The following is a 227,483-nucleotide window of genomic DNA, read 5'->3' on the forward strand; positions in this document are numbered from 1 at the left end:
CTTGCGCCAAAGCCTCCTTCCTTTCAAACGCATCCACCAAATCGGCGATGCCATCCGTGGCGCCGGCCGCAAGACCGTCGGGGGCAACCACGCTGGAAAGGGTCGGTTCACCCTCTCCGGCATCCGCCGCAACCAGAGCGGCAGCGCCGGCCTGATCATCGCCAGGTTCCGCGAATGCCTCTTCGTCGCTATCCGCCGGCACCGTGCCCAGCGCCTCGAAGTCAATCGGCTCCTGATTCAGCAGCGCGACCTGCGCCTGGGCCTGGATGTCTTCCAGCGGCGGCAATTCATCGAGCGTGCGCAGGCCAAGGTCATCAAGGAAGTTCTTGGTGGTGGCATAAAGCGCAGGCCGTCCGGGCACGTCACGGTGGCCGATCACCTCGATCCAGCTGCGATCCTCGAGCTTCTTCACGACTTCGGTGCTGACCGCGACACCGCGGATTTCCTCGATATCGCCCCGCGTGACCGGTTGCCGGTAGGCGATGATCGCCAGCGTCTCCATCACGGCGCGGGAGTACTTGGGCGGCTTTTCGGGATTCAGCCTATCCAGGTATTCACGCATGACAGGGCGGCTCTGGAAACGCCAGCCACTGGCCAGTGCCACGAGTTCCACGCCGCGCTGCTCCCAGTCGCGGCGCAGCTCTTCGAGCAGCACGCGAATGGTGTCGGCACCGACGTCGTCGGCAAACAGCCGGCGCAAGTCATTGACGCGCAAGGGTTCCTGCGCGCAGATCAGCGCGGTCTCGAGGACGATCTTCGCCTCTTGGGTATTCATGTTGATTGCGTGCAGCCTGTCTTTGCACCTGCGCCCCGGTTGATCCCGGGCGCACTGGAGATTGCGGGTTCAGCGGTAGGGATTGCCACCGCCATCTGGCCGCGCAGCCAACCGCATGCTTGATGCATGCCAGCCGTGCGCCTTCTTTTATTGCATCGGGTGCCGGACCTGACCGGCAGGAGATCGCCCGGCCACCGGCTTTATCTGCCAGTCGACGGAGCCCTTGCGTCGCGCCTTCCCCCTGATGTGGCGGACCTGTCCGGCGCGGCGTCTATCATCGAACGCGCCGGGTGCAAGAAAATACGGATATCGGGCCTGCTGGCCTATTTCACCCCGCCCTGCCGTAGCTGGTCTTTTGAACCGAATCTTGTGAACCGGACGGCGGATGGGGAACGGTCCCTGGCGCTGATGCCTGCCTGGGTGTTCCTGGCATGCATCCCTGAGCAGCGGATGCTACCTGACGATGCCACGATGAAGTACGCTGCGCGATATCGCTGTTCTTGCGATTGTATGGCATTCCCTGGCAAACCTGCAACCGATTCGCACAGCTACCTCAGCGAGGAAGTGACAGATGCACCACGAAACAGCGCTTCAGAAGACCAGACAGAATCCATGCGCGGCAAGCGTCTCAGGCAAAAGCAGCGCGCGCGCCACCCCGGCCAAGCCAAAGGCCACCACTGCAAGGCCAGCGCCAGCCCGCAACGCCGGGCGCCGCGAAAGCTGCCTGAGATAGCCGGACAGGCCCGAGATCACCAACAGATTCGGCAGGGTGCCCAGGCCAAACACGGCCATCACCAGCGCGCCCGACGCGGCATTGCCGGCCAGCAATGCCATGGCAAGGGCGCCGTACACCATGCCGCACGGGACCAGCCCCCAGGCTAGCCCCATGCCGTAGCGGCGCAGCAACCGGCCCTGCCCCTGCACCCGGGCCACAGCCGGCAAGCGCACCCCGACGGCGCCAAGGCCGCGCAGCAAGCCGCCCGCGCCACGGGCGGCGAGCCGCTCCAGCCAACCCGTACCCATGGTGCGCCCGCGCAACATCCACAAGCCCGACAACACCAGCATCACACTGCCGATCCCAAACAGCCAGCGCTGCAGCGGCAGGTACTGTGCCTTCCAGACGCCAGCACCAAGGGCGCCCAGCAAGGCCCCCAGCACCGCATACATGCTAAGCCGCCCGGCATGCATGACAAGCAGTTCCAGCAACCAATGGCCGGGACGCCGCAGCACCGTGGCAGGCACGCGCGCAACGCCGCCCTGCTCCGCCGCCAGCGCGATCCCGCCGCACATGGCGGCGCAGTGCACGCCGCCCAGCAAAGCCAGGGTAAATACGCTGATAAGCACGCCTATGGTCAACTTCTCCTCCCAATCACACAATCGCAACGCCCGGCGCGGTAAAATGCGTCGAACGCGCCCCCGCAGCTCCAAGAGGCGCTATCAACATGAGGCCTTGCGCCCGCGCACACCAGCGCGCTCGCACAACATGACGACGGGCACGGCAAGCCGCGCTGCACAGATAGCGCACTGCCGCAAGACCCGCGCGCCAGGCCGATGTGGATGGCGCTTCCAATCGACGACTCTCAACGTCAAGCTCTCAACTCAATGCGCCCGCCACATCGCGCTTGATTGACTGCGCTAAACCGACAGGCCCCAATTGCTCACCACCATTCCTATTACCGAGATGTCGCCCCGCTGCTCCACTTGCTCGCTCGGCCAGCTCTGCCTGCCCGTCGGCATGTCGCAGCAGGACCTCGAAAAGATGGATACGCTGGTCCAGGACCGGGTGCGCGTACGCAAGGGCGAAACCCTGTACCGCCTCGGCGATCCTCTCACCGCCGTCTACGCGATCCGCTTCGGCACGCTCAAGACCCACCTGACAATGGAAGACGGCCGCTCGCAGATCACGGGCTTCCACCTTCCCGGCGAAGTCGTCGGCCTTGACGGCCTCGGCGAGATGCAGCACGCGTCGGATGCCACCGCGCTGGAAGATACCGAAGTCTGCGTGGTGCGCTTCGGCGATCTCCAGACGTTGTCCAACGTCCTGCCTTCCCTGCAGCATCAGTTCATGCGCCTGATGAGCAAGGAGATCTCGCAGGACCAGGTCATGTTGATCACGCTCGGATCGATGCGCGCCGAGGAGCGGCTTGCCGCTTTCCTGATCAACCTGTCCGAGCGCTTGTCCGCGCGCGGCTATTCGGCCTCCGAATTCGTGCTGCGCATGAGCCGCGAGGAAATCGGCAGCTACCTGGGGCTCAAGCTCGAAACCGTCAGCCGCCTGTTCTCGCGCTTTGCGGAAGCCGGCCTGATCCAGATCCGCCAGCGCCACGTCAAGCTGGTCGACATGGTGGGGATCAAGCAGATCGTCAACAAATCCTGCTGACGTGCTCGTCGCGGGCCGCCCTCGCCCGCCGCGGCACGCCGCGATGCCGCGCCTGCTGGCCTGAACCGGCAAGGCGCGCATCGCAATCACTCCAGCTCGTCCGTGTCCGCCAGCCGCGTGGGCATGGTGTACAGCGTCAAGCCGCTCGACAGCGCGCACAGCACCCACGCGATCAGGAAGCCCACGGTGTAGACCGCCTCCCGCGATGCCTCGACCGGCTGGCCGAAGAAGCGCAGGTCACCGGGATCGACCATGGAGAATACCAGCGCGGTGGTCAGCCCGGCGACCAGGAAAGCGGGCCACAGCACCCACATCAGCCAGCGTAGTCTCATGATCACCTCGCTTGCGCCGCGACCGGCGCTGCCTGGCGTGCCGCGCTGCCCGCCTTCTCGACCACCAGGCCGTGGCGCGCCACCCCTTCCTCAATGGGTGGATCCGGGTGGGTCATAGCCAGCCAGATCGTGACCCCGCAGGCCACCATGGCCACGAACGGCCCACTCATCAGCAGCCACGGCCATGGCTCCTTCCACCAGGGATTGCTTTGCTGCGTCATCTGGCCTCCTCCTCTAGATCTAGATCGCGTATGTTGCGTACGGATTGGTGCATCCAGCGTCCCCGCCGCCTCATAGATTGCGCGGCACGATAAAGCTGGTGCTCTGTCGAATCTCTGCGCCATGGCTGCCCGCGCCCTCGTCGGGCACCGCGGTGACCGTGACCTCGATCTTGTGCGTGCCCTGCGCCGCGGCCTCGATCGGCACGCGCACCCGGATGGGAATCAGGCGATTGGACGTGGGTTCCAGGTTGCCGGCAGCGTGATCATATTCCACGGCCAGGCCCTTGAGCTCGCCGCTGCCCGCGCTGACGGCGACGCGCATCGGCGCCTCGGTCGTGTTGATCAGCTGCAGCCGGTACACGTTCTCGATCCAGCGCCCTTCCACCTCACGCCCCAGCGCGCCGCGGTCGCGGATGATATCGACCTTGAGCGGCGTGCGCATGGCCAGCGAGGCCATGAAGCCGGCGACCAGCGCCAGCCAGATCACCGAGTAGATCACCGTGCGCGGCCGCACCAGGCGCTTGCGCGCCACGGTCTCGGAGAGCGCGCTGCGCATGGCGTTCTCGGACGTATAGCGGATCAGCCCGCGCGGGTAGGCCATCTTGTCCATGACCTGGTTGCAGGCGTCGATACACGCGCCGCAGCCAATGCAGTCGTACTGCAGGCCATCCCGGATATCGATGCCAGTGGGACAGACCTGCACGCAGATGCTGCAATTCACGCACGAGCCCAGCCCGGCGGCCTTGTGGTCCGCCTTGCGCGAGCGGCTGCCGCGCGGTTCGCCGCGGCCCACGTCATAGGTGACCACATAGGTGTCGCGATCCACCATCACGCTCTGGAAGCGCGCATACGGGCACATGTACTTGCAGACCTGCTCGCGCATGAAGCCGGCGTTGCCCCAGGTGGCAAACGAGTAAAACAGCATCCAGAACGTCTGCCACGGGCCCAGCGAGAGGCTCAGCACCTGCGCGCCGAGCGTGCGAATGGGCGAGAAATAGCCGACGAAGGTAAAGCCCGTCCATAGCGCGATCACGATCCAGAGCGTGTGCTTGGTGGCCTTCAGGCGCAGCTTGCGCGCGCTCCAAGGATCGCCGTCCAGGCGGATGCGGGCAAAGCGGTCGCCTTCCACATGCCGCTCGATCCACATGAAGATCTCGGTGTACACCGTCTGCGGACACGCGTAGCCGCAGAACAGCCGCCCCGCGATCGCCGTGAAGAGAAACAGCGACACCGCGGAGATCACCAGCAGCACGGCAAGGTAGATCACGTCCTGGGGCCACAGCACCAGGCCGAATATATAGAACTTGCGCGCGCCGAGATCGAACAACATGGCCTGGCGGCCATTCCACTGCAGCCAGGGCATGCCATAGAAGAACAGCTGGGTCAGGACCACCATCCAGACCCGCCAGTTCGAGAACGCACCCGACACCGAGCGCGGATAGATCTTGCGGCGGACTTCGTACAGGGTCTCGTCCGACGTTTCCGCGTCCGCCGCGCCAGGCGTGGGCGCTCGCAGCGGTGCCCACGCGGCCCCGTTCCTTTGAAGCGGCTCCGGTCCGGGGGCGTTCATGAGCGAACACCCCCGCCGCGGTGCCGGCCCGGCTGACAAGCACAAGCGTGGTGGCTCATTGCTTGCCCCCCTCGCCTGCACCGCCACCGGTGTTGGACAGGCCCCAGACATAGGCCGTCAACATGCGGATACGCTCCGGCGTGAGGATTTCCTCGTGCGCCGGCATATGGTTGTTATGGCCCTTCAGGATGGCGTCGACGATGTTCGCCTCCGAGCTGCCGTACAGCCACACGCGGTCCGACAGGTTAGGCGCGCCAAGCGCCTGGTTGCCCTTGCCGGTGGAGCCATGGCAGGCCGCGCAGGTGGACTTGAACGTGCTCTCGCCGCGCGAGGCGCGGATCGGATCGTAAGACAGGCCGGACAGCGAACGCACGTATTGCGCCACGTCGCCAGCGAGCTTGCCGTCGATGGTCGAGGCGAACGACGGCATCACGCCGTTGCGGCCCTTGGTAATGGTCTGCGTGATGGTCTCGGGCTCCCCGCCGTACAGCCAGTCGTTGTCGGTCAGGTTGGGAAAGCCGTGGCTGCCGCGCGCATCGGAGCCGTGGCATTGCGCGCAGTAGTTGAGAAACAGGCGTTGCCCGATCTCGCGCGCCGCCGGGTCGGCCGCCACCTGCTTGACGTCCATCTGCATGTACTTGCCATAGACCTCGCGCTGCAGTTGCTCGGCTGCCTGGCGGTGCGCCTCCAGCTCAACCCGGCTGGAGGTCTTGAGCACGCCGGCGTAGGAACCCAGGCCGGGATACAGCACCAGGTAACCCAGGCCAAAGATGCATGCCAGCAGGAACATCCACATCCACCAGCGCGGCAACGGGTTGTTCAGCTCGCGCAGGTCGCCGTCCCACACGTGGCCGGTGTCCTCAGGGGCGCCCACAACCTTGGTGACCTTGCGCTGGGAGAACAGCAGCCACACGCACCAGACGATGCCGACCAGCGCGATGGCGGCAATGTAGTAGCTCCAGAAATCCGTGAAGAAGTCGCTCATGACTCAGTGTTCCTGCTTGGTGTTGTTTGCGCCGCCGGCATGACGCGCGACGCGGTGGCCGGCATCGGGGCGGGCGTCTTGGCATGCAGCCAGCGGCTCGTCGGGCAAGGCGAACGGCAGCATGGCCGACTCCTGGTTGGCCGCCTTGCGCCCGGACGACCAGGCCCACCAGCAGATGGCGATGAAGGCAGCCATCGAGACCACGGTGGAAAACGCGGTGAGCATTGCCATGGCTTACTCCTTGGCCGGCGTGGCCGCGGGCTGCGCGGCGGCCGCGGTATCGACCCGCACATTGCGCTTGGCGATCCCAAGCTCCTGCAGGTAAGCGACCATCGCGTCTTCCTCGGTCTTGCCGGCCAGCGTGGCAGGCGCCTGCTCGATCTCGGCGTCGGTGTACGGCACGCCAAGACGGCGCAGCGCACGCATGCGGTCGCGGACGTCATTGGTCTGCAACGGCGTTTTCTCCAGCCACGGGTAGGACGGCATCACCGATTCGGGCACCACGTCGCGCGGATTGCGCAAGTGGATGCGCTGCCAGTCATCGGAGTAGCGTCCGCCCACGCGCGCCAGGTCGGGACCAGTACGCTTGGAGCCCCACAGGAAGGGATGGTCGTAGACCGACTCGCCCGCCGTGGAGTAATGGCCATAGCGCTCGACATCGCCCTGCAACGTGCGCACCTGCTGCGAATGGCAGCCCACGCAGCCCTCGCGGATATAGATATCGCGGCCCATCAGGCGCAGCGCGGAGTACGGCTTGATCCCCGCGTCGGGCTCGGTGGTGGAGTGCTGGAAGAACAGCGGCACGATCTGGACGAGCCCGGCGATGCTGACCACCAGGATGGTGCAGAGGATCAGCCACCCGATATTCTTCTCCAGGGTCTCGTGCGTAAAGAAGCTTCGTTTTTCGGACATCGTTTCTATCCTGGAATGATCAATGGGCGGAGGCGGAAACGCTGGTCGGGATCAGTGCATCCACGGCAGGCTTGCCGATGATGGTCCTGGCCACGTTGTATGCCATCAGCAGCATGCCGGAGAGGAAGCACAAGCCACCCAGCAAGCGGATCAGGTAGAACGGGTACTTGGCCTTGACCGCTTCCACGAAAGCGTAGGTCAGCGTGCCGTCGGGCTGGGTGGCGCGCCACATCAGGCCCTCCATCACACCGGCGATCCACATCGAGGCGATGTACAGCACCACGCCGATGGTGGCGATCCAGAAATGCAGCTCGATCAGGCGCACGCTGTACATCTCCTTCTCGCCGAAGAGCCGCGGGATCAGGTAGTAGAGCGAGCCGATCGAGATCATCGCGACCCAGCCCAGCGCGCCGGAGTGCACGTGGCCAATGGTCCAGTCCGTGTAGTGCGACAACGCGTTGACGGTCTTGATCGACATCATCGAGCCCTCGAAGGTCGCCATGCCGTAGAACGACAGCGCCACCACCAGGAACTTGAGGATGGGATCGGTGCGCAGCTTGTGCCAGGCACCCGACAAGGTCATGATGCCGTTGATCATGCCGCCCCACGAAGGCGCCAGCAGGATCAGCGAGAACACCATGCCGAGCGATTGCGCCCAGTCCGGCAGCGAGGTGAACTGCAAGTGGTGGGGACCGGCCCACATATAGGTGAAGTTGAGCGCCCAGAAGTGAACGATCGACAGGCGGTAGGAATAGATCGGGCGGCCGGCCTGCTTGGGGATGAAGTAATACATCATGCCCAGGAAGCTGGTGGTCAGGAAGAAGCCCACCGCGTTATGGCCGTACCACCACTGCACCATGGCGTCCTGCACGCCGGCATAAGCCGAGTAGGACTTCCACATGCCCACCGGCATCTCGGCATTGTTGACGAGATGCAGGATGGCGATGGTCAGGATGTAGGCGCCGAAGAACCAGTTGGCCACGTAGATATGGCGGGTCTTGCGCTTCATGATGGTGCCGAAGAACACGATGGCATAAGCCACCCAGACCAGCGTGATCAGGATGTCGATCGGCCATTCGAGCTCGGCGTACTCCTTCGAGCTGGTGATGCCCAGCGGCAGCGTGATGACTGCGGCCACGATCACCAGTTGCCAGCCCCAGAACGTGAAGGCCGCCAGCGGGCCGCAGAACAGCCGCGCCTGGCAGGTGCGCTGCACGATGTAATACGAAGTAGCGAACAGCGCGCTGCCGCCGAAGGCGAAGATGACCGCGTTGGTGTGAAGCGGGCGCAAGCGTCCGAACGACAGCCATGGCGTGTTGAAATTAAGCTCCGGCCAGATCAACTGTGCCGCGAGCAGAACGCCTACGGCCATACCGACAATCCCCCAGACTACCGTCATGACGGCAAACTGCCGCACAACGCCGTAATTGAAGGTGTCGGCGCGAGAATACGCGGCGGTGACAGCCATTCAGACCCCCAGATTGGATAAACATGAATTGATGTTGTGACTGTAGGAAAAGCGGGCGCCGACCGTCTTGATCTGTGTCAAGCGCACCGGAAAGCCACCGAAAAGCATGGGAACTCAGGTGCGATGGCGTCTCACATCCGCACACACGGCAACGCGGCCGCACACGGCCACGGCTGCATTGCCGCGATCACTCAGGGCTTGTCGTTGTCGAGCAGAATGGCCTCGCCGGGCCGGTCGAGGTCGTCGTATTGCCCGGCATGCAGCGCCCACCAGAGCGCGCCGGCGATCACCGCGACCAGCACCAGGCTCATCGGCACCAGCAGGTAGAGCATGTCCATGGCGTCAGCCTCCAGGCTTGCCGGCGCGCAGCAGGCGCCAGGCGTTGGCCACCACCAGCAGCGACGACACCGACATGCCGATGCCCGCCATCCAGGCGGTGACATAGCCGCTTGCCGCCAGCGGGATGGCGATCACGTTATAGGCAAAGGCCCAGGCCAGGTTCTGGCGTACCACACGGCGGGTGCGGCGGGCCATCTTGAGCGCGTTCGCGATCTCCGCCACGCGGCCATGGGTCAGCACCGCGTCGGCGCCGGCCTGCGCCAGCGGCGCGCCGCTGCCGATGGCGATCGAGACTTGCGCCTGAGCCAGCACCGGCGCGTCGTTGATGCCGTCGCCCACCGCCAGCACCACGGCGCCGCCACGCTGCAGGCGCGCCACGTACTCGCGCTTGCCTTCAGGCGTGACGCCGCCCTCGCGGCGCGGGATCTGGAAATGATCGGCCCACCAGCCGACGGTGGCCGGCGTATCGCCCGAGACGAGATGGCAAGTCACGCCGAGCGCGCGCAACTCGCTGAGCAAGCGCGCGGATTGCTCGCGCGCCACATCGGCCAGCTCGAACACCGCCAGCGCACCGGCGGCGCTGCCCAGCCACACCAGCGTGGCGCCGCGGCGCTCGCTGCCGGCAAGTTCGGCGTGCCAGTCGGCGGCGCTGCCGTGCTCGCACAGCGCCTCCACGAACTCGCGGCGGCCAAGGCGGTAACGCTGCCCATCCACATCGGCTTCAAGGCCCTGCCCCGGCACATTGCGCATGGCGTCGATGGCGAGCGTCTCGTGCGCAAGGCCTTGCGCCTGTGCGGCTTCGACGATGCCGCGCGCGATCGGGTGCTCGCCGGAGCGTTCCATGGCCGCGGCCAGGCGCAGGCAGGTGCCGGCATCGGCATCGGCATCGCCGTTGGACTGCGTGCGCACCAGCGCGAATCGCCCTTGCGTGAGCGTGCCAGTCTTGTCGAGCATCACGTCCGTGACGCTGGCCAAGGTCTCCAGCGCGTGGCCGCGCGTGAGCAGCAAGCCGCGGCGCGACAGCGCGGCTCCGGCCGCGGCCAGCGCCGCCGGCGTGGCCAGCGAGAGCGCGCACGGGCAACTCACCACCAGCACCGCCACCGTCACGAGCAACGCGCGCGCGGGATCGATCCAGGCCCACCAGACGGCGCCGGTGACGGCCGCCAGCACCAGCAGGATGGCGACGAACCAGCCCGCCACGCGGTCGGCCACGGTGGCCAGGCGCGGCTTCTCGGCCAGCGCGCGGTCCAGCACGGCGACGATCTCCGCCAGCCGGGTACCCGCCCCTACCTTGACCACGCGCAGCTCAAGCGGGCTCGCGGTATTGAAGCAACCTGCCAGCACGGGATCTCCGATGCCGCGCGGCACCGGCCGGCTCTCGCCAGTCAGCATGGATTCATCGAGCTCGCTCGCGCCGGCGATCACCGTGGCATCGGCGGGTACCACCTCGCCCGCCTTGACGCGGATCAGGTCGCCAGCGCGCAGGCGTGCCACCGGCACCCGCTCGCCCGCGCCGCCCTCGGCACGCAGGCGCTCGCAGGTGGCGGGCAACTGCCGCGCCAGCATCTCGGCACCACTGCGCGATGCCTGGCGCACGCGCAGTTCCAGGTAGCGCGCCAGCAGCAGGAACGCCACAAACATGGTGACGGAATCGAAGTACACCTCGCCGGTGCCGCGCAGCGTCGCCACGGTGCTGGCGATAAAGCCCGCGCCCACGCCCAGCGCCACCGGCACATCCATGCCCAGGTGGCGCTGCCGCAGCCCGCGCCACGCCCCGGTGAAGATCGGCGAGGCCGAGTACAGCACCACGGGCAAGGTCAGCACCAAGCTGGCCCAGCGCATCAGCTGCAACTGGCCGGGATCGATGGTGGCTTCATGGGTATAGATGGGCCATGCGTACATCATCACCTGCATCATGCCGAGCATGGCCACCGCCATGCGCATCAGCAGCCCACGGCGCGCGTGGCGGTCCTGCCGGTCCGAGCGCGAAACCTCGAACGGCCAGGCCAGGTAGCCGATCCCCGCCAGCGCGGCGAGCAAGGCGGAGACCGGCTGCTCGGCCGCGCGCCAGCGCACCACCACGCGGCGCGTGGCCACGTTGGCGATCACCGATTCCACGCCGGGCAGGCTGCCCAGGTGCTGCTCGATCAGCCAGGCGCAGGCGGCGCAGCGGATGTTCTCCGGCGCCAGCGTGATCTCGGCCCGACGTTCGTCCAGCGGGCGCACGAACTGGGCCCGTAGCTCCTCGGTGTCGTAGGCGGCCCATACAGGCTCGGCCTCGCGCCGCGCCGCGTCGTCGATCGGCCGGGCAAAGCGGGCCTGGTCGCCATAGAGATGGCCGAACCCGGCTGCGTGCAGTGTCTGCGCCAGGGCCTGGCAGCCACCGCAGCAAAACGCCTGTTCCTCACCGTTGATGCTGGCATGCAAGGGCGACTCGCCGGCCACGAGCGGCTGTCCGCAGTGGAAGCAGCCCGCGCGCCCGGCGGCCGCAGGCGCGCCGCTTGCGCGGGCAAGCGGCGGATCGGGCAGGACAGGATAGGCTGGGGCTGGGGAAATCGGCATCGGGACTCTTTTTTACCAACTGCATGGTAAGAGTCCCGGCGGCAAGCCGCTTTGATGCAGATCAAGCGGGTGGCCAGACGGCGCCTTGCGCGCCGCTTGCGCAGGGCGTCAGGTCAGCGAGGTGTCGACCGTGCGGCGTGGCGCTTCCAGGTATTCACGCGACTGCATCTCGATAATGCGCGACACCGTGCGGCTGAACTCGTTGGCCATCTGGCCCTCGGTGTAGAGTTCATCCGCCGGCACTTCCGCAGAGATCAGCAACTTGACCTTGTGGTCGTAGAACACGTCGATCAGCCAGGTGAAACGGCGTGCCTCCGACGACATGCGCGGCGTCATCCTGGGCACGTCCGAGAGGATCACCGTGTGGAACTCGGTGGCCAGCTCCAGATAGTCGTTCTGCGAGCGCGGGCCGCCGCACAGCGTATTGAAATCGAACCAGACCACCCCGCCCGCCTTGCGTAGCGCGCGCAGTTCGCGGTGCTCGATATGCAGGATGGGGGATTCGTCGGCCACGCCGGCAATGCCGGTAAAGGCATGGCGCAGGGCTGAGCTGGCCTCGGGTCCCAGCGGCGTGTGATACGCCTCTACCTGCTCCAGCGCGCGCTTGCGGTAGTCGATGCCGGCATCGACATTGAGCACGTCGAGCTTCTCCTGCAGCAGCGCGATGGCCGGCAGCACGCGATCCCGGTGCAAGCCGTCCGGGTACAGCAGGTCCGGCCGGTAGTTCGACGTCATCACAAACTGCACGCCGTTCTCGAACATCTGCTGCAGCAGGCGGTGCAGGATCATCGCATCGGCCACGTCGCTGACGTGGAACTCATCGAAGCAGATCAGGCGGAACCGCCGCGCGATGCGCTTGGCCAGTTCGTCCAGCGGATCCGGGCGCCCGCGCAACTCTTCGAGCTGGCGATGCACCTCGCGCATGAATTCGTGGAAATGCAGCCGCGTCTTGCGCACCACCGGCACGCAGGTATAGAAACTGTCCATCAGGAAGGACTTGCCGCGCCCTACCCCGCCCCACAGGTACACGCCCTTGGGCACGTCCGGGTGCACCAGCAGCTTTTTCAACGTGCTGTTGCGCCGGCTCTTGTAGGCCACCCACTCGTCGTAGCATTGCTGCAGGCGCTCGACGGCGCGCAACTGCGCGGGGTCGGTGGTGTAGCCACGTTGCTTCAGTTCCTGCTCGTAGTACTCACGGACGTTCATGCTGACTGCTTGCGCTGGATGCCGGGCGGGCGCCGGCTTGAATGAGGATCGGGGCGCGTGACAGGGCAAACTGCCCCTGCCGCCCCGAAAGCGAAAACGGCGCGCCGCTGGAGCGGCGCGCCGGTACTGAACAATACTCGGGCTATTGCCTTACATATTGAGCTGGCGCTTGTCGACAGCCAGTGCGGCTTCGCGCATGACTTCCGACATCGACGGATGCGGATGGCAGGTGCGGCCGATGTCTTCGCTGGCGGCCTTGAACTCCATCGCCACCACGGCTTCGGCGATCAGGTCCGAGGCATTCGCGGCAACCACGTGCACGCCCAGGATCTCATCGGTCTTGGCATCGGCCAGCATCTTGACGAAGCCATCCGAATGACCCATGCCCAGCGCACGGCCGTTGGCCATGAACGGGAACTGGCCGGACTTGTACTCGCGGCCTTCGGCCTTGAGCTGCTGCTCGGTCTTGCCCACCCATGCGATTTCCGGGAAGGTGTAGATCACCCACGGAATGCAGTTGTAGTCGATATGCGGCTTCTGGCCGGCGATGCGCTCGGCAACCGCCACGCCTTCGTCCTCTGCCTTGTGGGCCAGCATCGGGCCGCGCACCACGTCGCCGATGGCCCACAGGCCCGGCACCTTGGTCGCGCAGTGGTCGTCCACCTCGATGAAGCCGCGCTGGTCGGCCGCCAGGCCGATGGCGTCGAGGCCGAGGTTGTCGGTGTTGGGCACGCGGCCAACCGACACGATCAAGCGATCGACTTCCAGGGTCTGGGCAGCGCCGTCCTTGTCGGTGTAGCTGACGGTGACGTTGTCCTTGCCGGTCTTGACCTCATTGACCGTCACGCCCAGGCTGAACTTCAGGCCTTGCTTGGTCAGCAGCTTCTGCGCTTCCTTGGCCACGCCTTCGTCGGCGGCGCCCAGGAACGCGGGCAGCGCTTCCAGCACGGTCACTTCGGCACCCAGGCGGCGCCACACGGAACCCAGCTCGAGGCCGATCACGCCAGCGCCGATCACACCCAGCTTCTTCGGCACGCCGGCGAACTTGAGCGCGCCTTCGTTATCGCTGACCAGCACGTTGTCCACCGCGACGCCCGGCAGGTGACGCGCCTTGGAGCCCGTAGCGACGATGACCTGCTTGGCCGTCACGACTTCGGTACCTGCCTTGCCGGCGACCTCGACCTGGAAGCCCTCGGCGGTCTTGCCGACGAACTTGCCGTAGCCCTTGAGCAGCGTGACCTTGTTCTTGCGGAACAGGAACTCGATGCCCTTGGTCATCTTGCCGACGATATCGTCCTTGCGCTTGAGCATCTTGGCCACGTCGACCTTGACATCGCCAACCGTGATGCCGTGGTCGCCCAGGTGATGCTGTACGTTCTCGAATTCTTCCGAGGATGCCAGCAGTGCCTTGGAGGGGATGCAACCCACGTTCAGGCAGGTGCCGCCCAGGCGCGGTTCGTCCTTGGGATCGTCGTAGGCATTGCCTTCGCAGCAGGCCACATTCAGGCCCAGCTGGCCGGCACGAATGGCGGCGATGTAGCCGCCGGGGCCGGCACCGATCACCAGCACGTCGAATTGTTTGCTCATGGAGATTCCTTTTGCAGCCACGGCGGGGCAACGTCGCCCGCCGGGCCGCTTTCAACTCTTCGGTCCGTCATGCCCGCCAGCGCCGCGCCCGATGACGGACACGGCGGGAGAAACGCGGGCAAGACCTCAGGCTTTGCAGATGATTACAGGTCCAGCAGCAGGCGTGCCGGATCTTCCAGCGCGTCCTTCATGGCGACCAGGCCCAGGACGGCTTCGCGGCCGTCGATGATGCGGTGGTCGTAGGACATGGCGAGGTAGTTCATCGGACGGATCACGATCTGGCCGTCTTCCACCACCGGGCGGTCCTTGGTGGCGTGCACGCCCAGGATCGCGGATTGCGGCGGGTTGATGATCGGCGTCGACAGCATCGAGCCGAAGGTACCGCCGTTGGAGATCGAGAACGTACCACCGGTCAGTTCTTCCAGCGACAGCTTGCCGTCACGGGCCTTGGCGCCGAATTCAGCGATCTTCTTCTCGATCTCGGCCAGGCTCATCTGGTCGGCGTTGCGCAGGATAGGCACCACCAGGCCACGCGGCGAGCCCACGGCGATACCGATGTCGAAGTAGCCGTGGTAGACGATGTCGTTGCCGTCGATCGAGGCGTTGATCAGCGGGAACTTCTTCAGCGCGTGGACCGCGGCCTTGACGAAGAAGGACATGAAGCCCAGCTTCACGCCGTGCTCCTTCTCGAAGCGGTCCTTGTACTTGTTGCGCAGGTCCATCACCGGCTTCATGTTCACTTCATTGAAGGTGGTGAGGATGGCGTTGGTGCTTTGCGATTGCAGCAGGCGCTCGGCGATACGGGCGCGCAGGCGGCTCATCGGCACGCGTTCTTCCGGGCGGTCGCCCAGGGCGGCAAAGTCCACCGGGGCGGAAACCTGCTGCAGCGCCGGCTTGGCAGCGGCCGGAGCCGGTGCTGCCTTGGCGGCCGGTGCGGGAGCGGGCGCGGCAGTCGCGGCCAGCACGTCGCCCTTGGTGATGCGGCCATCCTTGCCCGTGCCTGCAACCTGGCCTGCGGACAGGCCGCCTTCGGCCATCAGCTTGGCTGCCGAAGGCATGGCCACGGCGCCGGCTGCTGCCGGAGCGGCTGCGGCGGCCGGGGCGGCGGCAGCGGGTGCCGGTGCGGCAGCGGCGGGAGCGACGGCGCCAGCGGTGGCTTCGGTGTCGATCTTGGCGATCACTTCGTCGGCAACCACGGTGTCGCCGTCGTTGCGGATGATCTGCGACAGCACGCCAGCCGACGGGGCCGGCACTTCGAGCACGACTTTGTCGGTCTCGATTTCAATCAGGATTTCGTCTTGGGCAACGGCTTCGCCCGGCTTCTTCTTCCAGTTCAGCATGGTTGCTTCTGCAACCGATTCAGAGAGTTGCGGAACCTTGACGTCAACAATAGCCATGGTTGGAATTTCCTTGATGTATTCGTTTTGCTTAAGGCAGGTGGCAAAAAACATGGCGGTGCGCGCTTTTCGCGCGCGCCGCCATGCTGGCCACGATCATTTGGTCAGGACAAAGCCCTTGAGCTTGGAGAACGCCGCATCCAGCAGCGCCTTTTGTTGCTCGTTGTGCTTGGCGTAGTAGCCCACCGCCGGCGATGCCGAGGCGGGACGACCCGCGTAACCGAGCTTCTGGCCTTCCGCCATGTTCTCCATGATGAAGTGCTGGACGAAGAACCAGGCACCCTGGTTCTGCGGCTCGTCCTGGCACCACACGATTTCGTTGGCGTTCGGGTACTTCTTCAGCTCGGCTGCCACTGCCTTGTGCGGGAACGGATACAGCTGTTCCATGCGAATGACGGCCGTGTCGGTCGCGCCGCGTTCCTTGCGGGTATTGACCAGGTCGTAGTAGACCTTGCCCGAGCACATGATCACGCGCTTGACCTTGCTGGCGTTCAGCTCTTCGTGATCGGGGATGACCGTCTCGAAGTGACCCTTGGCCAGGTCGGACAGCGGCGAGACCGCTTCCTTGTTACGCAGCAGCGACTTCGGCGTCATGATCACCAGCGGCTTGCGGAACAGACGGATCATCTGGCGGCGCAGCAGGTGGAAGATCTGGGCCGGGGTGGTCGGCTGGCAGACTTGCATGTTGTGGTCCGCGCACAGCTGCAGGAAGCGCTCGATGCGCGCCGAGCTGTGTTCCGGACCCTGGCCTTCGTAGCCGTGCGGCAGCATCAGGGTCAGGCCCGAGGCGCGGCCCCACTTCACTTCGCCGGAGGAGATGAACTGGTCGATCACCACCTGGGCGCCGTTGACGAAGTCGCCGAACTGGGCTTCCCAGATCACGAGCGCGTTCGGCTCAGCGGTGGAGAAGCCGTATTCGAAACCGAGCACAGCCTCTTCCGACAGCACCGAGTCGATCACCGTGAACGGTGCCTGGTTCTCGGACACGTTCTGCAGGGGCACGTAGCTGCCTGCATCCCAACGCTCGCGGTTCTGGTCGTGCAGCACCGAGTGGCGGTGGGTAAAGGTGCCACGGCCGGCGTCCTGGCCAGTGATACGCACCGGGTAGCCCGAAGCCACCAGCGAGGCGAAGGCCAGATGCTCGCCCATGCCCCAGTCCAGCGGCTGGTCGCCGCGGCCCATGTTGGCGCGATCCTTCACCACCTTCTCGACCAGCGGATGCAGCTTGAGGTGTTCGGGGATGGCGGTGATGCGTTCGGCCAGGCGCTTGAGCTCGGTCACCGGCACGGCGGTGTCGGCGGCGTCGGTCCACTTGCGGTTCAGGAACGGCATCCAGTCCACGGCGAACTTGTTCTTGAAGTTCGACAGGACGGGGTCGACCGTGTGCTTGCCCGCGTCCATCGCGGCACGGTATTCCTTGACCAGCTGGTCGCCGAAGTCGGCAGCCACCAGGTTCTGCGCGGTCAGCTTGTCAGCGTACAGCTTGCGCGTGCCCGGGTGCTGGGCGATCTTCTTGTACATCAGCGGCTGGGTAACGGCCGGCGTGTCCTGCTCGTTGTGGCCCAGCTTGCGGAAGCAGATGATGTCGACCACGACATCCTTCTTGAACTCCATGCGGAAGTCCACGGCCAGCTGCATGGCGAACACCACGGCTTCGGGATCGTCGCCGTTGACGTGCAGCACCGGTGCCTCGATCATCTTGACGACGTCGGTGCAATACAGCGTGGAACGCGAGTCACGCGGGTCCGAGGTGGTGAAGCCGATCTGGTTGTTGATCACGATGTGCATCGTGCCGCCCGTGCCGTAGCCGCGGGTCTGCGCCAGGTTCAGCGTTTCCATCACCACGCCCTGGCCTGCGAATGCCGCGTCGCCGTGCACTTGCACCGGCAGCACTTCCGCATGGCCTGCGGGTTCGCCGCGGCGTTCCTGGCGGGCCTTGACCGAGCCTTCGACGACCGGGTTGACGATTTCCAGGTGGGACGGGTTGAAGGCGAGCGACAGGTGAACCGGACCGCCTTCGGTGGAAACGTCGCTGGAGAAGCCCTTGTGGTACTTCACGTCGCCGGCCGGCAGGTCATCGACGTGCTTGCCTTCGAACTCGGCGAACAGGTCAGCCGGCATCTTGCCCAGCGTATTGACCAGCACGTTCAGGCGGCCGCGGTGGGCCATGCCGATCACGATTTCCTGCACGCCCTTGCTGCCGCTGTGCTGGATCAGTTCGTCCATGGCAGCGATGAAGCTCTCGCCGCCTTCCAGCGAGAAGCGCTTCTGGCCAACGTACTTGGTGTGGAGGAAGCGCTCCAGGCCTTCGGCCGCGGTCAGGCGGTCGAGCACGTGCTTCTTCTTTTCGAGGGTGAACACCGGCTTGGAACGCGTGGTTTCCAGGCGCTCTTGCCACCAACGCTTTTGCGCCTGGTCGCTGATGTACATGAATTCGGCGCCGATGCTGCTGCAGTACGTTTCGCGCAGGTTGTTGAGCAGCTCGCGCAGGCTCATCGATTCCTTGCCGAAATACGTATTGCTGGCGTTGAAGACGATGTCGAGATCGCTTTCGGAGAAGCCGTAGAACGCGGGGTCGAGGTCCGGCAGGGGCGGACGTTCCTGGCGCTTGAGCGGATCCAGGTCTGCCCAATGCGAACCGATGTTGCGGTAAGCGGCGATCAGCTGCGTGGCAGCGACGCGCTTGCGCCCCATATCGGAGTCGGCCGAGGCAACAATAGTCTTGATCGGGCCCGCCTTGGCGCGCTCTGCGAACGAGGCGACAATGGGAGCGTGGGGAATATCGCGGGCGTTGGAGCCATCGACAGCCGGCACGTTCTGCATCGCGTCGAAGTACGCGCGCCAGTTATCGGGAACCGAGGAGGGATTTTCGAGGTAGGCCTCGTACAGCTCTTCTACATAGGGGGCATTGCCGCCGAAGAGGTACGAATTGCTCTGATACTGCTGCATCATGGGGCGCTCACTATTATCCGGGAATGCCGGAATAAAGCGGGTTCATCAACCTTCCGCGACACGGCTTGACCGGTTAGCGGATTGCAAACAACTCTTTCTGGGCAGCAACTGAAACACATTAAATGCATCATTATGCAAACGGCACCGCAGCGGGTGCCGATCTGTTCAGTCGCCCTGAAAGGGTCAGTTGTGCGTGGAAGGACCTAAGTCTTCACTCGCATAAGAATAGCACGTTTGCCACGTGAGCCGAGGGAATTTTGCCGTAACGCGCGCGGGCCGCTCCGCAGTGTTGCGATGCGGCCAAGACCGCCTCCCGAGGCAGACGACGAAACCCATGCGTTCGATAGCATGGAGCCGGAAACCAAAGGAGCGATCCGTGCACCTCTTGCCACACCCGCCACGGGCCAGCGCCCGGCCCCGCCAATGATGCCCGCCCCCACCGCCGACGCCGCGGCACCAAGCGCCGCTTTCGCCACATGGCGCGCGGACCTGGTGGCCGGCCTGGCCATCGCCGGCCTGCTGCTGCCCGAGGCCGTAGCCTATTCCGGCATTGCCGGGCTGCCGCCGCAAGCCGGCGTGATCGCGCTGTTCGCGGGCCTGCTGGTCTACGGCCTGCTTGGCAGCAGCCGCTTTGCGATCGTTTCGGCCACCTCGTCGTCTGCCGCGGTGCTGCTGGCAGCCACCACGGCTGCCGCCGAAGGCGACGTCGGACTGCGCATTGCGCTCGGCGCCGCCGTGATCCTGCTGGCGGGGGTGCTGTTCCTGCTGGCGTCGCTGGCGCACCTGGGGGCGATCTCCAACCTGATCGCCAAGCCGGTGCTGCGCGGCTTCGCGCTGGGACTGGCGCTGACCATCGTGCTCAAGCAATGCCCAAAGGTCCTGGACGTGCATCCGGCGCACGGCGACTTCCTGCGCCTGGCCTGGGAATTGCTCGCCAGCTGGCGCCACTGGAACCTGGCTGGCGCGGCGGTGGCACTGATTGCGCTGGCGCTGCTGCACCTGTTCGCGCGCTGGCGCGCCATGCCGGGCGCGCTGCTGGTCATCGCCGCTGGCATCGTGCTCGACCTCAGCGGCTGGACCCAGGCACATGGCGTGGCTGCCGTCGGCAACATCGCCCTGCAGTTCTCGGCGCCACGGGTGCCGGACCTGAGCACGGCCGACTGGATGCGGGTGGGCGAACTGGCCGCCGCGCTGGCCCTGATCCTGTACGCCGAGAGCTACGGCTCGATCCGCACCTTTGCCATGCGCCACGGCGACATCGTCTCGCCCAACCGGGACCTGGCGGCGCTGGGGCTGGCCAACCTCGCTTCGGGGCTGTTCCAGGGCATGCCGGTGGGCGCGGGCTTTTCCGCCACCTCGGCTAACGAAGCAGCCGGCGCGCAAAGCCGCCGTGCCGGCTTGATCGCGGGTGCCGTGGTCTTTGCCGCGGTATGCACCCTGCTCCCCTGGATTTCGCACACGCCCGAACCGGTACTCGCGGCCATCGTGATCCGCGCGGTCGGGCACAGTCTCAACCCGGGCAGCCTCAAGCCCTATTTCGACTGGCGGCGCGACCGCCTGGTCGCGGTGACCGCCTTTGCCGGCGTGCTGTTGCTGGGCGTGCTGCATGGGCTGCTGCTGGCGATCGGGGTCAGCCTGGCGATGCTGCTGCAGCGCTTGTCGCGCCCGCAGGTGAGCTGGCTGGGGCGGTGGGCCGATAGCCACGACTTCGTCGACACGGCGCGCCACCCTGAGGCCACCGCACCCAAGGGACTGCTGATCGCGCGCCCGGAGGTACCGCTGTTCTTCGGCAACATCGATAGCGTGCTGGGCACCGTGCGCCAGGCGCTGGCGCGCGAGCATCCCCAGTACGGCCTGATACTCAGCCTGGAAGAATCGTCGGACCTCGACGGCACCGCCCTTGAAGCCCTGGGCGAACTGGCGGTGTTCGCGAAGGCCCACGGCATGCCGCTACGGCTCGCGCGGGTCAAGGACGAGGTGCGCGACCTGCTGACGCATGCGCGCAACCCAGCCCTGCCCGAGGAAATATGGCGCGGCTGGAGCGTGGACGATGCGGTGCGCGACGCGTTGGCGCAGCCTGCGTGAACAGGCCGCGCCAGCACCGCCGGGCGGGCTAGTCCTGGCGCGGCGCGATCAGGTCGACCGCGTCGGTAATCAGTGCGTCCAGCCCCCAGCTCAGCAGCTCCGTCGCGCGCGCCGGGTCATTGACGGTATAGCAGGCCACCCGGAAGCCAGCCGCATGGGCCGCCTGGATGACCTCGGCGGTAAGCTCGCGATGGTTGGCATCGAGCGCCACGCAGTCCAGCCGGCGCAGCCGCTCCAGCCAGTCGGGCGGCAGCTTGTCCAGCAGCAGCGCGCGCGGCAGGCCAGGCGCTGCCTTGCGGGCCGATTCCAGCGACTCTTCCGAGAATGACGACAGCAGCGGCAGCACATCGCTGCCGGCCCACAGCGCCTGCGCGTCGAGGGCTACCGCCGCGCCGGTGCGCCATTCCGCGCCGGGCACGGGCTTGATCTCGATATTGACGAAGAAGCCGTTGGCACGGGTATAGCGGGCAATCGCCGCCAGCGTGGGCACTGGCTCGCCGGCATAGGCAGGGCTGTGCCAGCTGCCCGCGTCCAGCATGGCGATCTCGCCCAGCGTCAGCGCATCGGCCCGCCCCTGGCCGTTGGTGGTGCGGTCCAGTGTGGCATCGTGCAGCAGCACCGGGCGTCCGTCGCCCGACAGCTTCACGTCGAACTCGAACATGCGGTAGCCAAACGATGCGCCGTGGCGGAATGCCGCCAGGGTGTTCTCGGGTGCGAGCTTGCCCGCGCCACGATGGGCGACATGGCGCGGATAGGGCCAGGCGGCTAGGGTCATGTCAGGCCTCGATGCGCTTGCCGGAATCGGTGTCGAAGAAATGCAGGTGCTCGGCCGTGGCCGTGATCGGCAGGCGATCGCCGCCGCGCACCGGCATGTTGCTGTCCAGCCGCACCACCACCGGCTGGCCGCCCAGCGTGCCATACGCAAAGGAGTCGGCGCCGAGCGCCTCGACCAGGCGGACCTCGATCTCGGCGATCGCCTCATGCGCCGCGCACGGCTCGATATGCTCCGGACGCAGGCCCAGCAGCGCGCGCTCGGGCAGGTGCAGGCCCATCGGCAGGTGGCCAAGGGTGGCGGGCGCGCCTTGCGCACCCGGCTTCTGCTCCACGCGCATCTGCGCTTCGCCCTGCCCGCCGTTGGTCCGCGCCACCGGGACCAGATTCATCGGCGGCGAGCCGATAAAGCTGGCCACGAAGGTGCTGGCCGGGCGTGCGTAGACTTCCAGCGGCGTGCCGATCTGCTCCACGCGCCCGCCATTGAGCACCATCATGCGGTCCGCCAGCGTCATGGCCTCGACCTGGTCGTGAGTCACGTACATGCTGGTGGTGCGCAGGCGGCGGTGCAACTCTTTCAACTCCAGGCGCATCTGCACGCGTAGCTTGGCGTCGAGGTTGGACAGCGGCTCGTCGAACAGGAACACGGCAGGCTCACGCACGATCGCGCGGCCCATGGCCACACGCTGGCGCTGGCCGCCCGACAGCGCACGGGGCCTGCGCTCCAGCAGGGGCGCCAGCTCCAGGATGCCGGCGGCATGCTTGACGCGCTGCTCGATCTCGCTCTTGTCCATGCCGCGTATCTTCAGCCCGTAGGCCATGTTGTCGTACACGCTCATATGCGGGTAGAGCGCGTAGTTCTGGAACACCATGGCGATGTCCCGCTCGGCGGGCTCGAGGTTATTGACGACCTTGTCGCCAATATGCACCTCGCCGCCGCTGATGGCTTCCAGCCCGGCCACCATGCGCAGCAGCGTGGACTTGCCGCAGCCCGAGGGGCCGACGATGACGATGAACTCGCCATCGTTGATTTCCATATCGATGCCGTGCACAACCTTGACGTTGCCGGCGTAAGTTTTCTGTACGTTGCGAAGCGACAGTTTTGCCATTGCTATTCTTTCTCGCTGGGCAAGCGTGGCGGGCGCGTCATCCAATGAGCGCCCCGCCCCGCCCGCTTATTTTTCGGTTTCGACCAGGCCCTTGACGAACCACTTCTGCATCAGCACCACCACGATCGCGGGTGGCACCATGGCCAGCATCACGGTGGCCATCACCAGGTTCCAGTCGGTCGCGGCATCCCCGGAGCGGGAGATCATCTGCGTGACGCCCACCACCACCGGCGTCATCGACTTCTGCGTGGTGATCAGGAGCGGCCACAGGTACTGGTTCCAGCCGTAGATGAACTGGATCACAAAGAGCGCCGCGATGCTGGTCTTGGACAGCGGCAGCACCACGTCCTTGAAGAAGCGCAGCGGCCCGGCACCGTCGATGCGCGCGGCCTCGGCCAGCTCATCCGGAATGGTCAGGAAGAACTGGCGGAACAGGAAGGTCGCGGTCGCCGAGGCGATGATCGGGATGGTCAGGCCGAAGTAGCTGTCCAGCATGCCGAGATCGGACACCACCTTGTAGGTCGGCAGGATCCGCACTTCCACCGGCAGCATCAGCGTGATGAAGATCATCCAGAAAAAGGTCTTGCGCAGCGGGAACTGGAAGTACACCACCGCGAAGGCCGAGATGATCGAAATGGTGATCTTGCCCAGCGCGATGCCCAGCGCCATGATCAAGCTGTTCAACATCATGGTGGAGACCGGCGAGGCGGCATTGCCCACGCCGGCGACCAGCACGGTGCGATAGTTCTCCAGAAAATGGCTGCCCGGCAGCAGCGTCATCGGCGCCTGCAGCACCTCGTCGGCAGTCAGCGTCGAGGCAACAAAAGTGACATAGACGGGGAAAGCCACTACCACTACGCCCAGCACCAGCATCAGGTGCGAGAGAAAATCTAGAAAGGGTCGTCGTTCTACCATTTTGCCAATCCTTCAGTACTGCACCTTGCGTTCCACGTAGCGGAACTGCACCACCGTGAGAACAATCACGATCCCCATCAGCACGACCGACTGCGCGGCCGAGCCGCCGATATCGAGTCCGCGGAAGCCATCCTGGTAGACCTTGTAGACCAGCGTATTGGTAGCGTTGACGGGGCCGCCATGCGTTACCGCGTCGATAATGGCAAAGGTGTCGAAGAAGGCGTACACCACATTGATCACCATCAGGAAGAACGTGGTCGGCGACAGTAACGGGAATATGATCGACCAGAACCGGCGCCAAGGCCCCGCGCCATCGATGGCGGCTGCCTCGATCAGCGATTTAGGGATGCTCTGCAAGCCGGCCAGGAAGAACAGGAAGTTGTAGCTGATCTGCTTCCACGCTGCGATCAGCACCACGAGCAGCATGGCCTGGTTGCTATTGAGCAGGAAGTTCCAGTCCACACCGAATCGATGCAGCGCGTAGGACACCACGCCCAGCGTCGGATTGAACATGAACATCCACAGCACGCCCGCCACCGCCGGCGCCACGGCATACGGCCAGATCAGCAGCATCTTGTAGCCACTGGCGCCCCGCACCACGCGATCGGCAAAGTAGGCAAGCATCAGCGAGACCGTCAGCCCGACCAGCGTCACCCCGACGGCGAACACCCCCGTGACGCGAAACGAGTTCAGGTACTGCGCATCACTGAACAGATCGCGGAAGTTCTCCAGGCCAACGAACTGGAGATCAATGCCGAAGGCATCCTGCCGCAGCACAGACTGGTACAGCGCCTGCCCGGCCGGCCAAAAAAAGAAGATCAGCGTCACCGCCATCTGCGGCAGCACCAGCAGATAAGGCAACCATGAAGATCGGAATACGACCCGTTTTTCCATCACGCATCCAAGCCACCGCTATGCGCGGCGCGTCATCAGTCATAGCCAGTGCGGCGAGGCTGCCGCACAAACCAAAGACGGAGGCACAGCCTCCGCCTCCCAAACACTCAAGAAGCCGCAGCGCTTATTCGCGGACCGTCTTCTGGAAACGCTCCAGCAATTCATTGCCGCGCGCAACCGCCGAATCCAGTGCCTCCTTAGGTTGCTTCTTGCCGGTCCACACCGCTTCGAGCTCTTCGTCGATCACCGTACGGATCTGCGGGAAGTTGCCCAGGCGGATGCCGCGCGACTTGTCGGTGGTCTTGACGATCATCTGCTTGACCGCCACGTCCGCGCCGGGGTTCTTCTCATAGAAGCCCGATTTCTTGGTGAGTTCGTAGGCTGCCGTCGTCACCGGCAGGTAGCCGGTCGACTGGTGCCAGTCGGCCTGCACCTCGGGGCGCGACAGATAGGTGAAGAACTTGGCTACGCCCTTGTACTCCTCGGCCTTCTTGCCGCCCATCACCCACAACGAAGCGCCGCCGATGATGGTGTTCTGCGGGGCGCCCGGCACGCCTTGCTCGTACGGCAGCTGCGCCACGGTGAAATCGAACTTGGCGTTCTTGCGGATATTCGCCAGCGCCGCCGAGGAACCGGTCAGCATCGCGCACTGGCCGGCAATAAACTTTGCCTTCGGCTCGTCCTTGCGGCCGCCGTAGACAAAGTAGCCCTTCTGCTGCATGTCGAGCAGGTTGGCAATATGCTTGACGTGCAGCGGCGAATTGAACACCAGGCGCGCGCCCGTGCCACCGAAGCCATTGTTCTCGGTAGCGAACAAGACGTTATGCCAGGCCGAGAAGCTTTCCAGCTGCACCCACGACTGCCAGTCGGTGGTGTAACCGCAAGAGATGCCGGCAGCCTTGAGCTTGGCGGAATCGGTGGCCACCTCTTGCCAGGTCACGGGCGGCTTGTTCGGATCCAGCCCGGCCTTCTTGAAGGCGTCCTTGTTGTAGTACATCACCGTGGTGGAGCTATTGAACGGGAACGACAGCATCTCACCCTTGTTCGAGGTGTAGTAGCCAGCCACCGCCGGGATGTACATCTTGGCGTCGAACTTCTCGCCAGCGTCCTTCATGACCGTTGCCACCGGCTTGATGGCACCCTTGGCGCTCATCATGGTAGCCGTGCCCACCTCGAAGACCTGCAGGATCGCCGGCGCGTTGCCCGAGCGGAAGGCAGCGATGCCCGCGGCCAGCGACTCGTCGTACTGGCCCTTGTAGATCGGTACGATCTTGTAGTCGGACTGGCTGGCATTGAACTGCGTGGCGATCGCGTTCACCTTCTCGTTGAGCGCACCTTCCATCGAATGCCACCACTGGATCTCGACGGCGGCATTGGCCGATCCTGCGCCGGCCAGCATGGCAAAGGCGGCCAGGGTCAACGCGGTACGTTTTACGGTCATGGAAATTTCTCCTGTTCTATCTTGTACATTGGACAAAAATCGTCCGACTGTATGCAGTTTTTGTGACAGGCGGATGTTACCCCGCCTTGTTGGATTGGAAAACCGGGCATTTCCACTAAATTACAATAATATGACAACGATTTATCGGCAGCTTGACAGGGTAGAATCTCGCGCTATGCAAGCCATACAAAGCCTTCCCGCCCCGGCGCTGCGCCGGATTCGCGGCGTGCTGACCGATATCGACGGCACCATCACCACCGACGGCAGGCTGCCGGCGGCCACCTACCTGGCGCTCGACCGCCTCAAGGCAGCCGGGCTGCACGTGATCCCGGTCACGGGACGCTGCATCGCCTGGGCCGAGATCCTGACGCGGTTATGGCCGGTGGACGCCATCATCGGCGAGAACGGCGCCTTCTACTCGCACCTGCGCGCGGGCAAGCTGGTGATCCGCTACCTGGACGATGCGGCCACCCGGGCTGACAACCTGGCGCGCATCCACGCGCTTGGCAAGCGCATCGTGCAAGAGGTGCCAGGTTGCGCACTGGCGTCCGACCAGGCCTGGCACGCCGCCGACCTGGCCGTCGACCACGCCGAGGACGTCGCCCCCCTGCCGCCCGCCGCGGTTGAGCGCATTGCCGGGCTGATGCGGGAAGCCGGCATGACCGCCACGGTCTCGTCCATCCACGTCAACGGCTGGTTCGGGGATCATGACAAGCTCAGCATGAGCCGTTTGTGCGCTGCGGAATTGCTGGGCGCCGACCTGGATGCCGAGCGGGAGGAGTGGTTGTTTATCGGCGACTCCGCGAACGACGCCAGCATGTTTGCCCATTTCCCGTTGTCGGTCGGGGTGGCCAACATCCGCGACATCCTGCCGCAGTTGCCGGCAAAGCCCGCCTATATCACCGAGGCAGCCTGCGGCGAGGGCTTTGCGGAAATGGCCGAGCTTCTGCTGGCCGCGCGCGGCTGACCTGCCAATGGCGCGCCGCCAATAAAAAACAGCCGGGCAAGCCCGGCTGTTTTTTTATGCGCTGCCACTACGGCCATGAGCCGATTCAATCGAAGCCCAGTTCCTGCAGCTTGCGCGTGATGGTATTGCGGCCAATGCCCAGGCGCGTGGCCGCCTCGACGCGGCGTCCGCGGGTGACGCCCAGCGCAGCCTCCAGCACGGCCTTCTCGAACCGCCGCGTCAGCGCGTCCATGACTTCCGGCTGGCCGGACTCCAGCATGGCGCGGGCTTCCCCCGCCAGCAGGTGCTCCCAGCCGGCCAGCGCGCTGGCCGCAGCCGAGCGGCCGGCGTAAGCCAACGCAGCGTCTGGCTCCCCACCCAGGGTGGAAGGCGCGGCGCCGTAGTCGACGGCGTCATGGCCGTCGGCATCGTCCGCCCTGCCCTCTGCCCGGAACTCCGCCTGGCGCGCCGCGCCGGCACCGCCGCCCGGCGCCGTGCCGGTGCCGATCATCTCGGCCGGCATGTCCTTGACCTCGATGGTCTGCGCAGGCGCCATCACGGTCAGCCAGTTGCACAGGTTCTCCAGCTGCCGCACGTTGCCGGGGAACGGCAGCGTGCCGACATAGGCCAGCGCCTCGTCCGACATGCGCTTGGGCTCCACGCCCAGTTCCTTGGCACTCTTCTGCAGGAAATGACGCGCCAGCAGCGTGATGTCTTCCGGGCGTTCGCGCAGCGGCGGCAGGCGCAGGCGGATCACGTTGAGGCGGTGGAACAAGTCCTCGCGGAACAGACCTTCCTTGACGCGCGTTTCCAGGTTCTGGTGGGTGGCGGCAATCACCCGCACATTGGCGCGCAGCGGGTTGTGGCCACCCACGCGGTAGAAGTTGCCATCCGACAGCACACGCAGCAAGCGCGTCTGCAGGTCGAACGGCATGTCGCCGATTTCGTCGAGGAACAGCGTGCCGCCCTCGGCCTGCTCGAAGCGGCCGCGGCGCATGGTCTGCGCGCCGGTAAAGGCGCCGCGCTCATGGCCGAACAGCTCCGACTCCAGCAAGTCCTTCGGGATGGCCGCGGTATTGAGGGCGATAAAGGGCCCGTTGGCGCGCGGGCTGTGCTTGTGCAGCGCCTGCGCCACCAGTTCCTTGCCGGTACCGGACTCGCCGGTGATCAGCACCGTCACGTTCGATTGCGACAGGCGGCCGATGGCGCGGAACACGTCCTGCATGGCCGGCGCCTGGCCGAGGATCTCGGGCGCGTCGACCAGGCGGTCTTCGAGCTCCTCCTCGCGCAGGCTTTCCTGCAGCGCGCGGCGGATCAGCTCGACCGCCTTATCGACATCGAAGGGCTTGGCCAGGTACTCGAAGGCGCCGCCCTGGAAGGCCGCTACCGCGCTATCCAGGTCGGAGTACGCCGTCATCACGATGACGGGCAGCCCCGGGTGCCGTGCCTTGAGCGCTTGCAGCAGGTCCAGCCCCGAGCCACCCGGCATGCGGATATCGGAGATCAGGACCTGTGGTTCGTCGTCTTCCAGCGCGGCCAGTACATCGCGCACGTTGGTGAAGCTGCGTGAGAGCAGGCTTTCGCGGGCGAGGGCCTTCTCAAGAACCCAGCGGATTGATTGATCGTCGTCGACTATCCAGATCGGCTTCATGTGCGTCGCTTGTCTGCTCGGTGTCATTTGGTCTTCCGTGAACCTGGCCGCACACCGCCGGCAAGCCGGTCGGCAGCAATCATTGGGGCAGTTCCAATTGCTGTCGCCGATGCGATCAATGCAGGGGCAGCAGGATACGGAAGTCGGTACAGCCCGGCCGGCTCTCGCATTCGATCAAGCCCTCGTGCTGCTGCACGAAGGTTTGAGCGAGTGTGAGACCGAGGCCGCTACCGCCATCCCTGCCCGACACCAGCGGGTAGAAGATGCGTTCGCGGATATCCTCGGGGATGCCCGGACCGTTATCAATGACATGCAAGTCCAATGCCAGCTTGAACAATCGCTTCGCTATGGTTACCTGGCGGGCCACCCGGGTCCGCAGGATGATCTGCGCATCGCCCCGCGCCACGCGCTCCGCAAGTGCCTGGGCAGCGTTGTGGACGATGTTGAGCACGGCCTGGATCAACTGCTCCATGTCGCCGCGCAGGTCTGGCAGGCTCGCGTCGTAATCGCGCACGATATCCAGCCCGGAAGGGAATTCGGCCAGCACCACCGAGCGCACGCGCTCCAGCACCTCGTGGATGTTGAGGTCGGACACGATGTGCGGATGGCGGTGCGGCTCCAGCAGGCGGTCCACCAGCGTCTGCAGGCGGTCCGACTCCTTGATGATGACCTGGGTGTACTCCCGCAGCGAACGGTCAGGCAACTCGAACTCGAGCAATTGCGCCGCGCCGCGGATGCCGCCCAGCGGGTTCTTGATCTCATGCGCCAGATTGCGGATGAGTTCCTTGTTGGCCGAGGTCAGGTCGAGGATGCGCTCCTCGCGGTCGCTGCGTACCTTTTGCTCGTTGGGCAGCACTTCCACCAGGACCGTGTCGGCCGTGGCATCCAGCGCGCCGATCACCACGTGCGCATGCATCGGCTCCTGCAGGGGCGGATGCAGTATCACATCCTGCCGGCGCGCATCGAACTGCCGTGAGATCACGGTCTCGATCATGCTGCCGAGCTCTTCCGAGGCACCGAACAGGTCTGCCAGCGACAGCTCCACCATGGCTTTGCGCGACACCGCGAAGCTAGCCTCGGCGGCGGGATTGGCGTAGACGATGCGCAGGCCTGGCTGGCGCACCAGCAACACGGGGTTGGCGACCACGTCCAGCCCCTGGTGGTAGGACACATCGCCCAATGGCAGCACCGTGGCTCCATCCTCTGCCGGCGTGCCAGCCCCGGCCGAAGCCACCTTGCGCGAGACGCTGCGAATCAGGCGACGCATAGTGCTAGTCCTTCAAATTGGAGAGTTCGCGCCGCAGCGATGCGGCATTGGCCTCACCACGCGCGATGTCGTCGCGCAGCGTGGCGGTGCGGTCGAGGTACTTCTGGTAGTTACGTTCATTGCCCTGGCGCTCGGGCTGGCCGTTGTTGAACTCGGCGCGCAGCGCGGCCAGCTTGGCCTCCTCGCTTTGCAGCTCCTGCTCAAGCACCGCGCGGCGCTCGCCATCGCGGCTTTTCTGGGTCGCGCTGTCCACGCGCGGAAACGCGGCGGGCGCCGTCGCGGGCCCGGCACCCTTGCCTGCCGAAGGGGCGCTCACGCGGCCGCCCGGCACCGTCGTGACTTCCGGCAGGCTGAGCCGCTTGCAGCCCTTGCCCCCGTTGCCGTTGCGGTATTCAGGCACGCCGTTGGGGCCAGCGCAGACATAGATGTCCGACTGCGCCGGAGCCGGCCGGCTCCAGCACACCAGCACAAGCGCCAGCATGGCGCAGGCAGCCGCCGATACGTGCATGGAAGCACTGAACCGGTGCATCGGTCGAAGCGAGGAAAGCGGGAATTCGAGCGCGTCCATTGACATCAGCAGGGATGGTGGGAAAGGAGCCCCATTCTAGCGATCAAACCGGCGAACAAAACAAAAAGGGACAGCCGAGGCCGCCCCTTCCTGGTGCAACTGTTGCCCGGTCACAACCTGGCAACGCCTCGCCTTACAGCGAGTAGTACATGTCGAACTCGATCGGGTGCGTGGTCATGCGGAAGCGGGTGACTTCTTCCATCTTCAGCTCGATGTAGGCATCGATCATGGAGTTGGAGAAGACGCCGCCGCGCGTCAGGAACTCGCGGTCGTTGTCGAGGTATTCCAGGGCCTGGTCGAGGCTGTTACACACGGTCGGGATCTTTGCATCCTCTTCCGGCGGCAGGTCGTACAGGTTCTTGTCGGCAGCTTCGCCCGGGTGGATCTTGTTTTGCACGCCGTCCAGGCCAGCCATCAGCAGCGCCGAGAAACCCAGGTACGGGTTCATCAGGGGATCCGGGAAGCGGGTCTCGATGCGGCGGCCCTTCGGGTTGGCAACGTACGGAATACGGATCGATGCCGAACGGTTGCGAGCCGAGTAAGCCAGCTTGACCGGTGCTTCGAAGCCCGGCACCAGACGCTTGTACGAGTTCGTGCCCGGGTTGGTCAGGGCATTCAGCGCGCGAGCGTGCTTGATGATGCCGCCGATGTAGTACAGCGCGAATTCCGACAGGCCGGCGTAGCCGTTGCCTGCGAACAGGTTCTGGCCATCCTTCCATACGGACTGGTGCACGTGCATGCCCGAACCGTTGTCGCCAACGACCGGTTTCGGCATGAAGGTAGCGGTCTTGCCGTAGGTGTGGGCGACGTTCTGGATCACGTACTTTTGCAGCTGGGTCCAGTCGGCGCGCTGCACCAGCGTGCTGAAGCGGGTGCCGATTTCGTTCTGGCCCTGGCCGGCGACTTCGTGGTGGTGCACTTCCACGGGGATGCCCAGCGATTCCAGAATCAGGCACATTTCCGAACGGATGTCCTGGAACGTGTCGATCGGGGCAACGGGGAAGTAGCCGCCCTTCTTGCCCGGACGGTGACCGCTGTTGCCGTGCTCGAATTCCTTGCCCGACGACCACGGTGCTTCTTCCGAGTTGATCTTGACGGAGCAACCCTGCATGTCGATGTTCCACGTCACGCCGTCGAAGATGAAGAACTCGGGTTCCGGGCCAAAGTAGGCGGTGTCGCCCAGGCCGGTGCTCTTCAGGTAAGCCTCGGCGCGCTTGGCGATGGAACGCGGGTCGCGGTCGTAGCCCTTGCCATCCGACGGCTCAACCACGTCGCAGGTCAGGATCAGGGTCGGTTCTTCGTAAAACGGATCGACGTTAGCGGTATTCGGATCCGGCATCAGCAGCATGTCCGAAGCCTCGATACCCTTCCAGCCGGCGATCGACGAACCGTCGAAAGCGTGGCCGCTTTCAAACTTGTCTTCATCGAAGTGCGACACGGGTACCGACACGTGCTGCTCTTTGCCTTTGGTATCGGTGAAACGGAAGTCGACGAACTTGACGTCGTTTTCCTTCACAAGCTTCATCACATCTGCAACGCTGTGGGCCATGCCTATCTCCTGGAAATTCGGCTGAATCTAGAAAAGCCATTCTTGCGTCGACCTCCGCTGTGCAACGCCTCAAAGGCATTTGCATCAACACAAAGATCGGCCACGAAAGGGACGAGGAATGTTAGCAGAAAGCATGCCAAGGCAACCCCCTAGTTACCCCTGCGTTCCCGAAAAAAGTGCAGCCAGGCGGCACGATATGGGGGCCCAGGCGCGTTTCGGGTGCCGCATATGGCATACGCATAAACCCGGTCAGCTCCCGCCTCATTCCGGGGATGCCAGCGGCTCTCCCCGGCCCCCGCGAAAATCACCAAAACCGTGCACTCGAACGCCTTGATGCACTATTTTTGTGCCAACGCACCAAATTAGAACATTTTGGTGCAAGCCGGGCGCCGTTGCCTGCTTGCGGTGCAAGATGCGGCTACCAGGATGCCCGCACGCGCGGCCAAGCCAACGCAACCGATGCCGCTCGCTGCCGTTCGCGGCCAAAGGCCGCCGGCAAGCACGCGCGGCGCGCTAAAATATCCGGCAGCCTCTGCCTGATGCCATTTCACCCACCGATTTTGTCACCCAGATGACCACCCGAGACGATCTACTTCAAGCGGCGCGCGAGCGCCAGCAGCAAGACCAACTGCCGTACTTCGGCGCCCTCTCCCCGCAGGAAGCCTTTGCACTGCTGCAGCGCGACCCCACCGCCGTGATGGTGGACGTGCGCACGCAAGCTGAGCTCGACTGGATCGGCGGGCCGGACCTGCCGGAAGCCCAATCGGCGCATGTGGAATGGAGCAGTTATCCGGGCGGTGCGCAGAACGCCGCCTTTATTGCACAGCTCAAGGCCCGCGTGCCCGCCGATGTGCCCGTGCTGTTCCTGTGCCGCAGTGCGGCACGCTCCAAGCACGCTGCCCGCGTCGCCACGGAAGCCGGCTATCAGTTCGCCATGGACGTGCTGGAAGGCTTCGAAGGCGCTCGCGACGAGCAGCACCACCGCAAGACCGTGGAAGGCTGGTGCTTCCGCGGCCTGCCCTGGCACGGCGCCTGAAGTTCGGGAACGCGCGAATCGAACAAGACGCACAAGACGCATAAATCGCGCAAAAAGGCAAAACGGGACAGCATGGCTGTCCCGTTTTTTCATTGCATGGCCACGCCTGCCCCGCGGCTCAGTCCCCTGCAGGATCTCCCGGGCGCCGCGCCGCGACCTCCACCAGCTCGAAGCCCATCGCCTGCACGCCTTCGCGCAGCATGGCATAGGCCGGCTCGATCTGGTCGGCCAGGCCCTTCACGCCCAGGTCGATGTGGCGGCGCGCATAGAGCTCGCCGCGCTTGGCGTCGCCCACCGACGGCAGGCTGAACACGCGGACGCCCTCGAAGGCGGCCTCGACCCGTTCCATCAGCGGCGTCAGCGTGGATTCCGGCGCCTCGAACACCAGGAACGACCGCTCCACTTGCACCGCCTGATGGAACAGGTGGGAATAGTAGGTATCCAGCACCCATTCCATCATCGGCCACGCCATGACCGGGAAGCCAGGCATGAAATGATGGTCGGCCACGGAAAAACCCGGGATGCGGTTGTAGCTGTTCGGGATGATGCGCGCCCCGGCGGGGAATTCGCCCATCTTGAAGCGATGCTGGTTCTCCGGCAGGCTCAGGTCGGCCTTGGCGGGATCGCCCGCCGCGGTCTCCGCGATGCGCAAGGCGATCTGCTCGCGGGCATCCGGATGCAGTGCCAGCGGCACGCCGAGCGCGGCCGCGGCGCACTGCCGGGTGTGGTCATCGGGCGTGGCGCCGATGCCGCCTGTGCAGAACACCACATCGTTGCCCGCGAACGTGCGGCGCAGCGTGGCGGTGATGCGCGCGCGCTCGTCGCCCACGTATTCCGCCCAGTCCAGCGCCAGCCCGCGCGCCGCCAGCAGTTCGATGGCACGGCGCATATGCTTGTCTTCGCGCCGCCCCGACAGAATCTCGTCACCAATGACGATCAGGCCGAAACCCATGATGCCCTCGCTTCAGGATTGTTCAATGCGCCGCACATCGGACGGCGCCAGGTCGATAACGTCCACCACCGGCGCCGCCGCGGCTGCCGCAGCAGCGCGCTCGGCGCGCAATTGCTCCAGCGCGCGCAGGCAGAAATGGCCAAACCACAGCGCCGAGAAAATAAAGATCAGCACATACAGCCACAGCGTGCCCGCGAGCACGAACGGGAACAGGAAAATCAGCGCGGCCGAAGCCACCCAGATCAGCGTCGGCGCCGAGCCCAGCAGGCCCACCGCCACGCCAATGGTGAGCAACGCCATGCGATGGCGCTTCATCAGCGTCTTGCGCTCCTCTGGCGTGGCATGCTGCGCGAGCGCGTCGTAGGTCATCACGCGATAGGTCAGCCAGCCCCACAGCAAGGGTGGGATCAAGGCGAAGAAAGGCGGGATCAGCCACAGCGGCAGCGTCACCAGCGCCAGCAGCAGAAACACCATGGTGCTGCCCAGCGCCTGGAACACACTGCCCAGCATGCTGCCACCCTCGGCCTTGACCAGGTCCGGATAGCTGCGCTCCAGGTGCCGCACTGCGGCAGGCACCGAGAACAAGCTGATAAAGACCAGCATGGAAGCAATCACCAACGGGATCATCAGCGCGATCACAAACAGCGGCGCCACCACCGTGCGCAGGGACTGCAGGCCGAACCAGTCGAGCGCGCCATAGATCCAGCTGGTCAGCACCGACGTCTCGAGCACGCCGCGCGCAGCTGTCATGATCGGCTCCCACCCCCACAGCAGCAGGCCACCCCACAGCCCGGTGGCGAGCAGGAAGGGAATGACGGTCAGCATCAGCATGCGCGGATGCAGCTGGCTGATCAGGGCACGGCCTAGCGCGCGAAAAATATCGTTCATGCAGTAAATTGGGGTTCCACAAAGGCGGGGACAACTAGACTAGCACACGTCATAAGTGCCGCGGGGGACGCGTGCGCCGCTAGCGCAAGATGGCAGGGCGCGGGAGCGCGCCTTGCGCGGGCATGCGCCTGCCGTGGCAGCCCCGGCAGGCGCCCCGCCGCTTCAGCCGAGCCGCAACAGGCGCTTGATCCCGTACCACTGCTGGGACAGGAAGCCAGCGCCGTAGTCGCGCCCCTTGCCTGCCGGTGGCGGCATCTGGTCGCGCACACCGGTGGGGTAGTAGGCGTCGGTAAACACGGCGGTGCGGAACAACATGTCCCACCAGGGAAAGATCACGCCGTAGTTGCATCCGCCCAGCTTGGTGGGCCGGCCGATGGCTTCGTGGCCGACGCCAACCGCATGATGGGTGCGGTGAAAGCGCGGCGAGACCAGCAGCCGCTCGCCCAACGCGCCGAAGTGCAGGCGCAGGTTGGCATGCTGCAAGCTCTGCAGCAGTTGCGACAGCGCCACCAGCAGCACGTACTGGGAAGGCTCCACGCCCACCGCCAGCGCCGCCACCGCAAACACCACGTCGCGCAGCATGTCGTCGAGCAAGTGGTTGCGGTTATCGCTCCATAGCGTCATCTGGCGCTGGCTGTGATGCAGCGAATGCAGGCTCCACCACCAGCGGTAGGTATGCGAGAGGCGGTGGTACCAGTAGTCGAGCAGGTCGAACAGCAGTAGGTAGATAAAGAAGCTGACCAGCGGGATCGACGTCACTGCCGGCCACCAGTCTTCCACATTGACCCGCTGCCAGCCGAGCAGGCGCAGATGCCCTTCCAGCCCGTCCATCAGCGGGCCGAGCAGGAAGAACATGGCCAGCCGGAACAGGCCGAGGCGATGCACGACGGTGTAGAGGATGTCGGTGCGAATGGCGGCGCGGTCGGTCACGGCTTCGACCGGACGCAGCTTTTCCAGCGGCCCGAGGATCAGCACCATCACCACGATCTGCACCAGCCCGACCAGCAGCCATTCGGTGCCGGTGAAGGCGTCCTCGGCATAGCCGCCCAGCCCAAGCTGGTAGACCACCGGCAGGATCACGTCCTGGAACAGCGTGGCTTCAATCTGGCCGATCCAGCCGTTGAGCAGGTCAAGCATCAGCGGCTCCCGGCTGGTTGCCCAGCCACCGCCGCGGACTGCCCGCGCAGCCAGTCACGATAGGCGGGATGCTCGCGCAGCGTGGCGAAGCAGAAGCCCTTCTGCTCCAGGCCGCTGATCAGCGGCTCGAGCACGCCGGGCGCCCAGGGGTCCTTGCGCGACCAGATGCCGAGGTGCGCCATGGCGATGTCGCCGTCGCGCAGCCCGCGCAATGCGCGCTCCAGCAGCACCTTGTTCGGGAAACGCTCGGACGAAAGCTCGTCACCCAGGAAGCCGGCCGGCGCCCAGGCCACGTGCTTGAACCCGCACTGCTCGGCCCATTGCAGCGTCTGCGGCGCGGTATGGCCGCCAGGTGCCCGCCACAGCGGCGACATGGTCGCGCCGCTGAGGTGCTTCAGCGCCTGCGCGCTGCGGTTCAGCTCGCTGCAAAAGCTTTGCTGGTCCATCACCACGTCCTGCCCCGCATGTGCGCCGAACTGCGGCCGCATGGTGACCTTGCCGTCGCGTACGCCGCGCAGGTAGACGTGATCGAACGTGTGGCTGCCAAAAACATGGCCGTCGGCGGCCAGCGTCTTCCAGTACGCGGCCCAGCCCGGGTCGAGCGAGCTGTCCTTGTTGACCGTGGGTTCGTTGGCGAGGAAGAACGTAGCCTTGATATGGTGCCGGCGCAGCGTATCGGCGATCAACGCCGCCTGGCTCATGCTGCCGGTATCGAAGGTCAGGTAGAGCGTGCCGGCGCGGCAGGCCTGGGGCGCGGCGGCAGGCACCGCGCGCGCCGAACTGGCCGGCCCGGCGGCCAGCGCCAGTCCGGTGGCTGCAAGCCCGGCAGCCACCGCGCGGACCAAAGCGCGGGGCAACCGGGACTGCGAATGCTTGCTCATGATGCCTGTCCTGATTTCCTGTGACTGCATTGGAGTGGCGGCGGCCATACTAGTTCGATGCCGCGCCCGCCATGGCGTTCCCGGACGGGCGCCCTCTCTCAATAAAGCGGTGCGCGGGTACGGAAATAAATGCCGTGCGGCGAGCGGCCCACGCGGATGGTCTTGACCAGCTTGCGGCTGGCCACGTCGATCAGGCCCACCGAACGCGCCCAGCGGAAGCTCACCCACAAGGTCTTGCCGTCGGCGGTCAGCTCCATGTCATCGGGGCCAGCCGGCAGGCCGGTGATGTCGCCAACCTTGGTCAGGGTCTGCTGGTCGACGATGCTGATGGTGCCGGAGACCCGGTTGGACAAGAACAAATGGCGCTTGTCGCCTACCGCGCGGAAATTGTGCGCGCCCTTGCCGGTCTGGATCTGCTTGACCACGGTGCGGGTATGCCAGTCGATCACGGCGACATAGTCGGCGCCGGTCATGCCCACCAGCAGGTATTTCTGGTCCGGCGTAACCCACACGCCCGCCGGCGCCGAGCCGGCGTTCATGCGCCACATCACGGTCTGCGTGGGCAGGTCGATGGCGACCACCTCGTTGGAGTCCTGCAGCGTGACGAAGGCAACACGGCTGTCGGCGGTAAAGGCGATATGGCTCGGCGTCTTGGCCAGCGGCAGTTGCTTGGCGATCTTGAGCGCCTTGCCGTCCCAGCGATACACGTCGACGCGATCAAGGCGGTTGCCCGTGGTCAGGAACCACTTCTGGTCGGGCGAGAAGCCGATCTGGTAGGGATCGTCGATATTGGCCACGCGCTGCTGGACCTTGCCGGTGACCGGGTCGAGGAACACGAGGTCGTTGCCGACCGCATTGGCAACGATCAGCGATTTGTCGTCGGGCGTGGCGATCAGGTGGTGCGGCTCCTTCCCGACCGGGAACGTCTCCAGTACCTTCTGGGTGTCCTTGTCGATCAGGGTGACGGTAGCATCACCCGAATTGAGCACCACCACCACTTCCGCCAACGCCGGCGCCGCTACCATCCCCAGGGCCAGGGTGCCGATGGCGGCAAACCCGGAAACTACACGACGCAATGCGAGCATAAGACTGTTAAACAATGACTTAATCGATCATTCTAACGTTTTCGGACTGCGATCCGATGACCTGGCGCAACAAACTAACAATTGGTCACACTCTCCACACGGGGGGTAGCGTTCGCGCGAAAGGCTGGCAACCCTGACTTCAGCGCTGCATTGCCTCCCACACCTTTTGCAGACGCTTGACCGACATCGGCACGGGCGTGCGCAGCTCCTGCGCGAACAGCGCCACACGGAGCTCTTCCAGCATCCAGCGGAACTCGTCCAGGCGCGCGTCTTCCACGCCCCGCCCCTGCTGGCGCAACTGCGTCTCGGCCCGCTGCCATTGCTGCAGCAGCGGCGTGATTTCCTGCAGCCGCTGGGTGTCGCGCGCCGGATCGCCCTTGATCTTGTCGATCCGCATGGCGATGCCCTTCAGGTAGCGCGGGAAATGCACCAGTTGCAGGTAAGGCGTATCGGCCACAAAGGTCTTGCCCATCAGCCGCGTCAGCTGCGCCTGCATGTCGGTATGCGCCGCGGCAAACGGCTTGGCCTGGATCAGCTTGCGCGGCAGCGTCGCGTACTCGGCCAGCACTGCCCCTACCAGCCGGGCGATCTCCTGTGCCAGCAGGCTCAAGCGTGAACGCCCTTCTTCCTTGCGGGCGGCAAACTCAGCCTCGTTGCGCGGCAGCGGCGCCTGCAGGCAGGCCCGCTCCAGCGCAAGCATCACGATCTGGTCGCGCAACATCTCCTGCGTGCCCAGCGTCATGTACTGCATTGCCATCTGCTGCATGCCGGGGATGTTCTTCTCCAGGAACTTCACCTGCTCGCGCAACTGCAACGCAAACAGGCGGCGCAGCCCGGCTTGGTGGATGCGCGCGGCTTCCTGCGGATCGTCGAATACCTCCACGTCGCAATGCGTGGCGTGGTCGACCAGCGCAGGATAGCCATACAGCGTCTGGTTGCCCTTGCGGACCTCCAGCAGCTCGGGCAGTTCGCCGAAGGACCAGCTGGTCAGGTTCTCGTATTGCCCCGCCTCGGCCGCCGGCACATCGCGCGCGGCGATGTTCTGGAACGACTGCTGCGCCTGCCCGCCAAACTCGGCACGCAACTGCGCCAGGTTGCGGCCCATGTCCAGTTGCCTGCCGTGCTCGTCCACCACCTTGAAGTTCATGGCGTGGTGGGCGGGCAAGGTTTCCAGCTTGAAGTCGGCGCGCTTGACCATGGTGCCGGTCTGCTCGCGGATGTCGGCAATCAGCACATCCAGCAACTCGCCCTCGCCAAAGGCATTGCGATCGACGAAGCCCGCCGCGTAATCCGGCAGCGGCACGCAATGGCGGCGCAGCTTCTGCGGCAGCGACTTGAGCAGCAGGTGCACCTTCTCCTTGACCATGCCCGGCACCAGCCAGTCCGCGCGCTCCTGGCGCACCTGGTTGAGCGCGTACAGCGGCACCGTCAGCGTCACGCCATCGCGATGGCTGCCGGGCTCGAAGTGGTACGTCAGCGACATATCCACGCCCGCCACCGGCATCAGCTTGGGGAACAGGTCCGTGGTGATGCCAGCCGCCTCGTGGCGCATCAGCTCCTCACGGTTCAGGTAAAGCAGCTTGCGCTCGCGCGCGCTCTCAGCCTGGTACCACTGCTCGAAGGTGGCCTGCTGGTGAATCTCGGCGGGGATCAGGCGATCGTAGAACGCGAAGATCAGCTCATCGTCGACCAGAACGTCCTGGCGGCGCGCCTTGTGCTCCAGGTTTTCGATCTCGCGCGTGAGGCGCTGGTTATGGGCAAAGAACGGCAGCTTGGTATCGAACTCGCCTTCCACCAGCCCGCGGCGGATAAACAGCTCGCGCGCCTCGGCCGGGTTCATCGGCCCATAGTGCACGCGCCGGTGCTGGTAGACCACCAGCCCGTACAGCGTGGCGCGTTCCATCGCCATCACCTGGCCGGATTTCTTCTCCCAGTGCGGGTCGCTCCAGCTAACGCGGAGCAAATGGCGGCCGACCTGCTCCAGCCATTCAGGCTCGATCTTGGCCAGCGTGCGCGCAAACAGCCGGCTGGTCTCGATCAGCTCGGCGCCGATGATCCAGCGGCCAACCTTGCGCGCGATCAGCGAGCCGGGCCACAGGTGGAACTTGATGCCGCGCGCGCCCAGGTACTCGCGCCCGCGTCCGTCGGCGTCCTCAATCTTGCAACCTACGTTGCCGAGCAACCCCGTGAGCAGCGCCTTGTGCACCTGCTCATAGGTGGGCTCGCTCTCGTTGAGCTTCCAGCCCTGCTCGGTGACGGTAGTCAGCAGCTGCGAATGCACGTCGCGCCATTCGCGCAGGCGCACATGCGACAGGAAACTGGCGCGGCACTGGTCCTGCAGCTGGCGGTTGGTCTTCTTGTGCGCCACCGCGTCCTCGAACCACTTCCACATCTTGACCCAGCCCAGGAACTCGGAGCGCTCGTCCATGAACTTGCGGTGGGCCTGGTCGGCGGCTTCCTGCGCCTCCTGCGGACGATCGCGCGGATCCTGCACCGACAGCGCGCTGGCGATGATCAGCACCTCGCGCAAGCAATGGTGCTCGCGCGCGGCCAGCGTCATGCGGGCCACGCGGGGGTCCAGCGGCAGGCGGGCCAGCTGGCGGCCGACCTGGGTCAGCGCGTTGGCGTCGTCGCCCACGCTTTCCACCGCGCCCAGCTCCTGCAGCAGCTGGTAGCCGTCGGCAATGGCCCGGCCCAGCGGCGGCTCGATAAAGGGGAATTCCTCGATCGCCGTCAGCTTTAGCGCCTTCATGCGCAAGATCACCGCGGCCAGCGACGAGCGCAGGATTTCCGGATCGGTAAAGCGCGCCCGGCTGGTGAAATCGGCCTCCTCGTACAACCGGATGCACACGCCGTCAGCCACCCGGCCGCAGCGCCCAGCGCGCTGGTTGGCGGCGGCCTGCGAGATCGCCTCGATCTGCAGCTGCTCGACCTTGTTGCGGTAGGAATAGCGCTTGACCCGCGCCATCCCGGTATCCACCACGTAGCGGATGCCCGGCACGGTCAGCGAGGTTTCGGCCACGTTGGTGGCCAGCACGATGCGCCGCGCGTTGGAAGGCCGGAATACCCGTTCCTGCTCCTGCACCGACAAGCGCGCGAACAGGGGCAGGATCTCGGTATGCGGCGGATGGTGCTTGCGCAGCGCCTCGGCAGCCTCGCGAATTTCGCGCTCGCCGGGCAGGAACACCAGCACATCGCCCGGGCCGAGCCGGCACAGTTCGTCCACCGCCTCGACGATGCCGTCGAACAAGTCGCGATCTTTCGATTGCGCGGACTTGGGCGCGCCCTCGCCCGGCGCCGGCTTGTCCTTCTCGATCGGCCGGTAACGGATTTCCACCGGATACAGGCGCCCGCTGACCTCAATCACCGGCGCGGGCTTGCCGCCCTGCGCAAAGTGCTCGGCAAAGCGGTTGGCGTCGATGGTGGCCGAGGTGATGACCAGCTTCAAGTCTGGCCGCTTCGGCAGGATCTCCTTCAGGTAGCCGATCAGGAAATCGATATTGAGGCTGCGTTCGTGCGCCTCGTCGATGATGATGGTGTCGTAGGCGCGCAGCAGCGGATCGTTCTGCGTCTCGGCCAGCAAGATGCCGTCGGTCATCAGCTTGACCGACGCGCCCGCCGACATGGTGTCGTTGAAACGCACCTGGTAGCCCACGTGCTCGCCGAGCGGCGTGCCGATCTCCTGCGCGATGCGCTTGGCCGTGGAGGTGGCGGCGATCCGGCGTGGCTGCGTGTGGCCGATCAGGCCGCCGCTGCCGTCAGCGCCCGGGCCGCGCCCGATCGACAGGCAGATCTTGGGCAACTGGGTGGTTTTGCCTGAGCCGGTTTCGCCGGAGACGATCACCACCTGGTTGGCCAGCAGCGCCTGCGCGATCTCCTCGCGTCGGCCGGATACCGGCAACGCCTCGGGGAAGGTGATGGGCGGGAGCGGGTTGGCCTGGCGCACCGGGCGGCGTGCCTCGCGGGGCGCCCGCTCGGTGCGCTCGGTGCGCTCGGTGCGCTCGGTGCGCTCGGTACGCTCGGTGCGCTCGGTGCGCTCCGGGCGCTCCGGGCGCTCCGGGCGCGGCGGCCGGGGCGTGCCGTTTGCCGGCTGCGGCCTGGCTTGCCGGGCCTGGCCCGGCTGCCGGGGCTGGCGTTCGGCCGGCGGACCGGCGGCCGGCGTGGCGGCCACGGCCGGCGCGCGCGCCGGCCTGGCGACAGGCTGGACAGCAGGCTGGGCTGGCGAGGGGGCGGCCTTGGGCGCGGGGCGGCCGGCATCGGTTTTCCGATCCGGCGACAAAGGTTTGGCGGGGCGTTGTGCTGACATTGGCCGGGATTATAATCCGCGGCATGAATGCAAGAACCGACACGCCAGCCGACGCGCCCGCGCCGTCCGAAATGGACGAGCCCCTGCCCGTCACCGACCCTTCCACGCTGCCCGCGCCCGCCATGGGCGCGGACCCCGTCGAGCGTGGCGCCCCCGACCATCAGCAGTTCGTCGACTGGCTGCGAGCGGTTGCGCCCTATATCCACGCCTTCCGCGGCAAGACCTTCGTGATCGCCTTCGGCGGTGAGCTGGTCAAGGCCAACATCCTTAACGCCCTGGTCAATGACGTGGCCCTGCTGCACGCCATGGGCATGCAGATCGTGCTGGTGCACGGCTCGCGCCCGCAGGTGGAAGAGCAGCTGGCGCTGCGCCACGTCGAGTCGCAATTCGCCGACGGCGTGCGCGTGACCGACAACGCGGCGCTGGAGTGCGCCAAGGAAGCCGCCGGCGAACTGCGCCTGGATATCGAGGCCGCCTTCAGCCAGGGCTTGCCTAACACGCCCATGGCTGGCGCCCAGCTGTCGGTGATCTCCGGCAACTTCGTCACCGCCCGCCCGCTCGGCATTGTCGACGGCGTGGATTACCAGCACACCGGACTGGTGCGCAAGATCGACGGCGAGTCGGTTCGCATGTCGCTGTCGCACGGCAAGATCGTGCTGCTCTCGCCGCTTGGCTTCTCGCCCACCGGCCAGGCCTTCAACCTGTCGATGGAAGACGTGGCCAGCGCCACCGCCATCGCCTTGAAGGCTGACAAGCTGGTGTTCATCACCGAGGTCCCCGGCGTGCAAGACCCTGTTGGCAAGCTGATGCCGGAGATGTCGCTGCGCACCGCCGTCGAGCGGCTGCAGAACAACCACCTGCCGCCCGATGTCTCCTATTACCTGGAACACCTGGTCAAGGCGCTCAAGGGCGGCGTGCCGCGCGCCCACCTGATCCCCTTCCAGCTGGACGGCTCGGTGCTGCTGGAGCTGTTCCTGCACGACGGCGTCGGCACCATGATCTCCGACACCGACCTGGAAAGCCTGCGCGAAGCCACGCTAGACGATGTCGGCGGCATCCTGCAGCTGATCGCCCCGCTGGAGCAGGACGGCACGCTGGTGCCACGCGGGCGCCACCTGATCGAGCGCGACATCGCCAACTTCTCGGTGATCGAGCACGATGGCGTGCTGTTCGGCTGCGCCGCGCTCTACCCCTACCCGCGCGAAGGCATGGCCGAGATGGCCTGCCTGACTGTGTCGTCCGAAGCCCAGGGCACCGGCGACGGCGAGCGCCTGCTCAAGCGCATCGAGCGGCGCGCCCGCAGCCTCGGGCTTGACCGCCTGTTCGTGCTCACTACCCGCACGGAGCACTGGTTCCTCAAGCGCGGCTTTGTCCACGCCACCGTGGACGACCTGCCGGAAGACAAGCGCAAGCTCTACAACTGGCAGCGCAAGTCGATGGTGCTGATGAAGAAGCTGTGACGGCGGTGGGGGTAGCCTGAAGGCTGGCCCCCGCTTCGTTACAATAGCGGCACCGCAACGGCCGGCCCCTTGCCGCGCCGGCTACATCACACGACAACAAGGAGTTCCCCATGGCCCGCATGGTTCAATGCGTCAAGCTCAACAAAGAAGCCGAAGGGCTCGACCTGCCGCCGCTGCCAGGCGAACTTGGCAAGAAGATCTGGCAAAGCGTGTCGAAGGAAGCCTGGGCTGGCTGGCTCAAGCACCAGACCATGCTGATCAACGAAAACCGCCTGAACATGGCCGACGCCCGGGCGCGCCAGTACCTGCTCAAGCAGACCGAGAAGTACTTCTTCGGTGAAGGCGCGGACCAGGCACAGGGCTACGTGCCGCCGCCGGCTGCCTGATCTGGCTGAGCGCGGCTTCGCGCCGCGCGTTGGAAAACAAAAAGGGTGCCTGTTACGGCACCCTTTTTCATGCAACGATCCGCCAGTGGGACCGGCAGATTCAATAATCGCTGCGCTTCACGCCCTCTGGCGTGCCCAGCAGCAGCACGTCCGCGCCGCGCAGGGCAAACAGCCCCACCGTGACGACGCCCGGCATGTGATTGATGGCTTCTTCCATCGACTTCGGATTGCTGATCTTCAGGCCGGCCACATCCAGGATCACATTGCCGTTGTCGGTCTTGAAGATGCCGCCTTCCTTGGTCATGCGCAGGCGCGGCTGGCCACCGAATGCGGCCAGTTGGCGGGCGACCGCGGCGCGTGCCATCGGAATCACTTCCACCGGCAGGGGAAACGCGCCCATCACATCCACCAGCTTGCTGCCGTCGGCGATGCAGACAAAGCGCTTGGCCACCGAGGCCACGATCTTCTCGCGCGTCAGCGCGCCGCCGCCGCCCTTGATCATGGCGCCGCTGGCGTCGATCTCGTCCGCGCCGTCGACGTACACGGGGATTTCGTCGACTTCATTCAGGTCCAAGACCTGGAAGCCGTGCTGCTGCAGGCGGCGCGTAGACGCCTCCGAGCTGGAAACCGCGCCGGAAAAGCGTTCCTTGAACGCCGCCACCGCATCGATAAAGAGGTTGGCCGTGGAGCCCGTGCCCACGCCCAGCACCGCACCCGCCGGCACTACCTCTTTGACATAGTCGGCCGCGGCTTGCGCCACCAGCGCCTTGAGTTCATCCTGTGTCATGACAACAGCCCATCTGCTTTGGGGGAAACCGCATAGTGTACCGGAATGCCGTGACATCCCCGGCGTGGGCGCGAGCCGACGGTACAATGGCCCGAGGCATGCATCAGCGCGGCGTCCGGGGCCTGCCGTTTTGGTCCTGCGCCATCACCAACCCTTAAAAGCAACTCACTGACCATGAACCAGCTCGATCAGCTCAAGCAGTTCACCACCGTGGTGGCGGACACCGGCGATTTCCAGGTGATGAAGCAGTACACGCCGCAGGACGCCACGACCAACCCTTCCCTGATTCTGAAGGCCGTCCAGAAGGCCGAGTACCGTCCCCTGCTGGAAAAGGCCGTGCGCGGCAATGAAGGCACCGACGCCGTGATGGACGCCCTGCTGATCGCCTTTGGCTGCGAGATCCTGGCCATCGTGCCGGGCCGCGTGTCGACCGAGGTCGACGCCCGCCTGTCCTTCAACACCGAAGCGACACTGGCCAAGGCCCGCCACCTGATCTCGCTGTATGAGCAGCGCGGCGTGGCCCGCGAGCGCGTGCTGATCAAGATCGCCTCCACCTGGGAAGGCATCCGCGCAGCCGAAGTGCTGCAGCGCGAAGGCATCAACTGCAACATGACGCTGCTGTTCTCGCTGGCACAGGCCGTTGCCTGCGCCGAGGCCGGCGCGCAACTGATCTCGCCCTTCGTTGGCCGCATCCTGGACTGGCACAAGAAGCAAGCCGGCGACAAATGGGACGCAGCCGCCAATGCGGGCGACAACGATCCCGGCGTGCGCTCCGTGCGCCAGATCTACGACTACTACAAGAAGTTCGGCCACCCCACCGAAGTGATGGGTGCCAGCTTCCGCAGCACCGAGCAGATCCTGGCGCTGGCCGGCTGTGATCTGCTCACCATCAGCCCGGACCTGCTGGAGCAGCTGGCCGCCAGCGAAAGCACCGTGGAGCGCAAGCTGTCGGTCGACCAGGCACAGGCCGGCAATATCGCCCGCATCGAGTGCGGTGAGGCGGCTTTCCGCTGGCAGCTCAATGAAGACGCGATGGCGACGGAAAAGCTGGCTGAGGGGATCCGCGCATTCGCGGCGGATGCGGTGAAGCTGGAGGCGTTGATTACGGCTTGAGAGGGGAAAAACGGAAGCCGCCCGGGAGTCCAGGCGGCGAGCCGGTTCAAGCTGGTGTTGCGCACACACCGTCCCACAGCAAGGGCAAGACCACGCCGGCCGGGCCACGCAGCACGATGTCGGCGGTCTGATCCAGCGCCGAGGGCTCGGGATTGACCACGATGACATGCGCGCCATGGTCCTTGGCGGCGCCGGGCAAGCCGGCTGCCGGATAGACCAGGCCGGAGGTGCCCACCACGATGCAAAGATCGCACTGCTCGGCTGCGTGCTCGGCGCGATAGCGGGCCACGCGCGGCAGTTCCTCGCCGAACCACACCACGCCGGGGCGCATCATGGCATTGCAAAGGGAGCAGCGCGGCGGCACGCCCGGCACGGCGGTCGCCGGGTCGCAACGGCCGCAGCCGTCAAGCCACTTGTTGGCGAACAGGTTGCCGTGCAGCTCGATCACATCGCGGCTGCCGGCGCGCTGGTGCAGGCCATCCACGTTTTGCGTGACCAGGGTGACGGTTTTCTGCGCGGCGAGCGCCACCAGGGCGATATGCGCCGGGTTGGGCTCGGTGGCCGCCACCAGCTCGCGCCGGTGCAGGTACCACTCCCAGACCAGCGCGGGCTGGCGCCGGTAGGCGTCTTCCTGGGCCAGCTCCTCGGGATTGAAGCGCGACCACAGGCCGGTCATGGCGTCGCGGAACGTGGGCACGCCGGACTCGGCCGATACGCCCGCGCCGGTGAGCACCATGATATTGGTGGCTTCGCCGATCAGGCGGCGCGATGCCGCGAGCGTCTGTGCGTCGATGTCCGCCGTCACGGAGGCCGCCCCAGCGCTCAGCGCTTCAGGCGGCGCTGGCGCACCGCCTCATACAGGCACACGCCGCTGGCCACGGAAACGTTCAGGCTTTCCACGCCGCCGGCCATCGGGATGCTGACCAGCTCGTCGCAGGTTTCGCGGGTGAGGCGGCGCATGCCCTCGCCTTCGGCGCCCATCACCAGGGCAACCGGTCCCTTGAAATCGACGTCATAGAGCGTCTTTTCCGTGCCGTCGTCCGTGCCGATCACCCAGATGCCGCGCTCCTGCAACTCGCGCAGCGTGCGCGCCAGGTTGGTGACGGTGATGTAGGGAACGGTTTCCGCCGCGCCGCTGGCCACCTTGGCCACCGTGGTGTTCAACCCCACGCTGCGGTCCTTCGGGGCGATCACAGCGTGCGCGCCAGCACCATCGGCCACGCGCAGGCAAGCGCCCAGGTTGTGCGGATCGGTGACGCCGTCGAGCACCAGCAGCAAGGGCGTGCCCTCGATGCCGTCGAGCAGTTCGTCAAGATTGAGGGCCAGCGCCACATCTTCGGCGCGGGCGACCACGCCCTGGTGGCGGTCGGTGCCGGCCATGCCGCGCAGGCGCTCGGCATCCACCGGGTGCAGGCGGACTTTGAGGCTTTCGGCAAGGCGGATGAAGTCCTGCATGCGGCGGTCACGCCGCGCGGATTCTACGTAGACATCGGTGACGCCAGCGGCGTCCTGGCGCAGGCGCGCGGTGACGGCGTGAAAGCCGATCAGGAGTTTTTGTTTAGCCATGGCGAGATTGTACATTCCCGCCGGAGCTTGCCCCGTGTCCGCAGCCATGGCGCCGGAACCGGGCAAGCCGGCGCCGGCGCCACGGCCGTCAGGTGCGCTTGCGCGAAGCGCGGCTGCTCTTGCCGGCCGGCTTGGCGCCGCCCTTGTGCGCCGAGCCCAGATGCTGCGGCTTGGGCTTGGCGGCGCGCTTGGCCGGCTTGCCGCCGGCCTTGGCGCCCTGCCCCACGTGCGGCTTGACCGGCGTCATGACAGCTTCGAACACCGGCTGCTCTTCGATCACGCGGTCCAGCGTTTCGTCGAACGACTCTTCCGGCTTGGAGCTGCCACCCAGCAGCGCGGCCAGCTGACGGCCCTTCTTGCGCGCGGGCACGGCGTGCGCGGCGGGCACGCGCGGCGCGGCATCGACGGTCGGTGCGCGGCCACGCAGGTTCTTGGCCGAGGGCTCCTGCACCAGGCGGAAGTCGATCTTGCGCGCATCGAGGTCCACGCGCGAAACCTGCACGCGGACGCGGTCGGTGAGGCGGTAGCGGATGCCGGTACGCTCGCCGCGCAGTTCATTGCGCGCCTCGTCGTACTGGAAGTAATCGCTGCCCAGCTCGGTGACATGGACCAGGCCTTCGACATAGAGCTCGTCGAGCTGCACGAAGATGCCGAACGAGGTGACCGAGCTGATGGTGCCCGAGTACTCGCTGCCAAGCTTGTCGCGCATGAAGTAGCACTTGAGCCAGGCTTCCACATCGCGCGAGGCTTCATCGGCGCGGCGCTCGTTGGCCGAGCAGTGCAGGCCGAGCTCGTCCCAGATGGCTTCGTTGCGCTGGGCGCGCGCGGCGCTGCGCTCTGCCTTCTCGGCGGCGTCCTTGGCCTGCATGCGGCGCGCCTTGGGCGCGATCGCGGTGTTCAGCGCCGTGCCCGGGGCGAATGCCGGCCGGTACTTGGTATGGGCCAGCACGGCCTTGATGGCGCGGTGCGTGAGCAAGTCCGGGTAACGGCGGATCGGGCTGGTGAAGTGGGCGTAAGCCTCGTACGACAAGCCGAAGTGGCCGATGTTGTCCGGGCTGTAGACCGCCTGCTGCATCGAGCGCAGCAGCATGGTCTGCAGCATCGGCGCGTCGGGACGACTCTTGATCTTGTCCATCACGTCGGCGTAGTCGCCCGCCTGCGGCTTGTCGCCACCGGCCAGCGAAAGCCCGACGGAGCGCAGGAAATCGCGCAGGTTCTTCAGCTTTTCCTCGCTCGGGCCGGCGTGGATCCGGTACAGCGTGGGATGCTTGAAGCGCTCGAGAAAGTCTGCGGCGCACACGTTGGCGGCCAGCATGCACTCCTCGATCAGGCGGTGGGCGTCGTTGCGGGTGCGCGGCAGGATCTGCTCGATCTTGCCCTGCGCATTGCAAACGATGTAGGTCTCGGTGGTATCGAAGTCGATCGCGCCACGCTCGCGCCGCGCCTTGAGCAGGACCTGGAACAACTCGTACAGGTTCTGCAGGTGCGGCACCAGGTCAGCACGCTTATGCGCCTCCGGGCCCTTGGTGTTGGACAGCACCGACCAGACCTCGTTATAGGTCAGGCGCGCCGCCGAATGCATCACGGCGGGATAGAACTGATAGCCCTTGAGCTCGCCCTTGGCGGTGATCACCGCATCGCACACCATGCACAGGCGGTCGACTTGCGGGTTCAGCGAGCACAGGCCGTTGGAGAGCTTCTCCGGCAGCATCGGGATGACGCGGCGCGGGAAGTACACCGAGGTGGCGCGATCCAGCGCATCGGCGTCGAGCGCCGTGCCGGGGCGCACGTAGTGCGACACATCGGCAATCGCCACCACCAGGCGCCAGCCCTTCGAGCGGCCGATCTTGACGGGTTCGCAGTAGACAGCGTCGTCGAAGTCGCGCGCGTCTTCGCCGTCGATCGTCACCAGCGGCACGTCGCGCAGGTCGATGCGGTGCTCCAGGTCGGACTCGCGCACCTCGTCGGGCAGGCCGGCGGCTTCTTTGGCGCAGGCATCCGAGAATTCATGCGGCACGCCGTACTTGCGCACGGCGATCTCGATTTCCATGCCGGGATCGTCGAAGTCGCCCAGCACTTCCACCACGCGGCCCACGGGCTGCACGTAGCGATCGGGGTAGTCGATGATCTCGACGCTGACCACCTGGCCGACTTGCGCCTTGCCTTGCGATTTCGGCGGGATCAGGATGTCCTGGCTGATGCGCTTGTCTTCGGGCGCCACCACCAGCACGCCGCCTTCGCTCAGCAGGCGGCCGATCACGTAGCGGTTGGCACGCTCGAGGATCTCGACGATCTGGCCTTCGGGCCGGCCGCGCCGGTCGTAGCCGATCACGCGCACCTGGGCGCGGTCGTTGTGCATGGCCTTCTGCAGCTCGCGTTCCGGCAGGAAGATGTCGTCATCGCCATCGTCGCGGATCAGGAAGCCGAAGCCATCGCGATGGCCCTGCACACGGCCGACCACAAAGTTAGGCTGGTTGGCCAGCTCGTAGCGGCCCTTGCGGTTGAGTTCGATCTGGCCGTCGCGCTCCATGGCGGCGAGGCGTTTCTGGAAGCCGTCGTGTTCTTTGCGCGTGACAGCGAGCGCCTTGGCGATATCGCCGCCCGACAAGGGCGACCCCGACGTCCGCAGGACGCCAAGGATTTCTTCCCGACTAGGGATCGGATAGTTATTCTGATTCAATTTTTTCTAGAATTATTTGACAAACGATTTGCGGTCGCTATAATGAGCGCTTCGGTTGTTTCGACGCCCGCCCAGGTGGCGAAATTGGTAGACGCACTAGGTTCAGGTCCTAGCGGTGGCAACACTGTGGAGGTTCGAGTCCTCTCCTGGGCACCAGATCAAACGGAAAACCCGCAGCGCTTTCGAGCCCTGCGGGTTTTTTGTTTTCCGGCGTCTGATCTTGCAACTTGGCACTCCCGATTCGATATTGGCGCGACTGCGCGACTTAACAATTAACTATTGACTAAATACCAGTCACAGCAACGACCGCTCCGTGGCGTGGAGTCCGCTCTTGCCTGTTGAGGCAGAGGCATCCACACAGCCTGGCGCTCACACGAACTGCCAGGGCGCGGCCGGAGCAGCAGCCGACTGCTGCGCTGCGGGTGAGTGTATCAGTTTCAGTGGCGCTCCCGGCATTCTTCCGCCATTCACACGCTGGAATGTCGCGTTTTCCGACGTTTTCAGGCGCAAACCACCCTATTGCTGCAGGCGCATGCCACATCTACATGCCTGCGTGGCCCGCCAGTCGCTTGACAGCGACGGCTATCTGTAACTAAGATAGTTTCACATTGCCTCACCCACCATGACCACCAGCAGCCGATTCGCCGTCGCCGTCCATATCCTCACCTTGCTGGCCAGCGCCGCGGAGCCCTTGCCGTCGTCGCTGATCGCGGGCAGCGTGGGCACGAACCCGGTCCTGATCCGCCGCCTGGTCAGCCAGTTGGCCGAGGCGGGGCTGGTGAACACGGTGATGGGGAGCAACGGCGGCGCCTCGCTGGCGCGCGCGGCGGCATCGATCACGTTGCTCGATGTGTTCCGTGCGGTGGAGTCGGCCACGCTGATCGCGCCGCACCACAGCGTGCCCAATCCGGCATGCATGGTGGGACGGGAAATTACCGGCGCGCTGAAGCACGCCGCGGACCGGGCCCAGGCCGCGATGGATGGCGCGCTGGCCGGGATCACGATTGCCGGCATGCTCGCCGATGTGGAGCGCGCGGCCCGGCAACGCAAGCCGTAAAATTTTTATCCCGATATGTAACTAATATAGTTTCATATCGATATTCAACAGCGCAACAAAGGAGTCAACATGAAGATCGCAATCATCGGCGCCACCGGCCGTGTCGGCACCCGCCTCATCGACGAAGCCCTGAGCCGCGGACACACGGTCACCGCTATCGCACGCCAGGCCGACAAGCTTGCCGCGCGGCCGGGCCTCGCCACGATCAATGCTGATGCCGCGGACACCAAGGCCCTGGCGGCCGCCCTCGCCGGCCACGACGTGGCAATCAGCACGGTACGTTTCCTGCAGACCACGGCCGAACAGATCACCTCCGCGGTCAAGGCCGCCGGCGTGCCCCGCCTGCTGGTGGTGGGCGGCGCGGGCAGCCTCTTCGTGGCACCGGGCGCGCAACTGGTCGACACGCCGCAGTTCCCGGAAGCCTATAAGGCGGAGGCCCTGGCGGGACGCGACTTCCTCAACGCCCTGCGCAGCGAGACAGCGATCGACTGGACCTTCCTGTCCCCCGCAGCCCTGTTCGAGCCGGGCACGCGCACGGGCAAGTTCCGCGTGGGCGAGGAGACGCTGCTCTCCGACGCCAGCGGCAAGAGCTGGATCTCGATGGAAGACTATGCCATCGCCATGATCGACGAAGTGGAAAAACCGGCGCACTCGCGCCAGCGCTACACGGTCGCGTATTAAGCAGGAAACGAGCGGCAACTGCGAGGGCGGCTTGCCGCTGCCCCCGCAGTTGCCGCTCGTTTGCCCGGATCGCCCGCGATCAGGCCTGCGAGCTGCCGGCGGCGTGCTTGCCGCGCTTGAGCCAGGCCGCCAGGTTGTGCGGACGCAGCGTGTCGTACTCTTCGAACGGCTGGTGAATCCAGGGATTCGTCGGCAGGTAGGTCACGTGGTAGTCCGGCTTGACCTTGGAGCAGGCCTTGTACCACAGCACGGACGAACGCACTTCCGTCACGGCGGGATAGCGCTCCTGCAGATGGCGGCCCACGCGCTCCAGCGTGACGCCGGAATCCACCAGGTCATCGACCAGCAGGATCTTGCCGGAGAGGTCGCCCTTGGTCATGGTGATGTACTGCGCAATATCGAGATCGCCCTGCTGCGTGCCCGCTGCCTCGCGGTAGCTGCTGGTGGCCAGGATGGCGAGAGGCACGTCAAAGATACGGGACATCTGGTCGCCAACGCGCAGGCCACCGCGGGCCAGGCACAGGATCTTGTCGAACTTCCAGCCCGACTCGTGGACGTTCAGCGCCAGACGCGCGATCAGGCTGTGGTAGTCGTCCCACGAGATCCACAGGTTCTCTTCGTCGTTCGATGGCAGGGTCATGATTGTTTTAGCTCTTCGGCTTTAGGCTTGAGGTCTGTCGACCGATAAAGTTTCGGCCCGCTTGCGCGGGCCGATTTGCTCTTGTGCAGCTGCCGTCTTTTTGCCTGCGCGGCCTCGTTGAGCCGCGCGGCGCCCTTACGGGCAAGACAACATCAGGCTACGTACGGGTGACGCAGCAGGATGGTTTCGTCGCGGTCCGGGCCGGTCGAGATCATGTCGATCGGGATGCCGACCACTTCCTCGACGCGCTTCAGGTAGGTGCGCGCCTGTTCCGGCAGCGCATCCCAGGCCTTCACGCCGAACGTGGATTCGTTCCAGCCCGGGAATTCCTCATACACCGGCACGCAGCGCGCCACGGCATCCGAGCCACGCGGCAGGATGTCGACGGTCTTGCCGTCCAGCTCATAGCCCACGCACAGCTTGAGGGTTTCAAGGCCATCCAGCACGTCGAGCTTGGTCATGCAAAGACCCGACACGCCGTTGATCTGCACCGAACGCTTGAGCGCGGCGGCATCGAGCCAGCCGGTACGGCGCGGTCGCCCGGTCACCGAGCCGAACTCCTTGCCGACGTTGGCCAGGCGCACGCCCACCGGGTCCTGGCGCTTGGGGTTGTCGTTGTCGTACAGCTCGCTGGGGAACGGGCCTGCGCCCACGCGGGTGCAGTACGCCTTGGTGATGCCCAGGATGTAGTTCAGGCGGCCCGGGCCAACGCCAGCACCGGCAGCGGCCGCACCGGCTACGCAGTTGCTGGAGGTAACGAACGGATAGGTGCCATGGTCGACGTCGAGCAGCGTGCCTTGCGCGCCTTCGAACATCAGGTTGCCGCCGGCAGCATTGACCGCGTACAGCTCAGCCGACACGTCGGCCACCATCGGGGCCAGGCGCGGCGCGTACGCCAGCATTTCGTCGAGCGTCTGCTGGTAGTCGACCGCTTCCGCGCCCAGGTACTGGGTCAGCATGAAGTTATGCAGGTCGAGGTTCTCGCGCAGCTTTTCGGCGAAGCACTTGGGATCGAACAGGTCCTGCACGCGCAGCGCGCGGCGGGCCACCTTGTCTTCATAGGCCGGGCCGATGCCGCGGCCGGTGGTGCCGATCTTGTCGGCGCCACGGCGCACTTCACGGGCCTTGTCGATGGCCACGTGGTACGGCAGGATCAGCGTGGTCGCTTCGGAAATGCGCAGGCGGTTCTGCACCTGCAGGCCGGCGGTTTCCAGTTCCTCGATCTCACGGAACAGCGCCTCCGGCGACAGCACGACGCCGTTGCCGATGTAGCAGATCGTGCCTTCACGCATGATGCCCGAGGGAATCAGGCGCAGGATGGTCTTCTTGCCGCCGATGATGAGCGTATGGCCGGCATTGTGGCCGCCCTGGAACCGCACCACGCCCTTTGCATGATCGGTAAGCCAATCGACGATTTTTCCCTTGCCTTCGTCACCCCATTGGGTGCCGATCACGACGACATTGCGTCCCTGGCTTACTGCAGAAGCGGACATGTTGATTTTGGTCAGTGGGTTAAAAACGTATTTTACTCTCGTTGCAGGTCAACTCCCCGATTTTGGGGAGATCGGCCCGCAACGCGGGGGAATTCCGCGGCTTGGCGCTTGCGCTCAGGCCCCGTCGCTGCGTGGAATCACCGTCCAGCCGCCATCCTGGCGTACCAGTTGGCGATCGCAGTTGAACTCGTCGAGCTGGTGCGTGTGCCCCGGCAGCGACTGGATGACGATCTCGCCAGCGGCGCGCAGCGCGGTAATCGCGGCGCGCAAGGCAGGATCCGCATCCCACGGCGCGAAAATGGCAAAAGCGCGCACTTCCAGCGGCGAAAGCGAGGCTACTTCGCGCAAATCCAGTGAGAAGCCGGTTGCCGGCCGGGCGCGGCCAAAGGCCTCGCCGACCTTGTCGTAGCGGCCACCGCGCGCCACGTAGTTGGGCAAGCCAGCCACGTAGGCCGTGAACATCACGCCACTGTGATAGTGGTAGCCGCGCAGGTCGGACAGGTCGATATTGACGCTCGCCCCGCTCACTTCCGCGGCCAGCGCAGCCAGTTCGTCCAGCGCACGGCCAATCACCGGGCTCGCCGGCAGGGTCGCGCGGGCGCGCTCGATCACCTCTATGCCGCCGTACAGCGTCGGCAGCGCCAGCAGCGCGTCGCGCTCAGCCTGCGGCATGCCTTCGGTCAACTCGCGCAGCGCCGACACATCCTTGGTTTCCAGGGCCGCGAACAGCACGTCCTCGATCTTGCGGCTGGACGGCAGGCCGTCCAGCAACGCTTCCAGGATGCCCGCGTGGCAAAGGTCGAGACGGATCTCGGTCAGGCCGGCAACCTGCAGCGCAGCCAGCATCAGGGCCTGGATTTCCACATCCGCTTCCAGGCCGGCATGGCCGTAGATCTCCGCGCCAACCTGGATCGGCTCGCGGGTTGCGCGAAAGCCGGCCGGGCGAGCGTGCAGCACATTGCCGGCGTAGCACAGCCGGGTCACGCCGGAGCGGTTCAGCAAGTGGGCGTCGATGCGGGCGACCTGCGGCGTGATGTCGGCACGCAGGCCCATGGTGCGGCCGGAGAGCTGGTCGACCAGCTTGAGCGTGCGCAGGTCGAGGTCGTGCCCGGTACCGGTGAGCAGCGATTCCAGGTATTCCAGCATCGGCGGCATGACCAACTCGTAGCCGTAGGTGCGGAACAAGTCCAGCATGCGGCGGCGCAGTTCTTCGATCTTGCGGGCCTCCGACGGCAGCACGTCGGCGATGTTTTCAGGCAGGAGCCAGTGATTGGACATGGTAAATCTCTTCACTTCACACAGTTGCCGGGGGGCCTTGAGCCACCCGTTGAAATTCGATCCCGCCGCGCGCCGTGCCGCAGGCGCCAGCCGCAAGCGGGGAGCCAGTCACCTGGCATGGCGGATGAGACGGCAGCGACGCCCCTCGGGAGCCTCGCTGGCCACCCCTCCAGCCGGACAAAACCCCGGCAAGCCGGGGTTTTGTCGAAGCGCCTGGCGGACGGAACCGCCTAGCTTAGCGACGGCTCGCCGGAGGCGCTGCCGCCGGCGCCGCTGCGCCGCCCGACGACCGCATATAGCGGAAGAAGTCGGAATTGGGCTCCAGCACCAGCACGTCGCGCTTGTCGCGAAACGTATTGCGGTAAGCCTCCATGCTGCGCCAGAACTGCGCGAACTGGGGATCCCGGCCAAACGATTCGGCGTAGATCTGCGAAGCGCGGGCATCGCCCTCGCCCTTGATCTTCTGCGCATCGCGGTAGGCCTCGGCCAGCACGACTTCACGCTGACGATCGGCATCGGCGCGGATCTTCTCGCCCTCGGCCGCGCCGGTGGAGCGCAGCTCATTGGCCACGCGCTTGCGCTCGGCTTCCATGCGGCGGTACACCGATTCGCTGATCGCGGGCAGCAGGTCGACACGCTTGAGGCGCACGTCGATGATCTCGACGCCCACGGACTGCGCATAGTCGGCCATCGCGGAGCGGATATTCTGCATCACCTTCTCGCGCTCGCCGGCCACCAGCTCCGCCACCGTGCGCTTGCCGAATTCCTCGCGGGCGACGGAGTCGATACGCTGGGTCATGCGGTCCTGCGCGCCGCGGATGTTGCCGTTGAAGGCCACGTAGAACTTGCGCGGATCGGTGATGCGCCACTTGACGAACCAGTCCACCACCATGCTCTTCTTCTCGGCCGTCAGGAAGCGCTCCGAAGCGGCCACGTCGATCGTCAGCAGGCGGCGATCCATGAAAATCACGTTCTGCAGCGGCGGCGGCAACTTGAAGTGCAGGCCCGGCTCGTTCACCACCTGCTTGATCTGGCCAAAGGCGAACACCACGGCGTACTGACGCTGGTCCACCACGAATACCATCGAGGAGCCGATCGCCAGCACGATGAAGAGGCCGATTACTACGGAAATCAGTCGGTTCATGTCGGGTCTCCTCAGCGCGAATCGCGGTCACGGTTGCGCAACAGCTCGCGCGACCGGTTATCGCCGCTGGCATCGGGCGCGGGAGACGTGCCGCTGCCCGCGGCAGGGGCCTGCGCGGCACCGGAAGCCGGCGCGCGCGCATCCACCGCCGATTGCGACATCAGCTTGTCCAGCGGCAGGTAGAGGAGATTGTTGCCCTGGCGTGAATCCACCAGCACCTTGGTCGAATTGGTATAGATCTGCTGCATGGTCTCGATATAGATGCGATCACGCGTCACCTGCGGGGCCTTGGCATACTCGGCCTGGACCTGGCGGAAACGCGAGGCATCGCCTTCGGCCTGGGCGGTCACTCGCGCCTTGTAGGCTTCGGCTTCTTCGTTCAGGCGCGCGGCGGTACCCTTGGCGCGCGGAATCACGTCATTGGCGTAGGCCTGGCCTTCGCTGATGGCGCGTTCGCGGTCCTGGCTGGCCTTGTTGACATCGTCAAAGGCGGCCTGGACCTGCTCGGGCGGCTGCACGCTCTGGACGTTGACGGAAATCACGCGGATGCCGGTCTTGTACGCGGTCAGGATCGACTGGATCGACTTGGCCAGGTTCTGGGCAATCTGTTCACGGTTCTCGTAGAGCACCGCGTCCATCTTGTTGCGCCCGACGATCTCGCGCACCGAGGTCTCGGCAGCCTGGGTCACCAGTTCTTCGTCGCCACCACGGTCGGTCTTGTTGTAGAACAGGAATTCGCTCGCGTCCTGGATGTCGTACTGCACCGTGAAGCGGACGTCGATGATGTTCTCGTCCTGCGTCAGCATCGACGCGTCCTTCAGGTTGCTGTCCTTGATCGAGGTGGAACGGCCCACCTCAACCGAGCGCACGCCCGACAGGTTGACGATTTCGGCGGACTGGATCGGGTACGGCAGGCGCCAGTTGATACCCGGGCCCGTGGTGTACTTGAACTTGCCGAACTGGAGGATAACGGCGGTCTGGCCTTCCTGCACCATGAAGAAACCGCTGGCCAGCCAGATGCCGACCGCTGCGATCACCACCACGCCGGCGCCGATCCCCGAGCCCTTGCCCGGCGTGCGCGCACCGCCGCCGAAGCCCTGGTTGCCGCCACCACCGTTTTCCTTGCGGCCAAGCAGGCCGTTCAGGCGACGGTTGAAATCGCGCCAGAGCTCGTCGAGGTCGGGCGGGCCATCCTGGGGCGGACGCTGGTTTTGCTGGCGATTGTTGTCGCGGCTATCCTTGTCCTTGTCTTTGTCTTCGTCATCCGGGCCGCCCCTACCCCAACGGGGATCGTTCAAAGACAGGATCGCGCGCAAACGCTGCCAGGCCGTTCGCGACGGTGCATGGCCGCCGTTGCGGCCACCTGCGCGGCTGCCAAAGGCATGGCTCGATTCAGAATTCCGGGGAAACAGGGGCATGAAGTGCACGGGTCCGGGATAGTTGGAACAGGGGGATTCTAACAGTCATCGACGCCACTTTTACCCATTTGGGGCAATCTGGCTGCGATTTCCGTCGAACTGGCTCACTGCGTGTCGGGTTCTTCCGGATCCACCCGGGTGTCATCGCCGTCAAAATCGCTGTCGAAATCGTCATCCGGGTAAGGCTGCGCATCGGCAAGGCGCGGATCCAGCGGGGGACGCTCTGGCGGGCGCTCGGCCAGCCAGCGCGCCACTTCCACCAGCGCCTCGCGCAAGGTATCCAGGCCAATGCCGTCGCGCGCACTGACGAACACGCGGGTCGGCACACCCTCTTCGTTGCGCTCCACGCGGGGGCCCAGCTCGAGCAGTTCCGGCGACGCGTCGATCTTGTTCATCACCACGATCTGCGGGATGTCGTCGGCATTGATTTCGGCCAGCACACGGTTGACCTGCTCGACCTGCTCGTGGCGCACCGGGCTGGAAGCATCGACCACATGCAGCAGCAGGTCCGCGTGCACGGTCTCCTCCAGCGTGGCGCGGAACGCGGCCACCAGCTGGGTCGGCAGGTCGCGGATGAATCCCACGGTATCCGACAGCACCACGTTGCCCACGCCTTCCAGGTACAGCCGGCGCGAAGTGGTATCCAGCGTGGCGAACAGCTGGTCCGCGGCGTAGGCCCTGGCCTTGGTGAGGCCGTTGAACAACGTCGACTTGCCTGCGTTGGTATAGCCGACCAGCGAGATGCTCAGGGTGTCGTTGCGCGCGCGCGCGCGCCGCTGGGTGCTGTGCTGGCGCTGCAGTCGCGTCAGGTCAGCCTTCAGCCGCTTGGCGCGCTCGTCCAGCAGGCGGCGGTCGAGCTCGAGCTGGCGCTCGCCCGGGCCGCCACGCATGCCAATGCCCCCCTTCTGCCGCTCCAGGTGGCTCCAGGCGCGGACCAGCCGCGAGGCCTGGTACTGGACCTGGGCAAGCTCGACCTGCACCTTGCCGACGTGGCTCTGCGCCCGCTGGCCGAAGATGTCCAGGATCAGCCCCGTTCGGTCGATGACATGACGCTGCAGGAAGCGCTCGAGATTGCGTTGCTGGGCAGGGCTGAGCGAGTGGTTGAATACCACCACGTCGGCATCGAGTGCATCGGCGGCCTCCTTCAGTTCCTCCGCCTTGCCGGAACCGATGAACAGCGCCGGGTCGGGACGGGACCTGCGCCCGGTCAGCGTGTGCACCGGCGTGGACCCCGCGGTCGACGTCAGCAACGCCAGCTCGCTCAGGCTTTCCTGGAAATCATGCTTGCCGAAATCGACACCAACGAGGATGGCGCGGGAAGACTCGGAATTGGAAGTGGCTCTAGATTGCAAACGGGAGGATCGCGAAACGCGAGAAAGGAAAACGGGTTGGAGGCTACTGGATGGCAGCGGCTTGCGCCGTTAGGCAAGAGCCCTGGCCGGGGGAAGACGCTTGAAGCGGGGACGCTGTCCGTGGCGGAATGCACCAGGGTGAAGCATGTCCGTGTCCGTGGCCACTTTGCAGCCAGGATGGGCTGGCGTCTTTTGGTGTCGCGCCGGAGCATCTGGCCCCTGCGCGACACCGGCAACTGGCGGCCGTGCCGTGGTACGACTGGCCTGCCGGAAAACTGCGGTGCTATCCGCGAATGATCAGCCTTCAGCCGTTTCGTCCACGCGGAAATTCACGGCGCGGGCCGGTACGACGGTGGAAATCGCATGCTTGTAGACCATCTGCGTCACGGTGTTGCGCAACAGGACGACGTACTGGTCGAACGACTCGATATTGCCTTGCAGCTTGATGCCATTGACGAGGTAGATGGAAACCGGTACGTGCTCTTTGCGCAGCGCGTTCAGGAACGGGTCTTGTAGCAATTGCCCTTTGTTGCTCATGGCACACTCCAAATTTATAGATTTAGTGATAGATGATGGGGACGGTAATCCCCGATTCAAGTCAAACGGCGCAAACCGCGCCAAAAAAAGATCAAAACGGTACCAAGCTAGCATCGCCTCGCAGGGAACCCCCTGCTACCGTGAATTTAGCCTCAGTTCCAAACGAACGCAAACGAAACTTGCCCGCCCGGGCTCCCGTCGACTGACTCAATCCTTCGAGTCTGCATATGGGTTTTTGTTCGTTCTAAATTCGATGCGAAGCGGTGTGCCCTTCAGTTTGAAAGCCGAGCGGAAACGGTTTTCGAGATAGCGCCGATAGGTGTCGGCGATGCCCGAAAGCGAATTGCCGTGCACGATGATGATGGGCGGATTGGACCCGCCCTGGTGCGCATAGCGCAGCTTGGGCCGCGTCGCGCCGACACGCCGCGGCTGCTGGAACTCGACCGCTTCCTGCAGGATCCGAGTGAGCTGCGGCGTGGGCAGCTTGACCATGGCCGCGGCATACGCGTCGTCCACCGAGCGCAGCAGCGCGCTGATGCCCGTGCGCTGCTGCGCCGACACAAAGTGGAAGTTGGCGAAGTCCAGGAACTGCAGCTTGCGCTCCAGATCGTGCTTGATACGGTCGCGGCTATGGCCGTCGAGGCCGTCCCACTTGTTGACGCCAACCACCAGCGCGCGCCCGGATTCCACGATGAAGCCGGCGATGTGCGCATCCTGCTCCGACACGTCCTGCTGCGCGTCGAGCAGCAGCACCACGACGTTCGCATCGGCGATCGATTGCAGCGTCTTGACCACCGAGAACTTCTCGATGGCCTCGAACACCTTGCCGCGCTTGCGCAGGCCGGCCGTGTCGATCAGCGTATAGGGCTTGCCGCCGCGCTCGAACTCCACATAGATGGCATCCCGCGTGGTGCCGGGCATGTCGAACGCGATCACGCGTTCTTCGCCGATCAGGGTGTTGACCAGCGTGGACTTGCCCACGTTCGGCCGGCCCACGATCGCGATCTTGACGCCGCGCTGGGCGCCCTCGTCTTCCTCGGCGAGTTCCGGGCGCTCTTTCACCGCCAGTTCCAACGCCTCGTCGACCAGCTCGCGCACGCCATCGCCGTGGGTCGACGAAATGGCATAGGGGTCGCCCATGCCAAGCTCGTAGAACTCCGACACCACGGTCGTGTACTTCATGCCCTCGGCCTTGTTCACGGCCAGCATGACGCGGCGCCCGGTCTTGCGCAGGTAATCGGCGATCACCCGGTCCTGGGGCGCCAGCCCGAGGCGGCCGTCGACGAGGAAGATCACCACGTCGGCCTCGACCACCGCCTGGCGGGTCTGCTTGGCCATCTCGGCAACGATGCCTTCCTTGGCCACCGGCTCGAAGCCGCCGGTGTCGATGGCGATGAACGGACGTTCACCGATGCGGCCTTCGCCATAGTGGCGATCGCGCGTGAGCCCGGGCAGATCGGCGACAAGCGCGTCGCGCGATCGGGTCATGCGGTTGAATAGCGTCGACTTGCCCACATTGGGACGGCCGACCAGAGCGATAACTGGTTTCATGCAATAAACGGAAATGGGGGCCGGCAGATGCCGCCCCCCAGGAACTCCGGAGTGATATGGGTCCGACGGCCGGGCGTCGCGCGCCTGGCCACTTTTCCTGTCGGGTGATCAGGCTTGCGTTGCAACCCGACCTCGTTCACCTGCACAGCCAGAAGGGCCGCGCTACCGGATTGGCGCCGCCCGTGCCGACAGGTGCACGGACAGTCGCCATGAATGTCGACCGCCTCAGTCCGGCACGAAGCCGTAGAGGTTGCCGTCGCGTGTCTGTACCACCAGCGACGGGCCCGCCACCACCGGCGCAGCGGTAATCTCGCTGCCATCGGTTTTCAGGCGTGCCACGAACTGGCCGTCCTCGCGCGACAAGAAGTGTACATAGCCTTCGTAATCGCCCGCCACCACCGAACGTCCCACCGCCAGCGGCGTGCCGAGACGGCGGTACAGCAGTTGATCGTTCTTCCAGCGTTCAGTGCCGTTCTGGCGGTCAAACGCATGGACCACGGAGCGCTCGTCCCCGGCGTACAGCGAAGTGTCATCCTGCGCGGGGCCGGTCGGCGAAGAGAAATCCTTGCCCCACTGCGGCTGGCCATTGGTCAGCTCAAGGCAGGCGATCCGGCCCTGGAACGTGGTCGCGCAGACCTGGCGGCCACTGACCATGGGCTGGCCCGTCACATCGTTAAGCCGTTCGATCTCGGACACGCCCTTCGGATAGGAAACCGTGCTCTCCCAGCGCAGCACGCCGTTGCCCGGAGACAGCACACCCAGCTTGCCGCCGGGGAAGCCCATCACAATGCCGTCGCCGGCAAACACCATGCCCATCGAGGCACGCAGATTGAGGGCGGTCTGCGAGCGCTGGTAGATCCAGCGGCGCTCGCCGGTCTGCGCATCCAGGCCAAGCACCCGCGTATCGGTCGTGCGCACGACCACCAGGCCGTTGCCGACCAGCGGCGCCGAGAGAACCTCCCCATTGACCTGCTTCTTCCAGATCTGCTTGCCGCTGGCGTCAAAGGCGAAGACCGCGCCCTTCTCGCCCGCCACGGCCGTGACGGTGCCGTCGCTGCCGGGGCCGGAGGTCAGGTCGATGTCGGTCTTGGCCTCCCACAAGGTGCGTCCCGTGACGCCATCGAGCGCCAGCACCTTGCCGCCATTGGCAGATGCATAGACGGTGCCGCCGGAGACGGCGGGCTGCAGCGAGTACGGGCCGCTCTTGCCGACGCTGGCCTTCCAGGCCTGGCGCACCGACAGCGTCTGGGTGATCGGCTTGAGTTCGACCGGCGTGCGCTTGTCAGCCTTGCTGAACAGCGAGCAGCCGCCCAGGCTGGCGACGCTGGCCGCACAAGCGGCGGCCACCACCAGGCCGCGGACAGATTTGCCGTGTTGCTGGTTCTGGGCCGTGCCGGAAAACAATGACTTCATGAGGTTCCGATCCTGATTTAAGTTGAGGCGCAAGGGTGCGGGCAAGCGGGGCATGCATGGCATGCGAATCCCGCGGGCCTGTCGGCGAGCCGGGCCAACCGCCTTCAGGCGGTGCCCAGCGCGTCAAGCTTGAACTGAATGATCTGGCGCATGGCTGCATCGTTGGCGCTCAGCTTGTCGAGCGCCTTCTGGTAGGCCGAGCGGGCTTCCGGGCGCTTGTCCTGGGCAGCCAGCAGATCGCCCCGGCGGTCCGCATACAGCGCCACGAACGGTGCCGGCGGCTCGTCCTTGAGCAGTGCCAGGCCCTGGTCGTAGGCCTTCTCGTCAAGCAGCACGCCAGCCAGGCGCACGCGCGCGAGGTGAGCATACTCGCCATCGCCATGGTCGATCGCCCATTGCAACTGGGCCTTCGTACCAGCCAGGTCGCCTGCATCGTACAGCACCTTGGCCGATACCAGCGCGGTCATGGGGCCGTAGGCGGTCTTGCCGAACTTTTCCTCAAGGTCGCCGGCGGCGCGCTTGATCCGCTCGACATCGCGGCTCTCGGCCGCCTTGACCACCTGCTCGTACAGCAGCGCCGCTTCCCCGGCCTGCTTGCGCTGCCAGTAGTTCCAGCCGCTCCAGGCAGCGAAGGCCAGCAAGCCGGCGATCAAGGCCCAGGTCACGGTGTTGCCGTACTGGCGCCACCAGGCCTTGAGGCTCTCAAGCTGTTCCTGTTCTTCTAGATCGTAAGCCATGTCGAGGGATCCACCCGCGTTTGTTTGTATGAAGGACCGCGCTCTTGCGGTCCCTGGTTCCGATGCCGCCTGCTGACCTGCAGGCTTACTCGCTGGCGCCAACCATGGCGTCGATGATGTGGTCGACCAGCTTTTCAGCCTCCACCGTCACCTGCGCGCCGCCGCCTTCGGCCTGGGCGCCCTGGCGCAGGTCCTTGACCTGTGCCGTGCCCGCCACCACCTCATCCTCGCCAATGATAACGGCATAGGCCGCACCGCTACCGTCGGCGCGCTTCATCTGCGACTTGAAGCTGCCGCTCTTGCCGTCGGGCGTGGCATGCAGCAGCACGTCGAGGCCGGCATCGCGCAGGCGCTCGGCGATGATCATGGCCTGCTGGCCAGCCGCTTCGCCCTGGTGGACGAGGTACACATCGGCGCCTTCCGCCTGCGGCACGAGCTTTTCCTCGCGCAGCAGCTCAATGATGCGCTCGATGCCCATCGCCCAGCCACAAGCCGGTGCCGCCTTGCCGCCCATCTGCGCGATCAGCGGATCGTAGCGGCCGCCGCCGGCGATGGTGCCCTGCGCGCCGAGCTTGTCGGTGATCCACTCGAACACCGTCAGGTTGTAGTAGTCCAGCCCGCGCACCAGGCGCGGATTGATCTTGAACGGGATGTTGTTGGCCTTGAGCAGGCGCTGCACGCCGTCGAAGTGGGCAAGCGACTCCTCGCCCAGGAAATCGATCAGCTTGGGCGCGTTGCTTGCCATTTCCTGCAGCGCGGGATTCTTGGTATCCAGCACGCGCAGCGGGTTGGTGTACAGGCGGCGCTTGCTGTCTTCGTCAAGAATGTCCTGGAAGCCTTCCAGGTATTTGATCAGTTCTTCGCGGTGCGCGGCGCGCTCTTCGGCCTGGCCCAGCGAATTGAGTTCGAGGCGCACGCCGACCAGGCCCAGGTCATCCCACAGGCGCTGGCACATCATGATGATCTCGGCATCCACGTCCGGGCCGGCAAAGCCGAGGGCCTCGGCGCCGAGCTGGTGGAACTGGCGATAGCGCCCGCGCTGGGGACGCTCGTGGCGGAACATCGGACCGGTGTACCACAGGCGCTTGGGGCCGTCGTACAGCAGGTTGTGCTCGATGGTGGCCCGCACCGCGGCCGCCGTGCCCTCGGGGCGCAGCGTCAGCTGCTCGCCGTTGAGCGCATCGGTGAAGGAATACATTTCCTTCTCGACGATGTCGGTGACTTCGCCGATGCCGCGCACGAACAGCTGCGTGTGCTCAACGATGGGTGTGCGGACCTGCTGGTAGCCGTAGGCACGCAGCATCGCGCGCGAGGCGTTCTCGAAATGCTCCCACAGCGGTGCGTCGGCGGGCAGCATGTCGTTCATGCCCTTGACGCCCTGCAGTGCTTTCACCGCCTTGCTCTTGCTCTCTGCCTTGCTGTCGGCAGCCTTGGCGCCATCGCTGGCGGCCGCCGGATTCACGGGTTGGTTCATTGTGTCTTGTCTTTCCCTGTAGCGCCTGGCCGCAACGGCTCAGGCTGCCACCTCATTGCCGGCGCTCCCGGCCTTGTTGCCGTAGTGGGTGCGCACATAATCGTCCACGATCGCCTGGAATTCCTCGGCGATGCGATCGCCGCGCAGCGTCTTGACCTTCACGCCATCAACAAACACCGGCGCTGCCGGCGATTCGCCCGAGCCCGGCAGCGAGATGCCGATATTGGCATGCTTGCTTTCGCCCGGCCCGTTCACGATGCAGCCCATCACCGCCACATCCATTTCTTCCACGCCAGGGTAGGCGGTCTTCCAGGTCGGCATCTGCTCGCGCAGATAGCTCTGGATGCTGGACGCCAGCTCCTGAAAGGTGGTGCTGGTGGTACGGCCACAGCCCGGGCAGGCAATCACCATCGGGGTGAAGTTGCGCAGGCCCATGGTCTGCAGGATCTCCTGCCCCACGTAGACTTCCTTCTCGCGCGCAGCGCCGGGTTCCGGCGTCAGCGAAATGCGGATGGTGTCGCCAATGCCTTCCTGCAGCAGCACCGACAGCGCGGCGGTGGAGGCCACGATCCCTTTGCTGCCCATGCCCGCCTCGGTCAGCCCGAGGTGCAATGCGTAGTCGCAGCGCTTGGTCAGCTCGCGATACACAGCGATCAGTTCCTGCACCTGCGAGACCTTGCACGACAGGATGATCTGATCACCCGAAAGCCCGATTTCCTCGGCCTTCTTCGCCGACTCGATCGCGGAGGTGATCAATGCCTCGACCATCACGTTCTGCGCCGGCCACGGCTCGGCACGCTGGGCGTTCTCGTCCATGATGCGCGCCAGCAGCGACTGGTCCAGGCTGCCCCAGTTCACGCCGATGCGCACCGGCTTGTCGTAGCGGCAGGCCATCTCGATCATCTGCGCGAATTGCGTATCGCGCTTGGCGCCCTGCCCCACGTTGCCGGGGTTGATGCGGTACTTCGACAACGCCTGGGCGCAGTCGGGATAATCGCGCAGCAGCGTGTGGCCGTTGTAGTGGAAGTCGCCCACCAGCGGCACGTTCACGCCCATGCGGTCCAGCTGCTCGCGCAGGGCGGGCACCGCAGCCGCGGCTTCCGGCGTGTTGACCGTGATGCGCACGATTTCGGAACCGGCACGCGCCAGCTCCTTGACCTGGATCGCGGTGCCGATGGCGTCCACCGTGTCGGTGTTCGTCATCGACTGCACGCGCACGGGAGCGTCGCCACCGATCGTGACCACGTTGTCGCCCCACACCACGCGCGCCTGGCGCGTTTTGCGGCGGGGCAGCGGGCCGGGCAGCACCGGCATACAAGCCTTTTGGTTCATAGCATTACCACCTTGCAATGCGGCGTTGCGCATGGCTGGAGAAACGATGTTCAGGGCAGCGTCAGGCGCGCCACGTTATTGCGGTTGGCCGCCTTCAGGTCGACCGGCGCGCCGTTGCGCGTCAGCGACTCGACGCCCTTGACGTTGCCGATCACGATTTTGTACGGTGGCGTACCGCCGCCGCTGAGATCCTGGCCCGCGCGCGCAGTCCCGCCGAGCACAACCTTGCCGCTACGGTCGCGGATCTCGTACCAGGTATCCGATGCAAAACGGATGCGCAGCTCGGCGGCCCCGTCTGCCGCTGCGGGGGCAGGCACTGCCGCTGAAGCAGCGACCGCGGAGACGGCGGCCACGGCGGCCGGAGCGGGTGCTGCCGAAGGTGCGGGTGCCGCCGAAAGCGCTGGCGCCACCGCCGCCGGGCCGCTGGCGGGCAGCGACTCGGACGGCGCGGGGGCATCGGACGCGGCCATCACCGGCGGCAGTGCGGCCGTGACGGTACCGGGCTCGCTGCCTTGCACCGTGGCTTCGGCCGCCGGGGGTGCCGTAAGCGTGTCCTTGCGCGCCTCGATCCATTGCTTGAAGTGGTCCAGCCCGAACAGCACCCCGCCACCGATCACGGCGACCACCAGGGCCAGCCAGATCCACCGGCCGCCGGAGCCGCCGGAGCCAAAGCGGTTACGGTCGTCGAAGCTCTCATTCAGGCCACCTTCGCGGCGCATGCCGATTTCCACTACCGGCACAGCCTGCGCGTGGAAACGCGCAAGCAAAGCGTCGATGTCGATCTGGAGCATGCGTGCGTAGGCGCGCATCACACCCTTGGCAAAGGTCACGTCGGGCAGTGCCGCGACGTCGCCCTGCTCGATGGCGGCCAGCTTGTGCGAGGCGACCTTCAGCCGCGCACTAACATCTTCCAGCGAGAAACGCTGATCCTTGCGCGCTTGCGCCAGGCGTTCGCCGATCTCGCGCGCCACCGCCTCGCGCCCGGCATCCGCAGGGGTACCCCCCGCATGACCCGTCGCTGCAGTCTGGCCTTCGGCGCGCTCGTGCTCACTCATCCCATGCTCCTTGTTCGTATGCGGTCAACTCACGCGAATCGGGGAAACGGCTGCGCAGCTGTGCCACCAGGGCATTCTGCGCCGCTACATCACCCTGACGGCGGGCAATGCGCGCACCCAGCCAGAGGGATTGCGCGCTGACGAAATTGCTGCTGTTGATGCGGCCGACATACTGCTGGGCACGCTGGTAGTCCCCGCGCTGGTAATACAGCAGCGCCAGGTTGTTGTTGGCTACCGGATTGTTGCGATCGTAGCGCAAGGCGCCGAACAAGCTCTTCTCGGCTGCCTCGCTGTTGCCATTGCGCAGCTGGCAGGCGCCAAGGCTGGTCAGTGCCTTGCCGGGCCCGCTTGCCGAAGGCGCGTTGACCGCGCGCTCCAGGTAGGGCACGGCCTCGGCATAGCGCCCGTTCACGCACAGGAACCAGCCGTAGTTGTTCAGCACGTCGCCGTCATCGGCGCGCATGGCCAGCGCGCTACGGAAGCTCTCTTCCGCCAGCACGCGCTCGTTCATGTTCATGTAGACCAACGCGCGGATATGGTACGCGTCGACCAGCGTCGGGTCGATGGCGATGGCCTGCTTGGCCTCGTCCAGCGCGACGGTGTACTGTCCGGCTTCAAGGTAGCTGGTAGCCAACTGGAGACGGATAGTGGCCCGCCGGCTCAGCTCGGTCTGGTCGGATGCGGTCGGCAACTCGGGCTTGGCCGGCGGCGGCAACTGGCACGCGGACAGCAGCACCAGCCCCATCAGGACCGCAACTATCAGACGGGTCATGCAGGCCGGGCCTCTTGCGGCTGGCCGGCCGCGGGCGCCGCCACAATCGGCGTGATCTTGCCGAACTTGCCGCGCTGGGCCAGGCGGGTACGGTCCTTGACCTCGCCCGCGAGCTGGCCGCAAGCGGCATCGATATCGTCGCCGCGCGTCTTGCGGATGGTGGTGACGATGCCGGCGTCCATCAGGACCTGGGCGAAGCGGCGGATCTGCTCGTTGTTTGAGCGCTTGAGGCCCGACTCCGGGAAGGGGTTGAACGGGATCAGGTTGAACTTGCAGGGCACATCGGCCACAAGCTTCAGCAGTTCCCGGGCATGCTCGACGCCGTCATTGACGCCATCCAGCATGCAGTATTCGAAAGTGATGAAATCGCGCGGGGCGAATTCCAGGTAACGGCGGCAAGCCGCCATCAGCTCGGCGAGCGGGTACTTCTTGTTGAGCGGCACCAGCATGTCGCGCAACGGATCGTTGGACGCGTGCAGCGATACCGCCAGCGCCACGGGCAAATCCTTGGCCAGCCGGTCCATCATCGGCACCACGCCGGAGGTGGACAGCGTCACGCGCCGGCGCGACAGCCCGTAGGCATGGTCGTCCAGCATCAGGCGCATGGCCGGCACAACCTGGTCATAGTTGAGCAGCGGCTCGCCCATGCCCATCATCACCACGTTGGAGATGACGCGGTCGTCCTTGGCGCCACGGCCCAGTTGGGCACGCATGGCAAACTCGGCCATCCACAGCTGGCCGATGATCTCGCCAGTGGACAGGTTACGCGAGAAGCCTTGCTTGCCGGTCGAGCAGAACCGGCAATTGACGGCGCACCCCGCCTGCGAAGACACGCACAGCGTGCCGCGCGTCTCCTCAGGGATGTACACCGTCTCCACCGCATCGCCGGCGCCAACGTCCAGCAGCCACTTGCGCGTGCCGTCGGCCGACAGGTTGTCGGTGATGACGGCAGGCGAGCGGATCTCGGCGCGCGTGGCGAGCTTTTCGCGCAGCGACTTGGCGAGATCCGACATGGCATCGAAACGGCTGGCGCCGAACTGGTGAATCCAGCGCTGCAACTGCCGCGCACGAAACGGCTTCTCGCCGAGCTCTCCGCAATAGGCGGTAAGCGCGTCCGCATCCAGATCGAGCAGGTTGACGAGAGTGTTCATGACGGCAGTATCAACTTCTATGGCAGTCTAGTCTTGTGGAATAGACGAGACAATCAGCGGCTGTAAACGTTCATGCCGGGGAAGAAGAAAGCGATTTCGACGGCAGCGGTTTCTGCTGCGTCCGAGCCGTGAACGGCATTGGCGTCGATGCTGTCAGCGAAATCGGCGCGAATCGTGCCGGCTTCTGCCTTCTTCGGGTCGGTTGCGCCCATCAGGTCGCGATGCTTGGCGATGGCGTTCTCGCCTTCCAGGGCCTGGATGATGACCGGGCCGGAAACCATGAAGTCCACCAGGTCCTTGAAGAACGGGCGGGCAGCGTGCACTGCGTAGAATTGCTCGGCTTCACCGCGCGACAGGTGAACCATCTTGGCAGCCACGATCTTCAGGCCTGCGGCCTCGAAACGAGCGTAAATCTGGCCGATGACATTCTTTGCCACGGCATCCGGCTTGATAATCGACAGGGTGCGTTCGATCGCCATAAAAACTCCAAAAAATGAAGGGGTTACAAGTCAAGTAAACGTGCAATTCTAGCACGAGACGGTTATGGTTTCGAGATGCCCCATGGCCGCAGGTTCCCGGGAGCCAACCAAGGCACGGCACACACCCTAAAGCCACTCAAAGATCACTTTAAACGACTTGCCACGCGCAGGGAACGCGGGAGGCCGGTTGCGATCAAATCACCACTGGCAGCGCGGATTTTGCGAAAATGTGGCTGATACGTTCCCTCAACCCTTGCAATTCCGTTACTGCGATGCCACATTGGCGTTGTGCCCGCCTGGGTTACCCCGGCGCCTCACCGTTTTGAGACAGGAGTCACCATGGATAACAAGCTGAACACATACAGTTTCGGCAGCGGCACCGCGACGAGCGACGTCGTGGTGCGCAATCGGGTCATGCGCAACACCTACTGGTTGCTTGCCATTTCGATGATTCCCACCGTCATCGGTGCGTGGATCGGCGTCACCACGGGCTTCAGCCTGATGAAAGGCAGCCCCGGCCTGTCGATGATCCTGTTCCTGGGCATCGCGTTCGGCTTCTTCTATGCCATCGAGAAAACCAAGAACAGCAGCATGGGCGTGGTCCTGCTGCTGGCCTTCACCTTCTTCATGGGGCTGATGCTGTCGCGCCTGATCGGGTCGGTGCTGCAGTTCTCCAATGGCCCTGCACTGATCATGTATGCCTTTGGCGGCACAGCGGCGGTGTTCGGAGCCATGGCCACCATCGCCACCGTCAGCAAGCGCGATTTCTCCGGGCTGAGCAAATTCCTGTTCGTCGGCGTGATCCTGCTGATCCTGGCCAGCGTCGCCAACATCTGGCTGCAACTGCCGTCGCTGATGATCACGGTTTCGGTGATCGCCATCGGCATCTTCTCCGCCTACATCCTCTTTGACGTGCAGCGCGTGCTGAACGGCGGCGAGACCAACTACATCACGGCAACGCTGGCGATCTACCTGGACGTGTACAACGTCTTCGCCAACCTGCTGGCGCTGCTGGGCATTTTCGGCGGCAACCGCGACTAAGGCGGGCGGCCCGGCCGCCCTGCCCCAGACCAAAAGGCCAGCGCACCCGCGCTGGCCTTTTTTCTTAGCTGCGGCCGCAAGGCCGCGCCCGCCGCCTCAGCCGCTCAGCCGCGGTCGAACACCGCAATCGATTCCACGTGCGAGGTGTGCGGGAACATGTTGACCACGCCAGCACCGGAAAGCCGGTAGCCGGCCTCGTGCACCAGCAAGCCGGCGTCGCGCGCCAGCGTGGCCGGGTTGCACGAGACGTAGACGATGCGCTTGGGCAGCACGTCGCTGCCAGCCTGAGCCAGTTCACCCAGCGCCTTGCTGACCGCCAGCGCACCTTCGCGCGGCGGATCGATCAGCCAGCGGTCGAAACGGCCCAGCGCGGCGATGTCTTCTGCACCCACCTCGAAGAGGTTCCTGCAGGCGAATTCGGTTTTGTGGTCCAGCCCGTTGATGACCGCATTGGCCAGTGCCCGGGTGGTCAGGACCTCGCTGCCTTCGATGCCCATCACCGAGCGGCCGCGCGTGGCCAGCGGCAGCGTGAAATTGCCAATGCCGCAGAACAGGTCGAGCAGCCGGTCATCCGGCTGGGCATCCAGCAAGCGCAGCGCCCGGCCGATCAGCGCGCGGTTGATCTGGTGGTTGACCTGGGTAAAGTCGGTCGGCTTGAACGGCATGCGGATATTGAATTCCGGCAGCGTGTAGGCCAGTTCGCGGTCCAGCGGATAGAACGGCACCACCGTGTCCGGGCCCTTGGGCTGAAGCCAGAACTGCACGCCGTGCTGGTCGGCGAAGGCGCGCAGCAACGCCTCGTCGGCCTCGGTCAGCGGCATCAGGATGCGCAGCACCAGCACCGTCACGTCCTGCCCCACCGCCAGTTCCACCTGCGGCAGGCGGTCGCGGATCGACAAACCCGTGATCAGCCCCCGCAGCGGCACCAGCAGGGCCGATACGTGCGGCGGCAGAACCTTGCAGCTCGCCATATCAGCCACATAGCTGCTCTTGCGCTCATGGAAGCCGACCAGCGCCAAGCCTTTCTTTGCCACGTAGCGCACCGTCAGGCGCGCCCGGTAGCGGTAGCCCCAGTCCGGGCCGGCGATCGGGCGGAACACCACGTCCGGGCGCAGCTTCGACAAGTGCCAGAGATCGTCTTCCAGCACGCGTTGCTTGATGGCCACCTGCGCGCGGGCGTCCAGGTGCTGCATCGAACAACCGCCGCAAACGCCAAAATACTCGCAGCCCGGCTTCACCCGCATCGATGAGGCCTTCTTGATCATGCCCAGGTTGGCCTGCTCGAAGCTGGCCTTGCGCTTGAAGCTGCTGTAGCTGACGGTCTCGCCCGGCAGCGCGCCCTCGACAAAAATCACCTTGCCCGGGCTGCCATCCTCATTGACCAGCCGGCCAACGCCGCGCGCCTCCATGTCGAGGCTGTGGATCTGCACGACGGGCAGCTGCACGGGCACAGGCTTGACCGGTGCGGGCACGGCCGGGGAGGCGAAAGCGCCACCTTCTGGCGCAGAATGGGCTTGCGTAAGAGTCACGGCTTGAGACACCTGGGGAACCTGACGTATTGTTTTGTGAAAGCGCGATTGTAGTCCAGACGCACAGCCGGGCGGCCTTGCGGCAAGCCCGGTGGCATGAAGACCGGGACAAGCGCGCGAGATAGGCGCAACATGGGTGCAGCACGCGCGAGGCACTCCCGGCACAGAACACCGGCACCGCGCGCCGCGCAAACCGAGCAGGGGGCGACATGGAACTGATTTCCTGGAATATCCAGTGGGGTCGTGGCGCCGACGGGCGCGTCGACCTGGCCCGCACCGTCAGGACGCTGCACGCGATCGCCGACGCCGATGTACTCTGCCTGCAGGAGGTGACGCGCGGCTATTCCGACCTCGCAGGCGCGCCTGGGCCCGACCAGGTAGCCGAACTGGCGGCGCTGTTGCCCGGCTATCGGATCCTCTACGCCCCTGCGGTGGACCGTTTCACAGTGGACGGCGCGCCACGCCAGTTCGGCAACCTCATCGCCACCCGCCTGCCCTTGCTCGAAGTGTTTCGCCATGCCCTGCCCTGGCCCACCGATCCAACCGTCCCGTCGATGCCGCGTGTGGCGCTGGAAGCGACGGTAATGACGGGAGAACGTCGCCTGCGTGTGATCTGCACCCACCTGGAGTATTACTCGACACATCAGCGCGCGGCCCAGACCGACGCGCTGCGCGCCTGGCACCGCGAGGCCTGCGAGCACGCCAGCCAACCCGGCCTGCGCGAGACGGGCTCCGGCCCGTTTACACCCGAAGCGCGGCCCGCTTCCGCCGTGCTGTGCGGCGATTTCAACGGCGCGCCGGACGATATCGCTTACCTGCGCATGTTGGCGCCATACGACGGTTGCCACGAAACCGGCATCATCGGCTGGCACGACGCCTGGACGCATACCCACCCCGGCAAGCCCCATGCGCCAACTTGCGCCTTGTATGACAGGGAGCAATGGCCGCAGGCGCCGTTTGCCTGTGACTTCGCATTCCTGACAGAGGACCTGCTGTCGCGCGTGCTGTGCTGCGAGGTGGACGGCGAGACGCGGGCATCCGACCACCAGCCGATCTACTTGTCGCTGGCGGACGAATAAGGGCCTGTCACGGAGGGGCGCTTAGATTTCCGGCTCTTCGTCGTCATCGCCGCCGGCATACACCGGCTTGATGCGGAAAGACTGGAGGTACTGGATCCACTGCGAACCCGGCAACTCGGCGAGCGACTCCTGCACGAATTCGATCTCGGTATCGAACTGCTTCGGCGTCAGGCCGCCGCGCATCAACTGGAAGCGGCAGTACACCAGGTAGGTATTGACGACATCGGTTTCGCAGTAATCGCGGATCGCGGGCAACTGGCCGTCCTGGTAGGCCTGCCAGACCTTGCTGCCGTCCATGCCCATCTTGCCGGGAAAGCCGCACAGCTTGGCGAGATCGTCCAGCGGTGCGCTGGCACGCGGCTGGTACATCGCCAGCAGGTCCATCAGGTCCAGGTGCCGCATGTGGTAACGACTGATGTAGTTGTTCCACTTGAATTCGCGGCTGTCGGACTCGCTGCCTTCGCCCATTTCCCAGTAGCGCGGCGCCACGATGCCATGCACCAGCCCGCGGTAGTGCAGCACGGGCAGGTCGAAGCCGCCGCCGTTCCACGACACCATCTGGGGCGAATAGCGCGCCACCAGGTCATAGAACTTCTGGATCAGCACCGCCTCGCCGTCTTCCAGCGTGCCAAGCGAGCCCACGTGGAAAACCGGTGTGCCGTCGCGCTGGTTACGGCGCAGCACGCAGGAAATGGCCGCGATGCGCTGCAGGTAGTGTGGCAGGAAATCGGTGCCGTTTTTCTCGCGGCGGGCCGCGAAAGCATGTTCGGCGACCTCGGCATCGGTCATGGAGTCGGGATGGTCGTGCAGACGACGCAAACCATCGACATCGGGAATCGTCTCGATGTCGAATACCAGCACAGGTGTCATAGAACAGCGTCCTTGCGCACGCCTTGCGAAGCAAAATGGCGTTTGAGCTTGACCAGCGCCTCTTGCTGGATCTGGCGCACACGCTCGCGCGTCAGCCCCATTTCCTCGGCAAGTTCTTCCAGCGTGGCCGGCTCGATGTGATTAAGCCCGAAGCGGCGCTCGACAACATAGCGGTGCTTTTCGGACAAACGCGCCAACCATTGTTTCATCAGGTTTTCCAGCTCGCGGTGAGCGACTTCCTGGTCGGGCGCGGCATTGTGCTCGTCCGAGAGGAAATCAAGCAGGCTGGATCCGGGATCGAGATCGAATGGCGTGTCGAGCGAGGTGGTGTGCTCGTTGAGCGCGAGCACGTCTTGTATTTCGTCAGGGGTCTTGCCCAGCAGGTGGGCAATGTCTTCCAGGCTGGCATCGCGGCCGTCGGTGCCGCCCTTCTCCAGATGGCGCTTGGCGCGCAGCACCTGGTTGAGCTCGCGGATGACGTGGACCGGCAGGCGTACGGTGCGCGCCTGGTTCATGATGGCGCGCTCGATGCTCTGGCGGATCCACCATGTGGCGTAGGTCGAGAAACGGAATCCGCGGGAAGGATCGAATTTCTCGATGGCGTGCATCAGGCCGAGATTGCCTTCCTCGATCAGGTCCAGCAGCGGCACGCCGCGATTGAGGTAGCCCTTGGCGATGCTGACCACCAGCCGCAGGTTGCGCTCGATCATGACCTGCCGCGCCGAGAAATCCCCGCCCTTGGCCAGGGTGGAAAAATGCAGTTCCTCCGGCGCGGACAAAAGCGGCTTGATGCTGATGCGATTCAGGTAATGCTGGACGGTGTCGGCTGCCAGTTCGGTGTGCAGCACGGTGCGGAAGTCGTCATGATCGGGCGCGGCCGGCTCGGCTGCCGCCTCGCCCTCTTCTTCGTCCTCGGACTCTTCTTCGTCCTCGTCGCGGGCCTGGCGCTCGACTTCCTCGACCATCAGGTCGGCCTCGCGCAGGCCTACCGCCGTGCCCGTGGTGATGGGCTCATCGGTAAGCGGCACCAGGTCGGCGGCCGGGTCCTGGCCGTAGGCCTCGGAATCTGCATCGGCATCGGCTTGCGCCACGCCAGTGGACTGCTGCAACTCCGGCTGCTTGGGACGCCGAGCGCGGCTGGTGCTTCCGGTGGAGACAGTTTTCTGGCGTGGCATGAACCCTCACTGTGGCGGCAGATACCGCATCGGATCGACTGGTTTCCCGTTCTTGCGTACCTCGAAATGCAGCTTCACACGATCGGTGTCACTGTTGCCCATCTCTGCAATCTTTTGTCCCTTGCGGACCGTTGCCTGCTCCGTCACCAGCACCTTGTCATTGTGGCCGTACGCAGTGAGATATGTATCGTTGTGTTTGATGATGACAAGATTCCCGTAGCCGCGCAAGGGGCCAACGTGAATCACGCGGCCATCGTCGGCCGCTTGCACCGGATCGCCCTTTTTGCCGGCGATATCAATGCCCTTGTTGCCTTTTTCGTCGAATCGCCCGATCAGTTGGCCGGTGACCGGCCATGCCAGCTTGACCGAGCCATCGGCGGCTGGCGCGGAGGCCGCCGCCACGGGCGCAGCAGCCCCGCCAGCAGTGGTTGCCGACGGAACCGGCGTAGGCACAGGACGCGCCTGGTCGATCGGCTGGCCCTGCACGCCGCCTGGCGCCACCGGCATGGTGGCTACGCCGGTGCCCGCGTTGACGTCGGCGCCTGGAGGCGCCACGCGCAACAATTGCCCCACTTCGATCTGGTTGGCATTGGCCAGAGAATTCCAGGCCGCGACATCGCGATAGGACTGGCCGTTCTCGAGCGCAATTCGATAAAGCGTATCGCCTCGCTTGACGCGATAGTACCCAGGCGGCGCGGGTTCCAGCGGGACGACACCGGCGACGCCGGCTCCCGAGGTGCGGTCCACCACGGGCGCCGGCATGGGCGATGAGGCGCAGGCGGCCAGCAAGGCCAGCAGCAGGGAGGCGGTAGCGAGCTGCCCGGCGCGGGCGAAACGTTCCGTGTTCACGATATTGTGCATAGTTCGACTCAGATAGTGCCCGATTTTAATGGCACAAAGAAAACGGCTTCAAGCGCGGTCCGGTGAAAGCGATGCCGGTTACGCCGCTCGATCAACAATAATTGCTGTGTGACGGTCTGCCCGGCCCCGCCGGCGGAGGGAGGCACCGCCACGGGCGCGATCAGCCGCCCGCCAATGGCAAGCTGCTCCAGCAACGCCTGAGGCACCTCCATGCCGGCCGCCGCCAGGATAATCGACGAAAACGGCGCCGCCTGGGGTAAACCCAACATGCCATCACCATAATGCAAGCGCAGGTTTGGCACCCGCAGCGGCCGCAAGTTCGCCTTGGCTTGTTCGTGCAGCGGACGAATACGTTCGATGGAGAACACTTCGCGCGCCACCAGGCTCAGCACGGCCGCCTGATAACCGCAGCCGGTGCCGATTTCCAGCACACGCTCCAGCGGCTCATCCGCGCCGAGGCCATCGCGCAACAGCTCGATCATGCGAGCCACCACCGACGGCTTGGAGATGGTCTGCTGGTGGCCGATCGGCAACGCCGCATCTTCATACGCCTGCGACGACAGGCCGGGCTCGACAAACAGGTGGCGCGGGATGGTGGCAATCGCGTCGAGCACGCGGTCGTCGCGGATGCCGGCCGCGCGCAGCCGCGCCGCCAGCGCGCCACGCGCGCGCTCCGAGGCCATGCCGCCACCGCCCGCCGTAGCGGCACTGGCGCGCGCCTGCACGGCGCTCGCTGCAGGGGTGGGCGCAGCAGGCGCCTTGGCCGCACGCGATTTGGCGGCCATCGCCGCGCCGCGCGCGCCGCCCACGGCAGGCATGCCAGCGGTACGCGCCGGCGCGGGCTTGCGCTCGACCACCGCGTCCAGCGACAAGGGAAATTTTGGGCGACGCGGGACGGAACTCATGACGGCCGGCTACTGCGCGGGCGAGGGCTTATGCCAGCCACTGATTGATCTGCTCGAGCTGCCCGCGGTGAGTCAGGTCCAGCTGCAAAGGGGTCAGCGACACGAAGCCTTCGCCCGTGGCATGGAAATCCGTGCCCTCGCTCGCATCGCGCGCATCGCCGGCGGGGCCGATCCAATAGTTGGTATCGCCGCGCGGGTTGACCTGCTTGATTACCGGCTGGGACGGATGGCGCTTGCCGAGCCGGGTGGCACGGTAGCCCTTGATGTGTTCGAACGGCAGGCTGGGAATATTGACGTTGAGCAGGAACGGCTCGGCCGAGGGCCTGGCGATATAGCGCTCGACAATGTCGCGTGCCACGCGCGCGGCGGCGTCGAGATGGGTCCAGCCCTTGTCCACCTGCGAAAAAGCGATCGAGGGAATGCCAAGCAGGAAGCCCTCGATGGCGGCGGCGACGGTGCCGGAATACAGTACGTCCTCGCCCATGTTCTGGCCCTGGTTGATGCCGGACACCACTAGGTCGGGTTTTTCGTCGAGCAGGCCAGTCAGCGCGATATGCACGCAATCGGTCGGCGTGCCGTTGACGAAGCGGAACCCTTTCTGCACGCCCTCCCGGGCTTCATAGATGGACAGTGGCCGCTGCAAGGTCAGCGAGTTGGAAGCACCACTGTGGTTCTGCTCAGGCGCAATGACCGTGATGCGCGCCAGCGGCGCCAGCGCGGCATGTAGCGCGGCTAGCCCCGGCGCCAGGTAACCGTCATCGTTTGCGAGGAGGATATGCATGGCCGGGATTGTACCTGACAAGGCTGCCGCAAGCGGCCTGTCCGCAGCGCAAATCCTGCTGCAAAACCCGTACCCAGGGGCGGCTCGCCAGCCTGTAACAGAACGACCGTGCTATTTTTGCGCTACACTTGCCCGGGCCTGCCTGGCGCAACTGGCATGGACCACGCGTGCATCGCGCATGCACCCTTTTGCGCCATCTTCTGCCGGGCATCGAACATATCACCGGAGACATGATGAAAGCCGTACTTTGCAAAGCCTGGGGCCCGCCTGATTCGCTGGTGCTCGAAACCCTGCCTGACCTCGTGCCCGGCGCGGGCGAAGTCGTCATCGACGTGAAGGCGGCTGGCGTGAATTTTCCCGACGTCCTCATCATCCAGAACAAATACCAGGCCAAGCCGCAGCTGCCCTTCTCGCCCGGCTCGGAACTGGCCGGCGTGGTCAACGCGGTGGGCGAAGGCGTGACGCACGTCAAACCCGGCGACAAGGTTATCGCCTACCTGGGCAACGGCGCCTTCGCCTCGCAGGCCAAGGCCCCCGCCGCCGCCGTGGTGCCGATGCCACCGGGCATCGACTTCGAGACCGCCGCGGCATTCACCCTCACCTACGGCACCTCGCACCATGCGGTGATCGACCGGGGTGAGCTGAAGGCGGGCCAGACCATGCTGGTGCTCGGCGCTGCCGGCGGCGTAGGCCTGGCCGCCATCGAAATCGGCAAGGCCATCGGCGCGCGCGTGATCGCGGCCGCCTCCACCGACGAAAAGCTCGCGGTCTGCAAGGACCATGGCGCCGATGCGCTGATCAACTACAGCACCGAAGACCTGCGCGAACGCGTGAAGGCGCTGACCGATGGCCGCGGCCCCGACGTCATCTATGACCCGGTGGGCGGCATCTACGCCGAGCCGGCGTTCCGCTCGATCGGCTGGCGCGGCCGCTACCTGGTGGTGGGCTTCGCCAATGGCGAAATCCCCAAGCTCCCGCTGAACCTGGCGCTGCTCAAGGGCGCCTCGCTGGTGGGCGTGTTCTGGGGTGACTTTGCACGGCGCGAACCCAAGGCCAACCAGGCCAACATGGCACAGATGCTGGGCTGGATGAAGGAAGGCAAGATCCGCCCGCATATCTCCGCGCGCTATCCGCTGGAGCAGGCGCCGCAAGCCCTGAAAGACATGGAAGCCCGCAAGGTCACCGGCAAGATCGTCATCGTGCCCTGAGGTGGCGCGCCTCTGGCGCCGTGCAAGAGCAAAAAAAGCGCCTGGGGCCGTAGCACCAGGCGCTTTTTTCTTGCTCAGCGGCGTTTTACGCAGCCATCACTGCCCCCTTCAGAAGCGATGCTGCAAGCCGGCGGTCACGCCCACCTGGTTGTTTGCATAGCCGATGAAGTCCCGGGACAAGCTCACGTTCTGCCCGTTGCGCGCCTTGGCATAGCCACCCGACAGGTAGGCCGTGGTGCGCTTTGACAGCGCATACTGGGCGCGCATCGAGAACAGGATCGGATCGGCATCGCTGCCGCCCTTGATATTCTGCTTGTAGACCGCGCCATACAACGTGAACGCAGGCGTGAAGTCATATGACGCGCCGCCCCAGTACATATCGCTGCGGTGAGACGCGGCCGCCGTGGTGAAGGTCCGCTTGTAGTTGCGGTAGCCCGCGTAAAGCTTCAGGTCGCCGAAGTCATAGCTGGCGCCAGCGTGGATGCCCTGAATGTAATTCGTGACATCGGCGGGCGTGGTGCTGGTGCCCGCACCGTTCTGGCGGTCCCAGGTAGCGGCCGCGGCAAAGCCGCCCGCGCTGTAGCCCACGCCGAGATCGTACTTGGACGAGCTCTTGAAGCTGCCGGCCACTTCGCCCAGCGCCACCGTGGCACCCAGCTTCACGCCGCCAAAGGTGCCGTCGTAGCGGATCGCGTTGGACGCGCGCGAGAACAGGCCATCCTTGCGGTCGCCGGTAGCGGTCGCCGAGGTCGCCCACGAATAATTCGGCGCATAGCCCATCGGGTCGAACGGCAGCATGAAATCGTAGGTGGTGGTGAAGGTGCGGCCCAGCACCACTTGGCCATACTTGCTGGACAAGCCAACGATGGCGCGGCGATCGAACAGCGTGCCATCGGAATCCAGCCGGCCTGTATCGATGGCGATGCCGCTCTCCAGCTGGAACAGTGCCTTGAGCCCACCGCCAAGGTCCTCGCTGCCGCGCATGCCCCAACGCGACGTGTTCTTGCCGCCCGAGGTCATCTTGAGCACCGAGCCGTTCGGGCCGGCATGGCTGGCATATTCGATGCCGGCATCCATGATGCCGTACAGGGTCACGCTGGATTGCGCCGCGGCGCCACCGGCCAGGCTCATGCCGACTGCTGCCAGCGCGATCGATTTCAGCTTCATGCTGTCTCCTCTTGTGATTTGTGATTTGTGATTCTTGTGGTGATATCCGGGCAGCCCCCCCGGGATGGCACGCATGGTATGGCAGGTGCACTTTCAGTTCGCTTTCGAAATTCGACGGATTTCATCGCCGCGCGGCATTCGGAGTCGGGAGTTTCCCTAGCTTCAAAGTCGGGCCGGATACCTGTATTCCTCAGCGCAGCCGCCGTTGCGGCGCCCCCCCGCTTTTACCGATTTCACCCGGGCGCCCCGCCCCGCCAAGAGAATGCGAATCCTGCTCGTTGAAGATAATGTGATGCTGGCGAATGCCCTGGTCGAGGCGCTCAGCCAGGCGGGCTTCGCCGTGGACTGCATGCACGATGGCCGCGCGGCCGATCACCTGCTCTCGACCCAGGACTACGCGCTGGTCATCCTCGACCTGGGCCTGCCTAAGCTCGATGGCCTGGAGGTGCTGCGGCGCCTGCGGCAACGGCGCAATGCCATGCCCGTGCTGATCCTGACCGCGCACGGCTCGGTCGAGGATCGCGTGAAGGGGCTCAACCTGGGTGCGGACGACTACCTGTCCAAGCCGTTCGACCTGTCGGAACTAGAGGCCCGCGCACGCGCGCTGATACGCCGCAGCTTTGGTCACGAGAGCACGCAATTGCAATGCGGCCCGCTGTGCTATGACGGCATCAGCCGCGCCTTCGTGCTGGGCGGCGAGCCCCTCGCGCTGACCCGGCGGGAGCGCGCCGTGCTCGAGGTGCTGATGCTGCGCGACGGACGCGCCGTCAACAAGGAAGCCATGTCGGAGAAGATTTTCGGCATCGACGAATCGGTCAACCCGGACGCCATTGAAATCTACGTGCATCGCCTGCGCAAGAAGCTCGAAGGCAGCGGCGTGGCCATCGTGACCCTGCGCGGGCTGGGCTACCTGCTCGATGCCTCCCCGCAAGCAAACGTGGCCACGCCCGCCGCCCGATGAGAGTCCCGAGCCTGCGCCTGCAGCTGTCGCTCTGGCTGCTGCTGCCGTTGCTGGCCCTGCTGGCAATGGACGCATGGATGACCTATCACCGCGCGATGGACGCGGCCCACGTGGCGTTCGACCGCACGCTGGAAGCCTCGCTCAAATCGATGCGCGAAGGCATCCGCCTGCATGAGGGCCGCTTCGCCATCGACGTGCCTTACCTGGCGCTGGAGATCTTCGAGTCCGAGGCCGGCAGCCGGATCTACTACGTGATTCGCGACGAGCACGGCGCCACGCTGACCGGCTACGACGACCTGCCGATGCCGGCCGCGCCGAAGCAGCCGCTCTACAAGACCGTCTTCTACGACGCCGTTTTCCGCGGCGAGCCAGTGCGCATGGCAGCGCAGCCGCTGCCGGTGCGCGACATGCCGTCGGGGCAGGCGCGGCTGGTCTGGGTGCTGGTCGGCGAGACCATCGAGCCGCGCCAGTCGCTGGCGCACGAGATCCTGGCCGGGTCGCTGCAACAGGAAATGATACTGGTCACGCTGGCGCTGGGCATCGTGTGGTTCGGCGTGCGGCGCGGCCTGCGCCCGCTGCACCGGCTCAGCGCCACGGTGGCCGAACGTGGCGCCGACGACCTGGCGCCGCTGGAGCAAAAGGACCTGCCTGCCGAAATGAAGCCTCTGGTCGAGGCGATCAACCAATACGTCGCGCGCCTGCACCGCATGTTGCGGGCGCGCAAGCGCTTCTTTGACGATGCCGCCCACCAGTTGAAGACCCCGCTGGCCATCATGCAGGCGCAGTCAGAACTGGCGCTGCGCGAGCGTGATGGCGACCGCATCCTTCGCCACCTGCGGCCGCTGCACGATACCGTGCGCCACGCCGCCAAGGGCGTGCAGCAACTGCTCTCGCTATCGCGCCTGGAACCGGATAGTGGCTACGCGCCGGCATTGCTGCCCTTGCGCCTCGATACGCTGGCCAGGGACGTGGCGCTCGAATGGGCACCGGTGGCGCGCGCCGCCCAGGTCGACCTGGGCTTCGAAGCCGATGCGCCGGTACAAGTGCTGGGGCAAGCGGAACTGCTGCAGGAGTTGGCCAGCAACCTCGTGGATAACGCGATCCGCTACGGCGGCGCCGGAGCACAGGTGACCGTCCGCGTGCTGGGTCCGGAGAACCAGCCGTTGCTGCAAGTGGTGGATAGCGGCCCGGGCGTTGCTGGCGACGAGCGCGACAAGGTATTCCAGCGCTTCTATCGCGGCGAATCCACCCTGGGGCAGGCTGGCAGCGGCCTGGGCCTGCCGATCGTGCGCCAGATCGCGCGCGCTCATGGCGCCACGGTGGCGCTCGAGGACACCCCCGGCGGCGGCCTGACCGTCAGCGTGCGCTTCGCGGTGACCGCGGTGGCGGGCGCCGGGGCCGGGCTCGCATCGCACCAAATCTGGCGGGACCGCTAAGGCGGGCAATTGGCCGGCAGTGCCAGCTCCTGCCGAAACGGATCGACCTTCAGGCTTGGGTCCTTCATGCGCAAGCAGTAAGTTCCTGCGGCGCCGCGCACGCGCGCAGTGCGGTTCGTGCCCGCCTGCGACTCGACAAGGGCTTCGCCCTGCGCGGCCGCGGCCATGCCCGCGGCAAGCCGCTGCGCAGGCGAGGCCACCGCGTCAGAGGCGGCGCGCTCGAAGACGGCCTCGCCCCGCTGACGACTGCGGGCGATATTGTCCCGCGCATCACCGGTGGCAGATGCCGGATCTGCGGAGCGCATCGGTGCCAGCGGCAGCATGGGCACGCTGGCCGCGCTCGAACTGTTGTAAGGTACGCCCGCCCCGGGCGGCAAAGCCATCGCCGCGACTGGCTCCCGGCCGGACTGCCCGGCGGACACGCGCTCAGGCCGAGACGCGGACAAGGCCTGCGGCTTGCTGGAGGATGCAGCGGGCCTGGCGGTGGCAGCGGGCGTAGGCAACCTGGCGAACGGCAACACTGCCACCCACTGCATGGCCCGCTGGTCCCCCTCGCCAGGCCGTGGCAACGAGAGCGAGGCCTGCCGTGCCGGCCAGGGCACCGGACCCAGCACGAGCCCATGCGCCACCAGCACCAGCGCCACCACGATCAACCACTGCCGGCGGCGCATGGCGTGCGCGCCGCGGTCAGCATTGGGCATCACGCTGGCTTAGCGCCGGCTGATACGGACGATGTAGACGATGCGGACGATGCGTGAGAAAACAGGCAGATGCATGGCGACTCCGGTGACGGTGAGCAGGCCGTGATTTTATGTGGAAATGATTGTTTTACAAACACATTTTATTGTAAAACAATAAATTATTACCAACCTCCACCACGTCCCGCCTCACTCTCGCCATCGCCCAAACGCCGGCCCGAGGGCTGGCTTACAGCCGCTCGGTCTCTCCGCTCTTGGGCTGCCACTTCATCAGCCGCTTCTCCACGTTGCCGACCAGCGTATCCAGCATCAGCGCCGCCGCGGTGAGCACCACGATGCCCGCGAACACGGTGTTGATGTCGAAGGTGCCCTCGGCCTGCAGGATCAGGTAGCCGACGCCGCGCGCCGAGCCCAGGTACTCGCCCACCACCGCGCCCACGAAGGCCAGGCCGACTGACGTATGCAACGAGGAAAACACCCAGCTGGTCGCGCTCGGCAGATAGACATGGCGCAGCAGCTGCTTGCGGTTGGCGCCCAGCATGCGCACATTGGCCAGCACCACGGGGCTGACTTCCTTGACGCCCTGGTAGACGTTGAAGAACACGATGAAGAACACCAGCGTCACCGCCAGCGCTACCTTGGACCAGATGCCAAGGCCAAACCAGACGGCGAAGATCGGCGCCAGGATCACGCGCGGCATCGAGTTCATCGCCTTGATATAGGGATCGAGGATGGCCGAGGTGAGCGGGCTGAGCGCCAGCCACAGGCCAACGCCGAGGCCCGCGGCCGTGCCGATGCCAAAGGCCAGCAGCGTCTCGATCAAGGTCACGCCGAGGTGGACGTAAATGTCGCGCTCGATGACGAACCAGTTCCAGATGCGCTGGGCCACCATCAGTGGCTCACCGAAGAAGAAGGCAACCTGCTGCGAGCGCGTGGCGGCATGCCAGGCGCCGAGGATCACAACGAGGACGAGCAGCTGCCAGAATCGCAGCATGCCCTTGGAGTCGGGACGGAAAGCCATGGGAATCGAAACTCGAATTGAAATCAGACTGGATTGATCAGACCGGATTGAATGGGAACGAAGCGCGCCAGGCCGTCTCAGGCCACTTTGCGCTGCTGCGCGTAGCCCTTGAGCACTTCCTCGCGCAGCACGTCCCAGATGGCCGCGTGCAGCTCGATGAAGCGAGGATGGTTGCGGATCTCGGCCACGTCGCGCGGACGCGGCAGGTCGATGGCGAACTCGCCGATCGGGTGCGTGCCGGGACCTGCCGACAGCACCACCACGCGGTCGCTCATGGCGATGGCCTCGTCAAGATCGTGGGTGATGAACAGCACTGCCTTGCGCTTGGCCGCCCACAGCTCCAGCACCTCGTTTTCCATCAGCTGGCGGGTCTGGATGTCGAGCGCGGAGAACGGCTCGTCCATCAGGATGATGTCCGGATCCAGTATCAGCGTCTGGGCCAGGCTCACGCGCTTGCGCATGCCGCCGGAGAGCTGGTGCGGGTAGCGGTCGCCAAACCCGCCCAGGCCGACGCGGCGCAGCCAGGCCTCGCCCTCCTGCTGCGCTTCGGCACGCGCCATGCCGCGGAACTCAAGCCCGGCAATGACGTTGTCGAGCGCGCTGCGCCACGGCATCAGCGCCTCGGCCTGGAACATGTAGCCGGCGCGGGCGTTGATGCCGCGCAGCGGCTCGCCGAACACCCGTACCTCGCCGATCGAAGGCTGCAGCAAGCCGGCCCCCACATTCAGCAAGGTGGACTTGCCGCAGCCGGTCGGCCCCACCACGGAGACGAACTCGCCGGGCTGGATGTCCAGGGTGGTCTCCTTGACGGCGGTATAGCGCTGGCTGCGATCGTCGCGGGAGACGAAGGTGCAGGTGACGTTGTCGAGGGAAAGTGCGGGAGTGCTCATGGCAGGCTCTTGGCGGATACGGTGCTGAATGACGCAACGGGTGCGATGGATGCAGGCACCGCGGCTCCGCGCGATAGTAATGACGTGGAAAGCAGGTTCAGGACGGCGCACCGGATGCCATGGATGGCATCGGTATGCGCCAATGCAAAGGCCCGCTGCACGCAGCGGGCCGCCGGCACCCTGGGCGCAGGCGATGCCTTACTTGTACTTGGCGTTCGCCTTCTGCACGAAGGTGTTGGTGAAGGTGTTCTCCAGCTTGATGGTCTTGCCCTTCAGGTCCGGATCGAACTGTTGCAGCGTGTTGAGCGCGGTCTTGGGACCGTCGGCCGGCATGGTGCCGTCCGGCGAGATGGCTTCCTTGACCTTTTCCCAGGCGGACAGGTACAGCGCGCGGTCGCCCAGCAGGTAGCTTTCCGGCACGGTCTTGACGATGTCCGACGGGCCAGCCTTCTGCAGCCACTTGAGCGCGCGCACCATGGCGTTGGTCATGGCCTGCGTGGTGTTCGGGTTCTGCTGGATAAAGGCGGTGGACGCGTACAGGCAACCCGACGGCATATTGCCACCGAAGACAGCCTGGGTGTCCTTGAGCGTGCGGGTGTCAGAGGCGATGTGCACTTCGTTCTTCTGGGTCAGCATCGACACGACAGGATCGAGGTTGGCCATCGCGTCGATCTGGCCGGAGCGCATGGCCGCCACCGCGCCAGCGCTGGCGCCGACACCGATGAAGGAAACGTCCGATGCCTTCAGGCCGGCTTTTGCCAGCACGAAGTTGGCCATCATGTTGGTGGAGGATCCCGGCGCGGTCACGCCGATCTTCTTGCCCTTGAGGTCGGCCACCGACTTGAAGTTGGGCATGGTCTTGTTGGAGACCACCAGCACGATCTGCGGGGCGCGGCCCTGCAGCACGAATTCCTGGTACTGCTGGCCCTTGGCCTGCAGGTTGATGGTGTGCTCGTAGGCGCCGGAAACCACATCGGCGCTGCCGCCCACCACGGCCTGCAGCGCCTTGGCGCCGCCGGCGAAGTCGACGATCTCGACGTCGAGCCCTTCATCCTTGAAGTAGCCGAGGCGCTCGGCAATGGTCAGCGGCAGGTAGTAGAACAGGTTCTTGCCGCCTACGGCGATGGTGACCTTGGTCTTCTCGGGCTTGCCCTGTGCCTGGGCGTAGCCGCCAAACGTGAACCAGCCCGCAAGGAACAGCGCCAGCGCGAGCAGCGCCTGCTTCCAGAATTTCTTGTTATACATTTCTCTCTCCTACCTGATTACCCGTCAACTGCGGCTCTCGCGCTGATGCATGCCACGTGTGCCACGGCATGCGTAGTGCCGCGTAGCGGCAAGTTGCGATGCTAGCCGATGCCGCAGAGCGCCGCATCGGGATCAACACCTATGCCACGCCGGCATCCGCGCCAGCGTGTGGGCATCGAAGATACAGGGTGCGCCTTTCGGCCGGCTTACTGCCGGCCCCGGGCGCAGGCATCATTCCGCGTGGATATCGGCCGCCTTGATGACCTTGGCCCAGCGGACCAGCTCGTTGCGCTGATAGGTCGCGAGTTGCTGCGGGCCCATGAACTTCGCCTCGGCGCCGAGCTCCTCCGCCTTCTTGCGGAAGGCCTCGGTCTGCATGATGCGCTCGATCTCGCCGGCGAGCTTGTCGATGATCGGCTTGGGCGTGCCGGCCGGCGCGTACATGGCGAACCAGGACGACACATCGAGATCGGGGTAGCCCGCTTCCGGTGCGGAGGGCACGTCCTTCAGGCTGGGCAGGCGCTGCTTGCTGGTGACCACCAGCGCGCGCAGCTTGCCGCCCGCGATATGCCCCATCAGGGGCGGCGGCGTGGTGATAGTGAGATCCACCGAGCCGCCCAGCAGGTCGGTCATGGCCGGGCCAGTGCCTTTGTATGGGACATGGGTGATCTGGATGCCGGCCATCTGGTTCAGCAACTCGGTGGAAACATGCTGCAGCGAGCCGTTGCCCGACGACGCGTAGTTGAGCTTGTTGGGGTTGGCCTTGGCATAGGCCACCAGTTCCTTGAGCGTCTTCACCGGCAGGCTCGGGCGCACCACCAGTACTTGCGGCGCCGACAGGATGTTGGCGACCGGGGAGAAATCTTTCACCGGGTCCCACGCGTTCTTCATCAGCAGCGGCGAGATGACCTGGTAGCCCGAGTACTGCACCATCAGGGTGTAGCCGTCCGGCTTGGCGCGCGCCACCGTCTGCGCGGCAATGCCGCCCGAGCCGCCGGGGCGGTTGTCCACTACCACCGGCTGGCCGAGGGCCTTGGACAGGGGCTCGGCGATCATGCGCGCGGCCAGGTCGGTGGTGCCGCCCGCGGCGGCGGACACCACCAGCGTGACCGGACGCGTCGGGTAGGCGCCGTCCTGCGCCCATGCGGCCGTGCCGGCCAGGCCGGCGGCAGCCAGCGCCACGGCGGCAAGCATCTTGCGGCGCGCGCCGGATGCGCACAGGGAAGATTGGGGACGTGCGATGGCAAATGCCGGATTGCGAGGCATGGAGTGTCTCCTGCTTGGTGCTTGTTGATCTTGGTTTTTTGATCAGCGCCCGCCGGCCCTCGCCGTGCGGTGCGCACCCGTCGTTCGGGATTCTTGTGGGCGGGCCCGGTGTCGGCCCCGGTGTCAACCCTGCCCGGCGAAATGCCCGGCCAGCCAGGCCGGCGGCTGGTGCGTGCGCAGGCGCGTGCCGGCGCGCAGCAACTGGCTGGCGGTGTCACGCTGGACCAGTGCGGGCAAGCCAGCCACCACGTCGAGCAGGCGCGCCAGGTCCACGCCGGTGTCCACGCCCATGGCATCGAACATATGCACCAGTTCCTCGGTGCTGACGTTGCCGCTGGCGCCGGGCGCAAAGGGACAACCACCGAGACCGCCGGCGGCGGCGTCGAAGCGGGTCACGCCCGCCTGCCAGGCGGCCAGCGCGTTGGCCAGGCCCATGCCGCGGGTGTTATGCAGGTGAATGGTGAGGCCCGCCTGCGGCAAGCTTTGCTGGAAACGCTCGCACAGCGCGGCCACCTGCGTGGGATACGCCATGCCGGTGGTGTCGCACAGCGTGATGCCGGCCGCGCCAGCATGGGCGAAGGACTCAGCCAGGGCCATCACGGCACCGGCATCGACCTCGCCCTCGAAGGGGCAGCCGAACACGGTGGACAGAGAAACATTGACCGGCACACCCGCCGCGTTGGCCGCCTCGATCATTGCCAGCAATTGCGCTTGCGATTGAGCGCGCGTCATGCGCAGGTTGGCGCGGTTATGCGTCTCGCTGGCCGACATCACCAGGTTGAGCTCATCGGGCCGGCACGACAACGCGCGCTCCAGGCCGCGCAGGTTCGGCACCAGCGCGGTGTAGCGCACGCCCGCGCCGCGCCGCATGCGGTGCATGACCGCCTCGGCATCGGCCAATGCGGGGATGGCCTTGGCCGAGGTAAATGACGTAGCTTCGATGCGGGCAAAGCCGCAGGCGGACAAGGCATCCAGAAAGGCCACCTTGGCGTCAGTGGGCACCACGGCCGGCTCGATCTGCAGGCCATCGCGCGGCGCGACTTCGTTGATCTCGATGCGGGCCGGGCCGCGCAGCATGCATGACGCGCTCATGCCACCACCCCGCGTGCGCGCATGTCGGCGATGGTGGCAGCGTCGAAGCCGGCCGCCTCCAGTACGCTGTCGGTGTGTTCGCCCAGCGTGGGCGCACGGTCGTGGATGGCGCCCGGGCTGGCCGAGAGCTTGGGCATGATGCCCGGCACTTCGACAGTCAGGCCGCTGGCCGCGGTCACGCTCTCGATCACGCCGCGCGCACGGTAGTGCGGGTCTTCCGAGATGTCCTTGACGGTGTAGATGCGCCCGGATGGCACTTCGGCCTGCTTGAGCACCACCAGCGCGTCTTCCACGCTTTGCGTGCGGGTCCACGCGGTGATGGCGGCATCGATCTCGTCGACGCGCTTCACGCGGCCGTCGTTGCGCGCGAGCGCCGGGTCGTCGCCCAGGTCGGCGCGGCCGATAGCGTGCATCAGGCGCTTGAAGATGGCGTCTCCGTTGGCGGCCACCAGCACGTACTCGCCACTGGCGCAGGGATAGGCGTTGGACGGCGCGATGCCGGGCAAGGCGCCGCCAGCCGGCTGGCGCACGGCGCCAAACGCCGAATACTCCGGCAGCAGGCTTTCGCTCAGGTTGAACAGCGACTCGTACAGCGCCACGTCGATCACCTGCCCTTCGCCGCCGCGCGCATCGCGCTCGTACAGCGCCAGCAGCACGCCAAGCGCGCCATGCAGCCCGGCGATGGTGTCGCCCAGCGACAGGCCGGCGCGCACCGGGGCACGGCCCGGCTCGCCCGTGAGGTAGCGCAGGCCGCCCATGGCCTCGGCCACCGCGGCAAAGCCCGGCTCGTCCTTCTTCGGGCCCGTCTGGCCGTAGCCGGACACGCGCACCATGATCAGGCCGGGGTTTTCCGCGCGCAGCGCTTCATAGCCCAGGCCCCATTTTTCCATGGTGCCGGGACGGAAGTTCTCGATCAGCACGTCGGCCTCGGCGGCCAGCTTGCGCACCACGGCCTGCCCTTCCGGATTGCGCAGGTCGATGCAGATGGATTGCTTGTTGCGCGATTGCGCTTCCCACCAGACGGAGGTGTCCTCGTAAAGCATGCGCCATTTGCGCAGCGGGTCGCCCTGTCCGGGCGGCTCCACCTTGACCACGTGAGCGCCGAAATCGGCGAGGGTCTTGGCGGCGAAGGGGCCGGCAATCAGTTGCCCGAGTTCGAGGACCCGAATGCCTTCAAGGATCTGTCGCGCCATGGTGGGGGTGTCTCCGTGCGGTGTGGGTTGCAGCAGGCGTGTGCCGATGGGAAGCGCCGCGGCTAGTGCGGCTAGTGCGGCTGGCGGCACGCCTTGTTTCGACGCAGTGTGCCCCAGCCGGGCGGCTGGCGGAATCGGCATTCGGAGAAGCGGGCCTTCTCGGAACGCGAAAGCCCCGAACGAGCCACGTTGAAGCCCTGGGGCGTCAGAACGGCGCGCGGTCGCCGCAGAGATGGGTGATGAGCAGCCGCGCCGACACCGTCAGCCCCGCGGGGTCACGCATGCCGATCAGCAGCGTGCGGCGGGCCCACGCATCCTGCAGCCCCACCAGCGACAAACCCATCGACTGCACGTGCGGCTCGGCCGCGATGCGCGGCAGCACGCCCACGCCCAGCCCCGCCATCACCATGCGGCACATGGCGTCGAAGCTGCGCACCTGGATGCGCAGGCGGAAAGGCCGGTCCAGGCGGCTGCTTTCCTCCAGCAAGCGGGCCGCCAGCGAGGTGACCTGCGGCAAGCTGACGAAGTCGTATTCCAGCGTGTCCGCATAGCGCACGGGCCCGCGCTCGGACAGCGGATGGCCCGGCGGCGTGACCAGCACCAGTTCGTCCTGCCGGTACTCCACCGTGACCAGGCCCGCGCTGGGCGTGCGGTCGGCAAAAATGCCCACGTCCGCGCGGTTTTCCACCAGCGCGGCCACGATCTCACTGCTGTTCTGCTCTTCGAGCTCGATGCGGATGGTGGGATGCAGCGCCATGAAGGTCGCCAGGTCGTCGGGCAGGAACTGCGTGATGGCCGAGGTATTGGCGCACACGCGCACCTGGCCGCGCACGCCGCTGGCGTAGTCCGACATCACGCCGGCCATGCGCTCCACGTCCTGCAGGATGGTCAGCGCATGGTGGAAGCAGGCCTGCCCGGCCTCGGTCAGCTGCACCCCGGCCGCGTGGCGAAAGAACAGCGGCGCGCCAACGGCGGCCTCCAGGTCGGAAATGCGCTTGCTGGCCGCTGCCACCGCCAGGTGCGACTGGCGCGCGCCGGCGGAAATGCTGCCCTGGCGGGCCACGGCCACGAACAGGCCAAGCGTGACAAGGTCGAAACGGGCAAGATTCATGCGGTTGTGGCCCCGCGCACGGACCCGGGCATGGCAATGCGATCGGGCACGGCTACACCGCGCGCCGGTCCATCACCGCGCGGGCAATGGTGCCGGCATCGACGTATTCAAGCTCGCCGCCCACCGGCACGCCGCGCGCCAGGCGCGACACCTTGAGGCCGCGCGCTTTCAGCATCTCGCCAACATAGTGCGCCGTGGCCTCGCCTTCGCTGGTGAAATTGGTGGCGACGATCACCTCGGTCACCGGGCCGCCCATGGCGGGGTCGGTGGCGCGCGCCAGCAACCGGTCCAGGTGGATCTCGCGCGGGCCGATGCCGTCGAGCGGAGAAAGCCGGCCCATCAGCACAAAATACTGGCCGCGATAGGTCAGCGTCTGCTCGATCATGATCTGGTCGGACGGCGTCTCCACCACGCACAGCAGCGAGGCGTCGCGCCGCTCGTCCAGGCAGGTCGAGCAGATTTCCTGCTCGGTGAACGTATTGCAGCGCGAGCAATGCTTGATGCCGTCGGCCGCGCCGCGCAAGGCGTCGCCCAGCTTGCGGGCACCGTCGCGGTCGTGCTGCAGCAGGTGGTAAGCCATGCGCTGGGCCGACTTCGGCCCCACGCCCGGCAAGACCCGCAACGCCTCGATCAGCGCCTGCAACGAGGTCGGGGGAGCGCCCTTCATGCCGGCCTCCCGGACGCCGCCATGCTCACCACCGGCAAGTGATGCAGCACGGTGGGAAACGGCTCATAGAAATGATGCAGCAAGGCTCTCCACTGCTGGTACTCGGGCGAGCCGCGAAAACCCTCGGTGTGGTCTTCCAGCGTGCGCCAGCGCACTGTCAGCAGGTACTCCGACGGCTGCTCGATGCCGCGATGCAACTCAAGCCCAAGAAAGCCCGGCATGCCCGCGATGATATGACGCGCCTGCCCGAAGGCCGCTTCAAAGGCGGCTTCCTGGCCGGGGCGCACCGGCAGCACTGCGGATTCGAGAATCATGCGGGCTCCGTGCCAGGCTCAGAACGGCAGCTTGAAGCCCGGGGGCAACGGCAGGCCGGAGGTCATCGAGCCCATCTTTTCCTGCGAGGTGGCCTCGGCCTTGCGCACGGCGTCGTTGAACGCAGCGGCGACCAGGTCTTCCAGCAGTTCCTTGTCTTCGCCTTCGGCGAGCAGGCTGGGGTCGATGGAGACGCGCTTGACGTCGTTCTTGCAGGTCATCACCACCTTGACCAGGCCGGCGCCGGACTGGCCCTCGACCTCGATCAGGGCAAGCTGCTCCTGCATCTTCTTCATGTTTTCCTGCATCTGCTGGGCTTGCTTCATCAGCCCGGCCAGTTGGCCCTTCATCATGGAGTACTCCTGATTAACGTTTGGATAGAAGTTACGGGCCGCCGCGCGTCTTGGGCGCCGGCGGCCTGGCAAAAATAAGCGGTCAGGCGGCGCGCGGCTGGATCGATCCCTCCAGGATCGTGCCACCAAACTCGCGCAGCAAACCCTGCACGAAGGGATCCCCTTCGATGGTGGCCTCGGCTTCGCGCTGGCGCTCGGCGCGAGCCTGCGCATCCGCGGCGGCGGCGGTATCGGCCACCGCGCCAATCTCGCACTGCACCCGCACTTCGGTGCCGAGGTGCTCGGCCAGCGTCTGCTGCAGGCGTTCGACGACGCCGGCCTCGGTAATGGGCGCCACCGGCGCGCGCAGGTGGAAGGTGCGGCCCACGACCTGGACAAGCTCGCTCTGGTAGGCCAGTTGCTGCGCAAGGCCCTTGAGCGGCAGGCTGGCAGCCAGTGCCGGCCACGCGCCGGTGAACACCGGCGGCGTGCCATCTTCGCCGGCCACCGGCGGCTTAGGCGGCGTGAGCCGCACCGGGGCCACCGGCTCGGCCGGCGCGGCTTGCACCGCGGCGGGAGCAGGCGGCGCCGCGCGCGGGGCCGGTTCGCGCCGGGGCGCCGCCTGGCGCGAGGGCATTGGCTCGGGATCGCTGTCGTACGGCCCGATCACGGGCAGGTCGGGCGGGAGGTCTTCCCAGGGCGGCACGTCGCTGCTGCCCGCGTGTTCCCACGGCGGGACGTCGTCGCTCGGGCCGCTATCGCGGACATCGCGCGCATCCGTGGCGGCTTGCCGCGCGGGCACAGGCTCCCGGCGCGATGGGGCTGCGGCCTGGGCGGCAGGCATCGGGGCCGCTGGCCTCGACACCGCAGCGGGTGGGCCAGGCGGACGCAAGGGCTGGGCCGAGGGCGGGCGCGCGGCCGGCGCAGCCGCAGCGGGAGCGGCAGCAGGCGGCGGCATGCGCGGGCTGCCCCCTGCGCGCGCGGCGGAGGCCAGGCGCGCCGCGGCCAGCGCGGCACGGGCCGGCGACATCGGTGCCCCGGCGGCGGGAGCGGCAGCCGGCTCGACAGCTGCAGGAGCGACGGATGCTGGAGCCGGGCTCAGCATCCTTGCCGGTGCTGCCGGCATCGGAGCCGGCGCTGGTTGTTGTGCCTGGACTGGCGAGGGATCGGCGGCCGGCCTCGGCGCGGCTGCACGCAGGCTCGGAGCAACGGGCGCCACGGCGGCGCTGGCGGCGGCCGCATCTGCCGCAACCCGGGCCGCCGGCGCAGCGGCACCGCGTGCGCGCGGCACCTGTTGGCCGCCACCCTGCGCCACCGCAGGTGTGGGGCTGGCCGACGGGCGGAACGCCAGCATGCGCAGCAGCGTCATGGTGAAACCCGCATACTCGTCGGGCGCCAGCGCCAATTCACTGCGGCCAAGGTTGGCGATCTGGTAGAACAGCTGCACTTCCTGCGCATCGAAGGCGGCGGCGAAGCGGCGCACTTCCGCGGCTTCCGGCCACTCTTCCTGGACCGAGGCGGGCACCGCCTGCGCCAACGCAATCTTGTGCAGCAGCGAGGCCAGGTCCTGCAGGGCACCGGCGAACGACAGGCTGCGATCCGCCATGCCATCGGCCACCGCCAGCATGGCGGTGCCGTCTTCGGCGGCCAGCGCATCCAGCAGTTGCACCAGGTAGCTCTGATCGATCGCGCCCAGCATGCCGCGCACGGCGGCTTCGGACACCTGGCCGGCGCTGTAGGCGATGGCCTGGTCGGTCAGCGACAGCGCGTCGCGCATCGAGCCGTGGGCGGCCTGGGCCAGCAGGCGCAGCGCGTTGGGCTCGCGCACGATGCCCTCCTCGCCCAGCACGTGGTCGAGGTGGCTGACGATATGGCCCGGCGGCATCTGCTTGAGGTTGAACTGCAGGCAGCGCGACAGCACCGTGACCGGGATCTTCTGCGGGTCGGTGGTAGCCAGGATGAACTTGACGTGCGCCGGCGGCTCTTCCAGCGTCTTCAGCATGGCGTTGAAGGCGTGGTTGGTCAGCATGTGCACTTCGTCGATCATGTAGACCTTGAAGCGCCCCGCCGTGGGTGCGTACACCGCCTTGTCCAGCAGTGACGCCATTTCGTCGACGCCGCGGTTGGAGGCCGCGTCCATCTCGATATAGTCGACGAAACGCCCGCTATCGATCTCGGTGCAGGCCTTGCACACCCCGCAAGGCTGCGCGGTGATGTCACCCGTGCCGTCTGGCCCGATGCAATTCAGCGCCTTGGCGAGAATCCGGGACAACGTGGTCTTGCCGACGCCCCGCGTGCCGGTAAACAGGTAGGCATGGTGCAGCCGCTGTTGTTCCAGCGCGTGCGTGAGCGCGCGGACCACGTGCTCCTGGCCGACCAGCGTGGTGAAATCCCGGGGGCGCCATTTGCGCGCTAGCACTTGATAACTCATGGCGGCGATTGTAGCAAAAGGCAGCCGTCCTTCAGGCGGGATTCACGCCCGCTTCACATGATGGCCAGGTGCGTTGCCCTGCGCCCCAGGCCCCTAGCCACATTCCCCGACATACCCGCAGTTGGCGCACTTGGCGCAGCCATCGACCTTGTGCAGGGCATGGGCGCCGCACTCCGGGCAAGTCTTGCCCGAGCCCAGCCCCAACCCGGCGGGCGGCGTACCGCCGCCACCCGCTACAGGGGACGCGCCCCTACTGTCGACGGCACCCCCGCCGAGCCCTTCCAGCCCGGCCAGGCGGGCGGCAAGCGCCGCCACCGGCACTTGGACGCCCTCCGCATCGAGGAAACCCCGCTTGATCAGGATGCGCTGCAGGGCGTACCCGATCGCCGCCACCTCGGAATCGTGGAAGCGCGGCACCTCGGTGCCGTCCTGGCGCACCAGCGTGCCATAGCGCACCGTGCCCTTATCCCATACGACGCTGCGCATGTCGGCCAGTGCCTTGGCGATCGAGCCCCCGGAGCGGGCCACCATCGACAGCAGCCGCATGGTGGACGTGATCCACTGCTGGCCGTCGTTGCGCTGCCCGGCCGGCATGAAAAACTCCACCGGACGCTCCACGGCCACCGCCTTGCCGTCGAGCTGGCCGGCGACACGCATGAAATTGACCGTCAGGTAGACCGTCTTGTGTCCCTCATAGGTCATGTATTCGACCTTGGACGTCACCCCTTCGAGGTCGCCCACGGGACGGCTCGCGAATGGCTTGCGCAGCGGGTCGTCCGTCACGGCGGCCGTGGCGGGTGCAGCCGGGGCGCCGGCCGGCGGCGGCGTCACCGACAGCACCGCGCCCAGCACGCTATTGGGGCGGTAGGTGGCAAGCCCCTTCAGCCCGGCGCGCCAGGCTTCCAGGTAAAGGTTGCGGAAGGCCTCGTATGGATAGTCCTCCGGCACGTTCACCGTCTTGCTGATGCTGGTGTCGATATAGGGCTGGACCGCCTCGAGCATCTTCATATGATCGAGCGCCGACATCTGCAGCGCCGTGACAAAACTGTCAGGCAACTGCGCCATGTCGCCGCCGAGGTGGCGATAAAGGCGCCAGGCATGATCCGCCACCTCGAACACCTTGTAGCTATCGTCCGCCATGCGCTTCTTGCGGTTGTAGGTCCACGAGAAGGCGGGCTCGATGCCGTTCGACGCGTTGTCGGCGAACGCCAGCGTGATGGTGCCGGTCGGGGCGATCGACAGCAGGTGCGAGTTGCGGATGCCGTCGCGGCCGATGGCGTCACGCACCGCCGGCGGCAGGCGCCGCGCGAAGCCGCTGGCCAGGTAGGCCTCGGCCTTGAAGAGGGGGAAGGCGCCCTTCTCCCGTGCCAGCCCGGCCGATGCCAGGTAGGCAGTGTCGCGCAGGGTCTGCGCGATGCGCGCGGCCAGCGCGCGCCCCGCCTCGGCGTCATAGCGGATGCCCAGCATCACCAGCGCGCTGCCCAGCCCGAGGAAGCCCAGGCCAATGCGCCGCTTGGCATGCGCCTCGGCCTGCTGCTCCGGCAACGGCCAGTAGGTGACGTCGAGCACGTTGTCGAGCATGCGCACCGCCAGCCGCACCACCTCGGCGAAGGCTTCGAAATCAAAGCGGCTGCCCGTGCCGAAGGGCTGGCGCACGAAACGGGTCAGGTCGATCGAGCCGAGGTCGCAGCAGCCATAGGACGGCAGCGGCTGCTCCGCGCAGGGATTGGTGGCCTCGATGCGCTCGCAGTAATAGAGATTGTTGTCGTCGTTGATGTGCGACAGAAACAAGATGCCCGGCTCCGCATGATCGTAGGTAGCCTGCATCACCTGATCCCACAACTGGCGCGCCGGCACGCGGCGATAGGCCCACTGGCCGTCGTCGCGCCGGTAAGCGCCGGCGGCGATGGTTTCCGCCGCGGGCTCGGCCTCGTGCACCAGCTCGACCTCGCCATCGGCTTCGACTGCGCGCATGAAGTCATCACTGACGCCGATCGAGATATTGAAGTTGGTCAGGTCGCCGCGGTCCTTGGCGTGGATGAAGGTCTCGATATCCGGGTGGTCGCAGCGCAGCACGCCCATCTGCGCGCCACGGCGCGAACCGGCAGATTCCACCGTGGCACAGGAGGCATCGAACACCTTCATGAACGACACCGGCCCCGAAGCGCGCGAGTGCGTGCCCCGCACCAGCGCGCCGGCCGGGCGGATCGCGGAGAAGTCGTAGCCCACGCCGCCGCCGCGCCGCATGGTCTCCGCCGCCTGCGCCACCGCGGCGTAGATGCTCGGCTTGCCGTCACGCACCTCCGACACGGAATCGCCCACCGGCTGCACGAAGCAGTTGATCAGCGTGGCCTCGATGCGCGTGCCTGCCGCCGAGTTGATGCGCCCGGCCGGCACGAAGCCCTGCTCCTGCGCCCACAGGAAGCGCTCAGCCCATTGCGCGCGCTGCGCCTCGGGCTCTGCCTCGGCCAGCGCGCGCGCCACCCGCTGGCGCACTTCGGCGGCGCTCGCCTCCTCACCCTTGGCGTACTTCTCCAGCAGGACTTCCGTGGAGACGTCCTGGGGCGGCAGCGTGGCGCGGAGCAACTGGTCTTTGGCATTCATCGTGGATCTCGCAGGTGTCTGGGTTGCATGGCTCAATCAAGCGACTCAATCAATTTACGCAATCAATTTCGCGGAAAACCGCCGGACCCGCACGCTCTGGGTTACAATGCCGACCGGACGGGCCTCCTCGCATGGTGGCGCGGTCAACCTGGTCAGGTCGGGAACGAAGCAGCCACAGCCGTTTTCCGCCAGTGCCGAGGGTCAGGCTCGTCCCCCTAACATCCCCCTAGCTGTATTCCGCAGCTATCCAGCCTCAGTTATCCAGCCGCAGTTGTCCGGCAGTAACATCCCCTAGCATCATCGCGCTTTCTTCAAGTCTGCGCATCAGGCCGCCGATAGCATGGTGTTCGGCAGGGCCTCGCCGAATCCGCATCCGCGCAATGCCCTCCCGCTTTTCATGACCCAGGACCCGCTTAGAACAGCGCGCCCTGGCGCGACGTTTGCAGCGCATCCGCCGCAATCCACTCCCCGTCGGCCGTGGCCACGCCGGCCTCGACCCGCCGCCCGGGGAACATGGGCCTGACCGCTGCCACATAGCCCGCGAGCTGCTGCGCGTAGGCCGCGTGCTCCTGCGGCAGCAGGCGCAGCTTGTAATCGATGATCACCACCCGATCGGCAAACTCCACCAGGCGGTCGATCCGCAGCAGGCGGCCGCGCGCGTCGTAAAGCTCGACCTCGTTGCGGGCGCTGAGCGCGGCCTGCGGGAACAGCAACGGCCGCAATGCCGGCGCTTCCAGCATCAGCCGCGCGCCTTCGACCGCGGCATGCGCCTGGTCCCGCCACAGCGCGGGCGCCTGCGCCGTGCCGGCGCCCGCCAGCGGGAACCAGCGCATCACCACCTCGGGCGTGGGCAAGCCCTCGAACGCCTCCGGATAGCGTGTCACGCGTTCCAGCAGCGCATGCAGCAGCTCGCCGTGGCGCGCCGCGTCGGCATCGAACACGATGGTATGGCCGCCATCCTCACCGGGGACAGCACCCTGCTCCGCTTCCTCGTCTTCCCACGCCAGCACCGGTGCCAGGCTCTCGGCCGCTTCACGGTAACGCTGGCGAAAATCGGTAAAGCGCACGCGTGCATCATTGCTGGCGGCGGCATCCGCCACGTCCTGCGCGGTGGCCGCCGGAAAGGGCTCGACTTCCACGCCGACGCCGGCCGCAAGCAGCCGCGCATACCAGCTACCGGCGATCTCGCGGTTGCCCTCGGCGCCATCGGCACTGCGCGATGCGCGCCCCTTGACGCCGCTCACCAGCAACCCCTGGCGCGCACGCGTCATCGCCACATAGAGCAGGTTCCAGTTCTCGCGCTCCGCCAAGGCGGCCTCAGCCTCGAACAACGGCGCGCGAGCGAGCCCACGCGTGCTGCGCTTGCCATAGGCGGAAAAATGCACCGGCACGTCCGAGGACGGCGGCCAGTCGATCAGGATGCCGGCCCGGTCCGCGGCGGCGTCGCTGTGGTTGGCGTCCAGCAGCACGACGAACGGGGCCTCCAGCCCCTTGGCGGCATGCACGGTGAGAATGTGGACCGCGTCCTGCGCATTGTCGGTGGCGTCGTCGGCATCGGCTTCGCCTTCGGCGTCTTCGGCGCTATCGGCCATGCCGCCTTCATCCGGGCTTTCGCCTTCTTCGCCGCGCCGGATTTCCTGTAACTCGTCAATAAACTTGGGCAGGCTCGGGTAGCGCCCGCCATCGAGGTCGAGCGAGAGCTTGAGGAAGGCATCGAGGTTGGCCAGTACCTGGTCGCGGATCTCGGCCGGCGCGGCCTCGGCGTAGCGCCGGCGCACTTCGCCGCCATGGTAGATGTGGTCGATCAGGTCATGCACCGGCCGATGCGGCGCCACCTCCAGCCAGTGGCGCAGGCGCGCGACACCATCGCGCAGTGCCGGGCTGCCGAACTCGGGCAGCCCCTGCTCCCGCAGGCAGGCCCACCAGCCTGGCCGCGCCTCACCCGCCTGGGCCATCTGCGCGATGGCGATCAGGTCCTCGTCGGTCGCGCCCACCAGCGGGCTCTTGAGTACATGGGCCAGGTCCAGGTCAGACTCCGGCGTCATCAGGAACGCCAGCAGCGCGGACAGGTCGAGCGCTTCCAGCGTGGCCAGCAAACCGCCGCGGCGCGGGCTCAGGCAGGGAATGCCAGCCTCGCGGAAGGCGCGTTCGTACTCCGCCAGATGGGTCTTGCGGCGCACCAGCAAGTGCACATCGCTCCAGCGCGCGGGCCGCGGGCCATTGCTGTCGGCAACCGGTACAGTGGCGCGGACATGCTTTAGCCAGGCCGCCACGCGCCGGCCCTCTTCGAGCCGCAGCGAATCGCCTTCGTGCTGGCGCGGCTGCGTCAGCGTATCGCGGTGCGTGGCGGAGTCCCGCGCGGCCTCATCGTCATCGCCAGCCGCGTCGTCCTGCGGTGCCGGCTCCGCCTCGGGCTCGACCAGCGGCAACAGCCACACCGGGCCGCCGGGCTCGTCCAGCGCGGTCGTCTGCGTCTCGAACAGCGGATAGCGCCCATCGGCGCGCGCGGTGTCGAACACCGCGTTGACCCAATCGAGCACTTCCGGGCGGTTACGGCGGGTGCGATTGGTCCGCAGCACGGTGGCGCCGAAACCCGACTGCAGCATCTCGCCGGCGGTCTGGAACAGGCGCGCATCGGCGCGGCGGAAGCGATAGATCGATTGCTTGGGGTCGCCCACCAGGAATACCGTGGGCCGCTCACCCAGGCCTGCGTAGCCGGCCAGCCAGCCTTGCAGGATGCGCCATTGCAGCGGGTTGGTGTCCTGGAACTCGTCGAGCAACAGGTGCCGGTAGCGCGCATCGAGCCGGACCTGCAGGTAGGTCGCGGTCTCTTCGTCGCGCATCAGCCGCGCGGCCAGCCACTCGAGGTCGGCGAAGTCCATCGCGCGCTGCTCGGACTTGTGGTGCTGGTAGCGCGTCAGCAGCGCGTCGCCCAGCTCGTACAGCGCCAGGTTGACCGCCAGCACTGCGGCCTCGCAGCGGCGTTGCGCGATCTGCTCCAGCGCGGCGCACATGTCGCTGTGCTCGGCGAGGAACGCATCGACCATCGCCTCACCACCGAGCGCCTTGGTCAGCGCCGTGGTGGCGCGTAGCGAACGCGGCTTGCCGGCGGCGGTGAAAAACGCGTCGCGCAATATCGCGAAGGTGCGCTCCGCGGGCTCGCCCCCTTCGGCGCCCGCCTCGCGCCAAGCGCGGATCGCCAGGATCGCATCGGCCAGGCGCGTAGCGTGAGCCTGCTCGGTCTTGCCGCCCCGGCCCAGCTGCGACGCCATGCCCTGGCAAGCGTCAAGCCAGCCGTCATCGGCCAGCACTTCCAGCAGCACGTCGACCTGGGCATCCTCGCCCAGGTCCGCGGCGAGCATCTCGGCGGGATCGGCGCTTTCGCGGAACGCAAACCACTCGCTGCGCGCGTGGAACATGGCGTCGAGCAAGGCTCGCGCCTGGAACTCGCCGATGGCATCCACCAGCCGCTCGAAGGCGACGCGCAGGTTGGCATACGGCGGCGTGGCCAGGGCCTGCCAGAACGGCGCCCAGGCCTCGCGCTTCATGCGCAGCGCGTCTTCGCGCAGCGTGGCGCCCGGCACGATGCCCGACGCCAGCGGCGCGCCGCGCAGCAGCGTGCCAAACCAGCCGTGGAAGGTATCGATGGCCATGCGCCCGGGCGCGGCCAGCACTTGTGCATGCAAGCCGCGCGCGCGCGGCAGCGCGGCGCGTGCGGCATCGGACGACAGCCCGCGCTGCGTGAGCGCGGCGATCACCGCGTCGTCATCGTCGCGCGCGAGCTGTGCCAGCACTTCCAGCAAGCGCTCGCGCATTTCCTCCGCGGCCTTGCGCGTGAAGGTGATGGCGAGGATCTCGTGCGGCGCCGCGCCGGCCAGCAGCAGGCGCAGCAGGCGCGCCACCAGCAGCCAGGTCTTGCCGCTGCCCGCGCAAGCCTCGACCACCACGGAGCTGGCGGGGTCGCAGGCCGCGCGCGTGAACTCGGCCTCGGCCACCGGCTGGCCATCGCGCAGATAGGCGTGGATGCTCATGCGCGGCCCCCGATCCCCGGCGGCAACGCCGTGCTTTCCCAGAAGCCCTTGCGGCACAGGCCGCGGGCGGTGCAGTAGGTGCATGCGCTGGCGTCCCCGAAGGCCGGCAGCGGCGCGTCCTGGCGCAGGCGCATCACGTCGCTGCGCAGTTGTTGTTCGAGCCACGCCACTGCGGCGTCGAAGTCAGGCAGGCTCACTTCGCGCTGGGGCGCCGGCGGCCCGTCCTTCGCGCCTTCGAGCGCCACCCAGCTGCCGGCGGCGACGTCGGCGCGCAGCAATCCATAAAACGGCAACTGGCAATCCTCTTCCACGTCCCCGACCTTGCGCTTCAAGCGCAGCACGGTCTGGGTCTTGTAATCGAGCACCGCACGGCTGCCGTCGCGCGCGCGATCGAGCCGGTCGATGCGGCCATTGACGCGCAGCGGCTGGCCGTCGGGCATAGGCAGGTCGACAGTGGCGTCGAGCTCGCCATCGTCCCAGAACCAGCCCTGCGCCTCGCGCTCCGCCTGCCATGCCACGTAGGACGGCAGCACTTCGCACCAGCGGCGGTAGTAGCCGATGGCGTTGCCGTCTTCCTTCATCAGCGCGCCGAACTCGTGATCGGAAATCTCGCGCAGGCGCGCCAGGCGAGCGTCTTCACGGCGCAAGCCCTCCTGCGACGCTTCGCGGTGGTAGCGCAGCAGCACGCGGTGCAGCAGCTCGCCGATGTCGCGTTTTTCCAGGTCGTCGCTGACGACTTCCAGCCCCGCCAGCCCGAGCATGCGGCCGGCAAAGAACTGGTAGGGACAGCGGCGCAGCATGTTGTACGCCTGCGCGCTCCAGCGCGCAGGCACCAGCTCAGATGCCGCCGGCGCGGGCATGCCGCCGGCTTCGGCGAAGGTCTCGTGCAGCACCGGCAGCGCGCTCGCCTCGATCGGCGCGCCCGCGCGCGAGCACAGCGCGCTGAGCCGCTCGATCCAGCCCGACACATGCTTGGGCTCGCCACGCGCGCCAAGGCGCTGCCAGGTGAGCACCACGTCGTCGTTGTTCAGCAGGACCTCGGCCAGGTCGCGTGCCTGCTGGGCAAAGCGCACCTCGCGGTCTTCCAGTGCGAGCTCGCGCCGCATCTGGTTGGAAAAAAACATCAGCTCGGCCGCACTGGAGGGAAGCTGCGTGTCGTCGCACCCCACCACCACGACCCCGTCGAAGCGGCGCATGCGCGCGCCGTTAAGCGGCAGGATGGTGATGCGCGCGGCGCCGCTGGCCGAGGGCTCCTTGTAGGCCACCGACTCCAGCAAGGCTGACAGCATGGAGCGGAATTCGCCGAGATTGAGCGTGGCGCCCGCACCTGTCTCGTCCTGCGGCAGATCGGCAAGGCGCGCCAGCGCGTCGAGCAATTGCGTGCCCGCATCGTCGGCCGACAACGCCTCGCGCATGCCGAGCACCTCCAGCGTGGCATCGAGGCGTTCCAGCCAGGTCGAGACCGGGTGCTGCGCGTTGCCGCGCGGCCAGGCGCCGGCTTCGGCCGCAAGGTGCTGCACCAGCTCGCAAGCGGCCTGCCGGGCGACGCGGCGGGCGTCGTCTTGCGTAGCGTCATCTTGTGCGGCGTCGGCGGCATTGCTATCGCCGCTGGCCTGGCCAGCCGTGTCAGGACGGAAGCGCTGCTGCAAGCGGCGCCAGCCACCAATGATGCCATCGCGCCGGATCTGCCGCTCCAGCGCGGCAATGGCCTCCCCCCGTAGCGCAAAGCCAGGCAGGCAGAACGGGCTCTTTAGCAGATCGAGCAGGGCCGAGGTATCGCCGTCCTGGTTGAGCAGGTCGAACCATCGCATCAGCGCAGCCGCGGCTCGCGTGGTCGAGAGCTTCCAGCCGGTTTCGTCGCGCACCGGCGCGCCGGCCCGTGCCAGCAACGCGCGCGCGCGCCGCGCTACTACGCGATCGTGCGCCACCAGCGCCACGTGGCGGCGGCCTTCGTTGAGCCACTGCACCAGTTGCTCGGCGGCAGCGCCGGCTTCGTCCTCGAAGCGCGCGCTGCCGATCACGCGCACGCGCGGGCGCTCGGCCGGCAGGCTGCGTGGCGCGCGGCGCGCGGCCGCTTCGTTCGCGCCAGGCAGCCGTGCCTCTGGCCACAGTGCCAGCAAGGTGCCGTACCAGCCGAGCTCCCCGTCCTCATCGCCCAGATCGGCATCGAGCGCGCTGCTCTGCGCCTGCGCTAGCTGCGCGGTCCAGTCATAGCCGATGCGGATCACCGGCACGAGCTCGGCGGCCTGCCGCAGGAATGCTTCCTCGATCGGCTGGGGCGGCGTCGGCCCGAGCCAGATGACCGGCCCGTCCAGGTGCTGGGCCAGCCGGTGCAGCGTGCGGCGGCGCGCGGGCATCGGATCGTCCGGGCCGGACAGGGCTTGCCAGAATGCCATCACGATGCGGGCTTCCTCACCGAGGAAACGGGAAGACAGATGCGCGTAGGTCCGCTCCAGCGCGCCCTGCAGCAGGGCCGCGCGATCGTCCCCGTCGACGTCTTCATCGCGGATGGCATCGTCGTCGAGCCAGCGCGCGCTCAGTTCGTCGCTGATGGCGAGCAGCGTCTGCGCCAGCCCCCATGCCGCAGCCTCGGTCTGCGCACCAAATGCGCGCCGCAGCCAGTCCTGCGCACGGATGGCCTGCTGCACGGCCAGCAGCCGCGCAGCATGGCTGCGCACCGGCATCGGGTCGGGCGGCAGGTCGAGCAGCCAGTGGCCAATGGTGACCACCCGCGGCAGCAGCCGCGGCTTGCCGGCCGCGCGCGCGGCGGCATCCAGCGCCTGGCGCACACCGGGGATCTGCGCGGCGGTGGGCACCACCACATGCGCGGCGGCTTGCTGCTCCCCGCAATGGTCGAGGAAATACCAGGCCGCGGCGGCGGCCTGCGGCAGGAAGTCGGGGCCGGGACGAAATTGCAGCGAGGTCATGAAGCGAGAGTAACGGCCGGATCGGATGCCATGGCGAGAAGGCGCGCGGCGGTCAGCGCGCACACCCGGGCATCGCGCACGGGATGCGCGAAAAACGCGGAAATAACCGGAGAGCCCGGAGCGCCTTCAGTGGCTGCCGGCCTCGAGGCGCGAGCGGATTTCGCGCGCGGTCTCCAGCAGGCCCTGGTAGCCGGAGCGTGCGTGCTCTGGCAGGTCGGGGTCGCCCACCAGCGCACCCAGGGTCTCGATGACACTGTAAAGGAGGCCCTTGGCCGCGCCGCCGGCAATGCTCTCTTGCTCGACAGCGGCATTGATGTGATCCAGCGCGTCGCTCAAGTGTTCCACTTCGGGGGGTTGCTGCGGATCCGGCTTGGAAGGGGTGTCTGGCGTCATGGTCTGTAGCCTTGTCTGTTGCGCGGGAAGGCGCCGGGCCGAGGCCGGGCGCATGATTCTATTCTACGCGCCCGGGGGCGCCGCGCGACCTTTGCATCGCATGGGATTGCGTTTGCGCAAGGCACTCGCCCCGCGTATCAAAGCCGTGACGGCGTTACTCATAAATCACATACCGGGCGCCTGGCGACGAGCTTCGGCGCGGCTCCCGATTGATAAAAGCTCTTGCGCCGATTAATACAATCATCCCACCAGGCTTGGCTTCGCGGGCAGAATGGCGCTACACGCTGCCGTATCGGCCGGGTTTCATCACCGCGTACGGCAGCGCACCGTGAGGCTGATGGGCAGGGTATTGAATTCCCATCAACTGGTAACATATGAGCAGCATCCCGCCAATCGTGGCTGTCCCGTCGCTCGGGACAAGCCCGCACCGGGTAAAGCGCCTGCCTACAGGTATGCGCAAACTCGTGTAATGTAGCGGTTCGGCAAATCCCGCCTTCAAATTAAACAGAGCGAAACCAGAGGTTTTCCGCCATGAGTGAACAAATCAAGTATGTGAGCGACGCCTCCTTCGACGCAGACGTGCTCCAGTCCGACAAGCCTGTCCTGCTCGACTTCTGGGCAGAATGGTGCGGTCCCTGCAAGATGATCGCCCCGATCCTGGACGAAGTGGCCAAGGACTACGGCGACAAGCTGCAAATCGCAAAGATCAACGTCGATGAGAACCAGCAAGTGCCGGCCAAGTTCGGCATTCGCGGCATCCCCACGCTGATCCTGTTCAAGAATGGCGCGGTTGCCGCGCAAAAGGTCGGCGCGCTGTCCAAGTCGCAACTGACCGCATTCCTCGACGGCAATCTGTAATATGCCGGCCCGGGGCGCGGCGCCATCAGGCGTGCCCCCGGTGTAGCCACAATCCGACGTGCGTGCGCCTTCCCTGGCGCACCGTCCGGATTGTGCTAAGATGGCATCAACAACTTCCCCGAGCGTTCGCTCATTTCCTCCCCCTCCTTTAGGTCCAGCCCGTCCGGGCGCCTCTGTACCCCTCGTCTATGCACCTGACAGAACTCAAATCGCTTCACGTGTCTGCGCTTCTCGAAATGGCCGCGACCCTCGAGATCGACAACGCACAACGGATGCGCAAACAGGAGCTGATGTTTGCCATCCTGAAGAAGCGCGCCAAGCTGGGCGAAATCATCTTTGGTGACGGCACCCTGGAAGTCCTGCCGGACGGCTTCGGCTTCCTGCGCTCGCCCGAGACCTCCTACCTGGCAAGCACGGACGACATCTACATCAGCCCTTCGCAGATCCGCCGCTTCAACCTGCATACCGGCGACACGATCGAGGGCGAAGTACGGACCCCCAAGGACGGCGAGCGCTATTTCGCACTGGTGAAGGTGGACAAGGTCAACGGTCAAGCGCCTGAAGCGGTCAAGAACCGCATCATGTTCGAGAACCTGACGCCGCTGCACCCGAACCGGCCGCTGACGCTGGAGCGCGAAATCCGCGCCGAGGAAAACATCACCGGCCGAATCATCGACATGATCGCGCCGATCGGCCGTGGCCAGCGCGCCCTGCTGGTGTCTTCGCCCAAGTCCGGCAAGACCGTGATGCTGCAGCACATCGCCCACGCGATTGCGAACAACCATCCGGAAGCGGACCTGTTCGTGCTGCTGATCGACGAACGCCCGGAAGAAGTGACCGAAATGATGCGCTCGGTGCGCGGCGAAGTGGTGGCGTCGACCTTCGACGAACCTGCCATCCGCCACGTGCAGGTCGCTGAAATGGTGATCGAAAAGGCCAAGCGCCTTGTCGAGCTCAAGCGTGACGTGGTGATCCTGCTGGACTCGATCACCCGCCTGGCACGTGCCTATAACACGGTGGTGCCGGCCTCGGGCAAGGTGCTGACTGGTGGTGTGGACGCCAACGCGCTGCAACGCCCCAAGCGCTTCTTCGGCGCTGCGCGTAACCTGGAAGAAGGCGGCTCGCTGACCATCATCGCCACCGCGCTGATCGAAACCGGCAGCCGCATGGACGACGTGATCTACGAAGAGTTCAAGGGCACCGGCAACATGGAAGTGCACCTGGAACGCCGCCTGGCGGAAAAGCGCGTCTATCCGTCGATCAACCTGAACAAGTCCGGCACCCGCCGCGAAGAACTGCTGATCAAGCCCGAGATCCTGCAAAAGGTCTGGGTGCTGCGCAAGTTCATCTCGGACATGGACGAAGTGCAGGCCATGGAATTCATTCTCGACAAGATGAAGGCGACCAAGAACAACGCCGAGTTTTTCGATATGATGCGCAGAGGCGGCTGATCGTTCGCTATGCCGCGCGCCGCGGTTCGCGCGTTGGCACTGCACTGGAAGGGCGCGCCTCGGCGCGCCCTTCTGCGTTTCCGCCCTGTGCCTGCAGGAGTCCCATGTTCGGCCGACTGAGCCACTTCCTGCGCGCGCGCTCGCGCGTGCGCAAACTCGAACACTACGCGATTCCCGACGCGCTGTGGACGCACACGGTGGCCAAGCTGCCGTTCGTGCAGCGTTATGGCGCCGCCGATCTCGCCGCCTTGCGCGAGCTCGCCACATTGTTCATCGCCGAAAAGGAATACTCCACCGCGCACGACCTGCCGCTCACCGACGAGATGGTGACGAGCGTCGCGCTGCAAGCCTGCGTGCCCATTCTCAAGCTGGGCATCGAGTGGTATCGCGGCTGGCGCGGCATCGTGCTCTACCCCGGCGAATTCGTCATCCGCCGTACCGTCGAGGATGACATCGGGCTGGTGCATGGCGTGGTTGAGGAAGCCAGTGGTGAAGCGTGGGAACACGGGCCGGTCATCCTCTCCTGGCCCGATGTGCAGGCGCCCGGCGCCGGACTGAATGCGCGCCATGCCCACCACCCCGACGACACCTACAACGTGGTCATCCACGAGTTCGCCCACAAGCTCGACATGCTCGACGGCGAGCCGGACGGCGTGCCGCCCTTCTCACGCGTGCTCCATCCGGGCATCGACCGCGAGCAGTGGGCCGAGACCTTCCTCACCGAGTACGACCGCTTCGCGGATGCGTGCGAGCAGCAGTCCGACCATGCCTGGGACCATCCGGAACGGCTGCCGCCGGCGCTGCGGGTGATCGACCCATATGGCTGTGAAGCGCCCAGCGAGTTCTTCGCGGTGGCCTCGGAAACCTTCTTTGTCGAGCCGGCCGGCCTGCGCAGGCACTGGCCGGCCCTCTATGATTCGCTCGCGGCGTTCTATCGCCAGGATCCAGCCTCGATGTGATTGAAGATCAACCTCTCGGCGCCCCCGGCCGCCGTGCGCATCGCGCACTCAAAACTTGCCCAGCTTTTTGTTTTTCTGCGATAATCCCGGATTGTCCGTTATCGGCAAGTGGTTCGTTCGCCGCAACGCTGCCAGTGCAATCAGCGCATCCAGCTTCTGGTGCTTTTTTTAGCGCTTTTGGCAAAGGCAGCAGCAGCAGCACGGCAAACAACGGACTGGCTACCCAACCTGAAAGGAAACACCATGAAAGAAGGCATTCACCCGAATTATCGCGAAGTCGTATTCCTCGACGTGTCGAACGACTTCAGCTTTGTGACCCGCTCGACCATCCAGACGCGCGACACCATCACCCGCGACGGCAAGGAATACCCGCTGGCCAAGATCGAAGTGTCGTCGGAATCGCACCCGTTCTACACCGGCACCCAGAAGATCATGGACACGGCCGGCCGCGTCGAGAAGTTCCGTCAGAAGTTCGGCAGCAAGCTGAACAAGCTCACCGCGAAGTAATTCGCCGCGAGCCCGCTCGCTGCATGGCCTCGGACAAAATGCTCCGGCGCCGCGCACCCAAGCAAAGAGGCAGCATCGGCTGCCTCTTTGCTTTTGCAGCCTCCGCGCGATCGGCGCCAACCGGCGCCCCCGGATGCAGCTAACCGGGAGCGCCCCGCCCCGGCGGCCCCCAAGACCCACCAATCAATGAGCGCAGCCAAGACTTCCCGTGTCCACCTGACCGCAGCCGCCACCGGTACGCTTCCGCGCGCACTGTTGCTGGCCATCTGCATCATTTACGGCCTGGCTGGCCTGTTCGGCCGAGATCCGTGGAAAAACGAGGATGCGGCCGGCTTCGGCGTGATGTGGCAACTGGCCACCGGCGGCACCCAGGACTGGCTGATGCCCAATATCGTGGGCCGCCCTTATGGCGAAGACGGCCCGCTGGTGTTCTGGGTTGGCGCCCTGATGATCCGCCTGTTTGGCGGCTGGCTCGGCGCGCCGGACGCGTCGCGTATCGCCACGGCACTCTTTTACTTCGGCACCTGCGCACTGATCTGGTACGCGACCTACCTGCTCGGCCGGCGTGCCGAGGTGCAGCCTTTCGCCTATGTCTTCGGCGGCCAGCCCAACGCGCGCGACTACGGCCGCACGCTGGCCGACGGCGCCCTGCTGATCTTTCTGGCCTGCGTGGGCCTGGCCATGCGCGGCCACGAAACCACGCCACAGGTTGGGCAGGTTTGCTTTGTCGCCATGAGCCTGTATGGCATGGTGCGCAGCCTGGACAAGCCAATCCAGGGCGGCATCTGGCTGGGCGTCGGCCTGGGCGCGCTGACCCTGTCCAGCGGGCCGGTCATCCCGCTGGTCTTGCTCGCCTCCGTCATCCTCTGCGGCCTGGCCTGCAAGCCCCTGCCCCTGCCGCGCGTGCTGCTGGCAAGCGTGCCGCTGGCGCTGGTGCTGGTGGCAGCCTGGATGGCCGCCGCCTACTTCGGCGCAACCGACCACAACGACGCGGTGACCTTTATCCGCGAGTGGTCGCGCTACGATCGCCGCACCTACGGCGCGCCGAACGCCGCCGCGCTCAACTTCATCGCGCGCAACCTGCTGCTGTTTACCTGGCCGGTGTGGCCAATTGCCTGCTGGGCCTGGCTGAGCTGGTCGGGCATGCGCCGTGCGCCGCATGTGGCGCTGCCCCTGGCGATGCTGCTGCCGCCGCTGCTGCTGCTGTTTCTGCTGCGTGCGCCGGGCGACGTGCAGTTCATCCTGCTGCTGCCGCCGATGGCCGTGCTTGCCGCGTTCGGGTTGCCAACGCTCACGCGCGCCGCCATCAATGCGATCGACTGGTTCGCCCTGCTCTTCTTCACCATCTTCGGCGGCTTCGTCTGGTTCATGTGGATCGCCAGGACGACGGGCCAGCCGCCGCGCATCGCCGCCAATATCTACCGCCTGCTGCCGGGCTTCCAGCAAGATTTCACCGTCAGCGCGATCATCTATGCGCTGCTGGTGACGGCCGCCTGGGTCCTGATCGTGCGCTGGCGCCTGTCGCGCGCGCCTAAGCAGATCTGGCGCCCGGTGGTGATCTCGGCCGCTGGCACCACGCTGATGTGGGTGCTGGCCATGACGCTGTGGATGCCATCGATCAACTACGGCAAGACCTATCGCGACGTGGCCCAGGCCGCCTCGATGGCGCTGCCCACGGCGTATAAGTGCGTGCAGCCGATTCGCATGGGCGACGCGCAGCTGGCCTCGTTTGCCTATTTCGGCCATATCCGCTTTGGCGGCCCGGAGGACGGCTGCGACGTCCTGCTGCGCCATGACCCCGTCGACTACGGCGAGCCCACCAGCATCTCGCACTTCGAATGGCGCCTGATCTGGGAAGGGCGGCGCCCCTCCGATCGCGACGAGCGCTTTCGCATGTATCGCCTGGTCGATATGTCCCGGGCCGCGCCGCCCCGGCCCAGCCTGCCCGGACGCCGGCTGCCAAGCCACCCCTGAGGGGGCTGCGCCGCACCTGCCCGCATGAACTTGTTCCACGATATCCGCCGCATTTCCGTGCTGGCCGCGCCGGTCCTGGTCGGCCAACTTGCGGTGATCGCCTTTGGCGTGATCGACACCATCATGGCCGGGCGAGCCTCTGCCATCGACCTGGCCGCCGTGGGGCTGGGCGGGTCCATCTACGTCACGGTCTACATCAGCTTGATGGGCGTGCTGCAGGCGCTTGCCCCGATCGCCGGTCAGCTCCATGGCGCCGGGCGCGCAGCGGAAATTGGCAGCGAGGTCAGGCAGGCTGCCTGGCTGGGACTGGCGCTGGCCATCCCCGGCATGTTGCTGCTCTTGTTCCCCGGCCCGCTGCTGGCGTTTGCCCAGGCACCGCCGGAGCTGGTCGAGAAGGCAACGCACTACCTGCATATCCAGGCGTTTGGCTTGCCAGCCGCACTGGGCTTTCGCATCTACTCCGCGCTCAACAACGCCTTGTCGCGCCCGGTCATGGTGACCGTACTGCAGCTCGTCGGGCTGGTGGTAAAGATTCCGCTCAATGCCTGGTTCATCGACGGCGGCTTCGGCCTGGCGCCGATGGGCGGGCCGGGCTGCGCGCTGGCCTCAGCACTGATCAGCTGGATCTGGTGCATCTCCGCCATCCTGATCCTGCGGCGCAACGCGGCCTACCGCCCTCTACAGATCTTTTCCAGCTGGGCGTGGCCACAAGCGCGGCCGATCCGCGCACTGCTGCGCCTGGGCGTGCCGATGGGGCTGACCTACCTGATCGAGATCACGTCGTTTACGCTGATGTCGATCTTCATCACGCGCATGGGCACCGTGGTGCTGGCTGGCCACCAGATCATTGCCAACCTCGGGGCGGTGGCTTATATGTTGCCGCTGTCGCTGGCGATCGCCACCTCCACGCTGGTAGCACAGTCCATCGGCGCGCGCGACCAGGACAGCGCACGCCGCATTGCCCGGCGCGGCATCTGCCTGGCGGCTGTGCTGGCGATCATGGTCGGCGGCCTGCTGTGGATCCTGCGAGAACCGCTGCTGCATGCCTACGCTAAGGATCCGGCAGTGGTGCGCGCCGCCCTTCCTCTCATGTTGTTCATCGCCTTCTATCAGGCATTCGACGCGGTCCAGGTCATGACGGCATTCATCCTGCGCGCATACAAAATCGCACTGGTGCCGACCTTGATCTACGCAGTGTCGCTCTGGGGAGTCGGCCTGGGGGGCGGCTACGTGCTGGGCTTTGGCTTGATCGATGCCCTGCCCGCCTTCACACGGGGGGCCGCGGGGTTCTGGCTGGCCAACAGCATCAGCCTGGCCATTGCCGGCTCGCTGCTGGTGCGCTACTTCGTCACAATCAGCCGGCGCAGTGCAAGCTGAGCAAGCCTGGAACGTGCAGCGGATGGATTATCTCAGCGGCGACGAGGGCATATAGCCGAACAAGCGCTGACCGCCGCCAGCCACAACGCGATAATGCCTGCCTGGCTAGCAGGCATGGCCCGGCATAATACCGCCACGCCATCACCGTGTGCGCGCCGAATCAAATAGCGGGGATTATCAAGAACTGCCGGAGCGAATGCCGGGCAGCAAAAGAAAAAACCCGCATGGCATAACCATGCGGGTTTAGTTTTGGCGGAGTGGACGGGACTCGAACCCGCGACCCCCGGCGTGACAGGCCGGTATTCTAACCAACTGAACTACCACTCCATACTCTTACTTGCCACCGACAGCGATGCTTTCGACGACAAACCGAACGTTTGGTTACGTTCGTTATTTGGCGTCCCCAAGGGGATTCGAACCCCTGTACTCACCGTGAAAGGGTGATGTCCTAGGCCTCTAGACGATGGGGACAGAAACTTGTCTTTCGACTTATTCCGTCGGACACCGTGAATATCTCAAAAACCAGATTTTCACAGCACCCTGGAAGTTTCGACTTACTACACTCGAACCTCCGGCATTTTGGTGGAGCTAAGCGGGATCGAACCGCTGACCTCTTGCATGCCATGCAAGCGCTCTCCCAGCTGAGCTATAGCCCCATGGTACTACGTTACCGCCTACTTCTTTTACCACCGCTGCTTTCGCAGCGTTTCGCGTTTGTTTCTTCGTTTCAGCGAAGACAAGATTATATAAACAACCTTGCTTTTTTGCAACCCCTTTTTTTAACTTTTTTCTGCGATCCACATTACTGCGGGATTACTTCTTATCGCTTCCATCCGTTATGCCCGCTTGGTTTTTGTCCGCGCTGCAGGGAGAACAAGATTATGCTGAATTCCTGGCAGGAGCGCAAGCCCCTGCCAGGAATTTCTGCAAAATATTTCAAGCAAGCCCGGCCTGGATGCGGCGCAGTACCGTATCGCGCCCAAACAACTCCAGCACGGCATCGATGGCAGGCGTCTGCAACTGCCCCGCCACCAGCAGGCGGACCGGCATGGCCAGCTTGGGCATCTTCAGGCCAAACTCGGCCAGCACCGCCTTGAAGGCCGCGCTGATCTCCTCGCGCTTCCACTCGGTGAGTGCCGCCAGCCGCGTGGCCAGGGCCTGCAGTGCCGGCAGGATGTCGGCGTTCAGGTGTTCTGCCTTGAGCGCCGGATCCGGCTGCGGCTCGCCGCGGTAGAACAGCAGCGCGGCCTGAGCCACGTCCTTCAGGGTATTGGCACGGTCCTTCACCAGCCCGATGACGCCCTCCAGGCTTGCGCCCTCCACCTTGCCGCCCAGCGCCTCGATGAACGGCTGGGTCAACCCGGCCAGGCGCGCATTGTCGCCCACCTTGATGTAGTGGTTGTTCAGCCAGGCCAGCTTTTCCGGGTTGTACTGCGCCGGGGACTTGCCCAGGTGCTCCAGGTCGAACCACTCCACGAACTGCTCGCGCGAAAAGATCTCGGCATCGCCGTGCGCCCAGCCCAGGCGGGCCAAGTAGTTGAGGACGGCCTCGGGCAGATAGCCTTCGTCGCGGTAGCCGGTCACGGGCATGGCGCCATGGCGCTTGCTCATCTTCTCGCCCTGCTCGTTGAGCACCGTCGGCAGGTGGGCGTACACGGGGGCAACGCCGCCCAGCGCACGGATAATGTTGATCTGGCGCGGGGTGTTGTTGACGTGGTCGTCGCCGCGGATCACGTGGGTGATGCGCATGTCGAGATCGTCGATCACCACGCAGAAGTTATAGGTCGGCGTGCCGTCCGGGCGCGCGATCACCAGGTCGTCCAGTTCCTCGTTGGAGATTTCGATCCGGCCCTTGACCGCATCGTCCCAGACCACGCTGCCGCCAATCGGGTTCTTGAAGCGGATCACCGGCTGCACACCGGCCGGCGGCACCGGCAGGACCTTGCCCGGCTCGGGACGCCAGAACCCGTTGTAACGCGGCTTCTCGCCGCGCTCGCGCTGCGCGTCGCGCAGAGCGTCCAGCTCTTCGGTGCTCATGTAGCAGGGATAGGCCAGCTCGCTGTCCAGCATCTGCTTGACCACCTCGCGATAGCGGTCCATGCGCTCCATCTGGTAGAACGGGCCTTCGTCGATATCGAGATCGAGCCAGGCCATGCCTTCCAGGATCACGTCCACCGATTCCTGCGAAGAACGCTCGACGTCCGTGTCCTCGATGCGCAGGATGAAATCGCCCTTCATGCGGCGCGCAAAGGCCCAGGGGTAGAGCGCGGAGCGGATATTGCCGAGGTGAATGAAGCCGGTCGGGCTCGGCGCGAAGCGGGTGCGGACGCGTTGTTGTGTCATAGAGGAATGAAACAAAAAAGCCCGCGCACGAATGCGCGCAGGCCGGGGTGTAGGATCGCCGCATTATAGCAAGCAGGGCGCTGTATCCCGCCCCGCCCGGCGCCAGGATGCCCGGCCGCGCGGAATCATTTATGCTCTGCCCGGTCTGAATGCTGTCGCGTGGGACGCGTGGCCAGCGCGAACGGCACATTCCTGCCGTCGTGGTGCTGGCCACGCCGAATACGCCACTTCTCATCCCCTGGTTATCCATGCAACGACGCAACTTCCTTGGCGCCGGCGCGGCAGCACTGCTGGCCGCCTGCTCCTTTGGCCCCAAGCCGGGCACCCTCGCCGCCACACCGGAAACACCGGCCGTGCCGTCCCTGGTGCCCGTGGCGCCATCTCGCCCCATCAGGATTGGCCTCGCGCTTGGCGGCGGCGCCGCGCGCGGCTTTGCCCATATCGGCGTGATCAAGGCGCTGGAGGCGCAGGGCATCCACCCGGACCTCGTCACCGGCACCAGCGCGGGTGCGGTGGTCGCAGCGCTCTACGCCTCGGGCATGAGCGGCTTCCAGCTCAACAAGCTGGCGCTGACGATGGACGAAGCCGCCATCGCCGACTGGGCCCTGCCCTTCGGCACCCGTTTCGGCGGCTGGCTCAAGGGCGAGGCGCTGCAGAACTATGTGAACAAGCTGATCGCCAATCGCCCCATCGAGTCCATGAAGCTGCCGCTGGGCATTGTTGCCACCGATCTCAAGACCGGCCAGGGCATCCTGTTCCGGCGCGGCAACACGGGCCAGGCGGTGCGCGCGTCGAGTAGCGTGCCGGGAGTGTTCCAGCCGGTCTCGATCCAGGGACACGACTATGTGGACGGCGGCCTGGTCGAGCCCGTGCCGGTGGACTCCGCGCGCACCATGGGCGCGGACTTCGTGATCGCCGTGAATATCTCCGCCGAGCCTTCCAGCCAGAAAAGCAATGGCCAGAGCGGGGTATTGCTGCAGACCACGGCCATCATGGGGCAGTCGATCAGCAAGATGGCACTGGCGCGAGCCGATGTGGTGATCCGCCCCGATCTGCCGGACATGGGCGGCAGCGACTTCAACTCGCGCAACCGCGCCATCCTGGCCGGCGAGCAAGCCGCCGCTGCCGTGATGGCGAGCCTGCGCGACAAGCTCGCCCAGGCACGGCCGCGGCCCGCCGGAACGGTAGCCGCGCAGTAAGGAGCGGGCGGCACCAACGAAAAAAGGACTGCGTCGCAGTCCTTTTTTTCTTGACAGCGCGGACCGCGTCCGCGAGCCGGTCAGCCGCCGTAGAGCGGGCGGTTGACTGCGTTGGGATCGAAACGCTTCAGGGTTTCGACCATATTGCCAAGGTTGTTGGCGCTGCCGCTGTCCTGCGGCGCGTCGTCGATACGGCGCGCACCGTTATAGCGCGTCACCCAATACGAGGCGCGCATGTCGTCGACGCGGATCTTGCTGCCGGTGGACGGTGCGTGCACGAACTTGTTGTCGCCAATATAGATGCCAACATGCGAGAAGGTGTGGCGCATGGTGTTGAAGAACACCAGGTCACCGGGGCGCAGGTCGTTGGATGCCACGGTGGTGCCAACCTGGCTCATCTCGACCGAGCGGCGCGGCAGCACGAAGCCAAAGGTGTCATTGAACACGTAGCGAACGAAGCCGCTGCAGTCCAGGCCCGATTCGGGGCTGTTGCCACCGAAGCGGTAGCGCACGCCAATCAGCCCGAGGGCATTCATGACCAGGTCGCCGGCCTTGCTGGCCACATGGCTGGTGGAATTCATGACCGAAGAGAGCAAGCCGCGCTTGCCTTCCGGATGTGGGTCCGCACTCAGTTCGGTACGTGCATCGATGCGGGCGTCGGGATCCTTGAACACCGTATCAGCCAGCACTCCATTCGATAGAGTGGCACCGCAGGCAATGGCAATTCCTACGGCGCCGCGCGCCAGGGAATGAAGCATTCGCTGCATTGGTTCTCCTGATGAATCGTTCTTGACCGGACCCGGGAAAACGCACCGGGCGGGCTTGAAATCAATGGGATGACTCGCACGCAAAAAGCGGACCAAGTGATGCAAACCACTCGCCACACGCATAAGCGACGCGCGAACCACCCCCGAAAATAGTTCTCGCCGGATGGTATAAGGTTGTCATCCACATGTCAAAGTTCGTTACAAAATTCAAATAAAACGCTTTGCAATCAAGGCTATACGACGAAAGTCGCAGATGCTTTCTCGGTTTGATTATGTCAACCGCAGGTCAATCGGGTGACACCCTGAGCTCGGCTGCACCAATTTGTGGCGGCGTCGGGTCGCTCGCACCAATTTCGGCCGCGATCATCAGCTTGCGGGTGTATGCGTGCTGCGGAGCACCCAGGACGGCCTCGGTATCCCCTGCCTCGACCACCTCGCCGGACTTCATCACGATGACGCGGTGCGCCATGGCGCGGATCACGGCGAGATCGTGGCTGATGAAGAGATAGCTCAGGTTGTACTTGCGCTGCAATTGCGTCAGGAGCGCCAGCACCTGCTGCTGGATGGATACGTCGAGCGCCGAGGTGGGTTCGTCGAGCACCAGCACCTGCGGCTTGAGGATCAGCACGCGCGCGATGGCAACGCGCTGGCGCTGGCCGCCGGAAAACTCGTGCGGATACCGCCCCAAGGCGGTGCGGTCCATGCCTACCTCTCGCAGCGCCTCGGTGACGCGCTGGCGCATGGCATCGCGCGACAAGCCGGGCTGGTGCAGGGCCAGGCCCTCCCCCACGATCTGCTCGATGGTCATGCGCGGCGACAACGAGCCGAACGGATCCTGAAACACCACCTGCAAGCGCGAGCGCAAGGTGCTGCGCTCGCGCCGGGAGACCTCGTCCAGGCTCTTGCCCAGGAACTGGATATCCCCGGCGCCGCGGCGCTGCAGGTTCAGCACCGCATGGGCCAACGTGGTCTTGCCAGAGCCCGACTCGCCCACGATGCCGATGGTCTCGCCCTCGCGCAGCGCGAAATTCACGTCCTTGACGGCGGCAAACTGGTCGCGGCCAAACCATCCGGCCAGGCCCCGGCGCTTGCGCGCATAGTTCACGCACAAGCCGCGCGCCTCCAGCAACACGGGGGCTAACGGGACCAGCGGAATCACCTCGCGCCGCGGCCGGCTGTCGATCAGCTTGCGGGTGTAAGGATGCTGGGGCGCTGCGAAGACCGCGGCAGTCTCGCCAACCTCGACCAGCACGCCCTTCTCCATCACCCCCACTCGCTGGGCGAAGGCCCGCACCAGGTTGAGGTCGTGCGTGATCAGCATCACGGCCATGCCGAACTCCGCCTGCAGGTCGCGCAGCAACTCCAGGATCTGGACCCGGATGGTGACGTCCAGCGCCGTGGTGGGCTCGTCGGCCAGCAGCAGCTTGGGCCGGCAGGCAAGCGCCATGGCGATCATGGCGCGCTGGCGCTGGCCGCCCGAAAGCTGGTGGGGAAAGCTGTCGAAACGGTGCGTGGCGTCGCTGATGCCCGTGCGCTCGAGCAACGCGATGGCACGCTCGCGCGCCGCGCGCCGGTCCAGGCCCTCATGCAGCGCCAGCGTCTCCACGATCTGGTTGCCAATCGTGTAGAGCGGATTGAGCGCGGTCATCGGCTCCTGGAAGATCATGGCGATGTCGGCGCCGCGGATGCCGCGCATCTCGCGCTCCGACACCTTGAGCAGGTCGCGCCCCTCGAAGCGCACCGAGCCCTGGTAGCGCGCGTCGTCCACCAGGCGCAGCATGGCCAGCGCCGTGACAGTCTTGCCCGAGCCTGACTCGCCCACCAGCGCGAAGCGCTCGCCGGCGCGCAGGTCGAAGCTGACATCGCGCACCGCCCGGGTGGCACCCTCGCCATGGCCGAAGGTGACCGACAAGCGTTCGATGCACATCAACGGGCCGCCGGCATCCCCCTTGGCTTGCACGGGTTGCGTCGGGTCGTTGGCGCTGGCTTGCGTGGCCCGTGCAGCCTGTGTGGCTTGTTGCATTGCGCTCATGACACCGCCTCGGCCGCGGGAGAACCCTCTGGCGCCTTCGGCTCAACACGGCCGCGCAGCTGGGCCAGGCCCAGGCGCGTATCGAAGGCGTCGCGCAGCGCGTCGCCCATGAACGTCAGCAGCAGCAGCGTCACCACGAGTACGGCAAAGGTCGACAAGGAAATCCACCAGGCGTCGAGGTTAGCCTTGCCTTGCGCCAGCAGCTCGCCCAGGCTTGGCGTGGTGGGTGGCACGCCAAGGCCGAGGAAGTCGAGACTGGTCAGGGCCAGGATGGCTGCGCTCATGCGAAATGGCAGGAAGGTGATGACTGGTGTCAGGCTGTTGGGCAGGATATGGCGCCACATGATCTGTACATTGGACAGTCCCAGCGCCCGCGCCGCCTTGACGTAGTCGAGCGAGCGGTTGCGATAGAACTCGGCGCGCACGTAGTCGGACAAACCCATCCAGCCGAACAGCGAAAGCAGGATGATCAGCAGCGCCAGGCTCGGCGTGAAGATGGACGCAAAGATGATCAGCAGGTAGAGCTCGGGCATCGAACTCCAGATTTCGATGGCGCGCTGCGAGATCAGATCGAAGCGCCCGCCGAAGAAACCCATCAGCGCGCCCGTCAAGGTGCCGATCACCACGCCGATCAACGTCAGCGCCAGGCTGAACAGCACCGAGACGCGGAACCCATAGAGCAGCCGCGCCAGCACATCGCGCCCGCGGTCATCGGTACCCAGCCAGTTCTCCGCAGAAGGCGGCGCCGGGTTCGGCTCCTTGGAGAAGTAGTTGATCGAATCGTATGAGTACCGGTTGGGCGGGAAGATGGCGAAATTGCCGTTGCTGGTGATGCGGTCGTGGATAAACGGATCGAGATAGTCAGCCTTGGTGGGAAAGTCCCCGTCGAAGGTGCTCTCGGCGTAGGTCTTGACGATGGGGAAATACCACTCGCCCTTGTACTTCACCACCAGCGGCCGGTCGCTGGACAGGGTCTCGGCGACCATGCTCAGCAGGAAGATGGCAACGAAGAGGATCAGGCTCCAGTAGCCCAGGCGATTGCGGCGAAAGCGCTGCCAGGCGCGCTGGCGCGGTGACAGGGAATGCGGCAGCCCGTTGGGGAGCGTGCGCGAGCTGAATTTCATCGGTGCACCGCCTCGAAGTGGATGCGCGGGTCGACCATCACATAGCAAACGTCGGAGATCAGCCGCGTCACCAGGCCGATCAAGGTGAACAGGTAGAGCGTGCCCAGCACGACAGGATAATCCCGCCGCAGCACCGCCTCGTAGGACAGCAGGCCAAGCCCGTCGAGCGAAAACAGGGTTTCGATCAGCAGCGAGCCGGTGAAGAAAGCACCGATGAAGGCCGCCGGGAAACCGGTCACAAGCGGAATCAGCGCGTTACGGAAGACGTGTTTCCAGAGCACGCGCCGCTCCGCCAGCCCCTTGGCGCGGGCGGTCAGGACGTACTGCTTGCGGATCTCTTCTAGGAACGCGTTCTTGGTCAGCATGGTGACGACCGCGAAGCTGCCCACCACCGAGGCGGTGATCGGCAGCACGAGGTGCCACAGGTAATCCATCACCTTGCCCATCAGCGTGAGCTGGTCCCAGTTATCCGATGTGAGGCCGCGCAAGGGGAACCACTGCACGAAGGTACCGCCTCCGAACAGCACCAGCAGCAATACGCCCAGCACGAAGCCGGGAATGGCATAGCCCACCAGCACCACCATGCTGGTCACGACATCGAAGCGGCTGCCCGCCCGGATCGCCTTGGATATGCCGAGCGGCACCGATATCAGGTAGGTCAGAAAAAAGGTCCAAAGCCCCAGGCTGACCGAGACCGGCATCTTCGACTTCACCAGCTCCCACACGCTGCGGTGCTGGAAATAGCTCTGCCCCAGGTCAAACTGGGCGAAGCGCTTGAGCATCATGAAATAGCGCTCCAGCGGCGGCTTGTCGAAGCCATACAGCGCCTGGATCTCCTTGATCTTGTCGGGGTCCACGCCGCGCCGGCCGCGATACTCCGCGCCGCCGCCGCTGGCCTCCCCGCCACCGCCACCCCGTCCCTTGAGCTCCAGCATCATTTGTTCGACCGGCCCTCCCGGAACGAACTGGATCACCGCGAAGGTCAGGGTGATGACGCCGAGCAGTGTCGGGATCATCAACAGTACGCGCTTGAGCAGATAGGCGAGCATCTTGTTTCCTTGTCGCGCTTATTGTGCGGCCGGCTTGGTGTCGGCACGCCACCAGTTGCTCAGGATCCAGCCTTCCGCCGTGTAGTAGTACGGCAGGCGCTGCGGATAGACCAGCTCTTTCCGGTATGCCACCCGATGCGACGCGCTATACCAGTTGGGCACGATGTAGTAGCCGTGCATCAGCACGCGGTCCAGCGCGCGCCCGGCATTGACCAGTTCTTCGCGAGTATGGGCGTGCAGGACATTGTCCACCAAGTGGTCGATCGCCGGCGATTTCAGGCCAAACAGATTGTCGGAGCCGGGCGTGCCAGCCGCCTCGCTGTTGAAGCGGTCGCGCAGCTCGTTGCCCGGGCTCTGCGAATCGGGGAAACGGATCGATACCATGTCGAAGTCGAAGTCTTCCAGCCGCTTCTGGTACAGCGCGAAATCGGTGGTGCGCTGGTTCACCTCGATCCCCAGCTTTTCCAGGTTGCGCACGTAGGTGGTGATGACGCGGCTCATGGCCCCGCCGTCGTCCAGGAACTCAAAGACAAAAGGCTCGCCCTTGGCATTGCGCAGTGCACCATCCGCGTAGGTCCAGCCAGCTTGTGCCAGCAATCGGCGCGCATCGCGCAGGTTGTCGCGCAGCGAACGCGGCGGATTGGTTGTGGGCATCGACACGATGGGGCCAAACACCTCGGGCGCCAGTTGCGCGCGCAGCGGCTCCAGCAGTTCCAGCTCGCCGGGGCCGGGCCGGCCGTCGAACGTGGCGCTGGCGGCCAGCTCGCTGTTGGAAAACCAGCTATCGAGGCGGCGATACGCGCCATAGAACAGCTGGCGATTGAGCCACTCGAAATCCAGCGCCAGGATCAGGGCCTGCCGCACCCGCACGTCCTGGAACATCGGCTTGCGCATGTTCATGACGAAGCCTTGCATGCCGGCTCCGTTGCGGTGCGGAAAATCGGTCTTGAGCAGTTCGCCATTGGAAAAGCGCTTGCCCTCGTAGCTCTTGGCCCAGCTCTTGGCCTTGTACTCGACGATGGCATCGAACTCGCCAGCCTTGAAGGCTTCGAGCTTGGCGGTCTCGTCCTTGTACAGGCGATAGACCACCCGGTCGAAGTTGAAGGTGCCGCGGCGCACCGCCAGGTCTTTGCCCCAGTACGACGGGTCGCGCTTGAAGGTGATGCCGCGCCCGGCATCGTAGCGCTCGATCAGGTAAGGCCCGCTGGCCACCGGATCCTCGAAGGTCAGCTTGTCAAACGACACCGTGGCGGTCCACTTCTTGGAGAACACCGGCAAGGAGCCAACGATCAGCGGCAGTTCGATGTTGCGCTGCCTGAAATCGAACCGTACCGTGCGCGAATCCACCACCGTGACGGCCTTCACGTCGGTGCACATGCTGCGGTAGCCAGGGCTGGATGCCTTGCTCATCAGCATGTCGTAGGAGTGCTTGACGTCGCCGGCCAGCACCGGATCGCCATTGCTGAAACGCGCCTGCGGCCGGATGTGGAAGGTAACGGACAGTTCGTCCGGCGCCACGGTCACGTCATCCGCCAGCAAGCCATAGGCGCTGGCGGTTTCATCGCTGCTGGCAATCAACAGCGACTCGAACATCAGCGCGTTCACGCCCGGGGCGGAGGTACCCTTGAGCGTGAACGGGTTGAACTTGTCGAAGCTGGTGCGGCGGTCCGGGTTGGCGAGCGTCAGCGTGCCGCCGCGCGGCGCGTCCGGGTTGGCGTAGTCGAAATGGGTGAAATCGGCGGGATACTTGAGGCCACCATACTGTGCGAAGCCATGGGCGGCTCCGGCTGACAAGGGAAAACCCGCGGTACACAGGGCTATTAATCCACAGCCCAGCGCCGCAACTGTGCGGAAGCGCTGCCATGCCGCCTGAAGCGGTCTACGTGCGCGAATATGCATCCGGTTTGGGTCCTCCACCTGAATCGGATCGTCCGCAGCCTTCGGCGGCGCGGTCAAGTTATGAGACAATTTTACATGGGTTCGGCTGGCATCCAGCCATCCGGACATTCCAGTACGCGGCACCGCTGTTTTGCCGGTCGTCAGCCTGCTGAAAAGCAGCCGCCCGCAGTGCGCGCCGCAACCCGGACGCCATTGCACGAAACGTGCCCGTCCACCTCGAACATCATTGGAGAAGTTATGGGATTTCTCGCAGGTAAGCGAATCCTGATCACCGGTTTGCTGTCCAATCGCTCGATCGCCTACGGCATCGCAACCGCCTGCAAGCGCGAAGGCGCCGAGCTCGCCTTCACCTATGTCGGCGAGCGGTTCAAGGACCGCATCAACGACTTTGCCAAGGAATTCGGCAGCAGCCTGGTATTCGATTGCGATGTTGGCAGCGACGAGCAGATCGCCGCCACCTTCGCCGCGCTTGGCCAAAGCTGGGACAAGCTCGATGGCCTGGTGCACTCGATCGGCTTCGCCCCGCGCGAAGCCATCGCCGGCGACTTCCTGGAAGGCCTCTCGCGCGAATCCTTCCGCATCGCGCACGACATCTCCGCCTACAGCTTCCCCGCGCTGGCCAAGGCCGCCTTGCCCATGCTGTCCGACAAGGCCTCGCTGCTGACGCTGACCTACCTCGGCGCGGAGCGCGTGGTCCCGAACTACAACACCATGGGCCTGGCCAAGGCCTCACTGGAAGCCAGCGTGCGCTACCTGGCCGCTTCGGTGGGCCCGCGCGGCATTCGTGCCAACGGCATTTCCGCCGGCCCGATCAAGACCCTGGCCGCATCCGGCATCAAGGGCTTCGGCAAGCTGCTGGGCCACATCGAGGAGGCAGCGCCGCTGCGCCGCAATGTGACCATCGACGAGGTCGGCAACGTGGCCGCCTTCCTGCTGTCGGACCTTTCCAGCGGCGTGACCGGCGAGATCACCTACGTGGACGCCGGCTTCAATACGGTAGGGGCGAGCCTGCCCGAAGAAGCGTAACCCCGGCACGGCCGCCTCGCGCGGCGGCCATTGCTAAAAAAGGGGCGTACGGCTTTGGCCGACGCCCCTTTTTCGTGCCCGCCCGGCGGCGCAGCGCGCGCGGCCTATTCGGCGCCCTGCCCGGCGAGGCGGCCCGAGCGCAGATAGGCGACGATAGGCGCCCAGAACGCGTCCTGCCGCTCCGGCTGGATCGCCGCATCGTGCGGCAGCGCCGACAGCGCCACCAGCCGGCTGGGGCCACCGGCGGCGCGCTCCAGCCGCTCGGCATAGGCAAAGGGAATCACTTCGTCCGCGCGGCTGTGCACAAGCAGCAGCGGCAGCATTGAATTTCGCAATTGGTCCTCGTTGTCCCACGGTTCCGGAAGCAGCCTGGCCATCCACGCCGGCACCCGCCCGGTCACCACCGCCGCCTCGCGTGCGGACGTGAAGCCGGCGGCAATCACCAGGCCAGCAGGCGCCGGGCGCAAGGCGGAGATCACGTCCAGCAGCACCCCGGAACCCAGCGAAAAGCCCATCACATAGCGCCGGCTGGCACGCGGCGTCATGGCGAGGAACTGCCCATACGCGGCCAGGCCGTCCTCATGCAGGTTGACCACGCCGGGCTTGCCGCCGCTGCCGCCATAGCCGCTGTAGTCGAATACGCAGGACGAGATCCCATTGCGGTAGAGCAACGCCTGCGCGCTGGCCCAGTCCGACAAGTTTTCCTCGTCGCCGTGGTAGATCAGCACGGCGGGCGCATCACCGCCCTGAGCCAGGACGCAAGAGGCGCGCAGCATGCGCGCGCCGCTGGCAAACGCGAACTGGCGCGACGCGGCGCCCAGGCGGTCCGGCGTCATCGCATCAGCCGCGCCGGCCGGCTTGGGCTCGAACGCGTCCTCCTCGACCGCCAGGAACAAGGCATGGCGGGCAATGGCGGCCAGCATCAGCAGGCACGCGCCACCGGCCAGCCAGTAACGGAGCTTCCTGCCCACGCCTGTGTTGAACTTCGCCATGGGACTAGCCTCGGGAAAGGCGCCGTGCAGAAAAAACCACGGCAGCCCCGAAATATTAGACCGGACTGGCGGCCATCGGCAGCGCATCGTTCGAGTTCGCGATGCGATGGCGCCTCTGGGCGATGGAGAATGCTGGGGGGGAATGCTGAGGAATGCGGGAGAAAATGGTCCGCCCTACACGATTCGAACGTGTGACCGCTCGCTTAGAAGGCGAGTGCTCTATCCAACTGAGCTAAGGGCGGACAGGAGGAACTACTGAAATGCAGAGGACTTGGCATGCCGCTGAACGCTCAGCATGCGAAGCCCGGTATTCTACCTCAGCCCCGCGGCCGATCCTACCGTGTCGGCATGTGGTCTGGCACAGCCCGGCTCAAGAGGCCTGCGAAACCCGCATTCGCGGTGTCGTCGCCATGTCGGCAAGCCGCTCGATGGGCTGCGTGGACACACAGTTGCGCCCCATGGTCTTGGCATCGTAGAGCGCGTTGTCGGCGCGGCGCATGAGCGTATCAGCCCCCTCCCCCGGCAGCCGCTCGGCCATGCCGATGCTGACCGTGTAGGAAATCGCATCCGGCTCGGAGGGGCACGGTGTGGTGCGCACAAGTGCACTCAAGCGCAGGCTGATCGCCCGGCCCTGGTCCAGCGCGGTGCCGGGCATCACGATGCCAAACTCTTCCCCACCCAGCCGGCCGACGAAATCGTCCGCGCGCACCGACTTGCGCAGCAGGCCGCTGAAGTGGCGCAGCACGCTGTCGCCGGCCAGATGGCCGTAGAGATCGTTGATGGCCTTGAAATGATCCAGGTCGATGAACGCCACAGTCAGCGGGCGTTGCTGGCGGTCCGCTTGCTTGCAGGCCTCTTCCAGCGCCTCCCAATAGGGCCCGCGCGACAGGACGTCAGTCAGGTCGTCATAACTGGCGCGGCGCTCCAGACGTCGGCGCAGGCTATCGTGGGCAAGCAGCGCGAAGCTCACCGCCAGGCTGACAATGCCAAAGGCGTGCAGGACGGCAAAGGTTTCCCGGGGCGGGCGCTTCGCCAGCCAGGCAAGGCCAGCGGGCAGCAGCTTGAGGTCGATGGCTTGATAGAGGCCCATGGCCGCGCAAGCGAGCGCGATCAGCCCGAGCGACAGCGCCGCCAGGCGGCCGGTGCCGCGCTTGGCGCGCACTTGCGGCGCCACCACGCGCAGCAATGACAGCGGAAGATACGTATTGGCCAGACTAAAGACGAGCGCCGGCTCCGCCGGCGACACGCCCGCCCAATCGAAGTAGGCGGCATTGGCCAGCACGGCAAGATTCAGCAAGCAAAGCGCGGCCGCCCCCCCGCGCTTGCCGAAAAAACGGCGCGTGCCATAGACCATCAAGGACAAAGCCGCCGTCATGACCAGATCCACCAGATCGAGCGTAAGCCATTCCGGCAGATAGTCCTGCGCAGCGAGCAAGACGGTGGCTGCGGTGACCAGCAACGCGCCAGCCACCCAAGAATTCAAACCGGCGCGGCCCATGCCGGGTGTGCGCTGCAAGACTGCGAACACTACCGCCATCTGCAGCCCGAAAAGGCCCGCGACCAGCACACTAACCTGCGACTGAAACATGATTTCCCCGTCCAACTTGGCAGGCAGCGTTCCGTCACGCCACCATCCGCCCCGGGACCCGCGCGGACCCGAGGTTTTCGCCATTCTTTCTTTTTAAGCTTCTGACCGTCTTCATGCGCCCCGGCGGACAGGGGCTGGGCCTCGCGATCGTGGCGAGGGCACTCTTATTCTCATGTTCGGCGCCAGTCCCGCCAGCGGCACGGATTGCCTGCGCGCCTGACCGGGCGCGGGGCCTGGCCGCTGCGGTGTGCGGATTATGTCAGCGCTTGCGACCAAGTCAAGCGAACCTTATATCCATCAAATCCCACGGCAACCCCCACACCGGCCTGCGCCTCGCTGGGTCGGTGCAAAAGTAAAATTTGACCCCGGCCCCGACGCCGGGCTACAATCCAAGGCTTCGGGGCGTAGCGCAGCCTGGTAGCGCATCTGATTTGGGATCAGAGGGTCGCATGTTCGAATCATGTCGCCCCGACCAGTATTTAGCAATAAGATCAAAGGCTTAGACCGCAAGGTCTAAGCCTTTTTTTGTTGCCTGATTTTGTCTGGGCTAGTGCTGGCCACTGCGCCGGCCAGCCAACTTCACTGCACCGCAGCACCCCAATGGCAATGCCATGAATATGGGATCCCCCTGCGCGCTTGAAACACAGACACTGGCAGCGGGCGGGTCCGCGAACCGCCCGCACCACTTTCAGGCCCGCAACCCACCCGGCGGCGGGCTTTTTCTCTTGTTTTCGCGGCCATACCCGGGTAGAGCGACCACGCGCGCGCCACGCTTCAACCGCACACCCATGATATAATCGCGCGTTAGCCCGGGGTTTATGCAGCATGCCCTGTAACCGGGCGCCCTTGCCGAGGAATGCAGCCATCACACTGCTGCGCAGTATCCAGCGCAGTTCGGCAAGCCACCGGGAACATCTTGCCCGCTTCATTACCCCCGCGCCTATCACGGTAGCACGGCCGCATTAACTTGGGCCGCAACCGGCAAGGCAATCGGCCGGGCACTGACGCGCCCCCTGGCGATTCCCTAACGTGGACTTTTTTGCACGCGCTTTTTTGCCGTGCCGGTCCGGGTCAGCTTGCCTCCCGCAACTTCAAGGCGCAACCAAGCAAGCCGGCGCTTGTCACTGCTGGCACCCGGACCTCGCGAGCATGCAGCCATGCTGGCGCTCGCCACACCGGATTTACCTAAATTCATGCAGCCCAAGGCTGCCGTAAAGGAAGAAGATTGGCTAAGGAAGAACTTATCGAATTTGGCGGTGTTGTCTCGGAAGCCCTGCCGGACAACCGTTACCGCGTGACGCTGGAAAACGGCGTGGAAATCTGGGCCTATGCCTCGGGCAAGATGCAGAAGCACCGCATCCGCATTCTGGCTGGTGACCGCGTGACGCTGGAAATGTCGCCCTACGATTTGACCAAGGGCCGCATCAACTTCCGCCACAAAGTCTGATCTTCTTCCACGCTCGCCCACGGCGAGCGTTGCGCTAGACCGCATTCCAGGGCACCGCATCGCGGCGGTCCCGCCCTGGGAAACATCTGGCCATTGCCACCCGCACGCATCGACAATAGTGGTTCCACTGAAACAATCATGATGGCTATTCCATCCTGATGCCTTGGGTGTGGAGCGCGGGTCGATGCGGGTGGCTTACCGGCCATCGCGCCCCCTATCGCCTCCCCCAGGCTGCCACCGCTTCCGCCACTTATGGCTCACCACATGCGTGTCATTTGGCAGTGCGATGCTGCGCTCCCGCCCGGTGTTTGCCCGTCTTGCACGTGCCTGCGCGCGTGGCCATACTCGAAATATCCATTTCCCATTTCCCGTTTTCCCTTCTCCCTTCCGCTCTTAGCTTGAGCACACCGCTCCCATGAACCTGATCCTGTGGCGTCATGCCGAAGCCGAGGAGTTGTCTGGCGCGCATGGCTTTTCCCGCAATGCCGACCTGCAGCGCCCCCTGACCAGACGCGGACATAAGCAGGCGGATGCCTCCGCCGCATGGCTGCGCAGCCATCTGCCTCCCGGTACGCGGGTGGTCTGCAGCCCGGCCCTGCGTACGCGCGAAACCGCCGCCGCCCTGCGCGAGAACGCAGAGGTGTTGCCCGAGCTTGCCCCGGGCGCCGATGTCAGCGCGGTGCTGGCCGCGATCGACTGGCCCCAAGGCACCGAGCACACCGTGCTGGTCGGGCACCAGCCTTGGCTTGGCCAACTTGCCAGCTTGCTGCTGGCGGGCTCGGAAATGAACTGGAGCGTGCGCAAGAGCGGCATCTGGTGGCTGTCGGGACGCACACGCGAAAGCGAATCGCAGGTCGTGTTGCGCGCTGTCATCAATCCGGAGTTTCTCTAGCATTTTTTTGCACCCCGCAACGGCGCGGCCCGGCTTTCCGGGCTGCCGTCACTGAACCGTCACGACCGCTTCACGGCACTGTCACCTGCCCTCTCTACATTCGACCGCAACAGTTTCGTCACCGAAAGGACATACTGATGCGAGAGCTCCCGACGCCCACCCAGCCGTTGTTCGATTCCCTGCCCAGTGGCCTGTCAGGCCATTCGGCGCGGAGGCGTCTTCATCGCCAGCAACCTGCACAAACACATGAACAAGCGCATGACCAGCCTGCTTTCAGTGTGGCGTGGGCGCGCCACCAGGATGAAGTAGAAGAAGCGCAGCGCCTGCGCTACAAGGTCTTCGCCGAAGAAATGGGCGCCAGGCTGAACCCGTCGAGGCCTGAACTCGACGTGGATATGTTCGACGCCTATTGCGACCACCTGATCGTGCGCGATACAGCCACGCTCAAAGTGGTCGGTACCTACCGCGTGATGGCGCCCCACCAGGCCAAGCGCATCGGCTGCCTCTATGCCGAGTCGGAGTTCGACCTGGTGCGCCTGGCTCACCTGAAGCCCAAGATGGTGGAACTGGGCCGCTCGTGCGTGCACCGCGACTACCGCTCGGGCAGCGTGATCATGGCGCTGTGGGGTGGCCTGGGCGAGTACCTGCAGCGCTGGGGCATCGAGTCGATGCTGGGATGCGCGAGCGTGCCGATGAGCGATGGCGGCCACTATGCGGCCAGCCTGTACCGGGTCTTCGCCGAGCGCGCCCTGGCGCCGATCGAATATCACGCGTTCCCGCGCCTGCCTCTGCCGATCGACGAGCTCAATCAGACGCTGGACGTCGAGCCGCCGGCGCTGATCAAGGGTTACCTGCGGCTAGGCGCGCGAATTTGCGGCATGCCGGCGTGGGATCCCGACTTCAACGTGGCGGACTTCCTCACGCTGCTGCGCGTGAACGACATGAACCCCCGCTATGCGCGCCACTTCCTTGGCCTGAACCGCGACGCCTGAGCCTGTGCGGGCGCTCGCCGCCTGCATTGGCTTGCCCCGCTGGCCAAAACGGGGGCCGCCATCTGGCCGCCCCCGCGCATTGCTTAGGCGTACACGACCTTGTAGCGCTTGCCGATGCGTTCCCACTCGTCGGCTTCCTGCGCCAAGCTGTATTCGACCAGCGGGTTGGCCTCGATCCAGGCCTTGGGCAAGCGCACCTCGAACCCTTCGTCCAGCGCATCCGAACGCTGGCCCACGGTGATCTCGGGCAGCGGCTCGTCGGCACGGCGCCGGCACAGCACGAACGCCAGGCGCAGGCTGAAGAGCATCCGCCAGTCGAGGAACTTGCCGCTGCCGGAGAGCTTGCCTAGCTTGCCGGCATGCCCGAGCAGCAGCGTTGCCAGCCGTGCCTGGTCGGTCTTCGAGAAGCCCGGCATGTCGGCGTGCGTGGCGATGTACGCCGAGTGCTTGTGGTAGCCGCTGTGCGAGATGGTCATGCCGATCTCATGCAGCCCGCCGGCCCAGCCCAACAGTGCCAGGTTGTCGTCGCGGCGCTCATTGCGCGGCTCGGGAAACTGCGCCAGCAAGCCCAGCGCGGCCTGGCGCACGCGCTGGGCTTGCGCGCGGTCGACGCCATAGCGGCGCATGAACTGATCCACGGTGATGGTGCGCATGTCCTCGTGGTGCGTGCGGCCCAGCAGGTCGTACAGCACACCCAGGCGCAGCGCGCCATCGGTGACGTCCATGCGATCGATGTCGAGCTCGGCGAACACGCCGAGCATGATCGACAGGCCACCTGGCAGCACGGGAATGCGGTCCGCCTTCAGGCCCACCAGCTTGACCCGGTTGGCGTTCTCCGCCTTGACCAGCGCGCGCTTGAGGCGCTCCAGCCCTTCGCGGGTGATGCCGTGCTCGGCCGGGTTGTCGTTCATGCCGTTGAGCTCGATCAGTTCAGCCAGCGCGCGCGCCGTGCCGGACGAACCCACCGCCTGCTGCCAGCCGGCCGCCCGGTACTGGCGCACGAGCACCTGGATCTCCCTGCGCGCGGCCAGTTCCGCCTGCTTCATCGCGTAGTCATCGACGTTGCCGCTGGGGAAAAACTGGCGGCTGTGCGAGACGCAGCCGATGTAGAGGCTCTCCATCAGCTTGGACGTGTAGCCGCTGCCGATGATGAACTCGGTCGAGCCGCCACCGATATCGACCACCAGCCGGTTGCCCGCACAGGCCGGCGCATCGTGCGAGGCGCCCAGGTAGATCAACCGCGCTTCTTCGCGCCCGGCAATCACTTCAATCGGGAATCCAAGCGCGTGCTCGGCCTCGATCAGGAATTCCGACGCGTTCTTGGCTACCCGCAGCGTATTGGTTGCCACCGCCCGCACCTGGTCAGGGGAGAAATCGCGCAGGCGGTCGCCGAAACGCCGCAGGGCATCGATGCCGCGCCGGCGGGCCGGCTGGTCCAGGTACTTGTCTGGCGTCAGGCCCGCGGCCAGGCGCACCGGCTCGCGCAGCGCATCGACCTGGAATAGCTGGCTGGCCGGCCCGGATGCGGTCAGGCTCTCATCCACCCGCCCGATCATCAGGCGGAAACTGTTTGAGCCCATGTCGACGGCGGCCAGCAAGCGAGGGGTTTGGTTCATCGCAGTAGGGGAATGTGGGTAAAAGCCGCAAGCCGCGGCGTAAATAACGGTGTCGGGCAGTCAGGTTCACCCAACCGTAGAAAATATGTCTTTATCATGTCTGCATCGTGACAAAATCACATTGTCATCAATTTGACATGATTCTATGAAAAAGTCGCCGCATTACCAAAAGAAGGTCATGCCTATGTCGACAAGCCCACCCGGCACGCTGCTCAACCGCGAAATGGGCATTCTGGAATTCAATACGAGAGTCATGGCACAGGCAGCTGACGCCAGCGTGCCGCTGCTCGAACGTCTGAAATTCATCTGTATTGTTTCAAGTAATCTGGACGAGTTCTTCGAGATCCGCATGGCCGGCTTGAAGGAGCAGATGCGTGACAATCCTTCCGGCATCACGCCCGATGGCCTTTCCTTGCAGCAGGCATACCAGATTGTCACGGAGCGCGTGCAAAAGCTGGTGGCCATGCAGTATGACATGCTGCAAAACGTGATTTTCCCCCTGTTGGAGAAAGAAGGGGTGTTCTTTCACCTCGCCTCCACCTGGAACGAGGCGCAGCGCGAATGGGCGCGCAGCTTCTTCACGCGCGAGCTTGGCCCGGTCCTGACGCCGATCGCGCTGGACCCCGCCCACCCCTTCCCTCGGGTGCTCAACAAGAGCCTGAATTTCATCATTGAATTGTCGGGCAAGGATGCCTTCGGCCGGGAGGCCGACCTGGCCATCGTGCAGGCGCCCCGCGCGCTGCCGCGCGTAGTCAGGATGCCCGAGGAGCTCTCGGGCTATCCCTACGGATTTGTGCTGCTGTCGTCCTTCATGCAAGCCTTCGTGCATGAGCTGTTCCCCGCGATCAAGGTCAACGGCTGCTATCAGTTCCGCGTCACCCGCAACTCTGACCTGTTCGTGTCGGAGGACGATATCACGGACCTGCGCGAAGCACTGCAAGGCGAACTGCCGACCCGCCACTTCGGCGACACCGTGCGCCTGGAAATCTCGTCCGATACCCCGCCGGCCATGGCGCGCCGCCTGCTGCTCGAATCCGGCCTGGGCGAGCAGGACGTGTACCGCGTGAGCGGCCCGGTCAACCTGGTGCGGCTGATGCAGATCCCCGACCTGGTCGACCGCCCTGCCCTCAAGTACCCGCCGCACGTGCCGGCGCCGGTCAAGGTGTTTGCGCCCGGCGCTTCGATGTTCGACGCGATCCGCCAGCAGGACGTGCTGCTGCACCATCCCTACGAGAGCTTCAGCTCCGTGCTCGACCTGCTGCAGCAGGCCGCCGTCGACCCTGCCGTGGTAGCCATCAAGCAGACCGTCTACCGCACCGGCAACGAGTCGCCGGTGATGGAGGCGCTGATGACGGCGGCGCGCAATGGCAAGGAAGTCACTGTGGTGGTGGAACTGCTGGCGCGCTTTGACGAGGAAACCAACATCAACTGGGCCGAGCGGCTCGAATCCGCCGGCGCGCATGTGGTCTATGGCGTGGTTGGCCACAAGTGCCATGCCAAGATGCTGCTGATGGTGCGCCGCGAACTGGAAGGCGCCAAGAGCAAGCAGTTCAAGCTGCGCCGCTACGCGCACCTGGGCACCGGCAACTATCATCCGCGCACCGCGCGGCTGTACACCGATTTTGGCCTGCTCACTGCCAACGAGAAGATCTGCGAGGACGTCCAGCACGTGTTCCAGCTGCTAACGGGCACCGCGGGCACCATCCGCCTGAATCACCTGTGGCAGTCGCCGTTCACCATGCAGAGCAACCTGGTGGAGCACATCCGCGCGGAAGCCCGCAACGCCCGTGCCGGCAAGCCCGCGCGCATCATGGCCAAGATGAATGCGCTGCTGGAGCCATCCATCATCGACGAGCTGTACAAGGCATCGCGCGCCGGCGTGAAGATCGACCTGATCATCCGTGGGGTGTGCGCGCTGCGCCCAGGGGTGCCGGGCCTGTCGGAGCACATCACGGTGCGCTCCATCGTCGGGCGCTTCCTCGAGCATCACCGGGTCTATTACTTCCTGGCCGGCGGCACGGAGGTGGTCTACCTGTCCAGCGCGGACTGGATGGACCGCAACCTGTTCCGTCGCGTCGAGGTGGCATTCCCGGTGCTGGACAAAGTACTGAAGGCGCGGGTCATCAAGGAGAGCCTGCGGGTGCATCTGCACGACAATGCTTCCGCATGGATCATGCAGCCCGACGGCAGCTACATCCGCAAGCACACCAAGGCCAAGCAGCCCCACGTCAGCCAGAACGACCTGCTGGCCCTGTTCGGCAGCACCTGAGTCAGGTCGGCAGGGCGCTCGCGCGCGCCCTGCCCCGCACGGCGCCGCGAGCGGGCGCCGCTCAGGCCGCCTTCTGCGGCGACTGCCCTGGCCGTGGCAAGGCGCCCGGCATATAGCCGCTGCGATCAACCGGGAAAACCACACGGAACACGCTGCCGCGCCCCACTTCACTGGTGATGCGCAGGTCGGCATGGTGGCGCGACAGCACATGCTTGACGATGGCCAGCCCGAGGCCGGTCCCCCCGGTATCGCGCGAACGGCTGCGGTCGACCCGGTAGAAACGCTCGGTCAGGCGCGGAATATGGTCGGCGGCAATGCCCAGGCCCGTATCGGTGACCGAGAAAATGGCGTGCTCATTCTCGTAGTTCAGCGCGATGCTGATGCGCCCGCCCTCCGGTGTATAGCGCACCGCATTGGAAACCAGGTTGCCGAAGGCCGACAGCAGCTCACGCTCCGCACCGCGGATCGTGACGGCCGGATCGATCTGCGCGGAGATCTGATGCTCGCCCTGGGACAGCGCCTCGGCGTCGTGCACCAGGTGCGCAACCAGCTCGGCCAGGTCGATCCGGTCCTGGCTCGGCGGCTGCTCGTCGCTTTCCAGCTTCGCCAGCACCAGCAAGTCCTCGACCAGGTGCTGCATGCGCATGGACTGCACCAGCATCATGTCGAGGTAGCGGTTGCGATCCTGCTCCGACACCGGCAGGTCGCGCACCGTTTCCAGGAAGCCGGTCAGCACCGTCAGTGGTGTCTTCAGTTCGTGCGAGACGTTGGCGACGAAATCCCTGCGCATTGCCTCGGTGTTCTCCACCTTGGTGATGTCGTGTGTCAGCACCAGCTTGCGGCTTTCGCCGTAAGGCAGGATCTGCACGGCGATCACGCTGCGCTTGTGCTCGCCCATGTCGCGCATCACCAGCGGCTCATCGAAACGCTGCAAGTGCAGGTACTGGACGAATTCCGGCCGCCGGATCAGGTGGGTGATGCGCTGGCGCACGTCGCGCCGCGCATTGAGGCCAAAATGCTGCTCGGCCACATCGTTGCACCATTCGATCTGGTCGGCATCATCCAGCATCAGGACGCCATTGGGCGACGCCTGGATAGCCTGGATAAAACGGGTATGTTGCTGCTCGACCTGCAACACCTGGGTGCGCCAGCGCTTGACCAGGCGATGCAGGCGGTAATACACCTCGCCCCATAGCCCCAGCGCGCTGGGAATCTCGCCGTAGGCAGGCGCGTCCAGCACTTTCCAGAGCCGGTTGATCTGGTAGATGTAATAGAGCAGATGCCCCAGCAACCCGACACACAGCACGGCCAGCGCAGGCACGGGGCCAAGGAAGAAGTACAGCCCCGCCGAAGCCAGGGCCAGGAAAATCAGGATGGCCGCCGAACGGGCCCAGATGACGTTCATGAAGAAGTGAGAAGGTCAGGCAGGCGGCAAGACCGCATGGAATGCGGTGGAGTGTGCCACGAAACGGGCAAACTGTAACAGGCGCCACGCCGGAAACGACGTGGCAAGCCTGCCGATCAGTGGCTGGGCGCGCGAGCCAGGCGGTAGCCGCTACCGCGCACCGTCTCGATCATGTTGCTGTAGCCGCCAGGGGTCAGCGCGGCGCGCAGGCGCTTGATGTGCACGTCGACGGTCCGCTCTTCCACGAACACGTGATCACCCCAGACCTGGTCCAGCAACTGCGAACGGCTGTGAACGCGCTCCGGATGCGTCATCAAAAAGTGCAGCAAGCGGAACTCGGTAGGACCCAGGTCCAGCTTGATCAGGCCAGATTCATCCTGGCCGGTGACCCGGTGCGTGGCCGGGTCCAGGCGCAGGCCATTGATGGCAACGACGTCGTCGGTCAGTTGCGGGGCGCGGCGGCGCAGCACCGCCTTGATACGGGCCAGCAGTTCCTTGGGCGAGAACGGCTTGGTGACGTAGTCATCCGCACCGGCCTCGAGCCCCAGCACCTTGTCCTGCTCCTCGCTGCGCGCGGTAAGCATGATGATAGGAATCTGCTTGGTGCGGTCGTTATTGCGCAGCTCCTTGGCGAAGGTGGCTCCCGACTTGCCCGGGAGCATCCAGTCGAGCAGCACCAGGTCGGGCAGCACGTCGCTCATCAGCGACAGCGCCTGCTCGGCGTTATAGGCCCGGATCGGATAGTGTCCCGCGTGTTGCAGGTTGACCGCGATCAGTTCGGCAATCGCGGGTTCGTCTTCGACAACAAGAATGCTGCTTGGCATGTAATTTTCTCCGCGGTGGCGCCTTAACTCAGCGCTTCGCGCTCCATGTCCTCACGCGAGGCGTGGCGGACGTCGGTTCCCTTGACGATGTAGATGATGAATTCAGCAATGTTCTTGGCGTGGTCGCCAATGCGCTCGATCGCCTTGGCGATAAAGAGGAAATCCAGCGCGACCGAGATCGTGCGCGGGTCTTCCATCATATAGGTGATGAGCTTGCGCACGAACGCACGGAATTCGTCGTCGATGGCCTTGTCGTCCTTGACGATCCGGGCGGCAGCCACGGTGTCCAGGCGCGCAAAGGCATCGAGCGCCTGGCGCAGCAGCGCGATGGCCAGATCGCCCGAGAGCTTCACCTCCGAGTAATTGATCTGGTGGGCGCCTGCGTCCTCCATGATGTGCTTGGTGCGCTTGGCGATCTTTTCCGCCTCGTCGCCGGCGCGCTCCAGGTTGGTGATGGTCTTCGAAATCGCCATCACCAGGCGCAGGTCACGCGCGGTCGGTTGCCGGCGCGCGATGATGTTGCCGCAATCGGCATCGATCTCGAGTTCCAGGGCATTCAGGTGGTGCTCGCGCGCGATGACCTGGTCGGCCAGGCCCGCGTCGAACTCCGAAAGCGCCCGCATGGCGTTTTCGATCTGCGACTCGACCAGACCGCCCATCTGCAGCAGTTTCGTGCTGATGGCGTTGAGGTCGGCGTCGAACTGGGTCGACAGGTGCTTGTCAGACATGTTGCTCTCCTAGCCGCTCTATTCGTATGCTATGCGTTATATGGGTAACGCTCAATCAGCCGAAACGGCCGGTGATGTAGTCTTCGGTTTCCTTGCGATGCGGCTTGATGAAGATCTTCTCGGTCTCGCCGAACTCGATCAGTTCACCCAGGTACATATACGCGGTGTAGTCCGAGCAGCGCGCGGCTTGCTGCATATTGTGGGTCACGATCACCACCGTGTACTCGTCCTTCAGCTCCGCGATCAGTTCTTCGATGCGGCCGGTCGAGATCGGGTCAAGTGCGGAGCACGGCTCATCCAGCAACAGCACTTCGGGGCGGATGGCGATGCCGCGCGCGATGCACAGGCGCTGCTGCTGGCCGCCGGACAGGCCGTAGCCCGACTGGTTGAGCTTGTCCTTGGCTTCGTTCCACAACGCCGCCTTGGACAGTGCCCATTCCACGCGGTCGTCCATCTCGGAGCGTGACAGCTTCTCGAACAGGCGCACCCCAAAGGCGATATTGTCATAGATCGACATGGGGAACGGCGTGGGCTTCTGGAACACCATGCCAACCTTGGCGCGCAGCAGGGCGATGTCCTGCTTGGCGGTCAGCAGGTTCTCGCCATCCATGTTGATCTCGCCCTCGGCACGCTGCTCCGGATAGAGCGCATACATCTTGTTGAAGGTACGCAACAGGGTCGACTTGCCGCAGCCGGACGGGCCGATAAAGGCCGTCACCTTGCGCTCGGGGATCGACATGTTGACGTTCTTCAACGCATGGAACTGGCCGTAGTAGAAGTTCAGGTTGCGCACGTCGATCTTGGCGCGGGTCGTGTCGGGAATGTCGATGACGGTCGAGGTCATGCTCGTCTCTCGCAAAGAATTTGGGGTAGGCCGTGCGGCTGTCGCGCTGCCGGTCATTTCTTGAACAGCATGCGTGCCAGGATATTGAGCGCCAGCACACCAACGGTAATCAGGAACACGCCGGCCCAGGCCAGTTGCTGCCACTCGACGAACGGGCTCATGGCGAAGCGGAAGATGGTCACCGGCAGGTTCGCCATCGGCTTGTTCAGGTCGCTGGTCCAGAACTGGTTGGACAAGGCCGTGAACAGCAGCGGCGCGGTCTCGCCGGCGATACGCGCAACCGCCAGCAGCACGCCGGTGACGATGCCTGCATACGACGACTTCACTGTGATCGACAGCACCATCTTCCACTTGGGCGTGCCGAGCGCGAAGGCGGCCTCGCGCAGCGCGTTGGGGACCAGGTTCAGCATGTTCTCGGTCGTGCGCACCACGATCGGAATCTGCAGCAACGCCAGCGCGCAGATGCCGGCCCAGGCGGAGAAATGGCCCATGCGGGTCACCACCAGCGCGTAGACGAACAGGCCGATCACGATCGACGGCGCCGACAGCAGGATGTCATTGATAAAGCGGATGAAACTGGCCAACGGCGACGTCTTGCCGTATTCGGCCAGGTAGATGCCGGCCAGGATGCCCAAAGGCGTGCCGCACAGCGTGGCGAGGCCCACCATCACGAAACTGCCGTAGATCGCATTGGCCAGGCCGCCGCCGGCGGTATTCGGCGCCGGCGTCATCTGCGTGAACAGATCCATCGACAGGCCGCCCACCCCCAGCGAAATGGTGGTCCACAGGATCCAGGCCAGCCAGAACAGACCGAACCCCATGGCGCCCAGCGACGCGGTCAGGGCATAGAAGTTGGTGCGGCGGCGCCGTGCCTGCAGGCGCGTGCGCGTGGCATCCGCATCCGGACTGACTGCCGGAATCGACGTAGAGGAAGAGGAGGACATGGCGGCTTGGCTCATTTTGCACCCTCGTTCTTGGCCAGGCGGAGCAACAGGATCTTGGACAGCGCCAGGACCACGAACGTGATAAAGAACAGGATCAGGCCAAGCTCCATCAGCGCGGCGGTATGCAGGCCGGCGCCGGCTTCGGCGAACTCATTGGCCAGTGCCGAGGTGATGCTGTTGCCCGGCGAGAACAGCGAGGCGTTGTCCAGCAGGTTGGTATTGCCGATCACGAAGGTGACCGCCATGGTCTCGCCCAAGGCGCGGCCCAGGCCCAGCATCACGCCGCCGATCACGCCGGCACGGGTGAAGGGCAGCACCACGCGCCACATCACTTCCCACGTGGTGCAGCCGATGCCATAAGCCGATTCCTTGAGCAACACCGGGGTAACTTCGAACACATCGCGCATCACAGACGCGATGTAGGGAATGATCATGATCGCCAGGATCACGCCGGCGCACAGCAGGCCGATGCCCAGGGGCGCGCCCTGGAACAGCTTGCCGATCAGCGGCACCTGGCCCACGGTAGCGGCCAACGGCTTCTGGAAGTACTCGCCGAAGATCGGCGAGAAGACCAGCAGGCCCCACATGCCGTAGACGATCGAGGGTACGGCGGCCAGCAATTCGATGGCGGTGCCGAGCGGGCGACGCAGCCAGGCCGGCGACAGCTCGGTCAGGAACAGCGCGATGCCAAAGCTGATGGGCACCGCGATGATCAGGGCGATCAAGGAGGTGACGATGGTGCCGTAGATCGGCACCAGCGCGCCATAGACGTCCGCGGGTGGATCCCACTCTGCGGTCCACAGGAAGCGCAGGCCGAAGGCCTCGATCGAAGGCCAGGCGCTGATCGCAAGCGATACGATGATGCCGCCAAGCAGCAGCAAGGTCACGATGGCGGCGCCGCGCGTCAGGCCACCAAACAGGATGTCACCGGTACGGCTAGGCGGCCGTACTGCGGATAGATCGGATGTAGTCGCCATGATGTGGTATTGGAGTTCGTTTAGTAGGCGGCTGGCTGGCCGCACCGAGCGCTCGGGCCAATAGGCCCCTTGCATTGCGTCGTGCTTGCCCGCGCGCGTTGCCGCGTTTGCTGCGCTGCTTCTTCTGCTTCTTCTACTTCTTAGACTGCTGCTTCTACTGCTTTGCTGTCTTCAATGCTGCCGGTCCTGCGCCCTTGGGGCGCCGGACCGGCACGGCGCGGGCTGCCGTGGCAGCCCGCCGATCAGTTGTACAACGCCTTGCCCGAGCCATCCTTGACCGAGTTCTTCCAGGTCGCGCGGATCTGGTTCACCACGGCGTCCGGCAGCGGTACGTAGTCAAGGTCGCTGGCCATGTTGCCGCCGCTCTTGTACGCCCAGTCGAAGAACTTCAGCACTTCGGCGCCCTGCGTTGCCTTTTCCTGGTTCTTGTGCACCAGGATGAAGGTCGCGCCGGCGATCGGCCATGCCGTCTTGCCCGGTTCGTTGGTCAGGATCTGATAGTAGGTCTTGCTCCAGTCGGCGCCTGCCGCTGCTGCCTTGAAACCGTCGTCACCAGGCTGAACCACTGCACCGGCAGCGTTCTTCATGTTCAGGTGGGTCATCTTGTTCTGCTTGGCGTAGGCGTACTCAACGTAGCCAATGGCGCCGTTCAGGCGTTGCACGAAAGCGGCTACGCCTTCGTTACCCTTGCCGCCAGTGCCACCGCCCGGCCAGTTGACCGTGGTGCCCTCGCCCACCGAGCTCTTCCAGTCCGAGCTGACCTTGGACAGGTAGTTGGTGAAGATGAAAGTGGTGCCCGAACCATCGGCGCGGCGCACCGGCAGGATGTCCTGGGCCGGCAGCTTGGCGTGCGGGTTCAGTGCCTTGATGGCGGGATCGTCCCACTTCTTGATCTTGCCCAGGTAGATGTTCGCCAGCACGTCGCCGGTGATGGTCAGTTCGCCCGGCTTGATGCCTTGCAGGTTGATCACCGGCACCACGCCGCCGATCACCGTGGGAAACTGCACCAAACCTTGCTTGGCCAGTTCTTCGTCCTTCAGGGGCGCGTCCGAAGCACCGAAGTCGACAGTCTTGGCGCCGATCTGCTTGATGCCGCCAGACGAGCCGATGGATTGATAGTTGACCTTGTTACCCGTTGCCTTTTGATATGCATCGGCCCACTTGGAATACACGGGCGCCGGGAAAGAAGCGCCAGCACCGGTAATTTCCGCCGCGAACGCAGTGCCCGCTACCACCAACGACACAATGCCTGCAACGGCAGTCTTGACCAGCTTCATATGTCCTCCAGAGACATGGTTGGGGAATGACAATTTTTTGACAAGTCGAACTTTAAGCCCAGACTATGACAATTCAATGACATCACGAGATCTTCTTCAAAGTCAGCGGAGATAGCCTCCCGCATCACTTCGATCCACCCGCCGGCAACGCCCTCCCCGACCCGCATCCGGTAGCAGGCAAGCCCAAAAACCTGCGGTTAATTGCTTTTCAGCAAAAAATAACGCCGGGCGAAAAGCCCGGCGTTTTGACAACAACTAGCGGCGATGACCCGGTTTCAGGCCCGCAAGGCGTCCGCCAGCGTCTGCGCTGCCTGCTCCGCGGTCTCGACCTTCTCGGCTTCGACCATCACGCGCACCACCGGCTCGGTCCCCGATGCTCGGATCAATACCCGGCCCCGGCCCTCGAGCTGCGGCTCGATCACAGCGCGCGCCGCGCTCAGGCCCGCGTGGGACTGCCAATCAAAGCCCTTTTCCACGCGCACATTGATCAGCGTTTGCGGGAACAGCGAAACGCCTTCCAGCAATTGCGACAGGGTCTTGCCGCTGCGGCGCAACGCGGCCAGCACTTGCAGCGCGGAGACGATGCCGTCGCCCGTGGTGTGGCGGTCAAGGCAGAGCAGATGGCCCGAGCCCTCGCCGCCCAGCGTCCACTTGCGCTTGTTCAGCTCTTCCAGCACATAGCGATCGCCCACCTTGGCGCGCACGAACTCCACGCCTTGGCGCTTCAACGCGAGCTCCACCGCCATATTGGTCATCAGCGTGCCTACTGCGCCCTCCACGGCTTGGCCCGCCTGCAGGCGGTCCTGGACGATCAGGTACAACAGTTCGTCCCCGTTGAACAGGCGCCCGTCGCGGTCCACCACCTGCAGGCGGTCCGCGTCGCCATCGAAGGCCAGACCGAGATCGGCGCCATTGGCCTTGACCGCTTCGATCAGCTTTTCCGGGGCCGTCGCGCCGTAGCCGGCGTTGATGTTGCGGCCATCCGGCTGGTTGCCGATCGAGATCACGTCGGCGCCAAGCTCATGGAAGACGTGCGGAGCAATGTGGTAAGCGGCGCCATGCGCGCAGTCCACCACCAGCTTGAGCTTGTGCAGGTCCTGCTCGTAGGGGAACGTGCTCTTGCAGAATTCGATGTAGCGGCCAGCGGCGTCCTCGATGCGGCGCGCGCGGCCGAGATCGTCCGAGCGCACGCAGACCATTGGCTCTTCCAGCGCTTGCTCGATCGCCATTTCCACGGCGTCCGGCAGCTTGTCGCCATCGGCGGAGAAGAACTTGATGCCGTTGTCGTAGTACGGGTTGTGGCTGGCGGAGATCACCACGCCGGCCGACAAGCGCAGCGCACGCGTGAGATAGGCCACGCCGGGTGTTGGCAGCGGCCCGGTCAGCAGCACGTTGACGCCTGCGGAGGTAAAGCCGGCCTCTAGCGCGGCCTCCAGCATATAGCCGGAAATGCGCGTGTCCTTGCCGATCAGCACGGTCGGGCGTGCCTGATCGTGCTGCTTCGCGCCATGGGCGAGCACCATGCCCGCCGCATAGCCCAGGCGCATCACGAAGTCGGGCGTGATCGGCGCCTCGCCAACCCTGCCGCGAATTCCGTCCGTGCCGAAATACTTGCGTGTCATATGGTCATTCTCCCGTTGTTCGATGTTGCGGATGCCGAATGCTAAAGGCTAAGCGCGCAATGCTGCATGTCCGCAATCAAAACAAATGTTAACTGGCAATAGCTTCATGACGGATGGCCCACCAGATCTTGAGCGCATCCACCGTTTGTTCCACATCGTGCACACGCACGATATACGCACCCCGTTCCGCGGCGCATACCGCCGCTGCCAGGCTGGCGGCGATCCGCTGCTGCGGCGGCCGCCCGCCCAGGATCGCGCCGAGCGTCGACTTGCGCGACAGGCCCACCAGCAAGGGCAGGCCATCCACCGCCAGTTGCGGCAGCTGGCCCAGCAACTGCAGATTATGATCCGGCGCCTTGCCAAAGCCAAAGCCCGGATCGAGCGTGATGCGGCTATCAGCCACGCCGGCGGCGCGCAGCGCATCCACCCGCTCGCGCAGGAAACCGGCCACCTCGCGCACCACATCCTCGTATTGGGGTTGCTCCTGCATGGTCTGTGGATCGCGCTGCATATGCATCACGCATAGTCCGGCCTGCCCCGCCTGTGCCTCGCTCACCGCCTCGACGGCGCCAGGCATGCGAAAGCCCCAGATGTCATTGATCAGGTCCGCCCCGGCAGCCAGCGCCGCGCGCATGACTTCCGGCTTGTAGGTATCGATGGATAGCGGCCGGCCGCAGTCGCGCAGCGCCTCGACGATGGGCAGCACGCGCGCCAGCTCCTCGTCCAGCGGCAATGCCGCCGACCCCGGCCGGCTGGACTCGCCGCCGATATCGATGATGTCCACGCCTTCGGCAATCATGCGCTCGGCATGGCGCAAGGCGGCATCGCGGCCAGCATGCTGGCCGCCATCGGAAAAGGAATCGGGAGTGACGTTCAGGATGCCCATCACCAGCGGACGGCGGTCGCGCGCGAAGCGGTAGCGGCCGCACTGGAAACTCGAATCGGTTGAGATCGACGACAAGATACGAAAGGACAAAAGCCAGGAAAGTGGAAAGCCGCCGCGCGACGTACGCGCCGGCAAAGAAAAAGCCGGCGCACAAGGCGCCGGCTTCAGGCTTGGTGAACGACCGTTACAACCACGACAACCGCGCCAGCGCGCTTCCGGATTACCGGAGCGCCGGCGGCACCATCGTGCCGGCCATCCGCTCAGGCCGTGGCCGGAGCGTTGGTCGGGGCCACCGGCGAGCCACCCGACGGGGTGTTGCCACCACCGTTCTGGCTGGACGCGCCACGCGGCGGCCGCGGCGGCTTGCCCGCCATGATGTCGTTGACCTGGTCCGCATCGATGGTTTCCCATTCCATGAGGGCCGCAGTCATGGCTTCAACCTTGTCGCGGTTTTCTTCGAGCAGGCGCTTGGCCAGGCCGTATTGCTCGTCGACGATACGGCGGATTTCCGCATCGACCTTGACCTGGGTAGCTTCCGACACCGTCTTGGACGACATCTTGCCGAACATGCCGTCCTGCTCGGTATCCACGTACACCATGGTGCCCAGGGTGTCGCTCATGCCGAAGCGGGTGACCATGTCGCGGGCCGTCTTGGTGGCGCGCTCGAAGTCATTGGAAGCACCGGTGCTCATGGCGTTGAGGAAGACCTCTTCCGCCGCGCGGCCGCCAAACAGGATGGCGATCTCGTCAAGCATGTTGTCCTTGTACTTCGAGTACTTGTCGTGCTCCGGCAGCTGCCACGTCACGCCCAGTGCCCAGCCGCGCGGCATGATGGTGACCTTGTGCACCGGATCCGCCTTGGGCAGCAGCTTGGCCACTACCGCATGGCCGGACTCGTGGTACGCGGTTGCGCGGCGCTCTTCTTCGCGCATGACCGTGGACTTGCGCTCCGGACCCATGTAGATCTTGTCCTTGGCGTCCTCGAAGTCTTGCATGTCGACCACGCGCTTGCTGCGGCGGGCGGCGAACAGTGCGGCTTCGTTGACCAGGTTGGCCAGGTCGGCGCCGGAGAAGCCCGGGGTACCACGTGCAATCACCGAGGCGTCGACGTCGTTGCCGATCGGCACCTTGCGCATGTGGACCTTGAGGATCTGCTCGCGGCCGCGGATGTCGGGCAGGCCGACATACACCTGACGGTCGAAACGGCCCGGGCGCAGCAGCGCCTTGTCCAGAACGTCCGAACGGTTGGTCGCGGCAATCACGATCACACCCGAGTTGGCCTCGAAACCGTCCATCTCGACCAGCATCTGGTTGAGGGTCTGCTCGCGCTCGTCGTTGCCGCCGCCCATGCCGGCGCCGCGGTGACGGCCGACCGCATCGATTTCATCGATGAAGACGATGCAGGGCGCCTGCTTCTTGGCATTCTCGAACATATCGCGAACACGGGCCGCGCCCACGCCGACGAACATTTCAACGAAGTCCGAGCCGGAGATGCTGAAGAACGGCACCTTGGCTTCGCCGGCGATGGCGCGTGCCAGCAGCGTCTTGCCGGTGCCCGGAGGGCCGACCAGCAGCACACCGCGCGGGATACGGCCGCCCAGTTTCTGGAATTTCTGCGGATCCTTGAGGAAGTCCACCAGTTCGATCACCTCTTCCTTGGATTCATCGCAACCGGCGACGTCCTGGAAAGTGACTGCATTCTGGTTTTCATCGATCAGGCGCGCGCGCGACTTGCCGAAGGAGAAGGCACCGCCTTTCCCACCGCCCTGCATCTGCCGCATCATGTAGAACCAGAACACGATGATCAGCAGGGTGGGCCCGAGGTAATACAGGGCCTGGACCAGCATGTTGGGCTCGTCGTCCGCCTTGCCGGTGACCTGGACGCCGAACTTCATCAGATCGCCAACCATCCAGATGTCGCCCGGCGAAATAATGGTGTACTTCTGCCCTTCCTTGGGCGTCACCACCAGATTGCGGCCTTGCACGTCAACCCGGCCCACCTTGCCGGCCTTGGCATCATCCATGAACTGCGAATAGGTGACGCCTTCCTGCGTGCGGGGCTTGTCGAACTGCTTGAAGACGGTAAACAACACCAGCGCGATCACGAGCCAGATTGCCGCCTTTTGAAACAGGTTGTTATTCAAGGCCAAACTCCTTTACGAACGCCTTGCCAACGGGATAGCTGCATTGTAATGCAGCGCCCGGCGTCGGGGTAAAAAGCAAATTCATCGAAGCGATAGGCACCGCTTCACCCCGCCGACTTGAGGAAACGCCCAAGAATGAAGGTCTCTGAAGACTTATCGCGTGACGCCTTGGGCTTGCGTTTCGCGACCACCTTGAACTGGCGCTTGAACTTCTCCACGATCTGGCTGTAGCCACTGCCATGGAAACACTTTACCAGCAATGAGCCCTCCGGCTTCAGATGGGCCTGGGCAAATTCCAGCGCCAGGTCACATAAGTAATCGATACGGGCCGCATCGGCAAAGGCTACACCGGACAAATTGGGGGCCATGTCCGACAAAACAAGATCAATCTTTGCGCCGCCGGACGCTTGCAGCACGATTTCCTCCAACTGGCGAAAAACGTCCTCCTCGCGGAAGTCACCCTGGATAAATGTGACGTCGGCGACAGCCTCCATCGGCAACAGGTCGATGGCGATCACCGCGCCGTCGATGCCGCCGTCCTTGGCGCGCGTAGACGCCGCCAGCTTGTTGCGTGCGTACTGGCTCCAGCTGCCGGGGGCCGCGCCGAGGTCGACAATGACCTGGCCTGGGCGGATCAGCTTGTCCTGCTCGTCGATCTCCTTCAGCTTATACGCTGCGCGAGCGCGGTAGCCCTCGCGCTGCGCCATTTTGACGTAGGGATCGTTGATATGGTCGTGCAACCACGCCTGATTGAATTTGTTCTTGGCCATTCCGGATACATCTGTATGGAGAAAAACGCCGCCGGCCCGCGGCCGCCCGTGCGTTTTTCACTCGTTTTGCTGTTTTTGCAGCCTGACCGCGCCAGTTTGACGGATAATACGCGCCGATTCGCTTTTTCGGCACTTCGGTGCCTTGGTTTGCGCACCACTTGCGCGCCCATTTGCGCCCTCGCCTGCGCTTTACTTATGCCCGCTCTTCAACTTATTCCCGCCCAGCGTTCAGAACTCCGCTCCCGTGCCCATGGCCTCAATCCGGTCGTGATGATCGGCGGCGAAGGTCTGACGCGTCCCGTCCTGGCCGAAATCGACCGTAGCCTGGCCTCTCACGACCTGATCAAGATCCGCGTATTCGGCGACGACCGCGAAAGCCGCATCGCCATGTACGAAACCATCTGCGAAGATCTGGACGCCGCTCCGATCCAGCATATCGGCAAGCTGCTGGTGGTATGGCGTCCGGGTCCGGCCGTCCTGAAGGAAAATCGTCCGCAGGAACTGGGCCGCCTGGCCCCGCGCGGCGGCGCCGCCCCGCGCACCGTCACGGTCAAGAAGCCTAGCGCCGCGCCCAATCGGCGCCCCAAGCGCTCGCAAGTGACGGTGCTGGGCAATGAACGCGTCACCGCCGGCGGCAACGTCAAGCGCGCGCGCGTTCGTCCGACCAGCCAGAAGAAGAAAGCGCTCGACTGACGTCGAAGCCATGCCAGCGGGCCCGTCCGGGCCGCTGGCATGGCAAGGGACGGCCACCTGGGCTCGTCCCTTGCGCCTTACTCGCCAGCCGAGCGCGGCGCCGCTGCGCGCCACACGGTGACCAGCGCCAGCAAGCTGTGCACCAGGTAGAAAACGCTGGACACCCCATGCAGCATGCCGAATTGCCCCTTATAGGGCGACTCGGACACGCCCACGCCAAGCGCCGCCGCCTTCTCCTTCAGGGTTTCCATGAAGGGCTGGATGCCGAAATACCCCGCCAGCACACATAGCAGCATGCCCAGCACAAGCCAGCGCAGGCCGCGATAGCGTCCCGCGCCACGGCGGATCATCAGGTTGCACAGCGCCAGCTGCAGCACACCGACCACCACGCCGAGGATAGCCTCTGTCCTGAAGAGCTGCCCGGCGATCAAGCCTGCCGTCTCGCGGCTGGGCAGCACGGAAAACAACGTCGGGGCCACCATGTAGCCCACTGTCCACAGACTGCCGGCCCAGACCACGGTCAGCAGGAGGAAGATCCGATGCGGCAGCGGCGGCAGGCTCGAATAGGAGGAAGAGAACACGCAGCCTCGTTTAGACGTAGCGAACCGTGATGACTTCGTATTCGCGCTCGCCGCCAGGGGCCAGCACGATCGCCACATCGCCCTCGAACTTGCCGATGAGCGCACGCGCGATCGGCGAGCTGACGGAAATCTTGCCGCTGTCCAGGTCGGCCTCGTCGTCGCCGACGATCTGGTAGCTCACGGGCTTGCCCGACTCCAGGTCTTCGAGGTCGACGGTAGCGCCAAACACGATGCGGCCATCGGTATCGAGCTGGGTCGGATCGATGACCTGCGCCGCCGACAGCTTGGACTCCACCTCGATGATCCGGCCTTCGATAAAGGCCTGCTTTTCCTTGGCGGCGTCGTACTCGGCGTTCTCGGAGAGGTCACCTTGCGCACGTGCTTCGGAAATGGCGTTGATCACGGCGGGACGTTCGACGGCCTTCAGGCGCTGCAGTTCCTCTTTCAGCAGCTCGGCACCGCGCTTGGTAATCGGAATGCTCATGTCTTCGTTCAACAAAAAAATGAGCCGCAGCGGAGCAGGAACCATGCGCCGGCATCACTGCCCGGGGCACTTCCGCTCAACCGCGGCTTTGAGGTTGTCAGGTTGTATCGACGGTTAGATCGACGAAATTGCTGCTAGTTTAGGCCAAGACGGCCGCCCGCAGCAACTGCGGGCGGCCCGGAGGCCTTCAGCCGTCTACGCTACCGTCGTCTGGTCTTCGCGCCTCAGGCCAGCGAGGCGTGCAGGCTTTGCAGGTCATAGACCTCCAGGCTCTGCATGTGCTTGAGGCCCTCCACCGCGGCGCGCGCGCCGGCGATGGTGGTGTAGTAAGGCACCCGGCTAGCCAGCGCCGAGATACGGATCGAGCGCGAGTCGGCAATCGCGGTACGCGTCTCATCCACGGTGGTGAACACCAGTGCCAGCTCGCCGTTCTTGAGCATGTCGACGATGTGCGGACGGCCGTCCTTCACCTTGTTGACCACGCGCACCGGGATGCCGGCGGCTTCGATGGCCGACGCGGTGCCGCGGGTGGCGACAATCGGGTAGCCCATGTCGTGCAGCATGCGCGCCACGCCAACCGCGTGCGGCTTGTCGCTGTCCTTGACGGTCAGCAACACGGTGCCCTTCTCCGGCAGGCGCGAGCCCGCGGCCAGCTGGCTCTTGAAGAGCGCTTCGCCGAAGGTCTTGCCCACGCCCATCACCTCGCCGGTGGAGCGCATCTCTGGTCCGAGCACCGGGTCGACGCCAGGGAACTTGTTGAAGGGGAACACCGCTTCCTTGACGCTGAAGTACGGGGGCACCACTTCATCGAACACGCCTTGCGAGTCGAGCGTCTGGCCTGCCATGCAGCGCGCGGCGATCTTGGCCAGCGACAGGCCGGTGGCCTTGGACACATAAGGCACGGTACGCGAGGCGCGCGGGTTCACTTCCAGCACGTAGACGATATCCTCGCCATTGACTTGCTGGATGGCGAACTGCACGTTCATCAGGCCGATCACATTGAGGGCCTTGGCCATCGCCGCGGTCTGGCGCTTGAGCTCGTCCACGGTGGCTTGCGCCAGCGAGTACGGGGGCAGCGAGCAGGCGGAGTCGCCCGAGTGCACGCCGGCTTGCTCGATATGCTCCATCACGCCGCCGATAAACACGCGCTGGCCGTCGCACAGGGCGTCGACGTCGCACTCGATGGCGTCGTTCAGGAAGCGGTCCAGCAGCACCGGGGAGTCGTGCGACACCTTGACGGCCTCGCGCATGTAGCGCTCGAGGTCGCGCGGCTCATGCACGATTTCCATCGCGCGGCCACCCAGCACGTACGACGGGCGCACCACCAGCGGATAGCCGATCTCGGTGGCCAGGCGCAGTGCTTCGTCCTCGGCACGGGCGGTACGGTTGGGCGGCTGGCGCAGGCCCAGTTCATGCAGCAGCTTCTGGAAACGCTCGCGGTCTTCCGCGGCATCGATCATGTCGGGGCTGGTGCCGATGATGGGCACGCCGTTGGCCTCCAGGTCCAGCGCCAGCTTCAGCGGGGTCTGGCCGCCGTACTGCACGATCACGCCGACGGGCTTTTCGCGGTCGACGATTTCCAGCACGTCTTCGAGCGTCAGCGGCTCGAAGTAGAGGCGGTCCGAGGTGTCATAGTCGGTCGACACGGTTTCCGGGTTGCAGTTGACCATGATGGTCTCGTACCCGTCTTCGCGCAGCGCCAGCGCGGCGTGCACGCAGCAGTAGTCGAACTCGATGCCCTGGCCGATCCGGTTCGGGCCGCCGCCCAGCACCATGATCTTGCGATTGGTGGTGGGGTCGGCTTCGCACTCGCCATGCTCGGCTTCATACGTGCCGTACAGGTAGGCGGTGTTGGTGGCGAACTCGGCGGCGCAGGTGTCCACGCGCTTGTACACCGGGCGCACGCCGGCGGCATGGCGTGCAGCGCGCACGGCTGCAGGCTCGGCGCCCATCAGCTTGGCCAGGCGGCGGTCCGAGAAACCCTTCTGCTTCAGGTGACGCAGCTCGGCGGCCGACAGGCTGTCCAGCTTGCGTGCCTTGACCAGGGTCTCGGTCTTGACGATGTCTTCGATCTGGGCCAGGAACCACGGGTCGATGGCGGTCTCGGCGTGCACTTCTTCCAGCGACATGCCGATGCGGAAGGCGTCGCCCACGTACCAGATGCGGTCCGGGCCGGCTTCGCCGATTTCCTCGACGATCTCGTCGCGGTCGGTGGACTTGTCATCCAGGCCGTCCACGCCCACTTCCAGGCCGCGCAGGGCCTTCTGGAACGATTCCTGGAAGGTGCGGCCCATGGCCATCACTTCACCCACGGACTTCATCTGGGTGGTCAGGTGGCTGTCGGCCTGCGGGAATTTCTCGAACGCGAAACGCGGCACCTTGGTGACCACGTAGTCGATCGACGGCTCGAACGAGGCCGGGGTCGCGCCGCCGGTGATCTCGTTCTTCAGCTCGTCCAGCGTGTAGCCCACCGCCAGCTTGGCGGCAACCTTGGCGATCGGGAAGCCCGTGGCCTTGGAGGCCAGCGCCGACGAACGCGACACGCGCGGGTTCATTTCAATCACGATCATGCGGCCATCGGCCGGGTTGATCGAGAACTGCACGTTGGAGCCGCCGGTATCGACGCCGATCTCGCGCAGCACCGCCAGCGAGGCGTTACGCAGGATCTGGTATTCCTTGTCGGTCAGGGTCTGGGCGGGCGCCACCGTGATGGAGTCGCCGGTGTGGATGCCCATCGGGTCCAGGTTCTCGATCGAGCAGATGATGATGCAGTTGTCCTTTTTGTCGCGGACCACTTCCATCTCATACTCTTTCCAGCCCAGCAGCGACTCTTCGATCAGCAGTTCGCGGGTCGGCGAGAGATCCAGGCCACGCTTGCAGATTTCCTCGAATTCCTCGCGGTTGTAGGCGATGCCGCCGCCGGAGCCGCCCAGCGTGAAAGACGGGCGGATCACGATCGGGTAGCCGCCGGTCGCGGTTTCCTTGGCGATCTGCGTCTGCACGGCCAGCGCTTCTTCCATCGAGTGGGCGATGCCGGACTTGGCCGAGCCCAGGCCGATCTTGGTCATCGCTTCCTTGAACTTCTGGCGATCCTCGGCCTTGTCGATGGCTTCCGGCGACGCGCCGATCAACTCGACGTTGTACTTTGCCAGCACGCCATGGCGATGCAGGTCCAGCGCGCAGTTCAGCGCGGTCTGGCCGCCCATGGTCGGCAGGATGGCGTCGGGACGCTCTTTTTCAATGATGCGCTCGACCACTTCCCAGGTAATCGGCTCAATGTAGGTCACATCAGCCGTGTTGGGATCGGTCATGATCGTGGCTGGGTTCGAATTCACCAGCACGACCTTGAAACCTTCCTCGCGCAGCGCCTTGCAGGCCTGGGCGCCGGAATAGTCGAACTCGCACGCCTGCCCGATGATGATGGGGCCGGCGCCGATGATCAGGATGCTCTTTATGTCTGTGCGCTTTGGCATTGCACGCTCTCATTATTGGCCGGCCCGCACAATCGCGCGGGCCGCACCGGATATCAGGATTCGATTCAGTTCAGGGTGGCCGTCGCCAGCTTGGCGCCGAAGCCGATGAACATGGCGCCTACCCCGCTCGCCATGCCCGCCGACAGGCGTCGTCGGCGGCGAAATGCTTCGGCCAGCCTGGCGCCCACGAAGATGATCGTGGTCAGGTAGACGAAGCTGCACAACTGGCACACCAGCCCCAGCGCGACAAACGACAGCACCGGGTAGCCGAACTGCGGATCGACGAACTGGATGAAGAAGGAGATGAAGAACAGGATGGCCTTGGGGTTGAGCAGGCTCACCACCAGCGCCTTGCGCAACGGGCTGACCGCGCGGTCCACAGGCGTTTCAGCCTGCGCCGCCGTCCCGCCGTCGCTGCCACGGCTCAACCATGCGCGCACGGCACCGCGCAGCATCTGGAAACCGATCCAGCCCAGATAAGCGGCACCGATGTACTTCACCACGTAGAACAAGGCGGGGCTGGCCTTGAGCAGCGAGGCCACGCCCGCCGCCGACAGCACCATCAGGATGGCGTCCCCCAGGAACACCCCGCAGGCACCCTTGTAGCCTTCGCGCACGCCGCGTTGCGCCGCAACGGATAGCACATACATCGAGTTCGGCCCCGGCAGCAGCACGATAAAGATCGTGCCGAGCACAAAGGTCCAGAAATCGGTAATGCCCAGCGCGGTATGCATGAAGGCGTTCATCGGGTCGTCCTGCGGTCTGCTTGTCTACGTAACTTCTCGTCTTGGCTTGAACGTGCTTACTGGCGTGCGTCCGCCATCATCTTGGTGAAGCGGTCGAACAGGTAAGCCACGTCGTTCGGGCCCGGCGAGGCTTCCGGGTGGCCCTGGAAGCAGAATGCCGGCTTGTCGGTCAGCGCGAAGCCCTGCAGCGAGCCGTCGAACAGCGACACGTGGGTGGCGCGCACGTTGGCAGGCAGGGTGTCGGCGTCCACCGCAAAACCATGGTTCTGCGAAGTGATCACCACGCGGCCGTCGTCGAGGTCCTTCACCGGGTGGTTCGCGCCATGGTGGCCGAACTTCATCTTCAGCGTCTTCGCGCCAACGGCCAGGGCCATGATCTGGTGGCCCAGGCAGATGCCGAACGTGGGGATGCCGCGGTCGATGAACTCACGGGTGGCACGGATCGCGTAGTCGCAGGGCTCGGGATCGCCAGGGCCGTTCGACAGGAACACGCCGTCCGGGTTGAGCGCCAGGGCGTCTTCCGCGCTGGCTTGCGCCGGCAGCACGGTCACCTTGCAGCCGCGTGCGGCCAGCATGCGCAGGATGTTGAACTTCACGCCGTAGTCAAAGGCCACCACGTGGAAACGCGGCGACTCCAGCTTGCCGTAGCCTTGGCCCAGCACCCATTCGGTCTGGTTCCACTCGTACGGCTCCTTGACCGACACCACCTTGGCCAGGTCCATGCCGGCCAGGCCGGGGAAGGAACGCGCCAGGTCGATGGCCTTCTGCACATTGTCCTCGCCAGCGAGGATGCAGCCGTTCTGCGCACCCTTCTCGCGCAGGATGCGGGTCAGCTTGCGGGTATCGATGCCGGCAATCGCCACCACCTTTTCCTGCTTCAGGTAATGGCCGAGGGAGTGTTCCTTGCGGAAGTTGGAGGCCAGGAGCGGCAGATCCTTGATGATCAGGCCGGCGGCATGGACTTTCGTGGCTTCGACATCCTCAGTATTGACCCCGACATTGCCGATATGCGGATACGTCAACGTGACGATCTGCCGGGAATAGCTGGGGTCGGTGAGGATTTCCTGGTAACCGGTCAGAGCGGTGTTGAACACCACTTCGCCGATGGTATGGCCGGAAGCGCCAATGGAATAGCCACGAAAGACCGTGCCGTCTGCAAGCGCGAGAATGGCGGACGGAAAAGACGGTAACACGGGTAGGCTCCTGCTGGATTCACCCCGTGACCGACCTGCTCAACGCCTCTTGCCCCGTTTGTCCGGCGGGGCGACAGGCAGCGCGCGGATTGTCGATTTCGTCGACTGGGCGCGATGCTTGTCGCCGGGGCCGTTCGCTCGGTGCTCGATACGCCACATAAAACAATGCGGCGGAGCCAGGGCGAAATGGGGGCGGCGGAAGGTGGAATTCGGTAGGCGCTAGGGTGAGGGGTTCTGAAAGCGAAACTTTTGGATTATACCCCGCGCCACCCATTTTCTCAAGTTATCAAGGACTTGCGGACGCCTCCGCCCTCTTCCGCGGGCCCGGCAGCCCGGCGGCATGCCAGGCCGCTGGCGTCATTCGCCGGCCGGCACCACCGCTGTCACCTCGATCTCCACCTTGGCGCGCGCCTCCACCAGATCGGCCACTTCGACCGCCGTCATGGCCGGAAAATGACGCCCGATGGTGGCGCGGTAGTGCTCGCCGATGGCGCGGTAGGCCGCCACATATTCCACCTTGTCCTTCACATACCAGGTCATGCGCACGATGTGCTCCGGACGCGCGCCGCCCGCCGCCAGCACCGCCACGATATTGCGCAGCGCCTGGCCAACCTGCTCGGCGAAGTCGTCGGTCTCGAACTCGCACAGGCCGTTCCAGCCGATCTGTCCGCCGACGAAGAGCAGGCGGCTGCCCACCTGCATTTCGGTCATGGTGCCGTTCGAGTAGCCGCGTGGCGCGGCCCAGTCTGGTGGCTGGAGAATCTTCATGGTCGGTTTTCCGTAAGGTAAGAAGGGATTAGGAACTTGGATCGGGATCTTGTTTTCTGTTTGGCCGGCTTCGCCCTACGCCCCGGACGCGCGCATCGGTGCGGCCGCCGGCGCATCGGCCGCCAGGAACCGCTCCATGGCCGCGCGGACTGCCTGCGGCAGCGCGCGCGACGTCATCTGCGCGGTATCCACGCATACAAGCCGCTGCGCGATCTCCACGCGCAGGTCCCCTGCCGGCCCGACAAAGCGCACCTGCAAGGAGAAACTGCTGCGCCCCAATCGCGTCACACGCAGCTCCCGCGTCAACAATTCGCCCAGGCGGCTGGGCGCGACAAAACGGGTGGACAATTCTGCCGTCGGCACGCCGGCCTGCCCCGCGCCATGCATTTCGGCAAAGGGCCAGCCGAGCGCATCGTGGAACCAGTCCTCGACCAGGTCGTTGAGCATCTCGAAGTAGCGCGGAAAGAACACGATGCCGGCAGCATCGCAATCCTTGAAGCGCACCCGTGCGGTGTTGCTGAAGAACGCGTTCACGGCTGCCTCGCACCCTCCGGCGCTCCGCTCTGCTCGGCCATCTGCCGCAGGCGGAAACGCTGCAGCTTGCCGGTCTCGGTGCGCGGCAGCGCATCGACAAAAATCACCTTGCGCGGATACTTGTACGGCGCGATCTCGGCCTTGACGTAGGACTGCAGTGCCGCGCAAGTCTCGTCGCTTGCCGCCACGCCCGGGCGCAGCACCACATAGGCGGCAACAATCTGGCCGCGCTCGGGGTCGGGCATGCCGACCACGCCGCACTCGGCCACCGCCTCGTGGCGCATCAGCGCGCTCTCCACTTCCGGCCCGGCGATGTTGTAGCCGGCCGAGACGATCATGTCGTCGGAGCGCGCCTGGTAGTAGTAATAGCCGTCGGCATCCGCCTTGAAGGTATCGCCCGGCAGGTTCCAGCCGTCTTTTACGTAGTTGGCCTGGCGCGGGTCGTCCAGGTAGCGGCATCCGGTGGGGCCGCGCACCGCCAGCTTGCCAACCGTGCCATGCGGCACCGGCTGCATCTGCTCGTCGACGATCTGCGCGATATAGCCGGGCACCACCTTGCCGATGGCACCGGGGCGCACCTCGGCGCCCGCGCTGGAAATGAAGATATGCATCATCTCGGTGCCGCCGATGCCGTCGGTCATCTCGATGCCCGTGGCCGCCTTCCAGCTCTGGCGCGTGGCGTCCGGCAGCGCCTCGCCTGCCGACACGCTCTTCTGCAGGCTGGAGATATCGTAGCCCGGCGCCAGCGCCGCCATCTGCCGGTAGAAGGTCGGCGCGGTAAACACGATGGTGGCGCGCCAGGCCTGGATCAGCGCCAGCAGGCTTTCGGGCGTTAGCCGTTCCGCCAGCACGGTGGACGCCCCGACCCGCAGCGGAAAGCACAGGATGCCGCCAAGGCCAAACGTGAAGGCCAGCGGCGGCGTGCCGCAGAAGATATCGTCCGGGCCGGGCTTGAGGACGTGGCGGGGGAACAGGTCGCACATCGCGATCACGTCGCGATGGAAATGCATCGTGCCCTTGGGCTGCCCCGTCGTGCCGCTGGTGAAGGCAATCAGGCAGATATCATCGGCCGCGGTATCGCAGGCTTCGAAGCTGTCGGGCTTGTTCGCCATCGCGGCTTCCACCGAACCGGCGCCGCTGCCGTTGAAGTACAGCGCCTGGGCAAGGCTCGGGCAATGGTGCTCGCCACCTGGCTTGAGGTTGGCCTCCAGCTCCTCGCGCAGGCGTTCGTCGCACAGCGCGGCGCTGACTGACGCGCGGTCGATCACCTGCTTGAGTTCCTTCGCGCGCAGCAGCGGCATGGTCGGCACCGCGATCAGGCCCGCCTTGACCACGGCCAGCCAGCACGCCGCCATCATCAGGTTGTTCGGGCCGCGCAGCAGCACCCGATTGCCCGGCACCAGCTTCATGTCGCCGGTCAGCACATGGGCGATGCGATTCGATAGCGCAGCCAGTTCGGCATAGCTGACGGTGCGGTGCGCGCCGTCTTGCTCGTAGCGGATTGCCACGCGCTCGCCGCGCCCCTCGCGCACGTGGCGTTCGACCAGTTCGAGCGCGCAGTTCATGCGCTCCGGATACCGGGTATCGGCATTGAACAGGAACGCCGGCCACTGCTGCGGGGGCGGCAGGCGGTCCAGTGCATAGGTATCGAGGTGGGCTGTGCTCGCCATGGTTGTCTCCGCTTCCTTCATTCTGGTGATGCTGGTAAGGGTTATCCGCTCGCGCCGGCCGCGTCAGGCGCGGTGCTGCGCCAGCGTTTCGCGCGCGATGATCAGCTTCTGCACTTCGGTGGCGCCCTCGTAGATCCGCAAGGAACGGATCTCGCGATACAGGCTTTCCACGCGGGTGCCAACCTTGACGCCGAGGCCGCCGAACATCTGCACCGCGCGGTCGATTACCTGCTGCGCGTTCTCGGTGGCCACCATCTTGGCCATGGCTGCTTCACGCGTGGTGCGTACGCCAGCCACATCGCGCAGCCACGCGGCGCGGTAGGTCAGCAGCGCCGCCGAATCGATGGCAGTGGCCATGTCGCCGATGGCGGCCTGCGTCAGCTGCAGGTCCGCCAGCACGCCGCCGAACATCGGCCGTGCGGTGGCACGGGCCAACGCTTCGTCGAGCGCGGCGCGGCCAAAGCCCAGCGAGGCGGCCGCCACCGACGCGCGGAAGATGTCCAGCGTCATCATGGCCACCTTGAAGCCCTGCCCTGCCTCGCCAAGCCTTGCGGTGACGGGCACTCGGCAGTTCTCGAAACGCAGCGTGGCAAGCGGGTGCGGCGCCATCACGTCGATGCGCTCGGCGATGGTCAGGCCTGGGGTGTCCGCATCCACGACAAACGCGGAGATGCCGCGCGCACCCGGCGCCTCGCCGGTGCGGGCGAAGACGCAATAAAAGTCAGCGATGCCGCCGTTGGAGATCCAGGTCTTGACGCCATCGAGCACGTAGTGATCGCCATCCGGCACAGCACGGCATTGCATCGCGGCGACATCGGAACCGGCATCGGGCTCGGACAACGCGAACGCGGCAATCGCCTCGCCGCGCGCCACGCGTGGCAGGTAGCGTTCGCGCATGGCGTCGCTGCCGGCCAGCGTGATCGCGCCGCTGCCCAGGCCTTGCATGGCGAAGGCGAAGTCGGCCAGGCCATCATGGCGGGCCAGCGTCTCGCGCAGCAGGCACAGCGAGCGCGAGTCGAGCGTATCGAGCGCACCGCCATAGGCGGCTGGCACGCAGTAGCGCAGCCAGCCGGCCGCGCCGAGCTGGCGCACCAGCGCGCGGCAGGCGGCATCGGTGTCGCTGTGGTCGACCTTGAGCGAGGCCGTGGCCCACGCATCGAGCCGTTGCTCCAGTTCGCGGTGCGCGTCGTGGAAGAACGGCAGGGAGAGATAACTTTTGTCGGACATGGCTTGCTGTTCCTTTCAGTCGCCTTCGAACACGGGGCGCGTCTTGGCCACGAACGCGTCGTAGGCGCGGCGGAAATCCCGGGTCTGCATGCAGATGGCCTGCGCCTCGGCCTCGGCCTCGATGGCTTCGTCCAGGCCCATATTCCATTCCTGGTGCAGCAGCTTCTTGGTCACGCCGTGGGCAAACGTCGGGCCCGCCGCGATCTGCGCGGCCAGTGCCTGCGCCTCGGCGAGCACGGCGTCCGGCGCATGCAGTGCATTGAAGAAGCCCCACTGCAGCCCTTCTGCCGCGGTCATCGCGCGGCCGGTGTAAAGCAGCTCGCTCGCACGGCCCTGCCCGATCACGCGCGGCAGCAGCGAGCAGGCGCCCATATCGGCACCGGCCAGCCCGACCCGCACGAACAGGAAAGCGGTCTTGGCCTGCGCCGTGCCCAGACGCATATCCGAGGCCAGCGCCATCATCGCGCCGGCGCCGGCGCAGATGCCGTCGACGGCGCTGACGATGGGTTGCGGACAAGCCCGCATGGCCTTGATCAGGTCGCCGGTCATGCGCGTGAATTCCAGCAGCTCCGGCATGGTCATGCGCGTGAGCGGGCCGATGATTTCGTGCACATCGCCGCCCGAGCAGAAGTTACCGCCGGCGCCGGTGATGACCACCGTCTTGATGTCGGTGGCGTAGCACAGGCCGCGGAACAGGTCGCGCAGCTCGGCGTAGGAATCGAACGTGAGCGGGTTCTTGCGCTCGGGGCGGTTCAGCGTCACGGTGCCGACCTTGCCGTCGGCCGAGACCGACCACAGGAAGTGCCGCGGCTGGTAGCCAGCGAAGCTGCGCTTGTGGTGGCGCATGTCCAGTGCTATTTCGCTCATCTCGTTTCTCGCTTGTTCGTTCTGATTCTGGTTGGCTTGCATGCGTTGGCGTTCAACCCGCCATGACCTCGCCGCCGGCCACGGCGATCGACTGTCCGGTAATGGCGCTGGCCGATGGCTGGCACAGCCACGCCACGGCGTCCGCGACTTCTTCGGGCTGCACCAGCCGCCCCTGCGGATTGCCTTTGGCCAGTTCGGCGCGGGCCTGCGCCTCGGTGCGGCCGGTCTTGCGCACGATGTTGGCGACCGCGTCGCGCACGATATCGGTTTCCGTATAGCCGGGGCAGACGGCATTGACGGTGACGCCGCTGCTCGCCGTTTCCAGCGCCAGCGCGCGGGTCAGGCCAATCACGCCGTGCTTGGCCGCGCAATAGGCGCTCACATAGCCATAGCCCACCAGCCCGGCCGTGCTGGCCACGTTGACGATGCGGCCCCAGCCATTGGCCAGCATGTGCGGCAGCGCGGCCTGCGTGCAGAGAAAGGTGCCGGTGAGGTTGACCTCGAGCATGGATTGCCATAGCGCGAGATCGGTCTTGCCGAACGGCGCACTGCGCGCCTGGCCGGCATTGTTGATCAGCAGGTCGATGGGGCCTGCCTTGCCTGCGGCGTCGGCAAAGGCCGCTGCCACGCTGTCGGCCTGCGAGATATCCGCCGCCACGGTGCATAGCATGGCGGGCGACACGACCGCCTCGGCCAGCGTATCGGCGGTGGCCGCCAATGTCGCCGCGTCGCGGCCCAGCAGGGTTACGCTAGCGCCGTGCGAGAGCAGGCGGCGCGCAATGGCAGCGCCGATGCCGCGCCCGCCGCCCGTGACCAGCGCGTGCCGGCCCTGCAGGGAAAGATGCGCATTCATGCTCAGTGATCCTCCGGCTGGCGGGCTTGCTGGGCTTGACGGGCGAGTTGCGCCGCTCGCTCCAGATTGGTCTCGAGCTGGCGCTTGCCTGCCTGGTATTGCTTGGGCCAGGCCAGGTCGCGATGACCAAGCCGCGCCGCTTCGTGAATGGTCCACGCCGGATCCGCCAGATGCGGCCGCGCAATCGCGCACAAGTCCGCACGGCCGGCGGCGATGATGCTGTCGACGTGATCCGCCTCGAAGATCGCGCCAACAGCGATGGTGGCGATGCCGGCTTCGTTGCGGATGCGGTCGGCAAACGGCGTCTGGTACATGCGGCCGTACACCGGTGCCTGGTCCGGGCTCACCTGCCCGGACGAGCAGTCGATCATGTCGGCGCCCGCAGCCTTGAAGGCGCGCGCAATCTCGATGGCGTCGTCGGGCGTGATCCCGCCTTCGACCCAGTCGTGGGCCGAGATCCGCACGGACATCGGGCGCTCCTGCGGCCATACGGCACGCACGGCGGCAAAGACTTCCAGCGGGTAGCGCAGCCGCGCTTGCAGCGAGCCGCCGTATTCGTCGCTGCGCTGGTTGGTCAGCGGCGAGATAAAGCTGGAGAGCAGGTAGCCGTGAGCGCAATGCAGCTCCAGCCAGTCGAACCCGGCTTCGGCAGCGCGCCGCGCGCTGGCCACGAAATCGTCACGCACGGCGTCCATATCGGCGCGGCTCATCTCGCGCGGCACTTGCGAGATGCCCGGCATATACGGCAACGGCGAGGCCGACAGCACCGGCCAGTTGCCTTCGGCGAGCGGATAGTCCATCTGCTCCCAGCCGAGTTGCGTGGAGCCCTTGCGCCCGGCGTGGCCGATCTGCATGGCGATGCGCGCGTCGCTGTTGGCGTGCACGAAATCGACAATGCGGCGCCAGGCATCGCGCTGCTCATCGTTCCACAAACCCGGGCAGCCCGGGGTGATGCGCGCATCCGGCGAGGTGCAGGTCATCTCCGCCACCACCATGCCGGCGCCGCCGAGCGCGCGCGCCCCCAGGTGCGCCAGGTGGAAGTCGCCCGGCACGCCGCCGTCGCAGGAGTACATGGCCATCGGCGACACCACCACGCGGTTCTTCAGCGTGACATCGCGCACGCGGAACGGCGTGAACATCGGCGGCACGGCGCGGGCCTCTGCCACCGGTCCGGTGCTGGTGCCATTGGCGACGTTGACGGCCGCCTGCCCCGCCAGCCAGCGCTCGAAGCCCTCGACGTAGCCGGGATCCCGCACGCGCAGGTTTTCGTGCGAGATGCGCTGCGAGCGCGTCAGCAGCGAATAAGCGAACTGCTCCGGTGCCATGCCCGCGTAGCGCTCGACATTTTCGAACCACTCGGTGGAGTTGCGCGCGGCATTCTGGATCTTGAGCACTTCTACGCTGCGGGTGGCCTGGTAGCGCTCCAGCGCCTGCGGCAGCACGTCGGCGCCGCCCGCGCCGGCATCGCGGATATTGTTGGCCAGGTCAATGGCGTCTTCCAGTGCCAGCTTGGTGCCGGAGCCAATCGAGAAATGCGCGGTATGCGCGGCGTCGCCCATCAGCACCACCGGCACGCGGCGGCCATCGGCCAGCGTGTTCCAGCGCACCCAGGTGCCGCAAATCACGCGGGGGAATCGAATCCAGTTGGCGGAGCCGCGCAGGTGCGTGGCGTTGCTGATCAGCGCATTGCCATCGAGGTAGCGGGCAAACAGCCGTTCGCAATAGGCCACCCCCTCCTCCTGGCTCATCTGCTCGATGCCGGCGGCACGCCACACGTCTTCGGGCGCCTCGACGATAAACGTCGACGTGTTGTCGTCGAAGCGGTAGGCATGGGCCTGGAACCAGCCGTGCTCGGTTTTTTCAAAGGCGAACGTGAAGGCGTCAAACAGCTTGCGCGTGCCGAGCCAGACAAAGCGGCACAGGCGCGTATCGATATCGGGCTGGAAGGTCTCGGCATAGCGCCCGCGCACGCGGCTGTTGATGCCGTCGGCGGCGATCACGAGGTCAGCCCGGTATTGCTGCGCCAGTTCCTGGTCGTCCGCCACGTCGGTCTCGAACACCAGGTGTACGCCAAGCGCCTCGCAACGCGCCTGCAGGATGTTGAGCAAGCGCTTGCGGCCGATGCCGATAAAGCCATGCCCGCCGGAGCGCAGGGTGCGCCCGCCGATATGGATATCGATATCGTCCCAGTGGTTGAACGCCGCGTTGATCTGCTCCGCGCTGACGGGGTCGGCCTGCTTGAGGTTGTCCATGGTGGCATCGGAGAACACCACGCCCCAGCCAAAGGTGTCATAGGGCCGGTTGCGCTCCACCACGTAGACCTCGTTGGATGGGTCCCGCAGCTTCATCAGCAAGCCGAAGTACAGGCCCGAGGGGCCACCGCCGATACAGAGCACTCGCATTTTTTCGTCTCCTGCGTGCCGGCTTGCCCCCCAGGGATTCTGAGTTCCAGGAGCGCCGTGCGGCACATGCGATGCGCGGGAGCGCATCTAGATCATGCTTAAATATTTGATGCTTAAAATATTAGTCCGCATGCGCGCCCCTGGCAAGGACAATCTTTTGCGCAGTGCAGCGCCCGCCGGAAGGCGGGCGCCCGTGCCTTCAGCCTTGCATCGCCGCCTGCAACTGCGCGAGTGCGGTCGGATCCTCAATCGTGGTCAGGTCGCCCGGGTCGCGCCCTTCCGCCACCGCCTGCATGGCGCGGCGCAGCAGCTTGCCGGAGCGCGTCTTGGGCAGCGCATTGACAAAGAACACGCGTGCCGGGCGCGCCACCGCCCCCAGTTGCTGGTCCACCGTCTTCATCACGTCGCCCTCCAGCACCAGCCGCTCTGCCTGGGTGGCGGTACGGCCCGCGTCGCGCACGATCACAAAGGCCATCGCCACCTGGCCCTTGAGCGCATCGTGCACGCCCACCACCGCCACCTCGGCCACCGCCGGGTGCGACGAAATGCTCTCCTCGATCTCGCGCGTGCCAAGACGGTGGCCCGCCACATTGATCACATCGTCGGTACGGCCGAGGATAAAGATATAACCATCCTCGTCCTGCACGCCCCAGTCGAACGTGGAATAGCAGCGCCGTCCCGGCACGCCTGACCAATACGTCTTGACGAAGCGTTCGTCGTCGCCCCACACCGTGGTCATGCAGCCCGGCGGCAGCGGCCCGTCGATGGCGACCACGCCCTTGTGCCCCGGCGGGCATTCGGCCCCGGTGGCCTCGTCGACGATCTTCAGGTCGTAGCCATACACCGGCACGCCCGGCGAGCCGAGCTTGGCCGGCAGCGGGTCAAGGCCGCGCTGGATGGCGATGATCGGCCAGCCCGTCTCGGTCTGCCAGTAGTTGTCCACCACCGGCTTGCCGATGCCCTGCTGGATCCAGCTCGCGGTGGGCTCATCCAACGGCTCGCCGGCCAGGAACAGCAGGCGCAGGCTGGAGAGGTCGTAGCGCGTGAGCCAGGCCGGGTCCTGTTTCTTCAGCACGCGAATGGCGGTGGGCGCGCTGAACATGATGTTCACGCGGTACTGCTCCACCAGCTGCCACAGGATGCCGCCGTCCGGGCGGATCGGCGTGCCTTCGTACATGACCGTGGCCATGCCCGCCAGCAGCGGCCCGTAGACGATATAGCTGTGCCCCACCACCCAGCCGATATCGGAACTGGAGAACATGGTGTCGCCCGCCTTGCCGCAGAAGATGTACTCCATCGAGGCCGCCAGCGCGACCGCGTAGCCGCCGGTATCGCGCTGCACGCCCTTGGGCTTGCCGGTGGTGCCGGACGTGTAAAGCACGTAGGACGGCTCGCTCGACTCGAGCCACACGCACGGCACGCGCGCCGCGCCAACGCGTTCGCGCCAGGCGCCATAGTCTTCATCGCGGCCAGGCGTGAGCGTCATCGGGGAAAGCTGGCGATCCACCAGCAGCACGCGCTCCGGCTTGTGCGTGGCCAGTTTCACCGCCTCGTCCAGCAACGGCTTGTAGGGCACCACCTTGCCGGCGCGCGAGCCGGCATCCGCGCTGACGATCACGCGCGGCTGCGCGTCGTCGATGCGCGCGGCCAGGCTCACCGAGGCAAAGCCGCCGAACACGACGGAATGAATGGCGCCGATGCGCGCGCAGGCCAGCATGGCAAACGCGGCCTCTGGAATCATCGGCATGTAGATCAGCACGCGGTCGCCCTTTACCACGCCCAGCTGCTGCAGGATCGCGGCCATGCGGTTGACCTCGCCGTGCAATTCGGCGTAGCTGTAGGTGCGGTGCTGGCCGGTTTCAGTCGATACGTAGATCAGCGCGGCCTGGTCCGCGCGCTCGGCCAGGTGGCGATCGACGGCGTTATGGCAAAGATTGGTGCGGCCACCGACGAACCACCGGGTGAATGGCGGGCGGCTGTCGTCCAGCACGGTGTCGAACGGGGTTTCCCAGTCGATGCGGCGAGCCTGTTCGGCCCAGAAGCCTTCAGGGTCGCTCAGCGAACGGGCGTGCAGGGCACGGGTAGCCGTCATGGCTTGTCTCCTCCGCTTGGATGCGGGTTGTAGGTTTGTTGATTTGCTGCCGCTAGTTTGCCACCACTGGGGCGGCATGGCGCCTGGCATGCCGTGGCCGATCCGGGCCACAGGTTCCCGCAGTCTGGGCATGCCGCCTTACGCAAGGCTTACCCACGATACGCCGCACCAAGCAAAAGGGCGTGCCATTGGCACGCCCTTGATCTGGCTCAAACCCGCTACCGCTTCAGCGCGCGTGCGCCTTGGTCCTTGCCGGCCCCGCCGCTGATTTGCTGGCCGGCTTCGCAGAGACCGGCTTGGCGCTGGCCTTGGCTGCCGAAACGGTCGGCACGGGCTTGCCCGATGACCTTGCCGTGGCCGCGGCGCCCTTGCGTGGCGCAGCCTCGACCGTCACGCGCTGGCGCGGCGCGGCGCGTCCCTTGGCCGATCCCCGCACCGGCTCGGCCCGCACGGGGACCAGCGCGGAAGCGGTGGGTGCCGGGTCGGGCGCGCTGGCCAAGCGAGCCGCCGAGCGCGCCGGCACCATCAGCACCAGGCTCTGCCCCGCCACCAGCTTGGTGCCGGAGAGCTTGTTCCAGGCCTGCACCTGGCCAGCCGACACGCCATAGCGATGCGCGAGCGTTGCCACCGTGTCGCGCCGCCCGGCTCGCACCACCACGCGGCGTGCGTCGGGCACGTCTGGCTCCATGGCCATCGTGGCGCTTTCAGCCAGCGTGGCGCTGATGTCCTGGTTGTGATCCTCGGAGCGCGGCACTACCACCGTGGAGCCGGCCTTCAGCCGCATGCCCTTGGGAATGCGGTTGATCTCGCGAATCGTGTCCGCATCGATATTCAGCCGTGCCGCCAGCGCCTCGATGCGCTCGCGGTTATCCACCGTCACGGCCGTCCAGCTCGACAGGCCGCCACGATAGGTGTTCAGGTTGTACTGGAAGCGCTCGGCGTTATCGAAGGGCAGCAGGATCTGCGGATTTGCCGCGCCCAGGATCACCGGCCGGTTGAAGGACGGATTGAGCGCCTTGAACTCGTCGAGCGGCAGGTTGGCGAGCTTGGCCGCCAGCTTGACGTCGATGTCGCGCGAAGTGGTCACCGTGACAAAGTACGGGTGATCCGGAATATCCGGCAGCTTCACCCCATACAACTGGGGATTGGCAATGATGTTCTTGACCGCCTGCAGCTTCGGCACGTAATAGCGCGTCTCGTTGGGCATGTTCAGGCTGGCGTAGTCGGTTGGCAGCCCGCGCGCCTGGTTGCGCGCGATGGCGCGCGACACCGCGCCCTCGCCCCAGTTGTACGCCGCCAGCGCCAGTTGCCAGTCGCCGAACATGTCGTACAGCCGCTGCAGGTAGTCCAGCGCAGCGTCGGTCGAGGCCAGCACATCACGCCGCTCGTCGCGGAACATGTTCTGCTTCAGGTTGTAGCTCTTGCCGGTGCTGGGAATGAACTGCCACATGCCGGCGGCCTTGGCGGTGGACTCGGCCTGCGGGTTGAACGCACTCTCCACGAACGGCAGCAGCGCCAGCTCCGTGGGCATTTTGCGGCGCTCCAGCTCCTCGACAATGTGGTAGAGGTAGCGGCTCGAGCGCCCCACCATCCGTTCCATGTATTCCGGGCGCTGCGCGTACCACTGCGTGCGATCGTCAACCAGCGTGCCTTCCAGGTCCGGCATGCCGAAGCCGCGGCGGATGCGGTCCCAGATGTCGCTCGACGGCCCGCGCAGCCAGTCCAGGCTGTCGCGGTCCACGTTGATGACACCTGCGCTGTTGATCGAATTGAGCGGATCGGGCTTGGAAATCGCAGGCCTGGAAGCGGAGGCGGTCGCTGTGGCGCCATCGGCGCCATCGGGCGGAGTGGGCGTGCTGGCACACGCTGCTAGCAGCGCGGCACACGCAACTACCGCCAGTAATCGACCAATTTTCATTAAGTTCTCAAATCGTGACGCTAAAAATTTGCCTGATGCTAAGAAAAAGCGGCTTTCGCGTCAATGAAATTCTCCCTGCCGCGGCACTGGGCCGAGGCCGGCAGGGACGTATCGGGTACGTGAAAAACGCCGTCCCGGCCAGACGCGCCCAAGGCTTGCGGGCGCGCGCAAGGACGCAACGGCAAGTGGGAATCAGCGCAAATCAGCGGAAATTATCTTTCCAGCCGCGCAGCGCGCCAAAGGCCGCCGCGTCATTGCCGGCCACCCCGCCGGCGTGGGCCGCCACCGCCTCGCGCACTGCGGGCACGCGCGAGCGCAGGAAGGGATTGACCTCGCGCTCCTGCCCGATGGTGGTCGGCACGGTCGGTGTGCCGGCCGCGCGCAACGCTTCCACCCGTGCCTCCCAGGCAGCCAGCTCGGCATTATGCGGCTCCACCGCGCGGGCGAACCGCACATTGCTGCGGGTGTACTCGTGGGCGCAGTACACCCGGGTGGCGCCGGGCAGCGCCGCCAGCTTGTCCAGCGACGACAACATCTGCGCCGGCGAGCCCTCGAACAGGCGGCCGCAGCCGCTGGCAAACAGCGTATCGCCGCAGAAGACCGAAGGCCCTGCGCCCGGAAGGTCCGCCACGTACGCGACATGGCCGGCGGTATGGCCCGGCACGTCGAGCACCTTGAGTTGCAGCGACGGGTGCGCCACGTTCACGGTGTCGCCCTCGCGCACCGCCACGGTACGAGCGCCGATGCGCTCGCCGGCCGGGCCAATGACCGGCAACGGGGCGCCATCCGGCGCGGTGGGATGCGCCGCCAGCAACGCGGCCACCCCGCCCTGGTGATCGCCATGGTGGTGGGTGATTACAATAGCGCCCAGCGTCAGCCCCTCGCGTGCCAGGAAGGCTTCGACCGGCGCGGCTTCGCCCGGGTCGACCACGGCGGCGCAGTGACCGTCGTGGATTGCCCAGATATAGTTATCCTGGAATGCGGGAATCGGCTCCACCTTCAACATGCGTGCTCCTATGTCCAAGCGTCCGATTATAAATTGGGAAGACTGGCTTGCCTCGCCTCCCGGGCAATACATGCTCGAGTGGGAGCAGGCGCAGTACGACCGGATCGTGGTGGATATCTTCGGCTACCACGCGGTGCAGCTCGGCCTGCCGCACATCGACACCCTGCGCGAGAACCGCATGCCGTTCTCCGCTCTGGCCCTTGCCCCCGGCAACGGACCCCACGGCCCACGGGCCCAGGCCGATTCGCGCCAGTTGCTGTGCCGCTTCGACGAACTGCCGTTCGAGACGCAAAGTATCGATCTGATCACCCTGCCCCACATCCTGGAGTTTTCGGAAGACCCGCACGAGGTGCTGCGCGAGGTGTCCCGCGTGCTGATGCCGGAAGGCCGGGTAGTGGTGACCTGCTTCAACCCCATGAGCCTGTGGGGCGCCCGCCAAGGACTCAAGCGGCTCGGCGCCGACCCCTTCCTGCCCAACGACAGCCAGTCCATCGGCTTCGTGCGCATCAAGGACTGGCTCAAACTCCTGGGTTTCGATATTATCCGCGGCCGGTTCGGCTGCTATTGCCCGCCGTACCGCACGGAGCGCTGGCTGCAGCGCGCCGCCTTCATGGAGAAGGCCGGCGACCGCTGGTGGCCGATCTTCGGTTCAGTCTATATGATCTCGGCGGTCAAGCGCGTGCGCAATATCCGCCTGGTCGGCCCCGCCTGGAAGAGCCCCAAGGCTGCGCTGTCGCCGGTCGCAGCGCCAGTGGCGACGCCCACGGGCACCCACGGCAAGTCCCCTGGCGACGAGCATTAAGAGCCATTAAGCGCCATCAAGCGCCATCAAGCGCTGCCGCGCCCCAATCACCCCGGTTGGCCCCGCCTCATCGCGGTGCCCTCCCTTAGCTTAGCCAATACCCAATGGAACCCAGCGAAATCGAAGACGTCATCATCTATTCGGACGGCGCCTGCAAAGGCAACCCCGGGCGCGGAGGCTGGGGCGCCGTGCTGGTGTCCGGCACCAACGAGAAAGAGCTGTTCGGCGGCGAAGCCCTCACCACCAACAACCGCATGGAAATGACGGCCGTGATCGAGGCCCTGCGCGCGCTCAAGCGCCGCTGCCGGATCAAGGTCTACACCGACTCCCAATACGTGCAGAAGGGCATCGGCGAATGGCTGCCGGGCTGGAAGGCCCGCGGCTGGAAGACCGCCGACAAGAAGCCGGTAAAGAATGCCGACCTCTGGCAGGAAATGGACAAGCTCGCGCAACAGCACGACATTACCTGGCACTGGGTACGCGGCCACAACGGCCACCCCGGCAACGAACGCGCCGACGCCCTCGCCAACCGTGGCGTCGATTCGCTCAAGGGATAGAGCCGGCCCCGTACCGCCTCATCGCGCCCCACACCGGCCCGACTCCCCCGCCCCACCGGTTAGAATGCCCGCCATGCGACAGATCGTTCTCGACACAGAAACCACCGGCCTGAGCGCCGCCACCGGCGACCGCCTGATTGAAATCGGCTGCGTGGAGCTGCTCAACCGCCGCCTCACGGGCAGGCATCTGCACTTCTACGTCAACCCGGAACGCGATATCGACGAAGGCGCGATCGCGGTGCACGGCATCACCGTGGACTTCCTGGCCGACAAGCCCAAGTTTGCGGAAGTGGTCAACGAGATCCGGGACTTCGTCCAGGACGCCGAGCTGATCATCCACAACGCGCCCTTCGACCTTGGCTTCCTCGACATGGAGTTCAAGCTTGTCGGGCTGCCGCCGTTTCGCGAGCACGCTGGCAATGTGATCGACACCCTGCGCGAAGCCCGCCAGATGTTCCCCGGCAAGCGCAACTCGCTGGACGCCCTGTGCGACCGCCTCGGCGTCAGCAACGCCCACCGTACCCTGCACGGCGCATTGCTCGATGCCGAGCTGCTGGCCGAGGTCTACCTCGCCATGACGCGCGGCCAGAACTCGCTGGTGATCGACATGCTCGACGGCGGCGGCGCCGAGAGCGACGCAGTGGCCGCCACCGACCTCTCCCGCCTCGACCTGCCCGTGCTGATGGCCAGCGAGGAAGAAGCCACCGCCCACCTGGCAGTGCTCAAGCAGCTGGAAAAGGCGAGCGGCGGCAAGGTCGTATGGAAGGAAGCACCGCCGGCGACCGAAGCGGCATAGACGGGCCACGATTGCCGCCCGAAAGTAGCCAACGGATTTTTTGCAGAAATTTCCAGGAAGGGCTTTACAAGATACAACGGCGCTGACATAATCTTGTTTCTCTGCAGCACAGCAGTAACAGCGCAGCAGCAGGGGTGGTTAGCTCAGCGGTAGAGCACTGCCTTCACACGGCAGGGGTCACAGGTTCAATCCCTGTACCACCCACCAAATTAGTGGCTAGCAACTGCCTACGTTGCCGAGAAACCCAGACAGCGAAAGCTCTCTGGGTTTTTTGTTGCCCGGCATCAGCGCAACGTGCGCACTACGCGGTGTATCCCGGCAGGCCGACAGCCAGCTTGCCTTTTGCCAGCGCAATGCCTCGCTGGACTGCCGCGTGGAAGTCAGCACTCAGGTCCTCGACGGCGATGGAGCGGCGAAAGAAGTCCGCCCACACGAACTCCGCAAAGGCGGTAGGCGTCTTGGTGTAGCCACCAGCGTCTCGCACATACCCGGCCAGCGACCGGTATGGATCGTCGACCAGTTTCTCCAGGTGGTGGGGAACCGCAGCGTAGCTGTGCCGTACGCCATGTTCGTCCAGGGGATGAACCCATAGGCTCTTGTCCATCTCTACCCAGAACTCGTCCTGCGCGCAAGCCGACAGATCGGCCTCCACGGTGAAAAAGCCGCTGGTGACACCGGCCTCCAAGGCCGCCCGCCCGAGATGATGGTGATCGGTAATGTAAAGCTTGCCGCCCGGCCCGTTGACCGCCGGGATCGGATGGGCCTGCAGGAACTCGCGCTGCTCGGCGGGCTTTAGCGAAGCCAGGTGCTTCTTTTTGTCCTGCACTTCGATCATGCCCACCGTCAGCTGCGTCGGGTGAAGCTCATGAATCAAGGACTCGCGGACCGCTGACATGTTGCCCTCCTCTTCATTTTTCCGCACAAGTTCTGCACAAGGCAAGATTAGCAGGCATATCGCCAACAATCAGAACGGATATGGGATGGGTGCCAGCCCGATGCGGGTTTCCCTCGCCGTCAGGTGCGCCGGTAGTGCCGCCGGCAACGCCGGACGGGTCTTCCCCGCGCCTTGGGTTCGCGATGAAAGATTGCCCGGATCGCGAACGCGTACACCCCGACGATCAGCAAGGCAGCAACAAGGAAGGGGAGAACCGGCATGACGGGCTCCGATCAGGCCTGCTCCAACGCTCATCGACCATGGCCGCCGCCATGGCCGCCACCGTTATGACCACCACCGTTATGACCACCACCTTCGTGACCGCCGCCATGGCCCTCCCCATGCCCCTCGCCGTGGCCGCCGTGACCGCCGTGACCATGGTGGCCATCACCGCCGTGGCCACCGCCATGGAAAAACACGGCACCACCTCCATAGAACCCCGGCCACCAGCCGTAGTCATAGTAGGGGCCATAGGGGTAAGCGGGATAGTAAGCGCCGTATGGATAAGTGTCTTCGGCCGGATAGCCGTAGCCATAGCCGTCATAGGCAGGCACTGCCGCGCACCCGGCCAGCGCCATGGCCGCACCGATTGTGAGGGTTCTGATACATGTGCCCATCGCCAATTCCTGACGCGTTCGTGTAGTTAGACACGAATTCCCAGTGCACATTCCAGGCCCCTGCCAGGCCCGATGCCGGATTTGCGCGGCAAGGGCAAGTCGCGGTGCTTGCCCGTCACTACCAGGCGACGAGCCTGGTGCCGGCCTGGCCGGCGCCCTACAAATTAACTACCGCCCCACCTTCCGACGGACGATAGTCCAGCAACCGGGATAGTTCCCCCGCAGCACTCCTCACCTGTTCCACCATGCCATCGAGCCGCTCCGGATCGATCCGCGAAGCCGGGATGGTGGCGCCAAGCGCCGCCACTACCTTGCCGCTGCGGTCCCGCACTGGCGCGGCGATGGTCGAGATGCTGGTCTCGAAGAAGCCTTCCTGCAGCACGTAGCCGCGCTGACGGTCGCGCTGGACCATATCGAACAGTGCTTCGACGGTCTTGGGTGTGCTCTCCGAAAAAACTTCCAGCTGCGGCTCGGGATAGAGTTCACGCAGCTCCGCCAGCGTCAGGTCTTCAAGCAGGACGCGGCCAAGCACGGTGGCGTGCGCCGGCAGGCGGGTGCCGACGTTGACCGAGCTGGCGAACGGCGTAGGCGCCACGGACTTGGCCACGTAGACGATGGAGCGGCCGTCACGCACCACCAGGTTGCATGGGAAGTTGATCTCGTCGCGCAGGCGGTCCAGCAGTGGCCGGCCGAGTTCGGTCAGCTCCAGCGAAGCGAGGTAGTCGAAGCCAAGGCGCAGTACCGCCATGCCGAGCCGGAATTCACGGCCGCCATCGGTGCGCTCGACAAAGCCCATCATCTCCAGCGTGGTCAGCAGGCGGAACACCGTGGAGCGCGGGACCTGCAGCCGGCGCGCCAGCTCGGCGGCAGACAGGGTCCGCTCGTTGCGGCTGAACTCGCCCAGCAGGCGCAGGCCGCGTTCCAGCCCCGGCACGATGTACTTGTCCTGGAGATCGGTAGGCTCGAGGGCATCTGTCATGGTGATATCTCTGCGAATGAGTACTTTGGCGTGCTATATGGTAACGGCTTTGGCTTCGGCCCTGCCCTGCGGCCCGCCCGGCGCGGATGACGCACCTTGCATCCCGACTCGCCGCCCGCGACTGTCCGATATAACACGCCCTGCATCGATCCTCCAGCACTTCCATCACCAAAGCCGCGCAGGCTCACTTCAGATAGTCCCGCAGCCATGCGGCGCACTCGCCCGCGTGCTGTGCCGGCCAGCGCACGGTAATGGTCGCATCCGGCTGGCGCACTTCGATGCAGATATCCGTGAGCGGGCCCCTGTCCACGGCGGGCGCGGGCGAGAACAAGCGCGACCACCAGCCAGCGCTGCGATTGGGGCTGGCTTGCACGGCGTGAGCCGGGATGACGGCCGGGCGAGCGGGAATCCCCTCGATGACTGAGGCTGGCGAAGCGGCCTGCGCCTTCGCCTCCGTTTGCGCCACCGTTTGCGCCACCGCGGGCGCTGCGGGCGCCATGGCCGGCACCGCCTCGGCAGGCGCCACCAAACGCGCCGACAAATTCGTGCCGAATTCCTCCCACATCCGGTCCGCCTTCGTCTTCATCACGCTCAGGCCGAACGTGCCAAGGCGGCCCAGCACGTCCACGTTGATCTTCATGCGCAGTTCGGTCGTGCCGTCGGGCTGCCCGGTCAGGAAGATCTCGCTGGATTGCTTGAGCGAGCTGGCCACGGAGGCGTCCTCGCCCGTGCCTTCGCTACGCAGGTAGTTGGGCGCGCGCATCTCCACGATGGTGGTCTTGATCTTGAAGCGCGCGCTGACAAAGGCGATCTTGACCTGGATGTGCGAGATGTACTCCACATCGCTGACCACCTCGATCGACTGCATGCCCGGCACGCAGCCGCCCATCACATTGGGATCGAGCAGCAGTGCCCAAACTTGCGCCGGCGCTGCGCCGACGATCAGGGTTTTTTCAATTTCCACGCATTTTCTCCGCGGCGGACAGAATGGATTCGACGATGCCGACGTAACCGGTGCAGCGGCACAGGTTGCCGTTCAGGCTGGCGCGGACTTCTTCTTCTGTCGGGTTGGGGTTATGCGCCAGCATGGCGCAGGAGGTCATCAGGAAGCCAGGGGTGCAGTAGCCGCACTGCAGGCCGCCGCACTCCATGAAGCTTTGCTGCAGCGGGTGCAGTTCGCCGCCGGCGCTGAGGCCTTCGACGGTGGTCACATCGCGCCCGCGTGCCTGCACGGCAAGCACCAGGCAGGACTTCATGACTTCGCCGTCCACCAGCACGGAGCAGGCGCCGCAGATGCCGGTCTCGCAGCCGCGCTTGGTGCCGGTCAGGTTGAGGTCGTCGCGCAGCAGGTCCGACAGCAGGCGCCGCGCGGGCACTTCCACGCTGTGTGCCTCGCCATTGACGGTGAGTTCGATTTGGATCTTTTGCATGGGGAATCCTTAGTCCGCCGCCAGCCCGAACAGCGTGGCGATGCTTCGCCGCGCCACGGTCCGTACCATCTCGCGGCGATAGTCCGCGTTGCCGCGCATGTCGGAGACGGGGTCGATGTCCGCGGCAACGATGTCCGCCGCCTCGGCGGCCACTTCCGGCGTGACGGCCTTGCCGGCCAGGAACGCCTCGGCACGCCGCAGCCGCGCCGGAATCGGCGTGGACGCGCCGACCGCAAGGCGCGCCTCGATACACGTGGCGCCAGTCCGGCGCGCCAGCAGCGCGACGCTGGCCAGCGGCCGGTGCTCGGCGGCCGTGCGCAGGAAGCGCGCGTAGTGGCCAAGCGCATCCGGCGCCGGCGCGGGAACGCGGATCTCGGTCACGATCTCATCGGGCTCGAGCGCGGTGGTGTAGTAGTCGACCAGGAACGCCTCCATCTCCAGCACGCGCTCGCCGCTCCTGCCGGCGAGCACCACCTGCGCCCCCAGCGCCATCAGGCAACCCGGCGGATCGGTGGCGGGATCGGCATAGCAAAGGTTGCCGCCGATCGTGCCCTGGTTGCGCACCTGCGGATTGGCCACGCGCCCTGCCATGCTGGCCAGCATGGGGTAATGCGCCTGCACCAGCGGCGAGCGCGCCACCTGCGCATGCAAGGCCAGCGCACCGATGCGCAAGCCGGCGCGCGGATCGAACTCGATCTTGCGCAACGCATCGAGCCGGCCAAGCGATACCAGGTGGGTGGGCGTGAGCATGCGCTGGCGCATGCCGAGCATCAGCGCGGTGCCGCCCGCGATGACCCGGCACGCGTCGCCCAGGTCGGCCAGCATGTGGCTGGCTTCCTGCACCGTGCCCGGCTCAAGAAATTCGAAATTACGCATGGCGCGCCTCCTTTTCCTTGCGCTCGCGCAGCGCGGCCAGCACCTTCTCCGGTGTGATGGGCAGCGAAGCAATGCGCACGCCGATGGCGTCATAGACCGCATTGGCAATGGCCGCCGCGCCCGGCAGGATCGCGGTTTCGCTGGCGCCCTTGGCGCCGTAGGGCCCGTTGGGCTCAATGGACTCGACCACATCCGTGCGCAGCGCGGGCACGGCGTCGGCGGTCGGCATGGTGTAGTCGGCGAAGTTGCCGTTCAGGATGCGGCCATCCTCGACCTGCACGTGCTCGTACAGTGTCCAGCCGATCGCTTGCACGGTGGCGCCGTGCGTCTGGCCGTGCACGGCCAGCGGGTTGATGGCCTTGCCGCAGTCGTCCGACACGAAGCTGTCGATCAGCGTGACCTGCCCGGTGGCCATGTCCACTTCCACTTCGACGGCCTGCGCCGCGAACGAATAGGCAGGCGCGATGTTGCCGTAGTAGCTGGCGTCGTGCATCACGGTGGGCGCATCGTAAGTGGCGCGCACCATCAGGCCTTCGCCGCCATGGCGGAAGATATGCAAGCGCGCGATCTCGGCGAGCGTGGCGCGCCTGGTGTCGTCATTGCGGGCGCGGATCACGCCGTCGAGCAGGTCCAGTTCGTCCTGCGGCACGCCGAGCTTGTCGGCGGCAACGCTCAGCAGTTTCTGCTTCGCCTCGCGCGCGGCCCGCATCACTGCGTTGCCGGCAATGATCGTGACGCGCGATGCCAGCGAGCCGAGGCAGAACGGCGCCACATCGGTATCCGGCGCGCTCACGGTGACATGCGACAGCGCAATGCCCAGTTCCTGGGCACAGATCTGGCTAAGCATGGTGTTGGCGCCCTGCCCCATGTCGCACTCGCTGGTGAGCAGCATGACGCGCCCGTCCTCGTTGACCTTGAGCACAATGGTCGAGCCGTCCCAGTTGCCCAGCGTGCGGTTGCCGCTGACGTGCATGGCGGCCGCGATGCCGAGCCCGCGCCGGCGCGTGCCGGTTCGCCGCGAGGCATCGGCGCGGCGCGCATCCCACTGGATCGCTTCGCGCGTTTGCTCGAGGCATTCCACCAGGCCGCTGCTGCCGATCTTCCAGCCATGCACGCTGGTGTCCCCGGAGCGGATGGCATTGCGCTTGTGGACTTCAATGGGATCCATGCCAAGCATTTCGGCCAGCATGGTGAGGTGGCTGTTCAGCGGAAACTGCATCTGCTGGCCGCCAAAGCCGCGGAACGCGCCGCGCGGCGGATTGTTGGTATAGGCAAGCACGGCGCTGGAGCGCACGTTCTCCACGCGATGCATGTTATCGCTGCGCATGGCGGTCACGTGCATCACGTCGCCAGCCAGGCCCGCATAGGCGCCGCATTCGGCCACGATATTGACGTCCTTGGCGACAATCATCCCTTGCGCGTCCAGGCCCATCTTCAGCCAGACCCGCGCCGGCACGCTGGAGCGTGCGCCGAGAAAATCCTCGAGCCGATTGTTGACGAAGCGCACCGGGCGGTCGAGCCGCGTTGCCAGCAAGGCCGCGATCAGGCTGTTGCTCTCCTCCACGATCTTGGCGCCAAAGCCGCCGCCGGTGACCGCCTGGATCACGCGGATGGTGGACACCGGCCGGTCCAGCGCTTCGGCCAGCCGCGCGCGCGCCAGGAACACGGACTGCGTCGAGGCCCAGACCGTCAGCCGGCCATTGCCATCCTGGGCGGCCACGGTAGCCATCGGCTCCAGGTAGCCGGGATACTGCGAATGCATGTCGTACGTGGCCTCGTAGACCACCGCGGCGCGCGCGAAGCCGGCTTCGACGTCGCCGCGCTCGATATGCATCTCGTGGGCGATATTGCGCGTGCCCGGGTGCAGCTGCGCCGCGCCATCGGCAAGCGCTGCATCGGGGCTGAATATCGCGGGCAGTTCTTCGTACTCCACACGGATCAGGTCCAGCGCATCACGCGCGGTTTCCTCGTCCACCGCCACCACCGCGGCGACCTCCTCGCCCACGTGGCGGACCACGCCAGCGGCAAGAATGCGCTGCTCCTTGCGATGCGTGCCCCACAGCCGCGACGGCGTGTCCTCGCCGGTCAGCACCAGCTTGACGCCCGGCAGCGCGCGCGCCGCCGCGGTGTCGATGCGAACGATGCGGGCATGCGGATACGGGCTGCGCAGCACCTTGGCGTGCAGCATGCCGGCCTGCTTGATGTCGCCGGCATACACGGCCCTGCCCATCACCTTCTCCCGCGCCGTCACTTGCGGCGTGGAGCTTCCCACTGTCGACGTGCTCAAGCCGACCTCCTGCTAGTCAGAAAACCACTGAAAACCATGAAGACGCCGGCGAGCGTTGCCGCCGGCGTCGCGTCACTCGGCGCTGATGCCGAAATCCTTGATGACCTTGCCCAGCCGCTCGTAGTCGGAAGCATTGATCTTTTCCAGCACGGCGGGCGCGCCGCCCACCGGCACCGCGCCGAAAGTGGCCATCTTCTCGGCGATGTCCGGCATCTTGACGATCTCATTGAGCTGTTCGTTGAGCAGCTTCACCACCTCGGCCGGCGTGCCCTTGGGCGCCATGACGCCGTGCCATGCGCCCACGATGACGTCCTTGTAGCCAAGCTCGGCCAGCGTCGGCACATTGGGCAGCAGCGCAGAGCGCTTCGGATCGGTCACCGCCAGCGCGAGCAGTTTGCCCGTGTTGATGTACTGGGCCACCGGCCCCAGCGTCACGTAGGCAAAGTTGACGTGGCCTGCCACGACATCATTGACGGCGGGCGCAACGCCCCGGTACGGCACATGCTGGATCTTCACGCCAGCAGCGCGGTTCAGCCACTCGCCGGCGATATGCATGGGCGAACCCGCGCCGGGGGTGGCATACGTCAGCGGCTTGCCGGCCTTCGCCGCGGCCACCATTTCCTGCACGGTCTTGATGCCGGTGCCCGGATACGCCACCAGCAGCAGGGTCTGCGTGCCGGTCTGGATGACCGGGGTGAAGCCATGCAGCGCGTCGTAGCTGGAGCTGGCGGGGAGCTTGAGCACCATCGGCGCCGTCGTAAACGGGTTGGGCGTGAACAGCAGGGTGTAGCCGTCGGCCGGCGCGCGGCCGACCATGGCGTTGCCGACCACGCCGCCGGCGCCCGGCTTGTTCTCCACGATCACCGGCTGCTTGAGGCGCATCGACAGCTTCTCCGCGTACATGCGCGCCATGGAGTCCGTGTCGCCGCCCGGCGGATAGGCGACCACGATCGTGACCGGTTTGGTGGGATAGCCGAGCGCGAAGGCGCTGCCGCCTCCCAGGGCAATCGCGGCGAGCGCTGTGGCAAGGATGTGTCGGCGGACAAGGTTCATCTACGGCTCCTGTGGGGGCGCTCCACTTCAGCGGGGAATGGCATGGTGGGTGCAGGGTTAGGCACGGCTAAGGGACGGGAACGCATTCGATGTGCGTTTTATTAGCGAAACACTAGTTCAGGAGAGGAACGTTTCATGCATACTAGATCTCGTTTGTTGACTACTCAACTTACGTTAATACCTAATTGACATATCTATTTTTTAGAAAAATAAAAAGAGGGAAATCACGACGAGAACGGGGCAGCACACCGGAGTCCCTATGAGACAATCGGCTCCCCCCTGATCAGCCGCCGTCCGGCGGCATCTCTTGAGCGACATGGATCTGATGAAGCGCGCAGCCGGAACGACAACCGACACCGGCGACACGGCAGTGCCCTCGACAGCTGACTGCCCCTGGGCGCAACTGGACGAGCAAGGCAACGGGCTCGATGTCGACGACTTCCTGACGACGATGCTCAGCCAGTTGGTCAACGCCCTGCGCCGCACCGTGACGCTGCCCTACGCCGAGCAGTTCGCGCTCACGGTGCCCGAGTGGCGACTGCTGGCGCTGCTGGCGCACGCGCGGCAGCTGCCTTTTGCCGAACTGGTGCTGCAATCCACATCGGACAAGGCGCTGGTGAGCCGAACGCTGCGGCTGCTCGAGGGCCGCGGGCTGGTGAAGCTGGATGCCGAGGGCAACACGCCGCGCAAGAAGCTGATCTGCAGCATCACGCCGGAAGGCCTGGCGCTGCATGAGCAAGTGATGCCGCTGGCCAGGAAGGGCCAGGCGGAGGTGATCCGGCTGCTGGAGCCGGAGGAGCGCCGCGCGATGTACCAGGCGCTGAGGAAGCTGCACGGCCTGTGCGTGACGCCGGGGCGCGGCGACGCGGGCGGGGGCGAGGGCGAGGGCAAATAAGCACGCACGAGAACGAACAAAGCCCGTGGCAGCTGGCGCTGCCACGGGCTTCATGCCGTGCGCCGCGGATCAGGCCTCGAGTTGCTCGAGCACCTTGCCCTTGGTCTCGATGCCAAGGAAATGGATGGTCAGCGCCGCCACGAACGGCACCGTGGCCAGTGCGTAGAAGGCGGTGCTGAGATTGCCAGAGCCGATCGTGCTGGCCACCAGCGTCGGCGCGAAGATCGCCGCCAGCTTCAGCCACGCCCCCCCAAAGCCGCAGCCCATGGCGCGGATGCTGGTGGGATACAGCTCCGGCGTGTACACGTAGGCCGTGATAAAGCCACTCGCCAGGAAACCGAGCGAGAGCGCGCAGAGCCCGGCCACGACGTACACCGACTCCGCGTGGAACACGCCAGCCAGCGCCAGCGATATCGCGCACAGGATGAACGAGACGTTGATCACCGGCTTGCGCCCCACCTTGTCGACGATCATCGCGCACACCAGCGAGCCGATCACCCCGAGCACCGATGCGCCCGCGGCCAGGTTCAGCGCCAGTTGCAGCGGTGCGTGATACACCGTCTTGTAGATCGTCGGCAACCAGGTCGACAGCCCGTACTGGATGAAGCCGCAGGTCGCCCACAGCATCCACACCGCCAGCGTGCGGCCAATATAGGCCTTGCTCAGCAGATCCCGGACACGCCGGCGCGGGTGCTTGCCGGTCATCGCGTCGTACGCAGACACATCGCCCAGCGGCGCCAGCGGCCCCTTGGCCCGCGACTCGAACACCGCGAGCGCGCGGTCGGCTTCGGCCAGGCGGCCCTTCTCCGCCAGCCAGCGCGGCGACTCGGGAATGGCCCGGCGCAGGATGAAGAACAGGATGACCGGGGCGCCGCCGATGAAGTACATCACTGTCCAGCCGAACCGCGGCACCAGCCACGCGCCGACGGCATTGGAGATCAGCAGGCCGATCGGGAACACCACCTCGTACAGCAGCACAAAGCGCCCGCGCCCGTGGGCACGCGTCACTTCGTTGATATAGGTCGCGGCCACCGGCAATTCGCCGCCCAGGCCAAGGCCCTGCACGATGCGCAGCAGGGCAAAGATCTCGAACGAGGGCGCGAAGCCGCAGGCGATGCTCATCAGCCCGATGATGCCCGCGCTCCAGCCAATCGAGTTGAGACGGCCAAAGCGCTCGGCCAGGGCGGGAAACAGCAGCGCGCCGATCAGTTGCCCGACCGACGGCGCCGCGATCAGGAAGCCGATCTGCCCCGGCGTGAGCGACCACATGGAAATCAGCAGCGGCAGCGTGGCGGCGATGGCGATGACGTCGAAGCCATCGAAGAACGTGGCCAGGCCGATCAGCAGCCGCGCCCTGACATGCATGCCATTGCTGGGCAGGCGCTCGATGCGGGCGATGATCTCGCCCCGGGTGGTTGCCGCGCGGGCGTCCGTGGCGCGCTCGCCACCGCCTGCCGTGATGCTGCTGGATGGGGTCGCCACACCCTCGGCGTTCGCGTTGGCGAACGGGGCCTCTTGTCTCTGGATCAACACGGTGTTTCTCTTCTAAAGTATCCGAGGCAGGCAGCCGCCCCGCGCTGGCGCATTACCGGACTTGCCCGGCAATGGCCACCACCGTTGGCGCCGCGACGGATGCGGCGCGCGGTGGCGCGCTTAGAGGTCCAGGACCAGGCGCTTGCCTTTGCAGCCTGACACGCAAACCATCATGGTCTGGTTCGACTCGCGCTCGCTCTTGCTGAGCACGCCGTCACGGTGTTCGGGAATGCCTTCGAGCACGCGCGTCTCGCACGAGCCGCATACGCCTTCCTTGCAGCTGTGCTCCACCGCAATGCCCGCTTCGAGCAAGGCGTCCAGCAGGGACTTGCCTGCGGGCACTTTCAGCTCGCTACCCGTGCTTGCCAGCGCCACGGTGTACTCGCCGTCCTGCACCGCCGCCACCGACGGGTCGGCGGCGAAGCGTTCGATATGGACTTCGGGATAGCCATGGCCGGCGCAGGCGGCTTCGAAGGCATTCAGCATCGGGCCCGGGCCGCAGCAATAGAAGTGCGTGCTGGCGGCTTGCCCCGCCAGCAGCGCCGGCAGGTCCGGCGGGCTGCCCGCCTCGTCGTCGAAGTGCATGCGCACCGCGTCGCCGTAGGCGGCCAGCTCGTCCGCGAAAGCAGCTTCCTCACGCGAGCGTGCGCAGTAAAGCAACGTGAAGGACCGCCCGAGCTGATGCAACCGGCGCGCCATGCACACGATCGGCGTCACGCCGATGCCGCCGGCCACCAGCACCGTGTGTGCCGCCCCCTCATCCAGCGCGAAGTGGTTGCGCGGCGCCGCCACGGCGAGCGTGCTGCCCACCCGCAGTTGCTCATGCACATAGCGCGAGCCGCCACGGCTTGCGCGGTCGAGCAGCACGCCCACCACGTAGCGGTCGCGCACTTCCGGCGCGCCGCACAGCGAGTAGCTGCGCACCAGGCCATTGCCCAGATGCAGGTCGATATGCGCGCCCGGCGCGTACTCGGGCAACGCATGCCCGTGCGGATCGCGCAGTTCCACGCTGACGATGCCGCGCGCTTCGAAACGCATGGCCTGCACGCGCAGGCTCAGGGATTGGCTGGTACTCATGGCACTTCCTTCGGTTGCTTCGTATTGCTTGTCTTGCTCGTCTTGCTTGCGTTGCTTGCGTTGCTTGTGTTGCCTGTATTGCCACGCCGTGCTCAGCGCTTCTCCGTCAGGAACTTGCCCTGCGGGCCGCCCGCGTTCTTCTGCCGGCGCGTATTGCCATCCAGCCCGCCCTCCACCGCCCATTCGGCGAACATGGTCGGGCCCGGCTCGAAATCGCGCGGCTCCCATTCGGCATCCAGCTGGTCTTCATCGGCGTAGTACTCGATCAGGCCGCCGGCCGGATTCTTGAAGTACCAGAAATACGCCGACGAAATCGGATGCCGGCCCGGGCCAAGCTGCGTATCCCAGCCACCGCGCGACACATGCAGGCCGCCGCCGAACACCTCGTGGATGTCGCGCACGGTAAAGGCGACATGGTTCAGCCCGCTCTTGGCCTGCGGCAGCTGCAGCAGAAACAGGTCGTGGTGGCCGCCGTCCGGCGCGCAGCGCAGGAAGGCGCCACGGCCCGGATAATGGTCCGACGGCACGAAACCCAGCTTCTCGGTGTAGAAGCGCTCGGTCGCCGCCACGTCCTTGACGAAGAACACCACGTGCCCCACCTCGATCGGCGTGGCGCGTTCGTAGATCGGGCTGCGCTGGTTCAGGCGCGGCTTGTCGTTCCACGTGTTCATCGCGGCGCATTCCACGTCGACCTCGCGCTTGCGGGTCAGCTGGAAGCGCACGGCCAGGCCGTTCGGATCCGTGCAGCCTACGCGTTCGCCTTGCTCGCCCCGCACGCCGTGCTCGCCCGTGCTGACGAAGCCCGGCTCGGCGCGGATGGCATCCGCAATCCGGTCCAGCGCCGCTTGCGTGTCCACGCCCCATACCACCTCGCGCAATGTCGGGCCGTCTTCCATTGCCGCTGGCAGTGCCGGGTCGCCGATGCGGCGCACCAGCACGCGGCAGCCGTTCAGCGTCTCGAAATCCAGCCCGGCCGCGTCCTCGCGCACCAGCGTGAGGCCCCAGTCGGCGAAGAAGCGCCGGCAGGCGTCCAGGTCGTCGGCACCGTAGACGATTTCGTCGATGCCCAGAATCGTGTTCATTACCCTCTCCTGCTGTGTCGCTTTTGCAGCGTCCAACGTCGTCGCGCTCACTTAGTTAGCCCACGGCAGCGGTTGTTCATGCATGCCCCAATACACGCTCTTTTGTTCCATGTACTGCAGGATCCCCAGTCGTCCCTTCTCGCGCCCCAGCCCGCTGTCGCGCCAGCCGCCGAACGGCGTCGAGATCGAGAACTGCTTGTACGTATTGATCCACACGTTGCCCGCCTGGACCGCGCGCGCAAAGCGCCATGCACGCTTGTAGTCGCGCGTCCACACGCCGGCCGCCAGCGCGTACACGCTGTCGTTGGCTTGTGCGATCAGATCGTCCTCGTCGTCGAAGGCCATCGCCACCAGCACCGGCCCGAAGATTTCCTCCTGGCAGACGCGGGCGCTGTTATCCAGCCCCTCGATGATGGTCGGCGTGTAGAAGTAGCCGTTCTCGCAGCCCGCCACCGTGGGGCGGATGCCACCCGTGCGCAGTTGGCCGCCTTCGGATACGCCAAGCGCCACATACGATTCGATCGAGTCGCGGTGGCGGTCGCTGATCAGCGGCCCCATCTGGGTGCCCTCGTCGGCCGGATCGCCTACGCGCAGGCGCGCCGCGCCCTCGGCCAGGCGGTCCATGAAAGGCTCATACAAGGAACGTGCCACGAACAGGCGCGAGCCCGCGATGCACGATTCGCCCGAGGAACTGAAGATGCCGTACAGCACGCCGTTGACGGCGTGGTCCAGGTCCGCATCCTCGAACACCATGGTGGGCGACTTGCCGCCCAGCTCCAGCGACACCGGCATCATCTTGTCGGCGGCGATGTGGGCGATATGGCGTCCCGTGGTGGTGCCACCGGTGAAGGACACGCGGCGCACCAGCGGGTGCTTGGTAATGGCGTCACCGATCACCGAGCCCTTGCCCGGCAGCACGCTGACTAGGCCCTTGGGCACGCCGGCTTCCTCGCAGATGGCGGCGAGTTCCAGCGCCATCAGCGGCGTGATCTCGGCGGGCTTGATCACCACCGCGTTGCCGGCGGCCAGCGCGGGCGCCAGCTTCTGTGCCTCGCTGGCGATGGGCGAATTCCACGGCGTGATCGCCGCCACCACGCCCATGGCTTCGTGCACGCTCATGGTGAGGAAATCACCACGCGCGGGCGTGAGCGTCTCCTCCAGGGTTTCGCAGGCCGCCGCGAAGAACTGGAACGTGCCGGCGGCGCTGGCCACCAGCGCGCGCGTCTCGCTGATGGGCTTGCCATTGTCCAGGCGCTGGCGCTGGGCCAGCGGCTCGGCGCGCGCGCGGATCAGGTCGGCCACCCGATGCAGCACGGCTGCACGCTCGTGCGGCTTGCGTTGCGCCCAGCCGCTGGTGAGGAACGCGCGATGCGCGCCCTGCACGGCCTCTTCCACGTCGTCCAGGCTGGCCGCGTTCAGCTCCGCGACGACCTCGCCGGTGGCCGGGTAGCGTGTTGCGTAGCGCTCGCCGCCGCCCAGGCGCCACTGGCCTGCGATACAGATGGGGAGAATCTCTTGCTTCATGATGATTGCCTTGCTGCCTGCTTAAATCGACATGGCGTGGGCACGGTTGCCCAGCGCACGCACCACGCTGAACACCGTCAGCGCCGAAGTCTTGGGGTTCGCCTCCAGCGGCTTGCCGCGCATGGTCAGCTCGAACCCACCGAAGGCGCCGCGCGCTTCCACGTGGTGCACGTTTTCATTCACGCCCGGATCCGCCAGCAGCTTGACCTGCGTGTGGTCCAGCCCGAGGCCGGCCATCGACAGCGTGGCTGCCACGTTGGCGTTCTTCGGGTAGAGCCGCGCCGCTTCGCGGGCGGTGCCTTCGAAGATCACCGTGGATTCGGTCAGCGCGTCGAGGTCGAACAGCGCCTCGGCCGGCGTGTCCTTCCATGCGCCGGGCGGCTTGCGCCCGGTGTAGACCACCGAGTCCAGCCCACCCACGCGCGCTGCCGCCAGTGCGTCGATGGCGCCGATTGCGCCGGAGAGCAGCTGCACCTGCGTGCCGCCACGCCGTGCCGCGGCTTCCAGCCGCTCGGCCAGGCCCGGCTCGGAGAGCGCGCCCACCGACACCACCATGCAGGCGATGCCGCGCTCCAGCGCCGGCACGATGTGCTCTTCCAGCGCATGGTGGCCAGCGCACTCCACCAGCAGGTCAGGCCGTCCGTCCGCCTGGCTCAGGCAGGTGGCAACCCGTGCGTGCGGCGCCAGCGCCGAGACATCGTGGCGCGCCTGGTCCATCTGGGCCTCGGGCACCACCACCACGTCGAAGACCACGTCCGGATCGCTCTTGAGCAGCTCGAGCACACCGCGCCCGATCGCTCCGCATCCCACCATCGACACGTGCAGCATGTTGCGTCTCCCTCAGGCGGTCACAGTGCTGCGTTCGGCCGCGCGTGCGGTCTTCTCAGCCTGCTCGTCGGCTTCCTTGTTGACCGGCGGGCCTGCGAACGCGGTCTTGAAGGTGCCGATGGACAGCATGTCGATCTCGAGCAGGAACGGGCCGGGTTCGATGGTGGCTTCTTCCAGTGCCACACCCACGTCGGCCAGGTTGCTGACGCGGCGATGGCGCAGGGCCAGCGATTGCGACAGTTGCGCGTAGTCCGGCGTATGCAGATCCACGTAGTGGCGCCGTCCGCCGTACTGCGCGTCCTGGATGTTCTTGATCACGCCGTAGCCCTTGTCGTTCATCAGCACGAAGACCACGTCGGCGCGTTCCTGCACGGCGGTAGCCAGTTCACCCAGGTTCAGGATGAAGCCGCCGTCGCCGGCCAGGCAGAACGTCTTCTTGCCGGAAGCCGTCACTGCCGCGCCCACGGCGGCGCCGATGCCCATCGCCAGGCCCTGGCCGATGCCGCCGCCCAGCGCATGCACGCCGGCACGGGAGTCAAAAATGTGCAGCTGGCGATTGCCCCAGGTGCTGTTGGAGACGGTCACGTCGCGCACCCAGTTGAAGTTGCGGCCTACCGCGCCCTGCAGCGCTTCCACCAGTGCCGAGTACGGGCCCAGGCCGTCGATCAGGCCGTTTGTGGCGGTCTCATGCGCGGCGCGCAGGTCGGCGGCGAAATCCGGATCGACCTTCAGCTTGCCTTCCAGGCGGTCGGCCAGGCCTTCGAGTGCGAGGGCTGCATCGCCGCTGGCAAAGTAGTCGCTCTGATAGCAGCGGCCTTCGGCGGATGCATCGGCGTCCACGCGGAACAGCGGGCGCGGCAGCTTCAGTTCGTACTTCAGCGTTTCATTGCCGCGCAAGCGCGAGCCCACCACCAGCATGGCGTCGCAGGTTTGATAGAACTGCTCGACTGGCTTGTGCAGGTTGAAGGCACCCAGCGAGCGAGGATCGTCTTCGGCCACGATGCCGCGGCCTTGCGTGCTGGTGACAACACCAAAGCCCAGCGCCAGCAGACGCTTGACCTGCGCGCCGGCGTGGCGTGCGCCGCCACCCAGCCACAGCAGCGGGCGCTTTGCCTTGGACAGGCGTTCGGCGAGTTCGTCCAGCGCATGGGCCGAAGGCACGTGGGTGGGAACCGCCAGCGGACGCAGGTCGGTCGGCATCGGGATCAGCGCGGCCTGGATGTCGATGGGGATTTCCACGCTGACGGGGCCGCTCGGCGCGGTCAGCGCGGTTTGCACGGCGAGCTTGATGGTGCTCAGCGCGGTATCGGCGCTGCGGATGCGGAACGCGGCCTTGGAGATGGCCTTCAGCATGGTCAGCTGGTCCGGCGCCTCATGGATGTAGGCCAGGCTCTGGTCCAGGTACGGCGTTTCGATCTGGCCGGTCAGGTGCAGCAGCGGCGTGCCGGCGGTCAGTGCTTCGACCATGGCGCCGGCGGCGTTGCCCGCGGCAGTGCCGGTGCTGGTCAGGCACACGCCCAGGCCACCGGTGGTGCGGGCGCAGGCGTCGGCCATATTGGTGCCGCCGGCTTCGCCGCGCGCGGGCACGAAGCGGATCTTGCCGCGCTCGCCCATCGCGTCGAGGATGGGCATGTTGTGGATCGAGATCACGCCGAACGCTGCCTTGACGCCGCATTGTTCGAGGAAGGCGGCGATGGCGTAGCCCACCGTGACTTGTTGCTGTTCGTTACGCATGACGGGAAAGTCCTCCGGAAATATCGATATGGCTGCCCGTGGTGTACGAAGACAACGGCGAGGCAAGGAACAGGATCGCGCGGGCGGCTTCCTGCGGCAGGCCAAGACGGCCAAGTTGAATATGTTTTTGCTGCGCCAGGCGCGCGGTCCACGTGGCCCAGTCGAGGTCGCGCTCGGCTTGCGGGCGCGCGTCGAAGCGGCGGCGCCACTGGCCCGACTCGACCAGGCCGAGCAGGATGCCGTTGACGCGGATGCCCTTGGGGGCGAACTCGGTTGCCAGCGAGCGCACCAGGTTATGCACGCCGGCACGCGCCGCCGACGTTGCCACCATATGCGGCTCGGGTTGCACGGCCAGCAGCGAGTTCACGCAGACGATGGCACCGCTGTCCGAGCGCTCCAGCTGCGCAAGGAACGCACGCGTGGCATGGATCACCGAGAAGAACTTGAGCTGCAGCTCTTCGAGCCAAGCCGCGTCCTCGGTGTTCGCGAACGTGGAGACGCGGCCCTGCCCTGCGTTATTGACCAGCATGTCGGCCGGACCGAGCGCGGCCTCGCTGGCGGCGGCAAAAGCGGCCACCTGCGCGGGATCCAGCACGTCGCAGGCAGCGGCGTACAGGCGGGCATCGGGGAAGCGTGCGCGCAGATGGCTTTCCGCCTCGCGCAGCCGCGCTTCGTTGCGGCCGCACAGCGCCACGGCGGCGCGCGATTCCAGCAGTTGTTCGACGGTGGCCAGGCCGATGCCCGAGGATCCACCCGTGACGACGGCAACCTTGCCGTCGAGTTCAATCATGGACATCGTCCTCACTCCCGATACAGGTTGACCACCTTGCCGTGCTCGCGCGGGCGGTAGTCCAGCAGGCGAGACAGCTCGCCCGCGGTGTCTCTGACTTTCTCTTCCATCATGTCCAGTTGCTCCGGATCGATGCGCGAGGCCGGGATGGTCACGCCCAGCGCCGCCACCACCTTGCAGGTACGATCCCGCACCGGTGCCGCGATGGTCGAGATGCTGGCCTCAAAGAACGCTTCCTGCAGCACCACGCCGCGCTCGCGGTCGCGCTGCACCATCTCGAACAGGGCTTCGACAGTACGCGGCGTGCTGGGCGTGAACACTTCCAGCTGCGGCTCCGGATAGAGCTGGCGCAACTCGGCCAGCGTCAGGTCTTCGAGCAGCACGCGTCCGAGCACGGTGGCGTGCGCCGGCAGGCGGGTCCCCACGGTGACAGAACTGCTGAACGGCGTGGGCGCCACCGACTTGGCCACATAGACGATCGAGCGGCCGTCACGCACCACCAGGTTGCACGGGTAATGGATATCGTCGCGCAGGCGATCCAGCAGCGGGCGTCCCAGCTCGGTGAGTTCCAGCGAAGCCAGGTACTCGAAGCCCAGGCGCAGCACCGCCATGCCGAGGCGGTAATCGCGGCCGCCGTCGGTGCGTTCGACAAAGCCCATCATCTCCAGCGTGGCCAGCAGCCGGAACACCGTGGAGCGAGGCACCTTGAGCCGGCGCGCCAGTTCGGCCGCCGACAAGGTGCGGTCGCGGCGGCTGAACTCGGCCAGCAGGCGCAGGCCCCGTTCCAGCCCGGGCACGATGTACTTGTCCTGGATGTCTTCCGACAGGCGTTCTTGAGTCATGAGATGGCTTGTGTTTCAACTGGGCCGGCACCCGGATTGGCGCGCCGGCCGCGCGCAATTCAGCGCTTGACCTTGGTGAGCGGATGCTCGGGCGGGTACGTCGGCGTGATCGGCTTCTTGGCGCCGAGCATCACGCACATCAGCGCGTCTTCCTCGCCGATGTTGATTTCCTCGCGGTACACACCGGGGGGCACCGAGACCAGGTCGCGGTCGGTCAGGATGGTTTCGAAACGCTCGCCGTCCTTTTCCAGGATCAGCTTGATCTTGCCGCGCATGACGAAGAAGACTTCTTCCACGTCCGTGTGCAGGTGCGACGGGCCTTCGTGGCCGGCCGGGATGATCATGGTCGAGAAGGTGAAATTCTCGGACGGCACGGTATTGGTGTCGGTGGCCACGCCGGTGCCGCCGGTGCCGAGGTAGCGCATCTGCGCACGGCGGTACTTGGGGTCGTAGTCAGCCTGGAACTTCAGCGCGTCCCAGTCGTAGCGGCGGGTGGAGAAGCGCGCGACGCGGCTCTCCATCCACTGGTCGAAGGACGCGCCGGACGGCTGCTCCCAGGAACGCTTGATGTTGTCTTGTTGGGAAAGATCGCTCATTTGGATTCCTTCTAGCTCAGTGCATGACGAAGCCGCCGTTGACGGCCAGCGTCTGGCCCGTCACGAAGCGGGACAGGTCGGAAAGGGCGAACAGCACGGCCCCGGAGACATCCTCGGGTAACTGCTCGCGGGAAATCGCGCGTTGCTCGCGATAGAGGTCGCGCCGCTTCTGGGGCACGTATTCGGTTGCCTCCACCAGGGTCAGCCCCGGTGCGATGGCATTGACGGTGATCTGGTCGTCGCCCAGCTCGCGCGCCAGCGAACGGGTCATGCCGATGATGGCGCTTTTGCTGGCCACGTAGGCCAGCAGGTTGGGCGCGCCCCACAGCGGCGTGTCGGACGCCAGGTTGACGATGGCGCCGCGCCCCGAGGCGCGCAGCGCCGGCAGGCAGGCGGTGGTCATCAGCCAGGTGCCGCGCACGTTGATGTTCATCACGCGGTTCCAGGTGGCGATGTCGATGGCGCTGGCGTCGCGGCCGCCGGAGTCGGTCACCGCGGCGTTGTTGACCAGCCCGTCCAGGCCGCCGAGCCCGGCTGCGGCAGCGGTGGCGCAGGCGCTCACCGATTCGGGGTCGCCCAGGTCGAGCACGAACGGCAGCACCTTCAGCCCGCGGGCCTGCAGCGCAGCGGCTTGCTCAACCAAACGGTCCGCAAGGATGTCGGCCATGGCGACCGCGCCGCCGGCTTCGGCAATCGCGGTGGCAAAGGCCAGGCCAAGCCCGCGCGCCGCGCCGGTCACCAGCACGCGCCGGCCAGCCAGCAGGTTATGGCGATCGATCTCAGGCATGGCTCGCCACCCCGCCAACCGGCTTCAACATGGCAACGGGCTCGTCTGCGACTTCCTGGTCGGCACGGCGGCGCAGCAGGCGGCGCACGCGGGTGATGCCGACATCGTGCTGGTACAGCGTTTCATGCTCGCGCGCGTTCGGCGCCATCATTTCCAGCACCACGCGGTCTTGCTCCAGCACGTCCCAGTGCAGGCCCTCCAGGCGGTTGCGGTACAGGAAGCGCCAGACATCGCGCTCCCAGCCCTGCACGTGACGGGTGCGCCAGAAGAACACCATGCAGTGCTCCTCATCCACCGGCGTAGCGATGCCGACGATGCCGAAGGGACCGCCGGGGCCCACCTTGGCGCGATACGGAATGGCCAGGCGCAGCCACATCGTGCCGGTTTCGCCGAATTCCACCCAGTCGAAGTTCACGCCGCGCTGGCCGGTCTTCTCGAACACCAGGCCGGTGTCGGTCTCGCGCACGGCCATCACAGCCTGCTTTTCGCCGCTGGCCATCGAGTGCGACACCGCGTGCAGGTAGGCGCCGTGCATCGGGTCCATGACGTTGTCGATGGCGTAGCGGTAGTTGCAGTCCCAGTGCGCCACGCACAGGAAATTGGTGTGCTCGTCGCTTTCCAGTTCTTCCGGCAAGCGCAGCGCATCGGCTTGCCCGGGAGCGCGCTCACCGAACCACAGGAAGATGGCGCCCGCCTTTTCCTGCACGGGGTAGCTGCGCACGCAGGTCTTGCCCTCGAGCGGGCAGCTGTCCACCGCCGGCACGCTCTTGACCTGGCCATCGCCGCCCACTTCCACACCGTGGTACCAGCAGGCCACGCGGTCGCCAAGGTTCCAGCCCATCGACAGGCGCGCGCCGCGGTGCGGGCAGCGATCTTCCAGCGCGTGCACCTGGCCTTCGCCATCGCGCCACAGCACGATGTTCTGGCCCAGGCGCGTAATGCCGACCGGTGCATGCGTGACCGCCCACGCGGCCGATACCGGATACCAATAGTTGTGCAGGCCGGTGTTCAGGCGCGCCTCAGCACGCGCTTGCTTGTTCGATTCCATTGTTTGCTCTCTTGCGGGTACCGGATCGGATCGCTCTGTCGAGGGGCGCCTGATTGCACTGCCCTTCGTGACGCAATCGCTTTGATGTTCTTGAACTGCGTGGTGCCTCGTTCAGGCGCCCAGGCGACGCATTTCGGCGAGGAAACGCGCTTTGGTCCAGGCCTGGCCATCCGCGCCCAGCAATCCCGCCTGGTTGAACGAACGCACGATGTCTTCCGGGCTTTTCGCACCGGCTTCGAAGGCGGCCTCCAGCGCGTCGCCCAGCGCGTCTTCGTAGGCGGTGGGCATGGCGGCGCGGGTCTGCCACACGATGTTGGCCACCTTGCCGGGCTGCTCGATGTAGCCCTTGCCGGCGACGTTGTTTGGAGCCGGACGCTCCCAGGGCGCCAGATTCGGGTTGTATGCGAGGTTTTCCATTGCGCTACTCCTTTCCCTAATTGCCAACCGGCTAACCGAGCGTTTTGTTTCACCTATAAAACGCTGATTTAAATATTGAACACAGACATCACTATAGACAACGAAACTTCAAAAATTGACTGGGGTTTACCCTTTTGAGTTACCAATGCCACGAGAACGTGGCACGGCATCGGCGCGGCAGCCTGAGGCGGGGGGATACGAAGGAAGAGGATGAGGAAGGGGAAGGCTAAGCCGTGGCAAGCCCATGGCGAATCCAGCGCGCGACCCGGCTGGCCTGTTCCACATAGCAGGCATGCCCGGCATCCGGGATCAGCTCGAACGGCAGGGCAAAGCGCTCCGCCAGCGCCGCGCACCCGGGCGGCGGCGTCACGACGTCCAGCGCGCCGCAGCCGACCCGCACACTGATGCCCTGCCCCCGGCGGCCAAGGTAGTCGTCAATGACATCGCCGCACAGCATCGCCACCGCCTGCCGGTAACCGTCCGGATCCAGCCGGCGCATATTCCAGCGCACCCAGGCTTGCATATCGGCGCTGGCCGCGGCGCTCAGCAAGCGGCCGGGGCCCCGCTCGGCCAGGCCTTCCACGCCCACGGCCGCCAGCGCTTCGAGCCGCTGGCGCGCCACGTCCCTTGCCTTGTCCTCCTTGCCGGGGCCGCCGTATCCCTGCGCCGGGCTAAGCAGCAGCAACTGCGCGGGCAGCAGCGCCGGGCTAGCCTCGGCCACATAGGCGGCCGCCATCAGCGCGCCGAGCGAGTGCCCCACGATCACATCGGGCCGTACATCCAGGGCGCGCATCAGGTCCTGCAAGCGCAGCGCGTAGTCGGCAGCCTTGGGCGCCGCGATGGGCAGGGCCTGCGAATTGCCATAGCCGGGCGCGTCCCACGCAATCACGCGCGCGTGCGCCGCCAGCAGGCTTGCGCACGAGAGCCAGGAGGCCGCGCCGGAACTGATGCCATGCAGCAGCACCACCACCGGCCCGTGGCTGCCGCCGCACCGGTAAGCGAGCGGCGCGCCGTCGCGGCCGGCGGCTATGCGCCGCTCGCTGAAGCCGCTATCGAGTGCGCGGAGCAACGCTTCCGCCGGCTGGAGAGGCTGCACCGGATTATTTTGTTCCATATATGAAACCATAGTTTGCAAATAAAACTTAAGAAATATAGACCGCCTGAATCCGGAAATTGATCCGGGTTAACCCCCTCCAAAAATAATTCATCAGGCGCGGCTCTCCGCCGGCGTTGAAGCGCCCGCAAATCCCTTTTTTGGCGCGACGGCCTTGCACAGCCTTGCATACCAATACGGGAGCGGCTCCCCGGCTTGGCGGCTGCGCCCCCGCTCTCCTCGCTGTTGCGCAGCATGGTGCGCAACAGCGCCGTTCTGGTGCAGGCCGCTCGTCGCGTCTGTGCATCACTAGGGATTACCCACCCATGTGTTTCCCGAAATGACCAGCTATATTTTGCTCATTGTTTCTTATGTAATCTGATGTTTTACCTATAAAACAAAAAAGCGGGAAAGTGCTCCTGGCAGCAGGCATAGACCCAGCTCGACGATGGCCTGACGAAGCGCTGCAACGCCAACCAACCGACACGGCGGAAAAGCAAAAGGAAAAGGAAGAGGAAACGAACAATGAAACCTGGACGGATTGCACTGGCTGCCCTTGCAGCCGCAGTACCCATGCTGGCCTCGGCCCAATCGACGGTGACGCTGTATGGCGTCGTCGATACCGGCATCGAGTATGTGAACAATGTTGGCGCGGCGAAGGACAACGTGGCCCGCGTGAACACCCTGACGGGCACGGTGCCTTCGCGCTGGGGCATCCGCGGCACGGAGGATCTCGGCGGCGGGCTCAAGAGCCTGTTTGTGCTCGAATCCGGATTCGCCCCCGATTCCGGCACCTCCAACCAGGGCGCTCGCCTGTTCGGCCGGCAGGCCTTGGTGGGACTCTCCGGCCCCTGGGGCCAGGTCGCCCTGGGCCGCCAGTACACCATGCTGTTCTGGGCCACGCTGGACCCGGACATCCTCGGCCCCAACGTGTACGGCTCGGGCTCGCTCGACAGCTATCTGCCGAACGCGCGCGCCGACAACGCTGTTTCCTACAAGGGCACGTTTGGCGGCTTCACGGTGGGTGCCACCTATAGCTTTGGCCGCGACACGGTGAACGCCGGCCCTAGCCCGGCCGGCACCAACTGCGCGGGCGAGAATGCGGCTGACAGCAAGCAATGCCGTGAATGGTCGGCCCTGCTCCAGTACGACAACAAGTGGTGGGGCGTGGCCGCGGCCTATGACTCGCTGCGTGGCGGGCCTGGCGCGTTTGGCGGCCTGACCAAGAGCAGCCTGACGGACAACCGGCTCTCGCTCAATGGCTACGTGCTGCTGTCCAAGACCAAGATGGGCCTGGGCGTGATCCGCCGCGACAATGACGGCAGCCCCACGCCGCGCAGCGACCTCTGGTATGCGGGCCTGGCCTATGACATCACGCCGGCGTTCACGCTGGCCGGCCAGGTCTACTACCTCAAGTACCACAACAGCGACAACAAGGCGCTGCTGTACGCGCTGCGTGGCACCTACGCCTTCTCCAAACGCACCTCCGTGTACGCCACGGCTGGCTTCATCGACAACGGCGGCCAACTCGCCCTGTCGGTCAGCGGCGCCCAGGCGGGTTCCAACCCGAGGCCCGGCGGCAACCAGCTGGGCACGATGATCGGCATCAAGCACACGTTCTAAGCGCCGGCGCGTCGCTGCGCGGCACTGGCTGGCATGCGCGCGCAACGCGCCGCATGCCAGCACGAAGTCAATCTAGAGGCGTTTCCCCATGAAGCTCGCAACTCGCATTCTGTTTGCTGCCGTCGCGGCCACGACTGCCATGATGGCAGGCGGCGCCGGGGCGCAGGCCTACCCCACCAAACCGATCACGCTGGTCGTTGCCTACCCGGCCGGCGGCGACACCGACGTGCTGGCCCGCCTGCTCGCCGAAAAGCTCTCGGCGCGCCTGCGCCAGTCCGTGGTGGTCGAGAACCGCACCGGCGCGGCCGGCACCATCGGCAGTTCGTACGTCGCCAAATCCGCCGCCGATGGCTACACCTTGCTGGTCGCGCCCAACACCGTTGCGATCGCGCCGCTGGTGCTCAAGAACGGCACGGGCGCCAGCTACGACGTGCGTGGCGATTTCACGCCGGTGGCCCAGCTTGGCGTGCAGTCGCTGTTCGTGGTGGTCAACAAAGGCACGGGCATCACCAAGCTGCCCGAGCTGGTCGCGCGCGCCAAGGCGGGCACGGTGCGGACCTACGCCTCGCCCGGCAACGGATCGCCCATGCACATCCTTGGCGAGCTGTTCAACAAGGCCGCGGGCGTGAACATCGCGCAGGTGCCGTATCGCGGCTCCGCGCCGGCAGTGGTCGACGTGCTCGGCGGGCAAGTGCCCATGACGTACTCCACGCTGGGCGCGGTGACGCAGTACATCGGGACGGGTGCCATCGTGCCGCTGGCCGTCGCGGACATGAAGCGCTCGCCGTTCGCGCCGAATGTGCCGACGCTCGCGGAGCTGGGCTACAAGGATGTGGAGGTGGGCGCGTGGCAAGCGCTGCTGGCACCGAAGGGACTGCCGCCGGAGCTGGTGAAAACGCTGAATACGCACGTCAACGACATCCTGAAGATGCCTGACGTGGTGGCACGCATGGCAACCATCGCCATCACGCCGGTCGGTGGCGAGCCCGCTACGCTGAGCAAGCTGATCGCGTCGGACTCGACACGCTACGCCAGGATCGTCAAGGAGTTCGGCATCCAGGCCGATTGATGGATCGACGCTGAGCCTGTGCAAGGCGGCGGCGTCCGGTTTCCCCGCGGAAACCGGACGCCGTTTGCTTTCCGGCGCAGCCTAGCGCTGCCCGAAACTCGCATCGATGAACAGGTCCTTGTACTCGCGCGGCTGCGAGCGCCAGTATTGCTTCGGCGCATGCACCTGCGCGCCAAGCTTGGCCGCCGCATGCCACGCCCAACGCGGATCGTAGAGCATGGCGCGCGCCAGCGACACCGCATCGGCTTCGCCGTTGGCAATGATGGCTTCCGCCTGCTCGGGCTCGGTGATGAGCCCCACCGCGATGGTCGGCAAGCCCACCTCCGCCTTGACCCGCTGCGCGTAGGGCACCTGATAGCCCGGCCCCAGCTTGATCGCCTGCGCCGGCGAAACGCCGCCGGTGGTCACATGGATGGCCGCGCAGCCGCGTGCCTTGAGCGCGTTCGACAGCGCGATCGTGCCATCGATATCCCACCCGCCGGGCACCCAGTCGGTGGCCGAGATGCGAGCCCAGACCGGCTTGTCCGCGGGAAATGCCGCGCGCACTGCGTCGAACACCTCGATCGGGAACCGCATACGGTTCTCCAGGCTGCCGCCGTATTCGTCATCGCGCTTGTTCGCCAGCGGCGACAGGAACTGATGCAGCAGGTAGCCATGCGCCATGTGGAGCTCGATGCCATCGAGCCCGAGGCGGGCCGCGCGCTTGGCCGCGGCAACGAAATCATCCCGCACCTTGTCCATGCCCGCGCGGTCGAGCGCCAGCGGCGCATCCTCGCCCTCGGCGTGCGGCACGGCGGATGGCGCCAGTGTCTTCCAGCCCAGCGGCTGGTCCGGCCGGATCTGGCTGCCGCCTTCCCAGGGTGCGTGGCTCGATGCCTTGCGCCCGGCATGCGCCAGCTGTATCGCCAGCGCGATCGGCGAATGGGTCCTGGCAGCCTTGATGACCTTGCCGAGCGCCGCCTCGTTTGCATCCGAGTACAGGCCGAGATCCCCCGGCGTGATGCGCCCCTCCGGCGACACAGCCGAGGCTTCGATGATCAGCATCGCAGCGCCCGACAGCGCGAGCTGGCCGAGGTGGATCATGTGCCAGTCGGCGGCCGAGCCCTCCTCGCCCGAGTACTGGCACATGGGCGCGATCACGATGCGGTTTTCCAGCCGTAGATTGCCAATCGAAAAGGGTTGGAACAACTGACTTTCACTCATGGGGGAGACTCCTTGCTGTCTGTGGCGCCGGCTTGCGGCATGCATGGCGTTTCATTCTAGAACGCCTGGTTTGATTGCGTTGCCGCGCCATTTCAGTGCGCAGCCACCGCGAGCGGCGCGCGCCGCGTGACGAGATCGGCGACCAGCGCCAGGCCCAGTGCCGTGGCGCCGCACAGGAAGATCAGCGCGTAGTTGTTGCGGGACAGCGTGAACAGGTACGAGTAGCCGTAGCCGCCAAGCGCCTGGAACAGCGCGAAGGCGGTGGTGGCGCGGCTCCACGCGGCGCGCTGCTCGGCATGGTCGTGCGGCACCATCTCGTGGATGCGCCCAAGCACGAGCGGCACGATGCCGGGCGTGAACAGGCCCAGGACCACGGTGGCAACGCCGACCAGCACCGGGCTGCCCGACAATGCGAGCGTGCCCACGGCAATCGCCTGCGACAGCAACGCAAGGCGATAGGCCGGGCCAAAGCCTATGCGGTCGGCCACGTTGCCGCACACCAGAGGGCCGGCGATGGCAGCGACACCATACAAGACCCAGTAGCCGGCGCCGATCTCCGCGCCTTGGCCAAGCCCGCGCGCCACGTAGTCGACCAGCAGCACCATGGCCGGCACAAGGCCCAGCGCGTTCGCGGCGTATTGCCCGTACAACACGCGCATGGCTGTGCCCTCGCGCCGAGCCGGCCTTGCGCTCACGCTGGCCGCCGGTGCCACCGGTGCCGCCGGTGCGGCGCCCGGCCAACCGAACCAGCTCACGGCGGTGAGGATGGCCGCGAACACGCCCAGGCCGATCCAGGTGTCCTTCAAACCCAGGCGCAGCAACTCCGGAATGATGGTGCCCGAGGCGGCGATGCCCAGCCCGAGCCCCAGGAAGATCATGCCGCTGGCAAAGCCGCGCCGGGCGGCCGGGATATGCGGCAGGATCGTGGTGGCGACCAGCACCATGATGGCGCCGCCGGACACGCCGGAAGCAAAGCGCCAGACAAAGAACCAGCTCACCGACAACGGATACGCGCAGGCAAAGAACGCGGCGGTGGCGATCACCATCAGCGCACGCAGCGCATTGCGGTTCGACAGCGCCGTGGCGATCGGACGGCCCAGCAGCGCGCCGGCCAGGTAGCCTGCGAAGTTTGCCGCGCCCAGCGTCACCGCCTGCGACGACGTGAACCAGTGCGCCTGGATCAGCGGCGGAATCAGCGGCGTATAGGCGAAGCGCGCCAGGCCGATGGCCACCAGGCTGGCGCACAACCCGGCCAGTGTGGCGAACAACGCGCGGGCATCGAGTGTCGATGCCGCGGGACCGGGGACGGTGGCTGTGTGCTCGGACATGATGGATTCCTGCGGATACGGCGTGTGTTTGTTGCGCTCATGCGGGCTCATGCCGCGCGCGCTCCGGCGGGCAGCGGCGGCAGGCCCAGCAGGCTAAGCGCCGGGGCAACGGCCCCCGTCAGCAACGCCCGTTCCGGCCTGACCCGGGCCAGCACGCGCACGCCGAGCAGCACCGCCAGCAGATGCGCAGCCGCATCCGCCGCCGGCATGGCCGCGGGAATCTCGCCGCTCGCCTGCCCCGCTGCCATGCAGCGCTGGAAAAAATCCTGGATCTGGGCGAGCTCGTCGGCGATGCCTTTCCGGCAGGCTTCGTCGCCGGGCGTGGACTCCACCGCGGCATTGACCAGCATGCAGCCGCGGTGCCGCACGTCCGCGACCGAGCGCTCGACGATCTCGCCAAAGAACGCTGCAATGGCATGCGCGGGCGATTGCGAAGATTCCAGCCGGCCGATGCGCTCGCGCAGGGTACGGTCGAGGTAGTGCTCCAGCGCCCGCAGGAACAACCCGCGCTTGTCGCCGAAGGCGTTGTACAGGCTGGGCTGCGTCAAGCCCGTGCACTTCACGAGATCGCGGGTGGAGGTGGCCTCGAAGCCATTCGCCCAGAATGCGTCTCCCGCTGCCTCCAGCACCTGCTGCTCATCGAATTCGCGTGGTCGCGCCATGGTGGCTCCGGCTTGCCTGACTCGGGTTGGTTGGGGTGGATACATTTTGTATCACACGATATAGAACGCATTATATATCGGTCGATATAGAACACAAGGCGAGAATGCGGGCAAGCGCGGGCAACGCAGATGGCCGCCCGGCTGGACGGCCTGCATGCCGTGATGAACAAGGGGGAGCGGCGCGGGCACCGGGAAGCGCCGGTGCCGCGCAAGTGGGCAAGTGGACAGGACGCCCCGCCGTTGCAGCGGGGCGGGCGACGATCAGCCCTGGCTGGCGGCCACCAGCTGCGGCCTGGACTGGCCGCCCGTGACCTCGCCGATCGCGGCGAGCACGTCCGCGATCTCCGGCACCACGCCACGCGCGCCAACGGAGACGGACTGCCCGGGCGTATTAATGCCGAAGTGCTGGCTGTCGGTGACCGTAAACAGCATTACCGACGGCTTGCCCAGCGCATCCGCCAGATGCACGAAGCCGGTATCGGTGCCAACCACGAGCGCGGCGGCATCGACCCGTTGCGCGCATTCGGTGATGGTCATGCGCGGCAGCACCTCGGCACCGGGGATCTCCGCTGCCAGGGCTTCGGATTGCTGGCGCTCCGCGGGCGAGCCCCAGGGCAACTGGATCCGGTAGCCGCGCTCGGTGAGCGTGCGGCCGACCGAGATCCAGCGCTGCGCAGGCCATTTCTTGGCCTCGACGGAGGTCGCGTGGAACAGCATCGCGCGCGGCACGCCATCGGCATTGAGCGGCACCGCGGGCGCGGGCACACGCAGCGCGTAATGCTCAACGGGATCCAGCGGATAGCCAAGCGCATTGGCCACCACCATGCGCATCTTGTGGCGCGCGGTAGCGTCGCCATGCGGCCCGAAGATCTGCGTGTAGGCAAACACGGCGCGCGCCTCGCCAAGGTACTCGGCGGCGTAGCCCAGGCGCCGGCTGCAGCGCGCCAGCCAGGCCACGATGGCGCTCTTGTACACGCCGTGCACATCCACCACCACATCGTACTTCTCGCGGCGCAGGGCCCACAGCGCGCCGATGATGGCACGCAGGTCGGCCCAGCTGCGGGATTTCTTGAAGCCGCGCAGCGGCGGCGCGATCACGCGATCCACGCCCACGGCCCAGCGCGGAATATCGGCACACGACGCATCGGCCACCCAGTCGATCTTGGCCTCGGGATAGGCGCGCCGCAGGTCGGACACCAACGGCAACGTGTGCACCATATCGCCCAGAGAGGTGATCTTGATGAGGAGAATGCGTTTCATGGAAATGGAAAATCGGGTTGCGGACGGATCTCGCCGGCTGGCAGCGAGGCCGTAGTATGCACCAGCCCCAAGGGCGACGCACCAATTTGCAAGCCCCGCGACGGCCCCGCATGGGGTTCGCGCGGCACCCGGCGCAAGCCAGCGGCGTGCCGCGTTTTCCGTTTTCCTTCAGGCCCAGGCGCCCGGGCCAGCCACCACGGTGGCAAAGCGGTCATGCAGCGCGGCCAGCGAGTGACGGTGGATCTCCGCCGCCGACAGCGGCGCGCCGCCCAGCGGGTCGGGCAGATCGCGCGTAGCGCAGGCCGATGCCAGCACGGTGCTGCGATAGCCATGATCGAGCGCGGAGCGCACCGTGGCGCTGATGCACATATGCGTCTGGAAGCCCGCCACGATCAGTTCCTTGCGCCCGAGCTTGTCCAGCATGGCGGCCAGCGTGGTGCCGGCAAAGCTGTTGGGCAGGCCCTTGACCACGGTATGCTCGCCGCCAAGCGGCTCCAGGCCTTGGATGATGGCCGCATATGGGCCCTCGGGATCGAAGGCGCCGCCGCTGCCGGCCCGCCCGTGATGCACCACGTGCACCACCGGGCTGCCATGCCGGCGCGCCAGCGCCAGGAGTTCGCCGCAGGCCGCGATGGCGCCGGGCATGCCCACCAGCGGGAGCTTGCCGTCGACATACTCGCGCTGGTGGTCGATCAGCACCAGCGTGGCGGCCTCCCACGCTGAAGGAAGACGGCTGGCGCCGGCGAGGTCGAGCAGGGTAAAGGGTGTGGTCATCATGGCTCCTTTTCTTTTGCTTGTGCGTCAGGTGTCGGAAACGGCGTGGGGATACACGGGCAGGCGCCGCGAGGGCGACTACCATGCAAGCGATGATAAGCCGCGCTATGCTGTTCGCCAATTCTCAACTGGCTCACATCCATTGTGCAAAAACGTTCACTCCACTGGGACGACCTGCTCACCCTGTCCACGTTGATCCGCACCGGCAACTACTCGGCCTGCGCCCGTGAGCTCGAGGTCACGCACGCGACAGCGATCCGCCGCATCCGGCGCCTGGAGACAGCGCTCGGCAAGCCCGTGGCAACACGCACCGATGGCGCGTTCGCGCTCTCGGCGGCCGGCCGCTCGGCGCTGGCCGCGGCGCAGCAGATGGAGGGTTCGGCGCAGCGCTTGCTGCGCGAAGTGGAGGACACCGGCAGCGGCGTCTCCGGCGTGGTCAGCATCGCCTGCACCGCCGCGCTCGGCAGCCACTTCCTGACACCACGCATGTTCGGGCTCTATCGCGCGCACCCGCAACTCGAGGTCAGGCTGGAAACGGACAACCGCATCGCCAGCCTCGCGCGGCGCCGCGCCCACATCGCGGTGCGGCTGGCGCGGCCGCAGGAAAGCGATGCCATCGCGCAGCGCGCGGGCAGCATGGGCTTTGGCCTGTATGCGCCGGGGCGGCCCGCCAACGCCGGCCCGTGGCGCGAGCAGGATCTCGACGGCGCGCCATTGTGCGGCCTGCTGGACGAAGGCCTGGCGTTGCCGGAATCGGAATGGACGCGCACGCTGGCGGCACGCACGGGGTTCCAGTCGAACAACCTGCTGGCAGTGCGCGAGGCCATTCGCAACGGCTTGGGCATCGGCCTGCTGCCGCACTACCTGGCGCGGGACGATGCCCGGCTCGCGCTGGTGCGCGAGGTGCCGGAGGTGGTGCGGGAGATCTGGCTGGCATATCCGCAGGAGTTTCGCGGCGCTTCCCGGTTCCGGCCCGTGATCGACTGGCTGGCCGGGGAACTGCGGCAATGCCCGTGAGCCCACGGAAGCGGTTGAAAACGCGGGGGCAGGCAGTATAGTTGCCTGAAGCATGCCCGCCCCCACGGGCTCGCGCACGGTGCTGTCGGCAGGCCGTCACCGGCCACCGATGGCACGGGGAGCTTCGCCATGGATCGGAAGTCACCGGCAACGCTGGACGCAGGCGCACTCGGGCTGGGCGAATCCGTCGTCATGGGCGTGGCGGGCACGGCGCCCGCCTTCAGCCTGGCGGCCACCACCGCCACCCTGGTCGCGACGGTGGGAGGCCTGGCGCCGGCCAGCCTGCTGTATTGCGGCCTGATCATGTTCGGCGTGACGCTGTCCTACCAGCAACTGAACCGGCTGCAGCCCAGCGCGGGCGCCTGCTACACCTGGGTCTGCGAGATCTTCCATCCGGCGCTCGGCTTTTTCGCGGGCTGGACGCTGTTGGTAGCGTCGGCGGTATTCATGGTATCCGGCACCATTCCGGCCGCCACCGCCACCCTGCTCCTGTTCGATCCGGCCCTGGCGGAGCGCCCGCCCGTGGTGACCCTGGTCGCCGCAGGCTGGCTGCTGGCGGTTAGCGTGATCGTGGTCAAGGGGGTCAAGCTGACCAGCTACACCCAGGTGGCGATGACGCTGGTCGAGGTCGGGGTGCTGGCGGCGATCGTGCTCGCTGCCGTGCTGCGCGCGCCGCTGCCGCTTGCCCACCCGCTCTCGCTGGCGATGCTGTCGCCATTTGGGTTTACCCCGCAGCTGTTTGCCAATGGGGCACTGGTGGCGTTGTTCTTCTTCTGGGGCTGGGACGTGACGGCGAACCTGACCGAGGAAACGCGCGATCCGGCGCATGTGCCCGGGCGCGGCGCATTGATGGCGATGGTCATCGTGCTGGCACTGTTCATGACCTTCGTCATCGCCAGCCAGGCCGTGCTGAGCGACCAGGAGATCCGCCAAGCCGGCACCAACGTCGTATTTGCGCTCGCCGCGCGGCTGTTCCCGCGGCCGTGGGACTACCTGGCCGTGCTGGCCGTCATGCTCAGCACCGTGGGCACGCTGGAAACCTCGATCCTCCAGTTCACCCGCACGCTCTACGCCAAAGGCCGCGATGGCCTGCTGCACCCGCGCTATGCGGAGTTGCACCACACCTGGCGCACGCCGTGGGTGGCCACCGCGGTGATCGCATCGTTCGGCTTGCTGCTGCTGGCGCTGTCCGCGCGCTTCAACAGCGTGGGCCAGATCATCCAGGACTCGGTCAATGCCATCGGCTTCCAGGTGGCGTTCTACTACGGCCTAGCCGGCTTCGCCTGTGCCTGGCACTGCCGGCGCGGTGCCGCCCGCGCACCCGGCAGGTTGTTGCTGCTAGTGCTTTGGCCCGCTTGCAGCGCGGCGTTCCTGTGGTTCATCGGGCTGTACAGCATTCCCAGCTTCGACCCGGCCACGCGCGTGGTGGCCCTGGGCGGCATCGCGGTTGGCGCGGTGCCGCTCTGGCTCAACCGGCGCCGGCGGCTCGCCGCGCGCGGAGCGCTCAGGGCCCCGGGCCCGTGACATGCGCGGGGCCGCCTAGGCGGAGACCGATGCCGTCAACAGGTCCGCCGCCGCCTCGATACGCTGCGGCGCGCCGAACAGCCGCGCGACCACCAGCCCGCTTTGCAGCGCGCCGAACACGGCTTGCGCCAGCGCCTGCGGCGGGATCGGCAAGGCCTTGTGCTGCACGGCCTGTGCGGTTTCCAGCAGGCGCGTAAGCCAGGTCTCGTGCAGGCGGTAGAAATCCTTGAGGATGCGATGCACCGCATCCGGCAGGAACACGGCATCCGCGGACAGCATGCCCACCAGGCAGATGGCGTCGCCGCCCGCGGTGGCCAGCCAGGGCGCGAGGTAAGCGCGAGCCTGCTCGTCCACCGGCAGGCTGGTGTCGATGCCGCGCACTCGTTCCGAGTTGCGGGCGCTGTACTCCGTCACCGCCGCCTGCACCAGGTCCTCCTTGGAGGGAAAGTGGTAATGGATGCTGGAGGTCTTGACCCCTACCCGCTCGGCCAGGTCCCGGTAACTGAATCCATTGAACCCACGCTGCCGCACCAGCACCAGGGTGTGCTCCAGCAGTTGATCGCGTACGGACGGAGTCGTCATGGCATGCATCCACCTTTCGGCGGACCCTCGAGGTGCCGGCAATGGCAAAGAGCCGGTGTTACCGGCTCTTTGCATGCATCACCGCATTCATTGGATTACCGATTGATTCACAGTGTGTTCAGGCATCACACGTAGCTCAGGCGTTGGCGCCTTGCGTGAACACATCGAACTTGCCGGTACGTGCACCGTCGGTATAGGCATCCACGCTACGGGCCGGGGTGGCAGACACGCCAGCGCGATCCAGGCCGGCGACCGTACGTGCGCCATCGGTGTACGGGTCGAACTTGCCTGTGCGGGCACCATCGGTGAAGGCATCCACGCTGCGAGCCGGGCTGGCCGACACGCCGCTACGATCCAGGCCGGCGACGATACGTGCGCCATCGGTGTACGGGTCGAACTTGCCGGCACGGGCGCCGTCGGTGAACTGGTCAACGGTACGCGACGGCGAGGCCGACACACCCGCGCGGTCCAGGCCGGCCACGATGCGGGCGCCGTCCGTGTACGGGTCGGCCTTGCCAACGCGTGCGCCTTCGGTGAACGGGTCGAACTTGCCGCTGCGGGCACCGTCGGTGAAGGCGTCGGGCGTGGTGGCGCGGAACACGTAGCCGTACTTGTCACCGGCGAAGGTGCTGTCCTTCGGGCCCGAAGCCTGAGCGGTGCCGGCAACGAAAGCGGCGGCAAGGGCGGCGGCGGTGATCAGGGTCTTGGCGAAGAGGTTCGAGGTCATGATGTTCTCCATTGGCATTTGAGGACCCGCGCTTGGGCGGAATCGAATCGGTACGCTTTGGAACCCTTCGCTTCTTCTGTTTGTTATCTACTAGTAGATAGATAAACTGGCCAAAAAAAACGGGGATTCCCCGGGTGATGCGCTGGATCCTCTTTCCTGCTTCAGCTTTTCTTGCTGGGGCGGAGCAGCGGCTTCCATGTCGTGAATATTATCTACTGGTAGATAGATAGTCAAGGGGTTTTTCGAGAGCCCGCGCTATGTCGATAGCGCATCACAAACCCCAGAAGAAAAAACGGTGGCACAAGGCCACCGTCCGCTATGCCATCGAGGATGGCGCTTACCGCACCTTCCCTTCCTTCCATGCCTGCAACAACTTGTCATAGGCGATGGTCTCGCCCTTCGGCTTCTCGTTGGCCAGCTTTTTCCATGGCGCGTGGTCGTCGGACAGCCACTTGGCGGGATCGCTCTTGGGATTGAGCTTGGGCGCGCAGTTCGTCATGCCGGCACGTTGCAGCCGCCCCATCACCTGGTCCATTTCGTCGGCCAGGTTGTCCATCGCGGATTGCGGCGTCTTCTCGCCGGTCACCGCGGTCGCCACGTTCTTCCACCACAGCTGGGCCAGCTTGGGGTAGTCGGGCACGTTGGTACCGGTGGGCGTCCACGCCACCCGCGCCGGGCTGCGATAGAACTCGATCAGGCCGCCGTACTGGGCCGCGTTCTTGGTAAGGTATTCGTGATGGATGTCGCTGTCGCGGATAAAGGTCAGGCCGGTAAGCGACTTCTTCAGCGATACCGTCTTGGACGTCACGAACTGCGCGTACAGCCAGGCCGCCGCGAGGCGGTTGGGATCGGTGTTCTTGAAGAAGGTCCAGGAACCCACGTCCTGGTAGCCGTTCTGCATGCCCTGCTTCCAGTACGGGCCATAAGGCGACGGCGCCATGCGCCATTTCGGCGTGCCGTCCGCATTGACCACCGGCAGCCCCTTCTTGGTCATGTCGGCGGTGAACGCCGTGTACCAGAAGATCTGCTGCGCCACCTGCCCTTGCGCCGGCACCGGGCCGGCTTCGGAGAAGGTCATGCCCATGGCTTGCGGCGGCGCGTACTTCTTCATCCAGTCGATGTACTTGGTGAGCGCATAGACCGCGGCCGGGCTGTTGGTGGCGCCGCCGCGCGAGACCGATGCGCCTTCCGGCGTGCATTTGTCAGCGCCAACACGGATGCCCCATTCGTCCACCGGCATGCCGTTCGGCAAGCCCTTGTCGGCCGACCCGGCCATCGACAGCCAGGCGTCGGTAAAGCGCCAGCCGAGCGACGGATCCTTCTTGCCGTAGTCCATGTGGCCGTAGACCTTCTTGCCGTCGAGTTCCTTGACGTCGTTGGAGAAGAAGCTGGCGATGTCCTCGTAGGCCGACCAGTTGGTGGGCACGCCCAGGTCATAGCCGTACTTCGCTTTGAACTTCTCCTGCAGGTCCTTGCGCGCGAACCAGTCGGCGCGGAACCAGTACAGGTTGGCGAACTGCTGGTCGGGCAGCTGGTAGAGCTTGCCATCCGGCGCGGTGGTGAACTTGGTGCCGATGAAATCCTTCACGTCCAGCCCGGGATTGGTCCACTCCTTGCCGGCGCCAGCCATGTAGTCGGTCAACGGCAGGATGGCGCCATAGCGATAGTGCGTGCCGATCAGGTCGGAGTCGGAAATCCAGCCGTCATAGATCGACTTGCCGGACTGCATCGAGGTCTGCAGCTTCTCCACCACATCGCCTTCCTGGATGATGTCGTGCTTGACCTGGATGCCGGTGATTTCCTCGAAGGCCTTGGCCAGCGTCTTGGATTCGTACTCGTGGGTCGTGATGGTCTCCGAGACCACGCTGATCTGCGTCACGCCTTTCGCCTTGAGCTTGGCGGCAGCGTCCATGAACCACTTCATTTCAGCGAGCTGCTTGTCCTTGGCGAGCGACGACGGCTGGAACTCGCTGTCGATCCACTTCTTGGCCTCGGCCTCGCCAGCCCAAGCGGCGTGGCCGCAGGCGAGCGCCGCTGCGCAGGCCAGCGCCGTCATGCCCAATTTCACGTGCACCTTCATTGACGTCTCCTCGAAAATCCCCCTCCCTGCTCTTTGTCTGGGTCGCGGTCCGGGGAAGGTGCAGGCCGCTATGCCCATTGACGAAAAATCCGTCGCTTTATTCTTGTCGGCTCAGGTGCGCGATCCGCATGCGGCTCAGCCCTTGCGCATCACCAGGCCCAGCGCAAGCATCGAAAGCACCAGGCTGATCCAGATCGAAGGCTCTTCCGCCAGCGAAAACCACGCCATCATCTTCTCACCCAGGCCCACCCACGCCAGGTTGATCCAGGCCGCGCACATCAGGCCGATGAACAGGCGGTCGCCGCGGGTGGTGGCGATGGGCAGGAAGCCCTTGCGCTCCATGGTGGGAGCGCGCGTCTCCCACATCGTCATGCCAACCAGCATCACCGCGATGCTGATGAAGAACACGGCCACCGGTGTGGTCCATACCATCCAGTTGAACATGGCACCCTCTCCTTACACGCGGCCCATCGCGAAGCCTTTCGCGATGTAGTGCCGCACAAACCAGATCACGATGCCGCCCGGCACGATGGTGAGCACACCGGCCGCGGCCAGCACGCCCCAGTCCATGCCGGAGGCCGACACCGTGCGCGTCATGGTGGCAACGATCGGCTTGGCGTTGACCGAGGTCAGCGTGCGCGCCAGCAACAGCTCCACCCAGCTGAACATGAAGCAGAAGAAAGCGGCCACGCCCACGCCGGCCTTGATCAGCGGCAGGAAGATGGTGATGAAGAAGCGCGGGAACGAATAGCCATCCACATAGGCCGTCTCGTCGATTTCACGCGGCACGCCCGACATGAAGCCCTCCAGGATCCACACCGCCAGCGGCACGTTGAACACCAGGTGCGCCAGCGCCACGCCCAGGTGCGTGTCCATCAGGCCGATGGTGGTGTAGAGCTGGAAGAACGGCAGCAGGAACACCGCCGGCGGCGTCATGCGGTTGGTCAGCAGCCAGAAGAAGACGTGCTTGTCGCCGATGAACCGGTAGCGCGAGAAGGCATAGGCCGCGGGCAGCGCCACGGTGATCGAGATCACCGTGTTCATCGCCACGTAGATCATCGAGTTGATGTAGCCCGAGTACCAGGACGGATCGGTGAAGATGGTCTTGTAGTGCTCCAGCGTGAAATCGTTGGGCCACAGCGACAGCGTGGAAACGATCTCCTCGTTGGACTTGAACGACATGTTCAGCATCCAGTAGATCGGCAGGATGGCAAAGACCAGGTACACCACCAGGAAGACTGCGCGCCAGTAAGTGGCGCTTTGCTTGGCTTCACGCATTGGGCATGTCCTCGCTGCCGGCGGTGCCCGCGCGCTGCATCCAGTTGTAGAGGATGAAACACGTGAGCAGGATGATCAGGAAGTAGATGATCGAGAATGCCGCGGCCGGACCCAGGTCGAACTGGCCCACGGCTTTCTGCGTGAGGTATTGCGACAGGAACGTGGTCGCATTGCCAGGCCCGCCGCCGGTCAGCACGAAGGGCTCGGTGTAGATCATGAAGCTATCCATGAAGCGCAGCAGCACCGCGATCATCAGCACGCCGCGCAGCTTGGGCAGCTGGATGTAGCGGAACACCGCCAGGCGCGAGGCGCCGTCGATCTGCGCGGCCTGGTAGTACGCGTCGGGAATCGCGCGCAAGCCGGCGTAGCACAGCAGCGCCACCAGCGGCGTCCAGTGCCACACGTCCATCACCAGCACCGTGAACCACGCGTCCACCGCGCTGCCGGTGTAGTTATAGGCAAAGCCCATGCCGGCAAGCGCCGCACCCAGCAAGCCGATGTCGGTGCGCCCGAAGATCTGCCAGATCGTGCCCACAACGTTCCATGGAATCAGCAGCGACAGCGCGATCACCACCAGCACCGCCGACGCCTTGACGCCCTTGGCCGGCATCGACAGCGCCAGCAGGATGCCCAGCGGGATCTCCACCGCCAGCACGGCCAGCGAAAAGCCGAGCTGGCGCAGCAGCGCGTCGTGCAGCTCGCCGTCGCGCAGTACGGTGCGGAACCATTCGGTACCGACGAACACGCGCCGCTCGGGCGAGATGATGTCCTGCACGGAGTAATTGACGATGGTCATCAGCGGCAGGATGGCGGAGAACGCCACGCACAGGACCACCGGGATGACCAGCAGCCAGGCCTTCTGGTTGACGGGCTTCAGCGTGCTCATGCCACCAGCTCCTCGTTGACGTAGTAACAGGTATGACGATTGAACACGGACAGCCACACGGTCTCGCCCGCCCGCAGCGCCGCGCCCTCGTGGCCAAGCCGGCCGCGCACGGTGGCAGCGTGGCCGCCGGCATCCTGCACGGTGGCGGTGACCAGCCAGTAGGTGCCAATGTCCTGCGCGCGCTCCACGCGCGCGGGCACGGCCTGCGGATCGGTGCTCGCGGCCAGGCGCAGGTACTCGGGGCGCACGCCGACCTTGAAGCTGCCGGCCGCCTGCAAAGCCGTGGCGACGGTGGGCGCGAACTCCGGCATATAGCGCCGCCCGGCGATTTCGATAGCGCCGTCGCGCCATGCCCCTGCCAGGAAGTTCATGCCCGGCGAGCCGATGAAGTTGCCAACGAAGGTATGCTCCGGGCGCTCGAACAGCGCATCGGCCGGCCCCACCTGCACCGCCCTGCCGCGCGACATCACCACCACCTGGTCGGCGAAGGTAAGCGCCTCGGTCTGGTCATGCGTGACGTAGATCAACGTCAGCCGGAACTCGTGGTGAATCTCCTTGAGCTTGCGGCGCAGCTGCCATTTCAGGTGCGGATCGATCACGGTCAGCGGCTCGTCGAACAGGATGGCCGATACGTCCTGGCGCACCAGGCCACGCCCGAGCGAGATCTTCTGCTTGGCGTCGGCCGCCAGGCCGCTGGCGCGCCGGTCCAGCGATGCGGACAGGTCCAGCATCTCGGCCACGCGGCCCACGCGCTCCTTCACCTGGGCCGCGGGCACGCCGCGGTTGCGCAGCGGGAAGGCCAGGTTTTCGCCCACCGTCATGGTGTCGTAGATCACCGGAAACTGGAACACCTGGGCGATGTTGCGCGCCTGCGGCGTGGCTGCGGTCACGTCGCGGCCATCGAAGGAGACGGTGCCGTGCGATGGCCGCTGCAAGCCGGAAATGCAATTGAGCAAGGTGGTCTTGCCGCAGCCGGAGGGCCCAAGCAAGGCGTAGGCGCCGCCGTCATTGAACGTGAACTTCAGCGGCAGCAGCGCGTAGTCCTCATCCGCTTGCGGATCGGGACGGTATGAATGAGACAGGTCGAGGTCGATGCGTGTCATCTCAGGCTCCCAGCTCGGCCGTGGCGGGGGCAACCTTCAACTGCCGGCTGGGCGCATGGATGCGCATGCCATCAGCGTCGAACAGGTAGAGCTGCGCGGGATCCAGGTGCAGCGTGAGCGGCGCGCCCAGTTCCAGGTCGACCACCCCCGGAAACTGCGCCACCAGGTTGCCGACCGGGGAATCCATGTGCACGAAGGTGTCGGACCCGGACAGCTCGGCCAGCGCCACCCGGCCCGCCACCGGCACCGAGCCGGGCACGGCGTCCAGGCGCAGCGCACCGGCCCGCACCCCGACCGTTACCGTACCGCCTTGTTGCACGGCCCCGGGCAAGGGGACCACGACGCCGCCTGGCAGCGTGACCGCGCCGGCCAGCAGGTTGCCGGCCATCAGGTTCATGGGGGGATCGCTGAAAGCACGCGCCACGCGCAGCGAGGCGGGATAGTGAAAGACCTCTGGCGTGGGGCCGTACTGCAACAGCTCGCCGGCATCCAGCACCGCGGTATAGCCGCCCAGCAACAGCGCCTCGGCCGGCTCCGTGGTGGCATAGATCACGGTGGCATTGCCATGCGCGAAGAGCTGGGTCAGTTCCTCGCGCAGCTCTTCGCGCAGCTTGTAGTCCAGGTTGACGAGGGGCTCGTCGAGCAGCATCAGCGGCGCGCCTTTGGCCAGCGCGCGCGCCAGCGCCACGCGTTGCTGCTGCCCGCCCGAGAGCTCGGCGGGAAAGCGCTCGAGCAAGTGCTCGATATGCAGGCGGGTGGCCAGCGCCCTCACCTGTCCATCGATATCCTTGGAACGCCGCAGCTTGAGCGGCGAAGCAATATTGTCGAAGACGGTCATCGACGGGTAGTTGATGAACTGCTGGTAGACCATCGAGACGTTGCGCTCGCGCACCGGCATGCCGGTCACGTCGATGCCGTCCACCTCCACACGGCCGGCACTGGGCCGGTCCAGCCCCGCCATGACCCGCATCAGCGAGGTCTTGCCGGCCTGGGTGGCACCCAGCAGGATGGTCACCGCGCCCGGCACGGGCGTCAGCGACATGGGATATAGATACGCCTGCGAACCTGCTTGCTGGGCGATGCCTTCCAATCTGAGCTGCATCGAGTCTCCGATTCCGAATGCTACATACATCACATATACCGCAATGATGCAAACGCACAAATCCTTGCTTCCCGCTCGTTTTAGAGCAAAAACGAAAATAAAACAATCATGCACTGCATCATTTGTTTTCGTTTGTGTTTGAACTAGAATGCCGGCATGACGCTAAATCCACGCCAGACCGCCCTGCTGGAAGAGGTTCGCAGCCAGGGCTTCGCTTCCATCGACGAACTTGCCCGCAAGTTCGGGGTGACCCTGCAGACCGTGCGCCGGGACGTCAACCTGCTGGCTGAAGGCGGCATGCTGGCGCGCTTTCACGGCGGCGTGCGGGTAGAGGGCTCCACGGTGGAGAACATTGCCTATCGGCAGCGCCAGGTGCTCAATGCCGAGGGCAAGGCCCGCATTGCGCGCGCGGTGGCCAGCGCCGTGCCCGAGGGCTGCTCGCTGATCCTGAATATCGGCACCACGGTCGAGGAAATCGCGCGCGAACTCATGCACCACCGCGGCCTGCGCGTGATCACCAACAACCTGAACGTGGCGAGCATCCTGGCCGACAACCCCGATTGCGAAGTGATCGTCGCCGGCGGCGTGCTGCGCTCGCGCGACCGCGGCATCGTGGGCGAGGCCACGGTGGAGTTCATCAGCCAGTTCAAGGTGGATATCGGCTTGATCGGCATCTCGGGCATCGAGGCCGACGGCACGCTGCGCGATTACGATTTTCGCGAAGTGAAGGTAGCGCGGACCATCATCGAGCATTCGCGCGAAGTCTGGCTGGCGGCGGATGCCAGCAAGTTCAACCGGCAGGCCATGGTGGAACTGGCGCACGTCTCGGAGATCGACCGGCTCTTCACCGATGAGCCGTTAATGCCGCCATTCGAGAGCATGCTGGAAGAAAGCGGAGTGCGCTGTGTGGTCGCGCAGGCCTGAGAGCGGCCAGCCGCGGCGCCGGCTTCCCTGCGGGCGAGGCGGTGCCGGCGCGGCTGGCGCCGGGCACCTGGTGAAGGACTTGCTTAGGGGCTTGCTTAGGGGCTTGCTTAGGGGCTTGCCTGGGGACTTGCCTGAGGCCTTACTTGAAGACGACGGTCTTGTGGCCGTTGAGCAGGATGCGGTGCTCGGCATGCCATTTGACGGCACGCGCCAGCGCCACGCATTCCACGTCACGCCCCACCGCGGTAAGCTGCTCGGGATCCATGCTGTGGTCCACGCGCTCGATTTCCTGCTCGATGATCGGGCCTTCGTCCAGCGCCGCGGTCACGTAGTGGGCGGTCGCGCCGATCAGCTTCACGCCACGGTCGTGCGCCTGATAGTAAGGCTTGGCGCCCTTGAAGCTGGGCAGGAACGAGTGATGGATATTGATGGCGCGGCCGGCCAGCTTGCGGCACAGGTCGTCGGACAGCACCTGCATGTAGCGCGCCAGCACCACCAGGTCGATGTTCTGCTCGCGCACGATCTCGAACACCTTGTTCTCTTGCGCGGCCTTCTGCTCAGCCGAGGCGTTCATCATCGGCAGGTGGAAGAACGGGATATCGTACGACGCGGCAAGCTGGTAGAAATCACGGTGGTTCGACACGATGGCGGCGATCTCCACCGGCAGGCCGCTGGCCTTGGCGCGGAACAGCAGATCATTCAGGCAATGGCCGATCTTCGACACCATGATCATCACGCGCGGCTTGACGCTGGCATCGAACAGGTCCCACTGCATGGCGAACTGATCGCCGATCGGCGCGAACGCGGTCTTCAGCGTGGCCAGGTCCGGGCCGCCGGCGGCCGGCGTGAAATGCACCCGCATGAAGAAGCGGCCGGTGAACTCATCGCCGTACTGGTCGGAATCGACGATGTTGCAACCGTGCTGGAACAGCAGGCCCGAGACGGCATGGACGATGCCCGGCTGGTCCGGGCAGGAAATGGTGAGAATGAATCCGGTATTGCTCATCGTGTGTGGTTTTGTCTAGTGCGCGCCGATCAAGGGCGGGGGATGCCGGGGGCGCTCCAGCCGCGGCGATTGAGCGCATCCAGCGTCACCAGGGTCGCGTCGACCGTCATGGCGCCATCCGCCATGATAGCAAGCAATGCCTCCGGCTCGATACGGCGGTGCTCGGCCACCTCCCCGTCGCGGTTATGCGGCACGAAATCCGGCGGCAGCAACAGGTCGTACACGTACACGGCCTCCCACTGCACGCCCTCGGGGATTTCACGCAGCACTTCGATCACGCCGTGCGCCTCGGCGCGCTGCGCCAGCACGGGCGCAATGCCCGACTCCTCGTCGCACTCGCGCACCAGCGTGGCAAGCGGATCACTGCCGTGCGGCATGCCGCCTGCCACCAGGTTGTCCCACATGCCGGGGTCGACCGCCTTGGCGGCGCTGCGCCGTGAAATCCACAGCGCGCGCTCGCCGGCAATGACGCCATTCATGTGCGAGGCAAAGGTCAGCAGCCCCAGAAAGCGCGCGGCTGCGCGCTCGATCACCGCGAAGGCCGGCGCCGCGAGTTCCGGCGTGACGGCGAACAGCTCGTCGCGCCAGCCGCGCACATGGCCCGCATCCGCCAGCCAGTGCGCCAGCACCTTCAGCGCCGCGCTGCGCGTGCCAGCATCGCCGCAATCCGGCAGCAACGCCACGCTGCCATCCCGCGGCTCGCCCAGCACGGCCGGCACCGTATCCTGCGCGCGCAGGATAAGCGCATGCGCGCGCGGCAGCCAGCCCACCTGGCGCCCTGCCACGGTCAGCCGCCAATGCGCGTCGGCATCGAAACGGCTGCGCGCCGCCAGCGAGGCGGCAACGCGGGACACGACGGGGTTCTGGCTAGCGCAATCGGGCAAGGTATCGGACATGAAGGATCCCGGCGGCCGGCAAGGCACGCCTGCAATGGCTAATGTAGTGGTAGAAGCAGTCAATCCAGGACAAGACGCATGAAGCAAACCCAGCCTTCGGGCCTGCCGCAATTCGTGCTGGCGCTCGACCAGGGCACCAGCAGCTCGCGCGCGATCCTGTTCGATCACGCCGGCAACGTGGCGCGGGTCGCGCAGCGCGAATTCCGCCAATATTACCCGCACCCCGGCCACGTCGAGCACGATCCCTACGAGATCTGGCAGTCGCAGCTGGCGGTGGCGCATGAGGTGCTGAACGACGCCGGCGTCGCGGCCAGCCAGGTGAGCGCCATCGGCATCACCAACCAGCGCGAGACCACCGTGCTGTGGGACCGCCAGACCGGCGAGCCCATCGGCCGCGCGCTGGTCTGGCAGGATCGCCGCACCGCGCCGATGTGCGAGGCACTGCAGGCCGACGGCCACGGCGAGCTGTTCCGCGACAAGACCGGCCTGATCATCGACGCCTACTTCTCCGGCACCAAGCTGCGCTGGATGCTCGACAACACCGAGGGCGCCCGCGAGCGCGCGGCGCGTGGCGAGCTGGCGTTCGGCACAGTCGACAGCTGGCTGATCTGGCAACTGACGGACGGCAAGCGCCATGTCACCGATGTCTCCAACGCGTCGCGCACGATGCTGTTCAACATCCATACCTTCCAGTGGGATGATGACCTGCTCGACCTGCTGGACATCCCGCGCAGCCTGTTGCCCGAAGTGGCGCCCTCCAGCGGCGAGGTGGCGCGCACAGCGTTGCGGCTGTTTGGCGCGGAGATCCCCATTGCCGGCATCGCCGGCGACCAGCAGGCCGCCACCTACGGCCAGGCCTGCCTGTCCCCGGGCATGGCCAAGAATACCTACGGCACGGGCTGCTTCCTGCTGATGAACACGGGATCGCAGCCGGTCACTTCGCAAAATCGCCTGCTCACCACCATCGGCTGGCAGCTGGGCGGCACCACGCCGCCCGCCAGCCGCACGCAATATTGCCTGGAAGGCGGCGTGTTCATGGGCGGTGCCACCATCCAGTGGCTGCGCGATGGGCTGCAGATCATCAACAGCGCGCCCGAGGTGGAGCCGCTGGCGCGCCAGTGCGACGACACCGCAGGCGTGGTGCTGGTGCCAGCCTTTGCCGGCCTGGGCGCGCCGCACTGGGATCCGTTCGCGCGCGGCACGCTGGTCGGCCTGACCCGCGGCACCGGACGCGCGCACATTGCCCGCGCCGCGCTGGAGTCGATCGCGCTGCAGAGCGTGGATGTGCTGGACGCCATGCAGAAGGATGCCGGCATCTCGCTGGCCGAGCTGCGTGTCGACGGCGGCGCGTCGCGCAGCGACCTGCTGATGCAGATGCAGGCCGACCTGCTTGGCACGGCCGTGGTTCGCCCGCGCGTGACCGAGACCACCGCGCTTGGCGCCGCCTACCTGGCGGGACTGGCCACCGGCTACTGGAGCGGCGAGGACGAGATCGCCAGCCAGTGGCAGGTGGAGCATCGCTTCGAGCCCAACCTTAGCGCCGACGCGCGCGCGTACCGGCTCTGGCGGTGGCATCGCGCGGTAGAGCGCGCACGCGACTGGGCGCGCGAAGACGGCGCGCCACCGCACTCGGCAAATTGAGCGCGGGCTGAGCGCAGCGCACGAGCCACACAAGACAAGTACAAAAGTACAGAAGTACATACAAGCAACACCGCGACACGCATTCGCACCAAACAAGGAATCATGCAGACATTGCACCCCCCCATCCTGCCGCCCGACCGCGCCACCTTGCTCGCCACCCTCGAGCGCGAGCCGAAGTGGGATGTCATCGTCATCGGCGGCGGCGCCACCGGCCTGGGCACGGCGGTGGACGCCGCCTCGCGCGGCTACCGCACGCTGCTGGTGGAAGCCGCCGACTTCGCCAAGGGCACCTCCAGCAAGGCCACCAAGCTGGTTCACGGCGGCGTGCGCTACCTCGCGCAGGGCAATATCAGCCTGGTGCGCGAGGCGCTGCATGAGCGTGGCCTGCTGGCCCGCAACGCGCCGCACCTGGTGTGGCCGCTCGGCTTCGTGGTGCCGGCCTACCAGTTGTTCGACCAGCCCTTCTACGGCATCGGCCTGAAGCTATATGACATGCTGGCGGGCGGCCTCAACCTGTCCGGCAGCCGCTGGCTCAACCACCGCGAAACCCTGGCGGCGGCGCCGACCCTGGCCGAGCACGTGGGCGGGCGGCCGCTGCGCGGCGGCAACCTGTATTTCGACGGGCAGTTCGACGACGCCCGCCTGGCCATCGCGCTGATGCGCACGCTGTTCGACGTAGGCGGCACGGCCATCAACTACCTGCGCGTGAGCGGGCTGTCGCAGCGCAACGGGGTGATCGACGGCGTCACCGTGAAGGACGTGCTGGGCGACGCCAGCTTCGACCTGAAAGCGTCCTGCGTGATCAACGCCACCGGCGTGTGGGTCGATGCCGTGCGCCAGATGGAAGACGGCCGCGCGCGCAGCATGGTGGCCCCCAGCCAGGGCGTGCACCTGACCTTGCCGCGCAGCTTCCTGCCCGGCGACCGTGCCATCCTGATCCCCAAGACCGATGACGGCCGTGTGCTCTTCGTCGTGCCCTGGAACGGCCACACCATCATCGGCACCACCGATACGCCGCGCAAGGACCTGCCGCTGGAGCCCCGCGCGGGCACCGACGATGTCGATTTCATCCTGGAGACCGCCACGCGCTACCTGTCGCGCGCGCCAACCCGCGCCGACGTGACCAGCGTCTGGGCCGGCCTGCGCCCGCTGGTCAAGGCCACCGGCGAAGCCTCCACCGCCTCGCTGTCGCGCGAGCACACCATCCTGGTGTCCAAGGCCGGCCTGATCACCGTCACCGGCGGCAAGTGGACCACCTACCGCAAGATGGCCGAGGACGTGGTGGGCACGGCCATCCAGCGCCAGATGCTGCCGGCCGCGCCCTGCGTGACAGCGGATCTGCCGCTGCACGGCGCGCAAGGCTTGCCCGCGAACCTGCCCGCGCCTGGCAGCGGCTCGCCGGACCGTTACTACGGCAACGAGGTCGGCATGCTGCACACGCTGCCCGGCAACGACGAAATGCTGGTGCCCGGCGCCGGGCTGACCGCCGCCCATGTGCGCTTTGCCGCGCGTTTCGAACTGGCTCGGCGGGTCGAGGACGTGCTGGCACGGCGCAATCGCGCGCTGTTCCTGGAGGCTGGCGCCGCCAGCGCGGCAGCGCCCCGGGTGGCCGCGATCCTGGCCGAGGAGCATGGCCACGACGCCGCGTGGCAGGCCGCCGAGGTGGAGAGCTTCCGGGCACTGGCCAGCGGCTATATGCTGTCCTGAGGAACGACACAGCCGGGCCTGTCTCATCTCAGCGTCCAGCCGCCAGGCTAGCTAGCAAGGAAACCACAGCGCGCCGCCGGCCTACGCCAACTGCCACGCGGTCAAGTAGGCCGCAAGCAGGTCATCGCCAGAACATTTTGGTGCTTGTGCCCTGGCCGAGCGATAATGCGGGTTATCGAATCAGGGAGAACACCATGGACGAGATTGATGATCTGTCCGATCTGCCGATGCCCCGCTTTATCTGGGGCTTCGCGATCTTTACGCCCAAGGGCGGCGAGGTCATGCATGACGAATTTGAATATCTGACCCACACCCGCGCGCCCCGCTTCACCTGCCGGGTGGTGGAGCTGGAAGACATGCCGGTCGACAGCGAGGAAAGCGGCATCGACGGGCGCATCGTGCATTACGAGGAGCCCGGCCGCCTGTTCTACATCTCCGACGCCGGCATCGCGCTGGTGAACTTTGAGCTGTTCGACAAAGTGCCGGAAAAGCAGAAGCTCAAGAAGATCTGCGATGAAGCCATCGAAAACTGGATGCTTCGCCGCGACTTCCTCGACTCGGAAGAAGGCGAAGAGGACTGAGCGCCCTTTGCACCACCCCGAGGCGATGACGGCCAGCACAGGCCGTGGTCCCTGGAGCGGTCCCCGCGGCCGCTCCGTTCCTTCGCCCAGGCGTGCCTCGCCGGGCACTAAGCCCCTGCCCTCGCTGACACGGGAACGGCATCCGGGTGACAAGTCCGCAAGTCCGCAAAAGCAAAACGCCCGCTGAAACCCAGCGGGCGTTTTGCTTGCTTCTGTTTGCTACGGTCCTGCATGCCACTGCGTTCGCGTGGACAAAAAAGCACAAATCAGTGCTTCATGGCCACCCGGCCCGGCGCGCTGCAATCAGGCTGCCGCGTCTTCCTGCGGCAGGCCGCGTTCCAGCGCTTCTTTCAGCAGGCCGCTCATGCCACCGGCATGTGCCGGTGCCAGTGCCTGCAGGCGCTTCACCAGTTCGGCATCCAGCTTGCACGCAAACGGCACCAGGCCTTGTTCCTGGTCGAGCCGGCGCTGTTCGCGGCGATCGACCTTGGCCGGGCCGGTATCACGGCCGGCACGGACTGCGGCGGACAGCTTCAGGCTGTTTGCGAGCTTCAACGCTTTGTTCTTTTCGAGGTCGGTCTTTTTCACGGCTTGTTCCGCTAGAGTCTGTCTGGGGCGGTATTGTACGCAGGTCGGCGGGAGAGCCCGCCATTCCGACGTGCACATGACGCGATGCATGCCTGGCCGGCACTGCATGGCGTCACCGCGCCAGTCCCCTACCGCGCCTCCCTCACCTCGATCAAATCCGCCGCCACCCGCTCGATCTCCGCATAGACGGGAAACGCCTCGTCGGGGCCGGTGCATCCGACACCGGTCGCGCTGGCTTCGTCCGCGCCCAGCGGATGAAAAACAAAGGCCATGCCTGGCTTCCACCTCGGGTCGTTCTTGAGGCTTTCATTGAGGATGGCCAGGTACTGGCTGCGAGTGAACACGTGTTTTGCCATCTTCACCTCCGATGATTTGTCGGGATCGTAATTTGTCGGGATCGTAGCATGGCGCGCGGCCCGATCCGGGTGAGCCTCGATACACGCGCGCCACGCTGCATGCCATGATCGCACTGCTTTTGCCGCAATCGAGCCCTTCCCGATGCCACATCGGTGCCACACCGATGCTGCATCGATAAGACATTGCCAAGACAACGATAAGACAAAGGATGAGACAAATGATACGTAGCACTTTGCCGGCGCTGGCGGTCGCACTGCTGGCCGCCTGCGCGGCCCCGGCCAACACGCAAGATACCGCGCCGCTCACGACCGGCTTCTCCGCCACGCAACTGGACAGCATGAGCGCACGCGTGCGTGCCGATGTCGCGCAAGGGCGCATTCCGGGCGCCGTGTACCTGGTGGCCCGCAACGGCAGCATCGTCAACACGCAGACCATTGGCTGGCAGGACGCGGCGGGTAAGGTGCCGATGCGCCCGGACTCGATATTCCGCATCTACTCGATGAGCAAGCCGATCGTCTCGGTGGCAGTCATGATGATGGTCGAGGACGGCCGCATCCAGCTGGCCGACCCGGTGTCGAAGTACCTGCCCGAGCTCAAGGACCTGCGCGTTGGCGTGGAGAAGACCGACGCTGCCGGCAAGCCCGTGCTCGAACTGGTGCCCGCCCAGCGCGAAATGACCGTGCAGGACCTGCTGCGCCACACTTCTGGCCTGACCTACGGCGTGTTCGGCAAGTCGCTTGTCAAGGAAGAATACAAGCGGCTTGACGTGGATGCCACCGAGCAAAGCAATACCGAGTTCATCGCGCGTCTCGCCAAGGTGCCGCTGCAGTTCCAGCCCGGCACCACTTGGGAATACAGCCGCTCCACCGATGTCCTGGGCGCCCTGCTCGAGCGCGTGTCGGGCCAGACCCTGGCCACGCATCTGCAGCAGCGGATCTTTACGCCGTTGCGGATGAAGGACACCGGTTTCTGGGTTCCGCCGGCGCAACAAGGCCGCATTGCGGAGCCCTTTGCCGTCGATCCCGACAGCAAGGTGCCGGTCGGGCTGATCGACGTACGCCGCGCCCCGAAGCTTGAATCGGGCGGCGGCGGCCTGGTGTCGACCGCGGCCGACTACTTCCGCTTTGCCCAGATGCTGCTCAATGGCGGCGAGATTGACGGGGTGCGCCTGCTATCGCCCAAGACGGTCGCCTACATGACGGCCGACCACCTTGGCATCATCGGTCCCCGCTCCCTGGCGCGCGGCGCGGCCTACCTGCCGGGACCGGGCTATGGCTTTGGCCTGGGCTTCGGCACACGCACGGGCACCGGTGAATCGGCCACGCCGGGATCGGTCGGGGACTACTACTGGGGCGGGGTCGGGGGCACCTACTTCTGGGTCGACCCGAAGGAGAAGACCGTGGCAATCTGGATGATGCAGGCGCCGGGGCAGCGCGAGTATTACCGCGCGTGGTTCCGGAACACGGTGTACAGCGCCATGACACCGTGATGCCGTGACGCCATAACGCCATAACGCCATGATGAAGCGCCGCGGTGGCCGCCCGCCGCCGCCGCGGCTGCCGTGGCTGCCGCACCTGACCGCACCCCATGGCGCCCTACAGTACCCTACAGCGCAGCAACTGACTCGCCCGGCACCAGGCCGTTGATGATGTCCTCGCCGAACTTCACGGCGCCGCGGCGGGCGGTGCCGATATTGTCCCAGGGCGCGGCGCTAAGGCGAAACACGCGCGAGCGCTCGGTTCCCGGCTCATGCCCCTCGCGGCAGATCACCACCGACGCGTTGAAGCTGCGATCCGGCCGGCGCTCGGGCCAGGTACGTTCCGCCTGGTGACGATAGATCAGCGGGTAGAGATCGAAGCCTTTGTAGCGGGTGAAAGGTCCAGTGTCCAACTTGCGCTCCCCTGTCGATGATGGATGGGTGGATGCGGCCAGCGCCGCGCCTCCACGGATTCGCCCCGCCCTGTTGCCAGGCGGTGGCGGGAATGCTTTCAGGCAAATTCAGGCCGCGTATTTCAGGCCGCGTCAGTCTGCCGGCTGTATCGACCAACCCGGCCCCTTGCCGTTCTTGTCGCTCTCATGGCGCCAGCGGCAGCCGCAATCGGCACAGGTGTAAGTGGCAAAGGTGATCGCGGGCTGGCCACGCGGCTTGATGCGCTGCGTATCCGTCAGAAGCAGCCGGGGATGCCCCGTGCCACCGGTCGAGCCGGGCCGTATCTGCGCACAGGCCTCGCACATGCTCATCATCGCTCCCGCGCCTTGCGCATGCGGTCAGCAAGCGGGCCGCTGCGCGCCGGCAGTGTCAACGCTGCGCTTTCCCATGGCGCGCGTAGCGGCTACTTGTCCGCCGCCATCGCCTTGAGCTGCGCGTCGCCAGCCACGCGCGCCGCGTCCGAGGTGGTGAAGGTATCGTCCGAAACAATGGTGCGTTTGATCATCTGCGCAGCGAAGTCGACCAGCGTGATCACCCACACATAGCGCCCGGCCTGCGGCGCTGTCTGGACAATTGCCTGAAGATGCGGCGTGGAATCCTTAGCCATGATGCTCCTCCGGAGAGTCGGATCGGGCCACTGTAGCACGAGTTGCGCATGAGGCTGCCGCAGCGCCGGCATGCCGCGCTTGTCAGACCACCTGCAGTTCGCGCAGCGTTTCCAGATCGGCCGGCGTCAGGCCAAGCTCGGCGTAGAACGCCGCGTTGTGCTCGCCCACCGCGGGGCCGCTGCGGGGCGCCGGTGGCGCATGGCCGGAAAACCTCGGCACCATGCAGGGCGCGGGAATCGAGCCGAGATCGGGGTCGGGCAAACGGACGACCGCGCCGCGCGCCTGGAAATGCGGATCCTCCAGGATATCGACAATGGTGAAGATCTTGCTGAACGGGATCTCATGCGCGCCCAGCGCCCGCGCCACGGCTTCGTAGTCATGCGCGGCAAACCAGGTCTTGACGATGGCGTCGAGCGCATCGAGATGGCACACGCGCGCCGGGTTGCTGGCATAGCGCGGATCGTCGGCCATGGCAGGTTCGCCGATGGCATGGCAGAGCCGGCGGAAGATCGGGTCCGATGACGCGACGAGCGAAACCCACTGTCTGTCCGCGGTAGCGTACATATTCGATGGCGCGGTGTAAGTGGCGCGATTGCCCGCGCGCTGGCGCACCTGCCCCAGTTGCTCGTACTCCACGGCCAGTGGCTCCAGCAAGCGCAACAGTGCCTCGGTGGCCGACAGGTCGATCTCGCGGGCGCGCGCCTCGTTGCCATGCATGTGCGCGCGCCGGCTGTCGGCCACGGCGGCCGCAATCGAGAACGCGCCGAACAGGCCGGCCACCATGTCGCCCATCGGATAGTTCATGTGCATGGGTGAGCCCGACGGATCGCCCGCCAGGTTGGTGAACCCGCTCATCGCCTCAAACACGCGCGCAAAGCCGGCTCGCCCCGCATGCGGCCCGGTCTGGCCAAAACCGGTCAGGCGCAGGATCGTCAGGCGCGGATTGGCCGCGCGCAAGGTCTCGGCGTCGAGGCCCCAGCGGTCCAGCGTGCCAGTGCGGAAATTCTCTACCAGCACATCGAACCGCGGCAGCATCTTGAGGAACAGCGCGCGTCCTTCCGGCTTGCGCACATCCAGCGTGATGCCGCGCTTGCCGCGATTGGTGACCTTCCAGTACAGCGGCAGATCGCCCTTCACCGGCGCGAGCCCGCGCAACGGATCGGTGCCATCGGGCAACTCGAGCTTGACGACGTCCGCGCCCATGTCCGCGCACAGCGTGCTGGCAAATGGCGCGGCGACTACCGTGGCCATGTCGAGGATGCGCACGCCGGCGAGCGGGCCGTTCTGCTGCGCGGCGCGCGCGTCTTGATCTATGTGGTTCATGCGGGTGCCCAGGTGATGTGCTGGCGTGATGGAAATAGGCTCAGGGCAGCGTGCTTAGAGGCTGTTTCAAAATGAAGCGAAGCGGTTCTGGCTAGGCGCGCGGCCGCAGACAGTACAAGTGGTGCGGCCAAGGCCGCGCAACGACGCCAGCATCTTTTGGAAATGGCCTCTTAGTCGAGCGTGGTGCCGGTCGACTTCACCAGCGCGGCCCACCACGCCGTATCGCTGCGGATCAGTGCGGCGAACTGCTCGGGCGTGTTGCCTACCGGCTCCGCGCCGAGGTCCACCAGGCGCTTGCGAATCTGCGGCTTGCCCAGGATCTTCACGGTCGCATCATGCAGCTTGGCAATGATCGGGCGCGGCGTGCCAGCCGGCGCCATCAGCCCCTTCCACGCGGTCACCACATAGCCCCGGAGCCCGGCCTCCTCGACCGTCGGCACATCGGGCAAGGCGCTGGCGCGCTTGTCGCTGGCCACCGCCAGGGCACGAAGGCGGCCCGATTGCACAAACGGCAGCAACGCCGGCATGTTGTCGATCATCAGCGTGATATGCCCCGCGATCAGGTCGGCCACCGCCGGGCCGCTGCCTTTGTACGGCACGTGCTGCAGCTTGATGCCGGCGGACTGGTTCAGCAATTCGCCCGCGAGTTGCGCCGTGGTGCCGTTACCCGGCGAACCAAAGCTGAGCTGCCCGGGCTTGCTCTTGGCATAGGCGATGAACTCCTTGAGGTTGTGCGCCGGCACCGACGGGTTGACCGCCATCAGGTTGTGCTCGCGCGCCAGCATCGTGACCGGTGCGAGGTCTCGCAGGGGGTCATAGGACATGCGCGCGTAAAGGCTGGGGTTGATCACCGTGGGACCGGCCGCGGCCAGCAGCAGCGTGTAGCCATCGGGCGCAGCCTTGGCCACCGCATCGCCGCCGATATTGCCGCCAGCGCCAGCCTTGTTCTCGACAACCACGGTCTGGCCGAGTTCTTCCTTCAATTGCTCGGCCAGCAAGCGCGCCAGCGTGTCGGTGGACCCGCCCGGCGGGAACGGCACGACCAGGCGGATCACCTTGGCGGGATAGCTTGCCTCGGCCAGCGCCGGTTGCACAAGCCCAAGCAGGGTCAGCAGGACGGAGCCCGCGGTAAGCCAGGTTTTCAACATGGTGTCTCCTTGACGCAATGACGCCGCCTGGCAAGTTGGCCGGCGGCTGTTCTGCACTTTCGTGATCAGCTCGCCGCGGCCTGCGCCAGCGTGCGCTTGGCGATATTGAGCTGGTGGATCTGGCTGGTGCCCTCGTACAGGCGGAACAAGCGTACGTCGCGATAGAAGCGCTCGATGCCGAAGTCCGCGATATAGCCGTAGCCGCCAAACATCTGCACGCAGCGATCCGCCACGCGCCCGCACATCTCGGAGGCGAAGTACTTGCACATCGAGGCTTGCATGGTCACGTCTTCGCCGCGATCGCGCTGGCGCGCCGTTTCCATGATCAGCGCGCGCGCAGCAAAGATCTCGGTCTGGCAATCGGCGATCATCGCCTGCACCAGCTGGAACTCCGCCAGCGGCTGGCCGAACTGCCGGCGCCCGGTGACGAAGCGGATCGCTTCGTCCAGCATGCGGATGGCCGGCCCGGTGCACAGTGCCGCCAGATGGATGCGCTGCTTGTTGAGCACCTTCATCGCCGTGCGAAATCCCTGCCCTTCCTCGCCCCCGATCAGGTTGGCGCCGGGCACGCGGCAATCGTTGAAGTGCACCTCCGAGACCGGCGAGCCCTCTTGCCCCATCTTGCGATACGGCTGCCCTGTGCTCAGGCCCGGCGTGCCGCGCTCCACGATAAACGCCGAGATGCCGGCGGCCCCGCTGCGCGCGGGATCGGTACGCGCCATCACGGTGAACAAGCCCGCAATGGGCGCATTGGTGATGAAGCACTTGGTGCCGTTGAGCACATAGTGATCGCCGTCGCGCCGCGCGGAAGTCGTCAGCGCCGTGGCATCCGAGCCGGCCTCCGGCTCGGTCAGCGCGAACGAGCCGGTCAGCTCGCCACTGGCGAGCAAAGGCAGGTAGCGGCGCTTCTGCTCCGGCGTGCCATCCGCCACCAGCGCCTCCGAGCCAATGCCGGTATTGGTGCCCACCCGCGCGCGGAAGGCCACCGAGCACTGGGACAACTCCAGCGCCGCCAGCACGAGTTCCTCGGTTGTCATGCCGGCGCCGCCGTACGCCTCGGGAATCGAAAAGCCGAACAGGCCCAGTTCGGCCATTTCCTTTACCAACGCATCGGGTATGGCATCGAGCGCGGCCACCTCGGCCTCGCGCGGCACCAGCCGCTCGCGCACGAAACGCCGCAATTCGGCCAGGAAGGCTTGAAAGGCGTCCGGTTCCCTGATCATCGGTCTTGCTCCATCCGGTAAGTGCGGCCGAGATCGGCTGCGTGGAAACCAGCGTAGCAACCCGTGCCTGAAAAGCGGATCGAAGTTTCGCTATCTTGAACGCGAAGCGTGCCCGGAATGCCCGGCAATGGCTATGATGAATGCGTACCCGGCCCTGCGATGCAGCCCATGCGCCGCCTTTGAACCGCTTTTCTCCCACGCCAGATGCCGCCCCGCCCCCATCATCCGGACCCCGCCTTCGCCACCACGCTGGCGCACGGGCTAGCGCTGCTGCAGTGCTTTCGCGTGGGCGAGCCGGTCATGAGCAACAAGCAACTGGCGGAGCGCACCGGGCTGTCCAAGGCCACCATCAGCCGCCTGACATACACGCTGGCGGCGCGCGGCCTGTTGCGCTACGACACCGATCTGCGCCGCTACCGGCTGGGCTCCACCGCGCTCTCGCTTGGCTACCCGCTGCTAGCCAGCCTCAAGGTCAGGCAGCTTGCGCGCCCGCTGATGAAGCAGCTCGCCGACGAAGTGGGCGGCTCGGTCTCGCTCGGCCTGCGCGACCGGCTGCAAATGGTCTACGTGGAAACCAGCCGCGGGCACGACGCCATCGCCTTCCGGCCCGATATCGGCGCATCGCTGCCCATGCTCCCCACCGCCATCGGACGCGCCTGGCTGTGCCAGGCATCCCCCGACGAGCGCGAGCCGGTGCTGGCGGCGCTACGCGCCAGCGACGCCGCGCAATGGCAGGCGCACGCCGCCGCGCTGGAAGCCGCGGCGCACGATTTCGCCACGCTCGGCTTTTGCCTGTCGCGCGGGGAATGGCAGCGCGATGTGCATGCCGTGGCCGTGCCAATGCGTGCCGAGATCGACGGTGAGGTGCTGGTCTTCAATTGCGGGGCGCCAGCCGGCAGAATGACGCCACGAAAGCTCGAACGCGAAATGGGGCCGCGTCTGCTGCGGATGGTGCGGCGCGTGGAAACGTCGCTGGGGATCGCGTGATGGCATCGGCGCCATCACCCGGCACGCCCGTGGCCGACGAGCGCGACACCGGCGACCGCCAGTTCGCCACCACGCTCGCGCACGGCATCGATATCCTGCTGGCCTACCGTCCTGGCGAATCCCTGCTCGGCAACAAGGAGTTTGCGCAACGCACCGGCCAGTCGAGATCAGCCGTGGCAAGGCTCACGCACACGCTGACCGTGCTCGGCTACCTGCGCCGCGACGCCACGCAAGCCAAGTACCGGCTCGGTGCGCCCGTGCTCTCGCTCGGCTATCCGCTGCTGGCCAGCATGCATATCCGCCAGATCGCCCGGCCGCTGATGAAAGAGCTCGCCGACCGTGTCGGCGGCGCGGTATCGCTAGGCATGCGCGACCGCACGCAGATGATCTATGTGGAGACCGCCCGCTCCACCGACAGCCTTGTCGTGACGCCGGACATCGGCGCCGCTCTGCCCATGCTCACCACCGCCATCGGCAAGGCCTGGCTATGCAAGGCACCCGCCGAAGAGCGCGAAAGCGTGCTCAATCGCCTGCGCCTCCAGGACCCCGATGCCTTCCTGCGCTTCCAGCCACAACTCTCCCGCCTGCGGCAGGATTTCGAGGCCAAGGGCTACTGCGTGAACCGTGGCGAATGGCGCAGCGATGTCCATGCCTTTGCCGTGCCGCTGTTCCGGCCGGTGGATTCGCAATGGCTGATCTTCAACTGCGGGGTATCGGCACAAGCCAAGCCATTCGCCGCGCGCGAGCGGGAAGTCGCGCCGGGGCTGATGGATCTGGTGCGAAACGTGGAGAGGCTGCAGGGCATGCGGTGAGATCGCCCGAACAGCTCGGTCTCAATGCTCGAAATCCAGCCCGCCGAGCAGCACGGTAGTGTCTGCCTGCGAGCGCGTCCCGAAATCGATCTGCCGGGGCGTTTGCCACGCGCGCATCTTGCCCGGCAGGGCCGCGAGATAGTGCTCGAATTTTTCCGCGCCACCGGCAGCGAACAGCGCTTCCACCTCGAGGCTGTCCCACGACAGGTAGACGTTCAGCTGCTGCGCGAACCGCCGCGGCTCATCGAACGGCTCGCCGGAAAGGCGGACGCGCGCGGCGCGGCCGGACCTCTCGTCCGGCACCACCTCGACGTGAATGCGGCGCTTGAATAAATCCGCGATCGTCTGCGCAATCCGCGGGGCAAACTCTGCATCGAAACGCGCTGCAATGTCCTGGCTCACTATGTGTCTCATCCCGATTTTTTATCGATCGTAGCACGGCGCGTTTGCCGCGACGGCATCGGGAATACGCGTGTATCACCACGTGCAGCAGAGCTCACAAGCACGATGGCCCGCCGGCAAAAGCCGTCCATGAGAAGCACCAGCATCCCGCCATTAAACTCAGGTTGACCCCGACTTCTGCTGACCTATACTGGAGTCCTGCCGACTGAGACACGCAGTAGCAAAGCGAAGGTAAGTGGCAGATGATCCTCTGGCCAGCATGGCAGTGAGATCGAGCAAGCCGATTAGGCTTGCAAGTCCGAACCGGATCCCAATGAGTTTGCCGACCCGGTTCGGTCCCCTCCCCCCTTCCCCGTTCAACCGCGGGAAATAAAAAAGCACCTGTTACAGGTGCTTTTTTTATGCGTGGGGAATCCGCCCGTGCCAGGGCGCAAGACGCGCGCGCTGCCCCTGAACCTGCCCCGGAAATAGAAAAAGCCCTTGAATATCAAGGGCTTTTTCCGTTGTTCTGGCGGAGAGACGGGGATTCGAACCCCGGATAGGTATTAACCTATACACGCTTTCCAGGCGTGCGACTTAAACCACTCATCCATCTCTCCAGCAAGTCCGCGAGTATATCAGAGTGTTGTTTCGCAAATCTAGTGTTTCATGATCGAAGGCCCTATCCGCGTCGCAAGTACGTCACGAGACGGTCGATCACCGGGGCGTTGCGCGGCGTCAGCAGGCTGACCAGGATGGCCACGGCAAAGCCGGCTGGCACGCCGAATGCGCCGGAAGCGATCGGGTCCACGCCGAACCAGCGATTGCCGAAAATGCCGGTCATGCGGGTAAAGAACGGGTAGTTGACGAAGATATAGTAGACCGCCACGCCGAGTCCGGCCACCATGCCCGCCACCGCGCCCGCAGCCGTGGTGCGGCGCCAGAAGATCGCCAGCACCAGCACGGGGAAAAAACTGGACGCGGCCAGCGAGAAGGCTGCGCCGACGAGAAAGAGAATATTGCCGGGACGCAGCGAGGTGACGTAAGAGGCAAACAGGGCCACGCCCAGCAGCACGATCTTGGCGGTGGTGACACGCCGCTGGTGACTCGCGGTGCGGTCGACCATGTGATAGAAAACGTCGTGCGACAGCGCATTGGCAATGGTGAGCAGCAAGCCGTCGGCGGTGGACAGCGCCGCCGCCAGCGCGCCGGCGGCAACCAGCCCCGAGACGACATAGGGCAAGCCTGCGATTTCCGGTGCGGCCAGCACGATCATGTCGGGCTGGATGAGGATCTCCGCCCATTGCACGATGCCGTCGCCGTTCACATCGCGAATGCCGAATACCGGCGGATCGACCTTGCGCCATTGCACCACCCACTGCGGCAGTTCCGCGTATGGCGTGCCAACCAGGTGCTGGAAGAATTCGTACTTGACCAGCGCCGCGAGCGCGGGCGCGGAGACATAGAGCAGCGCGATGAAGAACACCGCCCACGCCACCGAGTTGCGCGACTCCTTCACCGAGGGTGTGGTGTAGAGCCGCGTCAGGATGTGTGGCAGGCTGGCGGTGCCCAGCATCAGGCAGAACACCAGCAACACGAAGTTCAGCCGCTTGGTCTTGCGCTCCGCCTCCGAGGGCGACGGATAGGGCTCGGTCGACGGCGTGGAAGGCTGGCTGCGCGCCAGAGCTTCTTCGCGCTGCTGGTTCCATTGCTGCTGGGCCGTCGCTATGTCACGCGGAAACTCGACCCGCTCGCGCTCCACCGTCTTGATCTCGCGCAGCGGGGCGTTACGCAAGCGTAGCTCCTGCAAGCGCGCGGACAGCGCATTGCGCTCGTCATCGAACGATTGCGGCAGCCGCGAGATACGGTCCTGCATCTGGATGGCCTGCTGGCGGTAGTACTCGCGCACGGCCTGCTCGGCCGGGTCGCGCTCGATGCTGCGCTCGCGCGTGTCGAGCTGCTGCAGCAGCGTGCCGTAGCTCAGCTGCGGCAGCGCTTGATGATGGTGCTTCCACGCGATCATCGAGACCGTGACCAGGAACGCCGCGATCAACATGATGTATTGCGCGACCTGGGTCCAGGTTACCGCGCGCATGCCGCCAAGGAAGGAGCACACCAGGATGCCGGCCAGGCCGAAGAACACGCCGACGGCGAACTCCACGCCGATAAAGCGCGTGACGATCAGCCCTACCCCCTGGATCTGCGCCACCAGATAGACGAACGAACATAGCGAAGCCGCTATCACGGCGATCGCGCGCACCGGCATGTTGCCGCCGAGCTTGCCATTGCCATAGCGCGCGGCGAGGAAGTCGGGGATGGTGTAGCCGCCGTACTTGCG

General features: G+C 65.8%; 195 protein-coding genes, 8 tRNA genes, 1 other RNA gene and 1 pseudogene (2 of these 205 cut by a window edge). 46 read left to right on the plus strand and 159 right to left on the minus strand.

Annotated elements, in window-relative coordinates; genetic code table 11:
• Positions 1 to 775: the 5' portion of an SMC-Scp complex subunit ScpB gene (scpB, locus tag ACX12D_RS11790; RefSeq protein ID WP_459371277.1), read on the minus strand. 302 nt of this gene lie to the left of the window's left edge; only the first 775 of its 1,077 coding nucleotides appear in the window; its start codon is at positions 773 to 775; its stop codon lies off the left edge, out of view.
• A gap of 591 nt (positions 776 to 1,366) precedes the next feature.
• Entirely contained in the window at positions 1,367 to 2,131 is a 765-nt protein-coding gene (locus tag ACX12D_RS11795) for a sulfite exporter TauE/SafE family protein (RefSeq protein ID WP_459371278.1), read from the minus strand.
• 298 nt (positions 2,132 to 2,429) lie between these two features.
• Here ACX12D_RS11795 and fnr point away from each other — a divergent pair, with 298 nt between their 5' ends.
• The gene (gene fnr, locus ACX12D_RS11800; protein WP_150990999.1) at positions 2,430 to 3,155 is read left to right on the plus strand and encodes a fumarate/nitrate reduction transcriptional regulator Fnr; all 726 of its coding nucleotides are present in this window, start codon (positions 2,430 to 2,432) and stop codon (positions 3,153 to 3,155) included.
• 86 nt (positions 3,156 to 3,241) lie between these two features.
• Here fnr and ACX12D_RS11805 read toward each other — a convergent pair whose 3' ends face one another.
• From ACX12D_RS11805 to ACX12D_RS11865, 13 genes and pseudogenes are all read right to left on the minus strand, one after another.
• Positions 3,242 to 3,487, minus strand: a complete 246-nt coding sequence (locus tag ACX12D_RS11805; protein WP_253927466.1) for a hypothetical protein — start codon at positions 3,485 to 3,487, stop codon at positions 3,242 to 3,244.
• Between the two features lie 2 nt (positions 3,488 to 3,489).
• Positions 3,490 to 3,708, minus strand: a complete 219-nt coding sequence (locus ACX12D_RS11810) for a membrane protein (protein ID WP_043347331.1) — start codon at positions 3,706 to 3,708, stop codon at positions 3,490 to 3,492.
• A 70-nt stretch (positions 3,709 to 3,778) separates the two neighbouring features.
• Positions 3,779 to 5,278 carry a cytochrome c oxidase accessory protein CcoG gene (ccoG, locus tag ACX12D_RS11815; RefSeq protein WP_459371279.1) on the minus strand — a complete coding sequence of 500 codons (1,500 nt, stop codon included), beginning with the start codon at positions 5,276 to 5,278 and terminating at the stop codon, positions 3,779 to 3,781.
• 55 nt (positions 5,279 to 5,333) lie between these two features.
• Positions 5,334 to 6,263, minus strand: coding sequence for a cytochrome-c oxidase, cbb3-type subunit III (ccoP, locus tag ACX12D_RS11820; protein ID WP_459371280.1), 930 nt, complete (start codon positions 6,261 to 6,263; stop codon positions 5,334 to 5,336).
• A 75-nt stretch (positions 6,264 to 6,338) separates the two neighbouring features.
• Positions 6,339 to 6,494: pseudogene (locus ACX12D_RS11825) on the minus strand (cbb3-type cytochrome oxidase subunit 3); the annotation flags it as partial.
• Positions 6,495 to 6,497: 3 nt separating this feature from the next.
• Positions 6,498 to 7,175 (minus strand): cytochrome-c oxidase, cbb3-type subunit II, encoded by a 678-nt coding sequence (gene ccoO / locus ACX12D_RS11830; RefSeq protein WP_441641150.1) that lies wholly within the window; start codon positions 7,173 to 7,175, stop codon positions 6,498 to 6,500.
• A 19-nt stretch (positions 7,176 to 7,194) separates the two neighbouring features.
• Positions 7,195 to 8,643, minus strand: coding sequence for a cytochrome-c oxidase, cbb3-type subunit I (ccoN, locus tag ACX12D_RS11835; RefSeq protein WP_043347346.1), 1,449 nt, complete (start codon positions 8,641 to 8,643; stop codon positions 7,195 to 7,197).
• A 191-nt stretch (positions 8,644 to 8,834) separates the two neighbouring features.
• Positions 8,835 to 8,981 (minus strand): cbb3-type cytochrome oxidase assembly protein CcoS, encoded by a 147-nt coding sequence (gene ccoS / locus ACX12D_RS11840; RefSeq protein WP_006162067.1) that lies wholly within the window; start codon positions 8,979 to 8,981, stop codon positions 8,835 to 8,837.
• 4 nt (positions 8,982 to 8,985) lie between these two features.
• On the minus strand, positions 8,986 to 11,544 hold the full coding sequence (locus ACX12D_RS11845) for a heavy metal translocating P-type ATPase (protein WP_459371281.1): 2,559 nt from the start codon (positions 11,542 to 11,544) through the stop codon (positions 8,986 to 8,988).
• Between the two features lie 108 nt (positions 11,545 to 11,652).
• Positions 11,653 to 12,750 carry a cell division protein ZapE gene (zapE, locus tag ACX12D_RS11850; protein WP_441640969.1) on the minus strand — a complete coding sequence of 366 codons (1,098 nt, stop codon included), beginning with the start codon at positions 12,748 to 12,750 and terminating at the stop codon, positions 11,653 to 11,655.
• A 150-nt stretch (positions 12,751 to 12,900) separates the two neighbouring features.
• Positions 12,901 to 14,337, minus strand: a complete 1,437-nt coding sequence (gene lpdA, locus ACX12D_RS11855) for a dihydrolipoyl dehydrogenase (protein ID WP_459371282.1) — start codon at positions 14,335 to 14,337, stop codon at positions 12,901 to 12,903.
• Between the two features lie 143 nt (positions 14,338 to 14,480).
• The gene (gene odhB, locus ACX12D_RS11860) at positions 14,481 to 15,734 is read right to left on the minus strand and encodes a 2-oxoglutarate dehydrogenase complex dihydrolipoyllysine-residue succinyltransferase (RefSeq protein ID WP_441640967.1); all 1,254 of its coding nucleotides are present in this window, start codon (positions 15,732 to 15,734) and stop codon (positions 14,481 to 14,483) included.
• Between the two features lie 96 nt (positions 15,735 to 15,830).
• On the minus strand, positions 15,831 to 18,686 hold the full coding sequence (locus ACX12D_RS11865) for a 2-oxoglutarate dehydrogenase E1 component (RefSeq protein WP_441640966.1): 2,856 nt from the start codon (positions 18,684 to 18,686) through the stop codon (positions 15,831 to 15,833).
• Between the two features lie 423 nt (positions 18,687 to 19,109).
• Between ACX12D_RS11865 and ACX12D_RS11870 the strand changes: the two genes are divergently transcribed.
• Positions 19,110 to 20,771 carry a SulP family inorganic anion transporter gene (locus ACX12D_RS11870; protein ID WP_459371283.1) on the plus strand — a complete coding sequence of 554 codons (1,662 nt, stop codon included), beginning with the start codon at positions 19,110 to 19,112 and terminating at the stop codon, positions 20,769 to 20,771.
• A gap of 28 nt (positions 20,772 to 20,799) precedes the next feature.
• Here ACX12D_RS11870 and ugpQ read toward each other — a convergent pair whose 3' ends face one another.
• The 5 genes from ugpQ to ugpB all read right to left on the minus strand — a co-directional run bounded on the left by ugpQ (position 20,800) and on the right by ugpB (position 25,901).
• The gene (ugpQ, locus tag ACX12D_RS11875; protein WP_459371284.1) at positions 20,800 to 21,546 is read right to left on the minus strand and encodes a glycerophosphodiester phosphodiesterase; all 747 of its coding nucleotides are present in this window, start codon (positions 21,544 to 21,546) and stop codon (positions 20,800 to 20,802) included.
• 1 nt (position 21,547) lies between these two features.
• Positions 21,548 to 22,651, minus strand: coding sequence for a sn-glycerol-3-phosphate import ATP-binding protein UgpC (locus ACX12D_RS11880; protein ID WP_459371285.1), 1,104 nt, complete (start codon positions 22,649 to 22,651; stop codon positions 21,548 to 21,550).
• Between the two features lie 66 nt (positions 22,652 to 22,717).
• Entirely contained in the window at positions 22,718 to 23,566 is an 849-nt protein-coding gene (gene ugpE, locus ACX12D_RS11885) for a sn-glycerol-3-phosphate ABC transporter permease UgpE (protein ID WP_459371286.1), read from the minus strand.
• A gap of 12 nt (positions 23,567 to 23,578) precedes the next feature.
• Positions 23,579 to 24,460, minus strand: a complete 882-nt coding sequence (gene ugpA, locus ACX12D_RS11890; RefSeq protein ID WP_174423278.1) for a sn-glycerol-3-phosphate ABC transporter permease UgpA — start codon at positions 24,458 to 24,460, stop codon at positions 23,579 to 23,581.
• Positions 24,461 to 24,584: 124 nt separating this feature from the next.
• Positions 24,585 to 25,901, minus strand: coding sequence for a sn-glycerol-3-phosphate ABC transporter substrate-binding protein UgpB (gene ugpB / locus ACX12D_RS11895; protein WP_174423279.1), 1,317 nt, complete (start codon positions 25,899 to 25,901; stop codon positions 24,585 to 24,587).
• A gap of 175 nt (positions 25,902 to 26,076) precedes the next feature.
• Here ugpB and ACX12D_RS11900 point away from each other — a divergent pair, with 175 nt between their 5' ends.
• Positions 26,077 to 26,868: an HAD-IIB family hydrolase gene (locus ACX12D_RS11900; RefSeq protein ID WP_459371287.1), complete on the plus strand. Its 792-nt coding sequence runs from the start codon at positions 26,077 to 26,079 to the stop codon at positions 26,866 to 26,868.
• A gap of 85 nt (positions 26,869 to 26,953) precedes the next feature.
• Here the strand turns inward: ACX12D_RS11900 and ntrC are convergent, their stop codons facing one another.
• From ntrC to ACX12D_RS11920, 4 genes are all read right to left on the minus strand, one after another.
• A complete protein-coding gene (gene ntrC / locus ACX12D_RS11905) occupies positions 26,954 to 28,498 on the minus strand; it encodes a nitrogen regulation protein NR(I) (RefSeq protein WP_459374004.1) in 1,545 nt (514 codons plus the stop codon).
• Between the two features lie 115 nt (positions 28,499 to 28,613).
• Complete coding sequence (glnL, locus tag ACX12D_RS11910) at positions 28,614 to 29,765, minus strand: nitrogen regulation protein NR(II) (RefSeq protein WP_441640959.1); 1,152 nt, start codon at positions 29,763 to 29,765, stop codon at positions 28,614 to 28,616.
• Between the two features lie 4 nt (positions 29,766 to 29,769).
• A complete protein-coding gene (locus ACX12D_RS11915; RefSeq protein ID WP_459371288.1) occupies positions 29,770 to 30,333 on the minus strand; it encodes a DUF4124 domain-containing protein in 564 nt (187 codons plus the stop codon).
• Between the two features lie 133 nt (positions 30,334 to 30,466).
• The gene (locus ACX12D_RS11920) at positions 30,467 to 31,882 is read right to left on the minus strand and encodes a 3-hydroxylaminophenol mutase (protein WP_459371289.1); all 1,416 of its coding nucleotides are present in this window, start codon (positions 31,880 to 31,882) and stop codon (positions 30,467 to 30,469) included.
• 571 nt (positions 31,883 to 32,453) lie between these two features.
• On the opposite strand from ACX12D_RS11920, the gene ACX12D_RS11925 reads away from it, so the two are divergent.
• Positions 32,454 to 32,918, plus strand: a complete 465-nt coding sequence (locus tag ACX12D_RS11925) for a rhodanese-like domain-containing protein (protein WP_459371290.1) — start codon at positions 32,454 to 32,456, stop codon at positions 32,916 to 32,918.
• Positions 32,919 to 33,036: 118 nt separating this feature from the next.
• Here ACX12D_RS11925 and ACX12D_RS11930 read toward each other — a convergent pair whose 3' ends face one another.
• The 6 genes from ACX12D_RS11930 to hrpA all read right to left on the minus strand — a co-directional run bounded on the left by ACX12D_RS11930 (position 33,037) and on the right by hrpA (position 42,167).
• Entirely contained in the window at positions 33,037 to 33,870 is an 834-nt protein-coding gene (locus tag ACX12D_RS11930; RefSeq protein ID WP_459371291.1) for a competence/damage-inducible protein A, read from the minus strand.
• Between the two features lie 12 nt (positions 33,871 to 33,882).
• On the minus strand, positions 33,883 to 34,758 hold the full coding sequence (locus tag ACX12D_RS11935; protein WP_459371292.1) for an EI24 domain-containing protein: 876 nt from the start codon (positions 34,756 to 34,758) through the stop codon (positions 33,883 to 33,885).
• A gap of 162 nt (positions 34,759 to 34,920) precedes the next feature.
• Complete coding sequence (locus ACX12D_RS11940) at positions 34,921 to 35,895, minus strand: sterol desaturase family protein (RefSeq protein ID WP_459371293.1); 975 nt, start codon at positions 35,893 to 35,895, stop codon at positions 34,921 to 34,923.
• Positions 35,895 to 36,776, minus strand: a complete 882-nt coding sequence (locus ACX12D_RS11945; protein WP_459371294.1) for a polysaccharide deacetylase family protein — start codon at positions 36,774 to 36,776, stop codon at positions 35,895 to 35,897. The genes ACX12D_RS11940 and ACX12D_RS11945 overlap by 1 nt, the downstream gene beginning before the upstream one ends.
• A 98-nt stretch (positions 36,777 to 36,874) precedes the next feature.
• A complete protein-coding gene (locus ACX12D_RS11950) occupies positions 36,875 to 37,801 on the minus strand; it encodes a YVTN family beta-propeller repeat protein (protein ID WP_441640972.1) in 927 nt (308 codons plus the stop codon).
• Between the two features lie 199 nt (positions 37,802 to 38,000).
• On the minus strand, positions 38,001 to 42,167 hold the full coding sequence (hrpA, locus tag ACX12D_RS11955) for an ATP-dependent RNA helicase HrpA (RefSeq protein WP_459371295.1): 4,167 nt from the start codon (positions 42,165 to 42,167) through the stop codon (positions 38,001 to 38,003).
• Positions 42,168 to 42,289: 122 nt separating this feature from the next.
• Between hrpA and argA the strand changes: the two genes are divergently transcribed.
• Both argA and ACX12D_RS11965 read left to right on the plus strand, forming a co-directional pair.
• Complete coding sequence (argA, locus tag ACX12D_RS11960) at positions 42,290 to 43,627, plus strand: amino-acid N-acetyltransferase (RefSeq protein ID WP_441640365.1); 1,338 nt, start codon at positions 42,290 to 42,292, stop codon at positions 43,625 to 43,627.
• 110 nt (positions 43,628 to 43,737) lie between these two features.
• Entirely contained in the window at positions 43,738 to 44,013 is a 276-nt protein-coding gene (locus ACX12D_RS11965) for an oxidative damage protection protein (RefSeq protein ID WP_441640360.1), read from the plus strand.
• Between the two features lie 100 nt (positions 44,014 to 44,113).
• On the opposite strand, the gene rpiA is transcribed toward ACX12D_RS11965, so the two are convergent.
• Positions 44,114 to 44,800, minus strand: a complete 687-nt coding sequence (gene rpiA, locus ACX12D_RS11970; RefSeq protein ID WP_043347413.1) for a ribose-5-phosphate isomerase RpiA — start codon at positions 44,798 to 44,800, stop codon at positions 44,114 to 44,116.
• 174 nt (positions 44,801 to 44,974) lie between these two features.
• On the opposite strand from rpiA, the gene tal reads away from it, so the two are divergent.
• Positions 44,975 to 45,913 carry a transaldolase gene (tal, locus tag ACX12D_RS11975; protein ID WP_183034997.1) on the plus strand — a complete coding sequence of 313 codons (939 nt, stop codon included), beginning with the start codon at positions 44,975 to 44,977 and terminating at the stop codon, positions 45,911 to 45,913.
• 46 nt (positions 45,914 to 45,959) lie between these two features.
• On the opposite strand, the gene ACX12D_RS11980 is transcribed toward tal, so the two are convergent.
• The 3 genes from ACX12D_RS11980 to rnr all read right to left on the minus strand — a co-directional run bounded on the left by ACX12D_RS11980 (position 45,960) and on the right by rnr (position 50,159).
• Positions 45,960 to 46,649, minus strand: a complete 690-nt coding sequence (locus tag ACX12D_RS11980) for an SIR2 family NAD-dependent protein deacylase (protein ID WP_459374005.1) — start codon at positions 46,647 to 46,649, stop codon at positions 45,960 to 45,962.
• A gap of 86 nt (positions 46,650 to 46,735) precedes the next feature.
• A complete protein-coding gene (gene rlmB, locus ACX12D_RS11985; RefSeq protein ID WP_043352050.1) occupies positions 46,736 to 47,479 on the minus strand; it encodes a 23S rRNA (guanosine(2251)-2'-O)-methyltransferase RlmB in 744 nt (247 codons plus the stop codon).
• Positions 47,480 to 47,567: 88 nt separating this feature from the next.
• Positions 47,568 to 50,159, minus strand: coding sequence for a ribonuclease R (gene rnr, locus ACX12D_RS11990; RefSeq protein WP_459371296.1), 2,592 nt, complete (start codon positions 50,157 to 50,159; stop codon positions 47,568 to 47,570).
• A 69-nt stretch (positions 50,160 to 50,228) separates the two neighbouring features.
• On the opposite strand from rnr, the gene ACX12D_RS11995 reads away from it, so the two are divergent.
• From ACX12D_RS11995 to ACX12D_RS12005, 3 genes are all read left to right on the plus strand, one after another.
• A tRNA-Leu gene (locus tag ACX12D_RS11995) sits at positions 50,229 to 50,315 on the plus strand.
• A 466-nt stretch (positions 50,316 to 50,781) separates the two neighbouring features.
• Complete coding sequence (locus tag ACX12D_RS12000; RefSeq protein ID WP_459371297.1) at positions 50,782 to 51,216, plus strand: Rrf2 family transcriptional regulator; 435 nt, start codon at positions 50,782 to 50,784, stop codon at positions 51,214 to 51,216.
• Between the two features lie 69 nt (positions 51,217 to 51,285).
• Entirely contained in the window at positions 51,286 to 51,897 is a 612-nt protein-coding gene (locus ACX12D_RS12005; protein ID WP_459371298.1) for an NAD(P)-dependent oxidoreductase, read from the plus strand.
• Positions 51,898 to 51,976: 79 nt separating this feature from the next.
• Here ACX12D_RS12005 and ACX12D_RS12010 read toward each other — a convergent pair whose 3' ends face one another.
• From ACX12D_RS12010 to ndk, 16 genes are all read right to left on the minus strand, one after another.
• Positions 51,977 to 52,537, minus strand: a complete 561-nt coding sequence (locus ACX12D_RS12010) for a phosphoribosyltransferase (RefSeq protein WP_441640355.1) — start codon at positions 52,535 to 52,537, stop codon at positions 51,977 to 51,979.
• Between the two features lie 152 nt (positions 52,538 to 52,689).
• Positions 52,690 to 54,030, minus strand: coding sequence for an adenylosuccinate synthase (locus tag ACX12D_RS12015; protein WP_459371299.1), 1,341 nt, complete (start codon positions 54,028 to 54,030; stop codon positions 52,690 to 52,692).
• A 114-nt stretch (positions 54,031 to 54,144) separates the two neighbouring features.
• Entirely contained in the window at positions 54,145 to 55,308 is a 1,164-nt protein-coding gene (locus tag ACX12D_RS12020; RefSeq protein WP_459371300.1) for an ATP phosphoribosyltransferase regulatory subunit, read from the minus strand.
• Between the two features lie 235 nt (positions 55,309 to 55,543).
• Positions 55,544 to 56,452: a protease modulator HflC gene (gene hflC, locus ACX12D_RS12025; protein WP_441640352.1), complete on the minus strand. Its 909-nt coding sequence runs from the start codon at positions 56,450 to 56,452 to the stop codon at positions 55,544 to 55,546.
• 11 nt (positions 56,453 to 56,463) lie between these two features.
• Entirely contained in the window at positions 56,464 to 57,870 is a 1,407-nt protein-coding gene (gene hflK, locus ACX12D_RS12030; protein WP_459371301.1) for an FtsH protease activity modulator HflK, read from the minus strand.
• Positions 57,871 to 57,974: 104 nt separating this feature from the next.
• Complete coding sequence (gene hflX / locus ACX12D_RS12035; protein WP_459371302.1) at positions 57,975 to 59,222, minus strand: GTPase HflX; 1,248 nt, start codon at positions 59,220 to 59,222, stop codon at positions 57,975 to 57,977.
• 297 nt (positions 59,223 to 59,519) lie between these two features.
• Complete coding sequence (hfq, locus tag ACX12D_RS12040; protein WP_006157757.1) at positions 59,520 to 59,759, minus strand: RNA chaperone Hfq; 240 nt, start codon at positions 59,757 to 59,759, stop codon at positions 59,520 to 59,522.
• Positions 59,760 to 59,966: 207 nt separating this feature from the next.
• Positions 59,967 to 61,310, minus strand: a complete 1,344-nt coding sequence (gene der / locus ACX12D_RS12045; protein WP_043347450.1) for a ribosome biogenesis GTPase Der — start codon at positions 61,308 to 61,310, stop codon at positions 59,967 to 59,969.
• Between the two features lie 225 nt (positions 61,311 to 61,535).
• Positions 61,536 to 62,723 carry an outer membrane protein assembly factor BamB gene (gene bamB, locus ACX12D_RS12050; RefSeq protein WP_459371303.1) on the minus strand — a complete coding sequence of 396 codons (1,188 nt, stop codon included), beginning with the start codon at positions 62,721 to 62,723 and terminating at the stop codon, positions 61,536 to 61,538.
• A 104-nt stretch (positions 62,724 to 62,827) separates the two neighbouring features.
• Complete coding sequence (locus ACX12D_RS12055; RefSeq protein WP_441640348.1) at positions 62,828 to 63,460, minus strand: YfgM family protein; 633 nt, start codon at positions 63,458 to 63,460, stop codon at positions 62,828 to 62,830.
• Positions 63,461 to 63,545: 85 nt separating this feature from the next.
• Complete coding sequence (gene hisS / locus ACX12D_RS12060) at positions 63,546 to 64,826, minus strand: histidine--tRNA ligase (RefSeq protein WP_459374006.1); 1,281 nt, start codon at positions 64,824 to 64,826, stop codon at positions 63,546 to 63,548.
• Positions 64,827 to 64,973: 147 nt separating this feature from the next.
• Entirely contained in the window at positions 64,974 to 66,266 is a 1,293-nt protein-coding gene (ispG, locus tag ACX12D_RS12065; protein WP_441640347.1) for a flavodoxin-dependent (E)-4-hydroxy-3-methylbut-2-enyl-diphosphate synthase, read from the minus strand.
• Between the two features lie 50 nt (positions 66,267 to 66,316).
• A complete protein-coding gene (locus ACX12D_RS12070; RefSeq protein WP_459371304.1) occupies positions 66,317 to 67,321 on the minus strand; it encodes a RodZ domain-containing protein in 1,005 nt (334 codons plus the stop codon).
• Positions 67,314 to 68,093, minus strand: a complete 780-nt coding sequence (gene pilW, locus ACX12D_RS12075) for a type IV pilus biogenesis/stability protein PilW (RefSeq protein ID WP_459371305.1) — start codon at positions 68,091 to 68,093, stop codon at positions 67,314 to 67,316. Before pilW ends, ACX12D_RS12070 begins: the two co-directional genes overlap by 8 nt.
• Complete coding sequence (gene rlmN / locus ACX12D_RS12080) at positions 68,090 to 69,244, minus strand: dual-specificity RNA methyltransferase RlmN (RefSeq protein ID WP_006157748.1); 1,155 nt, start codon at positions 69,242 to 69,244, stop codon at positions 68,090 to 68,092. The genes pilW and rlmN overlap by 4 nt, the downstream gene beginning before the upstream one ends.
• 53 nt (positions 69,245 to 69,297) lie before the next feature.
• Complete coding sequence (ndk, locus tag ACX12D_RS12085) at positions 69,298 to 69,723, minus strand: nucleoside-diphosphate kinase (RefSeq protein ID WP_006157747.1); 426 nt, start codon at positions 69,721 to 69,723, stop codon at positions 69,298 to 69,300.
• A 339-nt stretch (positions 69,724 to 70,062) separates the two neighbouring features.
• Here ndk and ACX12D_RS12090 point away from each other — a divergent pair, with 339 nt between their 5' ends.
• A complete protein-coding gene (locus ACX12D_RS12090) occupies positions 70,063 to 70,764 on the plus strand; it encodes a Bax inhibitor-1/YccA family protein (protein WP_006157746.1) in 702 nt (233 codons plus the stop codon).
• 104 nt (positions 70,765 to 70,868) lie between these two features.
• Here ACX12D_RS12090 and rlmD read toward each other — a convergent pair whose 3' ends face one another.
• Entirely contained in the window at positions 70,869 to 72,173 is a 1,305-nt protein-coding gene (gene rlmD / locus ACX12D_RS12095) for a 23S rRNA (uracil(1939)-C(5))-methyltransferase RlmD (RefSeq protein ID WP_459374007.1), read from the minus strand.
• A 329-nt stretch (positions 72,174 to 72,502) separates the two neighbouring features.
• Between rlmD and ACX12D_RS12100 the strand changes: the two genes are divergently transcribed.
• Positions 72,503 to 73,372, plus strand: a complete 870-nt coding sequence (locus ACX12D_RS12100; RefSeq protein ID WP_441640344.1) for an endonuclease/exonuclease/phosphatase family protein — start codon at positions 72,503 to 72,505, stop codon at positions 73,370 to 73,372.
• 21 nt (positions 73,373 to 73,393) lie between these two features.
• Here the strand turns inward: ACX12D_RS12100 and ACX12D_RS12105 are convergent, their stop codons facing one another.
• Genes ACX12D_RS12105 through surE form a run of 5 tightly spaced genes read right to left on the minus strand, consistent with a single transcriptional unit; the run spans position 73,394 to position 77,964 of the window.
• On the minus strand, positions 73,394 to 74,242 hold the full coding sequence (locus ACX12D_RS12105) for a 3'-5' exonuclease (protein WP_174423309.1): 849 nt from the start codon (positions 74,240 to 74,242) through the stop codon (positions 73,394 to 73,396).
• The gene (gene rpoS, locus ACX12D_RS12110) at positions 74,239 to 75,417 is read right to left on the minus strand and encodes an RNA polymerase sigma factor RpoS (RefSeq protein ID WP_150992413.1); all 1,179 of its coding nucleotides are present in this window, start codon (positions 75,415 to 75,417) and stop codon (positions 74,239 to 74,241) included. Before rpoS ends, ACX12D_RS12105 begins: the two co-directional genes overlap by 4 nt.
• Positions 75,418 to 75,423: 6 nt before the next feature.
• Positions 75,424 to 76,278: a peptidoglycan DD-metalloendopeptidase family protein gene (locus ACX12D_RS12115; protein ID WP_459371306.1), complete on the minus strand. Its 855-nt coding sequence runs from the start codon at positions 76,276 to 76,278 to the stop codon at positions 75,424 to 75,426.
• An 8-nt stretch (positions 76,279 to 76,286) separates the two neighbouring features.
• Positions 76,287 to 77,183, minus strand: coding sequence for a protein-L-isoaspartate(D-aspartate) O-methyltransferase (locus ACX12D_RS12120; RefSeq protein WP_441640341.1), 897 nt, complete (start codon positions 77,181 to 77,183; stop codon positions 76,287 to 76,289).
• A 28-nt stretch (positions 77,184 to 77,211) separates the two neighbouring features.
• Entirely contained in the window at positions 77,212 to 77,964 is a 753-nt protein-coding gene (surE, locus tag ACX12D_RS12125) for a 5'/3'-nucleotidase SurE (protein ID WP_459371307.1), read from the minus strand.
• 233 nt (positions 77,965 to 78,197) lie between these two features.
• On the opposite strand from surE, the gene ACX12D_RS12130 reads away from it, so the two are divergent.
• Entirely contained in the window at positions 78,198 to 79,172 is a 975-nt protein-coding gene (locus ACX12D_RS12130; RefSeq protein ID WP_174423401.1) for an NADPH:quinone oxidoreductase family protein, read from the plus strand.
• 108 nt (positions 79,173 to 79,280) lie between these two features.
• Here ACX12D_RS12130 and ACX12D_RS12135 read toward each other — a convergent pair whose 3' ends face one another.
• Entirely contained in the window at positions 79,281 to 80,339 is a 1,059-nt protein-coding gene (locus ACX12D_RS12135) for a porin (RefSeq protein WP_441640339.1), read from the minus strand.
• A gap of 262 nt (positions 80,340 to 80,601) precedes the next feature.
• On the opposite strand from ACX12D_RS12135, the gene ACX12D_RS12140 reads away from it, so the two are divergent.
• The gene (locus ACX12D_RS12140) at positions 80,602 to 81,300 is read left to right on the plus strand and encodes a response regulator (protein WP_459371308.1); all 699 of its coding nucleotides are present in this window, start codon (positions 80,602 to 80,604) and stop codon (positions 81,298 to 81,300) included.
• Positions 81,297 to 82,736: a sensor histidine kinase N-terminal domain-containing protein gene (locus tag ACX12D_RS12145; RefSeq protein WP_459371309.1), complete on the plus strand. Its 1,440-nt coding sequence runs from the start codon at positions 81,297 to 81,299 to the stop codon at positions 82,734 to 82,736. The genes ACX12D_RS12140 and ACX12D_RS12145 overlap by 4 nt, the downstream gene beginning before the upstream one ends.
• Here ACX12D_RS12145 and ACX12D_RS12150 read toward each other — a convergent pair.
• From ACX12D_RS12150 to ACX12D_RS12210, 13 genes are all read right to left on the minus strand, one after another.
• The gene (locus ACX12D_RS12150; protein WP_459371310.1) at positions 82,733 to 83,437 is read right to left on the minus strand and encodes a hypothetical protein; all 705 of its coding nucleotides are present in this window, start codon (positions 83,435 to 83,437) and stop codon (positions 82,733 to 82,735) included. The two genes, ACX12D_RS12145 and ACX12D_RS12150, sit on opposite strands and share 4 nt — an antisense overlap.
• Before the next feature lie 226 nt (positions 83,438 to 83,663).
• The gene (locus ACX12D_RS12155) at positions 83,664 to 84,455 is read right to left on the minus strand and encodes an ABC transporter permease (protein WP_441640335.1); all 792 of its coding nucleotides are present in this window, start codon (positions 84,453 to 84,455) and stop codon (positions 83,664 to 83,666) included.
• A gap of 77 nt (positions 84,456 to 84,532) precedes the next feature.
• The gene (locus ACX12D_RS12160) at positions 84,533 to 85,345 is read right to left on the minus strand and encodes an ABC transporter ATP-binding protein (RefSeq protein ID WP_441640334.1); all 813 of its coding nucleotides are present in this window, start codon (positions 85,343 to 85,345) and stop codon (positions 84,533 to 84,535) included.
• A 198-nt stretch (positions 85,346 to 85,543) separates the two neighbouring features.
• Positions 85,544 to 86,590, minus strand: a complete 1,047-nt coding sequence (locus tag ACX12D_RS12165) for an ABC transporter substrate-binding protein (RefSeq protein WP_150993111.1) — start codon at positions 86,588 to 86,590, stop codon at positions 85,544 to 85,546.
• A gap of 231 nt (positions 86,591 to 86,821) precedes the next feature.
• Positions 86,822 to 87,784, minus strand: a complete 963-nt coding sequence (locus tag ACX12D_RS12170) for a Bug family tripartite tricarboxylate transporter substrate binding protein (RefSeq protein ID WP_441640362.1) — start codon at positions 87,782 to 87,784, stop codon at positions 86,822 to 86,824.
• Between the two features lie 195 nt (positions 87,785 to 87,979).
• Positions 87,980 to 88,948, minus strand: a complete 969-nt coding sequence (locus ACX12D_RS12175) for a hydroxymethylglutaryl-CoA lyase (protein ID WP_459371311.1) — start codon at positions 88,946 to 88,948, stop codon at positions 87,980 to 87,982.
• A complete protein-coding gene (locus ACX12D_RS12180) occupies positions 88,945 to 90,141 on the minus strand; it encodes a CaiB/BaiF CoA transferase family protein (protein WP_174423317.1) in 1,197 nt (398 codons plus the stop codon). Before ACX12D_RS12180 ends, ACX12D_RS12175 begins: the two co-directional genes overlap by 4 nt.
• Before the next feature lie 205 nt (positions 90,142 to 90,346).
• Complete coding sequence (locus ACX12D_RS12185) at positions 90,347 to 91,252, minus strand: LysR family transcriptional regulator (RefSeq protein WP_043347514.1); 906 nt, start codon at positions 91,250 to 91,252, stop codon at positions 90,347 to 90,349.
• 52 nt (positions 91,253 to 91,304) lie between these two features.
• Positions 91,305 to 91,919, minus strand: a complete 615-nt coding sequence (recR, locus tag ACX12D_RS12190) for a recombination mediator RecR (RefSeq protein ID WP_459371312.1) — start codon at positions 91,917 to 91,919, stop codon at positions 91,305 to 91,307.
• Positions 91,916 to 92,233, minus strand: a complete 318-nt coding sequence (locus ACX12D_RS12195) for an antibiotic biosynthesis monooxygenase family protein (protein WP_459371313.1) — start codon at positions 92,231 to 92,233, stop codon at positions 91,916 to 91,918. Before ACX12D_RS12195 ends, recR begins: the two co-directional genes overlap by 4 nt.
• Before the next feature lie 18 nt (positions 92,234 to 92,251).
• Positions 92,252 to 92,584 carry a YbaB/EbfC family nucleoid-associated protein gene (locus tag ACX12D_RS12200; protein ID WP_006157727.1) on the minus strand — a complete coding sequence of 111 codons (333 nt, stop codon included), beginning with the start codon at positions 92,582 to 92,584 and terminating at the stop codon, positions 92,252 to 92,254.
• Between the two features lie 82 nt (positions 92,585 to 92,666).
• Positions 92,667 to 94,994 (minus strand): DNA polymerase III subunit gamma/tau, encoded by a 2,328-nt coding sequence (locus ACX12D_RS12205; protein WP_459371314.1) that lies wholly within the window; start codon positions 94,992 to 94,994, stop codon positions 92,667 to 92,669.
• Between the two features lie 93 nt (positions 94,995 to 95,087).
• On the minus strand, positions 95,088 to 97,598 hold the full coding sequence (locus tag ACX12D_RS12210) for an adenosylcobalamin-dependent ribonucleoside-diphosphate reductase (RefSeq protein WP_459371315.1): 2,511 nt from the start codon (positions 97,596 to 97,598) through the stop codon (positions 95,088 to 95,090).
• A 116-nt stretch (positions 97,599 to 97,714) separates the two neighbouring features.
• Between ACX12D_RS12210 and ffs the strand changes: the two genes are divergently transcribed.
• An RNA gene (gene ffs, locus ACX12D_RS12215) (signal recognition particle sRNA small type) lies at positions 97,715 to 97,813 on the plus strand.
• 198 nt (positions 97,814 to 98,011) lie between these two features.
• Here the strand turns inward: ffs and ACX12D_RS12220 are convergent.
• The 3 genes from ACX12D_RS12220 to ACX12D_RS12230 form a co-directional block, all read right to left on the minus strand.
• A complete protein-coding gene (locus ACX12D_RS12220; RefSeq protein WP_459371316.1) occupies positions 98,012 to 101,629 on the minus strand; it encodes a UvrD-helicase domain-containing protein in 3,618 nt (1,205 codons plus the stop codon).
• Positions 101,626 to 104,556 carry a PD-(D/E)XK nuclease family protein gene (locus ACX12D_RS12225; protein WP_459371317.1) on the minus strand — a complete coding sequence of 977 codons (2,931 nt, stop codon included), beginning with the start codon at positions 104,554 to 104,556 and terminating at the stop codon, positions 101,626 to 101,628. Before ACX12D_RS12225 ends, ACX12D_RS12220 begins: the two co-directional genes overlap by 4 nt.
• Positions 104,557 to 104,682: 126 nt before the next feature.
• Positions 104,683 to 104,949, minus strand: coding sequence for a hypothetical protein (locus ACX12D_RS12230; protein ID WP_006157724.1), 267 nt, complete (start codon positions 104,947 to 104,949; stop codon positions 104,683 to 104,685).
• A gap of 531 nt (positions 104,950 to 105,480) precedes the next feature.
• On the opposite strand from ACX12D_RS12230, the gene trxA reads away from it, so the two are divergent.
• The 6 genes from trxA to ACX12D_RS12260 all read left to right on the plus strand — a co-directional run bounded on the left by trxA (position 105,481) and on the right by ACX12D_RS12260 (position 112,075).
• Positions 105,481 to 105,807, plus strand: coding sequence for a thioredoxin TrxA (gene trxA, locus ACX12D_RS12235; protein WP_010814265.1), 327 nt, complete (start codon positions 105,481 to 105,483; stop codon positions 105,805 to 105,807).
• A 188-nt stretch (positions 105,808 to 105,995) separates the two neighbouring features.
• Positions 105,996 to 107,258 carry a transcription termination factor Rho gene (gene rho, locus ACX12D_RS12240; protein WP_043347534.1) on the plus strand — a complete coding sequence of 421 codons (1,263 nt, stop codon included), beginning with the start codon at positions 105,996 to 105,998 and terminating at the stop codon, positions 107,256 to 107,258.
• Between the two features lie 104 nt (positions 107,259 to 107,362).
• The gene (locus ACX12D_RS12245; RefSeq protein WP_459371320.1) at positions 107,363 to 108,217 is read left to right on the plus strand and encodes a M90 family metallopeptidase; all 855 of its coding nucleotides are present in this window, start codon (positions 107,363 to 107,365) and stop codon (positions 108,215 to 108,217) included.
• A gap of 243 nt (positions 108,218 to 108,460) precedes the next feature.
• The gene (locus ACX12D_RS12250) at positions 108,461 to 108,724 is read left to right on the plus strand and encodes a type B 50S ribosomal protein L31 (RefSeq protein ID WP_006157720.1); all 264 of its coding nucleotides are present in this window, start codon (positions 108,461 to 108,463) and stop codon (positions 108,722 to 108,724) included.
• Between the two features lie 186 nt (positions 108,725 to 108,910).
• On the plus strand, positions 108,911 to 110,698 hold the full coding sequence (locus tag ACX12D_RS12255) for an ArnT family glycosyltransferase (protein WP_441636882.1): 1,788 nt from the start codon (positions 108,911 to 108,913) through the stop codon (positions 110,696 to 110,698).
• A gap of 24 nt (positions 110,699 to 110,722) precedes the next feature.
• The gene (locus ACX12D_RS12260) at positions 110,723 to 112,075 is read left to right on the plus strand and encodes an MATE family efflux transporter (protein WP_459371321.1); all 1,353 of its coding nucleotides are present in this window, start codon (positions 110,723 to 110,725) and stop codon (positions 112,073 to 112,075) included.
• A 250-nt stretch (positions 112,076 to 112,325) separates the two neighbouring features.
• Here the strand turns inward: ACX12D_RS12260 and ACX12D_RS12265 are convergent.
• From ACX12D_RS12265 to gltX, 4 genes are all read right to left on the minus strand, one after another.
• A tRNA-Asp gene (locus ACX12D_RS12265) sits at positions 112,326 to 112,402 on the minus strand.
• Positions 112,403 to 112,470: 68 nt separating this feature from the next.
• Positions 112,471 to 112,546, minus strand: a tRNA-Glu gene (locus tag ACX12D_RS12270).
• Between the two features lie 109 nt (positions 112,547 to 112,655).
• A tRNA-Ala gene (locus tag ACX12D_RS12275) sits at positions 112,656 to 112,731 on the minus strand.
• 280 nt (positions 112,732 to 113,011) lie between these two features.
• Positions 113,012 to 114,418, minus strand: a complete 1,407-nt coding sequence (gltX, locus tag ACX12D_RS12280) for a glutamate--tRNA ligase (protein ID WP_459371322.1) — start codon at positions 114,416 to 114,418, stop codon at positions 113,012 to 113,014.
• A 248-nt stretch (positions 114,419 to 114,666) separates the two neighbouring features.
• Here gltX and ACX12D_RS12285 point away from each other — a divergent pair, with 248 nt between their 5' ends.
• Complete coding sequence (locus tag ACX12D_RS12285) at positions 114,667 to 115,617, plus strand: patatin-like phospholipase family protein (RefSeq protein ID WP_459371323.1); 951 nt, start codon at positions 114,667 to 114,669, stop codon at positions 115,615 to 115,617.
• Positions 115,618 to 115,697: 80 nt separating this feature from the next.
• Here the strand turns inward: ACX12D_RS12285 and ACX12D_RS12290 are convergent, their stop codons facing one another.
• The 5 genes from ACX12D_RS12290 to ACX12D_RS12310 form a co-directional block, all read right to left on the minus strand.
• On the minus strand, positions 115,698 to 116,384 hold the full coding sequence (locus ACX12D_RS12290) for a C40 family peptidase (protein WP_150983330.1): 687 nt from the start codon (positions 116,382 to 116,384) through the stop codon (positions 115,698 to 115,700).
• A 286-nt stretch (positions 116,385 to 116,670) separates the two neighbouring features.
• Entirely contained in the window at positions 116,671 to 118,311 is a 1,641-nt protein-coding gene (locus ACX12D_RS12295) for an ABC transporter ATP-binding protein (RefSeq protein WP_459374008.1), read from the minus strand.
• 101 nt (positions 118,312 to 118,412) lie between these two features.
• Complete coding sequence (locus tag ACX12D_RS12300) at positions 118,413 to 119,540, minus strand: ABC transporter permease (protein ID WP_441636892.1); 1,128 nt, start codon at positions 119,538 to 119,540, stop codon at positions 118,413 to 118,415.
• The gene (locus ACX12D_RS12305; RefSeq protein ID WP_150983328.1) at positions 119,537 to 120,589 is read right to left on the minus strand and encodes a microcin C ABC transporter permease YejB; all 1,053 of its coding nucleotides are present in this window, start codon (positions 120,587 to 120,589) and stop codon (positions 119,537 to 119,539) included. The genes ACX12D_RS12300 and ACX12D_RS12305 overlap by 4 nt, the downstream gene beginning before the upstream one ends.
• A gap of 18 nt (positions 120,590 to 120,607) precedes the next feature.
• The gene (locus ACX12D_RS12310) at positions 120,608 to 122,488 is read right to left on the minus strand and encodes an extracellular solute-binding protein (protein WP_459371324.1); all 1,881 of its coding nucleotides are present in this window, start codon (positions 122,486 to 122,488) and stop codon (positions 120,608 to 120,610) included.
• A 237-nt stretch (positions 122,489 to 122,725) separates the two neighbouring features.
• Between ACX12D_RS12310 and fabI the strand changes: the two genes are divergently transcribed.
• Positions 122,726 to 123,514 carry an enoyl-ACP reductase FabI gene (gene fabI / locus ACX12D_RS12315; RefSeq protein WP_441636897.1) on the plus strand — a complete coding sequence of 263 codons (789 nt, stop codon included), beginning with the start codon at positions 122,726 to 122,728 and terminating at the stop codon, positions 123,512 to 123,514.
• Between the two features lie 104 nt (positions 123,515 to 123,618).
• Here the strand turns inward: fabI and ACX12D_RS12320 are convergent, their stop codons facing one another.
• From ACX12D_RS12320 to ACX12D_RS12330, 3 genes are all read right to left on the minus strand, one after another.
• Positions 123,619 to 124,506, minus strand: a complete 888-nt coding sequence (locus ACX12D_RS12320; RefSeq protein ID WP_459371325.1) for an alpha/beta hydrolase — start codon at positions 124,504 to 124,506, stop codon at positions 123,619 to 123,621.
• A 165-nt stretch (positions 124,507 to 124,671) separates the two neighbouring features.
• Positions 124,672 to 124,748, minus strand: a tRNA-Arg gene (locus ACX12D_RS12325).
• 128 nt (positions 124,749 to 124,876) lie between these two features.
• Entirely contained in the window at positions 124,877 to 126,094 is a 1,218-nt protein-coding gene (locus ACX12D_RS12330; protein WP_459371326.1) for a GGDEF domain-containing protein, read from the minus strand.
• 398 nt (positions 126,095 to 126,492) lie between these two features.
• Here ACX12D_RS12330 and ACX12D_RS12335 point away from each other — a divergent pair.
• The 4 genes from ACX12D_RS12335 to ACX12D_RS12350 all read left to right on the plus strand — a co-directional run bounded on the left by ACX12D_RS12335 (position 126,493) and on the right by ACX12D_RS12350 (position 129,425).
• Positions 126,493 to 126,569 (plus strand) — tRNA-Pro (locus ACX12D_RS12335).
• A 750-nt stretch (positions 126,570 to 127,319) separates the two neighbouring features.
• The gene (gene infA, locus ACX12D_RS12340; RefSeq protein WP_006157708.1) at positions 127,320 to 127,541 is read left to right on the plus strand and encodes a translation initiation factor IF-1; all 222 of its coding nucleotides are present in this window, start codon (positions 127,320 to 127,322) and stop codon (positions 127,539 to 127,541) included.
• A gap of 415 nt (positions 127,542 to 127,956) precedes the next feature.
• Positions 127,957 to 128,433 (plus strand): SixA phosphatase family protein, encoded by a 477-nt coding sequence (locus tag ACX12D_RS12345; RefSeq protein ID WP_459371328.1) that lies wholly within the window; start codon positions 127,957 to 127,959, stop codon positions 128,431 to 128,433.
• Positions 128,434 to 128,570: 137 nt separating this feature from the next.
• Positions 128,571 to 129,425 (plus strand): GNAT family N-acetyltransferase, encoded by an 855-nt coding sequence (locus ACX12D_RS12350; RefSeq protein WP_441636905.1) that lies wholly within the window; start codon positions 128,571 to 128,573, stop codon positions 129,423 to 129,425.
• 83 nt (positions 129,426 to 129,508) lie between these two features.
• Here the strand turns inward: ACX12D_RS12350 and ppx are convergent, their stop codons facing one another.
• Positions 129,509 to 131,041, minus strand: coding sequence for an exopolyphosphatase (gene ppx, locus ACX12D_RS12355; RefSeq protein ID WP_043347570.1), 1,533 nt, complete (start codon positions 131,039 to 131,041; stop codon positions 129,509 to 129,511).
• Between the two features lie 184 nt (positions 131,042 to 131,225).
• Here ppx and ppk1 point away from each other — a divergent pair, with 184 nt between their 5' ends.
• Positions 131,226 to 133,310, plus strand: a complete 2,085-nt coding sequence (ppk1, locus tag ACX12D_RS12360) for a polyphosphate kinase 1 (protein ID WP_459371330.1) — start codon at positions 131,226 to 131,228, stop codon at positions 133,308 to 133,310.
• Positions 133,311 to 133,371: 61 nt separating this feature from the next.
• Here ppk1 and phoR read toward each other — a convergent pair whose 3' ends face one another.
• From phoR to ACX12D_RS12415, 11 genes are all read right to left on the minus strand, one after another.
• Positions 133,372 to 134,715 (minus strand): phosphate regulon sensor histidine kinase PhoR, encoded by a 1,344-nt coding sequence (phoR, locus tag ACX12D_RS12365; protein ID WP_441636910.1) that lies wholly within the window; start codon positions 134,713 to 134,715, stop codon positions 133,372 to 133,374.
• A 116-nt stretch (positions 134,716 to 134,831) separates the two neighbouring features.
• On the minus strand, positions 134,832 to 135,539 hold the full coding sequence (gene phoB / locus ACX12D_RS12370) for a phosphate regulon transcriptional regulator PhoB (protein ID WP_043347578.1): 708 nt from the start codon (positions 135,537 to 135,539) through the stop codon (positions 134,832 to 134,834).
• Between the two features lie 23 nt (positions 135,540 to 135,562).
• Positions 135,563 to 136,267 carry a phosphate signaling complex protein PhoU gene (phoU, locus tag ACX12D_RS12375; protein WP_441636912.1) on the minus strand — a complete coding sequence of 235 codons (705 nt, stop codon included), beginning with the start codon at positions 136,265 to 136,267 and terminating at the stop codon, positions 135,563 to 135,565.
• 55 nt (positions 136,268 to 136,322) lie between these two features.
• The gene (pstB, locus tag ACX12D_RS12380) at positions 136,323 to 137,111 is read right to left on the minus strand and encodes a phosphate ABC transporter ATP-binding protein PstB (protein ID WP_035860531.1); all 789 of its coding nucleotides are present in this window, start codon (positions 137,109 to 137,111) and stop codon (positions 136,323 to 136,325) included.
• Positions 137,112 to 137,164: 53 nt separating this feature from the next.
• Positions 137,165 to 138,055 (minus strand): phosphate ABC transporter permease PstA, encoded by an 891-nt coding sequence (pstA, locus tag ACX12D_RS12385; protein WP_416049100.1) that lies wholly within the window; start codon positions 138,053 to 138,055, stop codon positions 137,165 to 137,167.
• An 11-nt stretch (positions 138,056 to 138,066) separates the two neighbouring features.
• The gene (pstC, locus tag ACX12D_RS12390; protein ID WP_174423342.1) at positions 138,067 to 139,032 is read right to left on the minus strand and encodes a phosphate ABC transporter permease PstC; all 966 of its coding nucleotides are present in this window, start codon (positions 139,030 to 139,032) and stop codon (positions 138,067 to 138,069) included.
• 242 nt (positions 139,033 to 139,274) lie between these two features.
• On the minus strand, positions 139,275 to 140,309 hold the full coding sequence (pstS, locus tag ACX12D_RS12395; protein ID WP_459371331.1) for a phosphate ABC transporter substrate-binding protein PstS: 1,035 nt from the start codon (positions 140,307 to 140,309) through the stop codon (positions 139,275 to 139,277).
• Between the two features lie 275 nt (positions 140,310 to 140,584).
• Positions 140,585 to 141,931, minus strand: a complete 1,347-nt coding sequence (glmM, locus tag ACX12D_RS12400) for a phosphoglucosamine mutase (protein ID WP_459371332.1) — start codon at positions 141,929 to 141,931, stop codon at positions 140,585 to 140,587.
• Between the two features lie 88 nt (positions 141,932 to 142,019).
• Entirely contained in the window at positions 142,020 to 142,817 is a 798-nt protein-coding gene (gene folP, locus ACX12D_RS12405; RefSeq protein WP_459374009.1) for a dihydropteroate synthase, read from the minus strand.
• Positions 142,818 to 143,077: 260 nt separating this feature from the next.
• Positions 143,078 to 144,961 carry an ATP-dependent zinc metalloprotease FtsH gene (ftsH, locus tag ACX12D_RS12410; RefSeq protein WP_150983315.1) on the minus strand — a complete coding sequence of 628 codons (1,884 nt, stop codon included), beginning with the start codon at positions 144,959 to 144,961 and terminating at the stop codon, positions 143,078 to 143,080.
• Positions 144,962 to 145,065: 104 nt separating this feature from the next.
• On the minus strand, positions 145,066 to 145,731 hold the full coding sequence (locus tag ACX12D_RS12415) for an RlmE family RNA methyltransferase (protein ID WP_441636921.1): 666 nt from the start codon (positions 145,729 to 145,731) through the stop codon (positions 145,066 to 145,068).
• Between the two features lie 195 nt (positions 145,732 to 145,926).
• Here ACX12D_RS12415 and ACX12D_RS12420 point away from each other — a divergent pair, with 195 nt between their 5' ends.
• Positions 145,927 to 146,424, plus strand: a complete 498-nt coding sequence (locus ACX12D_RS12420) for a YhbY family RNA-binding protein (RefSeq protein WP_043347609.1) — start codon at positions 145,927 to 145,929, stop codon at positions 146,422 to 146,424.
• A gap of 77 nt (positions 146,425 to 146,501) precedes the next feature.
• On the opposite strand, the gene ACX12D_RS12425 is transcribed toward ACX12D_RS12420, so the two are convergent.
• The 15 genes from ACX12D_RS12425 to gloB all read right to left on the minus strand — a co-directional run bounded on the left by ACX12D_RS12425 (position 146,502) and on the right by gloB (position 166,238).
• Complete coding sequence (locus tag ACX12D_RS12425) at positions 146,502 to 147,005, minus strand: DUF4149 domain-containing protein (RefSeq protein WP_459371334.1); 504 nt, start codon at positions 147,003 to 147,005, stop codon at positions 146,502 to 146,504.
• A 10-nt stretch (positions 147,006 to 147,015) separates the two neighbouring features.
• Positions 147,016 to 147,489, minus strand: coding sequence for a transcription elongation factor GreA (gene greA, locus ACX12D_RS12430; RefSeq protein WP_043352072.1), 474 nt, complete (start codon positions 147,487 to 147,489; stop codon positions 147,016 to 147,018).
• A 224-nt stretch (positions 147,490 to 147,713) separates the two neighbouring features.
• The gene (gene carB, locus ACX12D_RS12435; RefSeq protein ID WP_459371335.1) at positions 147,714 to 150,962 is read right to left on the minus strand and encodes a carbamoyl-phosphate synthase large subunit; all 3,249 of its coding nucleotides are present in this window, start codon (positions 150,960 to 150,962) and stop codon (positions 147,714 to 147,716) included.
• Positions 150,963 to 151,027: 65 nt separating this feature from the next.
• Positions 151,028 to 151,708 (minus strand): leucine efflux protein LeuE, encoded by a 681-nt coding sequence (leuE, locus tag ACX12D_RS12440; RefSeq protein WP_459371336.1) that lies wholly within the window; start codon positions 151,706 to 151,708, stop codon positions 151,028 to 151,030.
• Positions 151,709 to 151,764: 56 nt separating this feature from the next.
• Positions 151,765 to 152,901 carry a glutamine-hydrolyzing carbamoyl-phosphate synthase small subunit gene (gene carA, locus ACX12D_RS12445; RefSeq protein WP_459371337.1) on the minus strand — a complete coding sequence of 379 codons (1,137 nt, stop codon included), beginning with the start codon at positions 152,899 to 152,901 and terminating at the stop codon, positions 151,765 to 151,767.
• A gap of 357 nt (positions 152,902 to 153,258) precedes the next feature.
• Complete coding sequence (locus tag ACX12D_RS12450; protein WP_459371339.1) at positions 153,259 to 153,669, minus strand: RidA family protein; 411 nt, start codon at positions 153,667 to 153,669, stop codon at positions 153,259 to 153,261.
• A gap of 75 nt (positions 153,670 to 153,744) precedes the next feature.
• Entirely contained in the window at positions 153,745 to 154,203 is a 459-nt protein-coding gene (locus tag ACX12D_RS12455) for an acyl-CoA thioesterase (protein ID WP_459371340.1), read from the minus strand.
• Positions 154,200 to 155,873 carry an AMP-binding protein gene (locus ACX12D_RS12460; protein WP_459371341.1) on the minus strand — a complete coding sequence of 558 codons (1,674 nt, stop codon included), beginning with the start codon at positions 155,871 to 155,873 and terminating at the stop codon, positions 154,200 to 154,202. The genes ACX12D_RS12455 and ACX12D_RS12460 overlap by 4 nt, the downstream gene beginning before the upstream one ends.
• Before the next feature lie 63 nt (positions 155,874 to 155,936).
• Positions 155,937 to 157,100, minus strand: a complete 1,164-nt coding sequence (locus tag ACX12D_RS12465; RefSeq protein ID WP_459371342.1) for an acyl-CoA dehydrogenase family protein — start codon at positions 157,098 to 157,100, stop codon at positions 155,937 to 155,939.
• Positions 157,101 to 157,115: 15 nt separating this feature from the next.
• Positions 157,116 to 157,967, minus strand: a complete 852-nt coding sequence (locus tag ACX12D_RS12470; RefSeq protein ID WP_459371343.1) for an enoyl-CoA hydratase family protein — start codon at positions 157,965 to 157,967, stop codon at positions 157,116 to 157,118.
• A 52-nt stretch (positions 157,968 to 158,019) separates the two neighbouring features.
• Positions 158,020 to 158,820 carry an SDR family NAD(P)-dependent oxidoreductase gene (locus ACX12D_RS12475; RefSeq protein WP_459371344.1) on the minus strand — a complete coding sequence of 267 codons (801 nt, stop codon included), beginning with the start codon at positions 158,818 to 158,820 and terminating at the stop codon, positions 158,020 to 158,022.
• A gap of 2 nt (positions 158,821 to 158,822) precedes the next feature.
• Positions 158,823 to 161,222, minus strand: a complete 2,400-nt coding sequence (locus ACX12D_RS12480) for a bifunctional salicylyl-CoA 5-hydroxylase/oxidoreductase (protein ID WP_459371346.1) — start codon at positions 161,220 to 161,222, stop codon at positions 158,823 to 158,825.
• 199 nt (positions 161,223 to 161,421) lie between these two features.
• Positions 161,422 to 163,314: a propionate--CoA ligase gene (locus ACX12D_RS12485; protein ID WP_459371347.1), complete on the minus strand. Its 1,893-nt coding sequence runs from the start codon at positions 163,312 to 163,314 to the stop codon at positions 161,422 to 161,424.
• Between the two features lie 226 nt (positions 163,315 to 163,540).
• On the minus strand, positions 163,541 to 165,232 hold the full coding sequence (locus ACX12D_RS12490) for a transglycosylase SLT domain-containing protein (RefSeq protein WP_459371348.1): 1,692 nt from the start codon (positions 165,230 to 165,232) through the stop codon (positions 163,541 to 163,543).
• Positions 165,233 to 165,434: 202 nt separating this feature from the next.
• Positions 165,435 to 166,238, minus strand: a complete 804-nt coding sequence (gene gloB, locus ACX12D_RS12495; protein ID WP_459371349.1) for a hydroxyacylglutathione hydrolase — start codon at positions 166,236 to 166,238, stop codon at positions 165,435 to 165,437.
• 10 nt (positions 166,239 to 166,248) lie between these two features.
• Here gloB and ACX12D_RS12500 point away from each other — a divergent pair, with 10 nt between their 5' ends.
• The 4 genes from ACX12D_RS12500 (at position 166,249) to ACX12D_RS12515 (ending at position 168,600) form a co-directional block, all read left to right on the plus strand.
• Positions 166,249 to 167,040 (plus strand): class I SAM-dependent methyltransferase, encoded by a 792-nt coding sequence (locus tag ACX12D_RS12500; RefSeq protein WP_459371350.1) that lies wholly within the window; start codon positions 166,249 to 166,251, stop codon positions 167,038 to 167,040.
• A 119-nt stretch (positions 167,041 to 167,159) separates the two neighbouring features.
• Entirely contained in the window at positions 167,160 to 167,597 is a 438-nt protein-coding gene (gene rnhA, locus ACX12D_RS12505; protein WP_150983353.1) for a ribonuclease HI, read from the plus strand.
• 73 nt (positions 167,598 to 167,670) lie between these two features.
• Positions 167,671 to 168,393: a DNA polymerase III subunit epsilon gene (gene dnaQ, locus ACX12D_RS12510; protein WP_459371352.1), complete on the plus strand. Its 723-nt coding sequence runs from the start codon at positions 167,671 to 167,673 to the stop codon at positions 168,391 to 168,393.
• Positions 168,394 to 168,525: 132 nt separating this feature from the next.
• Positions 168,526 to 168,600: transfer RNA gene (locus ACX12D_RS12515), tRNA-Val, on the plus strand.
• A gap of 94 nt (positions 168,601 to 168,694) precedes the next feature.
• Here the strand turns inward: ACX12D_RS12515 and ACX12D_RS12520 are convergent.
• The 8 genes from ACX12D_RS12520 to ACX12D_RS12555 all read right to left on the minus strand — a co-directional run bounded on the left by ACX12D_RS12520 (position 168,695) and on the right by ACX12D_RS12555 (position 176,569).
• The gene (locus tag ACX12D_RS12520) at positions 168,695 to 169,288 is read right to left on the minus strand and encodes a ParB-like protein (protein WP_459371354.1); all 594 of its coding nucleotides are present in this window, start codon (positions 169,286 to 169,288) and stop codon (positions 168,695 to 168,697) included.
• A gap of 290 nt (positions 169,289 to 169,578) precedes the next feature.
• Positions 169,579 to 169,944 carry a hypothetical protein gene (locus tag ACX12D_RS12525; protein WP_459371355.1) on the minus strand — a complete coding sequence of 122 codons (366 nt, stop codon included), beginning with the start codon at positions 169,942 to 169,944 and terminating at the stop codon, positions 169,579 to 169,581.
• Positions 169,945 to 170,101: 157 nt separating this feature from the next.
• Complete coding sequence (locus ACX12D_RS12530; RefSeq protein ID WP_459371356.1) at positions 170,102 to 170,923, minus strand: IclR family transcriptional regulator; 822 nt, start codon at positions 170,921 to 170,923, stop codon at positions 170,102 to 170,104.
• Between the two features lie 184 nt (positions 170,924 to 171,107).
• Positions 171,108 to 171,887, minus strand: coding sequence for a CoxG family protein (locus ACX12D_RS12535; RefSeq protein ID WP_459371357.1), 780 nt, complete (start codon positions 171,885 to 171,887; stop codon positions 171,108 to 171,110).
• On the minus strand, positions 171,877 to 172,353 hold the full coding sequence (locus tag ACX12D_RS12540) for a (2Fe-2S)-binding protein (protein WP_459371358.1): 477 nt from the start codon (positions 172,351 to 172,353) through the stop codon (positions 171,877 to 171,879). Before ACX12D_RS12540 ends, ACX12D_RS12535 begins: the two co-directional genes overlap by 11 nt.
• Positions 172,354 to 172,362: 9 nt before the next feature.
• Positions 172,363 to 173,229 carry an FAD binding domain-containing protein gene (locus ACX12D_RS12545; protein ID WP_459371360.1) on the minus strand — a complete coding sequence of 289 codons (867 nt, stop codon included), beginning with the start codon at positions 173,227 to 173,229 and terminating at the stop codon, positions 172,363 to 172,365.
• Positions 173,222 to 175,459 (minus strand): xanthine dehydrogenase family protein molybdopterin-binding subunit, encoded by a 2,238-nt coding sequence (locus ACX12D_RS12550; RefSeq protein WP_459374010.1) that lies wholly within the window; start codon positions 175,457 to 175,459, stop codon positions 173,222 to 173,224. Before ACX12D_RS12550 ends, ACX12D_RS12545 begins: the two co-directional genes overlap by 8 nt.
• Positions 175,460 to 175,588: 129 nt before the next feature.
• Positions 175,589 to 176,569 carry a Bug family tripartite tricarboxylate transporter substrate binding protein gene (locus ACX12D_RS12555; RefSeq protein ID WP_459371361.1) on the minus strand — a complete coding sequence of 327 codons (981 nt, stop codon included), beginning with the start codon at positions 176,567 to 176,569 and terminating at the stop codon, positions 175,589 to 175,591.
• A 316-nt stretch (positions 176,570 to 176,885) separates the two neighbouring features.
• Between ACX12D_RS12555 and ACX12D_RS12560 the strand changes: the two genes are divergently transcribed.
• Entirely contained in the window at positions 176,886 to 177,464 is a 579-nt protein-coding gene (locus ACX12D_RS12560; protein ID WP_459371362.1) for a MarR family winged helix-turn-helix transcriptional regulator, read from the plus strand.
• A gap of 69 nt (positions 177,465 to 177,533) precedes the next feature.
• On the opposite strand, the gene ACX12D_RS12565 is transcribed toward ACX12D_RS12560, so the two are convergent.
• The 13 genes from ACX12D_RS12565 to ACX12D_RS12625 all read right to left on the minus strand — a co-directional run bounded on the left by ACX12D_RS12565 (position 177,534) and on the right by ACX12D_RS12625 (position 190,836).
• A complete protein-coding gene (locus tag ACX12D_RS12565) occupies positions 177,534 to 178,829 on the minus strand; it encodes an MFS transporter (RefSeq protein ID WP_459374011.1) in 1,296 nt (431 codons plus the stop codon).
• Positions 178,830 to 179,117: 288 nt separating this feature from the next.
• Complete coding sequence (locus ACX12D_RS12570; protein ID WP_459371363.1) at positions 179,118 to 180,074, minus strand: PDR/VanB family oxidoreductase; 957 nt, start codon at positions 180,072 to 180,074, stop codon at positions 179,118 to 179,120.
• Between the two features lie 92 nt (positions 180,075 to 180,166).
• On the minus strand, positions 180,167 to 181,156 hold the full coding sequence (locus ACX12D_RS12575; RefSeq protein WP_459371364.1) for a VOC family protein: 990 nt from the start codon (positions 181,154 to 181,156) through the stop codon (positions 180,167 to 180,169).
• A gap of 51 nt (positions 181,157 to 181,207) precedes the next feature.
• Complete coding sequence (locus ACX12D_RS12580) at positions 181,208 to 182,680, minus strand: aldehyde dehydrogenase (RefSeq protein WP_441636973.1); 1,473 nt, start codon at positions 182,678 to 182,680, stop codon at positions 181,208 to 181,210.
• A 21-nt stretch (positions 182,681 to 182,701) separates the two neighbouring features.
• Positions 182,702 to 183,508 (minus strand): aspartate dehydrogenase, encoded by an 807-nt coding sequence (locus ACX12D_RS12585; RefSeq protein WP_459371366.1) that lies wholly within the window; start codon positions 183,506 to 183,508, stop codon positions 182,702 to 182,704.
• Positions 183,509 to 183,520: 12 nt separating this feature from the next.
• Complete coding sequence (locus ACX12D_RS12590; RefSeq protein WP_459371367.1) at positions 183,521 to 185,242, minus strand: thiamine pyrophosphate-binding protein; 1,722 nt, start codon at positions 185,240 to 185,242, stop codon at positions 183,521 to 183,523.
• On the minus strand, positions 185,235 to 186,038 hold the full coding sequence (locus ACX12D_RS12595) for an SDR family oxidoreductase (RefSeq protein ID WP_459371368.1): 804 nt from the start codon (positions 186,036 to 186,038) through the stop codon (positions 185,235 to 185,237). Before ACX12D_RS12595 ends, ACX12D_RS12590 begins: the two co-directional genes overlap by 8 nt.
• Positions 186,039 to 186,043: 5 nt before the next feature.
• A complete protein-coding gene (locus ACX12D_RS12600) occupies positions 186,044 to 186,874 on the minus strand; it encodes an IclR family transcriptional regulator (protein WP_459371370.1) in 831 nt (276 codons plus the stop codon).
• Between the two features lie 59 nt (positions 186,875 to 186,933).
• Complete coding sequence (locus ACX12D_RS12605) at positions 186,934 to 187,470, minus strand: cupin domain-containing protein (RefSeq protein WP_006157660.1); 537 nt, start codon at positions 187,468 to 187,470, stop codon at positions 186,934 to 186,936.
• Between the two features lie 16 nt (positions 187,471 to 187,486).
• The gene (locus ACX12D_RS12610) at positions 187,487 to 188,257 is read right to left on the minus strand and encodes an SDR family oxidoreductase (RefSeq protein WP_459371371.1); all 771 of its coding nucleotides are present in this window, start codon (positions 188,255 to 188,257) and stop codon (positions 187,487 to 187,489) included.
• Entirely contained in the window at positions 188,250 to 189,305 is a 1,056-nt protein-coding gene (locus ACX12D_RS12615; protein ID WP_459371372.1) for a Rieske 2Fe-2S domain-containing protein, read from the minus strand. Before ACX12D_RS12615 ends, ACX12D_RS12610 begins: the two co-directional genes overlap by 8 nt.
• Positions 189,306 to 189,416: 111 nt before the next feature.
• The gene (locus ACX12D_RS12620; RefSeq protein WP_459371373.1) at positions 189,417 to 189,722 is read right to left on the minus strand and encodes a recombinase-like helix-turn-helix domain-containing protein; all 306 of its coding nucleotides are present in this window, start codon (positions 189,720 to 189,722) and stop codon (positions 189,417 to 189,419) included.
• 226 nt (positions 189,723 to 189,948) lie between these two features.
• Positions 189,949 to 190,836: an alpha/beta fold hydrolase gene (locus ACX12D_RS12625; protein WP_459371374.1), complete on the minus strand. Its 888-nt coding sequence runs from the start codon at positions 190,834 to 190,836 to the stop codon at positions 189,949 to 189,951.
• Positions 190,837 to 191,340: 504 nt separating this feature from the next.
• On the opposite strand from ACX12D_RS12625, the gene ACX12D_RS12630 reads away from it, so the two are divergent.
• Both ACX12D_RS12630 and ACX12D_RS12635 read left to right on the plus strand, forming a co-directional pair.
• Entirely contained in the window at positions 191,341 to 192,438 is a 1,098-nt protein-coding gene (locus tag ACX12D_RS12630; RefSeq protein WP_459371375.1) for a porin, read from the plus strand.
• Between the two features lie 88 nt (positions 192,439 to 192,526).
• A complete protein-coding gene (locus ACX12D_RS12635) occupies positions 192,527 to 193,507 on the plus strand; it encodes a Bug family tripartite tricarboxylate transporter substrate binding protein (RefSeq protein ID WP_459371377.1) in 981 nt (326 codons plus the stop codon).
• 81 nt (positions 193,508 to 193,588) lie between these two features.
• Here ACX12D_RS12635 and ACX12D_RS12640 read toward each other — a convergent pair whose 3' ends face one another.
• From ACX12D_RS12640 to ACX12D_RS12660, 5 genes are all read right to left on the minus strand, one after another.
• A complete protein-coding gene (locus ACX12D_RS12640; protein WP_459371378.1) occupies positions 193,589 to 194,710 on the minus strand; it encodes an NADH:flavin oxidoreductase/NADH oxidase in 1,122 nt (373 codons plus the stop codon).
• Between the two features lie 92 nt (positions 194,711 to 194,802).
• On the minus strand, positions 194,803 to 196,038 hold the full coding sequence (locus tag ACX12D_RS12645; protein WP_459371379.1) for a YbfB/YjiJ family MFS transporter: 1,236 nt from the start codon (positions 196,036 to 196,038) through the stop codon (positions 194,803 to 194,805).
• 47 nt (positions 196,039 to 196,085) lie between these two features.
• On the minus strand, positions 196,086 to 196,700 hold the full coding sequence (locus ACX12D_RS12650) for a TetR/AcrR family transcriptional regulator (RefSeq protein WP_459371380.1): 615 nt from the start codon (positions 196,698 to 196,700) through the stop codon (positions 196,086 to 196,088).
• A 261-nt stretch (positions 196,701 to 196,961) separates the two neighbouring features.
• Positions 196,962 to 197,960: a lipopolysaccharide heptosyltransferase I gene (gene waaC / locus ACX12D_RS12655; protein WP_459371381.1), complete on the minus strand. Its 999-nt coding sequence runs from the start codon at positions 197,958 to 197,960 to the stop codon at positions 196,962 to 196,964.
• A 168-nt stretch (positions 197,961 to 198,128) separates the two neighbouring features.
• The gene (locus ACX12D_RS12660) at positions 198,129 to 198,734 is read right to left on the minus strand and encodes a cysteine hydrolase family protein (protein WP_459374012.1); all 606 of its coding nucleotides are present in this window, start codon (positions 198,732 to 198,734) and stop codon (positions 198,129 to 198,131) included.
• A gap of 144 nt (positions 198,735 to 198,878) precedes the next feature.
• Between ACX12D_RS12660 and ACX12D_RS12665 the strand changes: the two genes are divergently transcribed.
• A complete protein-coding gene (locus tag ACX12D_RS12665; protein ID WP_459371382.1) occupies positions 198,879 to 199,751 on the plus strand; it encodes a LysR family transcriptional regulator in 873 nt (290 codons plus the stop codon).
• A 129-nt stretch (positions 199,752 to 199,880) separates the two neighbouring features.
• Entirely contained in the window at positions 199,881 to 201,275 is a 1,395-nt protein-coding gene (locus tag ACX12D_RS12670) for an APC family permease (protein ID WP_459371383.1), read from the plus strand.
• A 15-nt stretch (positions 201,276 to 201,290) separates the two neighbouring features.
• On the opposite strand, the gene ACX12D_RS12675 is transcribed toward ACX12D_RS12670, so the two are convergent.
• The 8 genes from ACX12D_RS12675 to ACX12D_RS12710 all read right to left on the minus strand — a co-directional run bounded on the left by ACX12D_RS12675 (position 201,291) and on the right by ACX12D_RS12710 (position 209,033).
• Positions 201,291 to 201,857 carry a TetR/AcrR family transcriptional regulator gene (locus ACX12D_RS12675; RefSeq protein ID WP_441637005.1) on the minus strand — a complete coding sequence of 189 codons (567 nt, stop codon included), beginning with the start codon at positions 201,855 to 201,857 and terminating at the stop codon, positions 201,291 to 201,293.
• A 136-nt stretch (positions 201,858 to 201,993) separates the two neighbouring features.
• A complete protein-coding gene (locus tag ACX12D_RS12680; RefSeq protein ID WP_459371385.1) occupies positions 201,994 to 202,584 on the minus strand; it encodes a copper resistance protein CopQ in 591 nt (196 codons plus the stop codon).
• A gap of 337 nt (positions 202,585 to 202,921) precedes the next feature.
• Positions 202,922 to 204,652, minus strand: coding sequence for an ABC transporter substrate-binding protein (locus tag ACX12D_RS12685; protein WP_459374013.1), 1,731 nt, complete (start codon positions 204,650 to 204,652; stop codon positions 202,922 to 202,924).
• Between the two features lie 147 nt (positions 204,653 to 204,799).
• Entirely contained in the window at positions 204,800 to 205,108 is a 309-nt protein-coding gene (locus ACX12D_RS12690) for a DUF2160 domain-containing protein (RefSeq protein WP_459371386.1), read from the minus strand.
• 12 nt (positions 205,109 to 205,120) lie between these two features.
• A complete protein-coding gene (locus tag ACX12D_RS12695; protein WP_006163533.1) occupies positions 205,121 to 205,942 on the minus strand; it encodes a carbohydrate ABC transporter permease in 822 nt (273 codons plus the stop codon).
• Positions 205,935 to 206,828, minus strand: coding sequence for a carbohydrate ABC transporter permease (locus ACX12D_RS12700; protein WP_459371387.1), 894 nt, complete (start codon positions 206,826 to 206,828; stop codon positions 205,935 to 205,937). The genes ACX12D_RS12695 and ACX12D_RS12700 overlap by 8 nt, the downstream gene beginning before the upstream one ends.
• Positions 206,825 to 207,931, minus strand: coding sequence for an ABC transporter ATP-binding protein (locus tag ACX12D_RS12705; protein WP_459371388.1), 1,107 nt, complete (start codon positions 207,929 to 207,931; stop codon positions 206,825 to 206,827). The genes ACX12D_RS12700 and ACX12D_RS12705 overlap by 4 nt, the downstream gene beginning before the upstream one ends.
• Before the next feature lies 1 nt (position 207,932).
• A complete protein-coding gene (locus ACX12D_RS12710; protein WP_459371389.1) occupies positions 207,933 to 209,033 on the minus strand; it encodes an ABC transporter ATP-binding protein in 1,101 nt (366 codons plus the stop codon).
• 156 nt (positions 209,034 to 209,189) lie between these two features.
• Here ACX12D_RS12710 and ACX12D_RS12715 point away from each other — a divergent pair, with 156 nt between their 5' ends.
• Entirely contained in the window at positions 209,190 to 209,957 is a 768-nt protein-coding gene (locus ACX12D_RS12715) for a DeoR/GlpR family DNA-binding transcription regulator (protein ID WP_441640393.1), read from the plus strand.
• A gap of 139 nt (positions 209,958 to 210,096) precedes the next feature.
• Here the strand turns inward: ACX12D_RS12715 and purU are convergent, their stop codons facing one another.
• A complete protein-coding gene (gene purU, locus ACX12D_RS12720; protein ID WP_043347737.1) occupies positions 210,097 to 210,963 on the minus strand; it encodes a formyltetrahydrofolate deformylase in 867 nt (288 codons plus the stop codon).
• A 29-nt stretch (positions 210,964 to 210,992) separates the two neighbouring features.
• A complete protein-coding gene (locus tag ACX12D_RS12725; RefSeq protein WP_459371391.1) occupies positions 210,993 to 211,859 on the minus strand; it encodes an NUDIX hydrolase in 867 nt (288 codons plus the stop codon).
• A 78-nt stretch (positions 211,860 to 211,937) separates the two neighbouring features.
• Here ACX12D_RS12725 and glpK point away from each other — a divergent pair, with 78 nt between their 5' ends.
• The 3 genes from glpK (at position 211,938) to ACX12D_RS12740 (ending at position 215,788) form a co-directional block, all read left to right on the plus strand.
• On the plus strand, positions 211,938 to 213,500 hold the full coding sequence (gene glpK, locus ACX12D_RS12730; protein WP_459371392.1) for a glycerol kinase GlpK: 1,563 nt from the start codon (positions 211,938 to 211,940) through the stop codon (positions 213,498 to 213,500).
• Positions 213,501 to 213,602: 102 nt separating this feature from the next.
• A complete protein-coding gene (locus ACX12D_RS12735) occupies positions 213,603 to 215,207 on the plus strand; it encodes a glycerol-3-phosphate dehydrogenase/oxidase (protein WP_441640390.1) in 1,605 nt (534 codons plus the stop codon).
• A 194-nt stretch (positions 215,208 to 215,401) separates the two neighbouring features.
• Positions 215,402 to 215,788: a hypothetical protein gene (locus ACX12D_RS12740; RefSeq protein WP_441640389.1), complete on the plus strand. Its 387-nt coding sequence runs from the start codon at positions 215,402 to 215,404 to the stop codon at positions 215,786 to 215,788.
• 303 nt (positions 215,789 to 216,091) lie between these two features.
• Here ACX12D_RS12740 and ACX12D_RS12745 read toward each other — a convergent pair whose 3' ends face one another.
• The gene (locus ACX12D_RS12745) at positions 216,092 to 216,376 is read right to left on the minus strand and encodes a hypothetical protein (RefSeq protein ID WP_043347749.1); all 285 of its coding nucleotides are present in this window, start codon (positions 216,374 to 216,376) and stop codon (positions 216,092 to 216,094) included.
• A gap of 128 nt (positions 216,377 to 216,504) precedes the next feature.
• Positions 216,505 to 216,732 carry a hypothetical protein gene (locus tag ACX12D_RS12750; RefSeq protein ID WP_441640388.1) on the minus strand — a complete coding sequence of 76 codons (228 nt, stop codon included), beginning with the start codon at positions 216,730 to 216,732 and terminating at the stop codon, positions 216,505 to 216,507.
• 218 nt (positions 216,733 to 216,950) lie between these two features.
• Here ACX12D_RS12750 and ACX12D_RS12755 point away from each other — a divergent pair, with 218 nt between their 5' ends.
• Positions 216,951 to 218,222 carry a serine hydrolase domain-containing protein gene (locus ACX12D_RS12755; protein ID WP_459371393.1) on the plus strand — a complete coding sequence of 424 codons (1,272 nt, stop codon included), beginning with the start codon at positions 216,951 to 216,953 and terminating at the stop codon, positions 218,220 to 218,222.
• 116 nt (positions 218,223 to 218,338) lie between these two features.
• Here the strand turns inward: ACX12D_RS12755 and ACX12D_RS12760 are convergent, their stop codons facing one another.
• The 6 genes from ACX12D_RS12760 to ACX12D_RS12785 form a co-directional block, all read right to left on the minus strand.
• Complete coding sequence (locus ACX12D_RS12760; RefSeq protein WP_043347757.1) at positions 218,339 to 218,623, minus strand: hypothetical protein; 285 nt, start codon at positions 218,621 to 218,623, stop codon at positions 218,339 to 218,341.
• Between the two features lie 132 nt (positions 218,624 to 218,755).
• Complete coding sequence (locus ACX12D_RS12765; RefSeq protein ID WP_253927639.1) at positions 218,756 to 218,977, minus strand: hypothetical protein; 222 nt, start codon at positions 218,975 to 218,977, stop codon at positions 218,756 to 218,758.
• Positions 218,978 to 219,066: 89 nt separating this feature from the next.
• Positions 219,067 to 219,270, minus strand: coding sequence for a hypothetical protein (locus tag ACX12D_RS12770; RefSeq protein ID WP_459371394.1), 204 nt, complete (start codon positions 219,268 to 219,270; stop codon positions 219,067 to 219,069).
• An 82-nt stretch (positions 219,271 to 219,352) separates the two neighbouring features.
• Positions 219,353 to 220,594, minus strand: coding sequence for a CaiB/BaiF CoA transferase family protein (locus tag ACX12D_RS12775; RefSeq protein WP_459371395.1), 1,242 nt, complete (start codon positions 220,592 to 220,594; stop codon positions 219,353 to 219,355).
• A gap of 170 nt (positions 220,595 to 220,764) precedes the next feature.
• The gene (locus ACX12D_RS12780; protein ID WP_459371396.1) at positions 220,765 to 221,742 is read right to left on the minus strand and encodes a Bug family tripartite tricarboxylate transporter substrate binding protein; all 978 of its coding nucleotides are present in this window, start codon (positions 221,740 to 221,742) and stop codon (positions 220,765 to 220,767) included.
• 65 nt (positions 221,743 to 221,807) lie between these two features.
• Positions 221,808 to 222,965 carry an acyl-CoA dehydrogenase family protein gene (locus ACX12D_RS12785; RefSeq protein ID WP_459371397.1) on the minus strand — a complete coding sequence of 386 codons (1,158 nt, stop codon included), beginning with the start codon at positions 222,963 to 222,965 and terminating at the stop codon, positions 221,808 to 221,810.
• Between the two features lie 204 nt (positions 222,966 to 223,169).
• Here ACX12D_RS12785 and ACX12D_RS12790 point away from each other — a divergent pair, with 204 nt between their 5' ends.
• Together ACX12D_RS12790 and ACX12D_RS12795 are read left to right on the plus strand one after the other, a co-directional pair.
• Entirely contained in the window at positions 223,170 to 223,952 is a 783-nt protein-coding gene (locus ACX12D_RS12790; protein ID WP_459371398.1) for an IclR family transcriptional regulator, read from the plus strand.
• Positions 223,952 to 224,764 (plus strand): IclR family transcriptional regulator, encoded by an 813-nt coding sequence (locus tag ACX12D_RS12795; protein ID WP_459371399.1) that lies wholly within the window; start codon positions 223,952 to 223,954, stop codon positions 224,762 to 224,764. Before ACX12D_RS12790 ends, ACX12D_RS12795 begins: the two co-directional genes overlap by 1 nt.
• Positions 224,765 to 224,785: 21 nt before the next feature.
• Here ACX12D_RS12795 and ACX12D_RS12800 read toward each other — a convergent pair whose 3' ends face one another.
• The 3 genes from ACX12D_RS12800 to ACX12D_RS12810 form a co-directional block, all read right to left on the minus strand.
• A complete protein-coding gene (locus ACX12D_RS12800; protein ID WP_459371400.1) occupies positions 224,786 to 225,166 on the minus strand; it encodes a DUF5594 family protein in 381 nt (126 codons plus the stop codon).
• 509 nt (positions 225,167 to 225,675) lie between these two features.
• A tRNA-Ser gene (locus ACX12D_RS12805) sits at positions 225,676 to 225,765 on the minus strand.
• 62 nt (positions 225,766 to 225,827) lie between these two features.
• A protein-coding gene (locus ACX12D_RS12810) for a sodium:solute symporter family protein (RefSeq protein ID WP_459371401.1) crosses the window boundary here: on the minus strand, positions 225,828 to 227,483 show its 3' portion. Its footprint extends 396 nt past the window's final position; the window shows 1,656 of its 2,052 coding nt (coding positions 397-2,052); its start codon lies off the right edge, out of view — the gene reads right to left on this strand; the stop codon is at positions 225,828 to 225,830.

Source organism: Cupriavidus sp. PET2-C1 (assembly GCF_054515855.1).

What these genes read in the sequence shown, in the direction of transcription:
- ACX12D_RS12180 (WP_174423317.1), bottom strand. Translation starts at nt 90,141, where the DNA reads ATGGCGCGACAGATCCTTGAAGGCATTCGGGTCCTCGAACTCGGGCAA.
- ACX12D_RS12660 (WP_459374012.1), bottom strand. Translation starts at nt 198,734, where the DNA reads ATGACCACACCCTTTACCCTGCTCGACCTCGCCGGCGCCAGCCGTCTT.
- ACX12D_RS12130 (WP_174423401.1), top strand. Translation starts at nt 78,198, where the DNA reads ATGAAAGCCGTACTTTGCAAAGCCTGGGGCCCGCCTGATTCGCTGGTG.
- ACX12D_RS11920 (WP_459371289.1), bottom strand. Translation starts at nt 31,882, where the DNA reads ATGGCCCACAGCGTTGCAGATGTGATGAAGCTTGTGAAGGAAAACGAC.
- ACX12D_RS12700 (WP_459371387.1), bottom strand. Translation starts at nt 206,828, where the DNA reads ATGAGCACGCTGAAGCCCGTCAACCAGAAGGCCTGGCTGCTGGTCATC.
- ACX12D_RS11915 (WP_459371288.1), bottom strand. Translation starts at nt 30,333, where the DNA reads ATGGACGCGCTCGAATTCCCGCTTTCCTCGCTTCGACCGATGCACCGG.
- ACX12D_RS12545 (WP_459371360.1), bottom strand. Translation starts at nt 173,229, where the DNA reads ATGCGTAATTTCGAATTTCTTGAGCCGGGCACGGTGCAGGAAGCCAGC.
- ACX12D_RS12350 (WP_441636905.1), top strand. Translation starts at nt 128,571, where the DNA reads ATGCGAGAGCTCCCGACGCCCACCCAGCCGTTGTTCGATTCCCTGCCC.
- rlmB (WP_043352050.1), bottom strand. Translation starts at nt 47,479, where the DNA reads ATGGCTAAACAAAAACTCCTGATCGGCTTTCACGCCGTCACCGCGCGC.
- waaC (WP_459371381.1), bottom strand. Translation starts at nt 197,960, where the DNA reads ATGAAACGCATTCTCCTCATCAAGATCACCTCTCTGGGCGATATGGTG.
- ACX12D_RS11945 (WP_459371294.1), bottom strand. Translation starts at nt 36,776, where the DNA reads ATGAGCAAGCATTCGCAGTCCCGGTTGCCCCGCGCTTTGGTCCGCGCG.
- recR (WP_459371312.1), bottom strand. Translation starts at nt 91,919, where the DNA reads ATGAAGGGCGCTCCCCCGACCTCGTTGCAGGCGCTGATCGAGGCGTTG.
- ACX12D_RS12525 (WP_459371355.1), bottom strand. Translation starts at nt 169,944, where the DNA reads ATGGGCACATGTATCAGAACCCTCACAATCGGTGCGGCCATGGCGCTG.
- ACX12D_RS12185 (WP_043347514.1), bottom strand. Translation starts at nt 91,252, where the DNA reads ATGAATCTTGCCCGTTTCGACCTTGTCACGCTTGGCCTGTTCGTGGCC.
- pstS (WP_459371331.1), bottom strand. Translation starts at nt 140,309, where the DNA reads ATGAAGCTGGTCAAGACTGCCGTTGCAGGCATTGTGTCGTTGGTGGTA.
- ACX12D_RS12520 (WP_459371354.1), bottom strand. Translation starts at nt 169,288, where the DNA reads ATGTCAGCGGTCCGCGAGTCCTTGATTCATGAGCTTCACCCGACGCAG.
- ACX12D_RS12585 (WP_459371366.1), bottom strand. Translation starts at nt 183,508, where the DNA reads ATGCTGCACGTGTCGATGGTGGGATGCGGAGCGATCGGGCGCGGTGTG.
- ACX12D_RS12790 (WP_459371398.1), top strand. Translation starts at nt 223,170, where the DNA reads ATGCCGCCCCGCCCCCATCATCCGGACCCCGCCTTCGCCACCACGCTG.
- ACX12D_RS12195 (WP_459371313.1), bottom strand. Translation starts at nt 92,233, where the DNA reads ATGATTCTCGAATCCGCAGTGCTGCCGGTGCGCCCCGGCCAGGAAGCC.
- ccoG (WP_459371279.1), bottom strand. Translation starts at nt 5,278, where the DNA reads ATGAACGCCCCCGGACCGGAGCCGCTTCAAAGGAACGGGGCCGCGTGG.
- ACX12D_RS12575 (WP_459371364.1), bottom strand. Translation starts at nt 181,156, where the DNA reads ATGAACACGATTCTGGGCATCGACGAAATCGTCTACGGTGCCGACGAC.
- ACX12D_RS12105 (WP_174423309.1), bottom strand. Translation starts at nt 74,242, where the DNA reads ATGACACCTGTGCTGGTATTCGACATCGAGACGATTCCCGATGTCGAT.
- ACX12D_RS12565 (WP_459374011.1), bottom strand. Translation starts at nt 178,829, where the DNA reads ATGCATGTCAGGGCGCGGCTGCTGATCGGCCTGGCCACGTTCTTCGAT.
- fabI (WP_441636897.1), top strand. Translation starts at nt 122,726, where the DNA reads ATGGGATTTCTCGCAGGTAAGCGAATCCTGATCACCGGTTTGCTGTCC.
- ACX12D_RS12780 (WP_459371396.1), bottom strand. Translation starts at nt 221,742, where the DNA reads ATGTTGAAAACCTGGCTTACCGCGGGCTCCGTCCTGCTGACCCTGCTT.
- phoB (WP_043347578.1), bottom strand. Translation starts at nt 135,539, where the DNA reads ATGCCAAGCAGCATTCTTGTTGTCGAAGACGAACCCGCGATTGCCGAA.
- ccoN (WP_043347346.1), bottom strand. Translation starts at nt 8,643, where the DNA reads ATGGCTGTCACCGCCGCGTATTCTCGCGCCGACACCTTCAATTACGGC.
- ACX12D_RS12500 (WP_459371350.1), top strand. Translation starts at nt 166,249, where the DNA reads ATGTCCAAGCGTCCGATTATAAATTGGGAAGACTGGCTTGCCTCGCCT.
- ACX12D_RS12785 (WP_459371397.1), bottom strand. Translation starts at nt 222,965, where the DNA reads ATGATCAGGGAACCGGACGCCTTTCAAGCCTTCCTGGCCGAATTGCGG.
- ACX12D_RS12765 (WP_253927639.1), bottom strand. Translation starts at nt 218,977, where the DNA reads ATGATGAGCATGTGCGAGGCCTGTGCGCAGATACGGCCCGGCTCGACC.
- ACX12D_RS12295 (WP_459374008.1), bottom strand. Translation starts at nt 118,311, where the DNA reads ATGTGCATCGAACGCTTGTCGGTCACCTTCGGCCATGGCGAGGGTGCC.
- ccoS (WP_006162067.1), bottom strand. Translation starts at nt 8,981, where the DNA reads ATGGACATGCTCTACCTGCTGGTGCCGATGAGCCTGGTGCTGGTCGCG.
- trxA (WP_010814265.1), top strand. Translation starts at nt 105,481, where the DNA reads ATGAGTGAACAAATCAAGTATGTGAGCGACGCCTCCTTCGACGCAGAC.
- ACX12D_RS12530 (WP_459371356.1), bottom strand. Translation starts at nt 170,923, where the DNA reads ATGACAGATGCCCTCGAGCCTACCGATCTCCAGGACAAGTACATCGTG.
- ACX12D_RS12415 (WP_441636921.1), bottom strand. Translation starts at nt 145,731, where the DNA reads ATGGCCAAGAACAAATTCAATCAGGCGTGGTTGCACGACCATATCAAC.
- ACX12D_RS11880 (WP_459371285.1), bottom strand. Translation starts at nt 22,651, where the DNA reads ATGGCAAAACTGTCGCTTCGCAACGTACAGAAAACTTACGCCGGCAAC.
- ACX12D_RS12210 (WP_459371315.1), bottom strand. Translation starts at nt 97,598, where the DNA reads ATGAATGCCAAAGACCAGTTGCTCCGCGCCACGCTGCCGCCCCAGGAC.
- surE (WP_459371307.1), bottom strand. Translation starts at nt 77,964, where the DNA reads ATGCATATCCTCCTCGCAAACGATGACGGTTACCTGGCGCCGGGGCTA.
- ppx (WP_043347570.1), bottom strand. Translation starts at nt 131,041, where the DNA reads ATGAACCAAACCCCTCGCTTGCTGGCCGCCGTCGACATGGGCTCAAAC.
- ACX12D_RS12310 (WP_459371324.1), bottom strand. Translation starts at nt 122,488, where the DNA reads ATGCATATTCGCGCACGTAGACCGCTTCAGGCGGCATGGCAGCGCTTC.
- hflK (WP_459371301.1), bottom strand. Translation starts at nt 57,870, where the DNA reads ATGCCCCTGTTTCCCCGGAATTCTGAATCGAGCCATGCCTTTGGCAGC.
- ACX12D_RS12115 (WP_459371306.1), bottom strand. Translation starts at nt 76,278, where the DNA reads ATGCACAATATCGTGAACACGGAACGTTTCGCCCGCGCCGGGCAGCTC.
- ACX12D_RS12695 (WP_006163533.1), bottom strand. Translation starts at nt 205,942, where the DNA reads ATGCGTGAAGCCAAGCAAAGCGCCACTTACTGGCGCGCAGTCTTCCTG.
- hflC (WP_441640352.1), bottom strand. Translation starts at nt 56,452, where the DNA reads ATGAACCGACTGATTTCCGTAGTAATCGGCCTCTTCATCGTGCTGGCG.
- ACX12D_RS12010 (WP_441640355.1), bottom strand. Translation starts at nt 52,537, where the DNA reads ATGACCCTGCCATCGAACGACGAAGAGAACCTGTGGATCTCGTGGGAC.
- der (WP_043347450.1), bottom strand. Translation starts at nt 61,310, where the DNA reads ATGAAACCAGTTATCGCTCTGGTCGGCCGTCCCAATGTGGGCAAGTCG.
- ACX12D_RS12245 (WP_459371320.1), top strand. Translation starts at nt 107,363, where the DNA reads ATGTTCGGCCGACTGAGCCACTTCCTGCGCGCGCGCTCGCGCGTGCGC.
- ACX12D_RS12225 (WP_459371317.1), bottom strand. Translation starts at nt 104,556, where the DNA reads ATGACCTCGCTGCAATTTCGTCCCGGCCCCGACTTCCTGCCGCAGGCC.
- rpoS (WP_150992413.1), bottom strand. Translation starts at nt 75,417, where the DNA reads ATGCCACGCCAGAAAACTGTCTCCACCGGAAGCACCAGCCGCGCTCGG.
- ACX12D_RS12320 (WP_459371325.1), bottom strand. Translation starts at nt 124,506, where the DNA reads ATGGCGAAGTTCAACACAGGCGTGGGCAGGAAGCTCCGTTACTGGCTG.
- ACX12D_RS11870 (WP_459371283.1), top strand. Translation starts at nt 19,110, where the DNA reads ATGATGCCCGCCCCCACCGCCGACGCCGCGGCACCAAGCGCCGCTTTC.
- ACX12D_RS12255 (WP_441636882.1), top strand. Translation starts at nt 108,911, where the DNA reads ATGAGCGCAGCCAAGACTTCCCGTGTCCACCTGACCGCAGCCGCCACC.
- ACX12D_RS11845 (WP_459371281.1), bottom strand. Translation starts at nt 11,544, where the DNA reads ATGCCGATTTCCCCAGCCCCAGCCTATCCTGTCCTGCCCGATCCGCCG.
- ACX12D_RS12475 (WP_459371344.1), bottom strand. Translation starts at nt 158,820, where the DNA reads ATGAATGCGCATCTTTCCCTGCAGGGCCGGCACGCGCTGGTCACGGGC.
- ACX12D_RS12300 (WP_441636892.1), bottom strand. Translation starts at nt 119,540, where the DNA reads ATGAAATTCAGCTCGCGCACGCTCCCCAACGGGCTGCCGCATTCCCTG.
- ACX12D_RS12460 (WP_459371341.1), bottom strand. Translation starts at nt 155,873, where the DNA reads ATGGCGAGCACAGCCCACCTCGATACCTATGCACTGGACCGCCTGCCG.
- pstC (WP_174423342.1), bottom strand. Translation starts at nt 139,032, where the DNA reads ATGGCGACTACATCCGATCTATCCGCAGTACGGCCGCCTAGCCGTACC.
- ACX12D_RS12635 (WP_459371377.1), top strand. Translation starts at nt 192,527, where the DNA reads ATGAAGCTCGCAACTCGCATTCTGTTTGCTGCCGTCGCGGCCACGACT.
- ACX12D_RS12715 (WP_441640393.1), top strand. Translation starts at nt 209,190, where the DNA reads ATGACGCTAAATCCACGCCAGACCGCCCTGCTGGAAGAGGTTCGCAGC.
- ACX12D_RS12165 (WP_150993111.1), bottom strand. Translation starts at nt 86,590, where the DNA reads ATGTATAACAAGAAATTCTGGAAGCAGGCGCTGCTCGCGCTGGCGCTG.
- ACX12D_RS12540 (WP_459371358.1), bottom strand. Translation starts at nt 172,353, where the DNA reads ATGCAAAAGATCCAAATCGAACTCACCGTCAATGGCGAGGCACACAGC.
- hrpA (WP_459371295.1), bottom strand. Translation starts at nt 42,167, where the DNA reads ATGTCAGCACAACGCCCCGCCAAACCTTTGTCGCCGGATCGGAAAACC.
- ACX12D_RS12220 (WP_459371316.1), bottom strand. Translation starts at nt 101,629, where the DNA reads ATGAGCATCCACGCCTATCTGCGCGATGGCCAGCCGGTGGCCGAGGCC.
- rlmD (WP_459374007.1), bottom strand. Translation starts at nt 72,173, where the DNA reads ATGGAGGCGCGCGGCGTTGGCCGGCTGGTCAATGAGGATGGCAGCCCG.
- ACX12D_RS12735 (WP_441640390.1), top strand. Translation starts at nt 213,603, where the DNA reads ATGCAGACATTGCACCCCCCCATCCTGCCGCCCGACCGCGCCACCTTG.
- ACX12D_RS12570 (WP_459371363.1), bottom strand. Translation starts at nt 180,074, where the DNA reads ATGAGTACCAGCCAATCCCTGAGCCTGCGCGTGCAGGCCATGCGTTTC.
- ACX12D_RS12305 (WP_150983328.1), bottom strand. Translation starts at nt 120,589, where the DNA reads ATGCTCGCCTATCTGCTCAAGCGCGTACTGTTGATGATCCCGACACTG.
- ACX12D_RS12680 (WP_459371385.1), bottom strand. Translation starts at nt 202,584, where the DNA reads ATGACCTCGAACCTCTTCGCCAAGACCCTGATCACCGCCGCCGCCCTT.
- ACX12D_RS12055 (WP_441640348.1), bottom strand. Translation starts at nt 63,460, where the DNA reads ATGGCTTACGATCTAGAAGAACAGGAACAGCTTGAGAGCCTCAAGGCC.
- ACX12D_RS12550 (WP_459374010.1), bottom strand. Translation starts at nt 175,459, where the DNA reads ATGGGCAGGGCCGTGTATGCCGGCGACATCAAGCAGGCCGGCATGCTG.
- ACX12D_RS11865 (WP_441640966.1), bottom strand. Translation starts at nt 18,686, where the DNA reads ATGATGCAGCAGTATCAGAGCAATTCGTACCTCTTCGGCGGCAATGCC.
- ACX12D_RS12555 (WP_459371361.1), bottom strand. Translation starts at nt 176,569, where the DNA reads ATGAACCTTGTCCGCCGACACATCCTTGCCACAGCGCTCGCCGCGATT.
- ACX12D_RS11930 (WP_459371291.1), bottom strand. Translation starts at nt 33,870, where the DNA reads ATGGGTTTCGGCCTGATCGTCATTGGTGACGAGATTCTGTCGGGGCGG.
- ugpB (WP_174423279.1), bottom strand. Translation starts at nt 25,901, where the DNA reads ATGACCGTAAAACGTACCGCGTTGACCCTGGCCGCCTTTGCCATGCTG.
- ACX12D_RS12420 (WP_043347609.1), top strand. Translation starts at nt 145,927, where the DNA reads ATGCCCGCTCTTCAACTTATTCCCGCCCAGCGTTCAGAACTCCGCTCC.
- ACX12D_RS12150 (WP_459371310.1), bottom strand. Translation starts at nt 83,437, where the DNA reads ATGCCCAATGCTGACCGCGGCGCGCACGCCATGCGCCGCCGGCAGTGG.
- ACX12D_RS12005 (WP_459371298.1), top strand. Translation starts at nt 51,286, where the DNA reads ATGAAGATCGCAATCATCGGCGCCACCGGCCGTGTCGGCACCCGCCTC.
- ACX12D_RS12595 (WP_459371368.1), bottom strand. Translation starts at nt 186,038, where the DNA reads ATGTCCATGATTGAACTCGACGGCAAGGTTGCCGTCGTCACGGGTGGA.
- argA (WP_441640365.1), top strand. Translation starts at nt 42,290, where the DNA reads ATGGGCGCGGACCCCGTCGAGCGTGGCGCCCCCGACCATCAGCAGTTC.
- lpdA (WP_459371282.1), bottom strand. Translation starts at nt 14,337, where the DNA reads ATGAGCAAACAATTCGACGTGCTGGTGATCGGTGCCGGCCCCGGCGGC.
- ACX12D_RS12650 (WP_459371380.1), bottom strand. Translation starts at nt 196,700, where the DNA reads ATGGCGCGACCACGCGAATTCGATGAGCAGCAGGTGCTGGAGGCAGCG.
- ACX12D_RS12725 (WP_459371391.1), bottom strand. Translation starts at nt 211,859, where the DNA reads ATGTCCGATACCTTGCCCGATTGCGCTAGCCAGAACCCCGTCGTGTCC.
- ACX12D_RS12690 (WP_459371386.1), bottom strand. Translation starts at nt 205,108, where the DNA reads ATGTTCAACTGGATGGTATGGACCACACCGGTGGCCGTGTTCTTCATC.
- ACX12D_RS12000 (WP_459371297.1), top strand. Translation starts at nt 50,782, where the DNA reads ATGACCACCAGCAGCCGATTCGCCGTCGCCGTCCATATCCTCACCTTG.
- ACX12D_RS12610 (WP_459371371.1), bottom strand. Translation starts at nt 188,257, where the DNA reads ATGCCTGAGATCGATCGCCATAACCTGCTGGCTGGCCGGCGCGTGCTG.
- pstB (WP_035860531.1), bottom strand. Translation starts at nt 137,111, where the DNA reads ATGACCTCGACCGTCATCGACATTCCCGACACGACCCGCGCCAAGATC.
- ACX12D_RS12615 (WP_459371372.1), bottom strand. Translation starts at nt 189,305, where the DNA reads ATGGAATCGAACAAGCAAGCGCGTGCTGAGGCGCGCCTGAACACCGGC.
- ACX12D_RS12740 (WP_441640389.1), top strand. Translation starts at nt 215,402, where the DNA reads ATGGACGAGATTGATGATCTGTCCGATCTGCCGATGCCCCGCTTTATC.
- dnaQ (WP_459371352.1), top strand. Translation starts at nt 167,671, where the DNA reads ATGCGACAGATCGTTCTCGACACAGAAACCACCGGCCTGAGCGCCGCC.
- ACX12D_RS11980 (WP_459374005.1), bottom strand. Translation starts at nt 46,649, where the DNA reads ATGGTGCTCACCGGCGCGGGCGTATCGGCCGAGTCCGGCGTGCCCACG.
- leuE (WP_459371336.1), bottom strand. Translation starts at nt 151,708, where the DNA reads ATGAACGCCTTCATGCATACCGCGCTGGGCATTACCGATTTCTGGACC.
- ACX12D_RS12205 (WP_459371314.1), bottom strand. Translation starts at nt 94,994, where the DNA reads ATGAGTTATCAAGTGCTAGCGCGCAAATGGCGCCCCCGGGATTTCACC.
- ugpE (WP_459371286.1), bottom strand. Translation starts at nt 23,566, where the DNA reads ATGGTAGAACGACGACCCTTTCTAGATTTTCTCTCGCACCTGATGCTG.
- ACX12D_RS12145 (WP_459371309.1), top strand. Translation starts at nt 81,297, where the DNA reads ATGAGAGTCCCGAGCCTGCGCCTGCAGCTGTCGCTCTGGCTGCTGCTG.
- ACX12D_RS11805 (WP_253927466.1), bottom strand. Translation starts at nt 3,487, where the DNA reads ATGAGACTACGCTGGCTGATGTGGGTGCTGTGGCCCGCTTTCCTGGTC.
- rho (WP_043347534.1), top strand. Translation starts at nt 105,996, where the DNA reads ATGCACCTGACAGAACTCAAATCGCTTCACGTGTCTGCGCTTCTCGAA.
- glpK (WP_459371392.1), top strand. Translation starts at nt 211,938, where the DNA reads ATGAAGCAAACCCAGCCTTCGGGCCTGCCGCAATTCGTGCTGGCGCTC.
- tal (WP_183034997.1), top strand. Translation starts at nt 44,975, where the DNA reads ATGAACCAGCTCGATCAGCTCAAGCAGTTCACCACCGTGGTGGCGGAC.
- carB (WP_459371335.1), bottom strand. Translation starts at nt 150,962, where the DNA reads ATGCCAAAGCGCACAGACATAAAGAGCATCCTGATCATCGGCGCCGGC.
- ACX12D_RS12645 (WP_459371379.1), bottom strand. Translation starts at nt 196,038, where the DNA reads ATGTCCGAGCACACAGCCACCGTCCCCGGTCCCGCGGCATCGACACTC.
- glmM (WP_459371332.1), bottom strand. Translation starts at nt 141,931, where the DNA reads ATGACACGCAAGTATTTCGGCACGGACGGAATTCGCGGCAGGGTTGGC.
- ACX12D_RS12330 (WP_459371326.1), bottom strand. Translation starts at nt 126,094, where the DNA reads ATGTTTCAGTCGCAGGTTAGTGTGCTGGTCGCGGGCCTTTTCGGGCTG.
- ACX12D_RS12480 (WP_459371346.1), bottom strand. Translation starts at nt 161,222, where the DNA reads ATGCGAGTGCTCTGTATCGGCGGTGGCCCCTCGGGCCTGTACTTCGGC.
- rlmN (WP_006157748.1), bottom strand. Translation starts at nt 69,244, where the DNA reads ATGAACACTCTCGTCAACCTGCTCGATCTGGATGCGGACGCGCTTACC.
- gltX (WP_459371322.1), bottom strand. Translation starts at nt 114,418, where the DNA reads ATGACACAACAACGCGTCCGCACCCGCTTCGCGCCGAGCCCGACCGGC.
- ugpA (WP_174423278.1), bottom strand. Translation starts at nt 24,460, where the DNA reads ATGGAAAAACGGGTCGTATTCCGATCTTCATGGTTGCCTTATCTGCTG.
- ACX12D_RS12580 (WP_441636973.1), bottom strand. Translation starts at nt 182,680, where the DNA reads ATGAAGCAAGAGATTCTCCCCATCTGTATCGCAGGCCAGTGGCGCCTG.
- ACX12D_RS12675 (WP_441637005.1), bottom strand. Translation starts at nt 201,857, where the DNA reads ATGACGACTCCGTCCGTACGCGATCAACTGCTGGAGCACACCCTGGTG.
- purU (WP_043347737.1), bottom strand. Translation starts at nt 210,963, where the DNA reads ATGAGCAATACCGGATTCATTCTCACCATTTCCTGCCCGGACCAGCCG.
- ACX12D_RS12100 (WP_441640344.1), top strand. Translation starts at nt 72,503, where the DNA reads ATGGAACTGATTTCCTGGAATATCCAGTGGGGTCGTGGCGCCGACGGG.
- pilW (WP_459371305.1), bottom strand. Translation starts at nt 68,093, where the DNA reads ATGACCCGTCTGATAGTTGCGGTCCTGATGGGGCTGGTGCTGCTGTCC.
- ACX12D_RS12450 (WP_459371339.1), bottom strand. Translation starts at nt 153,669, where the DNA reads ATGAAGATTCTCCAGCCACCAGACTGGGCCGCGCCACGCGGCTACTCG.
- phoU (WP_441636912.1), bottom strand. Translation starts at nt 136,267, where the DNA reads ATGTCTGACAAGCACCTGTCGACCCAGTTCGACGCCGACCTCAACGCC.
- ACX12D_RS12490 (WP_459371348.1), bottom strand. Translation starts at nt 165,232, where the DNA reads ATGAAAATTGGTCGATTACTGGCGGTAGTTGCGTGTGCCGCGCTGCTA.
- gloB (WP_459371349.1), bottom strand. Translation starts at nt 166,238, where the DNA reads ATGTTGAAGGTGGAGCCGATTCCCGCATTCCAGGATAACTATATCTGG.
- ACX12D_RS12775 (WP_459371395.1), bottom strand. Translation starts at nt 220,594, where the DNA reads ATGAACCACATAGATCAAGACGCGCGCGCCGCGCAGCAGAACGGCCCG.
- bamB (WP_459371303.1), bottom strand. Translation starts at nt 62,723, where the DNA reads ATGAAGTCATTGTTTTCCGGCACGGCCCAGAACCAGCAACACGGCAAA.
- hisS (WP_459374006.1), bottom strand. Translation starts at nt 64,826, where the DNA reads ATGAACGACATGCTGCCCGCCGACGCACCGCTGTGGGAGCATTTCGAG.
- ACX12D_RS12600 (WP_459371370.1), bottom strand. Translation starts at nt 186,874, where the DNA reads ATGACTCAAGAACGCCTGTCGGAAGACATCCAGGACAAGTACATCGTG.
- ACX12D_RS12465 (WP_459371342.1), bottom strand. Translation starts at nt 157,100, where the DNA reads ATGTCCGACAAAAGTTATCTCTCCCTGCCGTTCTTCCACGACGCGCAC.
- ACX12D_RS12120 (WP_441640341.1), bottom strand. Translation starts at nt 77,183, where the DNA reads ATGAGTTCCGTCCCGCGTCGCCCAAAATTTCCCTTGTCGCTGGACGCG.
- rpiA (WP_043347413.1), bottom strand. Translation starts at nt 44,800, where the DNA reads ATGACACAGGATGAACTCAAGGCGCTGGTGGCGCAAGCCGCGGCCGAC.
- ACX12D_RS12630 (WP_459371375.1), top strand. Translation starts at nt 191,341, where the DNA reads ATGAAACCTGGACGGATTGCACTGGCTGCCCTTGCAGCCGCAGTACCC.
- ACX12D_RS12135 (WP_441640339.1), bottom strand. Translation starts at nt 80,339, where the DNA reads ATGAAGCTGAAATCGATCGCGCTGGCAGCAGTCGGCATGAGCCTGGCC.
- ACX12D_RS12705 (WP_459371388.1), bottom strand. Translation starts at nt 207,931, where the DNA reads ATGACACGCATCGACCTCGACCTGTCTCATTCATACCGTCCCGATCCG.
- ccoO (WP_441641150.1), bottom strand. Translation starts at nt 7,175, where the DNA reads ATGTCCGAAAAACGAAGCTTCTTTACGCACGAGACCCTGGAGAAGAAT.
- ppk1 (WP_459371330.1), top strand. Translation starts at nt 131,226, where the DNA reads ATGTCGACAAGCCCACCCGGCACGCTGCTCAACCGCGAAATGGGCATT.
- ACX12D_RS12485 (WP_459371347.1), bottom strand. Translation starts at nt 163,314, where the DNA reads ATGACGGCTACCCGTGCCCTGCACGCCCGTTCGCTGAGCGACCCTGAA.
- ndk (WP_006157747.1), bottom strand. Translation starts at nt 69,723, where the DNA reads ATGGCGATCGAACGCACCCTGTCGATTATCAAGCCGGATGCCGTGGCA.
- ACX12D_RS12345 (WP_459371328.1), top strand. Translation starts at nt 127,957, where the DNA reads ATGAACCTGATCCTGTGGCGTCATGCCGAAGCCGAGGAGTTGTCTGGC.
- ACX12D_RS12285 (WP_459371323.1), top strand. Translation starts at nt 114,667, where the DNA reads ATGCAACGACGCAACTTCCTTGGCGCCGGCGCGGCAGCACTGCTGGCC.
- ACX12D_RS12230 (WP_006157724.1), bottom strand. Translation starts at nt 104,949, where the DNA reads ATGACGCCAGACACCCCTTCCAAGCCGGATCCGCAGCAACCCCCCGAA.
- odhB (WP_441640967.1), bottom strand. Translation starts at nt 15,734, where the DNA reads ATGGCTATTGTTGACGTCAAGGTTCCGCAACTCTCTGAATCGGTTGCA.
- ACX12D_RS12620 (WP_459371373.1), bottom strand. Translation starts at nt 189,722, where the DNA reads ATGGAAAACCTCGCATACAACCCGAATCTGGCGCCCTGGGAGCGTCCG.
- ACX12D_RS12090 (WP_006157746.1), top strand. Translation starts at nt 70,063, where the DNA reads ATGGATAACAAGCTGAACACATACAGTTTCGGCAGCGGCACCGCGACG.
- ACX12D_RS12200 (WP_006157727.1), bottom strand. Translation starts at nt 92,584, where the DNA reads ATGATGAAGGGCCAACTGGCCGGGCTGATGAAGCAAGCCCAGCAGATG.
- ACX12D_RS12175 (WP_459371311.1), bottom strand. Translation starts at nt 88,948, where the DNA reads ATGAGCGCGTCATGCATGCTGCGCGGCCCGGCCCGCATCGAGATCAAC.
- greA (WP_043352072.1), bottom strand. Translation starts at nt 147,489, where the DNA reads ATGAGCATTCCGATTACCAAGCGCGGTGCCGAGCTGCTGAAAGAGGAA.
- folP (WP_459374009.1), bottom strand. Translation starts at nt 142,817, where the DNA reads ATGGGCATCCTGAACGTCACTCCCGATTCCTTTTCCGATGGCGGCCAG.
- ACX12D_RS12670 (WP_459371383.1), top strand. Translation starts at nt 199,881, where the DNA reads ATGGATCGGAAGTCACCGGCAACGCTGGACGCAGGCGCACTCGGGCTG.
- ntrC (WP_459374004.1), bottom strand. Translation starts at nt 28,498, where the DNA reads ATGAAGCCGATCTGGATAGTCGACGACGATCAATCAATCCGCTGGGTT.
- ACX12D_RS11925 (WP_459371290.1), top strand. Translation starts at nt 32,454, where the DNA reads ATGACCACCCGAGACGATCTACTTCAAGCGGCGCGCGAGCGCCAGCAG.
- ACX12D_RS12170 (WP_441640362.1), bottom strand. Translation starts at nt 87,784, where the DNA reads ATGCTTGCCGCCGTGGCGCTGGCTGCCGCCGGCCTGGCCGGCACGGCC.
- ACX12D_RS12070 (WP_459371304.1), bottom strand. Translation starts at nt 67,321, where the DNA reads ATGAGTGAGCACGAGCGCGCCGAAGGCCAGACTGCAGCGACGGGTCAT.
- pstA (WP_416049100.1), bottom strand. Translation starts at nt 138,055, where the DNA reads ATGTCCTCCTCTTCCTCTACGTCGATTCCGGCAGTCAGTCCGGATGCG.
- ACX12D_RS11810 (WP_043347331.1), bottom strand. Translation starts at nt 3,708, where the DNA reads ATGACGCAGCAAAGCAATCCCTGGTGGAAGGAGCCATGGCCGTGGCTG.
- ACX12D_RS12770 (WP_459371394.1), bottom strand. Translation starts at nt 219,270, where the DNA reads ATGGCTAAGGATTCCACGCCGCATCTTCAGGCAATTGTCCAGACAGCG.
- ACX12D_RS12020 (WP_459371300.1), bottom strand. Translation starts at nt 55,308, where the DNA reads ATGTCCAATCACTGGCTCCTGCCTGAAAACATCGCCGACGTGCTGCCG.
- ACX12D_RS11940 (WP_459371293.1), bottom strand. Translation starts at nt 35,895, where the DNA reads ATGCTTGACCTGCTCAACGGCTGGATCGGCCAGATTGAAGCCACGCTG.
- ACX12D_RS11900 (WP_459371287.1), top strand. Translation starts at nt 26,077, where the DNA reads ATGCAAGCCATACAAAGCCTTCCCGCCCCGGCGCTGCGCCGGATTCGC.
- ACX12D_RS11965 (WP_441640360.1), top strand. Translation starts at nt 43,738, where the DNA reads ATGGCCCGCATGGTTCAATGCGTCAAGCTCAACAAAGAAGCCGAAGGG.
- zapE (WP_441640969.1), bottom strand. Translation starts at nt 12,750, where the DNA reads ATGAACGTCCGTGAGTACTACGAGCAGGAACTGAAGCAACGTGGCTAC.
- hfq (WP_006157757.1), bottom strand. Translation starts at nt 59,759, where the DNA reads ATGAGCAACAAAGGGCAATTGCTACAAGACCCGTTCCTGAACGCGCTG.
- ACX12D_RS12750 (WP_441640388.1), bottom strand. Translation starts at nt 216,732, where the DNA reads ATGGCAAAACACGTGTTCACTCGCAGCCAGTACCTGGCCATCCTCAAT.
- ACX12D_RS12755 (WP_459371393.1), top strand. Translation starts at nt 216,951, where the DNA reads ATGATACGTAGCACTTTGCCGGCGCTGGCGGTCGCACTGCTGGCCGCC.
- ACX12D_RS12155 (WP_441640335.1), bottom strand. Translation starts at nt 84,455, where the DNA reads ATGGCTTTCCGTCCCGACTCCAAGGGCATGCTGCGATTCTGGCAGCTG.
- ACX12D_RS12625 (WP_459371374.1), bottom strand. Translation starts at nt 190,836, where the DNA reads ATGGAACAAAATAATCCGGTGCAGCCTCTCCAGCCGGCGGAAGCGTTG.
- ACX12D_RS12470 (WP_459371343.1), bottom strand. Translation starts at nt 157,967, where the DNA reads ATGAGCGAAATAGCACTGGACATGCGCCACCACAAGCGCAGCTTCGCT.
- ACX12D_RS11935 (WP_459371292.1), bottom strand. Translation starts at nt 34,758, where the DNA reads ATGAACGATATTTTTCGCGCGCTAGGCCGTGCCCTGATCAGCCAGCTG.
- ispG (WP_441640347.1), bottom strand. Translation starts at nt 66,266, where the DNA reads ATGAACCAAAAGGCTTGTATGCCGGTGCTGCCCGGCCCGCTGCCCCGC.
- glnL (WP_441640959.1), bottom strand. Translation starts at nt 29,765, where the DNA reads ATGCGTCGCCTGATTCGCAGCGTCTCGCGCAAGGTGGCTTCGGCCGGG.
- ccoP (WP_459371280.1), bottom strand. Translation starts at nt 6,263, where the DNA reads ATGAGCGACTTCTTCACGGATTTCTGGAGCTACTACATTGCCGCCATC.
- ACX12D_RS12015 (WP_459371299.1), bottom strand. Translation starts at nt 54,030, where the DNA reads ATGTCCGCTTCTGCAGTAAGCCAGGGACGCAATGTCGTCGTGATCGGC.
- ACX12D_RS12590 (WP_459371367.1), bottom strand. Translation starts at nt 185,242, where the DNA reads ATGCGTAACGAACAGCAACAAGTCACGGTGGGCTACGCCATCGCCGCC.
- ugpQ (WP_459371284.1), bottom strand. Translation starts at nt 21,546, where the DNA reads ATGACCCTAGCCGCCTGGCCCTATCCGCGCCATGTCGCCCATCGTGGC.
- ACX12D_RS12640 (WP_459371378.1), bottom strand. Translation starts at nt 194,710, where the DNA reads ATGAGTGAAAGTCAGTTGTTCCAACCCTTTTCGATTGGCAATCTACGG.
- ACX12D_RS12710 (WP_459371389.1), bottom strand. Translation starts at nt 209,033, where the DNA reads ATGCAGCTCAGATTGGAAGGCATCGCCCAGCAAGCAGGTTCGCAGGCG.
- ACX12D_RS12160 (WP_441640334.1), bottom strand. Translation starts at nt 85,345, where the DNA reads ATGAGCACTCCCGCACTTTCCCTCGACAACGTCACCTGCACCTTCGTC.
- ACX12D_RS12560 (WP_459371362.1), top strand. Translation starts at nt 176,886, where the DNA reads ATGGATCTGATGAAGCGCGCAGCCGGAACGACAACCGACACCGGCGAC.
- ACX12D_RS12795 (WP_459371399.1), top strand. Translation starts at nt 223,952, where the DNA reads ATGGCATCGGCGCCATCACCCGGCACGCCCGTGGCCGACGAGCGCGAC.
- ACX12D_RS12140 (WP_459371308.1), top strand. Translation starts at nt 80,602, where the DNA reads ATGCGAATCCTGCTCGTTGAAGATAATGTGATGCTGGCGAATGCCCTG.
- ACX12D_RS11950 (WP_441640972.1), bottom strand. Translation starts at nt 37,801, where the DNA reads ATGGTAGCGGCGCCGGCGTTGGCGGAAGTGGTGGTGGTGCTCAATTCG.
- ACX12D_RS12290 (WP_150983330.1), bottom strand. Translation starts at nt 116,384, where the DNA reads ATGCAGCGAATGCTTCATTCCCTGGCGCGCGGCGCCGTAGGAATTGCC.
- ACX12D_RS12605 (WP_006157660.1), bottom strand. Translation starts at nt 187,470, where the DNA reads ATGAGCGATCTTTCCCAACAAGACAACATCAAGCGTTCCTGGGAGCAG.
- ACX12D_RS12260 (WP_459371321.1), top strand. Translation starts at nt 110,723, where the DNA reads ATGAACTTGTTCCACGATATCCGCCGCATTTCCGTGCTGGCCGCGCCG.
- ACX12D_RS12250 (WP_006157720.1), top strand. Translation starts at nt 108,461, where the DNA reads ATGAAAGAAGGCATTCACCCGAATTATCGCGAAGTCGTATTCCTCGAC.
- phoR (WP_441636910.1), bottom strand. Translation starts at nt 134,715, where the DNA reads ATGAACGTCATCTGGGCCCGTTCGGCGGCCATCCTGATTTTCCTGGCC.